General features: G+C 44.8%; 193 protein-coding genes and 1 riboswitch (2 of these 194 running past the window's edge). Of the genes, 146 read left to right on the top strand and 47 right to left on the bottom strand.

Translation table 11 applies throughout. The annotated features are described in order from the left end of the window. The 15 genes from NYE58_RS08230 to NYE58_RS08300 form a co-directional block, all read left to right on the top strand. On the top strand, positions 1-26 hold the 3' portion of the coding sequence (locus NYE58_RS08230) for a glycoside hydrolase family 32 protein (protein WP_076141172.1). The gene continues 1,456 nt to the left of window position 1, outside the view; the window shows 26 of its 1,482 coding nt (coding positions 1,457-1,482); its start codon lies beyond the left edge, outside the window; the stop codon is at positions 24-26. A gap of 21 nt (positions 27-47) precedes the next feature. After that, positions 48-941 (top strand): ROK family protein, encoded by an 894-nt coding sequence (locus tag NYE58_RS08235; RefSeq protein ID WP_076141173.1) that lies wholly within the window; start codon positions 48-50, stop codon positions 939-941. 86 nt (positions 942-1,027) lie between these two features. Beyond that, positions 1,028-4,831 (top strand): GH32 C-terminal domain-containing protein, encoded by a 3,804-nt coding sequence (locus NYE58_RS08240; protein WP_076179007.1) that lies wholly within the window; start codon positions 1,028-1,030, stop codon positions 4,829-4,831. Between the two features lie 309 nt (positions 4,832-5,140). After that, positions 5,141-6,130: a LacI family DNA-binding transcriptional regulator gene (locus tag NYE58_RS08245; protein ID WP_244886434.1), complete on the top strand. Its 990-nt coding sequence runs from the start codon at positions 5,141-5,143 to the stop codon at positions 6,128-6,130. A 21-nt stretch (positions 6,131-6,151) separates the two neighbouring features. Further along, positions 6,152-7,132 carry an N-acetylglucosamine kinase gene (locus NYE58_RS08250; protein WP_036675810.1) on the top strand — a complete coding sequence of 327 codons (981 nt, stop codon included), beginning with the start codon at positions 6,152-6,154 and terminating at the stop codon, positions 7,130-7,132. Positions 7,133-7,175: 43 nt separating this feature from the next. Continuing rightward, entirely contained in the window at positions 7,176-8,474 is a 1,299-nt protein-coding gene (locus NYE58_RS08255; RefSeq protein ID WP_341001545.1) for a 6-phospho-beta-glucosidase, read from the top strand. A 24-nt stretch (positions 8,475-8,498) separates the two neighbouring features. Then, entirely contained in the window at positions 8,499-9,425 is a 927-nt protein-coding gene (locus NYE58_RS08260) for an ABC transporter permease (RefSeq protein ID WP_036675807.1), read from the top strand. A gap of 59 nt (positions 9,426-9,484) precedes the next feature. Then, positions 9,485-10,375 carry a carbohydrate ABC transporter permease gene (locus tag NYE58_RS08265; protein ID WP_036675805.1) on the top strand — a complete coding sequence of 297 codons (891 nt, stop codon included), beginning with the start codon at positions 9,485-9,487 and terminating at the stop codon, positions 10,373-10,375. 33 nt (positions 10,376-10,408) lie between these two features. After that, positions 10,409-12,055: an extracellular solute-binding protein gene (locus tag NYE58_RS08270; RefSeq protein WP_341001546.1), complete on the top strand. Its 1,647-nt coding sequence runs from the start codon at positions 10,409-10,411 to the stop codon at positions 12,053-12,055. A gap of 38 nt (positions 12,056-12,093) precedes the next feature. Continuing rightward, positions 12,094-13,827 carry a family 10 glycosylhydrolase gene (locus NYE58_RS08275; RefSeq protein ID WP_076104747.1) on the top strand — a complete coding sequence of 578 codons (1,734 nt, stop codon included), beginning with the start codon at positions 12,094-12,096 and terminating at the stop codon, positions 13,825-13,827. 265 nt (positions 13,828-14,092) lie between these two features. After that, the gene (locus NYE58_RS08280) at positions 14,093-15,376 is read left to right on the top strand and encodes a DUF1963 domain-containing protein (protein WP_341001548.1); all 1,284 of its coding nucleotides are present in this window, start codon (positions 14,093-14,095) and stop codon (positions 15,374-15,376) included. A gap of 165 nt (positions 15,377-15,541) precedes the next feature. Beyond that, complete coding sequence (locus NYE58_RS08285; protein ID WP_036675798.1) at positions 15,542-15,871, top strand: PadR family transcriptional regulator; 330 nt, start codon at positions 15,542-15,544, stop codon at positions 15,869-15,871. Between the two features lie 14 nt (positions 15,872-15,885). Further along, positions 15,886-16,752, top strand: coding sequence for a pentapeptide repeat-containing protein (locus NYE58_RS08290; RefSeq protein ID WP_038569394.1), 867 nt, complete (start codon positions 15,886-15,888; stop codon positions 16,750-16,752). A gap of 76 nt (positions 16,753-16,828) precedes the next feature. Continuing rightward, complete coding sequence (locus NYE58_RS08295) at positions 16,829-17,587, top strand: ABC transporter ATP-binding protein (protein ID WP_036675796.1); 759 nt, start codon at positions 16,829-16,831, stop codon at positions 17,585-17,587. Then, on the top strand, positions 17,588-18,358 hold the full coding sequence (locus NYE58_RS08300; RefSeq protein WP_038569396.1) for an ABC transporter permease: 771 nt from the start codon (positions 17,588-17,590) through the stop codon (positions 18,356-18,358). Between the two features lie 66 nt (positions 18,359-18,424). On the opposite strand, the gene NYE58_RS08305 is transcribed toward NYE58_RS08300, so the two are convergent. After that, the gene (locus NYE58_RS08305) at positions 18,425-20,356 is read right to left on the bottom strand and encodes an ATP-dependent DNA helicase (RefSeq protein WP_249267680.1); all 1,932 of its coding nucleotides are present in this window, start codon (positions 20,354-20,356) and stop codon (positions 18,425-18,427) included. Positions 20,357-20,640: 284 nt separating this feature from the next. On the opposite strand from NYE58_RS08305, the gene NYE58_RS08310 reads away from it, so the two are divergent. From NYE58_RS08310 to NYE58_RS08345, 8 genes are all read left to right on the top strand, one after another. Further along, the gene (locus NYE58_RS08310; RefSeq protein ID WP_341001549.1) at positions 20,641-21,822 is read left to right on the top strand and encodes a sensor histidine kinase; all 1,182 of its coding nucleotides are present in this window, start codon (positions 20,641-20,643) and stop codon (positions 21,820-21,822) included. Positions 21,823-22,005: 183 nt separating this feature from the next. Beyond that, the gene (locus NYE58_RS08315) at positions 22,006-22,452 is read left to right on the top strand and encodes a V4R domain-containing protein (RefSeq protein ID WP_036675792.1); all 447 of its coding nucleotides are present in this window, start codon (positions 22,006-22,008) and stop codon (positions 22,450-22,452) included. A 149-nt stretch (positions 22,453-22,601) separates the two neighbouring features. Further along, positions 22,602-23,861: an MFS transporter gene (locus NYE58_RS08320; RefSeq protein ID WP_076098890.1), complete on the top strand. Its 1,260-nt coding sequence runs from the start codon at positions 22,602-22,604 to the stop codon at positions 23,859-23,861. Next, positions 23,858-25,162: an alkaline phosphatase family protein gene (locus tag NYE58_RS08325; protein WP_341001550.1), complete on the top strand. Its 1,305-nt coding sequence runs from the start codon at positions 23,858-23,860 to the stop codon at positions 25,160-25,162. The genes NYE58_RS08320 and NYE58_RS08325 overlap by 4 nt, the downstream gene beginning before the upstream one ends. Positions 25,163-25,190: 28 nt before the next feature. Beyond that, entirely contained in the window at positions 25,191-26,063 is an 873-nt protein-coding gene (locus NYE58_RS08330; protein WP_036675789.1) for a YitT family protein, read from the top strand. A gap of 168 nt (positions 26,064-26,231) precedes the next feature. After that, positions 26,232-27,320 (top strand): nucleotidyltransferase domain-containing protein, encoded by a 1,089-nt coding sequence (locus NYE58_RS08335; protein ID WP_256717061.1) that lies wholly within the window; start codon positions 26,232-26,234, stop codon positions 27,318-27,320. Positions 27,321-27,449: 129 nt separating this feature from the next. Beyond that, on the top strand, positions 27,450-27,776 hold the full coding sequence (locus tag NYE58_RS08340) for a DUF6442 family protein (protein ID WP_036675787.1): 327 nt from the start codon (positions 27,450-27,452) through the stop codon (positions 27,774-27,776). Between the two features lies 1 nt (position 27,777). After that, entirely contained in the window at positions 27,778-27,987 is a 210-nt protein-coding gene (locus NYE58_RS08345) for a helix-turn-helix transcriptional regulator (RefSeq protein WP_036675786.1), read from the top strand. A gap of 102 nt (positions 27,988-28,089) precedes the next feature. On the opposite strand, the gene NYE58_RS08350 is transcribed toward NYE58_RS08345, so the two are convergent. Further along, complete coding sequence (locus tag NYE58_RS08350; RefSeq protein WP_038569401.1) at positions 28,090-30,762, bottom strand: cation-translocating P-type ATPase; 2,673 nt, start codon at positions 30,760-30,762, stop codon at positions 28,090-28,092. 223 nt (positions 30,763-30,985) lie between these two features. Between NYE58_RS08350 and NYE58_RS08355 the strand changes: the two genes are divergently transcribed. The 4 genes from NYE58_RS08355 (at position 30,986) to NYE58_RS08370 (ending at position 33,592) form a co-directional block, all read left to right on the top strand. Further along, on the top strand, positions 30,986-31,864 hold the full coding sequence (locus NYE58_RS08355; protein WP_081386936.1) for a sensor histidine kinase: 879 nt from the start codon (positions 30,986-30,988) through the stop codon (positions 31,862-31,864). A gap of 10 nt (positions 31,865-31,874) precedes the next feature. Next, positions 31,875-32,168, top strand: coding sequence for an ATP-binding protein (locus NYE58_RS08360; protein WP_143760513.1), 294 nt, complete (start codon positions 31,875-31,877; stop codon positions 32,166-32,168). Positions 32,169-32,173: 5 nt separating this feature from the next. Then, positions 32,174-32,842 carry a response regulator gene (locus NYE58_RS08365; RefSeq protein ID WP_076098888.1) on the top strand — a complete coding sequence of 223 codons (669 nt, stop codon included), beginning with the start codon at positions 32,174-32,176 and terminating at the stop codon, positions 32,840-32,842. 231 nt (positions 32,843-33,073) lie between these two features. Further along, positions 33,074-33,592 (top strand): DUF6622 family protein, encoded by a 519-nt coding sequence (locus NYE58_RS08370; RefSeq protein ID WP_036675779.1) that lies wholly within the window; start codon positions 33,074-33,076, stop codon positions 33,590-33,592. A 60-nt stretch (positions 33,593-33,652) separates the two neighbouring features. On the opposite strand, the gene NYE58_RS08375 is transcribed toward NYE58_RS08370, so the two are convergent. Continuing rightward, positions 33,653-35,059: an MFS transporter gene (locus NYE58_RS08375; RefSeq protein WP_036675777.1), complete on the bottom strand. Its 1,407-nt coding sequence runs from the start codon at positions 35,057-35,059 to the stop codon at positions 33,653-33,655. Between the two features lie 111 nt (positions 35,060-35,170). Here NYE58_RS08375 and NYE58_RS08380 point away from each other — a divergent pair, with 111 nt between their 5' ends. The 6 genes from NYE58_RS08380 to NYE58_RS08405 all read left to right on the top strand — a co-directional run bounded on the left by NYE58_RS08380 (position 35,171) and on the right by NYE58_RS08405 (position 44,719). Continuing rightward, on the top strand, positions 35,171-36,058 hold the full coding sequence (locus NYE58_RS08380; RefSeq protein WP_076141183.1) for a LysR family transcriptional regulator: 888 nt from the start codon (positions 35,171-35,173) through the stop codon (positions 36,056-36,058). Positions 36,059-36,463: 405 nt separating this feature from the next. Beyond that, a complete protein-coding gene (locus NYE58_RS08385; protein WP_076141184.1) occupies positions 36,464-40,576 on the top strand; it encodes an endo-1,4-beta-xylanase in 4,113 nt (1,370 codons plus the stop codon). Between the two features lie 243 nt (positions 40,577-40,819). Then, positions 40,820-41,377, top strand: a complete 558-nt coding sequence (locus tag NYE58_RS08390) for an RNA polymerase sigma factor (protein ID WP_036675772.1) — start codon at positions 40,820-40,822, stop codon at positions 41,375-41,377. Then, positions 41,359-42,492 carry a hypothetical protein gene (locus NYE58_RS08395; RefSeq protein ID WP_076141185.1) on the top strand — a complete coding sequence of 378 codons (1,134 nt, stop codon included), beginning with the start codon at positions 41,359-41,361 and terminating at the stop codon, positions 42,490-42,492. The genes NYE58_RS08390 and NYE58_RS08395 overlap by 19 nt, the downstream gene beginning before the upstream one ends. An 81-nt stretch (positions 42,493-42,573) precedes the next feature. Beyond that, positions 42,574-43,446, top strand: coding sequence for a hypothetical protein (locus tag NYE58_RS08400; RefSeq protein ID WP_036675769.1), 873 nt, complete (start codon positions 42,574-42,576; stop codon positions 43,444-43,446). A 286-nt stretch (positions 43,447-43,732) separates the two neighbouring features. Continuing rightward, positions 43,733-44,719: a stalk domain-containing protein gene (locus NYE58_RS08405; RefSeq protein ID WP_169744747.1), complete on the top strand. Its 987-nt coding sequence runs from the start codon at positions 43,733-43,735 to the stop codon at positions 44,717-44,719. A 130-nt stretch (positions 44,720-44,849) separates the two neighbouring features. On the opposite strand, the gene NYE58_RS08410 is transcribed toward NYE58_RS08405, so the two are convergent. Further along, positions 44,850-46,292 (bottom strand): DHA2 family efflux MFS transporter permease subunit, encoded by a 1,443-nt coding sequence (locus NYE58_RS08410; RefSeq protein WP_249267685.1) that lies wholly within the window; start codon positions 46,290-46,292, stop codon positions 44,850-44,852. Positions 46,293-46,586: 294 nt separating this feature from the next. Between NYE58_RS08410 and NYE58_RS08415 the strand changes: the two genes are divergently transcribed. Beyond that, positions 46,587-47,168 (top strand): TetR/AcrR family transcriptional regulator, encoded by a 582-nt coding sequence (locus NYE58_RS08415; protein WP_036675766.1) that lies wholly within the window; start codon positions 46,587-46,589, stop codon positions 47,166-47,168. Between the two features lie 98 nt (positions 47,169-47,266). On the opposite strand, the gene NYE58_RS08420 is transcribed toward NYE58_RS08415, so the two are convergent. The 3 genes from NYE58_RS08420 to NYE58_RS08430 are packed head-to-tail and all read right to left on the bottom strand — an operon-like array spanning position 47,267 to position 50,291. Beyond that, a complete protein-coding gene (locus tag NYE58_RS08420; protein ID WP_143759037.1) occupies positions 47,267-48,538 on the bottom strand; it encodes an ABC transporter substrate-binding protein in 1,272 nt (423 codons plus the stop codon). Between the two features lie 32 nt (positions 48,539-48,570). After that, the gene (locus tag NYE58_RS08425) at positions 48,571-49,410 is read right to left on the bottom strand and encodes a carbohydrate ABC transporter permease (protein WP_036675762.1); all 840 of its coding nucleotides are present in this window, start codon (positions 49,408-49,410) and stop codon (positions 48,571-48,573) included. Continuing rightward, entirely contained in the window at positions 49,410-50,291 is an 882-nt protein-coding gene (locus NYE58_RS08430) for a carbohydrate ABC transporter permease (RefSeq protein ID WP_038569413.1), read from the bottom strand. Before NYE58_RS08430 ends, NYE58_RS08425 begins: the two co-directional genes overlap by 1 nt. A gap of 263 nt (positions 50,292-50,554) precedes the next feature. On the opposite strand from NYE58_RS08430, the gene NYE58_RS08435 reads away from it, so the two are divergent. From NYE58_RS08435 to NYE58_RS08450, 4 genes are all read left to right on the top strand, one after another. Beyond that, positions 50,555-51,025: a VOC family protein gene (locus NYE58_RS08435; RefSeq protein ID WP_076225217.1), complete on the top strand. Its 471-nt coding sequence runs from the start codon at positions 50,555-50,557 to the stop codon at positions 51,023-51,025. Continuing rightward, positions 51,025-51,723, top strand: coding sequence for an SDR family oxidoreductase (locus tag NYE58_RS08440; RefSeq protein ID WP_036675756.1), 699 nt, complete (start codon positions 51,025-51,027; stop codon positions 51,721-51,723). The genes NYE58_RS08435 and NYE58_RS08440 overlap by 1 nt, the downstream gene beginning before the upstream one ends. Positions 51,724-52,027: 304 nt before the next feature. Next, on the top strand, positions 52,028-52,861 hold the full coding sequence (locus NYE58_RS08445) for a metallophosphoesterase family protein (RefSeq protein ID WP_076098875.1): 834 nt from the start codon (positions 52,028-52,030) through the stop codon (positions 52,859-52,861). Between the two features lie 150 nt (positions 52,862-53,011). After that, positions 53,012-54,172, top strand: a complete 1,161-nt coding sequence (locus tag NYE58_RS08450; protein WP_076316720.1) for a serine hydrolase domain-containing protein — start codon at positions 53,012-53,014, stop codon at positions 54,170-54,172. 182 nt (positions 54,173-54,354) lie between these two features. On the opposite strand, the gene NYE58_RS08455 is transcribed toward NYE58_RS08450, so the two are convergent. Next, positions 54,355-55,563 (bottom strand): MFS transporter, encoded by a 1,209-nt coding sequence (locus NYE58_RS08455; RefSeq protein ID WP_076144493.1) that lies wholly within the window; start codon positions 55,561-55,563, stop codon positions 54,355-54,357. Positions 55,564-55,681: 118 nt separating this feature from the next. Next, positions 55,682-56,857, bottom strand: coding sequence for a serine hydrolase domain-containing protein (locus tag NYE58_RS08460; RefSeq protein ID WP_341001551.1), 1,176 nt, complete (start codon positions 56,855-56,857; stop codon positions 55,682-55,684). Between the two features lie 171 nt (positions 56,858-57,028). On the opposite strand from NYE58_RS08460, the gene NYE58_RS08465 reads away from it, so the two are divergent. Further along, positions 57,029-57,487 (top strand): Lrp/AsnC family transcriptional regulator, encoded by a 459-nt coding sequence (locus NYE58_RS08465; protein ID WP_036675753.1) that lies wholly within the window; start codon positions 57,029-57,031, stop codon positions 57,485-57,487. Positions 57,488-57,610: 123 nt separating this feature from the next. Here the strand turns inward: NYE58_RS08465 and NYE58_RS08470 are convergent, their stop codons facing one another. After that, positions 57,611-58,459: an AraC family transcriptional regulator gene (locus NYE58_RS08470; protein ID WP_036675751.1), complete on the bottom strand. Its 849-nt coding sequence runs from the start codon at positions 58,457-58,459 to the stop codon at positions 57,611-57,613. Positions 58,460-58,729: 270 nt separating this feature from the next. On the opposite strand from NYE58_RS08470, the gene NYE58_RS08475 reads away from it, so the two are divergent. From NYE58_RS08475 to NYE58_RS08490, 4 genes are all read left to right on the top strand, one after another. After that, positions 58,730-60,109 carry an ABC transporter substrate-binding protein gene (locus NYE58_RS08475; protein WP_076316721.1) on the top strand — a complete coding sequence of 460 codons (1,380 nt, stop codon included), beginning with the start codon at positions 58,730-58,732 and terminating at the stop codon, positions 60,107-60,109. Between the two features lie 64 nt (positions 60,110-60,173). Continuing rightward, the gene (locus NYE58_RS08480; RefSeq protein WP_036675748.1) at positions 60,174-61,076 is read left to right on the top strand and encodes a carbohydrate ABC transporter permease; all 903 of its coding nucleotides are present in this window, start codon (positions 60,174-60,176) and stop codon (positions 61,074-61,076) included. A gap of 14 nt (positions 61,077-61,090) precedes the next feature. Beyond that, positions 61,091-61,945, top strand: coding sequence for a carbohydrate ABC transporter permease (locus NYE58_RS08485; RefSeq protein WP_036675746.1), 855 nt, complete (start codon positions 61,091-61,093; stop codon positions 61,943-61,945). Between the two features lie 38 nt (positions 61,946-61,983). Beyond that, on the top strand, positions 61,984-62,784 hold the full coding sequence (locus tag NYE58_RS08490) for a histidinol-phosphatase HisJ family protein (protein WP_036675745.1): 801 nt from the start codon (positions 61,984-61,986) through the stop codon (positions 62,782-62,784). 6 nt (positions 62,785-62,790) lie between these two features. Here the strand turns inward: NYE58_RS08490 and NYE58_RS08495 are convergent, their stop codons facing one another. From NYE58_RS08495 to NYE58_RS08520, 6 genes are all read right to left on the bottom strand, one after another. Next, positions 62,791-63,717 (bottom strand): sensor histidine kinase, encoded by a 927-nt coding sequence (locus NYE58_RS08495; RefSeq protein WP_249267682.1) that lies wholly within the window; start codon positions 63,715-63,717, stop codon positions 62,791-62,793. A gap of 20 nt (positions 63,718-63,737) precedes the next feature. Beyond that, a complete protein-coding gene (locus NYE58_RS08500) occupies positions 63,738-64,499 on the bottom strand; it encodes an ABC transporter permease (RefSeq protein WP_076141190.1) in 762 nt (253 codons plus the stop codon). Next, a complete protein-coding gene (locus NYE58_RS08505; RefSeq protein WP_076141191.1) occupies positions 64,492-65,415 on the bottom strand; it encodes an ABC transporter ATP-binding protein in 924 nt (307 codons plus the stop codon). Before NYE58_RS08505 ends, NYE58_RS08500 begins: the two co-directional genes overlap by 8 nt. 82 nt (positions 65,416-65,497) lie before the next feature. Beyond that, on the bottom strand, positions 65,498-66,190 hold the full coding sequence (locus NYE58_RS08510) for a response regulator transcription factor (RefSeq protein ID WP_076141192.1): 693 nt from the start codon (positions 66,188-66,190) through the stop codon (positions 65,498-65,500). A 209-nt stretch (positions 66,191-66,399) separates the two neighbouring features. Then, positions 66,400-68,952 carry an FAD-dependent oxidoreductase gene (locus tag NYE58_RS08515; RefSeq protein WP_341001552.1) on the bottom strand — a complete coding sequence of 851 codons (2,553 nt, stop codon included), beginning with the start codon at positions 68,950-68,952 and terminating at the stop codon, positions 66,400-66,402. Between the two features lie 6 nt (positions 68,953-68,958). Continuing rightward, positions 68,959-69,243, bottom strand: a complete 285-nt coding sequence (locus NYE58_RS08520) for an ArsR/SmtB family transcription factor (protein ID WP_036675735.1) — start codon at positions 69,241-69,243, stop codon at positions 68,959-68,961. 101 nt (positions 69,244-69,344) lie between these two features. On the opposite strand from NYE58_RS08520, the gene NYE58_RS08525 reads away from it, so the two are divergent. From NYE58_RS08525 to NYE58_RS08535, 3 genes are all read left to right on the top strand, one after another. Beyond that, entirely contained in the window at positions 69,345-69,665 is a 321-nt protein-coding gene (locus NYE58_RS08525) for a rhodanese-like domain-containing protein (RefSeq protein WP_076307996.1), read from the top strand. Positions 69,666-69,669: 4 nt separating this feature from the next. Beyond that, complete coding sequence (locus NYE58_RS08530; protein ID WP_051490866.1) at positions 69,670-70,089, top strand: rhodanese-like domain-containing protein; 420 nt, start codon at positions 69,670-69,672, stop codon at positions 70,087-70,089. A gap of 1,182 nt (positions 70,090-71,271) precedes the next feature. Beyond that, positions 71,272-71,949, top strand: coding sequence for a winged helix-turn-helix domain-containing protein (locus tag NYE58_RS08535; protein WP_036675732.1), 678 nt, complete (start codon positions 71,272-71,274; stop codon positions 71,947-71,949). On the opposite strand, the gene NYE58_RS37460 is transcribed toward NYE58_RS08535, so the two are convergent. The 4 genes from NYE58_RS37460 to NYE58_RS37465 form a co-directional block, all read right to left on the bottom strand. Continuing rightward, positions 71,937-72,593, bottom strand: a complete 657-nt coding sequence (locus tag NYE58_RS37460; protein WP_445671755.1) for a DUF1720 domain-containing protein — start codon at positions 72,591-72,593, stop codon at positions 71,937-71,939. The genes NYE58_RS08535 and NYE58_RS37460 overlap by 13 nt on opposite strands. Continuing rightward, positions 72,590-73,516 carry an IS3 family transposase gene (locus NYE58_RS08545; RefSeq protein WP_143766314.1) on the bottom strand — a complete coding sequence of 309 codons (927 nt, stop codon included), beginning with the start codon at positions 73,514-73,516 and terminating at the stop codon, positions 72,590-72,592. The genes NYE58_RS37460 and NYE58_RS08545 overlap by 4 nt, the downstream gene beginning before the upstream one ends. Further along, entirely contained in the window at positions 73,465-73,782 is a 318-nt protein-coding gene (locus tag NYE58_RS08550) for a transposase (protein ID WP_036683594.1), read from the bottom strand. The genes NYE58_RS08545 and NYE58_RS08550 overlap by 52 nt, the downstream gene beginning before the upstream one ends. Positions 73,783-73,848: 66 nt before the next feature. Next, on the bottom strand, positions 73,849-74,067 hold the full coding sequence (locus tag NYE58_RS37465) for a DUF1720 domain-containing protein (RefSeq protein WP_445671784.1): 219 nt from the start codon (positions 74,065-74,067) through the stop codon (positions 73,849-73,851). 227 nt (positions 74,068-74,294) lie between these two features. Here NYE58_RS37465 and NYE58_RS08560 point away from each other — a divergent pair, with 227 nt between their 5' ends. Next, on the top strand, positions 74,295-77,126 hold the full coding sequence (locus NYE58_RS08560) for a glycoside hydrolase family 3 protein (RefSeq protein ID WP_076098859.1): 2,832 nt from the start codon (positions 74,295-74,297) through the stop codon (positions 77,124-77,126). 46 nt (positions 77,127-77,172) lie between these two features. After that, positions 77,173-77,589, top strand: a complete 417-nt coding sequence (locus tag NYE58_RS08565; RefSeq protein WP_076098857.1) for an HIT family protein — start codon at positions 77,173-77,175, stop codon at positions 77,587-77,589. 50 nt (positions 77,590-77,639) lie between these two features. On the opposite strand, the gene NYE58_RS08570 is transcribed toward NYE58_RS08565, so the two are convergent. Then, on the bottom strand, positions 77,640-77,972 hold the full coding sequence (locus NYE58_RS08570; RefSeq protein ID WP_076098855.1) for a hypothetical protein: 333 nt from the start codon (positions 77,970-77,972) through the stop codon (positions 77,640-77,642). A 28-nt stretch (positions 77,973-78,000) separates the two neighbouring features. Then, positions 78,001-78,939 carry an MBL fold metallo-hydrolase gene (locus tag NYE58_RS08575; RefSeq protein ID WP_341001557.1) on the bottom strand — a complete coding sequence of 313 codons (939 nt, stop codon included), beginning with the start codon at positions 78,937-78,939 and terminating at the stop codon, positions 78,001-78,003. A 148-nt stretch (positions 78,940-79,087) separates the two neighbouring features. After that, positions 79,088-79,195: riboswitch (guanidine-I (ykkC/yxkD leader) on the top strand. Positions 79,196-79,279: 84 nt separating this feature from the next. Between NYE58_RS08575 and NYE58_RS08580 the strand changes: the two genes are divergently transcribed. From NYE58_RS08580 to NYE58_RS08590, 3 genes are all read left to right on the top strand, one after another. Next, positions 79,280-79,642: a DMT family transporter gene (locus tag NYE58_RS08580; RefSeq protein WP_036675723.1), complete on the top strand. Its 363-nt coding sequence runs from the start codon at positions 79,280-79,282 to the stop codon at positions 79,640-79,642. Then, the gene (locus tag NYE58_RS08585; protein ID WP_341001558.1) at positions 79,643-79,957 is read left to right on the top strand and encodes a DMT family transporter; all 315 of its coding nucleotides are present in this window, start codon (positions 79,643-79,645) and stop codon (positions 79,955-79,957) included. A gap of 195 nt (positions 79,958-80,152) precedes the next feature. Next, the gene (locus tag NYE58_RS08590) at positions 80,153-80,992 is read left to right on the top strand and encodes an aldo/keto reductase (RefSeq protein WP_445671785.1); all 840 of its coding nucleotides are present in this window, start codon (positions 80,153-80,155) and stop codon (positions 80,990-80,992) included. Between the two features lie 498 nt (positions 80,993-81,490). Here NYE58_RS08590 and NYE58_RS08595 read toward each other — a convergent pair whose 3' ends face one another. Further along, positions 81,491-82,564: a M42 family metallopeptidase gene (locus NYE58_RS08595; protein WP_038569461.1), complete on the bottom strand. Its 1,074-nt coding sequence runs from the start codon at positions 82,562-82,564 to the stop codon at positions 81,491-81,493. 247 nt (positions 82,565-82,811) lie between these two features. Between NYE58_RS08595 and NYE58_RS08600 the strand changes: the two genes are divergently transcribed. The 16 genes from NYE58_RS08600 (at position 82,812) to NYE58_RS08675 (ending at position 95,882) form a co-directional block, all read left to right on the top strand. After that, positions 82,812-82,988, top strand: a complete 177-nt coding sequence (locus NYE58_RS08600) for a hypothetical protein (protein WP_155288103.1) — start codon at positions 82,812-82,814, stop codon at positions 82,986-82,988. Positions 82,989-83,127: 139 nt separating this feature from the next. After that, complete coding sequence (gene spoVAC, locus NYE58_RS08605) at positions 83,128-83,631, top strand: stage V sporulation protein AC (RefSeq protein ID WP_036675716.1); 504 nt, start codon at positions 83,128-83,130, stop codon at positions 83,629-83,631. Continuing rightward, on the top strand, positions 83,628-84,659 hold the full coding sequence (gene spoVAD / locus NYE58_RS08610; protein ID WP_036675714.1) for a stage V sporulation protein AD: 1,032 nt from the start codon (positions 83,628-83,630) through the stop codon (positions 84,657-84,659). The genes spoVAC and spoVAD overlap by 4 nt, the downstream gene beginning before the upstream one ends. A gap of 2 nt (positions 84,660-84,661) precedes the next feature. Next, entirely contained in the window at positions 84,662-85,012 is a 351-nt protein-coding gene (gene spoVAE, locus NYE58_RS08615) for a stage V sporulation protein AE (RefSeq protein WP_036675923.1), read from the top strand. 155 nt (positions 85,013-85,167) lie between these two features. After that, the gene (locus NYE58_RS08620) at positions 85,168-86,124 is read left to right on the top strand and encodes an AAA family ATPase (protein ID WP_036675712.1); all 957 of its coding nucleotides are present in this window, start codon (positions 85,168-85,170) and stop codon (positions 86,122-86,124) included. Position 86,125: 1 nt separating this feature from the next. Continuing rightward, the gene (locus tag NYE58_RS08625) at positions 86,126-87,370 is read left to right on the top strand and encodes a DUF58 domain-containing protein (RefSeq protein WP_341001560.1); all 1,245 of its coding nucleotides are present in this window, start codon (positions 86,126-86,128) and stop codon (positions 87,368-87,370) included. Position 87,371: 1 nt separating this feature from the next. Further along, complete coding sequence (locus tag NYE58_RS08630) at positions 87,372-89,612, top strand: transglutaminase domain-containing protein (protein ID WP_076141202.1); 2,241 nt, start codon at positions 87,372-87,374, stop codon at positions 89,610-89,612. A gap of 87 nt (positions 89,613-89,699) precedes the next feature. Continuing rightward, positions 89,700-90,221, top strand: a complete 522-nt coding sequence (locus NYE58_RS08635) for a YqeG family HAD IIIA-type phosphatase (RefSeq protein ID WP_076213420.1) — start codon at positions 89,700-89,702, stop codon at positions 90,219-90,221. A 2-nt stretch (positions 90,222-90,223) separates the two neighbouring features. Next, positions 90,224-91,351: a ribosome biogenesis GTPase YqeH gene (gene yqeH, locus NYE58_RS08640; protein WP_326047456.1), complete on the top strand. Its 1,128-nt coding sequence runs from the start codon at positions 90,224-90,226 to the stop codon at positions 91,349-91,351. A 17-nt stretch (positions 91,352-91,368) separates the two neighbouring features. Then, positions 91,369-92,241 (top strand): shikimate dehydrogenase, encoded by an 873-nt coding sequence (gene aroE / locus NYE58_RS08645; RefSeq protein WP_076297819.1) that lies wholly within the window; start codon positions 91,369-91,371, stop codon positions 92,239-92,241. Between the two features lie 67 nt (positions 92,242-92,308). Further along, positions 92,309-92,602: a ribosome assembly RNA-binding protein YhbY gene (gene yhbY / locus NYE58_RS08650; RefSeq protein WP_036675703.1), complete on the top strand. Its 294-nt coding sequence runs from the start codon at positions 92,309-92,311 to the stop codon at positions 92,600-92,602. A gap of 36 nt (positions 92,603-92,638) precedes the next feature. Further along, complete coding sequence (locus tag NYE58_RS08655) at positions 92,639-93,241, top strand: nicotinate-nucleotide adenylyltransferase (RefSeq protein WP_036675702.1); 603 nt, start codon at positions 92,639-92,641, stop codon at positions 93,239-93,241. Further along, complete coding sequence (yqeK, locus tag NYE58_RS08660) at positions 93,213-93,791, top strand: bis(5'-nucleosyl)-tetraphosphatase (symmetrical) YqeK (RefSeq protein ID WP_036675700.1); 579 nt, start codon at positions 93,213-93,215, stop codon at positions 93,789-93,791. The genes NYE58_RS08655 and yqeK overlap by 29 nt, the downstream gene beginning before the upstream one ends. Further along, positions 93,788-94,135: a ribosome silencing factor gene (gene rsfS, locus NYE58_RS08665; RefSeq protein ID WP_036675699.1), complete on the top strand. Its 348-nt coding sequence runs from the start codon at positions 93,788-93,790 to the stop codon at positions 94,133-94,135. Before yqeK ends, rsfS begins: the two co-directional genes overlap by 4 nt. After that, complete coding sequence (locus NYE58_RS08670; protein ID WP_036675697.1) at positions 94,132-95,055, top strand: CvfB family protein; 924 nt, start codon at positions 94,132-94,134, stop codon at positions 95,053-95,055. Before rsfS ends, NYE58_RS08670 begins: the two co-directional genes overlap by 4 nt. Before the next feature lie 56 nt (positions 95,056-95,111). Beyond that, positions 95,112-95,882, top strand: a complete 771-nt coding sequence (locus NYE58_RS08675) for a class I SAM-dependent DNA methyltransferase (RefSeq protein WP_038569469.1) — start codon at positions 95,112-95,114, stop codon at positions 95,880-95,882. A 754-nt stretch (positions 95,883-96,636) separates the two neighbouring features. Here NYE58_RS08675 and NYE58_RS08680 read toward each other — a convergent pair. Further along, a complete protein-coding gene (locus NYE58_RS08680) occupies positions 96,637-96,795 on the bottom strand; it encodes a hypothetical protein (RefSeq protein WP_036675694.1) in 159 nt (52 codons plus the stop codon). A gap of 133 nt (positions 96,796-96,928) precedes the next feature. After that, on the bottom strand, positions 96,929-97,885 hold the full coding sequence (locus NYE58_RS08685) for an ArsR/SmtB family transcription factor (protein ID WP_036675692.1): 957 nt from the start codon (positions 97,883-97,885) through the stop codon (positions 96,929-96,931). Positions 97,886-98,261: 376 nt separating this feature from the next. Here NYE58_RS08685 and NYE58_RS08690 point away from each other — a divergent pair, with 376 nt between their 5' ends. Genes NYE58_RS08690 through NYE58_RS08710 form a run of 5 tightly spaced genes read left to right on the top strand, consistent with a single transcriptional unit; the run spans position 98,262 to position 103,668 of the window. Then, a complete protein-coding gene (locus NYE58_RS08690; RefSeq protein ID WP_326047077.1) occupies positions 98,262-99,632 on the top strand; it encodes an arabinan endo-1,5-alpha-L-arabinosidase in 1,371 nt (456 codons plus the stop codon). Beyond that, positions 99,629-101,104, top strand: a complete 1,476-nt coding sequence (locus NYE58_RS08695; protein ID WP_094903235.1) for an alpha-N-arabinofuranosidase — start codon at positions 99,629-99,631, stop codon at positions 101,102-101,104. Before NYE58_RS08690 ends, NYE58_RS08695 begins: the two co-directional genes overlap by 4 nt. 4 nt (positions 101,105-101,108) lie before the next feature. After that, positions 101,109-101,381 (top strand): DUF6171 family protein, encoded by a 273-nt coding sequence (locus NYE58_RS08700; protein ID WP_076106144.1) that lies wholly within the window; start codon positions 101,109-101,111, stop codon positions 101,379-101,381. A gap of 31 nt (positions 101,382-101,412) precedes the next feature. Then, positions 101,413-102,690 carry a glycoside hydrolase family 27 protein gene (locus NYE58_RS08705; RefSeq protein WP_076106163.1) on the top strand — a complete coding sequence of 426 codons (1,278 nt, stop codon included), beginning with the start codon at positions 101,413-101,415 and terminating at the stop codon, positions 102,688-102,690. Positions 102,691-102,702: 12 nt separating this feature from the next. Continuing rightward, positions 102,703-103,668: a glycoside hydrolase family 43 protein gene (locus NYE58_RS08710; protein WP_036675689.1), complete on the top strand. Its 966-nt coding sequence runs from the start codon at positions 102,703-102,705 to the stop codon at positions 103,666-103,668. An 80-nt stretch (positions 103,669-103,748) separates the two neighbouring features. Here NYE58_RS08710 and NYE58_RS08715 read toward each other — a convergent pair whose 3' ends face one another. Further along, the gene (locus NYE58_RS08715) at positions 103,749-104,276 is read right to left on the bottom strand and encodes a hypothetical protein (RefSeq protein ID WP_036675687.1); all 528 of its coding nucleotides are present in this window, start codon (positions 104,274-104,276) and stop codon (positions 103,749-103,751) included. A gap of 236 nt (positions 104,277-104,512) precedes the next feature. Between NYE58_RS08715 and NYE58_RS08720 the strand changes: the two genes are divergently transcribed. After that, entirely contained in the window at positions 104,513-107,188 is a 2,676-nt protein-coding gene (locus NYE58_RS08720; RefSeq protein WP_341001562.1) for a YhgE/Pip domain-containing protein, read from the top strand. A gap of 82 nt (positions 107,189-107,270) precedes the next feature. Here the strand turns inward: NYE58_RS08720 and NYE58_RS08725 are convergent, their stop codons facing one another. Next, positions 107,271-108,245 (bottom strand): aldo/keto reductase family protein, encoded by a 975-nt coding sequence (locus NYE58_RS08725; RefSeq protein WP_036675684.1) that lies wholly within the window; start codon positions 108,243-108,245, stop codon positions 107,271-107,273. A gap of 66 nt (positions 108,246-108,311) precedes the next feature. On the opposite strand from NYE58_RS08725, the gene NYE58_RS08730 reads away from it, so the two are divergent. Then, entirely contained in the window at positions 108,312-109,019 is a 708-nt protein-coding gene (locus NYE58_RS08730; protein ID WP_051490864.1) for an SGNH/GDSL hydrolase family protein, read from the top strand. 41 nt (positions 109,020-109,060) lie between these two features. Here the strand turns inward: NYE58_RS08730 and NYE58_RS08735 are convergent, their stop codons facing one another. Further along, a complete protein-coding gene (locus NYE58_RS08735) occupies positions 109,061-109,831 on the bottom strand; it encodes a DeoR/GlpR family DNA-binding transcription regulator (RefSeq protein ID WP_076225117.1) in 771 nt (256 codons plus the stop codon). 241 nt (positions 109,832-110,072) lie between these two features. Between NYE58_RS08735 and NYE58_RS08740 the strand changes: the two genes are divergently transcribed. From NYE58_RS08740 to fucU, 4 genes are read left to right on the top strand one after another with little or no spacing between them, the layout of a single operon-like run. Further along, positions 110,073-111,836: an L-fucose isomerase gene (locus NYE58_RS08740; RefSeq protein WP_445321966.1), complete on the top strand. Its 1,764-nt coding sequence runs from the start codon at positions 110,073-110,075 to the stop codon at positions 111,834-111,836. 29 nt (positions 111,837-111,865) lie between these two features. Beyond that, complete coding sequence (locus NYE58_RS08745; RefSeq protein WP_341001564.1) at positions 111,866-113,311, top strand: rhamnulokinase; 1,446 nt, start codon at positions 111,866-111,868, stop codon at positions 113,309-113,311. Between the two features lie 20 nt (positions 113,312-113,331). After that, entirely contained in the window at positions 113,332-113,982 is a 651-nt protein-coding gene (locus NYE58_RS08750) for a class II aldolase/adducin family protein (RefSeq protein WP_038569477.1), read from the top strand. An 11-nt stretch (positions 113,983-113,993) separates the two neighbouring features. Further along, complete coding sequence (gene fucU, locus NYE58_RS08755; protein WP_036675675.1) at positions 113,994-114,422, top strand: L-fucose mutarotase; 429 nt, start codon at positions 113,994-113,996, stop codon at positions 114,420-114,422. A 75-nt stretch (positions 114,423-114,497) separates the two neighbouring features. On the opposite strand, the gene NYE58_RS08760 is transcribed toward fucU, so the two are convergent. Continuing rightward, on the bottom strand, positions 114,498-116,489 hold the full coding sequence (locus tag NYE58_RS08760; protein ID WP_036675674.1) for a beta-galactosidase: 1,992 nt from the start codon (positions 116,487-116,489) through the stop codon (positions 114,498-114,500). A 264-nt stretch (positions 116,490-116,753) separates the two neighbouring features. Here NYE58_RS08760 and NYE58_RS08765 point away from each other — a divergent pair, with 264 nt between their 5' ends. From NYE58_RS08765 to NYE58_RS08805, 9 genes are read left to right on the top strand one after another with little or no spacing between them, the layout of a single operon-like run. Then, positions 116,754-117,725, top strand: a complete 972-nt coding sequence (locus NYE58_RS08765; protein WP_076106155.1) for an ABC transporter permease — start codon at positions 116,754-116,756, stop codon at positions 117,723-117,725. Positions 117,726-117,742: 17 nt separating this feature from the next. Beyond that, positions 117,743-118,627, top strand: coding sequence for a carbohydrate ABC transporter permease (locus NYE58_RS08770; protein WP_341001565.1), 885 nt, complete (start codon positions 117,743-117,745; stop codon positions 118,625-118,627). A gap of 34 nt (positions 118,628-118,661) precedes the next feature. Further along, entirely contained in the window at positions 118,662-120,248 is a 1,587-nt protein-coding gene (locus tag NYE58_RS08775; protein WP_036675669.1) for an extracellular solute-binding protein, read from the top strand. Positions 120,249-120,299: 51 nt separating this feature from the next. Then, the gene (locus NYE58_RS08780) at positions 120,300-122,714 is read left to right on the top strand and encodes a helix-turn-helix domain-containing protein (protein ID WP_080742433.1); all 2,415 of its coding nucleotides are present in this window, start codon (positions 120,300-120,302) and stop codon (positions 122,712-122,714) included. Then, positions 122,701-125,379, top strand: coding sequence for an exo-rhamnogalacturonan lyase family protein (locus NYE58_RS08785; protein ID WP_341001566.1), 2,679 nt, complete (start codon positions 122,701-122,703; stop codon positions 125,377-125,379). The genes NYE58_RS08780 and NYE58_RS08785 overlap by 14 nt, the downstream gene beginning before the upstream one ends. Positions 125,380-125,406: 27 nt before the next feature. Further along, a complete protein-coding gene (locus tag NYE58_RS08790; protein ID WP_341001567.1) occupies positions 125,407-126,114 on the top strand; it encodes a DUF1961 family protein in 708 nt (235 codons plus the stop codon). A gap of 21 nt (positions 126,115-126,135) precedes the next feature. Next, positions 126,136-126,945, top strand: coding sequence for a polysaccharide deacetylase family protein (locus tag NYE58_RS08795; RefSeq protein WP_094901728.1), 810 nt, complete (start codon positions 126,136-126,138; stop codon positions 126,943-126,945). Between the two features lie 27 nt (positions 126,946-126,972). Next, complete coding sequence (locus NYE58_RS08800) at positions 126,973-128,244, top strand: rhamnogalacturonan lyase family protein (protein WP_341001568.1); 1,272 nt, start codon at positions 126,973-126,975, stop codon at positions 128,242-128,244. A 15-nt stretch (positions 128,245-128,259) separates the two neighbouring features. Next, entirely contained in the window at positions 128,260-130,479 is a 2,220-nt protein-coding gene (locus NYE58_RS08805) for a glycoside hydrolase family 88/105 protein (RefSeq protein WP_176462569.1), read from the top strand. A 519-nt stretch (positions 130,480-130,998) separates the two neighbouring features. Here NYE58_RS08805 and NYE58_RS08810 read toward each other — a convergent pair. Further along, positions 130,999-131,826, bottom strand: coding sequence for a helix-turn-helix transcriptional regulator (locus NYE58_RS08810; protein ID WP_076147044.1), 828 nt, complete (start codon positions 131,824-131,826; stop codon positions 130,999-131,001). A 147-nt stretch (positions 131,827-131,973) separates the two neighbouring features. Here NYE58_RS08810 and NYE58_RS08815 point away from each other — a divergent pair, with 147 nt between their 5' ends. Further along, entirely contained in the window at positions 131,974-133,260 is a 1,287-nt protein-coding gene (locus tag NYE58_RS08815) for a Gfo/Idh/MocA family oxidoreductase (protein WP_076141355.1), read from the top strand. A gap of 192 nt (positions 133,261-133,452) precedes the next feature. On the opposite strand, the gene NYE58_RS08820 is transcribed toward NYE58_RS08815, so the two are convergent. After that, complete coding sequence (locus NYE58_RS08820) at positions 133,453-134,715, bottom strand: TraB/GumN family protein (protein ID WP_038569486.1); 1,263 nt, start codon at positions 134,713-134,715, stop codon at positions 133,453-133,455. 259 nt (positions 134,716-134,974) lie between these two features. On the opposite strand from NYE58_RS08820, the gene NYE58_RS08825 reads away from it, so the two are divergent. From NYE58_RS08825 to NYE58_RS08840, 4 genes are all read left to right on the top strand, one after another. After that, on the top strand, positions 134,975-136,096 hold the full coding sequence (locus NYE58_RS08825; protein ID WP_076297613.1) for a glycoside hydrolase family 88 protein: 1,122 nt from the start codon (positions 134,975-134,977) through the stop codon (positions 136,094-136,096). After that, positions 136,065-138,248, top strand: coding sequence for an alginate lyase family protein (locus tag NYE58_RS08830; protein WP_341001569.1), 2,184 nt, complete (start codon positions 136,065-136,067; stop codon positions 138,246-138,248). Before NYE58_RS08825 ends, NYE58_RS08830 begins: the two co-directional genes overlap by 32 nt. Positions 138,249-138,315: 67 nt before the next feature. Then, complete coding sequence (locus tag NYE58_RS08835; RefSeq protein ID WP_341001570.1) at positions 138,316-140,037, top strand: sensor histidine kinase; 1,722 nt, start codon at positions 138,316-138,318, stop codon at positions 140,035-140,037. Then, complete coding sequence (locus NYE58_RS08840; protein ID WP_036675653.1) at positions 140,037-141,620, top strand: response regulator transcription factor; 1,584 nt, start codon at positions 140,037-140,039, stop codon at positions 141,618-141,620. Before NYE58_RS08835 ends, NYE58_RS08840 begins: the two co-directional genes overlap by 1 nt. Positions 141,621-141,696: 76 nt before the next feature. Here the strand turns inward: NYE58_RS08840 and NYE58_RS08845 are convergent. Then, positions 141,697-143,054 (bottom strand): IS3 family transposase gene (locus NYE58_RS08845; protein ID WP_143766079.1). Its coding sequence is split into 2 segments (ribosomal slippage): positions 141,697-142,601 and positions 142,601-143,054, totalling 1,359 coding nucleotides; the frame shifts between segments, so codons are not numbered across the junction. Positions 143,055-143,239: 185 nt separating this feature from the next. Between NYE58_RS08845 and NYE58_RS08850 the strand changes: the two genes are divergently transcribed. The 8 genes from NYE58_RS08850 (at position 143,240) to NYE58_RS08885 (ending at position 152,553) form a co-directional block, all read left to right on the top strand. Beyond that, a complete protein-coding gene (locus tag NYE58_RS08850; protein ID WP_051490863.1) occupies positions 143,240-144,169 on the top strand; it encodes a carbohydrate ABC transporter permease in 930 nt (309 codons plus the stop codon). Between the two features lie 15 nt (positions 144,170-144,184). Continuing rightward, a complete protein-coding gene (locus NYE58_RS08855) occupies positions 144,185-145,021 on the top strand; it encodes a carbohydrate ABC transporter permease (protein WP_036675652.1) in 837 nt (278 codons plus the stop codon). Positions 145,022-145,162: 141 nt separating this feature from the next. After that, entirely contained in the window at positions 145,163-146,560 is a 1,398-nt protein-coding gene (locus tag NYE58_RS08860) for an ABC transporter substrate-binding protein (protein ID WP_076100552.1), read from the top strand. A 115-nt stretch (positions 146,561-146,675) separates the two neighbouring features. Then, positions 146,676-147,950, top strand: coding sequence for an alpha-L-fucosidase (locus NYE58_RS08865; RefSeq protein WP_244886442.1), 1,275 nt, complete (start codon positions 146,676-146,678; stop codon positions 147,948-147,950). Between the two features lie 25 nt (positions 147,951-147,975). Then, complete coding sequence (locus tag NYE58_RS08870) at positions 147,976-149,808, top strand: glycoside hydrolase family 35 protein (protein ID WP_076317291.1); 1,833 nt, start codon at positions 147,976-147,978, stop codon at positions 149,806-149,808. Between the two features lie 51 nt (positions 149,809-149,859). Next, positions 149,860-150,654, top strand: a complete 795-nt coding sequence (locus tag NYE58_RS08875) for a DUF421 domain-containing protein (protein WP_341001572.1) — start codon at positions 149,860-149,862, stop codon at positions 150,652-150,654. A 108-nt stretch (positions 150,655-150,762) separates the two neighbouring features. Next, complete coding sequence (locus NYE58_RS08880) at positions 150,763-152,259, top strand: alpha-N-arabinofuranosidase (RefSeq protein WP_038569495.1); 1,497 nt, start codon at positions 150,763-150,765, stop codon at positions 152,257-152,259. 12 nt (positions 152,260-152,271) lie between these two features. Continuing rightward, positions 152,272-152,553, top strand: a complete 282-nt coding sequence (locus NYE58_RS08885; RefSeq protein ID WP_076100542.1) for a DUF6171 family protein — start codon at positions 152,272-152,274, stop codon at positions 152,551-152,553. Between the two features lie 49 nt (positions 152,554-152,602). Here the strand turns inward: NYE58_RS08885 and NYE58_RS08890 are convergent, their stop codons facing one another. From NYE58_RS08890 to NYE58_RS08900, 3 genes are all read right to left on the bottom strand, one after another. Next, entirely contained in the window at positions 152,603-153,517 is a 915-nt protein-coding gene (locus NYE58_RS08890; protein ID WP_038569496.1) for an ArsR/SmtB family transcription factor, read from the bottom strand. A 194-nt stretch (positions 153,518-153,711) separates the two neighbouring features. Continuing rightward, a complete protein-coding gene (locus NYE58_RS08895; RefSeq protein WP_341001574.1) occupies positions 153,712-158,529 on the bottom strand; it encodes a LamG-like jellyroll fold domain-containing protein in 4,818 nt (1,605 codons plus the stop codon). Positions 158,530-159,011: 482 nt separating this feature from the next. Next, positions 159,012-159,917 carry an ArsR/SmtB family transcription factor gene (locus tag NYE58_RS08900; RefSeq protein ID WP_036675644.1) on the bottom strand — a complete coding sequence of 302 codons (906 nt, stop codon included), beginning with the start codon at positions 159,915-159,917 and terminating at the stop codon, positions 159,012-159,014. 276 nt (positions 159,918-160,193) lie between these two features. Here NYE58_RS08900 and NYE58_RS08905 point away from each other — a divergent pair, with 276 nt between their 5' ends. From NYE58_RS08905 to NYE58_RS08920, 4 genes are all read left to right on the top strand, one after another. Further along, positions 160,194-161,438, top strand: a complete 1,245-nt coding sequence (locus tag NYE58_RS08905) for an extracellular solute-binding protein (RefSeq protein ID WP_036675642.1) — start codon at positions 160,194-160,196, stop codon at positions 161,436-161,438. A gap of 79 nt (positions 161,439-161,517) precedes the next feature. Then, positions 161,518-162,396: a carbohydrate ABC transporter permease gene (locus tag NYE58_RS08910; protein ID WP_076138280.1), complete on the top strand. Its 879-nt coding sequence runs from the start codon at positions 161,518-161,520 to the stop codon at positions 162,394-162,396. Between the two features lie 53 nt (positions 162,397-162,449). Beyond that, positions 162,450-163,346 (top strand): carbohydrate ABC transporter permease, encoded by an 897-nt coding sequence (locus NYE58_RS08915; RefSeq protein ID WP_036675639.1) that lies wholly within the window; start codon positions 162,450-162,452, stop codon positions 163,344-163,346. 103 nt (positions 163,347-163,449) lie between these two features. Then, complete coding sequence (locus tag NYE58_RS08920; RefSeq protein ID WP_076126274.1) at positions 163,450-164,409, top strand: glycoside hydrolase family 43 protein; 960 nt, start codon at positions 163,450-163,452, stop codon at positions 164,407-164,409. Between the two features lie 334 nt (positions 164,410-164,743). Here the strand turns inward: NYE58_RS08920 and NYE58_RS08925 are convergent, their stop codons facing one another. Continuing rightward, entirely contained in the window at positions 164,744-165,556 is an 813-nt protein-coding gene (locus NYE58_RS08925; RefSeq protein ID WP_036675636.1) for an ABC transporter permease subunit, read from the bottom strand. Beyond that, entirely contained in the window at positions 165,553-166,440 is an 888-nt protein-coding gene (locus NYE58_RS08930; RefSeq protein WP_036675634.1) for an ABC transporter ATP-binding protein, read from the bottom strand. The genes NYE58_RS08925 and NYE58_RS08930 overlap by 4 nt, the downstream gene beginning before the upstream one ends. A 165-nt stretch (positions 166,441-166,605) precedes the next feature. Between NYE58_RS08930 and NYE58_RS08935 the strand changes: the two genes are divergently transcribed. Continuing rightward, positions 166,606-167,199, top strand: a complete 594-nt coding sequence (locus NYE58_RS08935) for a TetR/AcrR family transcriptional regulator (protein WP_076277093.1) — start codon at positions 166,606-166,608, stop codon at positions 167,197-167,199. Positions 167,200-167,236: 37 nt separating this feature from the next. Here the strand turns inward: NYE58_RS08935 and NYE58_RS08940 are convergent, their stop codons facing one another. Further along, positions 167,237-168,733, bottom strand: coding sequence for an amidase (locus tag NYE58_RS08940; protein WP_341001575.1), 1,497 nt, complete (start codon positions 168,731-168,733; stop codon positions 167,237-167,239). Between the two features lie 148 nt (positions 168,734-168,881). Here NYE58_RS08940 and NYE58_RS08945 point away from each other — a divergent pair, with 148 nt between their 5' ends. Continuing rightward, a complete protein-coding gene (locus NYE58_RS08945; RefSeq protein ID WP_076126284.1) occupies positions 168,882-169,349 on the top strand; it encodes a MarR family winged helix-turn-helix transcriptional regulator in 468 nt (155 codons plus the stop codon). Between the two features lie 74 nt (positions 169,350-169,423). Here the strand turns inward: NYE58_RS08945 and NYE58_RS08950 are convergent, their stop codons facing one another. Then, complete coding sequence (locus NYE58_RS08950) at positions 169,424-171,055, bottom strand: MDR family MFS transporter (protein WP_076192880.1); 1,632 nt, start codon at positions 171,053-171,055, stop codon at positions 169,424-169,426. Positions 171,056-171,271: 216 nt separating this feature from the next. On the opposite strand from NYE58_RS08950, the gene NYE58_RS08955 reads away from it, so the two are divergent. The 5 genes from NYE58_RS08955 (at position 171,272) to NYE58_RS08975 (ending at position 176,205) form a co-directional block, all read left to right on the top strand. Then, entirely contained in the window at positions 171,272-171,793 is a 522-nt protein-coding gene (locus tag NYE58_RS08955; protein WP_076126288.1) for a MarR family winged helix-turn-helix transcriptional regulator, read from the top strand. 69 nt (positions 171,794-171,862) lie between these two features. Next, a complete protein-coding gene (locus tag NYE58_RS08960; RefSeq protein WP_305954103.1) occupies positions 171,863-172,609 on the top strand; it encodes a metallophosphoesterase family protein in 747 nt (248 codons plus the stop codon). 80 nt (positions 172,610-172,689) lie between these two features. Beyond that, positions 172,690-173,727 carry a helix-turn-helix domain-containing protein gene (locus NYE58_RS08965; RefSeq protein WP_076277090.1) on the top strand — a complete coding sequence of 346 codons (1,038 nt, stop codon included), beginning with the start codon at positions 172,690-172,692 and terminating at the stop codon, positions 173,725-173,727. A 3-nt stretch (positions 173,728-173,730) separates the two neighbouring features. Further along, entirely contained in the window at positions 173,731-174,993 is a 1,263-nt protein-coding gene (locus tag NYE58_RS08970; RefSeq protein ID WP_076184718.1) for an FAD-dependent oxidoreductase, read from the top strand. Between the two features lie 294 nt (positions 174,994-175,287). Further along, the gene (locus NYE58_RS08975) at positions 175,288-176,205 is read left to right on the top strand and encodes a DUF5692 family protein (RefSeq protein WP_341001577.1); all 918 of its coding nucleotides are present in this window, start codon (positions 175,288-175,290) and stop codon (positions 176,203-176,205) included. A gap of 84 nt (positions 176,206-176,289) precedes the next feature. Here the strand turns inward: NYE58_RS08975 and NYE58_RS08980 are convergent, their stop codons facing one another. Continuing rightward, positions 176,290-177,150, bottom strand: a complete 861-nt coding sequence (locus tag NYE58_RS08980) for a CPBP family intramembrane glutamic endopeptidase (protein WP_076277089.1) — start codon at positions 177,148-177,150, stop codon at positions 176,290-176,292. Between the two features lie 156 nt (positions 177,151-177,306). Here NYE58_RS08980 and NYE58_RS08985 point away from each other — a divergent pair, with 156 nt between their 5' ends. From NYE58_RS08985 to NYE58_RS09050, 14 genes are all read left to right on the top strand, one after another. Next, positions 177,307-177,456: a hypothetical protein gene (locus NYE58_RS08985; RefSeq protein ID WP_179088335.1), complete on the top strand. Its 150-nt coding sequence runs from the start codon at positions 177,307-177,309 to the stop codon at positions 177,454-177,456. A gap of 215 nt (positions 177,457-177,671) precedes the next feature. Continuing rightward, positions 177,672-180,305: an alanine--tRNA ligase gene (gene alaS / locus NYE58_RS08990; protein WP_076126297.1), complete on the top strand. Its 2,634-nt coding sequence runs from the start codon at positions 177,672-177,674 to the stop codon at positions 180,303-180,305. A 314-nt stretch (positions 180,306-180,619) separates the two neighbouring features. Further along, on the top strand, positions 180,620-180,895 hold the full coding sequence (locus NYE58_RS08995; RefSeq protein ID WP_036675601.1) for an IreB family regulatory phosphoprotein: 276 nt from the start codon (positions 180,620-180,622) through the stop codon (positions 180,893-180,895). Next, positions 180,892-181,311 (top strand): Holliday junction resolvase RuvX, encoded by a 420-nt coding sequence (gene ruvX / locus NYE58_RS09000; RefSeq protein WP_036675598.1) that lies wholly within the window; start codon positions 180,892-180,894, stop codon positions 181,309-181,311. Before NYE58_RS08995 ends, ruvX begins: the two co-directional genes overlap by 4 nt. A gap of 13 nt (positions 181,312-181,324) precedes the next feature. After that, positions 181,325-181,633 carry a DUF1292 domain-containing protein gene (locus tag NYE58_RS09005; protein WP_038569507.1) on the top strand — a complete coding sequence of 103 codons (309 nt, stop codon included), beginning with the start codon at positions 181,325-181,327 and terminating at the stop codon, positions 181,631-181,633. Further along, entirely contained in the window at positions 181,626-181,934 is a 309-nt protein-coding gene (locus NYE58_RS09010) for a DUF1292 domain-containing protein (protein WP_076104918.1), read from the top strand. Before NYE58_RS09005 ends, NYE58_RS09010 begins: the two co-directional genes overlap by 8 nt. 172 nt (positions 181,935-182,106) lie before the next feature. After that, positions 182,107-183,156, top strand: coding sequence for an endolytic transglycosylase MltG (mltG, locus tag NYE58_RS09015; protein WP_256721812.1), 1,050 nt, complete (start codon positions 182,107-182,109; stop codon positions 183,154-183,156). A gap of 56 nt (positions 183,157-183,212) precedes the next feature. After that, positions 183,213-184,145: a peptidase U32 family protein gene (locus NYE58_RS09020; protein ID WP_341001578.1), complete on the top strand. Its 933-nt coding sequence runs from the start codon at positions 183,213-183,215 to the stop codon at positions 184,143-184,145. Between the two features lie 99 nt (positions 184,146-184,244). Beyond that, complete coding sequence (locus tag NYE58_RS09025) at positions 184,245-185,576, top strand: peptidase U32 family protein (protein ID WP_036675585.1); 1,332 nt, start codon at positions 184,245-184,247, stop codon at positions 185,574-185,576. Positions 185,577-185,895: 319 nt separating this feature from the next. After that, the gene (locus NYE58_RS09030; protein WP_248547696.1) at positions 185,896-188,082 is read left to right on the top strand and encodes a methyl-accepting chemotaxis protein; all 2,187 of its coding nucleotides are present in this window, start codon (positions 185,896-185,898) and stop codon (positions 188,080-188,082) included. A gap of 169 nt (positions 188,083-188,251) precedes the next feature. Next, positions 188,252-190,132, top strand: coding sequence for a cache domain-containing sensor histidine kinase (locus tag NYE58_RS09035; protein ID WP_076277086.1), 1,881 nt, complete (start codon positions 188,252-188,254; stop codon positions 190,130-190,132). A gap of 22 nt (positions 190,133-190,154) precedes the next feature. Beyond that, complete coding sequence (locus tag NYE58_RS09040) at positions 190,155-191,465, top strand: ABC transporter substrate-binding protein (RefSeq protein WP_341001579.1); 1,311 nt, start codon at positions 190,155-190,157, stop codon at positions 191,463-191,465. Positions 191,466-191,510: 45 nt separating this feature from the next. Continuing rightward, on the top strand, positions 191,511-192,575 hold the full coding sequence (locus NYE58_RS09045) for a LacI family DNA-binding transcriptional regulator (RefSeq protein ID WP_076218145.1): 1,065 nt from the start codon (positions 191,511-191,513) through the stop codon (positions 192,573-192,575). A 69-nt stretch (positions 192,576-192,644) separates the two neighbouring features. Further along, complete coding sequence (locus NYE58_RS09050; RefSeq protein WP_076218144.1) at positions 192,645-193,205, top strand: GNAT family N-acetyltransferase; 561 nt, start codon at positions 192,645-192,647, stop codon at positions 193,203-193,205. A 62-nt stretch (positions 193,206-193,267) separates the two neighbouring features. Here NYE58_RS09050 and NYE58_RS09055 read toward each other — a convergent pair whose 3' ends face one another. From NYE58_RS09055 to NYE58_RS09070, 4 genes are all read right to left on the bottom strand, one after another. Then, positions 193,268-194,170: a manganese catalase family protein gene (locus NYE58_RS09055; RefSeq protein WP_036675571.1), complete on the bottom strand. Its 903-nt coding sequence runs from the start codon at positions 194,168-194,170 to the stop codon at positions 193,268-193,270. A gap of 505 nt (positions 194,171-194,675) precedes the next feature. Next, the gene (locus NYE58_RS09060) at positions 194,676-195,848 is read right to left on the bottom strand and encodes a glycoside hydrolase family 130 protein (RefSeq protein WP_076279759.1); all 1,173 of its coding nucleotides are present in this window, start codon (positions 195,846-195,848) and stop codon (positions 194,676-194,678) included. Next, a complete protein-coding gene (locus NYE58_RS09065) occupies positions 195,848-197,062 on the bottom strand; it encodes an AGE family epimerase/isomerase (RefSeq protein WP_076218142.1) in 1,215 nt (404 codons plus the stop codon). The genes NYE58_RS09060 and NYE58_RS09065 overlap by 1 nt, the downstream gene beginning before the upstream one ends. 21 nt (positions 197,063-197,083) lie before the next feature. Further along, complete coding sequence (locus NYE58_RS09070) at positions 197,084-198,034, bottom strand: glycoside hydrolase family 113 (RefSeq protein ID WP_076218141.1); 951 nt, start codon at positions 198,032-198,034, stop codon at positions 197,084-197,086. A gap of 296 nt (positions 198,035-198,330) precedes the next feature. Here NYE58_RS09070 and NYE58_RS09075 point away from each other — a divergent pair, with 296 nt between their 5' ends. The 8 genes from NYE58_RS09075 to NYE58_RS09110 all read left to right on the top strand — a co-directional run bounded on the left by NYE58_RS09075 (position 198,331) and on the right by NYE58_RS09110 (position 210,224). Then, positions 198,331-199,110, top strand: a complete 780-nt coding sequence (locus NYE58_RS09075; RefSeq protein ID WP_076277082.1) for a response regulator transcription factor — start codon at positions 198,331-198,333, stop codon at positions 199,108-199,110. Positions 199,111-199,428: 318 nt separating this feature from the next. Then, complete coding sequence (locus NYE58_RS09080; RefSeq protein ID WP_341001580.1) at positions 199,429-200,796, top strand: ABC transporter substrate-binding protein; 1,368 nt, start codon at positions 199,429-199,431, stop codon at positions 200,794-200,796. A gap of 128 nt (positions 200,797-200,924) precedes the next feature. Next, complete coding sequence (locus NYE58_RS09085) at positions 200,925-201,806, top strand: carbohydrate ABC transporter permease (protein ID WP_036675555.1); 882 nt, start codon at positions 200,925-200,927, stop codon at positions 201,804-201,806. A gap of 3 nt (positions 201,807-201,809) precedes the next feature. Beyond that, entirely contained in the window at positions 201,810-202,643 is an 834-nt protein-coding gene (locus NYE58_RS09090) for a carbohydrate ABC transporter permease (protein ID WP_076126321.1), read from the top strand. A gap of 76 nt (positions 202,644-202,719) precedes the next feature. Further along, positions 202,720-203,751, top strand: coding sequence for a glycoside hydrolase family 130 protein (locus NYE58_RS09095; protein ID WP_076126323.1), 1,032 nt, complete (start codon positions 202,720-202,722; stop codon positions 203,749-203,751). A gap of 1,408 nt (positions 203,752-205,159) precedes the next feature. Then, positions 205,160-206,122 (top strand): acetylxylan esterase, encoded by a 963-nt coding sequence (locus NYE58_RS09100; protein WP_143761917.1) that lies wholly within the window; start codon positions 205,160-205,162, stop codon positions 206,120-206,122. Between the two features lie 47 nt (positions 206,123-206,169). Beyond that, complete coding sequence (locus tag NYE58_RS09105; RefSeq protein WP_081387532.1) at positions 206,170-208,242, top strand: methyl-accepting chemotaxis protein; 2,073 nt, start codon at positions 206,170-206,172, stop codon at positions 208,240-208,242. Positions 208,243-208,412: 170 nt separating this feature from the next. Continuing rightward, positions 208,413-210,224 (top strand): peptidoglycan D,D-transpeptidase FtsI family protein, encoded by a 1,812-nt coding sequence (locus tag NYE58_RS09110; protein ID WP_370511618.1) that lies wholly within the window; start codon positions 208,413-208,415, stop codon positions 210,222-210,224. On the opposite strand, the gene NYE58_RS09115 is transcribed toward NYE58_RS09110, so the two are convergent. Beyond that, positions 210,182-211,375 (bottom strand): AI-2E family transporter, encoded by a 1,194-nt coding sequence (locus NYE58_RS09115; protein WP_076184708.1) that lies wholly within the window; start codon positions 211,373-211,375, stop codon positions 210,182-210,184. The genes NYE58_RS09110 and NYE58_RS09115 overlap by 43 nt on opposite strands. Positions 211,376-211,583: 208 nt before the next feature. Between NYE58_RS09115 and NYE58_RS09120 the strand changes: the two genes are divergently transcribed. After that, positions 211,584-212,984, top strand: a complete 1,401-nt coding sequence (locus NYE58_RS09120) for a polysaccharide deacetylase family protein (RefSeq protein ID WP_076192865.1) — start codon at positions 211,584-211,586, stop codon at positions 212,982-212,984. A 176-nt stretch (positions 212,985-213,160) separates the two neighbouring features. On the opposite strand, the gene ilvD is transcribed toward NYE58_RS09120, so the two are convergent. Then, entirely contained in the window at positions 213,161-214,846 is a 1,686-nt protein-coding gene (gene ilvD / locus NYE58_RS09125; protein ID WP_076134060.1) for a dihydroxy-acid dehydratase, read from the bottom strand. 493 nt (positions 214,847-215,339) lie between these two features. Between ilvD and NYE58_RS09130 the strand changes: the two genes are divergently transcribed. The 8 genes from NYE58_RS09130 (at position 215,340) to NYE58_RS09165 (ending at position 226,524) form a co-directional block, all read left to right on the top strand. Continuing rightward, positions 215,340-216,293, top strand: a complete 954-nt coding sequence (locus NYE58_RS09130) for a glycoside hydrolase family 43 protein (RefSeq protein ID WP_076184706.1) — start codon at positions 215,340-215,342, stop codon at positions 216,291-216,293. Between the two features lie 405 nt (positions 216,294-216,698). Further along, positions 216,699-218,444 carry an extracellular solute-binding protein gene (locus NYE58_RS09135; RefSeq protein ID WP_341001581.1) on the top strand — a complete coding sequence of 582 codons (1,746 nt, stop codon included), beginning with the start codon at positions 216,699-216,701 and terminating at the stop codon, positions 218,442-218,444. A gap of 11 nt (positions 218,445-218,455) precedes the next feature. Further along, positions 218,456-219,427 carry an ABC transporter permease gene (locus tag NYE58_RS09140; protein ID WP_036680973.1) on the top strand — a complete coding sequence of 324 codons (972 nt, stop codon included), beginning with the start codon at positions 218,456-218,458 and terminating at the stop codon, positions 219,425-219,427. Positions 219,428-219,442: 15 nt separating this feature from the next. Further along, on the top strand, positions 219,443-220,378 hold the full coding sequence (locus tag NYE58_RS09145; protein ID WP_076126337.1) for a carbohydrate ABC transporter permease: 936 nt from the start codon (positions 219,443-219,445) through the stop codon (positions 220,376-220,378). Positions 220,379-220,436: 58 nt separating this feature from the next. Then, the gene (locus tag NYE58_RS09150; protein WP_341001582.1) at positions 220,437-222,218 is read left to right on the top strand and encodes a glycoside hydrolase family 2 protein; all 1,782 of its coding nucleotides are present in this window, start codon (positions 220,437-220,439) and stop codon (positions 222,216-222,218) included. A gap of 27 nt (positions 222,219-222,245) precedes the next feature. Further along, positions 222,246-223,994: a glycoside hydrolase family 2 protein gene (locus NYE58_RS09155; RefSeq protein ID WP_341001583.1), complete on the top strand. Its 1,749-nt coding sequence runs from the start codon at positions 222,246-222,248 to the stop codon at positions 223,992-223,994. Positions 223,995-224,036: 42 nt separating this feature from the next. Then, entirely contained in the window at positions 224,037-225,431 is a 1,395-nt protein-coding gene (locus NYE58_RS09160) for a family 43 glycosylhydrolase (RefSeq protein ID WP_341001584.1), read from the top strand. 145 nt (positions 225,432-225,576) lie between these two features. After that, positions 225,577-226,524: an ArsR/SmtB family transcription factor gene (locus NYE58_RS09165; protein WP_076126345.1), complete on the top strand. Its 948-nt coding sequence runs from the start codon at positions 225,577-225,579 to the stop codon at positions 226,522-226,524. An 89-nt stretch (positions 226,525-226,613) separates the two neighbouring features. Here NYE58_RS09165 and NYE58_RS09170 read toward each other — a convergent pair whose 3' ends face one another. Further along, positions 226,614-227,654, bottom strand: coding sequence for an acyltransferase family protein (locus tag NYE58_RS09170; protein ID WP_341001585.1), 1,041 nt, complete (start codon positions 227,652-227,654; stop codon positions 226,614-226,616). Between the two features lie 193 nt (positions 227,655-227,847). Between NYE58_RS09170 and NYE58_RS09175 the strand changes: the two genes are divergently transcribed. The 4 genes from NYE58_RS09175 to mgrA form a co-directional block, all read left to right on the top strand. Beyond that, positions 227,848-228,591, top strand: a complete 744-nt coding sequence (locus tag NYE58_RS09175) for an alpha/beta hydrolase (RefSeq protein WP_076126350.1) — start codon at positions 227,848-227,850, stop codon at positions 228,589-228,591. 34 nt (positions 228,592-228,625) lie between these two features. Then, a complete protein-coding gene (locus NYE58_RS09180; protein ID WP_076218464.1) occupies positions 228,626-229,390 on the top strand; it encodes an HAD family hydrolase in 765 nt (254 codons plus the stop codon). 34 nt (positions 229,391-229,424) lie between these two features. Beyond that, entirely contained in the window at positions 229,425-230,165 is a 741-nt protein-coding gene (locus NYE58_RS09185) for an NAD-dependent protein deacylase (protein ID WP_341001586.1), read from the top strand. 107 nt (positions 230,166-230,272) lie between these two features. After that, positions 230,273-230,686: the 5' portion of an L-glyceraldehyde 3-phosphate reductase gene (mgrA, locus tag NYE58_RS09190; RefSeq protein WP_076277073.1), read on the top strand. Its footprint extends 585 nt past the window's final position; only the first 414 of its 999 coding nucleotides appear in the window; the start codon lies at positions 230,273-230,275; its stop codon lies beyond the right edge, outside the window.

Consider the following 230,686-nt stretch of genomic DNA (forward strand, 5'->3'; position numbering starts at 1 on the left):
TCTCTGCTGAGCAAGACAAGAATTAGTCACCGAGAGGAGTCTTGTATATGCGTATAGGAGCGATTGAAGCTGGCGGGACGAAGTTTATATGTGGCATCGGGAATGAAAATGGGACCATTGAAGATCAGATCAGTTTCCCTACAGAACATCCTGAGTTGACGTTGCCCAAAGTTATTCAATATTTTCAAGACAAACCAGTAGAAGCTATCGGAATTGGATCGTTTGGTCCAATCGATATACGCCCAGATAGCCCGACGTATGGTTACGTTACAACAACACCAAAACCAGGTTGGGGAAATTACGATATGCTGGGCACTTTGAAAAGATACTTTTCGGTTCCCTTTGGCTGGGACACGGACGTCAATGCAGCGGCATTTGGTGAAGCCAAATGGGGCGCTGCCCAAGGGTTATCCAGCTGTTTATACTATACAGTTGGCACGGGTGTTGGTGTGGGAGTGTATTCAGAAGGCAAACTTATTCATGGTCTTGTGCATCCTGAAGGGGGGCATGTTCTTACAAGACGCCATCCTGAAGATGAATTCCCAGGGGGATGTCCCTATCATGGGGACTGCCTAGAAGGGATGGCGGCAGGTCCTGCTATTGAAGCAAGGTGGGGGAAGAAGGGACATGAACTTCCTATAGATCACCTTGCATGGGAAATGGAAGCATTTTATATTGCGCAGTCGATTACGGGTGCTATATTGCTTAACTCTCCTCAGAAAATCATTCTGGGTGGTGGTGTTATGCAGCAATCACAATTGTTTCCACTTATTCGGCAGGCCGTGCTTCAAAACCTGAACGGTTATGTTAGCTCAAGTACTATTTTAGAACACATAGATGAGTATATCGTTCCACCAGGTCTAGGCCAACAGGCGGGATTATGTGGTGCTCTGGCTCTTGGACTCACAGCACTGGAAAGTCAGATTTCTGCTCAATTGTAAAAGAATATAGAGAGGAGGTCAGTGCAGTAATGGATTGGCCTCCTTCTTGTTTTTCAATATTAATGATAGAAAAGAGGCTGAAGAAGATGAAAAATAAAGGAAAATTTGTTTTGTCCTTTCTCATGGCAACAGGATTTGTTATGACTTCAGCAGGCATTTATGTAGCAAATCCCGGTACTGGGTGGGCTGCGCCCGCTGATCAGGAGGTAAGTAAACAAGCTAAGGAGGGGCTTTCTATTTTTGAAAGCGTAACCAAAACAAACACAAACTTGACAGGTTGGCAAATAAAAGGAAAAGGTAAGTTGGCGGATACTGTTGAAGGGATTTTACTGACTTCTGATCCACAAGAAAATGTAATGGCAATCTCCGAAACGGTATCAGAGGATTTTATCTATGAAGCTGATGTCATGATCAAGGATATGCAAGCTGACGCGACCTTATTGTTCCGTTCTAATGAAGATGGCTGGGGTTCCTACATGCTCCAAATTGTTCCGAATGCAGGTATGATCCGCTTACGAGACGCAAGTGATGGTGAAGGGAAATTAAAAGAGGAGCGGAAGGTTACTGTTAAGGCAGGAGAGATCTATCATCTCAAGGTAAAAGCAGAGGGTTCATCACTGAAAGTATATTGGGACAACGAATATAAATCTGTGATTGAGGTTCACGATCATGCGTATCGTACTGGTAAGCTAGGGCTCAATGTATGGAATGGTTCTGTTTTGTTCCAAAATATTATCGTAAGCGACCTGAAAGGAAATCTGGGTGCTGTGGTTACAAATAAAGGACAATGGCAGCCTAATATCAACGGCAAAAAAGGAATGGCAGTAAACCAGATGAAGTCACAGCAAATTTATAATAAACAAGCTGCTGATTTTGTATATGAAGGAAATATATCTCTTCGTCCTGATTCTGTTGCAGCGCTCGCATTTCGTTCATCGGCTGATGGAACAAAGGGATATGAAGCATCCCTGACAAAGGAAGGAAATCAGGTTCGTGTAAGTTTGACGAAAGCTAACGGAGCAACAATTGCAAGTTCACAGCAAACCTATCCAAGTCAGACCGGAGCAAAACATCATGTAGAGATAAAGGCGAAGGGAAACAGAATTCAGGTCTTCCTAGACGGATACACCCCGGCTGCGATCGATCTAACAGATAAAACCTATACCGATGGATATACAGGAATCGTCGTTAAACAGGGAACGGCTTACTTCCAGGATACCTATGTGACGGATGCCAGCAGTTATTATAATGAAAAATATCGTCCTCAATACCACTATACGCCAATTCGTGGTTCTGCCAGTGATCCTAACGGACTTGTCTACTTCGATGGAGAATATCATCTATTCCATCAGGACGGAGGCACATGGGCACATTCTGTCAGTAAAGATATGCTGAACTGGAAGCGCCTTCCGATTGCGCTGCCGTGGAATGATCATGGGCATGTCTGGTCTGGATCAGCTGTGGCAGATTTGACGAATGCATCAGGTTTGTTCGGGGATTCAGGAGGCAAGGGGCTGATTGCCTACTACACTTCCTATAATCCCGATGGCCCGAATGGGAATCAGCGTATCGGTCTTGCATACAGCAAGGACCAAGGTCGTACTTGGGAATATTCCAAGACGCGTCCTATGGTTATCGGAAATCCAGGCGATAATGGAGGGGAGCCCGGAGGCTGGGATTTCCGTGATCCGAAAGTGATTCGTGATAACGACAATAACAGATGGGTAATGGTTGTATCCGGTGGAGATCATATTCGTTTCTTTACTTCAACAAATCTACTTGATTGGACCCTAACAGATAGCTGGGGATACGGGGAATATGTTCGCGGCGGTGTATGGGAATGTCCGGATTTGCTTCAGCTTTCGGTAGACGGAACATCACAGAAAAAATGGGTTTTGATGATTAGTACAGGAGCGAATTCAAAAACAGGCGGATCAGATGCTGAATATTTTGTGGGTCATTTAACAGCGGAAGGTAAATTCGTTAATGTTAATCCGGCAGGGAAAGTTTTGCGAACAGATTTTGGAAAAGAATTCTACGCTTCAATGTCTTTTTCGAACATGCCAGATCATCGCAGCGTAATGATGGCGTGGATGACAAACTGGGACTATCCGTTTGCTTTTCCAACAACCCATTGGAAAGGCGTACTGTCAATCCCAAGAGAAGTCTCATTAGTAACGACAAAAGATGGGATTCAGCTCGCTCAAAGTCCGATCAAGGAGTTGGAATCGCTGCGTAATCAGCTGTATTCTACTGCTAACAAAGAGGTGAGTCCTTCTTCTCAGAATCTATTGAAAGGGGTTACCTCTGGTGCATACGAAATTGAAGCTGAAGTAGAAATTCCAGCAGGTAGTCAGGTTAGTGAATTTGGCTTTAACGTTCGTGTAGGGGGAAGTCAGCAAACGGTTGTTGGATATAAACCTAGTGAGGGTCGGATTTTCGTGGATCGGTCTGCATCTGGTTTGACGGATTTTTCGAATCTATTTAGTAAAAGACATGAAGCGGCAATGCAAACGGAGAACAAGCGAGTTAAGCTGCGTATCCTTGTAGATGAGTCTTCTGTTGAGGTTTTTGGCAACAACGGTAAAGTTGTTTTCTCTGACGTCATTTTTCCGGATCCAGCCAGCAGAGCTTTGAGTTTTTACACCAAAGGAGGCAACGTAAAAGTCGTATCTCTGAAGGTGAATCAGTTAGGCTCTGTATGGAATCAGGAGACGGGCTCAGCTACCAAGATAATGATGGATACAAGTGATCGCGAACTGAGCAAGGGGCAAAGCGACATACTTTTGGCGATGGTAGAGAATGGTACCGGTAATGGGGCACAGCCGCTTAAATGGAATTCCAGTAACAAGGATGTAGTTGAACTAAACGTGGTGGATAAATCCCAGGCAACCCTTGTAGCTAAAAAAGAAGGCGAGTCTATCATTACCGTCTCTACTCCAAATGGGAAGACATCAGCTAGCTTATTAGTTAAGGTATCTGGGGGTGAATTTCATACGAACTTAAGTGGGTGGACTAAAGATCTATCTGCAGCCTCCTGGGTCATTGGTGAAAATGGGATTCGTGGAAATTACTTGAGTGACGCGAATTATATCGCAGAGAAGCAGGCAGGAGATTTTACTTATGAAGCAGATATGATGTTAGGGAAATCCGGAGGAGCAGGCTCTATGTTGTTCCGTGCCAGCGAAGATGGACGCAGCGGATACTACTTAAATCTGGATCCGAATATGAAGTCCATCCGTCTGTTTTATAAAATCGACGGCCGTATTGAAGAGCGTCAGATTCTAGCAAAAGTTCCGACGTTCATTCAGCCGGGTCAAACCTATAAAGTGAAAATCGAAGCGAAGGGCCCGCATATCGTGGTTTATGTGGATGGGCAGAAAGTCATCGACCTCCAGGACGGCACATTTGCCGAAGGCCGCTTTGGACTACATGTATTTGGCGGAAATGCTTCATATCAAAACGTTAACGTGAGCGGAGAAACACCTGCCAATTTAACCACTTCCAGTCTAGTAAATGCAGAACTACAGAAATCCCTTTATACAGCAAATCTCGCAAATGGTGAAGCTGTTACACTGAAGGATGCAAATGATTCTACGGATCAGAAGTGGGTATTCGTGCCGACGGGGGACGATGCAGGTTCTTATTCTATTCGTACAACAGCCGGTCAGGCGCTTGATCTCGACACAGGGCAAAATAAAATCCAGTTATACCCTTATCTTGGATATAACAATCAGCGTTGGATTTTTCACAAGAATGATGATGGTACCGTAAGTATTATTTCTGCTCATCATAAGAAAGCGCTGGAAGTATCGGCGGATGGGACGACACTGTCTCTAAGCGAGCTTGATCCTACTCTTGATCGACAAAAATGGGTAATTACCAATTAACCTGAGGAAGATAGAAGCAAGGGAAGGGGGGAATAGCGTGTCTAAAAAGCAACTTGTCTGCGGATGAGTTGCTTTTTGTTTTGGCTGCATTTTATGTATTGACGGATATTGGAAATGTAAGTAGAATGTAAATTAGTTAAAACCTTAAAACTTTTGTAAAGAATTTTGGTGTTCTTGATAAAGGCAAAGCTGACATTCAGTGTGCAATTTTCAATCAGAACATAGAAATATCACGAAAGGTAAGGTTTTTTATTTACCTAAAAAGTTTAATCGTTTAAACTTTCGGGTGACGGAGGTATGGAAGCTAAGATGAATATACATGATGTAGCCAAAAAGTCGGGACTCTCTGTAGTGACCGTATCCAGGGTGCTTAACAATTTACCCTCTGTACGGGAAGCTAATAGACAGAAAGTGCTGAAAGCTATGGAGGAATTGAATTATCAGCCCAATTCAGCAGCGCGGAGTCTTGTGAGGGGCAAAACGGGAGTCATCGGGATGTCGATTACCAACTTTAACGACTCTTTCTATGACCGGGTTATTCGCGTGGTGAACCGGAAGCTGGCAGCGCAAGGGTATTTTTTAGCCCTATCGATCGCCGAGAATGAGGATGAGGGCGACAATTTCCTGTTTCAGAAGGATCGCGTTGACGGAATTATCCTGTTGTCCCCACTTGAAGAAAAGGCATATGTAGAGGAACTGAAAAGAAAAAACATTCCGTTTGTATTGCTGGATAACCAGTTTCAGCATGAGGATGTGCCTAGCGTCGTGGTCGATAACTATCAAGGCGGGTATGAGGCTACAAAGCACTTGATCGATCTTGGGCACACTCAAATTGCCTATATTGGCGGCCCTTCGGTATTTCTAAGTGTAGCGGAGCGAAAGCGAGGTTATGTCCAAGCGCTCGAGGATGCCGGGTTAACGCCATTCGGAACGGAATACTGCAGCTTTACAGTAAGCGGCGGCTATGAGGTGGCCAAGAGATGGATCCGCGAAGATAAGCTGCCGACAGCTTTTTTTTCGGGGGACGATTTTATTGCTCTTGGAATGGTTCAGGCTCTCCGGGAAGAGGGAATTCGAGTACCCCACGATATCTCAATTGTTGGATTTGATGATCAGCAGTTCGTAGGTGAATTTTACCCGCGGTTGACGACGGTCAGACAACCTGAGGCACAAATGGGCAATATAGGCGTTGATTTACTACTAAAAATGATCAATGGGGAGGTGATGCCGCCCGCTGTAACGAAGCTCGCTCCGCAGCTACTCATTCGTGAATCCACCGCATCTGTTAGATTACCTTGAATTTTAGGAGTGAAATCATCCGTGAAGTATTTTTTGGGAGTTGATGCAGGAGGCAGTAAAACCCACGCAATGATTGCAGATGAACAAGGGAAGGTCATCGGAGTTGGCAAGGGTGGGATCGGAAATCATCAAATAAACCGTGAGCAGGCGGTGAACAGTTTGCAGCAGGCCCTATCGGAAGCAATTATGGCGTCAGGGCTGACCAAGGATCAGCTGGATTACTCCTGGTTCGGCTTAGCGGGAGCGGACAGAGAGGCTGATTTCCGGATTTTGCGACCGATCATCAGCAGCTTTGATCTTCCCCAAACTGAGATTTCCTGCGATACCTGGATAGCCTTGCGGTCAGGTACAGAGAAGAACTACGGGATCGTGCTGATTTGCGGATCGGGCGTGAACTGTAGTGGTAAAAATCCGTTGGGTGCTACATACCAATGTGGTGGATTCGGCTACCGGTTCGGGGATTATGGCGGTGGCTATGATTTAAGTATTGAGGTATTCCGTAGCGTCCTTCGGGCGGATGAGGGAAGAGAGAAGGAGACGGTCCTAACCGAACGCTTAACGCAATTGTTGGGCTATTCCAATGTGTCGGAATTAAGAGAGGATTACCTGGATCATTTCAGAGACCTGCCTCCCCATATTGCTGAACTATTATTTCAAGCGGCAGAGGAAGGGGACCAGGTTGCCACCGAGCTGCTGGTCAAGCAAGGGGATGAGCTGGGTTTGGCCGCGGTATCGGCCATCCGTCGCTTGGGCATGGAGGAGGACTTCTTCGACATCGTACTTGCAGGCAGCCTGCTGACAAAGGGAGACCGCTCAGGCATCATCCGGCGGGCCATTGAGAGAAGAGTGAAGTTGTCGGCTCCGAATGGCACTTTAAGGATTTTGACCCGGGAGCCGGTTGTAGGATCGGTCGTTCTGGCTATGGAAAGCAGCGGTATGCGTGTAGATCAGAAGGTTCTAGATAATCTATCACAGGGGAAAGTACCGAACACAATAGGCTAGTTTTTATAAGACCAAAATGAAAAAGATGAAGGAAGGGTCTATCATGGAGGAATCATTGAAGCTGGTTGTCATCGGAGCGGGATCATCGTATACGCCTGAGCTTATTGAAGGCATCATCCTGCATCACCAAGAGCTTCCCATCCGCGAAGTATGGCTGGTGGATATTGAGGAGGGAAGGGAGAAGCTGCATACGATTGCAGAACTGAGCAAACGCATGATCGCTGAGTCCGGACTGCCGATTACCGTGGTCCAGACGTTTGAACGCAGGGAAGCCATTGCCGGAGCGGACTTTGTATGCACGCAAATCCGGGTAGGCATGCTGGAAGCGCGCAAATGGGACGAATTAATTCCGCTTCAATACAATGTCATCGGCCAGGAGACGACAGGTCCCGGAGGGATGATGAAAGGCCTACGGACCATCCCGGTCATTCTGGATATTTGCAAAGACATTGAGGAGCTGGCTCCGGATGCCTGGTTGCTGAATTTTACGAATCCGGCCGGTATGGTGACTGAAGCTGTTCACAAATACTCATCGGTAAAAAGCGTAGGATTGTGCAACTCACCGATCGGTTTTCAAAAGTGGCTCTCCGAGTTCTTCGGACTTCCTATGGAGAAGATCTACGCGGAGTTTGTCGGCATCAACCATCTGCACTGGGTATCCGATATCGTGATTGACGGTAAAAGCAAGCTGCAGGAGCTCATTGATTACCCGCAGAGCTACAAGGCGAGCAATGTGCCGTTTGATTCCTGGGACTACCGGTTTCTGAATGCTTTGAAAGCGATTCCCTCTTATTACCTGAGCTATTACTATATGACGGACGCGATGCTTGCGGAACAGAAGGAAGCAGCAGCAACGACTGGATCGCGCGCTGAGGTAGTGAAGAAGGTGGAGGAAGAGCTGTTTGAACTGTACCGGAACGTAGAGCTGAAGGAAAAGCCCAAGCAGCTGGAACAGCGCGGCGGAGCCTACTACTCGGAGGCGGCAGTGCTGCTGATGCGCTCCATTTATAATGATTCCCGCGATATCCAGACGTTGAATGTAAGGAATAACGGAATTATTGACTTCTTGCCGGACGATGCCTCCATTGAGGTGAATTGTATGGTCACCAAGCAAGGTCCGCTGCCGATTCCGCTGCGCATAATTCCTCAGCCCGTAAAAGGCTTGCTGGCTGCAGTCAAACAATACGAGAGCCTCACCATCGAAGCGGCTGTGCACGGAGACCGGGATATAGCCCTGCAGGCTATGGTTCATCATCCGCTCGTGCCTTCGGTCACCGTAGCTGAACAACTGCTGGATGAAATGCTGGAGAAGAACAAATCGTTGTTGCCGTTGTTTCACTAGAATCGTCCAGAGGAGGAAAAGCGGATGAACACGGCCGAGAAACCGCGTAGATGGAAGAAATTTATCAGTCAATTGGATTTGCAGTCCATGGTTTGGCCGGGAATTATCTTTGTATTCATTTTTAGCTACATTCCGATGTATGGCGTGGTTATGGCATTCCAGCAATACGATATTTTTGGCGGCATTATGAAGAGCCCATGGGTTGGATTTATGCATTTCAGAATGTTCTTCGAGGCGCCGGAGTTCTGGAATGTGATGCGAAATACCCTTGTGATCAGCTTGCTTAAATTGATTATCTCTTTTCCTGCCCCGATTCTTCTTGCGCTGATGCTGAATGAAATCGGGAATATGGGCTTTAAACGTATTATCCAGACCGTCAGTTATTTACCTTATTTCCTGTCCTGGGTTATAGTATCCGGTTTTGTATTTTCGCTGTTATCCGTTGACAACGGGACGGTGAACTATGTGCTGGAGCGATTCAATCTGGTAGGGGAACCAGTTAACTTCCTGGCGTTACCCAAATACTTCTGGTCGATTCTAGTAAGCGTAAATGTGTGGAAAGAGGTCGGATTCGGGAGCATTGTCTACCTGGCCGCGATTGCAGGCATTGATCCAACCCTATATGAGGCCGCTTCTATAGATGGAGCAAGCCGGTTTAAGCAAATTCACTTGATTACACTCCCCAGCATTACCCCCATTATCATCATCTTTATGATTCTTGCCATCGGCAGTCTGCTCAGTGCGGGCTTCGAGGACATTTTGCTGCTGGCAACCAATCCAATTCTGCGACCCTACTCCGATGTTATCGACACCTATGTGTACCGTGTTGGGATTTTAAATGCCAGATTCTCTTATGCGACAGCGGTAGGGCTATTCAAGGCGGTGATCAGTGTCATTCTGCTAGTGACGGCCAACAAAATCGCTCGCCGGGCAGATGTTAGTCTCTGGTAGTACTACTACTCATAGCGAATGCTTCCGATGCTCCATAAACCTTTTAGGAGGGGTGAACAATGAGACTAAGCCTAGGCGACAAAATCATGCAGCGGAGTATGTATATCCTTTTGACGCTGCTGGCGTTACTCATGCTATACCCGTTTTGGAATGCGCTGGTCATTTCCTTTAATCTAGGGAGCGATACGGCGCTCGGTGGTGTAACCTTGTTACCGAGAGCTTTTACTCTGGAAAATTATTATATTGTGTTTCAGGATCAACGCCTGCTGAATTCTTTTCTGATCACCATTCTTAGAACGTTATGCGGCACGGCATTGTCTGTCTTTTTCACGGCACTGTTAGCCTACGGAATGTCCAAGAAGACATTGCTATTTCGAAAACAATATATGGTGTTCTTCATGATTACGATGTTCTTCAGTGGAGGGCTCATCCCTAGTTATTTACTAGTTCGCTCTTTGGGTATGCTGGACACCTTTTGGGTGCTGATTATCCCCGGCATCATCAGTGTCTGGAACATGATTGTCATCCGCACCTTCTTCCACGCTCTGCCGGAGGGGTTGGAGGAATCGGCCAAAATCGACGGCAGCAGCAACTACGGCATTTTTTTCCGAATCGTCATTCCCGTCTCCGGTCCGGTGCTGGCCACGATTGCCTTATTCACCGCAGTAGGTTACTGGAATGACTGGTTTACGGGAGCGATCTATATTACAAAGGATCACTTGCTTCCTATACAGACCCTTCTGCGCCAGATTATGAACTCCAACATCATGACCCAAATAGGCTCATCGAATGCTATCGCGCTGGATCATATGAACCGAAATCGGACGATTACCACGAAGTCACTGACTATGGCTACGATGATGATCGCTACCATTCCAATTATCCTGACGTATCCTTTTCTCCAAAAGTACTTTGTTAAGGGCGTAATGATCGGTTCGATGAAAGAATAGCAGTCTCCATATTATGTAGAAAGAAGGGAAAAGATGCGCAATCGTATGAAATGGGTATCTCTTTTGCTGACTTCACTGGTGCTTCTTCTCGCTGCCTGTAGCGGAGGAGGAAATTCTAACACTTCACCAACCACAAGCGAGAAAAATCTGAATACTGAGGCCGCCACAGATGACGGCAGCGGGATCAAGCCCGTCACCTTCAGCTTCTATGGAAACTATGACTGGCTTACGACATCACCATGGGGGGATAATGAGGCGACAAAATGGATTCAGGAGAACCGTAAGGTTTCTGTTGAACCGATACAATCCGGAGGAGCGGCCGGAGAAAAGCTCAACACGATGATCGTCGGCGGTGATTTACCGGATGTTATTTTTACTGACCGGGGATCCTCAGTGGAACGGCTGGTGCAGGCAGGACAACTCGTTGCGCTGGATGATTACTATGAGAAGTATCCGAACTTCAAGAAATATGTGAAGGAATCCACCCTGAATTTGCTCCGTTCAGAAGACGGGAAAATCTATCAAATTCCGAACTGGTATACATCCGGGCAATTCGGCAACGGCGGATGGATGGTGAATAAAGATATTTATAACGAACTCGGCAGACCGTTGCTGGAGACCTTTGATGATTTGTATCAATATTTGCTTAAGGTGCAAGAAAAGTATCCGGATGTAGTACCTCTGGAGGTTGGGGAGAAGGGGGCAGGTCTGGAAATTATGTATGGTGGTTTTAAGGAGAACTCCACCAGTAAGTTCATTTCACTCATGGGATATCCGGATGGCGACAAGCTGTCATCTATCTTGGACGATCCCGCTTACGAGGAGATGGTGCTGTATATTAATAAGCTGTATCGTGAACGGCTGATTACGCAGGATGCTCTGCAGCAAACCCAGGATGCGGTCAAAGAAAAGGTCAATACCAACCGGGTAGCAGTCATGGTCGAATCCAATATCACTACGTATGGAGCCGAGGGACACCGGGCACTGACAGCGAATAATCCGGACAGCGGTTATGAGATTATATGGCCGATTCATAAAGCCGGTCTAGACAAAACACAAGTGTTTGTAAGCGGCTTTGAGACGCTGGGTTGGAACGTTAATGTCATTACGAAAAAGGCCAAGGATCCAGAGGCCATCTTCGCTTATTTTGACTGGATTACGGGTCCGGAGGGACAGAAGGTGCTTTTCTTCGGTCCTAAAGGCTTGTACTGGGATGAAGAGGATGCGGACGGAGCGCCAATCCCGAACGAGAAATACAAGACGACTCCTGCTAACGAGCGCACGGAAACGATGCGGAAATTCGAGGACTTTAACTGGGCGGGAAATACAACCTTTATTGATACGGCGAAAATGAGCCTCGAGGCGCTGCTTTCCGCGAACCAGAAATCCTGGGAGACCGTGGCGCAGTCCACGGTGACCTGGAAAACCGCGTTGGATATCACGGAGTTTGTAAATACCGATCCGATTCCGGATACGGAGATCGGCATCATCGCACAGAATATCGGGGATATTTATACCCTTGCTTACGCCCAGATGGTACAGGCGAAGTCGGATGAAGCGGTGCTGTCGGCGCTGGAGACAGCTAAAAAGAACACCGAAAAAGCGGGGCTGGCTAAGCTGCTTGAATTCAGAACCGAAAAATGGCAGGAAAATGTTAAGAAAATCAACGCGACGAAATAAGACTATTTATAAAATCTTATACTAGTGGAGGCGAGATTATGGCATTTGCGTTGAGATCGAGGTTTATAGCACTGTTAAGCATCGTGTTGGTTTCTTCGATAGCCGGTGGTTCCGTTCCTGTTATGGCCGAGGAGGAGAGTAACCCCCCTTTCGAAACGGAAGTTATTGTACGGACCGTAAACCAGTTTAAGAACATGGCGGATGTCCAGAATTTCATCGCGCTGTCTACAAGCTATGGCGTCGATGTTATTAGCATGAACGTGAAGCAGGATGAAGATGATGAGGTTCCGTCTGGAAGTGTATTTTATCAGAGTGATATCGCACCAATTGCCCAAGGCTACCAGAATTTCGACGCCCTGCAGGCTGTCATTACGGCAGCCCATGCTGCAGGAATCAAGGTTCATGCCTGGATTCCACAGTTCCATGATCAGCAGGCCTTCCTGGAGCACGATGAATGGCAGATGCAGGCGCTGGTTGACGGGGTTCAGACTCCGTTTACAGGTTCTAACGGCAACGAATACTTCGTCAATCCAATTCACCATGAAGTGCAGCAGTATGAGCGTTCCATCATTCAGGAAGTGATCGAGAATTATGATGTGGATGGCGTTGTGCTGGATTGGATCCGCTTCGATAATTACAACATGGACGTCAGTGATTACACGGTTACGAAGTATCAGGCGCAGTTCGGGTATTCACCGCTCAGTATTGACTTCGAGACGGATTCGCCTCAGAGAGAGCAGTGGAATGAATGGAGGACCGATCAAATTGGACAGTATGTGGGCGATATCCGTCAGGATATCACCCAGTCCTCGAAGCCGGATGTGCAGCTCGGTGTGTATATTTTGCCGCCAGAATTCATTGAAGTTGGGCAGAATGTAGCGAAATTCAAGGATGATATCGACTTTGTTGCACCAATGGCGTACTTTGATGACTGGGAGTTCAACAGTGATTGGGTATACAGCACTTCCTACGGAATCCTGAAGGATACGAGCGACCGGATTAGCGGCAGTGACGTGGAAATTGTTGCGACGCTGGATAATGACTGGACAGATGATCAATATCAGGAGATTTACAAGGGAATCCGCGAGAATTATCCAGGTGTGAAGCGTCTGTCGTTCTTTGCTTACGGGGCCTGGCCAGAAGATGAGCTGGCCAATATCAAAGAACGTGAAACCTGGCCTACGCCAGGCTGGACGCCTCCGGTAGAACAAGACTATCCGGCTCAATTACCAACAGGATGGAAGGCGCGGAATATCGGTTCCATGCCGGGGAACGTTACCTACAATTCTTCCAATAAGCAATTTACACTCAGCAGCAGCTCTACGGATATTTGGGGAAATGGAGATCAACTAAATTATATATACCAATCCGTGCGAGGCAATGCGGAGATTATTGTTAAAGTGCAGTCCACTAGCCGATTGGACGGCTGGGCCAAGGCCGGCATTATGATTCGGGAGTCGCTGGGTCATAATTCGAAGCATGCAGATATGATGCTTACCCCCGAAAATGGGGCAGCCTTCCAGTATCGTGCAGAGACTGCCGGCAATATGGTTGATCAGACTGCGGCTGCCTCGGCTCCAAGATGGCTAAAGCTGACCCGAAGTGGAAATACCTTCAAAGGGGCTATTTCGACGAACGGGAATAACTGGAAAACGGTCGGAACTGTTCAGATTCCGATGAACCGCAAGGTGTATATTGGCATAGCACTTAGCAATCCCGGGGATGACTCGAGGAATAAGGCTGTGTTTGGAAATGTGAAGATTACGGATTAAGCTTAATACAAGGGCACCGGTTCTTATTTATCCGGGGGAGTTTTCGTTTATCAGGTTAACCAGAAATATCTGGTTAACCTTTTTTATTTCGGTATAAGGTGATGGTGGGGGATATATCCAATTGAAATCTGAAATGAATTTAAAGCTGCTAAATCCGGTGGTATATTTAATGCAGCTAATTCTATAATATAGCTAATTCTATAATGCAGTTTAGCTTATTAATAATAGTCTTTGAGAATAACTTATACAGAATAGGAGAGATACGATGAGCGAGCGTATACCCTGCCAAACCTCAGGCTGCAAGGGAAGCATACTTCCTGCAACTGCTTTAAAGACAGGTGGAATCTGCATGCCCTGTCATCAGAGGAAGCTTGCGCTGGAGGAAAAGGCTTATATTGAACAAAATCGAAAAGACATTGATTTGTACGCAGGTGTGAATGATCCGGTTGAAATTCTTAAAATCATGCACAAACCGCGGAGGTTGAGCCCGCTTGAACACGTAATTCCCTATCACAAAACCGCGCAAGAGTTATATCGTCAACTGACTGAAAGCGAAAGGGAGCGATTGGAAACCTACGCCATTAAATTGATGGAAGAAGATGATTTTGACCAGGCTGAAACCATTTTACTGTCGCTTATATGTTTTTCAAGTGCTTCCATTGAACGGGGGCTGGAGGCTTTTTTTCTTAACGGGAAGTATTATCCCGGTATTCTCTATAAAGAAGCGGGTCAGGAGATCCGTGATAAGATCATTCATCAGTTAGAGCATGACTCGGAAAACCGTAATCATTTGCTGCTTGCAATGGCCTGGATTGGTGATGAAGAGGTTGTTCGGCAGTTCGAGACATGGCGGCAGCATCCGCCTCGATGGACATCGGAGTTAAATGTGTCTCCGGAAAGCTATGCTCACGAAGCAGGATGGGAATTAGCTCCCGACGGTGGGAAAAGGCTGCTTTTTTACCCCGAGAGTTATCATTTTGAAGTAAACAGGGACGGAAAAAATGGGATGGATCGGGATCATACGGCGGTAGCGGCGCTACAGGCGGGTGAGCATTCCTGCCCTTGGTGTGGCGGTAAGTTGACAGTGCTGTTTGATTACGATTTGCAGAATCCACTGGTTCAATTTATGAAGCTTTCCGGCCAGCGGTTAAGGATTGCAGCTTGCATGCATTGTAATTGTTATGGCACCGTGTTTATGAAAGCGGAGCTGGACGGCCAATATTCGTGGAGTGAATATAATACCGTTCCTGATTTTTTGCCTGCAAATGAAGACAGGGAAGAAATAGCATGGCATGCCATGCAGCTATCGGAACGACAGATGGGAACCTATGAAAATTCATATTGGATGCTTGAGGCGCCTGCGTCGCAGATTGGAGGACATCCGGCTTGGATTCAGGATGCGGAATATCCTGTGTGCCCTTGCTGTTCGAAGACGATGAAGTTTATTGCCCAAATGGACATGGAACAGGCCGAGGACAGCGAGGGGATTTATTATGCATTTTTGTGTGAGGGTTGCCTGCAGGTAGCTGTGAATTACCAGCAGACGTAAATCAACTTATTTCTGGTTAGCGTAGATTGGAACTTCAGACTTAAAAAGAAAAATGCTGCCTTAGACAACTAAGGACGGCATTTTTTTATTTTGTATAAACATGATGATCAAAGTACCTTGACTGTCACAGTAGTATGATATACAATGCGATTATGAGGTGATGAAATGAGTGAGAACAAAATCACATCCGATCTGCTGCGAGGACATACCGATACGATGGTATTGCGGCTCTTGTCCGAAGCCGATCGTTATGGATATGAAATCGTCAAATTGATTGCTGAGCGTTCCGGAGGCGAATATGAATTAAAAGAAGCTACGATGTACTCCAGCGTCCGGCGGCTTGAGGCAGACGGTGACATTGAATGGTATTGGGGGGATGAGTCTCAGGGGGGACGACGGAAGTATTTTCGGATTACCGAGAAGGGGAAAGCTGTTTACGCCAATAACAAGACTAATTGGGAGTACGCAAAGCGTGTGCTTGAAAACTTATTATAAGGAGACTTGATAATATGAATGAGAAATTAAACATGTATTTAAATGGCGTATTCGCACCCTATGACGGGATAAAAAGCGTTGCTGAATTAAAGAGTGACCTCCTTTCCGATTTGCAGGAGCGGTTCAGTGAACTCAAGGCTGAAGGCAAGGATGATGAAACGGCGTTTAAGATGACGATAGACAGCATCGGCGACATTGAACAGACGGTGCAGGAGGTTGCCAATCTCTCCCGTTCACTTGAGCGGCAGGTGGTGACGAGCTTTAGGGCGAGCAACTTATCGAAGAGCGATTTTGCAGGCGTTACCGCCCATAAAGGGGATTTTAAAGTGAGCGCGTTGCGGGGTTCGGATTTTACAGGCGCTGACTTGACTGGCAGTTCTTTCGCGGGCAGTGACGTAGGCGAGGCCAAGTTCGACAGCGCTAATCTGACCGACTGCAATCTGTCCGGCATTGAACTGGCAAATGCGAGCTTTCACAAATCTATTCTTGTTCGCACCAACTTTAGCTCATCAGGACTTACAGGGGCGAAATTTATCAGTGCAAGACTGACCGACGTCAAGCTGTGTACGACTGATCTTACGAAAACAATCTTTGAGAGCTGTATCTTTGACGGTGTGGAATTTAAAACCTCAGATCTGCGGGGATTATGTTTTGACGGCCAGACCTTTATCGGGGTCAAGTTTGAAAAGTCGGCGCTGAACGATATTTCGTTTAGAGGTGCGACGTTAAAAAATGTGTCATTCCTCTCCGGGTTTTCGTTATCCAAGAAGTTTTATCGTGCAATTAAAACGATCAACTTTGACGGTGCAATGATGGATAAGTTGACCTTCGCTGCGCTCAAAGGCATGGAAGCTGATTTGACAAAGGTTACAGTCCTATAAGCCTGAGCTTCCGAAGTGAGTTTTGCGGGGAAAATTCCATGAAGATATGCTAACAAAACCTTAGGGAGGGAATGCAATGAACAAGTCCATTAAAGTGGTTGGGTTGGAAAAGTCCTACAGACAGCTTCAAGTTTTAAAGGGGGTGGATTTTGAAGTGGAGCAGGGCAGCGTTTTTGCCCTGCTTGGCTCCAATGGCGCAGGCAAGACCACCATTGTCAAAATCCTCACCACTTTGCTAAATCAAGATGGTGGGACTGCTGCAGTGAACGGATTCGATGTCGCCACAAAGCCTGATTATGTACGCCAGTCCATCAGCCTGACGGGTCAATTTGCCGCCGTGGATGAGATTCTGACCGGCCGGGAAAATCTGATCATGATTGCGAGGCTCCGCCATGAGAAGCATCCGCGTCAAGTTGCGGACGATCTGCTGGAACGCTTCACTTTGACCGATGCCGCGGATCGCAAGGTATCCACTTATTCAGGCGGGATGCGCCGGAGATTAGATCTCGCGATGAGTCTTGTTGGAAAACCGCAGATTATTTTCCTCGACGAACCAACCACTGGACTTGATCCTGAGGCAAGGATTGATGTATGGAAGATGGTTAAGGAGCTTGCCGACGGCGGTACGACTGTCTTTTTGACGACGCAGTATTTGGAAGAGGCAGAGCAGCTTGCTGATCAAATCGCCATTCTACATGAAGGTAAAATTATTGCGAGCGGTACACTCGAAGAACTAAAAAAGCGATTCCCGCCCGCAAAAGTTGAGTACATTGAAAAGCAGCCGACGCTGGAGGAAATATTCCTCGCAATCATCGGCAAAAAGGAGGGAAAGTAAATGGAAATGATTAAGAAGCACTTTTTCAGTGACATGAGTGTAATGCTTGGACGCTCTATGCGCCATATTCTCCGCAGTATGGATACCATCATCACGGTAACTATCATGCCAATTGCATTTATGCTGTTGTTTGTTTACGTGTTCGGTGGGGCCATCCAGGCGGGTACGGATAACTATGTGAATTATTTATTGCCCGGGATCATACTGATCGCTATTGCAAGTGGTGTAACTTATACGGCTTACCGCCTGTTTAACGATGTGCAAAAAGGGATTTTTCAGAGATTCCATTCTATGCCGATTGCACGTTCTACCATGCTGTGGGGACATGTGCTGACCTCCCTGATATCCAATGCGATTTCAGTTAGCGTCATCATTCTTGTTGCATTGATTATGGGGTTTCGTTCATCGGCAGGAGTGCTCTCATGGCTGGCGGTTGCCGGCATCCTCATATTGTTTACGCTGGCTCTAACTTGGGTCGCGGCAATTGCTGGACTATCCGCAAAATCGGTGGACGGCGCGACTGCTTTTTCCTATCCGATTATTTTCCTTCCTTTCATCAGCTCGGCCTTTGTGCCTACCGAATCGATGCCGCCAGTCGTTCGCGCCTTTGCTGAAAACCAGCCCGTTACATCTATAGTAGAGGCGGTTCGCTCCCTCCTGATGGGGCAGCCTGTCGGCAATGATATTTGGGGAGCCATCATATGGTGCATAGCCATTCTAGTAGTTGCGTATTTATTAGCGATGCGGGTATACAAACATAAAGTTGTTTAATTGCCAGATAACGTTACAGGATTTAGAAGCGACTTGTCTGCGGATGGGTTGCTTTTTTTCATTTCTCTACGTATCACTAAGCAGTATCCCTTTTTCTTTCACAAACTTCTCCAGAACCTTGAAATCCTCAGTAACCTTTTTAAAAGGTAAGGCTTCCAGTACCTGATCCCGGTAATCCTTTTTGGCGGCAATGGACAGGCGGGAATCGAGTATGCTGAGTACACCAAGGTCAGTTTCACTGCGGATCAGGCGCCCGGTTCCTTGTCTTAACCGAAGCAGCATGTCCGGTACAAAAACCTCCTTCAAGGGATTCTTTGCCATCGAAGTCTTATATTCATAGACAGGATCGGCAGGAACAGGGAAAGGCAGACGGAAAATGATTAACTGTGACAAATCGGAACCTTCGATATTCACACCTTCCCAGAATACACCGGTACTAAGTAGAACGCCTTTACTGCCCCGAAAGTCAGCGATCACCCCGTCCTGGGACGAACCTTCCCTTTGAACATGTAATGCCCATGCAAGCTTCTCAGAGTTTAATTTCTTATGAATATACTTCATATCCTCTTTAGCTGAAAAAAGAACCAATGTCCGCCCGTCTGTTAAATTACAGAGCCTCATCATTTCCTTGTATGCCGCTTCAAGATAATCTTCCCGCCGCTGATGGTTATAGTAGGGGATGTCCTTGGCAATATACAGCATGGTGTGGTTGTCATAATCAAACGGTGAAGCTTGGCGCTCCATATAATCTCCCCTGTAACCGAGGGACTCAGTGAGATAAGCGTATTGTTCCTCCAGCGTTTCTCCGCTTTGACACATGGTTGCTGACGTTAAAATAACTGAGGTTTTCCCGTTAAATAAGGTATATTTCAGAAACTGGCTTATCCCTTTAGGGCAGATACTAAGGGTACTCTCCCGCTGGGTATTACTTGCCCAGATCAGATAGTTATCCTCTACTCCGGCGAGTACATCAAAGAGGTCGATAAGTCCGTTCATGGCTTCAAAAATATTGTCAATCTCCCGTTCATGCCGTGAAGTTAAGACGGAAAGGCTGAGATTAAAATCTTTTAAAACCTGTGCCGCTCGTCTTAAGGGGATTCCTGTGATCTGCGATATTTTTATACGGTCATTGTCCTGCTTGGCTGTTTGCAGTAAGTCTGCCTCTACTTGTTTAAAAATATGGCCAACGCATCTTTTTATAAATTTAAATTGCGGCATAAGCTCCGTATCGGCAGATTGCTTGAAGAGAATCTGTAAGGCGTCATCCAGAATACGGCAGGTTCCCCGGTAAGTAAATTCGAGCGTTCTTGCATCTCTAACCTTTGCTTCCAGATTATGCGCTTCATCAATTACGATCAGAGCCGGCCGTTCGGTGATTAACCCCTTCGTTCCTTCCTTTTTCTTGATTAAATCACGGATGAGCAGATCCTGGTTTACGATAATAAAATCCATGTCGCTCGCGTTGGCATTAATTTTAGCTCTCATCTCATAAAACGTACATGTACTTTTATAATGGCAACGTTCAAATTTGCAATCATTCACACAAACGTTAGACCATACAGCATCACTAACCCCGCCCTTAATATCTGCCCGCTCATCAATTTCATAATTCACAATCTGTTGAGAAAGCGCAGACAGAGGAGTGTTTGAATCATCCGCTTGGAACAGATCTGCTGCCCTATACCGGCAAGCATACTGCCCCATGCCTTTTCCAACTACCGAACGTACCCTTGTAAATCCGAGACGACTTCCGATGAATCTCAGATCTTTATGTATTTGTTCTGAAAGTTGTATGGAGGATGTCGCAATAATAACCGGTTGCCTTGAGATTTGGTTAATAAGCAGGCTGGGAATGAGGTAGGCAAAGGACTTGCCGATACCGACTCCAGCTTCAATCATCGCGTTACGACCATTTATATAGGCATCAGCGATATCTAGAGACATATCCTGCTGGCCGATCCGCTCTTTAAGTCCAATCCTGGGGAATTTATCATACATTCGAAAGATAGCATTGACTAAAGAGGGCTCGATGTCCTTCTTTAGCTCCTGCTTCTGTAATTTATAGAGATCACTTAACCAGCTAATGACGACCGCCCCTTTTCAAAATCAATGATCTTCCTAATTATAGTTTTTTTGGTGAGGTTGTAATTATCTTCGATGCTACTCTAACAGTCAAGTGTCAGAATATAATATAGTGATTAAAACAAAGTGAATTACTGTGTTTTTGAAGCAGGAAAATATACACATATCTTGAATACAAACTACAAAGAAGGAGGATGAAAATGTCATACAAAGAAAATGAATTGCGTTCGTCATTAACCTTAGCAGTTCCAATCATTTTAAACAGGCATTATCATTCTATGACTATGAAAAACATCGAATTCTCCTGGTTTGTAGAGGCGCATAAGGAATTGTTAGATTCATCATTCAGTACGATATTAATGAGTATGGTAGAAGCCTTGTTTTTTGATTCTTTTGGTTACGATCAATACTTAAACCTGCTAGAAAAAGAGGGGGCTGAGCAAGGGGTTTATACTGCAGAAATATTCGGTGATCATTTTGATATCTTACTTGATATGAGCAAGGATTTAAATTTAACCGCTCAGAATATTATGTTTAAGATCATTGAAGAGTTTGTAGATGATTCCGCGATCCGATTGTTTTTTTATAATCGTTTAATGGAATGCAACTGGACCCGTTTTACTGGCTTTGCACAAGGTTATTTGTCTAATAAAAATCAACAGATTGACAATTTACATGAACAAAAAATTGCTGTTATGGGACAAATGGCAGCAGGAATGGCGCATGAAATAAGAAATCCGCTAGCTTCGATTAAAGGTTTTGCTCAGCTTGTAAATATCAGGCTAAATGAGCCGGAGATCAAAGCGGATGAATTGCGTGCATATCTGGATATCACCATCAAAGAGATTGATGCTCTGAATGGATTAGTAACGGACTTTCTAATACTGGCTCGAAAAGGTGACAGTACAAAAAATAACGGCGTAGTATTTAACGTTATGGAGGTTATACATAGAGTTAATAACATTGTGAATCAACTCATACTTAGTGATGATATTATACTTTCAGTAGAGTGCTCTTTAGAAAAAGTACTAACGTTTGGAAGCGCCTCTCAGCTAGAGCAGGTAATTCTTAATATTTTGAAAAATAGTATCGATTCCTTCACAGCTTTTAGAGGCAGAATAGATATTTCTGTTACCACAGCTGCTGAGACAAACGAAATTATTCTACTCTTTAAAGACCATGGAGAAGGAATTCCACAGGATAAATTAAAACGGATATTTGACCCTTTCTTTACTACCAAGCAAAAAGGGACAGGGATTGGATTATCGATTTGTAAACAACTAATCGAAATGTATGGGGGGCATATTAAGGTAGATTCAGAGGTTCAGGTTGGAACTAGCGTGAGGGTTATTTTGCCTTGGGTTTATGATTATCATATTTGAGATGCTGCTGTATCTAAGGAATGAAGGAGCGACTTGCCAATAGGGAAGTTGCTTTTTTTTGTTATAGTTCTACAAAAAATCAGGATGTGCGTAAGATCACAAAGCAATTATTGGATACGTTTATACTCAATATATCAATTAAATTTGAAATATAAATTACATAAGCAATTGGAGGCTACTGGCATGGATCAATTTACTTTTACAGATATGAAAAAAATAAAGAGAAAAAATTTAGGTAATGTCGTACCTTTAGAGCTTTTCAGAACGATTAGACTGATTGGTTTATATCAAGCGTTACCCATGAATGGTAAGGGTACAACGTTGACTATAGGAAGAAAAATTGGGGAAGAATTTGGTGTTACCTCGGTTAATGAACTATTCGAGTTATTCGAAGAATTGAAGATAGGGATTCCTATAATAACCCATGAAGATGACAAGGGGATGACGATTGCAGTACACGATTGTTTCTGCGAAGGGTTACCTATTATGGAAGGGAAAATGGTTTGTGACCTGGAGGGGGCCATTATTGAAGGAGCACTTACTAAAATTCGTGGAAAGCGGGTTTCCGTCCGGGAAATAAAATGTAATGTTAATGGGGATGAATATTGCGAATATCTCGTCAAATATTAAATTCATATATAAATGCGAGTAAGCGACCTTCCGATTTTAAAAGGTCGTTTTTTTTATGAAGAAGTTGTGATGGAATTAACATTCATTTAACATGCCTCTTATGCTGAAATGATATAACAGTTACAAATAGGTGAAAAGGTGGCTGTTAGATGAAACTTAGCAAAGAGGAAAAATCATGGATTTTATATGACTGTGGGAATTCGGCCTATTCGATGGCGGTTACAACTGCTTTATTGCCTATTGTATTTGGCATGTTTTCAAATGTTAACAGCAGCATGGATTTAGGGTACTTTAATTCCATTGCGAGTATTCTAGTGGCTATCCTTAGTCCGATTTTAGGCACGATCGCAGATTACAAGGATAAGAAAAAGCGCTTTTTCTTATTTTTCTCTTTGATCGGTGTGCTGGCTACGGCTTCGTTGGCATTCGTTGCACCTGCGAGCGGGCAGTGGCAGTTATTGATTGTGTTTTATATCCTGTCTGTTATAGGTTTTGCCGGAGCCAATATTTTTTATGACTCTTTTCTTGTGGATATAACCACTGATGAAAGGATGGATAAGGTATCCACAAAAGGTTTTGCTTATGGATATATCGCCAGCGTCATTCCATTTGGCATCAGCCTGCTATTGATTCTGTTTATGGGGATGGATAAGTCGATCGGTTATCAGATTGGGTTTATCATTACTGCCCTTTGGTGGGGGCTGTTGACCATACCCATGATCAGAGATGTGAAGCAGAGATATTATATTGAGCCTGAACCAAGACCTGTAATCAACAGTTTTAAAAGACTGGGAGACACCTTTAGGAATGTTAGACAGCATAAAGTTGTATTTGTTTTCTTAATTGCGTACTTTCTTTATATTGATGGGGTAGATACGATTATTAAAATGGTGGTGCCCTATGCCACATCGGTTCTGGGTGCGGATGCTTTTGACACCTTTACCTTACTGGGGATATTATTAGTTATCCAGATCATCGCTTTTCCTTGTGCAATCCTGTATGGTAATCTCGCCAAAAAATACTCCGCCAGGACTTTGATAATCGTGGGGATTGTTACATATATCATTTCCTGCATCGCGGCTTTTTTTATCACTTCAGTGTGGCATATATTTATTTTAGGTGCGCTAATTGGTTCCGCTCAGGGAGGCATTCAGGCGCTCAGCAGGTCTTATTATGCGAAGATCATTCCAAAGGAGAATTCCAATGAATTCTTTGGTTTTTACAATATTTTTGGCAAGTTCGCGGCCATTGTTGGTCCTGCTGTAATGTCTTTAACAACAACCTTAACAGGTAATGCTAAATTTAGTATTTTAGCGATTATCCCACTTTTTATTATTGGATTATTCGTATTTATAACTTTACCTAAAGAGCAGCCTGAACATGACGAACCTAAGGGGCTTATTCTATGAAGTCAATTAAAGCACAAACGGCTATGGCCAAGCATTTGATCGTCATCTCTTACGATGCCTTTTCAGAAGACCACTGGGCATTGGCCAGCCGGCTTCCAAACTTAAGTAAATTAATTAAAAACGGAGCTCATAGCCATAAATTGAAAAGTGTGTATCCGACACTCACATATGTAGTGCACACGACCATAGCAACCGGTGTATATCCGGATAAGCATGGCATCCACCACAACAATCCGTTTCAGCCCTTTATTAAGGAAGAGGAGCAAAATTGGTTCTGGTTTAGAAATGCGATCAAGGTGCCAACGATTTACGATGTTGTGCGCGAGCATAAGATGAGCACAGCCGGAATCCTATGGCCAGTATCGGGTAAATCCTCCATCCAATACAATATACCTGAAATCAGAGCCATCAAAAACGAAAATCAGGCACTGAAGATATTAAAAAGCGGAAGCCCCTTATACTGTGTGGATATGGAGCTGAAATATGGCCGGATCCGCAAGGGGATTGAGCAGCCTTATCTGGATGACTTCACGACCAAATGTGCTATAGACACGATTAAGCGCAAAAAACCTAATCTTCTAATGATGCATCTGATCGATCTGGATGATGCCAAACATGCTTATGGAACTGACAGTGACGAAGTGATGCAGGTAATCACACGTATGGATAATAGGTTAGGCGATATTATGCAGGCAGTGGATGAAGCGGGGATAAAGGATGATACGATTTTTTTAATTTTGGGGGACCATGGCCAGTTTAATGTTAGGTACAAAGTGCATTTGAACAACCTTTTGCAGGAAAAGGGCCTGATCTATGAAGAGAACGGCGAAATGAAGTGGAGAGCTTACTTTCAGTGTGGGGGTGGAGCGGCTTACTTGCATATCCGGCAGGGCGATGAAGAAGCTGAGCAAATAGCATTAGCTGTTATTGGAGATAATATGAGAGAGGAATCTTCAGGTATAGAGAAATTGTATGCTAGAGATGAACTGGATTATTTTCATGTGGGCCAAACCACAAAGTATATGCTTGAGGCTAAGAGAGGTTATTGTTTCGACGAAAGTATGGATGAACCAACGATTGTTGATTTGGACAAACAAGGCGTTAAATTTGCCACGCATGGCTATTCTCCTGATAAAGACGGCTATAGATGCAACTTGGTTGTCTCTGGGGAAAAGATTAGAAATGGGCATCCTATAGGGGACATCGAAATGGTAGATATAGCCCCCACGATGGCAAAGATTTTAGGGATTGATTTTAATCCAGGTGACGGAAGACCTTTAGAGGAAATTTTTATGGACTAAATTAAGCAATGTGAAACGGAGAAATTCAATGATTGAAACGCGAAAACAGAAATCAAATAAACTCAAGATATTCTCAAAAGTATTCATGATTATTATTGGGGCGCTAATAGCTGCCTATGGTCTAGAATCTGTATTGATACCCAACAATGTCTCAGATGGAGGTGTCACAGGTCTAAGCATCGTTGGCTCTGAACTGTTTGGCTTACCGCTAGGGCTGCTAATTGGCATAATTAATATCCCTTTTGTGTGGCTAGGATATAAGCAAATTGGTAAAAGCTTTGCTCTTTATTCCGTTATCGGTATTGCTTCACTGGCTATTGGCACTAGTCTTATGCATCATGTACCGACGATTATAGAAGGTGATACCTTATTAATTACCGTTGTTGGCGGGATTATTATCGGTTTTGGTATGGGGTTAGCCTTACGTAATGGTGGAGCATTAGATGGGATAGATATGTTAGCTGTCTTACTTTCACGAAAATTACCTTTTGGGACCAGTGATTTAATCTTATTTCTAAACATGTTTGTCTTTATTGTTGTTTCAACAGTATTTGGCCTACAAGGGGCTATTCTATCAGCACTTGCTTATTTTATTGCTTCTAAGGTCATTCATATTATTGAAGAAGGTTTGAGTGGCTCTAAAACGTTTAAAATCATCACTATTCAACCGGAAATCATGGTCGAGACTATTCGTGACCGATTGGGTCGTGGAGCAACTTATACAGATGCTTATGGCGGCTACTCAAATGAACAATTCAAAGAAATCACTTGTGTCATTAACCGTCTGGAAGAAAGTAAAATAAAAGATATTATTCGTGAAATTGACCCGAATGCTTTTGTAGTAGTCTACGATGTTGCAGAAGTTAAGGGCGGCAGTTTTAAAAAGAAAAATATTCACTAATGACTATAAATCGCGTTGGAGAGAAGCTAATTATGCTCTTGCCAGCGCGTTTTTTTGTTTTCTTTGAAGGAGAGGAAAGGCTTGGTATAGATTTAATATAATTAAAGTTGGAATACCTACTCTAACAATATGCTTATACAATAGAATTAATAAGGTTGGAGAGGGGACATGGATATGGATGCTGTTCATAAAGAAAAGATCTTAATCAAAAATGAAAAGCTTATTAGCATGGTCATTGAACGGGCTAAGAGAGATTTTTCTGATGATATTGCAATTATAGGGCTTACAGGTTCTTTTAGTACTGGGGATTTTCATGAAAAAAGCGATCTTGATCTAATCATAATTAATAACACAGAGCAAGGCTGGGGGATATCTTCGTGTTTTATTTTGGATGATATTGGATACGATCTATATTGTACGCCATGGGAAACAAGGATAGAAGATCAAGCCAATCTCGAGAGTCCAATGATTTCATGTCTGGTGGATTTACAGGTGTTATACTGTGCAAAACCCGAATATTTGGAAAAGCTAAATTTATATAAACAGAGAGCACTCGATGCTCTGGCAATGCCTATAGGGAGAGAATGTATCAGTAGAGCGAAAAAGTGTATAGACATAGCAAAACAGGAATATGCGAATACATTACTTTCTGCAGATATAGGAGCAGTAAGGTATGCTTCAAGCGAAGTTTTATACAATTTGTTAAATGCGCTAACTCATTTGAACAATACTTATTTCAAACGGGGAATTAAGAGATATTTAGAGGAAATAGCTACGTACCGTTATGTTCCTGATGATTTTGAAAAGATATATATGGCTGTGATAGAGGCGAAGACTATCGGTGAAATCAGAAGTGCAGTATATAAGGCACTTAAAAACATCAATGATTTATATAATAAAATGTATAAGGATTTTGTAGTGCAGCCTGTCCCAAGCTATGATAATCTTGGCGGAACTTATGAGGAATTATGGTGCAACTACCGCAATAAGATTATAGCAAGTGTAGAATCGGGTGATAGATCGTATGCGTATCTAGCAGCAATGGGCATACAAGGTTTTCTTGATGAAATGACAGAATGGAAGGGAACTAAAAAGTTTGATATCATGCAGTATTTTGATTCTGACCATCTTCAAGTCTTTAAGAATGAGTTTCTGAAGGTCATGGATGAATATCTGGAGGAATACAACAAGGTAGGCAGGAAAGTCGAACGATACAATACTTTCGAGCAATTATATAACGAATATATGAAGGTATAGAAAATAGCCCACTACCAATCTTTGGATTGAAGTGGGCTATTTTTTATTTGACAAGAAAACTTGGCGTATTATAATAATGATGACAAGAAAACTTGTCATCATCTTTTCAATTTGAAAGGAGAAATTTTTATGAAAAAGGAAGAAATATTAGAAAAAAGCAGAAATGAAAAAGGAGACGAAGGAAAAGAATTTGTATTTGCTAAAGGCAGAAAAAGCGGATTCATTGGAATGTTGATTGTATTTTGCATTCTGAGTGTCTTCAGTTTATATAATCATAGTCAGGAAACAAATCTTGCATTAAAAGCCTTGATAGCCATGTTTTTTGGATATTTGAGCTGTGAAGGTCTTGGGATGTATTCTGTAACTAAGAAAAAGATGCATTTACTCAATTTCATTTTAGGATTAATTATAAGTGTTTCGTTTTTGTTTATTTACTTTTATGGGATGAGTGATTAGTATGAGTGAACCTTTGGTTTTAAAAAATAAACTGCGCGAAGCAAGAACGGAACAAAAATTATCGCAAGCACAATTGGCAGAAATGGTGGGTGTCTCAAGAAATACTATAAGCTCGATTGAAACCGGACAGTTTAACCCTACTGCAAAATTAGCTTTGATTTTATGTATTGCGTTGGATAAAAAATTCGAAGAATTATTTTATTTTGATTAAAATCAACAGAAGCTTTTCTGGGTTTAACTCTAGATGTCAGAAAAACAGCGATACTCCATCATTGGAGATCGCTGTTTTTTTTTTCAGTCGATTATAGCTTACTCAGGAATTTACAGGGTTCTGTTCAACAGATTTGGGTGTAAAAGCTCTTCGAACAACCTTCGTTAATTCCATTAGGATGAGGGAGCCGAGGGCTAAGCCTGCTGCAATCAGCCACTCTGACATTCCAAATGAAGCCGGAATCGAGAAGATTTCTCTAACTCCTGGCAGAACCGCAATGCCGTAAAAGGCAAAGCAGACCAGAACGGCTCCGATGACGTATTTGTTGCTGAAAAGGCCAGCTTCAATAGCAGTTTGACTGTTCGAACGGGCGGCAAAGGTCTGCAATGTACGAGACAAGATCAGGGTTGTGAATGCCATAGCTACGCCCATATCAGGCGAATCCTGAAGTCCGATATACAGGGATATGATAACAGCTATACCTATGAGTAGACCACGAGTGACAATGGCCTGCATCATTCCTCCTGCGAATATTCCTTCTTTGAGCTCTCTTGGTTTTCTGTTCATCACATTAGGTTCAGGTTTTTCCATCCCAAGAGCTATGGCGGGCAGAGAATCATTCGCCAGATTGATGAATAGAAGCTGAATCGCTGTGAAAGGATTAATCCAGTTGAAAATAAGGGCAAAGAGGATGGCGATAATTGCACCCAGGTTACCTGAGAACAAATAGGCGATCGCTTTTTTAATATTGTCAAATACCGTTCTGCCCACAGATACAGCATTGACAATGGATACAAAATTATCATCGGTCAAAATCATGGCAGCCGCATCTTTGGCAACATCGGTTCCACTGCCCATGGCAACTCCGATATCTGCTTGTTTCAAAGCAGGCGCGTCATTTACACCATCACCGGTCATGGCTGTTATTTTGCCTTTCCGCTGCCACGCGCGGACAATTCTGATCTTGTTCTCCGGAGAGACACGGGCGTAGACACCGATCTGTTCAAGTTTTTGATCAAGTTCCTCGTCAGACATGGCATCGAGTTCTTGGCCGGTTACGGCAATTTCATTCTCAGTCATCAGACCGATATCGCGGCCGATCGCTTGTGCGGTTGTCTTATGATCACCGGTAATCATGATGGTTCGGATTCCAGCCTTCTGAGACTCTGCGATCGCGCCGTAGACAGCTTCCCGAGGTGGATCAATCATAGCTGTCAAACCTACGAGCACTAGATTTTGTTCATCCTCCAATCCGACTTCAGTAACTGTATTTGGTACGGTTTTGTAGGCATAGGCAAGTACACGGAGTGCTCTGCTGGAGAACTCCTCATTGGCTTCGAAGAAGCGTTCAAGAACTTCTGGTGTCATCGGCACTTCTTTTCCACTTAACAGTACATGCGAGCATAGACCAAAGAGCACATCGGGTCCACCTTTAGTAATCATTGCTTTTTGTCCGTTAAAAGTATGCAAGGTCGTCATCAGCTTGCGATCCGAGTCAAAAGGTAGTTCGGCTTCGCGAGGGAAATTATCGCGTATTTCCTTATAATCTTTATTCTTGCTGTTGCTGAAGGCAATAAGTGCTACCTCTGTAGGATCACCCAGCTCTTTACCATCCTCATTAATGTTAGAGTCGTTGCAGAGCACGGCAATATGCAGGAGCCGCCGGGCTTCTTCAGACCATTCTTCAGGCGCTTGATTGAATTGATCACGGTCACCTTCTGGTAGAAAGTAATCTACAACAGTCATTTTATTCTGGGTGAGGGTACCGGTTTTATCTGTACAGATGACACTGGTTGACCCAAGGGCTTCGACAGCGGGTAGCTTACGAATAATCGCATGTTGCTTAGCCATCTTATTAGTACCTACGGATAGGACAATAGTTACTATTGAGGAAAGAGCTTCGGGAATCGCAGCAACCGCCACAGCGACTGCAAACATTAACGCATTCAGGATAGCTTCTGTTGTATCCACAGTCTCATTCGATAACCAAACACGTCCGGCCTGGATGGCAAAGATTACAATGGACAGGAGTATAATTGCTACCCCCAGCTGCTTGCTGAATGTTTCGAGCTTGCGCTGCAGCGGTGTTTGCTTGGCTTCGGCGCTTTCAATGAGTTCAGCAATTTTTCCGATTTCGGTAGTGAGTGCAGTTCCCGTTACTACTAGCGTTCCGCGGCCATATACAACTAGTGAACCGCTGAACGCCATATTACGCCGGTCTCCAAGCGGAGATTCTTTCGCGATGATATTTGTATGCTTTTCCACAGCTTCGGATTCTCCGGTTAGCATACCCTCATTTATTTTTAAGCTTTCCGATTCTATAATCCGGCCATCGGCGGGTACAAAATCGCCGGCTTCCAGCCAGACGATATCACCGCGTACAAGTTCCCTTGCCGGGACGGTTTTTAATTCTCCATCACGCAGCACTTTGGCCTCGGGTGCTGACATCTGCTGCAAGGCATCAAGTGAACTCTCCGCTTTACGGGTCTGGATGACACTTATAACTGCATTGAGAATCAACACGAGGAAAATAATAAGCGACTCCATAACTTGTCCCATAACAATCTGGACAATGGCGGCTATAAGCAGTACGACTACCATAGGGTCTTTGAAGTTTTCAAGAAAAAGCTTCCAAACAGGATCTTTTTTCTTTCCTTTTAATTCGTTAAAACCATAATCTTTTAGACGATTGTCGACTTCTGCCGAAGTAAGCCCGTTAGCTGAACTCTGAACATCCTGTAAACTGTCGGCTACATTGTTGCGGTAATATTCCACTAATGATAGCTCCTCTCTGCTGTGCTGTGTCTTTGTTCTTAAAAATTACGGTTCAAGCCGGGACAAGTTTCAAAATATCGAGCTGCATAAACTGTTTTTACATTATAAATGTGTCTTTTGAGCTTGAAATTGGACTGAGCATTGAGCTTGACGTATAGTATTAATACTGTCGAACCTTGTAATAAATTGAGTTCTGAACTAGATAGAAATTTGGAGGAACCTCGTGAAGTTTACATTCAAGGAAGAAAAAATATATGTAAATCTGGTTCGTTTCGTTGGGTCATTGCTCTTAGCAATTTCCTATTACAAAGATTATAGCGGTCAAGGATTCATTAACCTTCTAGGTGGTCTGATCGTGTTGTTGCTATATATGGTGTTGATTTGGGCAAAAAACGCTTGGTGGACTGAAGTGAAATATTATGCTGTTACTTTTATAATGATTTTGATTATATTAGTGCTTCATTATGTTTTTGGCTCACCGAATACAAGTTTACTATGGCCGCTTTATTTTATTATCCTATTTATGAATCGAGTTTATCCCCGTGTTTCTTTTATTGTTGGAATCACTACACTTACTGCTGTTTTTCTGATTTATTCATTGTCCTTAGGCAGTTTTTTAGGGCTGCTTTGTGTAATCCTCGTAGCGCGAAGTATAAAAATCAGAAGAGATGCTCACTACTTAACAACGCTCCACCTTGAAGAGTTAAATAAAACTCATAAAGAGCTGGAGGCTACGCATAACGAACTTCAAGAAGCTATGGTTCATTCGGTACGTTATGCAGCTTTAGAAGAAAGAACCCGGCTTGCCAGCGAAATTCATGATGGACTGGGTCATCAATTGACTTCACTGATAGTACAATTGCAAGCCCTTCAGATTATGCAAGTAAATGATCCTAAAAGAGCAGCTGAGTCCACCAGCCAGTTAATTACTATTGCTCGTCAAGCTATGGCGGAAGTTCGAGTTGCGGTAAAGGAATGGTCAAATGACGAAATGGGTTTAGGGCTAGTTGCTTTAAAAGGCCTCGTAGCCCAAACTCAAAGCAGATCTTCTATACAGTTCAAACTTAATCAAAAACTCGGAAGTCACAGAGTGGCCTATTGAAACAAGTATCGTGTTATATCGAGTTCTGCAGGAGTCATTAACCAATGTGCTTCGTCATTCAAATGCGACTATTGCCAGCATTGATATTGAAGAAGTAAACGATACGATTTACCTTACGGTCACAGACAATGGAGTAACTGCTAAAGAAGAACCTTTAAATTTAGGGTATGGTCTAAATGGCGTAACAAAGCGGTGTAAAGCATCGGGGGGCTACTGTTTTTTTTCGTCTATAGAACCTCATGGCTTTCGCCTGCAGGCAGTCGTTCCCGTTGCATGTAGACCTATTGTGGAAGAGAAGGAGTAGTTCACTTGGATAAAATAATTAGGATTGTACTTGCTGACGATCAGCCTTTCGTCCGGCAAGGATTAAGGTACATTATAGATTCACAACCTGATATGGAATGCGTAGGAGAAGCCTGTGATGGGGAGGAAGCTTACCTTGTTTCACTTGAAACTAAACCCGATATTGTGTTAATGGATATTCAAATGCCTAATTCCTCGGGGCTTGAAGCAACTCGCAAAGTTCTCCGTGTAAGTCCAGAAATTAAGATTGTACTTCTAACCACTTTTGATGTTCAAGCCTATGTTATTGAAGGGATACGTGCAGGCGCAGTAGGGTACTTGTTGAAGGATACGGATATGCAAGAAGTTCTTGCGGGAATACGCTGGGCGAATCAAGGTAATGCAATTTACAGGACACCTACTGCAAGTAAGGCGCTTATAGCAGCCATTTCGAGTGATGCTAAACTAAACAAAACAGAGCAAGCATCAGATGATTTTTCTGAATCTCTGACCGAACGTGAACTTGATGTACTCCAACAAATGGCATACGGGCGCAGGAACTCTGAAATTGCGGAAATTCTGAATATTTCACAGGGCACGGTTAAGACTCATATTCATCGTATTCTCCAAAAGCTTGAGGTCGAAGATCGTACACAAGCTGTTGTATTGGCTATACGGACAGGGATGGTAGAGTAACAGAGGGAGAAGTTGTTCTATAAAAAAAATAGCCATGTAGTTAGAAAGACCGGCCACAACCGGTCTTTTTTTGTTTTGTTTGTGGGGTCTGCTCAAACATTGTATATCTCTAGATAGAGGTATCGTTGCTTATAAATCAATCGCTGTGTAGATGTGTTAGTCCCTATGATTTTTTATTATTAGTAAGGCAACACAGTGGAACTGCAACGCTCTATACAAGGAGGAAATATAATGCACATTACAGTCACACAAGTAATTTCAAGCACACCATCATGGGTGTGGATATTATTCATTCTTTTGTTCATAATGGGGATTAAAAATTCTCAGGAACGGCCTGTTATTTTTTCACGGATGTTTATTGCCCCGCTTATTTTTATGGCATGGGGATTACGGACAATAACAACTACTTTTCCTCAATTAGGTCTAACGTTGACGAGTTATATGATCTTTATCATTCCAGGTTTCCTGATTGGCTATCTTTTAAATAAGAGGTACCAATCCTTTGTTAGAAAAGAATCAGTAGTGTTCAAAAAGAAAAGTTATCTTCCATTATTTATTGTCCTACTGAATTTTATTGTTAAATATATTCTGAATGTGATGTTGATTTTTTACCATAGCAGCGTATTTCATATCATTTATTCTTCAGCAAATGGGCTAACTGTTGGATTGTTTTTTGGAAGTATCGTATATACCTTTTATATGCAATGTAAGCTTAAAAACTCTATAAGTGGCAGAAGGGGGATCAATTGATCTCGTTAAAAGAACAAAATAAGACCTGTCTGATGACAGGTCTTATTTGTCTGTACTTTCCTATTTGTTAGCGCCCGAATTAGCCGACTCCTGCAATTGCCCTGATTCACGGTGCTTCCGACTCATGAATACCAAAGACAATGCAATTATCGTGAGGATAACCCCAAGGACTTGAAATCCCGCGAAGCTAAACTTACCTCCCATTATGATACCTATTAACAATGAAGAGAGAATGGTTCCCAGGTATCTCGATGTATTAAATAATCCGGAGGCTACACCGATGATTTCTTTTGGAGAACTTTGGAACAAGGCTGCTTGCAGGCCGACATTGTTCAATCCGTTGCTGATACCAAATGCAGCTAAAGCCACACATACACTGATCACCGGTGAAGTCTGATTTAAGGTCACAAGCCACACTGATCCCAATGTCATCAGGACCCCGGACACCAGCAATGCTGGCCGGGGTCCTGATCTATCGATCCAGCGTCCTGCTATTGGAGCAGTAACCAGCGAGCATAATCCCAGCGTTAGCATGAGAATCCCAGTTTGGAATTCACTGACATGACGTACCATTTGCAAGTAGGATGGAATCCCGAAAAAGAGTGAGTAAAAAAGTACATTAACGAGCATGAATTCAACATTAACCCAAGTCATTGCCGGATATTTGGCAAATGTACGTAAAGGAATAAAGGGTGACGCCGCTTTTAGCTCATGCCGGACGAATGCCCCCAGCAGAATGAGTCCTGTTAGCAAGGTAATGACATGTATTAATGAGATATGTCCGGATGATTTTGCTGAAAGCAATCCAAGGAGCACGCCAACCAGCCCCACAGTGAAGAGCAGGATTCCTGACGCATCAATCAAATCAAACCATTTGCGCAGGGACATTCCCCGGGTAATGGTTGTTGACGGTTCGTCCTTGGGGATATGCCTCCAAGATAATAGAAAGCTCGCCACCACGAATGGAATATTGACGAAAAAGATAGCTGGCCAGTCCCACCAGTGAATAATAACCCCGCCAATAAAGGGTCCAATTGCTGCCGCGCCGGATAGGAAGATGGATAAAACAGACAGTGCGGTCGCTTGTTTCTCCGTAATATGAATCCGCACAATGGCCATTCCAACGGCAACCATCATGCTAGTTCCAATGGCTTGCACAATACGGAACACGATGAGACAGCCAAAGTTTGGGGAGAGAGGAGCTAATAAACCTGCAATGAAGGATACGACAAGCCCGGTAAGAAATATTTTCCTCCGGCCGAATAAATCGCTGGCCTTTCCCATGACAGGTTGAGCGATGCTGCTTGCAATGTAAAAAGAAAAAATAATCCAGGAAACACCTGTATAGTCAAGCTGGAATACATTTTGCAGCCTTGGAATAGCCACAGACACCATCGAAGAATTTAAAGGGTTCAATAAAATCCCCAGACCTACTGAAATCATTAACCACCTGTTGCGAACACTCATTTTAAATCCCCCTAAAGCTTATTAATGTCATCGTACTTGAAATCGATTATTCATTCCAACGCATTTTATGTTATGATCTCATTGACTTGAGGGAATGAATGGAGGTGCGAAATGGAACTTCTGCAACTGCAATATTTTCTCGCGGTAGCTCGGTTGGAACATATGACTGAAGCTGCACGAAATCTACACGTTACTCAATCTTCACTAAGCAAAACGATTCAGCGTTTGGAGGAGGATCTGGGGGTACCTTTATTCGATCGGGTAGGAAGAAAGCTGCGACTGAATGAGTCCGGAAGCCGGTTCCTTCGCCGAGCTGAAAGGGCATTATTTGAATTGGAGCAGGGAAAACAGGAGCTTAGCGATTTATCCAGTCCTGAACATGGCACACTCGAATTAGCGGTGACGACCGCAAGCACATTACCCAATATCCTGCGAGAGTTTCGGAAAAAGCGGCCTGATATTCAATACCATGTGCAAATGTTGACCACGCAGGAAATGGTTACACTTCTTAATAGAGGAGAGGTTGATTATTGCTTATCCTCACCTCCAATAAAAGGGGATGACATCGAATGTCAAATCGTCTTTATCGATCCGATTCTTGTGGCTGTTCCAAAGGGGCATCGGCTGGCTAATCGAGGCAGCGTATCTTTGACAGAGCTAAGGGATGAATGGTTTGTTGGTGTAAAGAGTGGTTATGGTACTCGCGATTTAATAGACTCTGTATGCAAATCGGTTGGATTTGTGCCTAAATATGTGTATGAGGGGGATGAACCTGCAAGGCTTAGCACTCTTGTGGAAGCTGAAATTGGCTTAGCTTTCATACCAAGCACGGCACGGAATTCACGGGAAGATATCCAATACCTCCAAGTAGAGAATCACGAATTGGAAAGGGAGATAGCTTTATTGTGGCACAGGAGCCGGTACATTTCGCAGGCTGCTTTGGAATTTCGGGAGGTAGTTGTAGAATATTTTGGAGCGTTATCCAAACAGACAATTTAATTACGCCGCAGAACAAATAACAAACCAAGTCCCCGTTACCTTCCGTTACGTTCAACGGTCCGTAAGTGGGGTTTTCTTTTGGGTTAAATACGTAGAATCTTTAATCATACATACGTTTTCCTATAATTATGGGGGGTAACACCTTTAATATTAGCGTAGTAGTGCGTAGCAGCGAGGCTGTAAAATAGTGTGAGTACACATGAAAGCGTTTACATATAAGGAGGGGGTCTGTAAGTAAAAAGATTCATTTGTGATGATGTTCTACTGCTCTTCGGAATGATTGTGCCACTGTTGAAATTGAGGATTTAGCAGGTAAAGAAATTAGCGTGGGAATATAGGGCTGGTGCTAATAAGGTAGGTCATTAACTGATTTTTATGAAAATCACTAGAGGAGGAATGCATTAAATGAGTAGAATGCTTAAACAAGTAATCTCGATTTTACTCGCAGCTGCCTTGCTTATTCCGACAAGCTGGATCGCTCCGGTTACTGAAGCTGCGGTGCAGGATACGACAGTATCATCAGATACGGTAACGGTATATCACGAAACTTTTGCGAGTGGCAAGGGTATTGCAGCTCAAGCAGGCAGTGCTAGCCTTACACCTGTGACCGATAAAGTTTTTGCGGGCAATGCTGACGGTGCAGCTTTATATGTAAGCAACCGAGCGAATAACTGGGACGCGGCTGATTTTAAATTCAGCGATATGGGCCTAGAAAACGGCAAAACCTACACGGTAACTGCATCCGTGTATGTAGACGCTGATGTGATTGTACCTAGCGGTGCCCAAGCTTATCTTCAAGCGATAGGCAGCTACGCTCTTTTGGCAAATGTGAATTATGAAGCAGGCCAAGCGGTCACCTTGACGAAAGAATTTACCGTGGATACGGACAAAGATACAACGCTGCGTGTTCAATCCAACGATGACGGGAAAACGGTTCCGTTCTACATTGGGGATGTATTGGTCACAGAAAAGGTGGCTACAGTAGAGCCAACTCCAACACCAGAAACACCTAGAGACCCAGCTTTACCTTTTACCACTGTTACTTTTGAGGATCAAACGGCAGGTGGTTTTGAAGGCAGAGCAGGTACTGAAACGCTTACGGTTACTAATGAAGCGAATCATACAGATGGTGGTTCATACGCTTTGAAGGTTGAGGGCAGAACCAGTACATGGCATGGGCCGACATTACGTGTGGAGAAGTTTGTGGACAAAGGCTACGAATATAAAATTTCGTTATGGGTCAAGCTGATCCAGCCAGCAAGCTCGCAGCTTCAGCTGTCCACGCAGGTTGGCGATGGAAGCAGCGCCAATTATGTGCAGCTCGCACCTAAAACCATCAGCGCAAGCGATGGCTGGATTCAGTTCGAGGGAACTTACCGTTATAACAATGTAAGCAGTGAGTATTTGACCATTTATGTGGAAAGCTCCAGTAATAGCGCGGCCTCATTTTATATCGATGATATTAATTTTGAAAAGGTAGGCTCTGGCCCGGTTGATATCGAAAAAGATCTTGTGCCGATTAAGGATGCTTACCAGAGTGATTTTCTGATCGGAAATGCGATAACCGCTGAGGATCTGGAAGGTGTCAGACTTGAGCTTCTGAAAATGCATCACAATGTTGCTACGGCAGGTAATGCCATGAAGCCGGACGCGTTGCAGCCTACGAAGGGCAACTTCACGTTTACCGCGGCAGATACAATTGTAGATAAAGTACTGGCTGAGGGCATGCAGATGCATGGACATGTGTTGGTATGGCATCAACAATCGCCTGCATGGCTGAATACAACAACAGACGCAGCTAACAACACGATCCCCTTGGGACGGGATGAAGCTCTTATGAATTTGCAGACCCATATCCAAACCGTTATGGAGCATTTTGGTGACAAGGTGATCTCCTGGGATGTTGTAAATGAGGCGATGAGCGATAACCCATCCAACCCAACAGATTGGAAAACTGCGCTGCGTTCCGCCCCATGGAAAAGTGCTATTGGAGCAGATTACGTAGAGCAAGCCTTCCTGGCGGCAAGAGAAGTGCTGGACACGCATCCAGATTGGGATATTAAGCTCTATTACAACGATTATAACGAAGACAATCAGAATAAAGCGCAGGCCATCTACAGTATGGTCAAAGAAATCAATGATAGGTACGCGCTGACTCACCCTGGCAAATTGCTTATCGACGGGGTTGGCATGCAGGGGCACTACAGCATCAATACGAACCCAGAGAATGTGAAGCTATCCTTGGAAAAGTTCATTTCCTTGGGTGTCGAAGTAAGCATAACTGAGCTGGACATTCAGGCCGGAAGCAACTATCAGCTTTCTGAAAAGCTTGCTAATGCGCAGGGTTATCTGTATGCACAGTTGTTAAATATCTTCAGGGATCACGCTGATTCTATCAAACGTGTTACCTTCTGGGGAATGGATGATAACACAAGCTGGAGAGCTTCATCCAATCCGTTGTTATTCGATAAAAATCTGCAAGCTAAGCCGGCTTACTATGGCGTTATCGATCCTGATACCTTCATTGAAGAGCATGAGCCTGAATCAGTAGAAGCCAATCAATCTACTGCCAAATTCGCTGCACCTGTTATAGACGGAACAGTTGACGAGATCTGGAGCCAAACCGCTGAGATTCCGGTCAATCGGTATCAAACCGCTTGGCAAGGAGCGAGTGGAGTAGCAAAAGCACTCTGGGATGATCAATATTTATATGTCCTAGTCCAGGTGAGTGATACGCAGCTTGATAAGAGCAGCGTGAATGCACATGAACAGGATTCGGTTGAAATCTTCGTGGACCAAAATAATGGGAAAACGACGTTTTATCAAGATGATGATGGCCAGTACAGAGTCAATTTTGACAACGAGACTTCATTTAATCCTTCAAGTATCGCAGCCGGCTTCGAATCGGCAACCCAGATTTCCGGAACAAACTATACGGTTGAAGTGAAGATTCCACTTCAAGGGATCACTCCGGACAACGATAAAAAGCTTGGTTTCGATGTACAGATCAACGATGCTAAAGAGGGCTCACGTCAAAGTGTCGCGGCTTGGAACGATACGAGTGGAACTGGGTATATGGACACATCCGTTTATGGTGTGCTTACTTTAAAGGGGAAATCTGCCGGTCCGGAACCAACCCCAACGCCGACAACAGCACCGACACCGACACCAACGAGCCCAACCGATCCAACAGACCCAACTGACCCAACAGATCCAACGGATCCAACAAACCCAACGGAACCATCGGCAACCCCGACACCTGTTCAAACAGCGACGCCAGCGCCAACAAATGCACCAACGGGTAGCAGCACCGGTAATGTTGTATCAACTCCACAACCTGGAGCCATTACAAACAAAGATGGTATTGTTACGATTAAACTGGAGGTAAAGTCCGATAATGGGTATGTCATAGGTACGATCTCCAGCGACAACATGAAAAAAGCGCTTGAACTGGCTAGTGTAGCGGCAAACGGCAAGAAACAAATTATCATTGAAGTGCCAAAGCAAACGGACACGAAAGGGTATGATATACAATTACCGACCCAAAGTCTAATGGGGAAAGAAAACTATGAACTATTGCTTAAGACGGAAAAAACCACAATTCAAATTCCAAGCAATATGTTGTCCAATGTAACAGACAGTGCTGAACAAGTATCCATACGAATAAATAAAGTCACCACGGACAGCTTGGAAGCAGCTACCCGCAATATGATTGGCAACCATCCAATTATCGGTCTAAGCTTAGTAGCAGGTGACAAAGTTATTCCTTGGAATAACCCTAACGCACCTGTAACGATAGCCATTCCTTACGTGCCGACAGCGGAGGAGCTTAACCATCCAGAGCTTATCGTCGTTTGGTACATCGATGGCAAAGGCAACGTAATGCCGGTTCCGAACGGTCGATATGATGCTGCAACCCAAACGGTTGTCTTTCAAACAACCCACTTCAGCACTTATGCAGTAACCTTCGTAAAGAAAGACTTCGGAGATCTGCAGAATCTGTCATGGGCTAAACAAGCTATAGGCGTTATGGCGGCTCGCGATATCATCAAAGGAACGTCGGTGAACAACTTTTCACCTGCAGATTCAATCAAACGAGCGGATTTCATTGCTCTCCTCGTAAGAGCGCTTGAACTGAAGGGAACGGGCAAAAGTGCAATAATGTTCAACGATGTCCAAAAGACGGACTATTATTATGATGAACTGGTCATCGCGAAGGAACTGGGAATTGCTACAGGTTTTAAAGATGATACGTTCAGACCCAATAGCAATATCTCCAGACAAGATATGATGGTGCTGACAGCACGCGCGCTGGCGGCAGCCGGCAAGCAAGTTAAGGCGAGCGGTACTGTAGCTGCTTATCTAGATGAAGCAAGTATATCCAGCTACGCAAAAGACAGCGCATCATTGTTGATCAAATCCGGAGTCGTAAACGGAAAGAATAATAGAATTGCGCCGAACGATACGCTTACCCGTGCTGAAGCGGCAGTCATCCTGTACCGTATCTGGAAGCTGTAGTCCCGGCAGCAGAGAAAAAAACTCTGAATTAGCTCATGTTCATTTTTAATCTGAAGAGCGGAAATACGTGTATAACCATCCCTTGCGTTCTTCTGTTTTAAGCATCGCTGCTCACCTCCCTGCGGAGAGGAGCAGCGATTTTTTTGTGTATGTTCCGTTAAATCGGAGCTAAAACGGAAAAAAATGTCACGAAACAGACCGCTCAAGTGTTATAACTGTACTGATAGTAGAAAGGAGACAGTCGTGGACTCTATTGAAGAAAAGATAAAGCGGGTACAAGCGGGGGAAGTCTACCTTTTTTCAGATATTATCAGACTCTACCAACAACGGATCTACCTCTACTGCTTTCGCTTGTTGAACAATAAGGAAGAAGCCGAGGATGCGGTTCAGGACATATTTATTAAGGCTTATCAGAACATCGGCCATTTTGAGTCTCAGGTGAGTTTTAACTCATGGCTCTACAGGGTTTCCTATAATCATTGCCTGAATCAACTGCGCCGGAAGAAATTTCAAAATCAGCTGCGAAAGTTACTCAGACAGGATGTAACCACTAAAAGCGCTGAACAAATGGTAGAAAATCAGTTGTTCAGTGAATCCGTGGCCTCTGCCCTGGAAAAGCTTAGCGTGGAGGAACGCAATCTGTTGATTTTGCGCATTTTTGAAGATAAATCATTTGCAGAAATTAGTGAAATTCTGGGTAAAAGTACGGTCACAGTTAGGAAACGGTACGAGCGGACAAGGTGCAAGCTCAGAGAAGTCATTGAAAGAAAGGAGAAACAACTATGCGCAAGGACGAATTGACTTCCGAAGAGTTGTTTCTGAAGGAGGGGGATAATTCTGCCAAACTTCCGCTGGTTGATGTTCATGATTCTGTAATGCAAGCCATCGGGCTAGGTAATGGTCACCTTGCTGTTAAGCCTGTACCTCACCAGCAGGAGGGGGACATCCCAGATATTATGCATAGAGTGGAGCCAGAAACCTATGCCAAACGATACCGTAAGCGCATGTGGAGCAGGCCTGTAAGGAGATGGGCAGCGGTGCTGATCCTGGTTGTCTTGATAGGAGGCAGCTATTCCTTGTTTAAGGAGAGTCCCTGGCAAGCTGCCAAATTTCAATATGAGGTGCTGCCATACGAGCCGCTTCTTGCAACGAAGGAAGGGGGGACGATTGAAGTATCTAAGAATCCGTTAGTTCCTTCAAAGGTAAAAATTCCTCAGAGAGTGGCGACCAAAGAAGAAGAGCTGCTGAGTGAAAAAAATTTAGAGGCATATAGAGTTGTAGAGAAATTATTACTACCGGGAGAGGGCGCTTCTTACGTGTTAAAAAAGGAAGGTGCTGGAGATGAACGTCCTCAGCTTGGCAGAGTTATTCCTGCGATGCTATTTAATGATTATTCCAGTTATTTAGCCAAAGCAGAAGAGTATAAGGTGCCATATTTGCCACGTCCGGAGTATCTGCCAGAAGGGTATGTTTTTGATCAAGCATGGATACAACCTGATTTTGAGGTCAACGAGAATGAACTGCTTGCCCTGACTGATGGTATAAAGCTGGAAGGCGGTTACCGGGTTATGTGGAAAAAAGAAGCTACGGCCAGTATTAATTATGACTATTCGTCGATGAGATACAAAAAAGGGGAGAGTATGGTAAGAATTAATGCCAAACACATCAAGGCAAAGTCCGGAACGGTGGAAAGCTTACTAAGGACGAACACCACAATCGTACAGAATATTCTTGTTAACGGAACCCAACTGATCTATACGGAAACTACAAACAATGAAATAAAGTTGGGGTATAGATACAGACTTGTCTGGACGGATCCAGAACAAAATGTAGTATACGATATGACTGCTGCACCGGAGTCTTCTTCTTTAACCAAAGAGGAGGTTATCCGAATTGCTGCCGACATGATGAAATAAGTATAGAAATTTGATGTCACAAATCCGGTAACGTAAGTGTTATGTAAGAGTACTACATATACAGGAAGGTGAGGTATTTTAATGAATAATAGAAAAACACTCATTGCCATGACCAGTATGACCCTAATGTTCGGTTTAGGTTATGGCTTCAAAGGAGAAGCTTACGCCGAGAAGACTGTTGCTCAGTCTGTGGAAGAAACCGCCATTAAGGCGGAAGTCAAATATATAGCTCAGGGCATCGATGAAGCTGCCAAAGCGAAAACAGATCAGGAACAAAAAAAATTCAAAAATCTCAAAGATCTGCAGCAGAAAGCATTAAGTGAAGAGCTTAAACCTGGAGAAATCAGATATGTGTATATTAATGACAAGGAATATCAAGCCTATGCTAAGGGATCACCCACTGCGGGTGCATATTATTCCCTTTCGTTTAATACGTATAATGAATATGTGGAAAAGTATGCTGCCGGCAATACCTCCATGCCACTGCAATTGCAAGAGCCTCCGGAAGGCTACAATTTTTTCAGGGCAATTGTTTCTCCATATATGACGAAAAAAGAACAGGATAAGATATACTATCAAGTGATCGCCGAGGGTAAGGCGTCCGATAAGAAAATATATGTAAAGAAATTGCAGGAGAAGCGTACAGCTATCAACATCATCTATAATATGACCACAGAGAAAAATGGTAAAAGAGGAGTTCTTGCCATCGCTGCCGAACCTGCAGGACCTAAGGATACGACTGTTGAATCCGAACCAGCAAATGCACAGTCGCAGAAGCTAAAAGTGAGTGGCCAAGAGGTGGTATACACACCTATTGATAAGATGGAGTACAAGTCAGTTGCATGGATGAATCCAAAGACCCGTGTCAATTATATTATTCGGGAAACCGGTGGACACCTGACCAAGGAGGATTTGATTGCTTTGGCAGGACAGATCATTGAAGCTTCGGCGTAGAATGATTCTAAGACACTTACTAATTAATTTGATTAAGGCAGCCCCCAGGGCTGCTTTTTGGTTTGAGTATAAAGATCTATAGTATTCACGCTATTTAGGAGATTAAAAGCGAAATGTGGCGTTGGCAATGGAAATGTGTCTTTTTTAAGTATTCACAAATAAAGAACGAATATCCTATCATTCCAATATTTACAATATTCGATATAAAGTGATATAATTTTCGAGATTCATATACATAAACATGAAAGAAGAGTGTAAGATGCTAAAGGTAACAAGTAAAAAAGTCATGTCAATTATTACAGTTAGCTCAATGCTGTTGGCTGTGGGTGCAGTCGCTTACGCAGACACGACATTGAAGAAGATTTCTGCATATCAGAATGCGGCCATCAGCATTGAAGTGGATAATCAGAAAGTGAACCTGTCAAGTAGTGAAGGAACAATGTACCCAATTATCTATGAGGGACATAGCTATGTATCCGCCAAGGCTGTATCTGAAGCACTGGGGGCAACCGTGAAATGGGATAACAGTCGTCAAGCTGTTGTGATCACATCGGCGAACGGCGGAACATCTACATCCGTTGTCCCGGATAAGGACAATACCGTTGCACAAGCTACTGCGAAGCCAGCAACCGTATCTACTCCGCCTGCAACCGAGTCCACACCGCAGGCAACACCAAAGCCTGCTGCCTCATCTTCCGCTACGACTTCCAGTAACAGCGGCGCTTCGTTTGCAGATGCAGTGAAGTTAGGTACTTCTTTTACTTATACGGACCTTGATAACAATTATAGCCCTAAAGGTGATTCAACATCTGTTCAATATACTTTCACTATCAATAAGGTTACGTCTACTACTCTCGGACAATTACATGCTCTTGGGTTTGAGGAACATGTCACTGATCCCGATGTAGCTGTAGATTATGTCCTGCTTGATGTAACGCTTAAGGTGAAGAACGCCACTCTTGTAAAAGGTAGTCAGGACCAAGGGCGGAAGTTCCTTTCAAGTTTTACACCTACCATTTGGGGGGTAGAAACATCCAGTGGACAATACTATATTGGTGGCTCTAGTGATTATTTTGAGGGATCTCTCGGAGAAAATATCGAAAAGTTGTTAGCTGATTTTCCTGAAGTCACCCCAAGTAAACCAGGTTCTTTTGAAGCTTCGGGTAAAGTTATTCTGCCAATAATCAAAGGCAAGGAGAACAACCTTGTTCTTTATAGAAACGATAGCAAGCTTGAGTCCGACAAAAGGTCCATCTATTTTAAACTGAAATAGTTATGCAAGTTAGCAGATGGTTTGGTCGCTAATTGTTGTAATAAAGATCAAACTAAAAAGAGATCAACGATGTCATTCATCGTTGATCTCTTTTTTATGATTCTTAAACAGTGCTGATAACTTCTATATATCAAGCTTCTTTGGCAATGACTTTTTTTAGCTTCAATTTGGGTTCTTGCTCAGGATCAGGCGCTTGCCCAACACGTTTAATAAAGAAAGATAGCAGCAGACCGAGGATGCCAATTCCCACAATCACTAGATAGGAATCATTGATCCCTTGAATGGATGCTTCCATAATCATATGTTCCTGTGTTCCGTTCTGTGTGCTGCCAGAGGCCAGCATATCCTTCATATGCGTTGTAGTACGGCTCGTCATTACGGTGACGAGCAGGGAAGTCCCGACGGCGCCAGCTACTTGTCGAATGGTATTTGAAATCGCTGTACCATGCGCACTAAGCTTGGCGGGTAGTTGATTTAGACCCAAGGTTTGTATAGGCATGAGAAGGAGAGCCATCCCGATCCGGCGGCCTGTTGACATGTATACCAGATACATGTAACTGGTTGAGTCGGTTAAGTTCACAAAGCTTAGAGTCGTTGCAATTGTAATTAACAATCCGATGATGGCGAGCCATTTCGCTCCGAACCGGTCGAACAGCTTTCCGGTTACCGGCATCAACAATCCCATTACGAGTGCACCGGGAAGCAGCAGCAAACCGGACTCCATCGCTGTAAAACCGCGGGCATTCTGCAGGTACAGAGGCAGCAGCATCATATCCGCATACATCACGATTGTAACTGCGATACTGATGACAGTCGTTAAGGAAAACATATTGTATTTAAAGGCCCGGAGATCAAGCAGTGGATTTTGGGAAGCCAGCTGTCTCCAAGTAAATAAGCCAAGGGAAAGCACACCTGCTGCTAAAGACAATAACACTTCTGCGCTCGACCAGCCTGCACTGGCAGCGAGGCTGAAGCCATACAGCAAGGTTCCAAAACCAATGGTAGAAAGAGTTACGCTAACAATGTCCAACTTGGGAAAGATGCGTTCTGATACATTTTTTAAATAAATAAATCCGCATATGATTACAATGACGGTCAAAGGAATCATGCCATAAAACATAGTCTCCCAAGAATAATGTTCCAAAATATATCCAGCCAGAGTAGGTCCAATCGCAGGTGCGAAAATAATGGCTAGCCCTACCATCCCCATGGCAGCCCCTCTCTTTTCAGGAGGGAACAGGGTCAAGATGACATTCGTGAGCAGTGGCATGATAATCCCGGCACCAGCTGCCTGAATCATACGCCCGGTCAACAGAACAGGGAAGTTTGTCGCGAGGGCCGATACGATCGTTCCAGCCAAAAATATAAACATAGAAGCTTGAAAAAGCTCTCGCGTCGTAAATCGTTGCATTAGATAAGCTGTAATTGGAATTAGAACACCATTAACCAGCATATACCCCGTTGTCAGCCACTGAGCTGTAGCCGCCGAGATATTAAAATCATGCATTAACTCCGGAACGGCAACGCTCATTACCGTTTGATTCAGTGTCGCAAGAAAGGCGCCCAAAATCATAATGAATAAGATGGGGCCCTTTTTCACGGAACTGCTTGTTACTTCTGTCTTTGTACTCACTCCACTCCATCCTTTCAACTCGTCGATCATGGACTAAATTTACAGTGTGTTGTATAGTTTACAATGCATGAATTAGATTATAAATGAAATTTTCATGTAATCAAGCAACAATTTGCGAAAAAATGTAAAGTAGTTTACATTCGTTCTGAAAATGTAGTTTTTTCTTTTTAAAAAACAACAATTATCTAAAATATGTAGCTTACAATATGAAAGTAAAAGATTGGAGAGTACAAGATGAATAACACAACGCAACGTACAGATCCCCGGGTACTTCGAACACGTCAATTGCTTAGAGATGCTGTGATTGAATTGCTTGAGGAAATGGATATTGAGAAAATATCAGTAAATCGTATTGCAGAGCGGGCTAAAATCAATCGGGTTACTTTTTATCTGCACTATCGGGATCTCCCGGATATGCTGGAAAAGATGGCGGATGAGATGGTGGAGGACATTCTACAAGTGGTGAACAACGATGACAACCATCACCAGTCGGTTGATGAAGAGAATTTGAGGATATTAGAAAGTCTGCTTAAGCATATTGCGGAAAATGCAAAATTCTACAAAGTCATACTCACATCCAAACGAAGCCCGATTTTTACAGATCGCCTGTTTAATTTGATGGCGGAAATCATTTCTGCGCACCAGGAGAAAAAGGAGGGGACTGCTGATCATTCAAAGACGCCGATACAAAAGGACATTGCCGTTTGGTACGGTTCAGCAGCTCTAATCGGCACGGTTATTTCTTGGCTCCGAGATGACATGCCCTATACGCCTGTGTATCTTGCCAGACAAATTAGTATGCTGCGTGCGAACTAGCAACGGGTTCCGACTAATGAACGGAGAGGAATTAAATGAACACGAACAAACAGCCACGCATCGTTGCGCGGCTGTTTGTCGTATTTAGAGCAGGTAAATCACTGCACACTGAGATTATCCCAGTTGACTTGGAATTCCTTCAACATCCCTTCTTTGGTCAGCTTGCCGCCGAGATACCCTTGTATGCTGCTGGATAATTCCTGTGGCATCCCGTTCGGCAGACGGGTCCAGTTCCAGGTCAGCGCTTGATCTTTATCGGTATAGGCCAGCACCTCAGCACCTAGTGCTCCAAGATCTTCTTCGGTTCCCTTAATGTTGTCGAGCGCAGGGATGAATTGGAATTCCTTGGTGATATATTTTTTTCCGGTCTCGGAGGTGACGAGCCAATTCAGGAAGACCTTGGCCTCCTCCTTAACGGGAGAGTTTTTATTGATAACCCAATTGCTGGGTACGCCTACATAAAGCTTGTCGTTGTCTTCGGGAGTGTCGTCAATGGGCATGGGCAGGAGGCCCAGATTAAGATTGGGATCGATGCCGTCGATCTGTCCTTGTGTCCAGTTACCCTGCTGCATCATCGCAGCTTCACCGCTCGCTAGCATAGTGACTTGAGTATTATAGTCGGTCGAGAGCGGGTTCTTATTGCCGTACTCTACAGTAAGGTCAAGTAGATCGATCCACTTGGAGAAAATAGGGTCTCCGGCGAAGGTTTTGGAACCGTCTGTAAGTCCGGCGATGAATGCCTCCGGATCAGGCTGCTGGGCGAAAGGTACGTTTACATTATGATTGCCAAGCACGAACCATTCTTGGTAACCATTCGCAAAAGGTGTGATGCCTGCCGCTTTTAACTTCTCGGAGGCTTCGCGCAGAGCGGTTAGCGTCAATGGCTTCTCGGTGATTCCGGCTTTCTTAAATAGATCCTTATTATAGATGAAGCCGTATCCTTCCAGATTCATCGGCATCCCATAGAGTTTGCCATCGATGGTCATTTGTTCTGCTGCGAGTGGCTTTACATCCTTGGCCCAAGCTTCGCCGCTCAGGTCCTCCAGATATTCCAGCCACATATCACGTTCATTGTTGCCGCCGATGGTGAAGATATCCGGCTCATCTCCGGAAGAGAATTTGGCACGCAGCGAGGCGCCATAATCGGTCCCGCCTCCCACGCTTTGCACCTCAAGCTTAATATCGGGATGTTCTTTCTCGAATTCGGTCTTGAGCGAAGCCAGCGCTTCGGATATTTCAACCTTGAATTGGTAGATATGCACGGTTTTTACTCCGTCTGCATTGTCGCTGCTGCGTCCGCAACCGGCTGTCAGAGCAGCCAGCAGCAGGGAGCATGCGAGGAGAATTCCACGTTTTGTTCTCATATTCATTCATCCTCTCTGGCTGAAAGCAACATGTATCGTTAGCCCTTTACGGAGCCTTGGGCAATGCCTTCAATAATATATTTTTGCATTACTAGGAAAAAGATGACCACCGGCGTAATCCCGAGCACAAGTCCTGGAAGCGCCAAATCCCACTGCTTCGTATATTGTCCGAAAAAGCTATAAGTGGCGATGGGAATGGTGCGGAGCACCGGATCCTGCAGAATAAGCGATGGCATCAAGTAATCGTTCCAGATCCACAGGGTGTTCAGTATGATGACGGTGACGATAATCGGTTGCATAAGCGGAAGAACAATCCGGAAAAAGGTACCATAAGGACTGCTTCCATCTACTCTTGAAGCTTCCTCTATATCGAGAGGTACCGATTTGACGAAGCCGTGGAATAGAAAAACAGTCATCGGGGCGCCAAACCCAAGATACGCTAAAATCAAACCGGCGGTTGAATCCATGACGCCCAAGCCGCTGACGACCTGCACCAGCGGGATCATAATAGATTGAAATGGGATAACCATGGCGGCTACTAATGCAATATAGAGCACACGGTTATACAAGCTGTTGTTGCGGACCATTTTGTAAGCGCACATGGAGCAAAGGAATGCTAGCAGAATATTACTAATCACCGTGATGATAAAAGAGTTCAGGAAAGCGCGGGGGAAATTGGTAGCTTTCCAAGCTTCCGCGTAGTTGCTCCACTGGAGTGCTGAAGGCAGCGCAGCAGAGTCTGATAGTATTTCACTATAGCTTTTCACTGAGTTAGCCAGCAAAAAGTAAAATGGCACTAAAAATAGTAGTCCCAGCAGGATTACAATCACTTCGATGAGAAGCAGGGGGACATTAAATTTCTTGGCGGTAGTCTCCATTACAGCTCCACCTCTCTTTTCTTGGTTGCTCTAACCTGTAATAGGGAAATCAAAGCCACGATGACGAAGAAAACCATCGCTTTGGCCGAGCCCATTCCGAACCGACTGATGGTATAGGCTTCATTGTAAATATTCAAGGCTACAGATTCGGTAGCTTTAAAGGGTCCACCCTTGGTCAGCGACAGGTTGAGGTCAAACAGCTTAAAGGACCAAGAGATAGATAGAAATAGACAAACAGTTACAGCGGGCATGACCAGTGGAAGAGTGACATGGCGCAAGGCCTGAAAACGTCCGGCTCCATCCACTTTGGACGCTTCAATTAGGCTTTGGGGAACATTGTTGATAGCAGAGATGTAGATCACCATCAGATATCCCGCATTTTGCCAGACAAATACGATAACAATCGCCCAGAATGCTGTTCCTCCGGTGCCTAACCATGGAAGATTAAAGAAGGACCAGCCGGTGGCCTGCCCAATAGAGGAGAATCCTCTGACAAAAATAAACTGCCAAATAAACCCGAGCAAAAGTCCGCCAATGACATGCGGTACAAAAAATACCGTTCTCAGGACATTGCGTGTGAACAGTTTACGCGTCAGCACATAAGCGAGTGTGAAGCCAAGCAGATTGGTCAGCACTAGACCGAAGATAGTGAACTTCGCCGTGAACCAGAATGAATTAAGAAAGGAAGGGTCCTTGGTGAAAATATGTAGATAGTTCCGCAGCCCGGTCCACTCCACATGCCGCGAGATTCCGTTCCAGCTGGTAAATGAATAATAGAGTCCCAAAAAGAAAGGAATCAGCACAATAATAAAGAAAAACAAGGAAGTTGGCCCGACAAAAATAAACTGCTGCATCAGGCGTGATCTTTTTCTATGGTCCATCGTTCCTCACCCCTTTTGTTAATTTAAACTTTTCATTCTATAACCGAATTGGTCATTAACCGAAACAAAAAGTAACATCACGCACCAAATATTCTTAACCAGTTGCGGCATCTGGAGAGGTATAAATGCCTATGATAGCGCCGAAGTCGGCTGGACTTTCTCTGGATAATTTTCACTGGCCCGGAGCGATTTATTTTCAGGCTTGACAGCCTTTTCAAAGAATCGGTATGGTGGACTTGTCAGACAAATGGGAGGTAGAGTACATGTCAGGATGGCTTGGGAATCATTTTGTTACGCAGATTGGAATTTTGGTGAATGATGTTGAAAAGGTAAGCACGGCTTATGCGGAGTTTTTTGGACTGGAGAAGCCGGAAATTATCGTTACAGATACAGAAGATAAGGCGCAGACTCGGTATAATGGCGAGGCGACGGTGGCGCGGGCTAAGCTGGCTTTTTTTGATATGGGCTCCCTGCAGCTTGAGCTGATTGAGCCAGATCAGCAGCCCAGTACGTGGCGTGATTATTTGAATGAGCATGGTGAGGGACCTCATCATATTGCTTTTGTGGTTGAAGGAATGAAGGAGAAGATTACGCTGCTCGAAGGCAAAGGGTTCCCACTCCAGCAAAAGGGTGAGTATACCGGGGGGAGTTATGCTTATCTGGACACGTTCAAGGAGTTAAAGATGATTGTGGAACTGCTGGAGAACGATAAGGATAAAGGAGAGGATTTATAGTGAATATACTAATTACTGGTGCCGGACGTGGATTGGGTTATGAGCTGGCGGCTGAGGCATTGAAGCGGGGGCATGGAGTCATTGCCGGGGTTCGCCGTCCTGATCAGGAACAAACAGCACTATCCCAGCTTGCTGCGACCTATGGCGAGAAGCTGACTGTGGCCGCGCTGGACGTGACGGATGAAGAAGGAATCGCGGCGCTTGCTGCGAATCTGCAAGGACAAGGCCGGACACTTGGTGCCATTATTAATAATGCGGCGGTGCTGACCGCCAGGGACACACAGATTGAAGAGCTGGATTTCCAAGATATGCTTACCACGATGGATATTAATCTTTACGGACCGATGCGGGTGGTTAAGCATTTCTTGCCGCTGCTCACTGAACCCAAACTTTCGATTATCAATATATCGTCGGAAGCAGGCAGCATTACTAATGCTTATTCGGGAGACTATCCATATTCCATCTCCAAAACGGCACTTAATATGTTCTCACAGCAGCTGCATGTGTATTTAAAAGAACGCGGGGTACAAGTACTCGGCGTACATCCTGGCTGGATGCATACGGAGATGGGCGGGGCAGAGGCGCCAACGAATCCGACCCAAAGTGCTGAGGGCATCATGGACTTGATCGAGAAGCGGACAACACCGGAAGGTCATTTCATGTTTGTAGATTATACAGGTAAGGACATGAAGATTTAAGTAAGAGTGTTCTAACTAAAAGAGGTAACTCAATAGCCATTCGTGGCTTCTGAGTTACCTCTTTTTGATTTTTCTATATGCTTATTTATTTCTTAATCAATAAATAAGTCTATGAATGGTATTATATTATTCATTTCTATGGGACTAATTATAATCTCCCGTTTGGGACAAGCCGCATAAATGACCACAAAGTATAAGAGGAACTAATCTCCTAGATGAATCCATTGGTCCAAGAGTCCCTAAGGTAAAGCGAATATAAATACTACTATGATCCTTCATCCATTTTAAAAGAGGTGAATCTAAGATGAAAAGACAGGTGAAACCTAGTAGGAGAAGAAGACCTGCCTCCAGACTGCAGCCTAAACGTAGTTTAATTCTTAAGGCAAAAGCACAAATCATTAACTTTGCGGTTATTGGTGATAGTCATGTGGGGTATGGAAACAGCGCAAGCATTTTTAGGAATCTTTTGCCTAAAGCTGTGAATAGCGGGAATAAGAGATTTGTTATTTTTGGAGGAGATAATACGCAAGCGGGAGCTAATCATGGAAATAATGCGAATGCTTACTACAAGGACTTCAAGGATACGGTAACAAGCACGCTCGGGAGTATTCCTTATAAAGCATCTATAGGAAATTGGGAGGCAAGTACACAGTCCTTATTCAGACAATATTTAGGTGCTGATGAAGGGCAAATGAATTTCCCGGGTACTCAGGGGAAGGTCAAGTATGTATGGCTTAATTGTGCGCTTGGACGGTTCACTCCGGGTAGTATAAATTTGTTGAAAAATTTAGATGATAGTTTTTATTATATTATAGATTTTCATTGGCCCCTCAAAGTGAGCGGGATTACGGTGGACCCAACCCATGTATTAAGCGCATCGGAGACGAATAAGTTTTTTTCATCCATTCCTACAAAAGTGAGAGATAAGGTGCTAGCTATTTTTACGCATCATGGACATCTGTTTTACCAAAAACTTAGTAATATATATCCCGGTTACAACAAAACTAAATTTTTTGTATGCGGATGTTCCGGGGAATATAAATGCAAAACAAATGGCGATCGGGGTTATTACAATGCCACATTATCCATCAACGGGACAACATTTAATGTGGATGCTTTTAAGGTAGCGGTCAATTAGTAAAACAAAGCTAAGCTGATTTTCGGGAGAAGCCGGGGTCAGCTTTAGCAACAATTCAGGCACAGGATAATAGTAAGCTAGCAGGATTATTTAATATATTTGTATAATAGTTTATATATGTATTAAATGAATCATATTGGAGGGCTACCGATGAGAGGGTTAGTATTTAATTCTTTAGAACAGGCGGGTGTCTCGGCTTTTGGTGTGGAGCGCATTCGTACAGCCGCCGCGCAAATGGTTGAAGACAATATCACACCTGCGCAAGTTATTGTTGCTGCGAGAAAGGGGACGCTGCTGGTCCATCAAGCGAATGGAAAAACCGGCCCTGAAGCAGACGCAGCGGAATTAACCGTGGATACTATATTTCCACTCTGTTCCATAACAAAACTATTTACTGCAACCGCTATTATGATGTTAGTGGAACAAGGGAAAGTGGGTCTAAATAGGCCGGTTTCTGATTACATCCCCGAATTTACAGGGGAAAACAAAACAAAGGTATGCGTACATCATTTGTTGACACATACCTCTGGAATTGAGGTTGATGTGATTCGTTCTAATGGAATTGCCAAACAGGCGCAAGAGGAATATCCTCCACACGAACCTAATCAAGATCCAGAACTGCATAGTTACTTATATGGCGGTTATGATGCACCACTTAGCCATGAGCCAGGTACTGTGATGTCTTACTGTGGATATGGTTATGAGCTGTTGGGTGAAATCATACGGCGTGTTAGTGGACAAGCTTATGATGTATTCGTAAAGGAAACCATTTTTAAACCGCTGGGAATGGAAAATACATATTATCATGTGCCAATGGAAGTGCGGAACAGAGTAGTTAGACGTGCTCCTGAGGCAGCATGCGCGGAATGGGTAGACAGCGAATACAATTTGAATTCTGTATCTGCGGGGGGCGGCGCTTACTCAACGGCTATGGATTTGGCTGTTTTTGGCCAGATGTTCCTTAACGGTGGAATTTATAACGGAGTACGATTCCTTAGTCCGGTAACAGTAAAAGAAATGACCCGCAATCAAATTCCGGGCGTATCCTCACAATATAGAGATGAAGTTTTTCCTGAAGCGTACTGGGGATACGGATGGGCGATTAATGGCACGAAGCGTGACGGCGGAGATCTGCTCTCTCCTGATGCCTATTCACACTGGGGGGCGGCAGGTCCATTCCTCTGTGTGGATCCGATTTATCAGACGGTGACGGTTCATTTATCCGTTGAGCTGGATCACCAGAAGCCATTTAAAAATATGTATGTTGATTATTTCAATAATACCGTTCTGGCAGCGATCACAGATCTGTAATTCGCCCAAGGATCTGCAAGAATTTATCAAGGGTTGATTTTATAAAATCTAATATAAGAAAGCCAGTGGCATATATTAGTCCTATCTAATATGCACCACTGGCTTATTTTTTAAAAAATCTCTTGTTCAGCTACTGTTATCTGTAAACTCGATGATTGTGGCAGGATTTCTTATGTGTGTGCTTAACGCTTCCTTGAAGGAAATCCGTAATCTTTAGCATGCCACGCTACTAGCAGCGCAAGAATCAATAGTATAAACATTACCCACGGGAAGGAGCGGACACCAAGTGTTTCAATAAGAATCCCGCCCATCACGCCGCCACCGCCAATAGCTAGGTTCCATGCCGTCACCAACATCGATTGGGCCACATCTGCACTTTCGCCAGCGGTTTCGGCAACGGCTGTCTGTAGCAAAGTAGCCGCTCCTCCAAACGTCAACCCCCATACACCAACCACTAAATAGATCACTACGGGCTGGCTGCTACTAATGCCTAGTACAATGGATGACAAGGCGAAAGCAGCGAGGCTGATCAGAACCAATGGACGCAGCTTGCGGTCGATCAAAATACCGATGACCCAGATGCCAACAAGCGCTGTAATGCCGAAAATAAGCAGTACCAAGTCAACGCGCTGGGTTAGCCCGGCCTGAGTAAGATAAGGGGCAATGTAGGTATACAAGATGTTGTGTGCCAGTACCCATGCCAGAACAACAAACAGTACCGGCCGTACCCCCGGAATAACAAAAACCTTGTAGAGAGGGAGTCGCTTATCAGGGGCCTCTCCTGGATAGTCCGGTAGCTTCCAAAACACCCAAGCGATTAGCATCAGAGCCAATAGCGACATGATCCCGAAGATAGAGCGCCAGCCTACAAGGGTGCCAAGAAGTGTTCCCGCAGGGACACCGAGTGCCAGAGCGAGAGGCGTGCCAACCATGGCTACCGCCATTGCTCGTCCCTTGAGTGACTCCGGCACCATGCGCCGGGCGTAACCTGCTATCATCCCCCATAAGACTCCAGCGGATACGCCTGCGAAGAACCGAGCTGTCAGCGTAAGTATATAATTGGAAGAAAAAGTGGTGACGGTGTTGAATATGAGAAAACCAAGGATGCACATTAGTAGCAGTGGTCGCCGCCGCCATCCACGCGTCACGGTAGTTAAGGGGATCGCCGCCAACAGTGAACCCAGGGCGTACAAAGTGACAAGTTGACCTGCAAGGGCCTCGGAGACTCCAAGCCCGTCACCTATTTGGAGCAACAAGCCGGCCGGAATCGTTTCGGTAAGAATACAGATAAACCCCGTCATAGCTAGGGCGAGTAATCCAGCCCATGGCAGACGTTCAGAAGAGGGAGTGCTGGAGGCACTTTGTGTGGCAGAAGATGTGTTTTGGCTCATAGAGAAGCCCCTCTCTTATATAATTTTAGCAAACTCAATGATACACACGACGAATAGGTCTACTAGACAGAGCGCCTAGGCCGGTTTATTCCGGACCCAGGCACCTTGTGTTCTTGCTCTATTTATTACGTCTGTCATAAATGGCATCACAAAGGTCAACAGTAAACTGACCCGACATGCCTTCCAGTGCAGTATTAGTGAAAGCCACGACACTGAGGCGTTGCTTGGGATCGACGAACCACGAATGACCATAAGTGCCACCCATGCGCCAAGTACCCGGGGATTCCGGAGTGTCTGCGGCGACAGGATCCTTTAGTACCGTAATGCCTAGGCCAAAGCCTCGTCCTGGCCAGAAGGCCATTGGCAGATCACCGATCTGGTTGGTCGTCATATCGTGAACCAGTGACTCTGGTAGCAGCGGCGCTCCGCCCTTACGTAATGTTTCCAGCAGTTGCAAAAAGTCTCCGGCGCTGCCGACCATGCCAGATCCTCCAGAAGGATAGGCAGTAGTGTCAAATGCTCGGCTAGGGGCAAGCAGGAACCCAGCCGTTCCCTCCACAAAGGCAATACTGTCGGGCTCAAGTAAGGGCCGTGGCTCTGGAGTATCATTGGCATAGGAAGTGGCCAGCCGTTCTCGGTCAACTGCAATAAAACCCGTGTCGCTCATGCCAAGCGGCTTTGTCACGAGTGAATGTACAGCTTCACTAAGCGGTGTTTCTGTGACCTTTGCAATTACTGCTCCCAGTACATCTGTCGCGATGGAATATTTCCACTCGGTACCTGGCGTATAAAGGAGGGGGACAGAGGCAAGACGACGCAGGTTCTCTTCCAACGTGATGCCGGGCTGATCCATACCATCTGATACCCCTGCTGACTGATAGGAACCCTTCTCTTCTTGAAAAAATCGGTAAGACAGGCCTGCGGTGTGCGTCATCAAATGACGAATCGTCAAGGTCGCGAACTCGCCATTCTGCAAACGCGGCTGAAACTCTGGAAGCCAACGATCAACGCGGTCGTCCAGCTGTAGACGACCTTGCGCAACTAATACTAGGGCTGCCGTTGAAACGATAGGTTTAGTAACTGAAGCTAGCCGGAATAAGGCATCTTCTCGCATAAGTCGGCCTATCTCGAGGTCGGCAAAACCGGCAGCACGGCTATAAACCAGTTCCCCATCTATCATTACTTTAATGACAGCACCGACCAAACGCTTGTCAGCGAGGGTTCGATCGATTACTCTATCGATGCGACCTGATAAACATTCTGTATTTATTTTGTTTGAATCCAATATACTCATCTGTCTTCATCCCTTCGGAATAGTTAAAGCCAGGAACACTTTACTATGTAGGGTTATTATATATAACGAGTTATCTTGATTACATAAGGCAACTAAGTTAAATTAGCCTTATAACGGTTAATTACAGGCTAGTTAATATAGAACACCTTAAATTTAAAGGAGGCGATTTTGATGGACCATGTTGATAAGCAAATTCTTTTCCATCTTCAAAATCAAGCAAGAATTTCTATGACAGAGCTGGGGAAATGTGTCGGTTTATCGCAACCTGCGGTTACGGAGAGAGTTAGGCGTATGGAGGAAAAAGGCATCATCAGCGAATATCGCACCATAATTTCTCCTGAAAAGATTGGGAAACATGCTGCTGCCTACATGTTATTTCATTCTAGGGATTGTAATGCATTCCTTGATTTCTGCCGCTCAAGTCCTGATGTCGTCGAATGTTACCGTATAAGTGGGGAACACAACTACTTATTGAAAGTAGTAACCGACTCTACACGAGCCCTCGAGGAGTTCGGAAATCAATGTGATAAATACGGTACCTACACGATTCTAATCGTGATGTCATCGCCAATCGATCATAAATTTCTTATACCATCGCTTGAAGAAGCAAGCCTAAACTTACTGAGTTAGATTTTAAACATAATCCGTTAGCCTGTCGCAACAAAAAAAGACTCTTCTATATAAATAGAGGAGTCTTTTTGGTGTGGATATTGTAATAAAAATGATTGCAGCTGCTCCTTTTTCGTAGATACATCATGGACTCTCTATTTTATAAGTCTGGCGGTATTTTAATGGAGAAAGCCCGGTGATTTCCTTAAATACCCGACCAAAGTGAGTCATATTATCAAATCCAACATTTTCAGCTATCTTGGCTACTTTAAAGGCAGTATTAATTAACAAGGCACGAGCTTCCTTTATCCGCACATTATTCAAATATTCTGTAAAGGTGAAGCCTGTACTATCACGAAAAGTTTTGCAGAAGTAGGAAGGACTGATATAGAATCTGTTGGCAATATCGCGTATGGAATGACGTTGGTCGTAATAACGGTTGAGATAGTCAACAATTTCAAATATTTTTTTGTTCACTACACTGATTTCTTCAGTGATTGCAGGAGGCATCGCTTCCTGGTGGCGATAAATATAAATAAGCAGCTCAAACATAAGTGTTTTTAGATAGAATTCATAGCCGGGAGGTTGCTTCGTAAATTCAGAGACCATTTTATTGAATAATTTCTCGATAAAGTTTTGTTCAGAGCCATTAAATCGCAGCAGATGACAATCTCGTGTAAAAGTGGACAGCAAATCAAGCGTCTTATTGTTCGGAAACAGATCTTCGAGGAACTCGCGTTTAAATACAAGTGTTATTCGTTCAAAGGTCTCCCCACTCGAATTGACAAGCTTATGAATTTTATTGATGTCAATCAGCAATAGAGAACCCCCGACAACCTGATAAGCCTTATCCTCTATGAAATAGCAAATATCCCCCGAAACCATGTAAAAAACCTCATAACCGTTATGGTAATGTCGTGTAGGCATGCTGGATTGACTTTTTTTCTCTCGACTGATGTCGAATTTTTGTACTTCATAAAAATTGGTTTCCATTTGCTATCCCTCCCAATTCAGTTGTATGTCAACTATATTAACAAGAATATATGCAGAAAAACAATATATTTAGTGAATATATGTGCTGAAAATCATATTTTTAGACGCTATGATGAAGTTGTTCCGAATGGTTTAGCAAAGGGGGTGTGAAGAGAAAATTAGAATGTTATCTAAATTATCGAATTGTGTAATCTATATGTAAACTTATGCTGAAATTAGAGATACTTTGAACGATTTTAAACGAAAAATGAAAAAAGGTGGGACATAAAAATGAAATCTCAATTCTTAAAAAAGAACCTTCTTTCTACATTTCTACCCGTTGCAGTTCTCGGAATGTCATTGTCGGCATGTGCCGGATCTGGTGATAAGGAATCTACTATCGACCCTTCAGGTGTGCAGAGTAATAAGGGAGAGACAGTAGAGATTAATTGGGTGATGGCTGCAGATCCGGATAAAAAAGCTTGGCAAGACGAGACGATCGCTTCGTTCGAAGCCACTCATCCTAATATTAAAGTTCATCTTGAGAATATTCCGTATGATCAGTTCGATCAGAAGTTGACCACTATGATCTCAAGCGGCAACGCTCCTGATGTGTGGAATCCGAACCAGGCGGACAGCGGTTTTGCTACTTATATGAAGATGGGTGCCCTGAAGGACTTAACGCCTTACATTGAAAAAGGGGCTCCAGAGCTGGATACGATGGATAAGGATTTGCTGGATGTATATAAAATTGATGATAAATTTTTCGGAATTCCGCTTGTCAGCAATGCGACGTATCTGTTTTACAATAAGGATTTATTCGATCAGCAGGGTATTCCTTATCCAACAACGGACTGGGATGACACTTCATGGAACTACGATAAAATGTTAGAAATTGCTCAAAAGCTTTCTCATGATGTAGGTAATGTACGCAAGCAGGTATTCGGATTTGCAAGCGGCCTTAGTCCGAATGCTATGGCTTGGTCATTTGGCGGTGATTTTTTTAAGCCAGAAGCGTATACCTCAGGGGTTATGGGGGAGCCGGATCTACTTAATGACAAAAATATTGAAGCGTTACAATTTAACCTCGATTTAATTAACAAGTATAAGGTTACACCGGACCAACAGACTGTGTCTGCCGCGGCTCAGCTTGGAGATGTGTTCATGACGGGGGAAGTTGCCATGTACATTAATGGAGGTTGGGGATTGGGTTCTTATGAAAAAGCGGACTTTCGCTGGGGTGTCGCAGCTGTTCCCTACCATGATGGCCGCAAAGTGACACTTTTTGTGGACCCATGGAGCATCTCAAACTCAAGTAAACATCCGGATGAAGCCTGGGAATTTGTCAGATATCTGGCCGATCCCAAAACCGATGGAGGCGCCTATCGCTATATGAATGATGTCGGTAGAACGCCAGCGGACAGCAGCTTGTTTGAACTGTGGTACGAAAAAATGTCCTCGCAGATTGGGATGGATAAAGCGGAATTCAAACAAGTCCATGAGGGTGCTATTAAGTATGGACGTGAAGCTGAAAATCATCTGATCGTAAAGTTCAATACGATTCTAGAAACCATGAACCAGACCATGTCTTCTGTATGGAATGGAAGTAAAGATTTGAAAGATGGACTGAAGGAAGTGGATCAGAACCTCCGTTCACTCAAACTGGATTAACTAGAACTGGAAGGATAAGCGGCCGCTAATCGCAGACTAACCGGCCGCGTAAGGAGGATGATTCATGAAGCGAATGGCAACTGAGAGTAAGCGGGAGGAACGCGCCTTCTGGATGTTTATTATGCCGTGGTTTATCGGTTTCATATTGTTTACTGGCGGACCGATCATCGTGTCGCTGATGTTAAGTTTCTCCGAATACAATGTAATTTCGTCTCCTGAATTTATAGGGTTTGATAATTTCAGGCTGTTATTTCAGGATAGGCTGTTCTACAAATCGTTATCTGTCACCATCTATTATTCCTTATTGTCCGTACCCTTTACCATTGTATCTTCGTTGGTGATTGCCCTGCTGCTGAATCAGAAGGTTCGAGGACAGTCATTACTTCGTACGCTGTATTATGCGCCAAGTGTTATTTCCGGGGTGGCTGTGTCTTTCCTGTGGTCTTGGCTGCTTAACCCGACCTTCGGGGTAGTCAATTCCTTACTCTATGACTGGTTTGGTGTGGAAGGTCCAGGCTGGTTCACGAGCCCGGGGACGGTCGTCCCATCTATGGTTCTGATGCAGTTAACGGCGTCAGGTTCAACCATGGTGATATTCCTAGCTTCCTTGCAATCTCTTCCGAGTGATCTATATGAAGCGGCGTCAATTGAAGGAGCAGGTGTGTGGAAAAAGTTCTACAAAATTACACTTCCGCTCATTTCGCCGGTGGTTTTGTTCAATACGATTATTGCAATGATCGCTTCCCTGCAAGTATTTACTGAATCCTACGTCATTACGAAAGGCGGACCGGACTGGAGTTCATATTTCTATGTATACTACTTGTTTGATACAGCCTTTAAACAATTTCGGATGGGTTATGCCTCTGCTCAGGCCTGGATTCTATTTATCATCCTTTTTACACTGACTCTTGTATTCATGTGGAGTTCGAAGCGGTTTGTCCACTATGAATATGACTCTAAAAGATAGGAGGGATTCACATCATGAGACAGCGAAGTTTTTTACACGGCAAGCTGAAGCCCATTCAGAAGATACTGTTATATCTAATCCTTTATGGCGGCGTTATTCTTTTCGCATTCCCGTTATTCTGGATGTTGGTCACCTCGCTAAAAACCATGGGCGACATTCATAAAGTCCCGATGATATGGCTGCCATCCTCTATTCAATGGAGTAATTATAAGCAAATTTTCATAGATGCTCCAATGGGGCGATATTTATTGAATTCGGTAGGCTACACATGTATCTCAGTATTTGGGACTGTGCTTGCCTCCTCTATGGCTGCGTTTGCGTTCGCTCGTCTGCGTGCCCGTGGAAATATGCTTCTGTTTGTGCTTGTACTCAGCACAATGATGATCCCGTCACAAGTGACTTTGATTCCTCAATATTTGTTATTTAATCAAATTCATTGGACAAATTCTTATTTGCCGCTTATCGTTCCGGCATTTACAGGCAGTGCATTTGTTATCTTTTTGCTACGCCAATTCTATCTTGGGATCTCTAGGGAAATGGATGAGGCAGTTAAGATAGATGGTGGAGGACATCTGGTCATGTATTGGAGAATTCTCCTGCCCTTGTCGGCACCGGCACTCGCTACATCGGCTGTTCTAGAAATCATGTCCCGTTGGAATGATTTATTTGGTCCACTTATTTATTTAAGTGAAAGCAGTCAATATCCTCTTTCACTAGGATTAGCAAATTTCACAGCCGCATATGGACAAACACCATGGAATCTGTTGATGGCAGCATCTGTGGTAACCGTCTTTCCGTTGCTGTTATTGTTCTTTTTTGCTCAAAAAGTATTTATTCAAGGAATTGTTATTTCTGGATCGAAAGGTTAACGCGAATCATAAAAAAGTTTATTACCTGGAGGGAACTTATGAAGTTTGATTATCATACACATCATAATCGTTGCGGGCACGCAACAGGAACAGTAAGAGATTATGTAATTGCAGCCATTGAAAAGGGATTACAGGTTATTGGAATCTCAGATCATACTCCTGCATTTGCGCTGGAGGAAGACCTGCCCTGGCCCGGAGGAGCTATGGCGAAGAGTGAATTTCCTGCATACGTGGATGAGGTTCTAGCTTTAAAAAAAGAATTTGCGGGACAGATTGATGTAATGCTGGGGATTGAAGCGGACTTTTTGCCTGATTCCCTGGATATATATCGTAGTGTCATCGCCAGTTATCCCTTTGATTATGTGATTGGTTCGATTCATAATTTCGGCGGAATCAGCATTTACGATGGAGAATACTGGGACGGATTGGATCAGGCGGGGAAACTTGCGACCAAAAATCTGTATTATGATTATGTCTCTCAATCGGCTAAAAGTGGCTTATACGACATACTAGGCCATGTGGATGCTTTAAAGCGGTATTTTCCCGGTTATTCCGGCTTGTGGACAGAAGCGCTGGATTTCACCCTGCAAACCGTTGCAGCAAGTGACGTAGTTCTCGAAATTAATACTTCTGACGATAACTGTGTCCCAGATACGGCTTTTCTAGAAAGAGCTCTGTTTCATGGTGTGAAGGTCACGATTGGATCAGATGCACATGAACCCGAACGGGTGGGAGATCAGTTCGAAGAAGTCCGGAAAAACCTGCAGGCCATTGGCTATCGGGAATGGGCTACATTCCATAAACGGGTTAGAACAATGGTTAGTCTAGACCAAATATAAAATGAATTAAGTAGCCAAGCTAATGCCGGCATCACCTAGTTTCCAACGGCAGGTCATTATCAGCTGATCATCCTCCAGTTCGGCTGTCAGCGTGCCACCCATTTTATTCATTAGACTTTTGGCGATGGAGAGACCCAGCCCGGAAGCTTGAGAAGATCGGGTACGGTCTGCGGTATAGAATCGGTCAAATAAGAGGTTAATATCGCTTCCGACTAGTTCCTTCGCATCGTTTACTATTGTTAAGTCAGCTGTTTCCTGCTGTCGTTCGAAATGGATTTCTACATACCCAGTCGCATGTTTGACCGTATTGACAAGTAAATTTTCGACAACTCTCCGCACAGCGGATTCATCGGCGTATACGGATACATTTTCCTCAGGTAGCCGTATATCCGGTGTAATATTGCGTTCGTTGAAAGAATCGTAAAATCCGACCAGTATTTCCGAGAGTAGAGCCCTCATCCCAAGCTTTTCCGTATGTAGAGGATAATCTAGCGATTCGATCAAGGAAAGCTCAAAAAAATCATTCAGCAGCGCCTGCAGCCGTTTCGTCCGATTTTTAACGATGGCAACATATTCAAGCTTTTCATCAGGGGTAATTGACTCATCCTCCAACAGTTGAATATAACCGAAGATGGAGGTGAGGGGTGTACGGATATCATGTGAAATATTCGCCACAGCCTGACGGAATTCTTGTTCGACACGTTTTCGCTGGGCTTCCGCTTCGACGATTAAATCAGATTGACGATTGATTTGTCCCGCAAGCGCCTCAAGCTTCTGGTCGAATAGAGCCACATCAATTTTTTTACCGGATGCTCGCTCGTTGTAGGTATGCAATTGCTCTGTTATCCGCCCTAGTTCTCGCCTTAACATTAAGAAACGGAAAAGCAGGAGAGCTCCTGCCGCAAACAATATGATTGTCAGAATAAGCAACACTCTCCTGCACCCCCCATTTGTTATTTGATCTCTTTTCGGTGGAATACGAGAATACCGAGTACCCCGGAAACGGCTATTGTCAACAACGGCACGAGTAGAAGCGCTGGCCAATCTCCGCTGTCGATACTGGGCTTACCGATATCGCTCACCCGTTTGAAGATGGAATAATCGTACAAATTACTAAAGAAAGAGATCTTCGAACCTATACTAGCCAAAACCGTATCGATCATAAGGAAGAAAATCATTGAGAAGCCGATAGTTTTGCCGCTGTCGGTTAGGATTACGGTGAACAGCGCCCCGATGGCTGCGTAACCAGCCGTGTACAATAACGTTAGCCCGAGAGCTCGCGGTATGAAAAGTGTAGTGCTTCCTTCCGGCAGATGACCGAAGCCCGAAAGCAGCGTGACTTCGACTGTGCTGACAATAGGAAAGACGAGCGAAATCGCCATGGCTCCAACTGCGAATACGATTAGTTTTGCTGCGAACAGCCGCCCTCTGGTGTTGCCCGAAGATGCGATCGTCTTCATGACTCCTGTGGAATATTCGTTAGAGATAAAGAATCCAGCCAGAATGGCTACGCCGAATTTAATAATGTAGGCATTGCTTGAAATAAAGGTAGTCAGAAATTCAGCGCCGGTGATCTGAGGTTCCCCATTGGACCGATGATCAAAATAATATAGCAATGGGTAAGCAAGCGAGAGAACGGAAAGTGCCAATAGAAAAGTCCAAAATGATCTATTCTTACGGAGCTTGAAAAACTCCACTCTGATCAGATTATACATTTAGGTTCCCCCCAATCCGCTTTGTAAAATAACTTTCCAAGTCTTCACCCATAGGCATAAACTTCTCGATCTCGAGGCCGGCATTGAATAAAGCTGTTGATACTTTGCCTGGCTGCTCAATACGGCTATACAACTTGATGGTTCCATCCTGCATCACTTCGAAATCGGCCGTACCCAGCTCGTTCTGAATGACGGCTGTTGCCTTGCCCGGATCATCCACTTTGATAAATAAATACTGCTGACATTTCTCGTTTAATTCCTCCGCAGTGAGTTGTTCAAGCAACTGACCGTGATGAATAATGCCATAATGACTTGCCATTAAATGCAGCTCACTTAGAATATGACTTGAGATCATTATCGTAATGCCTAGCTCACGGTTTAGTCGCTTGAGCAGTTCGCGCATTTCGACGACACCCATCGGATCCAACCCATTAGTTGGCTCGTCCAGAATCAGAAATTCGGGATCTCCCAGTAAGGCGATGGCAAGACCTAACCGCTGCTTCATTCCAAGTGAGAAATTTTTGGCTTTCTTCTTTCCGGCGCCCTGCAGTCCAACTTGCTCTAGCATTCTAGGAACACAATCTTTGCCGGGAATACCACGTAGAATCCGGTTTGCTTCTAAATTTTCACTCGCAGTCATATGGGGGAATAAAGCGGGACTCTCGATAATCGAGCCGATTCGCTTACGAGCCTGGATCAGGGCTTGCTCTTCACTGGCTCCGAACAGCTCGATCGTCCCCTGAGTCGGAAAAGCAAGTCCGGTCACAATCCGGATTAATGTTGATTTTCCGGCTCCATTTTGTCCAATAAAACCATAAATAGAGCCTTTACGGATTGACAAATTGACTTTGTCCAGCGCTGTATGGCCCTTGAACTTTTTGGATAGCTGATTTGTTTTTAATACATACTCGTACATCTCGTCTTGGCCTCCTTTTCGTGATAGACCAAGTATAGAATTGAAAACATAAGAAGAGCTAAAGCCAAATCTTAAGAATGTCTTAAGGCTTGAGCCGATAACCTATGCCCCATACCGTCTCGATAAATTCGCTTCCTGGTGCGGCCTTGGTTAGCTTGCTGCGCAAATTGCTCATATGGACATTGACCGTATTGTCGTCCCCGAAATATGGCTCGTGCCAGACTCTTTCATACAAATTCGCTTTCGTAAACACCTTTTTGGGGGCTGACAAAAGTAACGAGAGAATTTCAAACTCTAGAGCTGTGAGCGTCAGTTCCACACCATTTGCCGTAACCGACATCGCATCTCGATGAAGTACAAGGCCCTGATGCTGGAGCACGTTAGGCAAAGCCGATTGCGCAATCCGCGAATACAAACGTAGATGAGAATCGATCCGTGCAGAGACTTCTTCAACATCGAAGGGTTTTGTAATGAAATCATCCGCCCCCGCCCGTAGGGCAGACACCTTGGTCTGGGGCTCACCCTTGGCGGAAATGATAATTACCGACATATCGTCCCGCCCGGCAATCCTCTCAAGTAGTTCCTCTCCCGACATGCCAGGCAGCATCAGATCCAGTAGCAGCATGCTCCATTGACGTTGCTCCAGATAGAGAAGTGCCTCCGTTCCCGAGTAAGCGGGTTGGGGAATGTAGCCGCTTTTCTTAATAATGCTGCACAGCAATCGGTTGATGTCGCTGTCGTCCTCAGCAACAAGAATATGTATCGGGTTATTCATTTAATCTCCTTTTTCCACCTAAAATAGGTCGTTGTTCGGATGAATGCCTATTAAATAGGATAGCAGGTTTTAGATTCTGTATCCAGATCCAGCCAATTTCTGCATTTTGGTTATTCAAATCTATATCACCGATTCTCGTGAGTTCATTTTTATATAAGAAAGAGACTCTTCTATTTAAATAGAGGAGTCCCTTTGCGATGTTAAGGTATTTAGATAAATAGATTATGACCCGACTGATCGGCTTGGCCGAGGTAATAACCAACGCCGCCGATTCCGACACCGTCAATCAGTTCTTCACGAGTGATGCCCATAAGATCCATGGACATTTGGCAGGCGACGATTTCCACACCTTGGTCGATAGCCATCTGAATCAATTCCTCCAAGGAAGAGATATTTTTGCTCTTCATTAGAGAGCGGATCATCTTCGAGCCCATGCCCATCATGTTCATATTTGAAAGCGTCAGCTTCCGGCTGCCGCGTGGCATCATGGCACCGAACATTTTTCCGATAAAGTTTTTGTTCACAGGCACCTTCTCATCCTTGCGGATAATATTGAGGCCCCAGAAGGTAAAGAACATTGTGACTTTTTTGCCGCTGGATGCTGCTCCGTTGGCAATGATGAAGGAAGCGATCGCTCTATCCAAATCCCCGCTAAAAACAACCATTGTGCTTGCATTGCTAGTTTGAATTACTTGTGCGCCTGCTCCGGTTGGTGCTGATGCTGAAGTCCCGATAACTCCTTTGCGCAGATAAGCTTCGATCATGCCAGTAGGCAGCTTTGTTAGCTGCAAAAGCGTATTGTTGGACATACGAGCCCAAGCCTTGATATCCTCATAAAATCCGGGATCGGAAGCAGTGACCTTCAGGACTTGCCCGTCCAAGAGCGGGTCCATGCTCATTTTAACTTGGATCAGCGGCCCTGGGCAGCACAGTCCGCAGGCATCAAGCACGGAATCAGGTGTTGTGAAAGCTGTAGCGTTAACGGTTGGTGTAACTGTGCCAGTTCCAGTCTCTGTCCCAGTTCCAGTTCCAGTCTCCGTCATTGCTCCCGTTGCTGCGATTTCTTTACTGGCTGCTGGTGTACCAACGTTTGGCGTCAAGTTATCTTTTTTTTTAGGCGTAAATTGGCTCATCTGATAGGTTTTATAACCGCCGGTCAGATTCTTCACACGGTAACCTTTTTGCTGTAAAATCCGGGAAGCGGTGTAGCCTCTGAGTCCAACTTGGCAATACACCCAAATTTCTTTACTAGAGTCAAGCTCGCTTAGCCGACTACGCAGATCATCCACAGGGATGTTAATAGACCCTTCAATATGACCATTAGCATGTTCGATTTCCGAACGTACGTCAACTAAAATGGTATTGTTTTTGTCACGACCTTCTAAATCCTTAGGGACGAATACCGTAGTCAAACCATGCAAAATATTTTCAGCGGCAAATCCAGCCATATTCACCGGATCTTTAGCGGAAGAATAAGGAGGGGCATAAGATAGCTCCAACTCCGTCAAATCAGTGACCGTACCTCTAAAACGAATAACTGTAGCGATATCGTCGATACGTTTGTCTACACCACTGTAACCTACAGCTTGTGCTCCTAGCACCGTACCTTTTGGATCAAAAATCAGTTTCATAGATATCGGGGTTGCCCCCGGATAATAGGTTGCGTGTGAGCTTGGATGTATATAAATCACGTGATACGGCAGACCCAAACGTTGTAATGTTTTTTCGTTATTTCCGGTAGAAGCACCTGTGACTCCAAAAACCTTTATAATAGAAGTCCCTTGTGATCCTTTGTAAGTTGTGCCGAGACCACTGACGTTGTCCGCAGCAATCCGCCCTTGCTTATTGGCAGGACCAGCTAGTGGAATAGCGGTTTTTGTTCCGTTTACGAAATCAACCACCTCAACCGCGTCACCTACAGCGAACACTTGATCCAGATTAGTCTCCATCCGCTCATTGACTAAAATATGGCCGCGGGGACCGAATTCTAAGCCACTGTCCTTCAGAAAAGAGGTATCCGGAGAAACGCCGATAGCCAGCAGAACCATATCACTTTGCAGTACAGTGCCACTTGCTAATTGCACCTGTATTTGTTCTCCCACCTCAGCAAACCCTTGGACCATATCGGAAAAAATAAGATTAACACCATGCTCGTCGAGTTCTTTTGCCAAAATAGAAGACATTTCAGTATCGAATGGAGCTAATATTTGTGGTCCTGCTTCAATTAAGGAAACTTCCAGACCAGCTTCTCTAAGGTTCTCAGCCATTTCCACACCGATAAATCCACCACCGATCACCACGGCCGAACGTGTGCCTTCCGCAGCGACTTTAGCTTTGACTTTGTCAGTGTCGGGAATGTTACGCAACATGTGTATTTGGGAACTCTCGATACCGGGCAGATTCGGACGAATCGGTTTAGCACCTGGCGATAAAATAAGCGCATCATAGCTCTCTTCATAGGAGCCTTTTTCTATGCTTTCTACTCGCACTTTTTTGTTCACGGGGTCGATAGACACGACTTCACTTTGAATCCGAACATCGATGTTAAAACGTTTGTGCATCGCCTCCGGTGTCTGCACCAGCAGCTTGGAGCGGTCCTGAATGGACCCACCGATATAATAAGGAAGTCCGCAATTGGCAAAAGAAATGTACGGATCACGCTCAAACATTACAATAAGCGCATCTTCATCTAATCTCCGAAGTCGGGCGGCTGCTGACGCGCCTCCTGCAACACCGCCAACAATTAATACTTTTTTACTCATGATGACTTATTCCTCCCCTAAAAATAACTGAATCAGATGTTTGATTTTTTCGTCTTTAACAGAATAGTTAATCTCCAGCCCATTACGTTCGGTTTCAACGATGCCTAGTGATCTAAGCTTCTGTAAATGCTGGGACACCGTAGATTGTGGAAGATCGAGACAGTCCTGCATGAAGCTAACGTTGCAGCTGCCCTTTTCCAGAAGTCCTTTGATGATGCACAAGCGCACGGGATGAGCTATAGCCTTTAAGGTTTCGGCGGTTTGGTTATAAGCTTTGAAATTTTTGTCCATGGTAACGAACACCTCGCTTTACAATATCCTTATATCGTAATATTATGATATAGTGATATGGAAATCAAGTTATTTTTATAAAGGTGAAGGAGAGATGCTCGATGTCTTTTAAAATTTCAAAGGAAATTACCCCACAGCAAGTAGCGGAACGCTTGAAGAATGGCGAGACTCTTACCATGTTGGATATACGCGAACCCGCCGAATGGGTGGAGGGACATGTAATGGGTGCTAAACATATTCCGCTTGGACAGTTATTGATGCGCTTAGATGAACTGGATTCTCATGGCGAGATAATTGTGATGTGCTTAAGTGGTGGCCGTAGTGGACTGGCTTGTGAGCTGCTGAGTGAAAAGGGGTATAACGTTGTGAACATGACGGGTGGATTAGGGGCTTGGACGGATGATTTTTTGGTACGGGAGTAATGGCATGAGCATGATGGTACGGATCCTACTGAGTATCTTAATTGTCTTTAGTATTTTGAGGTTTTTACGTTATGCATGGCCTGTTCGTTCACTTTCTTATATAGAAGTCCGTGAGGTTCGCGAATTAGCAGATCAATCACTGGCTATGAAAATGCTCGATGTCAGGGATGCCGTTGATTACCAGAAGGACAGTATCCGTGGTTCGATAAATATATCGCTTGGGCGGTTACCTTATGTCTGGCAGCACTGTCTATCTCCAGGCGATTCAATATTAATTCTTGCAGGAAGTTACTACAAAAGAAATAAAGCTGCGCGAATTCTTTATAAGCAGGGATTTCGTAAGTTATATGCGGTAAACGGTGATTTGTTAGGGAACAAAAGAACGCTCTCCGACATTTCTGTGAAAGGTTGTTGTGAAGGATAATGGATTTATGATCATTGATTTCCCGTCTCGGATTGAAGCTAGGGTGTCGAAGTCAGGGTGTCGTTGGAATGATCTCTTATGATGCCTATGGGTGAGGCGCTCGGCATGCACATTTGCTAGGTGAGGGAGAGCAGCGAAGAGGAGCAATATGTCACTCTAGTTGAGCCGCTATATTAATGGTGCTAAGTTGTGATGTTGTGGCTAGGTCGCTATATTAATGATGCTAAGCCGCGATGTTGTGGTAGGTCGCAATATTAATGTTGCTAAGTCGCAATGTTGTAGGTAGGTTGCTACATTAATGTTGCTAAGTCGCGATGTTGTGGCTAGGCCGCTATATTAATGTTGCTAAGCCGCGATGTTGTGGCTAGGTCGCTATATTAATGTAACTAAGTCGCGATGTTGTAGGTAGGTCGCTAAATCAATGTAGTTAAGTCGATGTTGTAGCTAGGGCGCTAAGTGATGTAACTAAGACGCAATCCAGCCAGCCTCACTCGAACTCAGTTTTAATTGCATTTTGTGCAGCTAAACTTCAGTAGTTTTAGGAAAAGTAACAATTAACTGCACTTTGTACATCTAAATTTGATCATTTACGCTTAACTACCTAATATCTCCTTTTTTAGTTGTAGAAAGTACAACTAAATGGACTTTTAGGGGGATAAGGGTTAAATAGTTGCATGAAATACAATTAAATAGAAAAATCACAGGTCGATAGCCAGTGAATAGTGGAGAATGGGAGACGATTTTAGACAATTTCAAAAAGGTAGGTCGAATAATATTATTCTAGGGGAACTTAGTCAAACCGAGATTACTTTAACTGAACCTACTATACAAAACATACTATATTGAGCTAAGTCTAGTCGTCTAACTCAAAAGTAGTTTACTTAACCGAGATTGTTCTTGCTGAGCTAATACTAACTGAACTGTAGTGATCTAACTGTAGCTAAATTTAGCTGAACTCACTGTAGTGATCTAACTGTAGCTGAAATTACTTTAATGCAACATACTCTAACCAATGTGATTTTTTAATAGGCAAGTATATTTAGCTCGATGCTAACGTTGAATGTAGAGTGTCATTGACAGCATAAGAAGGCGAATACTATACTTTTGAGTAATAGGACGAAGCACGTCCCGCATCCATAATTGGGTGCGGGATTTTTTTATGCCAAGGAGGAGGGGAACGTTATGGGATTTACGGAAGAACATCGTAAGTGGGTGGAAGATCATATTAGTCGAAGAACGGGAGAAAGACGGGGGAGATTGGAGCGGGGACATGGGCATGGTGAGCGAATGTTTGCGGAGAAGGTTTGGTGGCCGATGATGGGTCATTTTGATGATCTCCATCCTGAATATGAAGTGTTGGATTGGCGGGGATGGCCTTATTTTGTTGATTTTGCGTGGAAGCCTGGGCAGGTTAAGTTTGCTTTTGAGGTAAAAGGTTACGGCCCACATGTGCAAAACACAGATCGGACGCGTTATCGGCAGGAATTGAATCGAGAGACTTATCTACAAATCGCGGGTTATCGGGTAGTGGCGATACCATATGATGATCTGGAAGCCAATCCTGAGAATACTATTTTTTTGTTGAGATCATTGCTGATGCCGTACCTCGCTTTGAGGACAGAAGAGAAGGAGGCGTTTAGTCGACTGGAGCGTGATATTTTGCAAATTGCGGTGCGTTCGAACGGGGACATTCGGCCTGTTGATTTGGTGAGGGAGCTTGGCATTGATCTGCGTACAGTTAGGAAATGTATGAGGTCGCTTTGTGAGAAAGGTAAGTTTAAGCCGATAGTTTCCCAGGTGAGTGGGAGGGTTTGTCGCTATGAATATGTACATTCACTTAACGATATTCAGCTGTGGTGAATAAACGGTATAAATCCCGTAGATTGTGGGCGTGGAGCGAGAAGTGAGCAAATGAACGGTATAAATCCCGTAGATTGCGGAGATGGAGCGAGAAGTGAGCAAATAAACGGTATAAATCCCGTAGATTGTGGGCGTGGAGCGAGAAGTGAGCAAATAAACGGTATAAATCCCGTAGATTGTGGGCGTGGAGCGGGAATTGGGCAAATGAACGGTATAAATCCCGTAGATTGGAGGCGTACAGCGGGAATTGGGCAAATGAACGGTATAAATCCCGTAGATTGGGGGCGTGGAGCGAGAAGTGAGCAAATGAACGGTATAAATCCCGTAGATTGCGGAGATGGAGCGGGAATTAGGCAAATGAACGGTATAAATCCCGTAGATTGCGGAGATGGAGCGGGAATTAGGCAAATGAACGGTATAAATCCCGTAGATTGCGGAGATGGAGCGAGAAGTGAGCAAATGAACGGTATAAATCCCGTAGATTGCGGAGATGGAGCGAGAAGTGAGCAAATAAACGGTATAAATCCCGTAGATTGTGGGCGTGGAGCGAGAAGTGAGCAAATGAACGGTATAAATCCCGTAGATTGTGGGCGTACAGCGGGAAGTGAGCAAATTGGACCTCTGTCAAGAAAGTGGACAGTCACGCAACAGACATTCTAGTCAATTGCTCAGCAAAACGAACTGGAGAAAGATACCCCAGCGCGCCATGCATTCGCTTGCGGTTATAATAAAACTCAATATATTGAAAAAGTGTCTGGTAGGCTTGCTCCTTAGTTTTGAAGCGTGGATTACAATAAATGAGCTCCTTTTTCAAAATGCTGTGCCACGACTCGATACAGGCGTTATCATAACAATTACCTCTGCGGCTCATGCTGGACTCCATGCCATACGCTTTCAACTGCTGCCTGTATTCATGAGAAGTATATTGAGAACCTCTATCGGAGTGATGTAATAGACCCTTTTCCGGTTGTTTAGCTTCGTAAGCATCTTGTAAGGCGCCCGAAATTAAGCTAGTTTCCATATGGTTCTCCAAGCGCCACCCCACGATTTCGCGCGTGCAAAGGTCCATTACACTAGCCAGGTACAAGCGCCCTCCCCGGCAAGGAATGTACGTAATGTCGGTAACCCATACTGAATTGGGTTTGAGTATTTTAAATTGCTGGTTCAGCGTATTCGGGGCAATCGGATGGTCATGATTGGAGTCAGTGGTCTGTACGCGATACGTTTTGGAGACAATGGAGCGAAGCTTCATATGTCGCATGTACACACTCACCGTGCGTTCGGTAACGGTATAACCTTCTTGATGTAACAGGCGGGTGATCTTCGGACTCCCATACCGCTTTTGATGGTCTGCAAAATGATACTGAATTCGCTTCATTATCGCAGCCTTACGAAGCATATGCGTACTGTTTTTTTCTGTCCGCCACTTGTAGTACCCGCTCCGTGACACATGTAGGGTCATGCACATCTTCTCCAAGAGAAACTCGGAGCGATGTTTTTCAATAAACTGGAATCTCAGTTCCTTGGTTTGCTGAAGATGTGCACTGCTTTTTTTACGATCGCTAATTCCTCTTCCACATCGGCAATCTTGTTATCTTTTTCTTGAAGTTGACGGCTCATTTCTTTCAACTGTGCCTCGAGTTCCCGTACTCGATCCACGCTAGCTGCCGGTTCATTCTTTAGTTCTCGATACTGGCTCATCCATTGATGCAGGGTACTTTTTGGGATGTTGAGCTCTTCCGCCAAGTCGCCCACTGTCTTTGTTTGCTCTTGAATGAACTGCACTGTCTGTTTTTTAAATTCTTCGTTATACCGTTGTCGATGTTCTCCCATGTGAACACACCTCCGTGGACTCATTATCGCCAGTCTGTTAACTACTGTCCACTTTTTATTCTAGCTTCAAATGAACGGTAAAAATCCCGTAGATTGTGGGCGTGCAGCGAGAATAGGGCAAATAAACGGTATAAATCCCGTAGATTGTGGGCGTACAGCGGGAAGTGGGCAAATGAACGGTATAAATCCCGTAGATTGTGGGCGTGGAGCGAGAAGTGAGCAAATGAACGGTATAAATCCCGTAGATTGTGGGCGTGGAGTGGGAAGTGAGCAAATAAACGGTATAAATCCCGTAGATTGTGGAGATGGAGCGAATAACGAGCAAACCTACGTACTCACATCATCCCCCTAAATCTCTAATTATGACCTGATTTCTATTTAGATTGTTAAGGTGTTGCGGAGGAGGGGAATCTTCTATGATTAGATGGATAGGACGTATAGGAGTTTTTTTGAAGGATTGTCCTCGGGAATGAATGAAACCGCTATCAACAAGAGACGAAGGAGCGATTTTGATGGGAACAGATATAGCTAAATATCCATTTCAACAGATTGATTTACCTTTAAATGAGCGAGTGCAGGATCTGATCTCCAGACTAACACTTGATGAAAAAGTAAGCCTGATGCCTCAGTATCAAGCTGCCATAGAGCGTTTGGGTGTTGGGGCCTACAAGCATGGTACGGAAGCGGCGCACGGGATTTCTTGGCTTGGAAAAGCGACTTCTTTTCCTCAGCCAAGCGGACTGGCTTGTACTTGGAATCCAGAGCTGCTGAAGGAGATTGGTTCGGCCATCGGAGATGAAGCTAGAGCCTTTTACAAAAAGAATCCAACGGTGAACGGTCTGACGTTATGGGCGCCAACTGTGGATATGGAACGTGACCCGCGTTGGGGAAGAACCGAGGAAGCTTACGGTGAAGATCCAGAGTTGACCGGCCGACTCAGCACATCACTAGTGCAGGGAATCCAAGGTGATCACCCGGTCTATTTGAAAGCGGTAGCAACGCTGAAGCATTTCCTCGGCAACAATAATGAGATTGAACGCGGGAACTGCTCCGCGAGCATCGATCCGAGAAATATGCGGGAGTATTATCTGGAAGCGTTTAAGCCTGCTTTTCAAGAAGGTGGCGCACAGTCCATGATGACCGCTTATAACTCGGTGAATGGCGTGCCTGTTATTCTTCATCCGGCAGTAATGGATGTGGTTAAAGGCGAATGGGAAATGGATGGCTTTATTGTAAGCGATGCCGGCGATCTTTTTGGGATCGTGAAGGACCACAAGTATTATGAATCTTTTGCACAATCGATGGCTGAATCTATCAAAAATGGAATTGACAGCGTAACAGAAGAAACCGCAGAGACAATCAAGGTTCTTCACGAAGCGCTAGACCAAGGCCTCTTAGCAGAGGAAGATTTGGATCGTGCGCTTGCCAACACTTTCAGAGTTCGTTTCCGTCTGGGAGAGTTCGATCCGGCTGAGGGGAACCCATACGATGCAATCGACGATTCCGTTATTCTTAGCAAAAAACATACGGCACTCTCTTTGGAAGCTGCGAAACAATCTATAGTATTGTTGAAGAATGAACAAGGCACATTGCCATTGAACAAAAGCAGTCTGAGCAAATTGGCGATTATTGGTCCGCTTGGTGATGAAGCCTTTAGAGATTGGTATTCTGGCACATTACCTTATGGAGTGACTCCTTTGCAGGGTGTTAGCAAAAAGCTGCCTGGTAAACACGTTACTTTTGAGAGTGGCGCAGATCAGATCATTCTTACTTCAGCTGCAAACGGCCAAGCTATCGGAATCACAGGTGAGGACGGAAGACTGGCTGTACAGCATGACATAGCAGAGCACGGAGAATTGTTCCAACATACAGCTTGGGGCTGGACTAGCAATACTCTGAAGGCGACAAGTCGCGGTCAGTATGTAACTTTAAGCGAAGCAGAGACTCTCACAGCATCTGCTGATGAAATTTACGGCTGGTTTGTAAAAGAATCGATTAACATCGTTCCGGAAAGCGAAGATACGGTATCTTTGCGGACCTGGAATGATAAAATGATCTCGGTGAATCCGGAAGATGGAACGCTACAGATGGCAGATCAGGATGCTAATGCGGAAGCACGTCTTTTCAAAAAGAACATCGTAACTAACGGCATAGAGGCTGCAGTAGAAGCTGCCAAGGCTGCGGAAATCGCTGTGGTTTTTGTGGGCAACCATCCACTCCTTAACGGAAAAGAAGAAATCGACAGACCGGATATTGTGCTTCCAGAGGAGCAAGAGCGACTGGTCAAGGCTGTCTATGAAGCGAACCCGAATACAGTTGTAGTCATTGTCGGCAGTTACCCGATAACTTCCACTTGGATTGACGAGAACATCCCGGCTGTATTGTATACCTCCCACAGTGGACAAGAGCTGGGCAATGCGGTGGCAGAAGTTCTTTTCGGCGATTACAGTCCTTCCGGCAAGCTGAACATGACTTGGTTCCGTTCTGTAGAACAGCTGCCTGAGCTGATGGATTATGATATTATCAAAGGCAAAAGAACATATATGTACTTTGACGGAGAGCCACTGTATGCGTTTGGACACGGCTTAAGTTATGCCCAAGTTTCCTACAGCAACCTAAGCCTAAGTGCTAAGGAGCTGCAAGCGGATGACACGTTTAAAATTTCCGTTCAAGTAGAGAATACAGGCGTTGTTGATGGGGACGAAGTGGTGCAGCTATATGTGCAAGCTCTGAATTCCCGGGTGAAACGTCCGATTAAACAGTTGAAGGGTTTTGAAAAAGTAAACCTAACCGCAGGTCAATCGCAAACCATAGAGTTTACGTTGCCGGTTGCCGAGCTGGCATTCTGGGATGTTACCCGTGAGCAATATTGCGTGGAAAATGGAGAGTACATGGTTCTGATCGGCCGTTCATCTGCTGATATCCAATTATCCGCTCAACTATCGGTTCAAGGGGACGTTATTCCGTCGCGTAATCTGTATATCAATACCAAAGCAGAGAATTACGATGACTACGAAGGCGTATATCTGGACGAGTGCAAAGCAGGCGGTGCTTCCATACATCCGGTAAAAGATGGCGCTTGGATCGCTTTTAAAGATGTATTGTTCGAGCAAGGGGCAGGAGCTTTTGAAGCCTTGGTATCCTCTGCAAAAGGTGGCACCCTCGAGATTAGAACGGGCAGCCCAGCAGGGACAATGGTTGGATCTGTGACTGTACCATCGGGTGGCGTGTTGCAGCAGTGGAACACACTTACTGGTGAAGTATCCGTGGAATCTGGAACTACCGATGTTTATCTCATCTTTAATGGTGAGGTACTGCTTAGCCGTTTTCAATTTAATCAATAAGATAAGCTAGAGCGCTCTTAATTTCTTTGGATGGAGAGGTGCCTGTATGGATTGTTTGGGATGTCGGATCGCTAACGGGATTGAGCCTAACGTAAACGTAGTATACGAGAATGAAATTGTAACTTGTGTGCTCGACATTGCTCCATTTAACGAAGGACATCTCTTAATTCTCCCTAAAAAGCATTATTGGGATCTCGAAGATATCGATTCAGAAACATCGTATGCGATTATGGACGCTTCAAAGAAGCTATCAGTTGTCCTGAAGGTTTTGTTTGCACCTGATGGCATCAGCATTTGCCAAAATGGTGGGAAGTTTAACGACCTGACTCACTATCATATGCATCTTATTCCTAGATACGAAGGAGATGGCTTCGCTTGGAGCGAACCAATCCATCCGCACAGTGCCGAAAAGTTATTAAGCCAAACTCAAGCTGAAATTCTCAGTATCATAAATGAGTATTAAAAAAAGGACATTCCTGAAAGATCAGGGATGTCCTTTTCGTTTCTTTTCATCTAATCACAACCGCCCCCGCCAGCATCTCCACCACCGAAGTCTCCACCGCCACTATGTCCGCCGTCTCCACCCCAGCTATGCCCCCCGCTGTCAGGTCCAGAATGGTGATGTGAGTGATCTCCGTGGTGATTATGGTGGTTCGAATGATTAGAGTGGTTAGAGTGGTTTGGATCCAGCAGATCCGGATGACTGGCAGCCATAAAAGACATGTTGGCGGCATCATTTTGCCTATTTCTATCAAAGGTACTTCTGTTCGAGCTCGAGCCATTCCGTATAACGGCTTGTATAATAATAAATACAGCGACACCTACAAATAGTATCCCAAAAACCATAACGAACCTCTCCCTTCAACTCCAAAAATTAGTTATTAGCTGCTTTCGTCAAAAACTCAAGATTTCTGTAAAAAATACTCCCATAATTCCAGCCCAGATAAGGCTCAGGAATTTCTATATGGTTCACATTCACATTCATGTCTTCGTGTATCAATGATTCGCTAATATGGATTATATCATTTATATACCGTTTTATTTGCTGTAGATAATGTTTTTGAGTAACGGGCCCGTGACCGGGAACAATTATGTTCACATCTAAGCGCTCGACATAAGTAAGTGCCTCCAACCAGGATAAGGGATTACCGTCTACTAATAATGGATGATTATCAACAGCGACAATATCTCCAACAAAAGCTAAAGAATCGGAAGGAGAAAATAGAATAGAATCGCATTCCGTATGGGCAGCACCCACCGATAAGAGCTCAACGGATCTAGCCGAGCCATGTATGGTCATTTTGCGGTCATAAGTTAGTTGGGGAAGCGTTACTTCAAGCGTTAGTATAGACTCTTTGATTTCTTGTAAATAACCTATTTGCGAAAGGTGCTCTCGTTGTTTGGAATCGTTCAGTTCGAGCTCGAGAGAGGTATTAAGCTTATTAAGATCCTCATCAAGATTAGGAAGCAGTTTCTTCATTCGGGCTAGCCAGTCGGTTTGAGTTTTTATCATGAGCTCTCTAGTTCTACTGGAGGATATGATTACTTCTTCCGAGAAGAATTGGTTCCCTCTAACGTGGTCTCCATGCCAATGGCTGTTGATGACGTATTTGATAGGTTTATTAAAATAATACAGAGCGGCATCCCTAAGATCTTTGCCAGCTTGTGGAGTGTTGAATGTATCAAAGATTAATGTGTAATCACCCATATCTATCAAACCGGCATTGCTCATGGCTCCGCCTTGCTCCTTCGCTTCAAGGCAATAAATGCCTTCCACTAGAGGGACGCAGTTAAAATGTCTGGAATGAAACATAAATTAACCTCTTTTCCTAGATAATCGAATGAAATTTATATCTATTTTATAATTTTATGGAAGTTTATACTATGATTTAATTACTCTCGGAATAGAAAAGGTTGCTTTTATACGCCCGATTTGCTACCATACGATGTAACTTAATCATTTATTTGTTTTCTAGGGTTCCGCAGCGAGTGCACAGCTGGTCTGGTCCGAGGGAAAACGCACGAACATTAAGTTTGTGTCTACACGGAGGGATAAAAGCCCGGGAGGTATCGCCATTTGGCGATGACCTTCCGGGCTTATTTGTTTGTCCGTGGGCAATCATAAGATAGGGTGAATTGAAGGAGGGCTTGAAATGAAAAAGAATTCAGAGTGGCTGAAGGTAGTTGGCGCTGCGATTTTCGAAGTCATGTGGGTCATAGGTCTAAAGCATGCTTCAAGCGTGTGGGAGTGGCTGATCACAGTTGTAGCCATAATAATAAGTTTCTATGTCATTATTTCAGCAAGCAGTAAATTACCGGTGGGTACCGTATATTCTGTATTTGTTGGGCTGGGGACGGCAGGAACAGTCATTGCGGACATGGTTTTATTCGGTGAACCCTTCAAGCTAATGAAGCTGGTACTGGTGGTTATTTTGCTGGCAGGAGTAATAGGTCTGAAAATGGTAACTAACGAAACCAAAGATATCAAAGAAACTGAAATAAAGGGGGAGTCTTAAATGGCATGGGCATTTTTGGTTGTTGCTGGATTGTTTGAAATGTTCGGAGTGGCTATGATCAACAGGTTGAATAAACACCGGAATCTGCAGTCGTTTTTGCTGCTCTTCCTTGGTTTTGGGGGAAGTTTTCTTTTTCTATCATTTGCAATGAAAAGTTTGCCTATGGGTACAGCTTATGCGGTATGGACGGGGATCGGTGCATCTGGTGGGGCGATTTTGGGGATGCTTTTATATGGAGAGGCCAAAGATTGGCTGCGGGTTATCTGTATTTTTATGATACTGGGAGCCGCAGTGGGGCTGAAGTTGATAGCGTAGTTAGCAATCAATTTGTTGCTTTTTCTCTCCTAAAGGAAAGATAAGTTATAAATTAGACACGATTCAGATGTTTCGAAAGGGTCATAAAGGTCGTATAAAGTAAGTATACAATTTATCGGTAAGGAGATTTTTACAATGACTAAGGATTCAATCGAGCATTTGGCTGAAATTGTGAAAGTAAACCGAGCTAACCGCATGCTTCTTCCAGATGGTACCTCTCTGCCTAGAATAGGACAGGGAACTTGGAATATGGGTGATGATGTTTCCCGTAGAGAGGAAGAAATTGCTGCTCTTAGATTAGGCGTGGAACTAGGCATGGATTTGATAGATACGGCTGAGATGTATGGGGAAGGAAACTCAGAGCTTTTAGTAGGTGACGCTATTAAAGGAATTCGGGATGACGTTTTCCTGGTGTCCAAAGTATACCCACATAATGCCGGCAACGAGAATCTTATGCGTAGCTGTGAAGAAAGCTTGCAACGACTGAATACGGATCATCTGGATCTCTATTTACTGCACTGGCGGGGAGATATTCCGCTTGAAGTGACTGTGGAAGGCATGGAGAAACTGGTCTCTCAAGGTAAAATAGCAAGATGGGGTGTATCGAACCTTGATGTTGACGATATGAAAGAGCTGCTTAGTATAGCTGGGGGAACTCACTGTGCTATGAATCAGGTGCTGTATCATTTAGGGTCGAGAGGCATTGAAGCTGAATTGCTGCCATGGCAGAAAAGTCACCGCATACCCGTAATGGCGTACTCTCCGCTTGCACAAGCAGGCGCGCTCCGCAAAGGGGTTATTGAGAGTGAGGCGGTTCAGGAAATTGCCCGTGTTCATAACGCAACACCACTGCAAATAATGTTAGCTTGGACGATCCGCGAGGAGGACATTATTACGATTCCGAAAGCTTCTTCACGTGAGCATGTAATTGAGAATGCTGCTGCAGGTTTAATTACGCTGAGTGAAGAAGAAAGATGGAAGCTGGATGAGGCTTTCCCGATACCTTCGTGGAAAGTGCCACTGGATATGAGTTGATATAGCTGTCTGAGAATGGTCAAGGAGCTCGCCGTGAGGCGTGCTTTTTTTATATGGGACGGGGGATAGGGGAGTATCTATAGGACACAGATGATCTTAAACGCAGAAATATGCCACTTTTGGAGGAGTATCGGACACCATAGTCGCTATTAGCATGAATGACACCAATTATGAGCCCATTTCTATGGAATAGTGTCACTGGGTTCGGAAGCAACATTGGGGGCGTAAATAGTAAACAACATGGGTGCGTTAGCAAGCAACTTGGGGGACATAAACAATAAACAACGTGGGTTCGTAAGCATCATGGGTCCGTCGTAGTACCTATAGCGGGATCAGCGGGCAATGGGGTTCATAAGCATAAGCACAATTGTTTTTTAGAAGTAATATCGGGGTTTGTAAACACCACTGGGGCGCAAGTGACACAGGTCCGTAAGCCACGACCCCAAAAAAAAGCAGCAATCCTTCAAAAAGGATTGCTGCTCTTTTAAAAATAAGAACCTAGCTGTTCTCGATAATCGTTTGCAGTGTAGTGCGGTCGAGGCCTTCTACGAGTTTAACTAACAGCTCTTTAGCAGCTTCGTAGTCATCGCTATGAATAACTGATGAAGCGGTATGAATGTAGCGGGAGCATATTCCGATGACTGCGGAAGGAACGCCGATTCCACTTACATGAACCTGACCTGCATCTGTTCCACCTTGGGAGACAAAATACTGGTATTTGATCTTGTGAGTATCCGCTGTGTCTTGTACATATTCGATCAGGCCGCGATGTGTAACCATCGTTGGATCAAAAATGCGCAGGAGAGCGCCTTTACCCAAATGGCCAAAGGCTTGGCTATCACCGGTCATATCAGCAGCAGCGCTCGCATCCAAGCCAAAGAAGATGTCTGGGGACAGAAGATTAGCGGCTGTACGTGCTCCACGAAGTCCAACTTCCTCTTGTACGGTAGCTCCAGCATAAACAGTATTAGGCAGCTTTTTGCCGTGTAATGATTTAACCAGCTCAATGGCGAGACCTACGCCGTAACGGTTATCCCACGCTTTAGCCATGATTTTTTTAGGGTTGGCAAGCGGGGTGAACGGACAGATTGGCAGTACTTGTTGACCTGGTCTGACGCCAAAGCTTTCTGCCTCTTCACGGCTGTCTGCACCGATATCAATATACATTTTGCTGATTTCGCCCGTCTTGCCGCGTTCTTCAGCGCTTAGTAGATGGATAGGGGTGCTGCCAACAACACCAGTCAATGTGCCTTTTGGTGTAATGATTTGGAGACGCTGGGAAGCAACAGCAGAAGCAAGCCAGCCGCCTAGCGGTTGAAAACGAATCATCCCGGTGTTAGTAATTCCGGTGACCATAAAGCCCACTTCGTCAAAATGTCCAGCGACCATAATTTTTGGCCCGTTTTCCTCACCGCGCAATACGCCGAACAGACTTCCGAGACGATCCTGCACGAACTCTTCGGTATAAGGTGTCATAGCATCCTTGACGTAAGCGCGGAGTTCGCGCTCAAAGCCCGGGGCTGCAGGGAATTCGGTAAGTGTTTTGAATAGATCCAATGTTTCTTGATTCATTTGAAATCACTCCTTTATTAAAATATAAGGACGTATAAGCTTTGCGTTATACATCATCCTTATAGTTCTACGAGAAACGGTTGCCATCCAAAATGGACGACAACGTTATTTCTTCCTGCCACTTAGTATGAACATTGTGAGCTCACTTGTCCATGCTAAAGAGACAAATGAACACCCGGTGAACGCTCCGCGAATACAATGCAATAGGGGCTCTGGTGGCAGGAGCTTTAGAAAGGATGCGAAGGAAATGAGGGTAGCAGGTAGTGTACCCAAAAGAAGGGTGCAGGGAGGATACTCCAAAAGAAACCTAAAGGTTAGCGGAGCGCGCAGACGTTACTGGCGCCACAACTCTCTGGAAAAGGAAGCGGTGCTTATTCTTGTGCTGTTCCTGCTGCTGATAGTTGTGTTACTGTATTTTTCCTGAATTGGAGGGACATAACGAAGCGGGGTATGGCAAACAATAAGGAAAACTTCTAAGCGAAGAAACAACTTGAGGGGCTCAAAGTGAGTACTACTATGATGCTTGTCAGCCCCCTTCGCCTAACTTTCAGGAGGTGCTCTCAATGCCGGCGAAAACGAAAAAATCGGGTGTCAAGCTGAAGCTTGATACCCTGACCCCGCAAGATTACGAGAAATTGTCCAAGCCCTTTGTACCCGCTAGGCCCGTATTCAAAAACTGTGTGCGAGCATTTCTTGCTGGCGGCCTAATCTGTGTAATTGGACAAGGGATTCAGGAGGCTTATATGGCCATATTCGATATGACCTCCAAAGAAGCTGCAAGTCCAACTGTAGCGACGATGATTCTACTCTCTGTAATTCTGACCAGCTTTGGCGTTTATGACAAAATGGCCCAATGGGCCGGTGCAGGAACTGCGGTTCCGGTTACTGGTTTTGCGAACAGTATGTGTTCAGCAGCTCTGGAACACCGTGCGGAAGGACTTGTGCTCGGTGTGGGTGGCAATATGTTCAAGCTGGCGGGTTCAGTCATCGTATTTGGTGCTGTCGCTGCTTTCATAATTGGTATCGTCTATCTCTTTTTAGGCGTAGGTGGAGGTGCACATACATGAAACAGCTTGGCAGTCAGACTTGGGAGTTCACGAGCCGTCCCGTTATTTTAGGCTCTTCCGCTGTAGTGGGGCCTGAAGAGGGAGAGGGTCCATTAACGTCAGATTTTGATTTTATATTTGACTCCCTGGAAATGGGAGAAAAAACATGGGAAAAGGCCGAGCGGGCTCTTTTCGAAAAAGCTTCCCTACTGGCACTGATTAATGCAAACCTCGATAAGGAGAAGCTGGAGTTTTTTGTTGGCGGAGATTTGATGAACCAGATTATCAGCAGCTCCTTCGCGGCAAGAAAATTAGGTGTGCCTTATCTTGGAGTCTTTGGTGCTTGCTCCACTTCCATGGAGAGCCTGGCGATTGCCTCTATGATCGTTGATTCCGGAGGGAGCAAATACGTGCTCGCGGGAACATCCAGCCATAACTGTACGGTGGAAAAGCAATTCCGTTATCCTACCGAATACGGTTCACAGAAGCCGCCAACAGCGCAATATACGGTCACAGGCTCGGGCTGTGCTGTAGTAGGTCAGAATGATGGGACTGGCAACAATCCGGTAGTGGTCTCGGCTACCCTTGGACGAATAATGGATCTCGGTTTGACAGATCCTTTTAATATGGGAACAGCGATGGCACCGGCGGCGGCGGATACGATCACTGCGCATTTTCGGGATACCGGACTATCCCCCGGGCATTATGACTTAATTGTAACAGGCGATCTTGCATCTGTAGGCTTGCCCATTGCGAAAACCTTATTAGCTAAAGAAGGGATTCCAATGGAGCAAACAACCTTTGATGATTGCGGTTTGCTTATCTACGATTTGGAGAAACAGAAGTATGTGATCGCCGGAGGAAGTGGTTGTGGATGTTCCGCGGTAGTGACTTATGGTCATATACTCAAGCGTATTAAAAAAGGTGAGCTTAAACGGGTGCTGATTGTGGCAACTGGAGCCTTATTATCCCCATTGTCATACCAGCAGGGAGAGAGCATTCCGTGTGTGGCTCATGCTGTTGCTATAGAAAGTGGAGGTGGAGTTTGATGATGATTTACTTATGGGCTTTTCTGATCGGAGGAGCCATTTGCGTTATAGGCCAGCTGATGTTTGATGTATTGAAGCTGACACCTGCACATACGATGAGTACATTAGTTGTAGCCGGAGCGATTGCTGATGCTTTTGGCATCTACGATCCACTTGTGAAATTTGCGGGTGCAGGCGCAACCATTCCAATCACAAGCTTCGGTAACTCTTTGGTCCATGGGGCATTGACAGAGCTGGAACGGGATGGCTGGATCGGTGTAGTTACAGGGATTTTTGATATCACGAGCGCAGGGATTTCGTCAGCGATTGTGTTCTCTTTCCTGGCTGCATTGGTTGTCCGGCCTAAAGGATAATGGGATTCTAGCGCTTTAGATTAGAACCTGCGGGACATTGTGTCCTGCGGGTTTTTGGTTTGTTTACACTTCGTAAGCTTCAACAATGTACTTTGGGTCCCCTAATCATGTAAAATATAAATATTACTGCTTATTCTGACCTAGGAGGATCATATATGCCCGTTCGTCAAGAATCAATGCACATCATGAATGCTGTCCGTAATAATCTAGAATCCTGCATACTTGGAAAATCATTTGAAATACAATTGCTGCTAACAGCGCTGCTTGCCGGTGGTCATGTTCTGATCGAGGATGTACCGGGAACAGGAAAGACCCAGCTTATTCGCGCACTTTCCAGATCAATGTCCGGGGAGTATCGCCGGATACAATGTAATCCGGATATTCTTCCGAGTGATATTACCGGTGTATCTGTGTATCATCCGAGGGACGAGATGTTTCATTTCCGCCCAGGTCCGGTGATGACGAATATCCTGCTGGCTGATGAAATTAACCGAGCCACGACAAAGACACAATCCGCCCTTCTGGAAGTGATGGAGGAACGTAATGTAACCGTAGATGGGGAGACCTATCCGCTTCCGCATCCATTTATGTTGTGCGCCACCCAGAATCCGATAGATTTTGAGGGAACCTACACGCTGCCGGAAGCTCAGTTGGATCGTTTTATGCTAAGAATTAGTCTTGGTTATCCTGATGCAGCAACCGAAAAAAATCTATTGTTGAGCCATCAAGAAGGTCAACCAGTGGACAGGCTTACAGCTGTCACTAGTATGGAGCAGATCGCTAGTATTCAAGAGGAGATTCGTGAGATTTATATGAGTGATCCTGTACTGAATTACTTGTTAGATATTGTACGCCAGACAAGAGAGCATCCGCTTGTATTGCTAGGTGCAAGTCCACGTGCTTCGTTATCGTTTATGCTGGCTTGTAAAGCTTATGCTTTCCTACAGGGAAGGGATTATGTTCTTCCGGATGACGTAAAGGTGCTTACTCCATTTGCCTTGGGTCATCGTATATTGCTGCGTCCAGAGTCGCGCCTAGATAATATTAGCGTAGATTCTCTGCTTCAAAAGCTTCTGCAGAGCATTCATGTGCCTGTTACGATGAGGCAATAATATGAGACGTTATTTGTCTACGGTGGCAGCTCACATTCAGCCTACCAAATTCGCCAGCATCCTTGTAATTTGGAGTATTACTCTCTTATATGTACTATTTCAGGGCGGCAAAACTGCATTTATGTTGTTTATTATGGTCTCTGTACTTATTGCATATCTGATTGCTGGAGGTTTAGGAGGCGTTCGACGGGCTAAGGGTGTTCGCGGTTTTTATGCCGAACAGGATAAGGGAGATTTGCTCTCTGCCGGTGGGTATCTTCGTGTAGGTCTGAAGGTCACAATCCCGGGGATTTTGCCTTTACCTTATGTGGTTGTAAGGGAAGTTCTGAAACGGCATAATGGCGAATCATGGGTATTTGAGGAAAGCCTGATTCCTAGCCTCAGAGGGCATGGGGAACTGCGGTTTCAGACACCGGTTCTGGAGCGGGGCACTTATACATTTTCAGATACGGATATCATCAGCCAAGATATTTTTGGCCTTGTCGAGCATAAAGGTACTTTTCTGGCTGAAGGACAGTTTCAGGTGTTGCCTCGTGCAATCTATGTTCCGCGCTGGCAGTTATATGAAAGAAAATCCCGTCTTTCTGGACCACAGACCTCTGTTGTTCAATCACGTCGTGAGACCACCCAAATTAACGGTGTACGCGACTACGTATACGGCGACCGCCTAACACGCATACATTGGAATGCAACGGCAAAGACAGGCTCGTGGAAGTCCAAAGAGTTCGAGCATGAGTCGATTCCCAAAACCATTCTAGTTCTGGACGGCTCTGCTTCTGCTTATATGAATTCGAATCAATTTGAACTCGCAGTCTCTGTAGCAGCTTCACTTCTTGGATTCGGTATTCGAGAGCGGATAGGGATCGGTCTTTGCTGCTTGGATAAGACCACGAAGGTATTTGCACCAGTTGAAGGTGCTGCTGAACGTCAGAAAATGATTCAATATTTGATCGATCTTAACGCCGAAGGGCATGGTCCACTCATTTCCCGTTTGGAAAAAGGATATCGTATGTTCCCTAAAGGCTCATACTTCGTGCTAATTAGTCCTCAAAGTGGCCAACCTGTACTGGATGCATTACGTTGGGCTGACAGCAGAGGGATGACTCCGTCTCACATTCATATAGGGAATTTATCAGAAACGAACAGCAGCACAGATTGGACAGACGTTCTAAGATCTCGGGGGATTACAGGCTACAGCATTAATTCACTGCAAGAGCTTCCCATAGTATTAGGAGGGGAAGTCTGATATGAAAAACTGGTGGAATCAGATGAAATTCTCCTGGCACCGTTCTTTAGGTCTATTGTGGCTTTTGATTATAGCCCACCAGTGGGTCTCTTATACGGAGCCTATCTGGTTAAGACAGACAACTGCTGTTGTGTGGGCTGCATTAATAACGATCACTGTTATGGAAATCATAATTCCTGTTAAAGTTCAAATAAGGCTCTTTATTGAAGCGGCAGCTATTATTTATATCGTTTATCGTATACTTATCAATTATGGTATATACGTCGCTGATCCTTGGGCAACAACCCTCCCGGACAGACTGCAGGATATTGCAGTTCATATGGTGCCCTATATCTGGTTTGCTCTCGGGGCCTCAGCCCTGCTGCTGTTGTCGTCTTGGTGGGCATCCTCAAAAAGACGTATTTTATGGTTTATAGGAATGAACATAGTGGCTTTTGCTGCCTTGGATTCCTTTACATCTATCGTTTTGTGGCAGGAAGTAGCCTGGACGGTATTTGCGGGGATGGGCTGGCTGGTCAGCCATCATCTGAGAAGCTTCCAGCTACATTATCCGCGTGGTTGGGTGCATCTGCTGAAATATCCCACGAAAATTGTCATTAATATTGCCATCGTCTTCTCTTTGGTCATCCTAATTGGAGTGAATATGCCTGGGGTAAGGCCTACCCTAACCGATCCTTATACCGCTTGGCAAGAATGGAATGGGATTGGGAAGTCTTCTGGGAAGGGCACAGTTGGGACCACGAAATCTGAGATGGGTTCTGTCTCCCCTACTAACAATACTTCGTCAGGTTACAGTCTGAATGATGATCAACTAGGCGGCGGCTTTACCTTCGATTATACACCGGTGATGACAGTGGTTTCTGATTTGCGTATTTATATGCGGGGAGAAACGCGCAGATTATATTCCGGAAGAGGCTGGGTCGATAGAGATCGGTTAAATCGGGGACCTCTAGAAGCGGTGGATGTAGGTGAATCTTTAGAGAGCAGTGTGGGTTCTAAAGTGAATACACGAACACTGAAACAAACAGTAACCGTGCTTAATAATAATGAATTTCCTGTGCTGTTTGGCACTTATTCAGTATCTTCGGTGGATTCTTTAAATGGGGAAAAAGCTGGAAATGGACTCTCCTGGAGAAGCCGGGACAGCGAGCTGATCTGGGATGTGGATGGGAAGAAACTCGCTTATCCGTCTACCTTTGAGGTGACGTCTGAGGTTCCTGTAATTCCTGTTCAAGAATTGACAACAAAGACGTATGAGGAGCTATATAAAGGGAACGATTTGGAGAAAATGTTTCTTCAACTGCCTAACGATTTTCCTAAAAGAGTCAGGGAGCTGGCTGAGGAAATCACGGCTGAAGGAAAAACGCCGTATGAAAAAACAGCGCTTTTGCAACAATACTTACAACAAACCTTTCCATATACCAATAATCCAGATATATCACGTGTCACAAGCAACGATTTTGTAGAAGGGTTTTTGTTTGAGTTAAAGGAAGGTTACTGTGATTATTATTCTACGGCACTGGTTACTATGGCGCGCTCTCTGAACATCCCTGCACGATGGGTTAAGGGGTACGCACCTGGGGAACAGCCAGAAATCCCAATGAATCCGGCACAACAGCAATCAGGCACAGTGAATAATAATTATACAATTACCAATGCGGATTCCCACTCTTGGGCTGAGGTTTACTTTGGTGATTATGGTTGGATTCCAGTTGAAGCTACACCTGGATTTAATATTCCGCTTTTAACTCAGAATGAGCAAACCCCTGAAGTCGAGTCAGAAGATCAAGAAGAACAGGCAGAACCTACACCAGCGCCTGTGAATAACGCACAAGAAGATCAAGGGTTTCATGTAGGTCTTTGGGTTGTTGTGGCAGCTGTAGCGGTGTTGCTGTCCTGGACGATTTTTATAGTTTGGCATAGACGCTTTAAGCTTCGCTTCTTCATGCAGCAGCTGCGCAATGGCCGGCCTTTAACGCCAGATCAGAAAGTAGTGGCGGAAACTGAGCGTTGGGTAAGGTATTTGCACCGCAAGGGAATGCTAAAAGAAGAGCACGAAACTTTGCGTGAAGCCGTAGATCGCTGGAGTGGAGAACGTCCGGCAGTGGCTGATCATCTATCCTCACTACTAGCAATGTTCGAAAAGGCGAAATATAGCCCTGAGGTTATTGAAGACAAAGACTGGCAGAGCGTGTATACTGAAGCTTTGTGGGTGCGGAGAAAAATGAGATCCAAGAAATAACACTTTGCGTGAAAGTATAGCTACAGATTTATTTGCGATGCGCAAGGAGTATGTTATAGTTTTTTGTATGAAATCGAGGTGAACGTATTGTTTGAAATGTTAGTTCCCAAACTCCGGGTGAATACGGTATTCGATATTGCTCTGGACGAGCTGTATAGACAGGGATATCGCGGAATCATCACGGATCTGGATAACACACTGGTCGGTGCCAAAGCGCCTGTGGCTACTCCGGAGCTGTTGTTATGGTTCGAAAAGGTGAAGGAACTGGGCTTTAAGCTCATCATCGTATCTAACAATAACATGGAACGGGTGTCACGCTTTGCAACACCGCTTAATATTGAATTTGTGCACCAGGCTCGTAAACCGAGTAATGCTCCTTTTCTCAAAGCGATGAAGCAGATGGAGCTGCCACCTGAACAAACGATTGTGGTGGGAGATCAAATGCTTACAGATGTATACGGCGGCAATCGCCTTGGCCTGTATACTGTTTTGGTACTGCCAATCTCCGTCAAGGATGAGGGGTTCGGCACAAGGTTTAATCGCCGGGTAGAGCGGGTTGCTCTGACACGGCTTCGCAAAAAAGGATTGTGGCACGAGGAGGAAAAATAGTAATGAACGAACAAAGCGAAACACGGCGTCCTGAGAAGTGCAGCGGTTGCGGCATCAAGCTTCAGACGGAGCATAAGGATCAACCAGGATACCTTCCGGAGGTTGCACTTGAACGGGACCCGGTGATTTGCCAACGCTGTTTCCGGATTAAAAATTATAATGAGGCTTCATCTGTTTCGGTGAATCAGGATGAATTTCTTCGCCTGCTGAGTGGAGTAGGAGAGAAGAATGCGCTTGTTATTCATATTGTCGATATCTTCGATTTTGAAGGCAGTCTGATTTCCGGCCTGCAGCGCTTTGTTGGCAATAACCCTGTTATTCTTGCAGTGAATAAATGTGACTTGCTGCCGAAAGTTACAAACTGGAACAAGTTGCGTAACTGGATGCAGCAGCGCTGTAAAGAGGAAGGCTTGCGGACGGCTGAAATCGTACTTTGCAGTGCGAAACGCAATCAAGGTTTTGACCGTTTGCTGGAAGCCGTAACGGAGTTGCGCGGCCAACGTGACGTATATGTCGTGGGTGCTACCAATGTGGGCAAATCCACACTTATTAATCGTCTGATTTCGGACTATAGCGATTTGGAGCAGGAGTTAACGACTTCACGTTACCCTGGCACAACACTCGATACGGTCAAAATTCCATTGGATGACGGCCACTACATTATAGATACTCCAGGGATTGTGTATCCTTGGCGTTATAGTGAATTAGTAGAGCGTCAGGATCTGGATGCAGTTATGCCTGCCAATCCTTTGAAGCCAACAGTCTATCAGTTGAACGAAGGACAGACTCTATTCTTCGGTGGACTGGGACGTTTTGATTTCGTACAAGGCCCGCATCAATCCTTCACTTGCTTTATAAGTGGTACTTTAAAAATCCATCGCACGAAGCTGGAACGCGCAGATTCCCTCTATCAGGATCATCGCGGTGAAATGCTGTCTCCACCGGGAAGTGACCGGATGGACAAGCTGCCACCTTGGCAGCGGCATGAGTTCCGGATTAATCGGGGCAGCCGAACCGATCTGTACATTTCGGGTCTGGGCTGGATTAAGGTTAATGGAACTGAAGGTGCAGTTGTGGCCATTCACGTTCCGCGTGGGGTGAAGGTGCTTACCCGCCCTTCGATGATTTAACGAGGGAGGATAATCTATTGTCTACAACAGCAGTCGAAGGCTACAATAGCGGTAATATTCTACTCGGTGTAATGGGAGATCCTATTATACAATCCAAATCTCCAATTATGCATGAAGCAGCGCTGCGAGCGCTGGGAATTCCGGGTGCTTATGTACCGCTTCATATCCACCCGGAGAAGCTGGGCGATGCGGTGCAAGCGATCCGTACGCTTGGTTTCCGTGGAGTGAATGTGACGATTCCGCATAAGGTTGCGGTGATGGAGTATTTGGATGTATTAGATGAGAGTGCAGTAGCCGTTGGTGCAGTCAATACGATTGTTAATGATAACGGAGTGCTCACCGGATATAATACGGATGGAATCGGTTATGTGCGTTCGCTCAAAGCGGAAGCTATTTCTGATTTGTCTGGTGCGAAGATTATGGTTATCGGGGCCGGTGGAGCAGCAAGAGGAATTGTTGCCGCACTACTTCAAGAGAAACCTTCTTCAATCATTATTGCTAATCGCAGCGCTGAGAAGGCAGAGGACTTGGCGACACAGTGCCGGAGCAAAGGGAATGTCATCGGGATTAGCATGAACGAAGTAGCAGAAATGCTAAGTGGTGTAGACGTGTTGATCAATACTACCTCCGTAGGTATGTATCCTCATATGGATGAGACACCGATAGATCCTGGACTGCTTCGTGAAGGAATGGTCGTAAGCGATCTGATTTATAATCCGCTGCGCACGCGGCTATTGTTGGAAGGACTCGAACGGGGCTGCATGATTCATGGAGGCCTTGGTATGTTTGTCTATCAGGGAGCTTATGCTCTGGAGTATTGGACAGGGCAGCCTGCTCCTACGGAAATCATGCGGCAGACCATTCTGGATTGTTTGGGTGGAAATGAGTAAGAAATGGATTCATTAAGTTAGGGTAATAATAGGTAATAATATATGTTAATTAAGGAGTTATTCATTTATGTTAACTGGTAAACAAACACGGTATCTTCGTTCATTGGCGCACCATCTCGATCCTATTTTTCAAGTGGGCAAAGGTGGAGTAAACGATCACCTCGTACGCCATATTGAAGAAGCTATTGAGAAGCGCGAGCTTATGAAGATTAGTATACTGAGCAATAATATTGAGAATCCCAAGGAAATCGGTGCTGCTCTGGCTGAACAATCGGGTTCTGAGCTTGTGCAAGTGATCGGTAAGACTGTCGTTCTATACAAAGAATCACGTGATAATAAAACCATTGAGCTGCCACGTTAATAGCTGTAAGTATACCTTACCGAGGAGGTCGTCCTCTTGAAAGTTGGAATTATGGGAGGTACCTTTGATCCTCTTCATATCGGTCATATGATGGCAGCGGAAGCCGCAAGAGATACTTATGGTCTGCAAGAGGTATGGTTTATGCCTTCACATATCCCGCCTCATAAACATGAGGCAGGTGTATCTGGAGAAGACCGGCTAGCAATGGTGCAGGAAGCGGTGAAGAATCACGAAGCTTTTTGCACATTAGATTGGGAAGTTGTCAGAGGTGGCGTCTCCTATACCTATGAGACCATAAGACGTCTGCAAGAGGAGTATCCGCATTTCGATCTTTATTTCATCATTGGAGCGGATATGGTCCAGTATTTGCCGAAATGGAACGAGATTGAAGAACTGGTGCAGCGGCTTACATTTATTGGTGTGGGTCGTCCGGGAACACCTCTTGATCTAGATGCATTGCCAGACTTTATAGCAAAAAAGGTATTGCTTGCAGATATGCCACTGGTTGATATTTCGTCAACGATGTTAAGAGAACGGGCGGCAGCAGGTAAATCTATTCGTTATATGGTTCCAGAGGCAGTGTTCGATTATGTTCAAAGGAGTGGATTGTATGGCATACGGCCGCGAAGCGCTGATTGAGGCGGTCTCCACACAGATGCCTGATAAGCGCTGGAAGCATACACTCGGCGTGATGGAGACATCTATTCAACTGGCGAAGCAATATGGTGCTGACCCTGAACGTGCAGAGACAGCAGCGATTCTGCATGATGTGGCCAAGTATTGGCCGGTTGAGCGAATGAAGGAGATCATTGAACAAAATCAATTGAATTTGGATCTTCTGGTGTATGACAAGCAGATGTGGCATTCGGAAGTAGGCGCCTTTGTAGCTGAGAAAGACTATGGGATTACGGATCCTGATATTATCAATGCGATTCGTTTCCATACCTCAGGCCGTGAAGACATGAGTTTACTTGAAAAAATCGTCTGCCTAGCTGACTACATCGAGCCTGGGCGTGATTTTCCCGGGGTTGATAAGATACGCGAGAAGGCACAAGTAAGTTTGGAAGAAGGATTAGTCGCTGGGTTCGATTCTACGATTAGTTTGTTACTGGAGAAACGCCGGGTGATTTTCCCCTTAACGGTACTGGCGCGTAATGATTTAGTTAGAATATTGGAGGATAAAATATGAGTGTACAACCAAGCAAGCTGTTAGAACTGGCTCTTAAGGCTGTTGAAGATAAAAAAGCAATGAACGTCGTGGCACTAGATCTACGTAATGTTTCACCAATCAGTGATTACTTTATCGTATGTCACGGTAACTCGGATATTCAGGTACAGGCGATCGCTACCGAAGTCCGTAAAGTAGTTCATGAAGCAGGCGGAGTCATCAAAGGGATTGAAGGCATGGATTCAGCACGCTGGGTGCTGATGGATCTTGGCGATGTTATCGTTCATATATTCCACCGCGATGAGCGTGAATATTACAATATCGAGCGTCTGTGGTCCGATGCCAAGGTTGTGGAGACTGTATGAGCCTGATTGCAGGAACTACGGTTACACTTCATGTAGAGCGGGAAGTTTCCCCATACGGATTCTTTTTAAATGCTGGAGACCAAGATGTTATGCTGCATTATACGGAGCTGACAGAGAAGGTAAAAGCCGGTGATAAAGTTGAAGTTTTCATTTTCTTTGATACCGAGGACCGTCTTGCGGCAACGATGAAAAAACCATTTCTGACGCTGGGCGAGATGGCGTTATTGGAAGTGGCTGATATTCATCCGCGTCTGGGCTGCTTTTTGGAAATGGGCCTTGGACGCCAGCTGCTGCTGCCTATTCGTGAGCTTCCAGAACTTCCAGAGCTGCGTCCGCAGGTTGGAGACTATGTGTTTGCGATCATGGAGCATGATAAACAGGGGCGTCTGCGTGCCAAGCTGGCCGGAGAACAGGAGCTTGCTCCACTAGCTCTGCCTGCACCTGAATCTTGGATGGGACAGACTGTAACAGCCCGAGTGTATAAGCCGCTGCAAATGGGTACTTTTGTACTTGTGGATGCGGGTGTTCTAGGCTTTGGGATTATCGGTATGGTCCATTCATCTGAGCGGAGCCGTCTGCTGCGTCTTGGTGAGCAGTTTGAAGCACGTGTCTCTCATATCCGTGAGGATGGACGTGTTAACCTTTCTATGGGTCTCCGTAAAGAAGTGGGGATGGATGTAGATTCTGCCGCACTTTTGGAGTTCTTAAATGCTCGTCCAGGTGGAGCGATGCCTTATTCGGATGCTACGCCGCCAGATATTATCAAACAACGGTTCGGAATCAGTAAATCCGCCTTCAAGCGTGCACTTGGGAAGCTGATGAAGGAAGGCCATATTACTCAAAAAGAGAATTGGACTTATCTTGTTGCTAAGGATAATGAAGAAGGAACAACCGAAGGGCAAGAAGAAACGACGGATTAAGCTTACGATTCAATAGACGTAATTTATAAAATGTTGTTATAGAAAGCGGTGTAATTGTGTCTTCCTATGGGAAATTTGCTTATGTATACGATGAGCTTATGGCAGATATGCCGTATCCAGATTGGATATCCTTTGCTGAAGCCGCATGGAGTAAATACGGCAAGCCGTTAACTGTAGCCGAGCTTGGCTGTGGTACAGGGAGTATTACAATTCCTTTGGCGGGTTCAGGATATCATATGACCGGAATCGATTTATCTTCTGACATGCTCTCAGTGGCACAGCGCAAAATGGAGGAGCATCCCCAGGGACGGCGCTTTTTGCGTGAAGGCAGTGTTCGTTGGATTAGACAAAACATGAAGGAATGGGAGCTTCCGGAGCTGGTGGATTCTGTGATTTCCTTTTGTGATTGTCTGAATTATGTGTTGGAAGAGGATGACATCAGCGCTGTTTTTGCCAGTACCTATGCAGGGTTAAAGCAAGGCGGAACCTTTCTGTTCGATGTGCATCATCCAAACACACTAATTCGTTATGAAGAAGAACAGCCCTTTATTCTGGACGAGCCATCTGTGTCTTATATTTGGACTTGTGAGATGGATGTTCCACGCCGCGAAATTGAACATCATCTGTCCATTTTTGCCCGTGAAGACGGACACAGCGATCGCTATCGCCGATTCGAAGAGACCCATATTCAGCGTGCCTACGATCCTAACTGGATGAAGGAAGAGCTGCTTAAGGCTGGGTTTAGTGATGTGAAGATCTATGCCGATTTCGAGTGGGTAGAGGCAGAAGATGATGCTGAACGATTATTTTATGTAGCTATAAAATAAATATTCAAAATGCTAAGAGGGGCTGTCCCATAAGCTATGAAAATAGCTGCTGGGACAGCCCCTTTTTTGACCTTAGCTGATTGCTGGCGGAAGCGAGTGGAATACTGCTGTTGGAAGCACCTAGGTTGACGCTGCCGGAAACAAGTGTGTTTCCGCTATCGAATGCTCATGCATTACCGCTGGCGTGAGCGTATGGGTTCTCGCTCTCGAAAGCTCATATATTGCCGCTTTGCGGAAGCGTGTAGGTTCTCGCTCTCGAATGCTCATGCATCGCCCTTTACGGATGCGTGTAGGTTTTCACTATCCAACAACATGCATGCACAACTACCATCAGATATCCGTATTAGTACTAGCTATCGGACCCAGCGGACCTTATAAGCAGCATTTTCCAATATTTTGGGTGCTATCGGACTCCAGTGCAGCTATTGGCTTGAAAAACGTCCAATATTGGTTATTTTCCAATGGATAGCGTCACTGGAGTCCGAAAACATGCTCCAAGGGCTAAAAATATGCAAATAACGTCATCTGGGTCCGTGAGCCACGTGAGATACGTAAGCCACGTGAGATACACGTGAGATGATGGAGACAAGGTTGGAGTAACCAGCCAGCGACCCAAACATAAACAGCGATTCTCCGATATCAGGAGAATCGCTGTTTTTATGACTTCATTCGTTGGAGCAGCTTGTAATTGCGCCAACATAATAAATACAAAATAAACCGGGCAGTGTTCATACCACCCGGCATCTTCCAATCCTTACCGATGCTCAAACAGATCAATGGCACCCAATACGACATGAGCCAGACCAAATCCAAGTACGCCTGTTGCTGCCATCTTATACTTGCTTCCAAGAAAAGCGGCGCTAGAAGCGGTTACGACGGTTCCAAGAACAGCGGGAATTAGACCTTCACGCATTCGAAACACTCCTTCTCGGTGGTTTGGGAGACAAAGTTATTATGGTTCAATATCGAAAAAATATACGAAGCTCAAAAAGACCCTAAATCAGCGTTAGCTGAATTTAGGGTCTTTTTATTTAAATCAGGGTTGGTTACTCTGCTATTATAACAGCGTTACGAGGGAGGCCCTCTCCAACTTCATGTACATCATACAACACACGTGCCAGTAGGTCCTGGCTATAATTGCCGAAATGTTTTCCGTAAATCGTGAGTCCACGTTTGTTTGTAGGCTTGTCGGTTACTGCGATACGGAATGTGAGTTCACTTTTGTAATCCAATTGGATATCATCAAGGGTCACATCAGAAATCCGACAGCCATCAATGAAGCTGCCTTCATTATTGATACGGATCAGCTTCAGCATGCCGTATTGGTTTAGGTGCGGAGGCCACCAATCGGGGTTAAACGTTCCCCGGGTATCTCCGAAATCGCCAGGGCTAGTCCAGAATCCGATTTCAATTCCATTTAAATAGAAATAAAGGTCGGACGGATAGTTATCGTTAGACCCAGGAGCTTCAGAGCCGATCTCCATCGAGAACTGAATTTCGCGGAACGTTTGGTTGGCTTTAAGGTAGTTTGGAATTCTATATTCGAGGAACCCTTCAGCCATCCAAATAATTTCGGATTCAATTCGCTGCGGATCTGCAAAATAACGCGGCTCGTCGAAATCCCCGATGATGCTATCTTTGGTAGCCAATCCACAAGTTGGAACAGCCTGATAGTTGCTGTAATGACCTACTTGAATTTCTACTTCGTAAAGATTATCAACATCCTTGCTGCGAAGGTCAACAATAAGCTTGTCCTTATTTAAATAGCAGACCTTTTGAATACCGTGTTTGCCCACTGATGTGTTTATCTCAATGAGACCGCTTTCTTCTAACTTTTTAATATGCATGGTAATGGCGCCGTTGCTGAGGTTCAGTTTTTTGGCAATTTCATTCAGGTTCAAGGCTTGATTGGTGGCAAGGAGCTCTAAAATGAGGATTCTGATTTCTGAGCTTAGTGCCTTGAAAATTTCTAATCCACTCATTAAATCTTTAATATAGATCATTTTATCAATACCTTCTTCCGATTACGTCATAAATTATACTATTTTATAAAATTATAAACTAATAAGGCATATAAATAAAGTATACTTCCTTATTTTGTAGAATGGTCAAATATAAGAGGGATTTTTGGCATGATTTTCTTTTAATTTAGTAAAATTTAAACAAACAAAGGATTAAACTAAAGAAAAAGACGATTATTTCGCCATAATTCATTTATTTCGAGTTTAATTTCATATAAATATGAAAAGGTTTATAGAAATATATTTACAAGGCTTTTTATATATGTTATTTTATATTGTAAGCGAATACATATTTTTTCATTTTAAATTTAATATTTATTGCTGCTCAATCTGTTGCTATTTCTGAGGTGATAATTTAATGGTAAAAAAAACAACAGATCTTGTCTTTCCAAGTTCCCCAGGGAACATGCCAATGTATGATCTATCAGTGATTGATATTGAGTCTTTATGGACGCTTCACAACACACATGATCCAGGCATTATTAAAACAGATGAGGGTTACTATGTTTTTTCTACCGACATAAGAGTCGGAGGAGAATTACGTCCAGGCGTAATGGTTCGAAAATCACAGGATCTTATCCATTGGGAATGGGTTCATTATGCGCTGCCGGGAATTCCCCGAGTTGCGAAGGAATGGGCAGGGGCTACTAATTTATGGGCACCCGATGTGGTGAAATACGGTGATCAGTATCGAATGTATTACTCGGCCTCATCTTTTGGAAGTAGACAATCGCTAATCGGACTTCAAACTTCATCTTCTATTGAGGGACCTTGGACCGATGAAGGTGTGGTGATTCAGACGCGTGCTGAAGATTCACTGAATGCGATTGATGCAAATGTGCTTACGGATGCAGATGGACGGATGTGGATGGTGTATGGTTCTTTTTTTGGTGGAATTCATATCATTGAGCTGAATGCGGAAACGGGCAAACCGAAGCAAGAAGGTTTTGGTACGCTGATCGCTAAACGGGATAACACCATTAAAGATGGAGCAGTTGAAGGACCGTACATAGTGTATAACGAGCAATTCAAAAAATACTATTTGTTCGTCTCCTATGACTCCCTGTTTGAGGATTATAACGTTCGTGTCGCTCGTGCAGATACTATTACCGGCCCATATGTGGATTATAACGGACGAGATATGACTGATAGTGCGCATCAACCCCGATATGAGGTCGGCAATAAAATACTGGGTGGCTATCGCTTTGGACAAGATCCAGGTTGGATTGCTCCCGGCCATAACTCAGTTCTTCATGAGGATGGCAGCTATTATATAGTTCATCATGCACGTGGTGAAATCGATAAACATTGGTCCTATTTACAGGTTCGTCGAATTCTGTGGACAGAGGATGGTTGGCCTGTTGTATCTCCAGAACGGTATGCGGGTGAAGTGGAACAGGATATTCCAGAACAGCTAATCGCAGGACAGTGGGAATGGATTGTAATGGACCCCTCAGTGGATGGCCAGATTCAGTCTGCCCTCATAAGTCTATCCTCTGACTTTAAGCTGGAAGGTGCGAATGGAAAAGGAAGCTGGTCTTTTGATGGACGCAGAGTTCTGACCTTGGTATGGAATGATGTTGTCGAGGGTAAAGGCCGGATAGAGAAGGTGCAATTGCTTCCGTCATGGGATTGGGAGAAAGAAACTCAGACCCTTGTATTTACTGGATTAAATGAAAATGGAATTTCCATCTGGGGTAAGCAAAAGAATGGAGAAGAGAATAGATGACTACTATCAAGCTACATGCAGGTAAAGGAATTAATATGATTAGCAAGTATCTATATGGTCATTTTGCCGAGCATTTGGGCAGATGTATCTATGATGGGATCTATGTGGGGGAAGATTCGCCGATTCCGAACACCAAGGGCTTTCGCAACGACATCCTAGCAGCACTCAAAAAAGTTAATATTCCTGTCCTTCGTTGGCCGGGGGGCTGTTTTGCCGATGAGTATCATTGGAAGGATGGCGTCGGTCCAAAAGAAACCCGTAAGCGGATGGTGAATACGCACTGGGGCGGTGTCGTCGAGAATAATCATTTTGGGACGCATGAATTTTTTGAATTATGTGAGTTGCTGGATTGTGAACCATATATCTGCGGGAATGTTGGCAGTGGCACTGTTCAGGAGATGTCGGAGTGGGTTGAATATATGACCTTTGAAGGCGAATCACCGATGGCGGATTGGCGTCGTGAAAATGGGCGTGAAGAGCCGTGGAAGTTGAAGTATTTTGGTGTAGGTAATGAGAACTGGGGCTGCGGCGGCAATATGCGTCCAGAATATTATGCGGATTTGTACAGACGTTACCAGACATATGTGCGTAATTATGGTGAAAATCAGATCTATAGAATCGCTGGTGGCGCCAACGTTGATGATTATAATTGGACAGAAGTGCTAATGCGCGAAGCTGGACGGTTTATGGATGGTCTCAGTCTTCATTCGTATACGATTCCTGGAAGCTGGGAAGAGAAACGTTACGCTTTAGGTTTTGATGAAGCCGAATGGTTTGAGACTATGCAAAAAACCTTGCATATGGATGAACTGATTACCAAACATTCAGCGGTAATGGATAAATATGATCCGGATAAGCGGGTTGGAATGATTATAGATGAGTGGGGAACCTGGTTCTTAAATGAACCTGGTACGAATCCGGGGTTCCTGTATCAGCAGAATACACTCAGAGATGCATTGGTAGCAGGGGTAACGCTGAATATTTTCCAAAAGCATAGCAGTCGTGTGCAAATGGCGAATTTGGCTCAAGTGGTCAATGTACTGCAGGCTCTTATCCTGACGGAGGGCGACAAGATGATTCTAACGCCTACCTATCATGTATTTGAAATGTACAAAGAGCATCAGGATAATGAACTGCTTGAAGTAACTGTTGAGAGCCCTGATTATACGTTTGGGGATCTAACAATTCCACAGATTAGCGTTTCTGCTTCTCGCGATACGAATGGCAAAGTATATGTTTCTCTCTGTAACTTGAGCCATAATGACAGCGCATCGCTAAGTATTGGTATTGAAGAGGTTACCTTTAGCAAAGTGACAGGTCAGATCTTAACGCATTCCGTGCTGGGTGCGCACAATACGTTTGAGGCACCGGATACAGTTACTCCAGTAGCTTTTGAGGGTGCATCTTTATCGGGTGAAAAGCTGAGCTGCGAGCTTCCACCTGCTTCTGTAGTAGTCTTGACTCTGGAATAATATCATGTCAGAGAATCAAGAAAAAAACCGTCGCTGCAAAAGCTGTGATGAGAACATGAGAATAAGCCCAGAAAAACTGGAGCGTTTAATAGAAATAGCCACTAGAGAAAGACCCTTAGCGCCGGAGGAGCAATATTTGCAGCGTATTGAACATTGCCGAGATTGCTCTGGCCTGCAATTTGGTAGCACTTGCCGTTATTGTGGCTGCCTCGTAGAGGTGAGAACGAGATTACAGGACTCTACTTGCCCTTATCCCTCGGCACCTCGCTGGGAGTGAATACTAAGTTTTTGAAAAGGACGTGAAAATCATCAAACAAAATTTGTTAGCTGCTACGCCCCCGATGGGCTGGAATAGTTGGGACTGTTACGGAGCCAGTGTAAATGAAGAAGAAGTAAGAGGCAACGCAGAATATATGGCTACCCATTTGAAGGACTTTGGTTGGGAATATGTAGTTGTGGATATTCAGTGGTATGAGCCTGGAGCGAATTCTTCGCAGTATCGCAACTTTGTACCGCTGGTTATGGATGAGTACTCCAGACTTCAACCTGCTGAGAACCGGTTTCCTTCCGCAGCGGGAGGCAAAGGGTTTGCGCCACTCGCTGAATATGTACATGGATTGGGTTTGAAATTCGGCATACACATTATGCGCGGAATCCCGCGTCAGGCTGCTCATGCGGCCAGTGCTATTCTAGGATCTGAGCAAACCGCACGCGATGTGGCTCACCCAAATTCTATTTGTCCATGGAATACGGACATGTATGGAGTAGATGCTTCAAAAGAAGGCAGTCAGGCGTATTATGACTCGCTGTTCCAGTTGTATGCCAGTTGGGGCGTGGATTATGTGAAAGTGGATGATATTGCCGCTTCTCGCATTTATGGATACCACAAAGAAGAAGTTGCTATGATCCGTAAGGCTATTGACCGCAGTGGTCGCGAGATGGTGCTCAGTCTTTCGCCTGGACCTGCTCCAGTGGAAGAGGCTGAACACTTAGCCGGACACGCTAACCTTTGGAGAATGACCGATGATTACTGGGATCATTGGCATCTGCTGCGCGGGATGTTTGAGCGCTGTGAGAAATGGGCTCCTTATGTTCAGCCGGGCCATTGGCCTGATTGTGACATGCTGCCGTTAGGTCATCTGGGCATTCGTTCTGTAGATGGCGGGGGAGACCGGTTCACGCGGTTTACTCATGACGAGCAGGTCACCATGATGACACTGTGGAGTATTTTTCGCTCCCCGTTAATGTTTGGAGGAGAACTTCGGGACAATGATGATTGGACATTATCTTTATTGACCAATAAGGAAGTGCTTCATCTGCATCGTTATGGTAAGGGCGGCAGACAGGTAGCGCTAAATGAGGAGCATGCGATCTGGACATCTGAGGATGAACAAGGTAACCATTATGTAGCTTTGTTTAATCTTAGCGATGAAACATTAACGCTTCAGGTATCATTCGAGCAGCTTAATGTTTCAATTCCTAGTACTATACGTGATCTATGGCAGAGCCGCGATTTGGAAGTAGTTAACGAAGGTATTTCTCAAACTCTTCCACAGCATGGTTCTGTATTGTTAAAGTTTAAATAGAGGAGAGAGATTATGAATACGAGTGTAGAATATAAAAATCCATTGGTGGAGCAGCGTGCTGATCCATGGGTATATAAACATACAGATGGTTATTACTACTTTATTGCTTCTGTCCCAGAATACGACCGGATCGAAGTGCGGAGAGCAACAACAATCGAGGGATTGGCTGCTGCAGAACCGGCTGTAGCTTGGCGTAAATATGAGACGGGTCCGCTTAGTGCAAACATTTGGGCACCAGAGCTCCATTATATTGACGGGAAATGGTACATTTATTTCGCAGCGGCGCGTACTACGGAGACGAAGGATGGATTATTCGATCACCGTATGTTTGCTCTTGAGAATGAATCTGCCAATCCGTTAGAAGGAACATGGGTAGAAAAAGGCCAGGTGAAAACCGCTTGGGAATCCTTCGCTTTGGATGCAACCACCTTCCAGCACAAAGGAAAATTGTATTATGTATGGGCACAGAAGGACCTGAATATTGAGGGGAATTCTAATCTGTATATTTCTGAAATGAGTAATCCATGGACGCTAACGGGTCCTCAGACGATGATTGCTACTCCTGAATATGACTGGGAAATTATTGGGTACAAGGTAAACGAAGGAGCTGCAGTGCTTAAACGTAACGGCCGTATCTTTATCAGCTTCTCGGCTAGCGCTACGGATTTCAATTACTGCATGGGACTTTTGGTTGCGGATGAAGACAGCGATCTGCTGGACGCCGCTTCATGGACCAAACTGCCGGAACCGGTATTCCAGACCCACGAAGAGAATGGACAATATGGTCCAGGTCATAACAGTTTTACTGTAAATGAAAATGGGGAAGATGTACTCATCTACCACTGCCGCAATTATAAAGAAATTACTGGCGATCCGCTGTATGATCCGAACCGTCATACTCGTGCTCAAGTCTTCCATTGGAATGAAGATGGTACGCCGAATTTTGGGGTTCCCGTTAAGGATGCTGCTAAACAATAATTCGTTGAGTATATAAAAAAGAGGGTTACTCATAAGCCATGTAGATGGCTGCTGAGTAACCCTCTTTCTTATGTTGCACCTTAAGGTATATATTGTTGAACGATCGAAGTAATTACGCCGTCCTGAATGGTGATGTGATACGGGAACTGGCTCAAGTCGATGACATCCGTATTATTAAATTGATCCATAAATTGCTGTAAGGTGATGGACTCATTCCAGTTGATATCCAAGTCTTCCATGTTGCCAGTGTGATCAAAAATTTGCAACGTCACTGTGGCGTTATCCGCTATCGGATAAGTTGTTAGAGTATCAACATCATTTACAATATAATAACTGTCTGGAGCTCCGCCGATTTCTGCTGCAGCTTCTGGATCTCTTTCAGCAAAGATTCGATCGGCATCAGCACCCTGATACCAGTTTATTTCATCGGTCGTACCGGAGAGCTTGCCATGGTCGGATTCAATAGTATGAAAGTAAACTGTTTGATGCTGGGTCTTGTCACTATCTTGCGCATCTACCCGTGTTCCAACGGTACTTGCAGAAGTAATGAGGGAAAGAAACAACAGAACAACAACCGGTAACACATACGCTGACTTTTTCTTAAACATTATTAATCTCCCCCTTGAGATATGTAAGACGTTGTATAAAACTTATTACCCGCTCCGTTTTTTCTTAAACGGGTTATATATTACTCTTTACGTGAAATGAGCAGTTTTTGTTGCATTTTTTTAAAAGTTTTTTTAAAAAGCAATGAGAAGTCACGAGTTCCCTAAAATAAATAGTAAAAGCTTATCTCCTCGGGCATATTAAAATATCAAAACATGCAGATTAGGGGGAGCAGCGAATGGGCGGAATACTACGGATTTATAGGAACGATTGGCGTAACTTATTCAGAGTTCCTGTGGCCGTATTGCTGGTTGCCGCTTTGGTGGTATTGCCCTCCGTGTATGATTGGGTGAACGTTGCGTCAGTATGGGATCCTTATAGCAATACTTCTGGCATTAAAATTGCTGTTACCAGCTTAGATGAAGGTACTAAGGTGCAGGAGAAGGATTTTAATATCGGGAATGAGGTCATGGAAAGTCTTCGGAGCAATAAAAACCTGGGCTGGACCTTTGTAGATGCAGAGACTGCACATAATGGTGTCAAACGCGGAGACTACTATGCCAGTATTGTTATCCCTGCTAATTTCTCCAAACGAATGACTGGAATTCTTGATGGAACGATTGTGAAACCAGAAATCGAATATACCGTCAATGAGAAAATAAATGCGATTGCTCCTAAAATCACGGACAAGGGCGCCACTTCAATCACCACACAGATCAGTGAGAATTTCACGGAAACGATTAGTGAGACGGTATTTACTGTTTTAAGTCAAATCGATAAGGAATTTCAATCTGAATTGCCCATTATACGCAAGGTAGAAAAAGGATTGTTCAAATTAGAGGCGAGCCTGCCAGAAATTGAAACCGCAGGTAAACGTGTATTGAAAATTCAGGAAAATTGGCCGCAGATTCATGCTTCAGCAGAGCGTATTTCCACATTGGAGAATAAGCTGCCAGAGGTGGAAAAAGCGGGTGAGGCTTTAGAGAAAATTGCTGAGCATTGGCCGCAAATCGCGAGTACCTTAGATCATTTAGGGGGGCTACAGGACAAGCTGCCCAAGATTGAAGAAGCGGCACAGCTAATCGTTCAACTTGATAACCATTATGGTGAAGTTGAACAGGTCATGGCTCAGGCCTCGCAAGGTCTTACGGAAGCGCATAAGATCGTTAATGCTGCCTTAACAGCGCTGCCTGAGGCAGAAAAGATTGCCACTGCCGGAAATGATTTTGTTCTGGAACTTCAACAATTTTTGGAGAAGAGCAGTGCTGCATTTGAAGCTGTTCCAGCAGCTATAAAACAGAATCTTAATCTCCTACAGCAAACGGAGAACTCAGTGGTCAAGCTTGCTGAACAGTTAAAGGGAGAGGATAACGAGCCGCAAGCTGTACGTGAGCAGCTGGAGTTACTCTCAGCACAGTTGGCTGCAGGAAGCAGCGTGATTGAACACACACTTTCTATGTTAAATGCATTGAACACATTTTCACCTGAAACAGTGTCTATTGCTGATCTTGCAGCATTGAAAGGTGTAGACAGTGTTTTGAACAGTCAGAAGTCCTTGGTAAATGCTATGGCGGCTGACGTTCAGAATAAGGATAACGCTGATTCCAGTGCAATTAACCAATTGTTCCTAAAGTCTGGTCTTGGGAAGCTGGCAATTGCGAAGCTTATCTCAGGGTATGATTCGTCGACTATCCCTGCCATAAAAAATACACTGGAGCAAATAACTTCGGCGGCAGATGTCACAGCCTCCGCATTGCAGCAGGTGCCAGATCGCATACCCGCGCTGGGTACCCTACTGGAAGAGACGATGTCGGCGATTGAGTTCGGGCAGACAAGCTTAGCTGGTCTGCAGCAGGATTTGCCAGCTATACGCGAAGCGGTCCACACAGCAGCCAGTGGGGTTGCCGATCAGACCCAGGGCTTTGGTGCTTTCATCCGAGATACGCTTCCGCTATTGGAGAGCAGCTTACCTACTGCAGGGGAAAAGATACAGCAAGCTGCGAATTTCGTGCGTCAGGATCTGCCTACTGTAGAAGAGCGGGTTCATCAGGTCTCGGAGTTGATTCGTACAGGACTCCCCCGTGCAGATAAAGGAGTGGCGCTTGCCGCAGATTTGGTGAGAAATGATCTTCCAGTACTGGAAGACTCGATTCGAAAAGCCGCTTCCACGATCCGCCAAATTAAAGAAGAGATTGATCTGGGGGAAATTGCGCAACTGCTCGGAGGAGATATTAAGAGCAAAAGTGATTTTTTGGCCAATCCGGTAGTGTTAAAAGAGAATAAGTTATATCCTATTCCGAATTACGGCTCAGCAATGACTCCTTTTTATGTCGTACTTTCCTTATGGGTCGGAGGCACACTGCTTGTCTCTCTTCTCCGCACAGGTGTGGATACGGGGGGGCTAACGTACAAAAGATATCAATTGTATTTTGGCCGCCTGCTGACCTTCCTTACGGTGGGAATTCTTCAGGGGCTGGTGGCTGTCCTTGGCAACATTTTTATTCTGCACTGTTATGTGGTGAATAAGGTGTGGTTTGTACTTTTTGGAGTGTTAATCAGCATCGTGTTCGTAACCATTGTATTTACGCTTGTCGCTGTATTTGGCAACCTGGGAAAAGGGATAGCGATCGTATTCATGGTGCTTCAATTCTCTAGCTCCGGCGGTACATTTCCGATTAGTACGACTGGGCGTTTTTTTCAAATATTAAATCCGTATATGCCGTTTACCTATGCAATTAGTCTGATGCGGGAGTCGGTTGGGGGAATTCTGCCGGAAGTGGCGATTCGTGATGTGATTTATCTGATTATCTTCGGTGTGCTGGCACTCTTGCTGGCATTACTCCTCAAGAAACCACTGGAGCCTTTTATCCATAAGGCTTCTGAACAAGCCGAAGAGTCTAAATTGATTTCTTAAAGAAAAAGAGGATGTGCCTAAGCCATGGTGATGGCTTTTGGCACAACCTCTTTTGTGTACTATATGGCAAGTGTGCAATAGGTTATCTTGCAGGAGCAAAATCAGCTACTGGCTTAAGAATCTCCTCGATCTGCTGTAAAGTATCAGCGGAGAGTACCGCATCTACAGCTTTGGCGTTTTCTGCAACTTGTTCTGGCTTACTGGCACCAATTAATGCTGAACTTACACCAGGCTGGCGCAGGATCCAAGCCAATGCCAATTGCGACAGCTTCAGGTCTAAACTGTGAGCGAGTTCAACCAGCTGTCCAACCACAGACAACACATCATCACGGAGGTAGCTGGAGATTACACCATTAACTGAATTATCCGCAGCACGGGTTCCTGCTGGAGGTTGTTGTCCCGGTTTATATTTGCCAGTCAGAATTCCTTGCGCCAGTGGAGAGAAGACCACTTGGCCCAACCCCTCACGCTGGGATACTTCAAGGACCTCGTCTTCAATATAACGTTCGAACATATTATAGATGGGTTGATTGGAGATCAGTGGACGCAGATTCAGTCTGCGGCTGATACCAGCAGCATTAGAGATTTGGGCTGCGCTCCATTCGCTAACAGCGGAGTAGAGAATCTTGCCTTGAGCTGTGAGATCATCCAGTGCGCGTAGAGTCTCCTCTACAGGGGTCTCTGTATCGAAGCGATGACAATAATATACATCAATATAATCAGTGCCTAAGCGGCGGAGGCTGGCCTCGCATTGCTCCATAATGTGCTTGCGGGACAAGCCACGGTTATTAACATCGTCTCCCATGGGGAAAAAGACCTTTGTGCTTAGCACATAAGATGATCTTTCATAGGAACGTAGAGCAGCACCCATCGCTTTTTCGCCTTCGCCACGGTTATATGCATTAGCCGTATCAAAGAAATTGATACCGCATTCAAAAGCTTTGCTTATACAAGCATCGGCTGCCTTTTGCTCTGCTGCGGTTCCATATGTAAGCCAACTGCCTAGTCCGATCTCACTGATTTTGAGCCCTGAATTGCCTAGTCTTCTATATTTCATTTTTCTCTTTCCTCCTTGTATTCTATATGATAACTTTACTTGTATTATAGGAGACATTCAAGTTGAATGATTAATATACTAGTAATCAAGGAGATGAAAGATTCAATGACTAATCCAGCTACTAAAAAATCAAAAGTGATCTTATTTCAGGGTGACTCCATTACGGATGGGAATCGAGGTCGTGATGAAGACCCGAATCATATTCTTGGACATAGCTATGCGTATATCATCGGAGGCAAGCTAGGGAATGAGCGGGCAGAAGAAAATCTGGTATTCTATAACCGCGGAGTGAGTGGAGATCGAATCTCCGATTTATATGCACGCTGGAATGAAGATGCAATTAGCTTGCAGCCTGACATCATTAGTATATTGATTGGGGTAAACGATATTTGGAGAATGATGAAAGGGGAACCAAGTGGAGTTACGGACCGTTTTGAACGCGCTTACCGTCACGTACTTGAAGAAACACGTGAAGTTCTGCCACATACGAAGCTGGTTTTATGTGAGCCTTTTATTTTAAATACCGGAGCTCCAGCTGAACAGTGGACAGAATGGGAAGCGAAGATTACACATTATCAGGGAGTGGTTAAGCAGCTGTCTGAGCAATTTGATACAGTTTATGTACCTCTACAGGATGCTTTCAACGCAGCTGCAGAGAGAGCAGAGGCAGCCTATTGGCTGTGGGACGGCGTTCACCCGACGACTGCCGGGCATGATCTGATTGCTGGGGAATGGCTGAAGGTCGTTTTGGAAAGTGGTCTTTTAAACAATTAAGTTATAAAGTCATTATCTCTCTTTATCTATGCACCTACTGATCACTCAGCGGGCGCATAGATAAGAGATACATGGTAATTATTTAAGAAATCGATCCATTCCTCAGAAGGCTTCTGATCTGTAACGATATAATCCACTCTATCAAAGCTGAACAACTTAATGAACGCGGTCCGGTCAAATTTGGAGTGATCTACGAGCAGAACCACTTTATTCGCCTGCTGCTGCATAAGCACCTTCAGTTCGCTTTCTTCTTCATTTGAATCACTTAGACCGCCTGTCATGGACAATGCTTTACAGCTGAATATGGCTACATCCACATTATATTTTCGAATTGTCTGTGAAGCGGTATTTCCAACAAAGGAGCTGGTCTCGGGGCCTAAAATTCCACCTGTGGAAATCAGCTTTTGACCGGAGTGTTGAAATTCAGATAATACCACTAGAGAGTTCGTAATAATTGTCAAATTGTTTTTCTCCTCAATAATTCTACGCAAGGCTTCAAACACCGTTGAGCTCGTATCCGTCACCAAGCTGTCTCCATCATTGATTAATTGCAGTACATTATCGGCTATGATTCGCTTCGCTTCAATATTGACCTGATGCCTGCTGGTATAGGAAGGATCTTCATTGGTATGGGCGTTGAGAATGGCTCCACCATAATTTTTTTTGGCAAGACCTTCTTTGTCCAGTTTATCTAGATCCCGCCGAATGGTCTCTTCCGAGACGTTGAATTTTTGCGCTAGCTCTGCGACATGGACCTTCTTCTGTCTGTAAAGCTCATTAATAATTAGATCCCGTCGTTCAAATGCTTTCATTCGTTCACTCACCTTTATATATAAGTCTGCTTTCTAGTGTACTACATTGTTGTTTAAATCTAAAAATAATTACATATTCACATAAAACCACAATATATAATAATTATATCACATAAAACCACACTTTTGTTTAGGTAATATGTTGGTTTGTGTTGACTAAAGCGCTTGCAGATTTTATGATGAAGGAGAAATAGATCTATTAACGATGACTCTAAGATGATCTTGAGGAGGAACGGCATTGATAGAAAACTATCCGAAAATTGGTATCCGCCCAACCATTGATGGCAGAAGAAGAGGCGTTCGTGAATCACTGGAAGAGCAAACGATGGGCATGGCTCAGCGGGTGGCTAAGTTTATTGAAGCGAATTTAAGGTATCCAAATGGGAGTCCTGTAGAGTGCATCATCGCCGATTCTACGATCGGTGGTGTTAAAGAAGCTGCTGCGGCGGCTCAGAAATTCTCCGGGGCTAACGTAGGGGTGTCGATCACCGTGACGCCTTGCTGGTGTTATGGCTCAGAGACAATGGATATGGATTCATCCATTCCGCATGCCGTGTGGGGATTTAACGGAACGGAACGGCCGGGTGCTGTGTATCTAGCTGCTGTTCTCTCTGCGTATGCTCAAAAGGGAATTCCTGCGTTTGGTATCTATGGTGAAGATGTTCAAGAGTCTAGCAGTGAAGAGATTCCAGTGGATGTGCAGTCTAAATTGCTACAGTTTGCTAGAGCAGGCTTAGCAGTTGCTCAAATGAAGGGGAAATCATATTTATCTATGGGTTCTGTTTCGATGGGGATTGCGGGTTCCATTGTGAATGAACAATTTTTCCAAGAGTATCTGGGCATGCGCAATGAATATATAGATATGTCTGAATATGTCCGGCGCTTTGAAGAAGAGATTTATGATAAAGAGGAATTTAAGCGGGCGCTTGCCTGGACTAAAGAAAACTGCCAAGTTGGCGCTGATAATAATCCGCAGCATCTGCAAATCAGTGCAGAAGAGAAAGAGAAGCAGTGGGAGACTTGTGTGAAAATGACATTGATCGCCCGCGACCTGATGATCGGCAATCCGGTTCTCGCTGAGCTTGGTTTTGAGGAGGAAGCTAACGGCCACAATGCAATTGTTGGCGGTTTCCAAGGCCAGAGACAATGGACGGACCATTTCCCTAACGGCGATTTCATGGAGACGATGTTGAATTCTTCTTTTGACTGGAACGGCAAACGGGCTCCTTATCTCGTAGCGACAGAGAATGACAGCCTGAATGGGGTAACGATGTTGTTCAATTATTTGCTTACGAATACAGCACAAATTTTTGCTGATGTCCGAACCTTCTGGAGTCCCGATGCCGTTAAGCGAGTGACGGGTCATCAATTGGAGGGAGAAGCAGCTCACGGAATACTGCATCTGATCAACTCTGGTTCGGCAGCGCTTGATGGCACAGGTGAGCAGAGGATAGAGGGTAAGCCTGCAATCAAACCGTTTTGGGAGATTTCAGACGAAGAGGCTGAGGCTTGTCTAAGCAATACACAATTCCGGCCAGCTTCTCAAGAATATTTCCGAGGAGGCGGCTTCTCTACCGATTATTTAACCAAAGGCGGAATGCCGGTTACTATGGCTCGCTTGAACCTGGTGAAGGGGCTTGGACCTGTTCTTCAGCTTGTTGAAGGTTACACTGTAGAGCTGCCTGAAGAGGTTCATCATATTTTGGATCAAAGAACAGATCCGACCTGGCCGACGACCTGGTTCGCTCCTAAGCTAACTAACAGTGGTTCATTCCAATCGGTATATGATGTCATGAATAATTGGGGCGCGAATCATGGGGCGATCAGTTATGACCATATCGGGGCGGATCTAATTACGCTGGCGTCGATTTTGCGTATTCCAGTAAGTATGCATAACGTTGAGGAATCACGTATTTTCAGACCACGGGTGTGGTCGTTATTTGGGACGGAGAATCTGGAAGGAGCAGATTACAGAGCCTGTCAGAATTTCGGACCGCTATATTAAAATCTTCTTGTGAAGCAGGTGTGCGTGAAATGGGTGATACGATTAAGCCTCTGGCTATGGATCTTGGCGCCAGCTCCGGAAGAGTGATGTTGGGATTGTATGACGGTAACACCCTTCGCATGGAAGAAATTCATCGGTTTGCTAATACCCCGGTGTATATTGGCGGGCATTTGTATTGGGATGTTTTGAAGCTCTTTCACGAAATGAAAAAAGGAATCCAGAGAGCTTATAGGGCGCGTGGAAAATTGAGGTCTCTAAGCGTGGATACGTGGGGAGTCGATTACGGTTTTATTGATAAAAGAGGGATGTTGCTCTATTCCCCCCATCATTATAGGGATAAGAGAATGGGAAGTCATCGTCTAGGGTTGGAGGTACTGCTTCCGCCAAGGGAGCAATTTAGCGTTACTGGTATTCAACCGAGCTTGATTAATACGGTTTATCAGCTGTTTGCTGATTTTCAGGATAATGATTCTCTGCTAGAGGTCGCAGATACTATTTTAATGATGCCAGACCTGTTCCACTATTTGTTCTCTGGTATCGCGGCAGCAGAAAGCACGATTTGGAGTACAAGTGGCTTAATGGACGCTGTATCTGGTGAAGTCTCTACTGAAGTATTTAGCAGGCTTAGTATCCCGGTTAGCCTAGTGCCACAACAGGTTCAATCGGGGACGGTCATTGGTCCTATCCTTCCGGTAATTCAAGAGGAGCTTAGCGTTGGTCCAATGGAGGTAATTGCGGGTGCTTCTCATGATACGGCTTCAGCAGTAGCTTCCATTCCGTATTCTCTTAAGGATAATGCAGCATTTATAAGCTGTGGAACATGGTCGATAGTGGGCATGGAGACGCCTGAAGCTGTCATTACAGAGAAAAGCTATGAATACGGATTCACAAATGAGCAGTGTTACGGCCAATCTAATCGTTTGCTCAAAAATATAACGGGACTATGGATTTTGCAGGAGCTGCAAAGGAATTGGGCAGAAGCGGGAAAATACGTCAGCCAAGGCCAAATGGTTGAGCTAGCTGAAACCATAAATCATGCCCCAGCAATTATTGATCCGAATGATGAACTGTTTAGTACACCCGGTGTGATGACCCAACGGATTAGAGAATATTGCGAACGAATAGGCCAGCAAGCCCCCTACACGAAAGCTGAGATTATTCGCGTCATACTTGAGAGCTTAGCAGAGTCCTATCGCCATACGATTAACGAAATGGAAGAGATCACCGGCAAAAAAATCAATATCATTCATATGGTCGGTGGTGGGATTCAGAATGAACTGCTCTGTCAGCTTACCGCTAATATAACGGGGAGAAAAGTTGTAGCAGGGCCTGTGGAAGCTAGTGCAATTGGCAATATAATTATTCAACTGGCTGCCCTAGGGGAATTGGAAATCTCCGAGGGCAAGCAGGTAGTGGAAAGATCTTTTGCCTTTAAGACATATCAGCCTTCTTTGGTGAAGGTTTGTGAAAAATAGGATACGAGGAGAGAAACCCTATGGATACATTGGAACAAAAATTACGTTTGCAGATTTGTGATATCGGGAGAAACCTGTTTAATAAAGATTTTATCGCGGCTAATGATGGGAATATTTCTGCTCGCTTATCAGAGAATGTAATTCTGACTACCCCCAGAGCGGTGAGTAAGGGATATTTAGAGCCTCATATGCTTGTAAAAGTGAATTTGCAAGGTGAAGTCCTTGAAGCAGCTGAAGGCTACAGACCCTCAACGGAAGCGAAAATGCATCTAAGAATTTATAATGAGCTGCCAGAGATGAAGGGTGTGGTCCATGCACATCCCCCGTATGCTACTGCATTTGCCATAAAAGGTGAGGCGCTCGACAAGATGATGATGCCAGAGTCGGTGATCATGATCGGAGATATTCCATTGGCGGAATATGGAACACCATCGACGGAAGAAATTCCAGATTCACTGATGCCTTTCCTGGGCAAAAAAACTGCGGTCCTGCTCGAGAATCACGGAGCCCTTACTTGGGGAGAAGATGTTATGGAAGCATATCTGAACATGGAGCGGCTTGAGTATACCGCCAAGCTCACCTTCATTACCCGGATGATTGGCGGGGAGAGAGAATTGCCGCAGCATCGGATTGATGAGCTGGTAGCGTTGCGATCATTTTATGGGAAGTAAAGAGGTGCCTTATGTTAAAAGGAATTCCTAAGCTGCTGTCTCCGGAGCTGGTGCGCATTCTGATGGAAATGGGTCATGGGGATGAGCTTGTATTGGCTGATGCGAATTATCCCGGACATTCGTTGAATCCGAGGGTACTGAGATATGATGGCATCGGTATTCCTGACCTGCTGGATGCCATCTTAGAGTTGTTACCTCTGGATCATTATGCAGAGCAACAGGTGGCTTTTATGGCAGTGGTGGCTGGAGATCCAACTGTACCGGTCATCTGGTCCACATACGAGACTATCATTGCCAAGCATGATGCTGAAGCGACGATTAAACATGAGGAACGTTTTGATTTCTATAACCGTTCTAAGCAAAGTTATGCGGTTATAGTTACTGGTGAAGAAGCATTGTATGGGAATGTTATTCTTAAAAAAGGCGTTATTAAAAGTTAAAATAACGGAAATGAAGCCGCTAACCGCTTGGGTGACCAAGGAGTTAGCGGCTTTTTATGCTGTAAGGATAAGTATTTATAACCGGATTACTCTGTACTCATATGCACCAAGGGAGAGGGGGCCGCAGGCCACGGATTTGCCTGAGAGAACATCATGTCCGTCCCGCGGGAGTGTGAGACTTCCCCCGTGTCCATCCATATTTACAATGGTCCACACTTCGGTACCTTGGTCATTGCTTCTAGGGCAGACAAGGGTTCCCTTAGTGACATCACTGCGTACGGTAACACCAGTACGTTCTGCATAATGATCAATAAGTTTACATAACATTAGGTCACCTTCTTCACCGGCAGGCATTGAACCCAGCATAACAATAGTACCTTGTCCGTAAGGCTGCTCCGTCAGGAAGGACAAACCCGGTGTCACCCCCTCCGTAATCATTCCGAGACTGGAAGCGGACTCTGAAACGGGTTCAAAAACAGAACTCCACATGGACAAGGGAGCAGATACCCCAAAAGCGTGTCCAATCGTGCCTGTTAATTCCAGCGGATAGATAAACTTAGTTTTGACTCCTGCTAATCGCTCCAATTCCCCAAGTCCGGCATTCCTATGAAGGGTATGCTCCTTCGTTCGTCCTCCGGTAAGAGGACCGACAATCCAAATCCCGCCAGCTGCTGTGAAGGCCAGCGCACTTTCCACATACTCGGGGGACAAATAATGTACGAATGGAGTGAATAACAGCTTGTATCCGGTTAAGTCACCGCCTTCGGGCAGCAGATCCCGGTGAATACCCATATGTAGAATTCTTTTGTAGAAATCGCCCAGCAGACTACGATAATTTAGCTTCCGATGAGGTTCAGTTGCGAGATAAGCTTTGGTTCTGTCCGAATAGGTAATCGCAACATCTGCCCGAAGGGGCCGGGTGGAGAGCATAATTTGTTCAATTTCTTGCCGTGCTTGATTGGCCTCCAGCACATTATCGTACCCTAGAGCGGGTTCTCCCCAGGCACTAAGGATCGAGCTATGTGTTTGTTCACTTCCGGAAGTATGCTGGCGCCAGAGCCAATAGCAAAATGCACCTGCACCCAGCGCATAGGCGGCAACCGCTTCTGCCTTCAGATATCCGTTCGGATGTGGCACACCAAAACTTACTAGAGATGCGGCAAACGAGGGTCCTGTCTCCATTATCCAGAAATCTTTTCCCGGCTTGAAATTTCGCCATAGATCACAGTTAAGCAGATAAGCATGCATATTTTCCTGTGAGGCATAAGTGTCGTAGGCGGCAAAGTCGAGATTCTGAAATAGCCGCTCATTATCTAGATGAAAAGCGACACTGCTGTTGTGGGTAATTGGTGCAGAGGAGTGGCGGCGGATAATATCAGCCTGCTCATCGGCGAATTCAGCGATTTTTTCCATTGAAAATAAGCGGTACATCGTCCGCAGAGATGAATTGTGGAGGAAAGGTGCGGGTCCTGGCTGTGGCACCTGATCAAAACGTTGATAAGTTTGGCTCCAGACGGCTGTTCCCCATGCCTCATTCAACTTTTCAATGGAGCTGTAGCGCTGCTGCAACCAGATATGCCATAAGCCTTTACAGGTCTCACACATGCACTCCGCCACATGCGCTTTGAATTCGTTATCGAGCTGCCAGGCGGTTAACCCCGGAAGTGCTCCGGTCTCCTTGGCAATATGCTCCGTAATGATGGCAGCCCGCTCACGAAAATAAGGATTGTTCGTACAGATATGCTGCCGTGCTCCATGTCCCATTACCGTTCCGCTCTCATCCACATAACAGCGCTCAGGATGTCCATGGGTAAGCCAAATGGGGGGTGTAGGTGTCGGCGTACACATTACTGTGTCAATTCCGTTTCTATGTAACCTTTCGATATATTTCACGACGGGACGGATATCAATCTTATCTTCTTCTGGCTCCAAGGCAGACCAAATGAATTCTCCGATTCGTACGATATTAATCCCCGTTTCTTTCATTAGAAGGATGTCCTGCTCAAGCACCTCTTCACTCCATAGCTCGGGATACCAAGCAGCACCATAGTATAACTTGTTCTTCAATTCAGCTCCCCCTTTAAGGCAAACATTTGCTGGAAATCATCACTTGGAATCATAGGTTGTTAGGGTCTTGCGGGCAATAGTAAACTTTTGCGCGGTTTGGACTTTTTAGATAAAATGGGATTTTTAGCTTATATAGAGCGTTCAAAAAAGTCCGATTGCTGGAAAAAATCACTAGCAGCATAATAGGAGTCGCAGTAAGGGTGATTGCAGTAATCCATGGCTACAGTAATCGCGAGATGTACATGACAAATGGAGGTGAACAGGATGAAGCACGTAACAGTTCCGGGAACTGCAGAACAACAGCTAAAACCGCAGACCTATCGAAATATCCGGGTAAGAAGATGGAAACGTTTTAAACGTGATAAATGGTTATATATTCTGCTGCTCCCTGGAGTCCTTTATTTTCTTGTTTTCAAATATGTTCCGATGTGGGGCGTGCTGTTGGCTTTTAAGAATTACCAGCCGTTTCTTGGTTTTCAGAAAAGTGAATGGGTAGGTTTTGAGCATTTTCGTGTTTTTTTCCAGAATCCCGATTTCTTTATGCTGCTGCGCAATACGTTATTGTTATCTTTTTATAATTTGATTTTCTTTTTTCCGGCGCCGATTATTCTGGCACTACTTCTAAACGAAATACGGCTTTCCTTCTATAAAAAGACGATACAAACGATGATTTATGTTCCGCACTTTATATCCATGGTCATTGTGGCCAGTATGAGCTATGTATTTCTAACTACGGAAGGCGGGACTGTAAATGAGTTTTTGTATACGTTTACAGGCAGGAAAATAGACTTTCTAGCTAATCCCGACTGGTTCCGTCCATTGATTATTCTCCAGACGATCTGGAAGGAGTGCGGTTGGGGGACAATTATATTCCTGGCAGCGCTGGCCGGTGTAGATGTGGAGCAATATGAGGCTGCGGTAGTAGACGGTGCGAACAGGTGGCGGCAGATTTGGCATATTACGTTGCCTGCTATTCGCAGTACAATCGTTATTTTACTTATTCTTCGGATGGGAACGATTTTGGATAACGGTTTTGAACAAATTTATTTAATGATGAATGCTCTTAATCGTGAAGTAGGTGAGGTGTTCGATACCTATGTATACGCACTGGGAATCACCCAGGGAGCTTTTAGCTACAGTACAGCTGTTGGATTATTCAAATCAATAATCGGTGTGACGCTTGTGCTCGGGACGAATTGGATCGCCAAAAAATTTGGTGAATCCGGACTTTATTGAGAAGGGAGTAGCTTGCTGTGGCCAAACAATACAAGAGTACGGGTGGAACTGCATTTGATGTATTCAATTATATATTTTTAGGGATTATCGGAATCGTAGCGATTCTCCCTTTCCTCTTTGTGGTTTCGGGCTCCTTCGCTACAGATGCGGAAATTACTAAACGTGCCGTATTCCTGATCCCGACCACGATTTCATTTGACGCCTACCGATTTATCTTTTCAACAGATACGATTATGCGCAGTATAGGGGTTTCTATTTATGTTACGGTAATCGGAACTGTCGTTAATTTATTCTTCACGGTAACAATGGCTTATCCGATGGCAAAACGATATCTGATGGGCCGTAATTTGGTACTCAACCTTGTTATTTTTACGATGCTGTTCGGTGGAGGAATGATTCCAACCTATCTCGTCATTCGGGAACTGCATCTGCTTGATACGCTCAATTCTCTTATTTTACCGGGAGCAATTAGCGCCTTTAACCTGATTATTGTCAAAAACTTTTTTCAGGAGCTGCCTATAAAAATGGAAGAAGCGGCGCGTATTGATGGTTGTTCTGAGCTGGGCTTGTTGTGGAAGATAGTCCTTCCTTTATCCAAACCGGTTCTTGCTACATTTACGTTGTTCTATGCTGTGGGACATTGGAACAATTTCTTCTCGGCACTGCTCTACATTACGGATCCGACAAAATGGCCTTTGCAGGTGATGCTGCGACAGATCGTAATGTTGTCCCAATCTGCGGCTGGCGATATGAGTTCTATGGATCCGAGCTTTGTGCAGCCACCGGAGCAGTCGATTAAAATGGCGGTCATTGTAGTAGGTACTCTACCAATTTTATGTGTGTACCCATTTCTGCAAAAACATTTCGCTAAAGGGGTGATGCTGGGTTCTGTTAAAGGATAGCAAACTTAACTTATTCCAATTTGGAGGTATAATAATGGAAGCTAATCGTTCGGTAAAAAAGAAGCGCTGGTTGTTACTTTTACTTGTGGCTATGATGGTTACCACTGTTGTTGCAGGTTGCTCAGGTAATGAATCTGCAGGTTCTAACAGCAAAAGTGAGGGGAGTAGTAATACTGGAGAAGAGAAAAGCGAGTCCCCGCTGGATCTGACCCTCATGCTGCCGATATTCAAAACAAATTATCCGAAGGATGGCAGTCCGGTTGCTGCTGAACTGGAGAAACAGACCCACACAAAAATCCACTTTGAGTGGGTCCCGAACGCATCTTATGCAGATAAATTTAATATTACGCTAGCTTCTGGGAAGCTGCCGACTATTATCTACGTGGGGGATGTTAAGGCTTCTAGTTTTGTGAACGCTGCCAAATCGGGCGCATTCTGGGAAGTAGGGCCTTATCTTAAGGATTATCCGAATTTAAGCCAAGCGAACCCGGTTATTCTGAAAAACTCGGCTATTGATGGGAAGAATTACGGAATCTATCGGGGGCGTGTACTCGGCCGTAACGGTATGGTTTTCCGTAAGGATTGGCTGGAGAAGGTGGGGCTGCAAACACCGCAGACGGTAGATGATTTCTACAATATGCTGAAAGCGTTCAAGGAAAAAGATCCAGACGGCAATGGTAAAGAGGATACTTATGGCATGGTGCTGGTCAAATGGAGCGGCCAGTGGGCCAGCGGTTTTGATACCATTAAGTTATGGTTTGGAACACCGAATAAATGGGGCGTGCAAGATGGCAAGCTGGTGCCTGAGCATGAATATCCAGAATATTTGGAAGCGCTTAAGTTCATGAAGAAGCTGTATGATGAGAAATTGATCAACTCCGACTTCGCAGTTATGGATAGTGCCAAATGGACAGATCCGATCGTGAACAATAAGGCAGGAGTAATCGTCGATGTGGTCGATACAGGCGCCCGGGTGGATGATAAAATTCACGCTGCGCTAGAAAAAGAAGGCAAAGACGAACCGGATAAACATTATGTAGATGTAAGCGGGGGCGTAACAGGTACGGATGGCAAGCTACATACATTGCCGACCTCTGGTTTCTCGGGCATGCTGGCTATTCCAAAATCATCTGTGAAGAGCGAAGAAGAATTGAAACGGGTACTGGCTTTTCTAGATCAAATCAATAATCCGGAATTACAAACGATGTTAGGTTTTGGTTTGGAAGGTACTCACTACACTATGGTGGATGGTTTTATTGAACGCTCCAAAGACACTGTCCTTCTGGAGTCAGAAGTGGAAGGGTTAAACCAAATTCTGGCCTTTATACCTGAGGACAAATCCAAGACTGTAGCTCAGACACCGCTGCGGCTTAAACAAATCGAAGTTCAGAAAGCAAATGAAGCTTCGATCGTGGTTAATCCGGCAGAGGCCTTTATTTCCACAGTATATTCGCAAAAGGGCGCTCAACTTGACAATGTAATTAATGATGCACGCATAAAATATATTGTAGGACAAATTGATGAAGCTGAATTGAAATCAGCATTTGATGTATGGAGAAAAACAGGTGGAGATGATTTAGTTAAGGAAATGAACGAGTTATACGCTAAGGCTGACCGCTAGATCCTTCCTAGTGCTTTTATCCGGCTGGAAAGGATCTGAGGAGCAAAACGAATGTGGTTCGATTGCACTTCAAATTTATCTGATTCGGCTGGTGAGAGCATAGTGATGAGAAATGTGGCGAAATGGAAGCGTTATACAAAAGGCTGGTCAGGCTGTAAGGGCCGATATTATCGTAAAAATCTGATCATTATGCTGGTGGTGTCATCCATTCCGGGGTTTATTATTGGTGCGCTTGTCTACTGGATGGCAGGGGGACGCCTGGAGAGCGAGCTGCTGCAGATGCATAACAGGCAGATTGAACAGCGGGCGGCTAATATTGATGATCAACTGTCCAATCTGGAGCTGATGCTGGCACATTGGGCCTTTGATCCCAAGTTTGATTACAGCTTGAATGGCCTTGATTTTATTCAGGATCATGAGCGGGCTTGGGATATTACGAAGACACTCGTAGTGATGCAGGGCTCAAACACGATGACGAGTAACGTTGAACTCTATCTATCAGGAGATCATCCATTACTATTTAATCCCGAATATGGCACGATTGACTCCAGCGCGGTATCGGGTCAATATGACAAATTGATTGATACTGAACAAAGCACCTATTGGACGCAGTGGGCATTCGATCCCAATAAACCAAATGTCAAAGAATTAACGCTTGTCCATCATATTCCGGGCGGAAGCTTGAAGCCCTTCGGGGCTCTTTTGCTCCGCATGGATACGGAGAAAGTAGCTGCGATGCTACGAACTATGACACCTTATAATAGCGGCGAGACATTTTTGCTGCAGACGACGGGGGATTTGTACGTATCTGCTGGAGACAGTGCCGAGGATTCTCCCTTACTTACCGCATTGCATAATGAGATTGTGGAACGGGGCGCGAACCATGAGTCAAATCTTGAGTCCTCTTTTCTCTTCGACTGGGGTAAGGCTACATATGCAGTGACTTATGGTGAGTTTTCCCGACTCTCCGCAGATTGGCTCTATGTGTCCGCTTCACCGATAACCAGCATAACTTCACCTGTCGTCTTCATTTCAAGACTGATATTTTTAGTTAGCTTCAGTGCTTTGCTGCTGGCGGCGATTCTGTCTTGGTTTGCTTCCCGCAAAATCTATTCACCGATAGGACGTTTGCTGCAGACTTTGTTGCCTGACCAAGCGGCGGCTGCGAGTAGGGAGGATGAGTTCATTCTGATTGAACGACATTGGCAGAACTTGCACGGGGAGAGCCATGCCCTGAAGTACACTCTTTCCGAGCAACTTCCACATGTGAAGGAAAGCTTCCTGCATCAGCTGTTTCAGGGGTATTTATATTCTTATTCTGAGCAGGATCTGCAAAGCCGGATGCGGCGTTTTAAGTGGGAAGTAGAGGATTGTCATTATATTATTCTTTATATTCAGCTTACAGGCATCTCCAGCCAGGAGGGGAAGTTCCGCAACGGTGATGAAAGTCTTGTATCATTCGCCGCCGTCAATATTATCGGAGAATTGTCTGCCGAGCACTTTAAGCAGGCTGATATTATCAATTTCCATGATCTCACGGCAGGATTACTTCTTATCGAACCCGTTGCGAATCCATCGCTGGAAGCGGTGCAAGCCTTTAGCGAAGAACTGACAGGAACGATTAATCGCATGTTAAAAATGAGGGTAACAGTGGCGTTTAGTGCACCGGTTGGAAGGATATCCGGTATTCCGCTAGCGTTCGAGGCTGCGAAGCAAGCCGCTAGTTATCGCCAGTTTGGTGGTGAGAACCAGATTATTAATATGGAGCTACTGGATCGTGAGGGGCAAAGTACGCCTGAACCGCAATATTCGTTCACTTTGGAGCGCGGAATGATTCAGGCCCTGCGCACAGGAGAAGCGGAAGAGGCTTACCGGCTGTTGGAGGAATTTCTGGAGGCACTGTGTGCCAATGGGGCAAAAGTGATTGATGTGCAGCAGGGCATGCTTCATTTGTTAGGCAGTATTCAGCACGCCATTATGGTCTCAGGCATTCATCCAAACCAACTGTTCAAAGGGGCTAATCTGTACGCGGCACTGTCGCAAATTCATGAGCCGAAGCTTATCCTTGCCTGGTTTCAGGAAAAGGTAGTCGCACCGTATCTGACGGAGCTGAGCGAGCGTTCTGATGCCGGAATCAAACGGACGATTGAGCATGCCATGATGTATATCAATGAGCATTATATGGATAATATTTCGCTGGATGGATGTGCGGATTATACAGGGATCAGCCCATTTTTACTGAGTAAATCATTCAAACGGGTCACCGGGAAAAATTTCATTGATTATCTGACCGAATTGCGGCTTGATAAAGCCAAGGAGCTGCTGCGTGATACCTCGCTGCGAATTAACGATGTAGCTGAACAGGTGGGTTATCAGCATAGCTATTTTAACCGGATTTTTAAGAAACAAGAGGGAATAACCCCAAGCCGCTATAGAGAGCTAAGCCATAATAATGAAGCTCTTTAAAAGTAAGAGGACGTGCGGCGAAGAAGGTATAAAGGAGATGGTTGTTGTGCCTACGGCTCTGCCGATTAGCCTGCATTGGCTAAAAAAGCCCGCTATTGATGTGGGTGTTACCTGGGGGGTTCCTTGGAAAAAAGGAGCGCTCAACAGGGAATCGTTAAAGAATCTCTGCTTAAGTATGCCGAAGAACGAAAAGCTTGTGCCGCTGCAAAGCTGGCCGGCAGCTTTTTGGCCTGACGGGAGCATCAAATGGTCCACGCACTCGGCAGTAAACAAAAATTCGGATATTCAGCAGGATTCCTTAGCGACAATGACAATAAATCAAGCGGCTCCAGCTACGGAAATGACTGAGCGACTAACTGTGCAGGAAACAGAGGAAGCTTTCATTATAGATACAGGTGTTATTATTTGCACGGTTAACAAGCAGGGGAAGGGTCTTATCCGCAGTATTGTGCGCAGAAATCCGGCGGACACGGAAGGAACCGAAGTATGCAGTAATGGAGAGCTTGTATGTATACGTGAACAGAGAGATGAGGGGGCTGGCACCCTGAGCATACGTGAGGAGCGATTCACAGGACGAACGTTAAGTGCCATCCTTGAACAGGACGGACCTGTTCGCGCAGTGGTGAAGCTAGAGGGACTTCACCAAGCTTCACACAATGCTCGTGAGTGGCTTCCCTATACGTTACGTTTATATTTTTATGCTGGGCTGGAGTCTATTCGATTAGTTCATACGTTTCATTATGACGGTAATCCACAGCAGGATTTTATTAAAGGATTAGGAATAGAATTCACAGTGCCGCTGCATGGACCGCTTTACAACCGCCATGTTCGTTTTGCCGGAGATAGCGGCTTGTTTAGCGAGTCTCCTAAGACGTTGCATACACGGCGAACCAAAGGTAAGTACCGTGATTTATTCGTCGATCAGGTAGCAGGATGTGCTGTGAAATTTGATCCAGAAGAGGATGCCTATTTCCTTAGTTTATTGGATGACTCCGCGACTTGGGGCAGCTTTCGGCTGGTTCAAGATTCTTCCGAGCATTATGGGATCTGGAAGCGGACAGAGGATGGGTGCGCTTGGATCAAGGCAGCAGAAGGCCGCCGGGCAGGTGGGCTTGGTTATGTTGGAGCAGAGGGTGGAGGGCTAGCCGTCGGGATGAAGAATTTCTGGCGTAAGCATCCGGCAGGAATGGAGATTGGTTCCACTGCCACAGACGCGGCAGCTCTTACTGTCTGGTTCTGGTCACCTGATGCGGCAGCTATGGACTTGCGGCATTATGATACAAAAACACATGTGGAATCCTCGTATGAAGGTGCAGAAGAATTACGGGCCACTCCATTTGGTATCGCTAATACTAGCGAGCTAACATTCTGGTGTACGGCGCAGACTCCCGGGCCTGAATTGTTGCAGCGGATGCAGGCAGAAGCTGAAGAACCTTCATTGCTGGTTTGTGAACCAACTTATTATCATGAAGCGGGTGCTTTTGGTTTCTGGAGTTTGCCTGATCGGAGCACGCCAGCCAAGGTGTATCTGGAAGAGCGGCTGGACGGGATCATCTCCTTTTACAAGGAAGAGATCGAGCAGCGCAAATGGTACGGTTTTTGGGACTACGGAGATTTCATGCACAGCTACGATCCGGTCAGACATGTATGGAACTATGATCTCGGTGGCTGTGCCTGGCAGAATTCCGAGCTGGTGCCAAATATGTGGTTGTGGGTAACGTTTCTCCGGTCCGGGAGAGCGGATGTGTTCCGAATGGCCGAAGCTATGACCAGGCATACGAGTGAGGTAGATGTATATCATTTTGGCGAATACGCCGGACTAGGCTCGCGGCATAATGTCATCCACTGGGGCTGCGGCTGCAAAGAGGCTCGTATCGCTATGGCGGGTCTGCATCGCTACTATTATTATCTGACCGGAGACGAGCGGGTCGGCGATATTATGGACAGTGTAAAGGATGCTGATTATTCAACAGTTACTCTGGACCCGATGCGGGCGTATTTTCCGAAGGATGAATTCCCCACTCATGTTAGGGTGGGTCCGGACTGGGCGGCCTTTAGCTCTAATTGGATGACCCGCTGGGAGCGGTTCGAGGATACCGCTTATCGTGACAAGATTATAACAGGCATGAATTGCATCAAAAGGGCAAATTTACGGCTTTTATCTGGTCCCACATATGGGTATGATCCGGCAACTGGCCTATTGTCGGGAATGGGCGACGATAACTGGGGGCGTCATCTAGCGATTAGTATGGGAGGTCCGCAGGTGTGGTTCGAGCTGGCGGCAATGCTGGAGGACCCGGACTGGGAAGATATGCTGGCTGAGTTCGGCGTATTTTATAATTTGCCACAAGAAGAGAAGGACGCATTTACAGGAGGGTTGATTTCAGGAAAACTCCGTTTTGAGCATCCTGTGCTCAGCGTAGCCATTGCTGCATATGGAGCATATTACCGCAAGGATCCGGCGACGGCAGAGCGGTGTTGGACGATTTTGCTGGAGAATCCATTTGGTTGTGTGAATCTACAGGAGGAAGCTGATCGGGTCACTTATATGGCTGAGTTAAATGAGATCGATTGGATGAATACAAATGAAGCCTCGCAGTGGTCTTTAAATACGATCATTGCCTTGGAATTAATCGGTAGTGCTTTACCGGAACGCGCGAATTAAAGGCTTCATTGTGGGGAGGAATGATTTATGGCTAGGCCGATGCAGCACACGGGTATAGGTGGTTTGATCCCTGAAGCATGGAAACCAATCTACCATAATCCCCTCGCTTCAACTAGTGATATCGCTGGATTCCAGATGGAGGGAGAAGGAGCGGTTTCCTTCCCTTTGCAACGAATGAGATTAGAGAGTACTATCCATGCCGAGGCCGGACAACAAGCAAATGTCGTTCTCTGGTGTCCAGAGGAGTTCCCGGCAGACCTCGCGGTATCTTGGAATTTCCGCCCATTGTGTGAGCCGGGATTGGCGATATTGTTTATCGCGGCCAAAGGAGAGGGTGGGAAGGATTTATTTGATTCCACGCTTGCTCGTCGTACGGGTGAATATGATCAATACCATCACGGGCAGATAGACACGTATCATATCTCGTATTTTCGCAGGCGTTGGGTGGAAGAACGTGAATTTCATACCTGTAATTTGCGCAAAAGTTATGGTTTTCATCTGGTTACGCAGGCAGCCGATCCGCTTCCGGACGTAAGCGACATGACTGAGCCCTACCGGATGTTAGTGGTGAAGCGTGGTCCTATGCTGTCTTTTGCAATCAATGAACTGCCGATTTTTACATGGATAGATGATGGTGAAACCTATGGGCCGCTACTGACAGGCGGGAAAATTGGGTTCCGACAGATGGCACCCCTGATTGCTGAATACTCGAATCTGACGGTTTTTGGACAGTAATGCGAGGGAGGCTTCAGATTGATGTCTATTATATATTATTGTTACCCTGAGGGCAGACATAAGGCGCTTACGATGAGCTATGATGACGGCAGACGGGCTGACGAAAGATTGGTTGAACTATTTAACCGCCATGGGATTAGAGGAACATTTCATCTCAATTCTGGCCTGCTGGGTAAAGGTGATCGTATTACGGCAGATGAAATAACTGAGCTGTACCAGGGACATGAAGTATCTGTCCATACGCAACACCATCCGACGATGGCCCGTTGTCCGCAGGAGCAAATCATCCATGAGATTATGGAGGATCGAAAATATTTTGAGACGCTGCTCCAGGTGCCGATACGGGGAATGTCTTATCCTAACGGTTCCTTTAACAAGGAGATAAAGAAGCTTTTGCCTCATTTAGGCATGGAATATGCCCGTGTGGTACAGACCACTGGCGGCGGCTTTGGGCTGCCGGAGGATTGGCTGGAATGGCGGGGGACTTGCCATCATAATGATCATTTGCTGGAGCATGCGGAGCAGTTCGTGAAGCTGCATAAACGGCAGTATTTATATCTGATGTATGTGTGGGGCCATAGTTATGAATTTGATAACGATAATAACTGGGAGTTGATGGAAAGCTTCTGTGAAGCAGTGGGAGGACTAGAGGAAATCTGGTACGCGACAAATATTGAACTCGTTCATTATATGAAGGCTTGTGAAGCCCTTATTTTCTCCGCTGCTCGGGATTTTGTATATAATCCGGGAGCGGTATCTGTCTGGCTGGAAATCGACGGTGTGATTATAGAAGTAGCAGGCGGACAAACCGTCCGTTTCCCTGAGATTTAATCGAAGAGAGAAGACAGGAGGATTCTAATGAGAACGAAGGACACACAATCAGTCTATCAGCTGGCAAAAGTAGATATTTCCGCTGCTGGTCCACGCTGTAAAATGCTTATTGGCGATCTGAATGGGGATGGACGTGCAGAAATGCTGCTGGTCCAGCCGGATAATCGCCAGGATGTTCGTTATATTCCCCATCAGGTGCAATGCCTGACCGCTTTTGATATGGATGGCAAGCTGCTGTGGCAGGTGGGCACACCCGATCCTGACGCTGGCAGCCAAGGCTCGGACTATCCAGCGCAAGTTTATGATATAGATGGTGATGGGTCGCTGGAAGTATTATGTGTAATGGATGGACGTTTTCATATTTTTGAAGGTTCAACAGGAACGGTTAAGTCCATATACGACTTACCTGCTGAACATGCACATGATTGTATTATCATTGCCAATCTAACAGGGCAAGAACATGCTTCCGACATCATTCTGAAGGACCGTTATCATCAACTGTGGGCCTTGGATAAGGATTTCAATTTATTATGGACGCATACAGGCAATGTAGGACATTATCCGTGGGTTCACGATCTTCATGGAAATGGACAGGATCAAGTGATGGCAGGTTATGATCTGCTTGATTCTAAAGGTAATTTATTATGGAGCTGCCACGATCTGGATGACCACGCGGACTGTATTTGGGTTGGCGATGTGAATGGAGATGGTTATCCTGAACTGGTTGTCGGTGGAAGCGTAACGGTGATGTATGACCGGGACGGACAAGAGCTTTGGCGTTATGACGGCTCCATCGAGTCACAGCATTTGGCGTTAGGCCGATTCCGGCCTGAACTGCCTGGCCTTCAGGTTGCCGGGCTGGACCGAATGATCCGCGAAGATGACGGCAAAGGGCTAAAAGGTAAGGATGCGTTGTTCCTTTTAGACTGTAATGGCAAGGAACTGTGGAAAGAAGAACGTACAACCGACGGTTGGCTGACTATCGTTGAAGCCGTTAGTAACTGGCAAGTGGGTTCTCCGGATTATATTCTCGCGTACCGCCGGGGAGGCGGGATATATCCTGCTTTGTACGATGGACATATGAGGGTTGTAGCTGAATTCAAGGAGGAAGGTTATGCCGTTCATGGCGATCTTCTGGGATGTGGCAGGGAACAGGTTGTAATTTATAATGATGAGTCAGCAACGGTATATTCAAGCGAGTGGATAGATATTAGTACCTGTGCCTCTGAGAAATCGTTACCTCAGCCTAAAAGATTGTACAGCTCGACGCTGTATCCCGGTGGAGAAATAACTGTGTGAAGGAGGATACGTTTAGTGAGTACTTATATTCCAGAATACTTTCCTGATCCTGATTGTATTGCCAAATATAATGGGGGCAAAATCGAAAATGTACTGGCCGCTGTGGCCAGCCGTTTTATCGGTGCCTATCCCCCGCAGCCTCCGGTTTACCGGGTACATTCACAGAGTGGTTTCAAACGGCTCCGCGACTGCCGTTACGATATGAATCTGGAAGAACGACTGCCGGAGCTAGAGGCAGGACAATTCGTATATGTATGGGGAAAGCTGTGGAGTGACAATGAGGTAGAAGCCCCTTTCTCAGTTAGTTGCTACAGTCCAGTTAAGGTTTACATAAATGGACGTCTGGTGTTTAGCTCCAATCTAAATGATGATGTGTTTCCGGACCGGAGGACGTTTTTTCGGGCGGGCATGGATAAAGGCTGGAACCATCTTGTGCTGGAGTATGTAGCAACAGGTACAGGTTGCGGAGGGGTTTTTGGAACGGGCAGCGTCAAAGGTGCACCGGTACACTTTCTTACTCCAACGGCGCAGTTAAGCGGTTGTGAAGGTTGGATTTATAGTGGACCCCAACAGACGTCTTGGGCAGCTTGGCTGGAAGCTGATTTCACTGAAGAGCAGATGACAGCTCGCTGCGCTTGGTTTCCGACGCCGCAATGGTCGCCACAGGAACAGGCAACTGGCAACTGTTCACGTATATTTGGGGAATTACTAGGAGCCAAGGCGTTTGCTTGGTGTAAGCTGGAAGTTAAGAGCCTACAGAAAGATGACATACGCCTGCAAGGTAGCTATCGTGGAATGGCTGAAATCTCTATCTATGTGAATGGGAAACTTGTAGCTGAGCACCAGAACGTGAACGGCACGCTGGATATCCAACTGGAGCTTGGTTATGGACTACATGATCTCGTCGTGGAGTCCGTCTGCGGAGAGGGGAATTGGGGATTTGAACTGGACGTACGGTCTGGTGGTGTTCAGAGTAGTCTCGTGCAACCTTATTCAGTTGAAGGATTAACTGATCCTTGGCTGTACCTTGGACTATTCACCTCGGGGACAGCGCCGAAAGTCTTAGAACTGACATCTATGGATACTTTATTTGGGGAAGCGGATGAAGTAACCTTTTGGCGGGTGGACCAACCGAATAGCTGGGTTAGGCCTTATTTGGAGAGTGTTATGTTTGGGCGCTGGAATTACCCTCTAGGCGTAACCCTGTACGGATTGCTGAGAACAGGAGTAGAGCTTAAGGCCCCCCATTATGCCGAATATGCACAACACCATATTGAGCAATGTACAGGGCTGCACGAATATGCCTTATGGGACCTTGAACGTTATGGCGCTCCGGGCATCAATCATCAGCTGGCGCTGATGGATTCGCTGGACGACTGCGGATCCTTCGGGGCAACGATGCTGGAAGCAAATAAGCTTCGTCCACTACAGGGCGCACCGGAAGCTGCTGCTGAAATTGCCAATTACATTACTAAAGTGCAGAGCAGGCTGCCTGACGGAGCTCTGTATCGGACCAGTGGCACAGTTGATTTCATGCAGCAGACGATGTGGTGTGATGATCTGTATATGAGCACGCCTTTTCTAAGCAAATATTATAAATTGACCGGAAATGCGGCTTATCTTGATGATGCGGCGGCGCAGTTTTTACATTACAAGGAGCGGCTGTTCCAGCCGGAGCTTGGCATTATGCATCATGTATATGATTATAAGTTTAATAAACCCAATGGCGTGCCTTGGGGCAGAGGTAATGGTTGGGTGATTTTCTCGCTGACTGAGCTGCTTGAAGTTATGCCTGAGCAACATCCGTTGCGGGCTGATTTACTTGATTATTTCCGTGAGCTTAGTAAAGGCTATCTTAAGCTGCAAGATGAGCATGGCTTATGGCATCAAGTGTTGACGGATCCTGAGTCTTACGCGGAGGCTTCTTGTACCTCTATGTTTATTTATGCTTTTGCTAGAGGCGTCCGTTGCGGTTGGCTGCTGGAACCGGAGTCATACGTAACCTCTGCACTCCACGGCTGGAGCGGCTTAACCCGTCATTGTATTGACAAACAAGGCAATGTTTACGGTGTCTGCCGCGGTTCGGGTTATTCGTTTAACAAACTGTATTATAAAGATGAATTGACCTGGCAATTAAACGATACACATGGGATTGGCATCGTGCTGCTGGCCGGAATTGAGGTTCACAGGCTTGTACGAGATTTGGAAATGAAATCACATAACGAAGCAAAATGAATGGCATGATGAGGAATGAGACGACCGTATTAATCACAAAATGACAGCGGAGCAGCGATATTCCATTAGTGGGGATCGCTGCTCTTGTTATGCGTTACAGTGCTACCTAAACCCCCGAAACCCCGAAACCCCCCGGCCCCCCCGAAACCGCCGATTACTCCTGCGAGACAAAGTTATGCGGACCCAGATGACGTTATTTGCAGATTTATTGCTTATTCGGCAGGGGTTCGGACTCCAGTGACGTTATTCCTTCGGAAACGCTCAATATAGGTAGCTTTTTATACCAATAGCGACTATGGGGTCCGATAAAATCCCAAAATAGCGATTATGCTGCGAATAAGGTCCACTGGGTCCGATAGCCTCATGAACTTTGTTCGCGCGAAAAGGTAATCTAGGGACGGGGTATTGTTATTGCCTCAATGCTCCGGATGCCCCCGTATGCCCATGGCAGTTCACATAAGGTGCTTTTGATCGACGGAGCGGCTACATAGAGAATCGGTTGTGATTTCTAGCTGTGGATCAGCGGTTTTGCTTGCGATATTGCAAAGGCGAACATTTAACGATTTGCTTAAACACACGCCCGAAGTGGGCGATGCTGTCAAAGCCGGTATCCTCGGCGATGTTCGTAACTTTAGCGTTGGTGCTCTGCAAGAGACGTTGGGCTTCCTTGATCCGAATGTAGTTTAGATATTCTACGATAGTGAAGCCAGTCGTTTGCTTGAACACACGGCAGAGATAGGTGCTGCTGATGAAAAAAGTTTCAGATAGCCGCTCTAATGTAAGCTTTTCAGCATAATGTACTTGTAAAAAATCGATAATTTCGTAGACTTTTAGCTGCTTCTCACTGCTCTCAGGGGCAATGGGCTCACGGCTTATTTCCTGTATTCTGTTCATTTCAATAAATAGTTGGATGAGCAGCGTCTGAAGATAGGGGATTTGCTGTGTCCGTGGTTCTGTTTGTTCTTTTAGCATGCTGAAAAGTAGATATTCAATGGCCCCCTGTTCATGTACTCCGGGCCGCAAAAGCAAGCTTTGTGTAGCCATAAATGGAAAATGCAGCTCGAAGTGCGCCAATGTCTTTTGCAGAAAGCTTTCCTCAAAGTTAATTAAGATCCGTTCATGGCTTGCAGAGCCTTTAGAGGTGGTACGATGGAGCTCGTTCTTGTTAATAAAAATCAGATCACCTTTACGCAAGGTGTAGATCAGATTGTTAATGTAATAACTGCGTTCCCCGGCGAGTAAATAATAAATTTCGTAAGTATCGTGATAATGGTCGGAATCCATGCTGAATGGACCGGCTCTTTTTATTTGCTCAATCATAAAAGGAGGCTGAGGCTCCTGTTCCATGCTAAATCTGCTCCTTTCTGATAATGAAGATAATATATGCAAAGTTTTTGTTCTTTCTGCTAAGAATCGCTTAGATTAAGATATATTTTATACTATACACTATAAGAAGAAAACGCTTTTAAATTAATAAGTGATGGAGTGATCCTGATGTCCAACAAGAAATATGCTTTCGTAGGAACCGGCGGCCGAGCGGAGTTTTTTTATGGTGAGATCACTACGAATTATCGTGAAACCTCTGAGATTGTAGGCTTTTGTGATGTGAATGGAGCAAGAATGGATTATGCGAACCGTTTGCTGGAGGAAAAATATAAATATCAAGCGGTTCCTACCTATAAAGCTCATGAGTTTGACCGTATGATTGAGGAAACCAAACCTGACACGGTTATTGTCACGAGTATTGACCGCACGCATCATCGTTACATTATCCGGGCGATGGAGCTTGGCTGCGATGTTATTTCGGAGAAACCGATGACAGTGGATGAAGAGAAATGTCAGGAAATTCTTGAAGCGATTGAGCGGACTGGGAAAAAGCTGCGTGTGACCTTCAATTACCGCTATGCACCACACAACACCAAAATCCGTGAACTCATTATGGACGGCGCGATTGGAGAAGTGCTTTCCGTCAACTTCGAGTGGCTGCTGAATACGCAGCATGGGGCGGATTACTTCCGCAGATGGCACCGTGATAAACGGAACAGCGGAGGTCTCTTGGTTCATAAATCCACACATCATTTCGATTTGATGAATTTCTGGCTGGGTTCGCGCCCGGATACGATTTATGCGATGGGCGATCTAAGATTTTATGGCAGAGAAAACGCGGAGAAGCGCGGGGTGACTGAGTTTTATCAGCGTGCTCATGGAAGTAGCGCGGCAGAAAATGATCCGTTTGCCCTGCATCTTAAAGACAACGAGCAGTTAAAGCAGATGTATCTGGATACGGAGCATGAGGATGGTTACCTGCGTGATCAAAGTGTGTTCGGTGATAATATCAGCATTGAGGATACGATGGCGGTTATGGTCAAATACAAAAATAAGACGATTATGAATTATTCACTTAATGCTTATCTGCCTTGGGAGGGCTTCATTGTAGTATTTAATGGAACGAAGGGGCGGATGGAAGTAAAGGTCGTCGAACAGTCTTATGTAAATGCCGGAGGAAACAAGGAAGATGAAGGGGCGTTAAAAGACAAGCGGATCACGGTTTTCCCTCATTTCGCAGCACCTTATGAAGTGGAGATTGAAGAAGGAGTTGGGGGGCACGGGGGCGGAGATCCTGTGATGCTGCGTGATATTTTTGAACGTCCGCTAGAGGATCGCTTTAATCGTGCGGCTTCCCATGTGGACGGGGCGTTGTCTATTATGACCGGGATTGCGGCAAATCGTTCGATAGCTACTGGACTTCCAGTTAAGGTAGATCAGTTAATAAAATTGTAGTAGCCCGTTTATGAACAAGCGGCTTGGGGTTCGGAGGGTGCGTTTCTCCAGAATCCCGGAGGACCCTCCGCTCTGTCCGCACGTTAAGCCAACTTCTACTTTTAGATTGATCTAAAAAAAGTAAAATACAAGGCTGTCTCTTAGTCATCGTAGATGACTAAGAGGCAGCCTTGTTTATTTTAGCTAAAACAATTATTGTTTGACGACGTTAAAGCCATCTTTTTGCAATTGGGTCACGATACCATCGTCGCCGAGCATATGCAGCGCACCAACGACGACAAGGTAAGTCGCTTTTTTATCACTATTCAAATATTCTTTTACATGCTTCACCATGTTGACGTTACGATCCGAAACCAGGCCCTTATAATACTCTGGCTCTTGCGCGACCGCTTTTGTCATCGCTACGAGCGACTGCTCATCACCTTGCATCCACATTTGGGATAGTGCATCCAGTGAAGCTGCTGCGGAAGTATTGTCCGTTTGATTGAGGCTGCCGAGTGTGTCGACAAGAAGCTTTTCTTGCAATCCATCTGAGAACTGGTCGAACATATTCAGCTGCAATTGTGTGTTTTCCAGCTCAATAATAGGTTTGTTCAGCTTGCCTGCTTTTTGTAAAAAATATAAATCAATGCCGGTATCCGCCGTATAACTTGTAACTTGCATCTGTAGACTTGAGACACCTTGGGTAACGACCCACGGTTTGAAGGAATCGAATGCATTTTCCGCCAGACCATTTGCTTTTAGCAGTTGAGTCACTTTGTTATAGGTATCTGCGGATACATGATCCTTGAGCTTGGTCCCATCTGTATAGGAGCCTTTTTCCAAAATAAACTTTTGGATCTCAGCTTGATCAATCTTAGAGATATCTACTTCGACACCTAAATATTGCGAGGCTTCAAAAGCAGCTTCAATCTCCGGACGCAGCGGGTACATTTTGTCGTTAGCCACATGGATAGAACCAAGCAGATAAACGGTGTTGCCTTTGTTCTCCACTTTCCATAAGAATCCGGTGCTTCCTGCAGCTTGAGTATTGGCCACAAAAGTGATGGTGCGCAGCGCTGGACTCCACTCCACTTTATAGCTGATCGTTTCTCCTATAAAGCGGACAGGAACATAGGTGACATTGTTGATGGTCTTAGGAGCCACCTCTAGTTTTTTCTTCTCCCCATTTACCGTTGCAGTTGTGCTGCCAATGGTCAGTGAGAGGGCCAGTCCATTTTTGGTCCCTGTTACGGTTTGGGTTTTTTTATTCCAATTAATATTTACATTAAGCTTCTCTAGCAGAGGACGCATAGGAACTAGGGTCGTTCCTTTTTCTACAACAGGGTTAGAATCGCCTAACTTTATTTCGGTTCCATCAATCCATACACCGACAGGCTTTTCAGCAGCATGCGCAGTGGTAAAGACAGACATAACCATGAAAATGGATAAAAATAATGCACCTAGCTTTTTCATTAATAGGACACTCCGTTTCTAAAAAAGAATGAAAGATGTAAGTCACTCTCTGATTTTAACGTATTTTCCCATAAACAGTTATACCTTTTGTTACTATATTGATTTGATGCCTATGATTGGAAAGTAAACTTACAGTACTTCACGTCATTCAAAAGTCAAAATAATGCACATCAAAGCAAAAATCGCCCCTATTAGATCCTGTTCACTCTCCTTATCATGAAACGTAAGAAACGAAGAGCCTGAAGGGAGCAAGGAACTTATGTGGAGCAGTGCGATTGAAGATGCGATAGAGAAGGTACGTAAGAACATAGACCGGTTCGGGGGCAGTTTCCCTCATGTCAGCAGGAATGGAACTTATCAGCTCAATAACAACGACGACTGGACTAACGGATTTTGGAGCGGCATGTTGTGGTTGTGTTATGAATATACGCGGGATGACAGCTTCCGTATTGCGGCATCCCATACCGTAGAAGATTTCCGCCGCCGTTTCGCGGCAAAGACCGTGCTTGATCATCACGACATTGGCTTCCTGTATTCGTTATCCTCTAAAGCCCAGTGGATTATAGATAAAGACGAATCAGCGCGTCAACTGACATTGCAGGCGGCAGACCTGCTGCTGAAGCGCTGGCGTACAGCTGGCGGTTATATTCAGGCATGGGGACCGGAGGGGGATGCTCAGGAAGGCGGGCGCATCATTATTGATTGTCTGTTAAATCTTCCCCTTTTGTATTGGGCCGAACAACAGACCGGTGATTCCGTATACCGGGAGGTCGCGGTCATGCAGGCGGAGAAAACGAGACGGTATCTGGTACGGGGAGATGACAGCTCTTACCATACGTTTTTCTTCGACCCGAAGACCGGAGAGCCGATTGGCGGCGCTACACACCAGGGTTTTACTAACGGATCGACCTGGACGCGCGGGCAGGCTTGGGGCGTTTACGGTTTTGCGTTATCATACCGCTATACCAAAGATCCGTTGTTTTTGGAAACGTCCAAGCGGATGGGCCGCTATTTTCTGGAGCATTTGCCACAGGATCATGTCGCTTACTGGGATTTTAATGCTCCGGTGTCTCCGGATACTTACCGGGATAGCTCGGCCTCAGCAATAGTAGCAGCTGGACTACAGGAACTGCTGGAGCTAATGGATGGGGAGGATCCCGAACGGGCTTATTTTCAGCAGGGATTAGTGCAGTCTATGACTTCGCTTGTACAGAACTATTCCACGTTCGGTGAAGAGGCGGAGGGGCTGCTGAAGCATGGTTCTTACCATGTGCGCGGCGATCTGTCTCCAGATGACTTCATGATCTGGGGAGATTATTTCTATCTCGAAGCATTGATGCGGCTGCAAAATGGCAACAAGGGGTACTGGTATGAACGCTGATGGCCGACAAATCTCCCCCTATGCCGTCTTTGCGCTGCTCGACCTTGAGTTGCCCGCTTTAGCTCTGGTGAAGAATGCACTTAGCCAAGCGCGGCAGGACGATGCGCTGACTGAATTGCATCGGTATTTGACCCGCCGGAGCACGCCGGGCTGGCGGATAGAGGATAACCGGAAGCAGCAGCTTATTGACTATGTGCAGCGCTATTGTGCAGACGAGCTGGAAGCTGTAATGAAGACAGCGGATGAAGTTGTGGAGCAGACGTTTCTCTTTCGTTTTCCCTGGGATATGGAGCGCAGCCGCATTCCGGTTACCTTTGAGGAAGAAATTGACTGGCGTCATGTTCCAGACAAGGATGTAGAATGGGCTTATATGCTGAATCGCCACCGCTACTGGGTGGCATTAGGACAAGCGTATACGATAACAGGTAAAGAGGATTATGCGAGAGCAGTTTGCTGCCAGCTTGAAGATTGGATAGACCGTAACCCCGTTCCAGACAAGCCTACGAATGATACGCTGACATGGCGCACAATTGAAACGGGCCTTCGCTGTGCTAACTGGATCAAAGCGTTGTCCTATATACAGGATAGTCCACTGCTCACACCGGCGCTGCTGGCCAAAGTGATGGTATCTCTGTATGAACACGGCCAATATTTAGCTTTATCGTTTACGGGCTGGAAGAAGATCAGCAACTGGGGGGTGCTGGAGACTTGTGGTTTGTTCCAAACTGCGCTCTACTTCCCTGAGTTCACTAGCGCCAGAAACTGGCGACAGCTCAGTAAGGAGAGACTGGGAGAGACAGCTCGAATTCAGATTATGGCGGACGGCATCCACTGGGAGCAATCGCCCACCTATCACCATGAGGTTTTGGTATGTTTTCTCGACTGCATCCGCTTAGCCCGATTGAACGGACTGGAGCTTCAGGAAGAATTTCAGCAAAAGGTTCAGCAAATGGCTGTCGCTTCATTATATTGGGCCAAGCCGAATCACCGGCAGCCGATGCTTGGCGATAGTGATGACTGCGATATCCGTTCGCTTTTGACTTATGCGGGCTGGTTATTTCAGGATGCTGTACTCCGCTTTGGCGGATACGATCAAATGGATTATGACAATGCCTGGTTGTTTGGGATAAATGGAGTTGAGGGCTACGAGCGGCTGACTGCGGAGCTACCACCAAACTTGTCACACGCCTATGCACATTCCGGCCATTATGTGATGCGAACGGGCTGGGACGAGCAGGATTTGTACCTATATTTTCACTGCGGACCGCTTGGGGGTGGACATGGGCACGCGGATCTGCTACATTTCGATCTGTATGCCTATGGGCGGGATCTGCTTACCGATCTTGGCAGATACAACTATAGTGATCATACACCACTTAGAAAAGCGCTAAAAGAAAGCGCTGCCCATAATACGACCACTGTCGACGGAATTGGATTTACCGAAGTCACGGATACATGGTCCTTCTCTCAGATTGCGAAGCCAACGGGCTGCCAATGGATCAGCCATCCGGACTTTGATTATGTAGAGGGCAGCCATGACGGCTACCGTCATTGGGATGATCCGGTCTACCCGTTAAGGCGGATCCTATTTATTAAGCCTTTTTACTGGTTTCTGGTGGACAGCTTCAGTTCCCGGCAGGAGTATACATTTTCTCAGCATTTTCATTTTGCACCCGGAACGGTTCAGATGGAAGATGGAACGCTAATATGCCGTACAAAAAATGAGCGGGAAGCCAATCTTTGTATCCTTCCTGTTCATGTTGATGGTCTTCAGTGCAGGGTTGATGATGGGGTAATCTCCCGCGAATATAATCTGCTGGAACCCAATCAGTATGCTGTGTACTCCCGAAAGGGCAAAGGAACGGTCTCGATCATGCAGGTGCTGTACCCGCAGTCTGCGGGTGAGTTGTTCTGTCCGCTGGTCGAACAGGTGCCGATTTACCGCCATACGGGTGATCCGGTGGCTGCTGCACAGGCGGAGGCGTGCCGCATTAGCTTCTCTGAAAGGAATGAGGAGCATATTATCGTGATCAGCCACGAGATTCCATCCAGTCACTTAGATTCCTATGTAGTGGAAGGCGTACAAATTTTTGGAGAAGTAGTGCTTATTGTTTCTGCAGACGGTCAAAAGAAGGTCACGGTAATCAGATAATGTATGAATACTGGACAACGGGCTGATAGAATAAAAGAAAAGAGCATGAGAGAGGCGCGGAGAAAACATGTTCAAATTCACTTACTATAGACGTATCCAGGTTTCATTTCTTTTGCTGATTTTTATCCCTCTGATTGCAGTATCGATCATTTCCTTCGTGCTCATCCGGGATACGATGGTAGAGAAGCTGCAGCTCAGCAACGATAACTTCCTGAACGTTATGATTGACGAATTAAACAAAACTATTGATGATGTGACGTTCGCTTCCCATTTTATTGTAAACGATACCAATTTCCGCGCTAATCTGAAGTCATTTGCGGATACTGAGCGGCTAAATAGCTATCAGGATTACGTACATTTTACGCAAATTCAAGATGTGTTTTCGCTCATCAACTCTAAGCCGTTGAATAATAATATCCGCATGTATTTGGTCAACCGGAAACACTTTGTGATCTCCTCTGGGACTGAGAATTTATCCGTGATCAATGCCAACCTGGACAAGCTGATGAGCCGTGTCAATATTCACGAACCGGAGACCTTGCAATGGCTTGGGATGGCTGACAGCGGTTCTGGTAAAAGCAGCAGCTATTATATTGCCAGAGTTATCTATGACAGCCGGGAGAAACGGCAGGTGTCCGTGCTGCTTATCTCAATTCCTGAATCCTATTTCAATAAATTGCTCGGACCCGTCGAATTTGGCAAGGTTGCGTTATTTGATTCTGGAGGAGGCTTGATTGCTGGGAACTCAGAGCTGGCTCCAGAAGGCAAGGAAGCAAGAGGAAGCGTTCGTACGGCCAGAGCTATCGACAAATCTAATTGGCAGCTGATCTATGAAGCTTCGGAGAAAGAATGGTCGGGTCAGATCTCGCGGACGTTTTATAGTGGCATTGGCTTGGTACTCCTCTTATTTATTGTCTTTTCGGCTACCTCCATGCTGATTGCCAAAAGATTGCATAGTCCGATCATGAAGCTGCAGCGCGTTGTGCGCCAGTTCGGGATGGGGAATCTTGATGTCAGGCTGGAGGTCAAGGGCAAGGATGAAATCGCTGAGCTGGGGCAGACGTTGAATACTATGCTGGACCAGCTGCAAGGACTGATTCACGACATCGAGCTGGAGCAGGAACAGAAGCGGGTGATGGAGCTGGAGGCGCTGTTTATGCAGATTCGCCCCCACTTTTTGATCAACACGTTGAATTCGATTAAATGTAGCCTTATTTTGGCCAAAGATAAGCTGCATAGCGGGATCATCGATTCATTAATGAGTCTGCTCCGGGCCTATTTGAAGGTCAATGAACCGGCCACCTTGCGGGAAGAATGCAAACTGCTTGGCCATTATATCGATATTATGAAGATCCGTAATGAAATCCCTCTTGAACTGGAGGTCGATCTGGAAAAGGATACAGAGAAGCTCATCGTCCCTAAGCTGATTTTGCAGCCCCTTGTAGAAAATGCAATCGTCCACGGATTGGTTGACCACCCGGCACCGCGTATTGTCGTTCGCTCGCGAACGGTCCCTGATGGGATCATGATTGAAGTTGAAGATAATGGCTGCGGTGCAGGGGCTGAAGTTCTGGCGGGACTGAACCGCAGGTTACTGTATAAGGACGGTGAACAGGATGAAGCTTATCAAAGGGTCGGGTTAATGAACGTAGTTCAAAGGCTGAGGCTGACCTATGGGCAGGATACCCGCTTGTCGCTGCATAATCTGCCGCAGGGTGGGGTGTCCGTTTCTCTGTATTTGCCGCAAGGCAATCATCAGGTTAATCTGTCAGAGAGAGAGGGATATTGATGTATAAAGTGATGCTCATAGACGATGATGTTCCTATGCTCAAAGTGCTTCAGCAGATGATTGACTGGGAGGCACATAGCTTGCAGATTGTCGGCAGCACCTATTCCAGTGCCAAGGCGTTATTAATGTTTGAGGAAGTGCAGCCTGACATTGTGATCACGGATATTGGTTTGCCGCAAAAGAACGGGATTGAGCTAGCCGATTGTTTCACCCGCATGAAGCCGGAGGTCAGAATTATTTTCCTGACCTGTCATGAGGATTTCCATTATGCTCAGCAGGCGGTAAAGCTGAAAGTAGATGATTATTTAATCAAGGACCAGCTTACAGAAGAGCAACTGGAGAAAAGCCTTGCCAAGTCCGTACACTTGCTTAAGTCGAAGATCGGGTTGATCAGCCATGGGGAGACAGGCTACAACAGCCAGCTCTTCCGGCAGAACCTGCTGCAAAGGGTGATTGGCGGTGCTCCGCCCGAAACCACACTGGCTTATGCGGCGCAAATCGGCATATCCTGGACGTATCCGTGGTTTATGCTGGGCACGGTTAGTATTCATTTTTCCAGTTTCGACAAGCGATACAAGCAGAGTGAGTATCCACTTATTTTATATGCTATTTACAATATAGCCTTGGAACTGTCCGAAACATGTGAAGGGATTACGCCTTTCTTGGAGCAAAAGAATATTGTGATTCTATATAATTACCGTGTGAATCTCGCGCAGAATGCCAGTCTTCATTTTCACGATTATTTACAGCGGCTGTGTTCCGAATGCTCCCATCTCTTAAAGATTCAACCGGGCATTATTGCCGTCACAGAGAAAATGGAGCTACAGGCGATTGGCCAGATCCATCGGCAGATTGTTCAGGACAAATGCGAGTTCTATGCAAGTGCGGATTACACGGTTCTGGATACTCTGCAAATCGCTTCTCCACGTTTCCAGCCTGCACCCCAAGGATTTCTGGACAGCTATATCCCGCAGATGGAACGGGCCGTGATAAAAAAAGACCTTGAAGCCATCCGTGGCACTCTACAGGAAATCGCTAGGACTGCAAAAGTTATGTCTATTCATCCTGGCGATTTCGCCCGGGATTTATCCTTTATGCTCCGCGGCATCGAGTTAATGTTTACGAGCCTGATGTTCGATGAGGATCTGTTCGTCTATCTCGTGCAGACCCGCACACTTGAAGATACGATGGAACTGGTGGAAAGAAAGCTTGTACAGATTACAGGCAGCAAACAGCAGGTGACAGGAGCTTCTCCGCAGGAGCCCAAGCTGCAGCTTATCCAGCAGTATATCGACCAGCATCTTGGCGATAATATCACCTCAATTGATATGGCACGTTATCTGTTTCTGGATCCAAGCTATTTTTCGCGTTATTTCAAGCGCATGACTGGCCTGACCTTTACGGACTATGTACATCAGCACAAGATGAAGGTCGCTACCAAAATGCTGAAAATCTCCAGCCAGAACCTGGAGTCGCTGGCCGTCGGCCTGGGATATTCGGACAGAACCTATTTTTCAAAAGTGTTCAAAAAATATGTAGGAACTACGCCAAGCGAATATAAATCCAAACATTCGGTACGCTGAGAAGCACAATTGTCAACGATATGAACAGACCCGCCGCCCCTCTGAAGTGACCCCTTAAAGTTAGACAGGTATATAATTAAGCGACTTGTTGGGCTTGAGTTCGGTACTGTACCGGACTCAGGCCTTTTAGTTTTGCCTTAATTCGCTTGTTGTTGTAATAATCGATGTATTTTGATAGCTCTTGTTTGAAATGTGTGATACTTTCGAATTCCTTTAAATATAGAAATTCAGATTTCATGATACCAAAGAAGTTCTCAATGACGGCGTTGTCGTAGCAATTACCTTTACGGGACATACTTTGCTTGATATCTCGTTCTTCAAGGGCATGACGATACTGCTTCATCTGATAGTGCCAGCCTTGGTCAGAATGAATAAGGAGGTTATCTTCATCAGTTAATCGTCGGAATGCTTGATCTAACATCGTTGAAACAAGCGAGTAGACCGGCCTTGAACCGATTGTATACGTAATAATCTCACCATTATATAGATCTAGAATTGGAGATAAGTACAACTTTTCTCCAAATAATTTAAACTCTGTAATATCCGTAACCCACTTCTCATTTGGATTCTCAGCGTGGAAGTTACGTTCTAATATGTTCGGTGCGAGTTTGCCAATCGTCCCTTTATAGGAACGATATTTCTTCATACGTACCACACACTTTAAACCCAATACCTTCATCAAGCGTTGTACCTTTTTATGATTCACATGGTGTCCTCGATTCACTAACTCGTCACGAATACGACGATAACCATAACGACCCTCATGCTCCTCGTAAATCGCTTGAATAACGTCTTTTAGCTCCTTATCTCTATCGGGCATACCAAACGTTTTCACCACGAAATAATACGTACTACGAGGGATATCTGCTAGCTGCAGGAGTGCTTTCACCGAAAATTCGTTCCTTAGTTCATAGACTACTCGTGCTTTGTCTTGTTTGGTGATTTTTCCTTGTTTTGAACTAAGGCATTCAACTTTTTTAAATATGCATTTTCCATTCTCAAACGCTCTACCTCTGCTTGTAATGCCTCAACAGACCCTTCTTTTAACGTTTGAATCTTTCGTTTATTAGGTTCTTTTTTCATGGATGGACGCCCCTTCTTCTTTGGTTGTAGGGCGTCCATTCCATGTAACTCTAAGCTTCTATGCCAGCTTAAAATGGTACTATGACTCGCAATATTAAATATCGCAGCCGTTTCTCTAACAGACGTCCCGAATTCGTTCATATAATTAAGTACGTCTAGTTTAATCTGTGCTGGATATGATGTATAGCCCTTTTTAAATGCTTCTTCACCATGATGCTCATATTGACTAATCCAGTTTGAAAAGACAGAATGGTGAATCCCGATTGATTTTGCAATGGTTTTCAAGCTCTCGGATCCCTTTTTATAACGCATAATAGCTTGGATTTTTTCGTCTGTACTGTACCTGGTCATAAAAAAACTGCACCTCCAAATGTTAGTTGTGTCTAACAATTGGGGTGCAGTTCACCTCTAGGGCGGTTTTTTGTTGTCGGCGGACAAAGGTCAAAATCTTGCACATTCCGGGTCATAATCACTCCTTCTTGCGGAAGGCGGATGTATTACTATAATGACAAATCAAATTGTCGAGGTGATACAACGTGGAGGCTGCAAAACAACCTGTGCCAAAAATTCTGCAAGAGAAGCGGAAATTCTGGACTCCGCAACGGAAAGAGGCTTTAACCGGATGGCTGTTTTTGGCACCGGAAATTGTCGGGATGCTTTTTCTTAATGTATTTGCGCTTGGATTCTCACTTTATTTGAGCTTCTCGAAATGGGATCTATTATCGGGAGTCAAAGGAATCGAGTTCATCGGATTGGATAACTATATCAAAATGTTCCATGATCCGAGTATCATTCAAGCTTTGAAGAACAATGCTTTTTATATGATTATGACCGTGCCGATACCGATTGCGATTGCGCTGGTGCTCGCGGCATTGATTCAAAACAGTGTGTTCCTCAAAAATTATTTTAAAGTGGCTTTCTTTATTCCTTATATTTCTTCGATTATTGCGATAGCTGCCGTATGGAGTGCATTGTTCCATCCGTCTCTTGGACCGATCAATCAGTTGCTGATGGAGTTTGGAATTTCCAGCCCTCCGAAATGGCTAGTTGATCCAAAAACCTCACTGTTATCCATTGCTATTATCAGTTCTTGGGCGAGTCTTGGCTACACCATTATTATCTATATGGCTGGCTTGACGAATATTTCCGATGAAATCTACGAAGCCGCCGAAATAGATGGCGCCAGCGCGCTGAAAAAATTCTTTGCCATCACAGTTCCGATGCTGCGTCCGACCACATTTTTCCTGCTTATTACCATGCTAATTGGCTCGTTTAAGGTGTTCGACATCATCGCCTTTTTGACCGAAGGCGGTCCGAATAATTCTTCTACCGTGCTTGTGTTCAGAATCTATGAGGAAGGGTTCAAATACTACAACATGGGCTACGCTTCTGCAATTTCCTGGCTGCTATTCGCTGTTATCGGCTTGATTACCGCGGCCACGTGGAAAATGAGAAATGAAGAATAAAGGGGGGAGATTAACATGCAACTGATTAGAAAAAATATGTCCAGAGTGATCACTACCTGCATCATGGGGGCTTTGTCCATTGTGTTTCTTATTCCGCTGATCTGGATGATTTCCGCAGCCTTCAAATATGAAAAAGATGTAATGCGCTTCCCGATCCAATGGATTCCCGAGAAGATCAATGTAGCGTATAATTTCAAGATGGTTTGGATGGGACGGGTACCTTTCTCCCATTTCTATTTAAACTCCTTTAAAGTTGCGATTATTACAACCTGCATCACACTGATCATTTCATCTATGTCGGCGTACGCCTTGACCAAAATCAAGTTTAAAGGACGGAATATGGTCTTTCTGGCGCTGCTGTCGTTCATGATTATTCCTGACCAGGCCACGCTGATTCCGCGTTTTCTGCTGATTCGTTGGTTCGGCCTCTATGATACTCATGCTGCTATCGTATTAATGAGTATGTTCTCCATCTACTTCACGTTCTTGCTGCGACAATTTATGATTGGTATCAGCGACGAATATATTGAAGCGGCACGAATTGATGGTGCAGGCCATTTGCGGATATTCTGGTCTATCATTGTTCCGCTCTGCAAGCCGGTGCTCGCTACCGTGGCGATCATCAAATTTATCTGGACCTGGAATGACTACCAGAATCCGCTGATCTTCTTGCTAAACAAGAATCTGTACACTATCCCACTCGGTATGACACTGTTCCGGGACGATTATTCGAACAACTATGCGATTATGATGACGGCAGCCGTTTCGGCGATCATCCCATTGGTCATCGTATTCATTGCCCTGCAAAAGCAAGTCATTAACGGAATCTCCTTGGGAGGCGTAAAGGGCTGACTTGCGGGTATGCAAAAGAGGGTAAAAGTCAAAAATGTGATCCTACTACAGCAAAATTGTGCACTTGGCTTGTACAGCGGGTGCCTATAATAAGAAATGAACAAGGCACTATACTTAAATTTCAGTGCGGGGGGAAGTAAAATGAAAACAAAGGGCAAAAAAAGATTATCCGTTGTACTAGGCTCCATGCTGGCGGTTTCCTTAACGTTAAGCGCCTGTGGAAATTCCGGAAATTCAGAGAAGAATGGCGGTGCTGAAGCCAGTACGAATGCCGGGAACACCAAGGTGGACAAGCAAGTCGCCATCAAATATTACAACTGGGACAATGAAGCCCAATCAGCAGGCACGGATGCCATGCTGCAGGAATTTATGGATCAGAACCCAAATATCAAGGTAGAGCATGTGACACTCGTTCCCGGTGATTCTGTGGAGATGCTGAAGAAACTCGACTTCCTGATTTCATCCGGCGAAGCGATTGACGTTGTTCAGGTACCAAGCCTTGGAGGCGTACTTGAACGGGCGACCCGGGGAGCACTTGCCCCGCTGAATGAATTCTATGAGAAGGATAACCTCGTTCCTGAGGATGAATATTATGTGAATGCTAAGGTAGACAACAACTATTATGGGATGCAATATACCAAGAGCAGCAACTATGTAATGCTGAACAAAGATGCACTGGATGAAGCTGGTCTGCCTGTACCTACTTTTGGCTGGACATGGGATGACTACCGCGACTATGCCAAAAAACTGACCAAAGGTGAAGGCGTAGACAAACGTTACGGCACATACTTCCACACCTGGGAGTTGTATATGAACGCTCCGGCCCAAACGATGATGAAAGATCCATTCGTGTATGATGACGGGACGACCATTTTCGCGGATCCAACCTATAAATACTTCTTCCAGCTGCGCAAAGATATGGAGTCTGCTGATAAATCTGCGAAAACTTATGCAGACGCTTTAGCGGCTAAGCTCAATTACCGCACGGAATTCTTTAATGAAGAAGCCGCTATGATTCTGGCTGGTAACTGGACGATTGCTGATCCGGGCAATACTGAGCAGTATCCGCATGATTTCAAGACAGCTTTTGCTCCGGTACCGGTGCCTCCGGCAGGATCGGAACCAAAAGAATATGAGGGCAAATACTTCACCAGCGGCAATATGCTGGCGATGGGCGCTACTTCGAAGAACAAAGAGGCGTCTTTCCAACTGATGAGATTTATGTCAACGGCTGTTAGTGATAACAGACTGGAATTCTCCGGTTATAAAAAAGCGGATAATGAAGCCTTGCTGACCAAACTGGTAGCTGGCAAAGAGGATATGTATGATATGGATTCACTCAAATATACACTCTTTGACAGTGCAATTCAGTTCCTTGATGGTGCGCAGGTGATGACGACGGCAACGTCCGAATTGACCAAAATAATCGATGACGGCTTCAGCAGATTTATGCTTGGAAATGAATCGATTGATAAGGTGCAGCAATGGATGGTTGATGAAGCAACAAAAATTATCAACGAAAAAGGTGTTATAAAATAAATAGGGAATAAGCAAGTATCACAAGTTGTGGACGGGGCTTTGGAAGGTCATCAACTGGCTTTCCAAAGCCTTATTTATATATTGGGCCTACACAAACATATGGGAGAGTGTAGAAATGATGGAAAGCCGATTTTCACAGAACAAGCCGGAAGAGCAACTGGCGCTGCCTTCTAGGGAACAGCTGGAGTGGCAGGACCTGGAGCTGGGGATGTTTTGCCATTTTGGCATCAATACGTTTTGCGATCAGGAGTGGGGAGAAGGCAATGATTCACCTGCGGTCTTCAATCCGCTTCATTTGGATGCCCACCAATGGGTTAGTACAGCCAAAGAAGCTGGATTCCGTTATTTTATACTGACAGCTAAACATCATGATGGCTTCTGCTTGTGGCCGACTGCGACAAGTACTTATTCTGTGGCTTCTAGCCCATGGAAAGAAGGGCGCGGCGATGTCGTCAAGGAATGCGCGGAGGCTTGCCGTGAACTTGGAGTTGGCTTCGGCATTTATTTGTCTCCGTGGGACAGACATGAGCCCTGTTATGCAGATCCGCAAGCGTACGATGATTTCTATGCCATACAATTACAAGAGTTGCTTACGGGCTATGGTCCGCTTACGGAAATTTGGTTCGACGGCGCAGGGTCGGAGGGCCGCAATTACGATTGGCAGCGGATTATGGATCTGATCAAGCGCCACCAGCCAGGCGCCATGGTGTTTAATATGGGGGCACCAACGATCCGCTGGGTTGGCAATGAGGATGGCGTTGCTCCTTATCCATGCTGGAACACTGCAAATTCTGCGCGGGGTAGCATGTTCAGTGAAGCTTCATTGAACTGGCTTCCCGGAACGCCGAGCTGGGTGCCTGCGGAATGCGATGTGCCCATCCGTAAAGACCGCTGGTTCTGGCATCCTGAGGAGGAGCATCTGCTGCTGTCTCTGGAGCAGCTAATGGATATTTATTATCGTTCGGTTGGACATGGGGCAACTTTGCTGCTCAATGTAGCCCCTGACAACCGCGGGCTGTTTCCGGAGGCTGATGTGCAGCGGCTGCTGGAATTCGGCAAGGAGATAAGACGCAGATTTGACAAGGCTCTGGCGGTAACAGCAGGTACTGGAGATATTGTTGAACTGGAATTGCCAGCAGCTACTGTGATTGATCATGCCGAGATTATGGAGGATATCGCTTACGGCGAAAGAGTAGAAGGATATATGCTGGAAGCGTACAGCAACGGGGCGTGGCTGGAGTTGAAGCGTGGCAGTTCGATTGGCCATAAGAAAATCGACGCCTTCCCTCCGGTTGTCGCAGAGAAAATCCGCTTACGGGTGTCAGAAGCTGCCGCAAGCCCCAAGATTAGACGGCTTGCCGTCTACCACTGCGGGGAATCGTTAGAATAAATATTAATAAAGGAGGTTGTCGATAATGAGCCTGCTCACCTGGAACGACGGACACTATTTGCTGGACGGACAGCCTTATCGTATCGTATCAGGAGCCATTCATTATTTTCGGGTTGTGCCTGAATATTGGAAAGACCGGCTGCTGAAATTGAAAGCCTGCGGATTCAATACTGTGGAGACCTACATCGCCTGGAATATACATGAACCTAAAGAAGGGCAGTTCGTATTTGATGGCATGGCCGATGTGGTATCTTTTATCGAACTGGCTGGGGAGCTTGGGCTTCATGTTATTGTCAGACCGAGTCCATTCATCTGTGCAGAGTGGGAGTTCGGAGGCCTGCCGGGCTGGTTGCTAGCTTACGGGGAACTCCAGCTTCGCTGCTGTGACCCTCTTTATTTAAGCAAGGTAGACCGTTATTACGATGAGCTAATTCCTCTGCTGGTTCCGCTGCTCTCCACACATGGCGGACCAATTCTGGCCGTTCAGGTAGAAAATGAATATGGCAGCTATGGTAATGACAGTGGCTACCTGGGCTATATGCGTGATGGACTGGTCAGCAGAGGGATCGATGTGCTGCTCTTTACTTCCGACGGGCCAACCGATGAGATGTTGCTCGGCGGAACACTGGAGGATGTGCATGCGACAGTCAATTTCGGCTCCAGTACAGAGGAATCCTTCCGCAAATATCGGGAATACCGCTCTGAAGAGCCGCTTATGGTGATGGAATACTGGAACGGCTGGTTTGATCACTGGATGGAGGATCATCATGTACGCGATGCCGGGGATGTAGCAGGTGTTCTGGATGAGATTCTGACACAGGGCTCCTCATTTAATATGTACATGTTCCATGGTGGAACCAATTTTGGTTTCTATAATGGTGCGAATCATATCGTCACCTACGAGCCAACGACTACAAGCTATGACTATGATGCCCCGCTCACGGAATGGGGAGATACGACGGCGAAATTTGAAGCTGTCCGGTCGGTACTCAGCAACCATGGATTTGCCCCGACTTGTCCACTCCCTGAGCCGATTCCGAAGATTTCTTACGGGAAAGTCGCTTTGACGGAAAGAGCGGAACTATTCACAGCTTCCAATCTGGAGAAGTTATCAGAGACGGTGAACAGCGTGTGTGTACAGCCGATGGAGAAGCTCGGACAATCCTATGGTTTTATATTGTACAGCACTTATGTGAAAGGGCCGCGCTCTAGACAGAAACTCTACATCGAGGGCGTGCGCGATCGGGCGCAGGTCTTCCTGGATGGACAGGTGCTTGGGGTGATTGAGCGCTGGAATCCGCTGCCACTGGAACTTTCCATCCCCGCTGGGGGAGCGCAGCTGGATATCCTCGTCGAGAACATGGGACGAATCAATTACGGGCCGCTCATTCGCGATCCGAAAGGGATTCTGGACGGGGTTCGGATTGATAACCAGCTGCAATATAACTGGACGATTCGTACTTTGCCGTTGGAACAGGAACAGCTGGATTCACTAGCGTACAAGAAGCACCCGGTGGAGAAGCAGCAAACTGCGACCCTTTCGGGTCTGCCCGGATTCTACCGGGGGAGCTTCGAGGCGGAGGAGATTGGCGATACCTTTCTACGATTCGATGGATGGAATAAAGGGGTCGCCTGGATCAATGGTTTTAATCTGGGCCGCTACTGGAACGCAGGGCCGCAACGCGCCCTATATATCCCGGGCCCATTGCTGCGCAAGGGGCGCAATGAACTTGTTCTTTTGGAGCTGCATGGCCGTGCGGAGACTTGCGAGATTGAGCTTGTGGACCTTCCTGATCTGGGAAGAACTTCGGCCGTCGATGACGCCGTGTTGAATTTTGTGCAGGATGATAACTTGTAGATTCGCAGCTAGGGCTTTGGGGCGGTTCGTTAGAACCCTTCCAGAGCCTTTTTGACGTCTATAAAAATCTCCGGGGTACGTTTCATTTCACCTTGGTATGTGAATAATGGAGGATTGAATAGGAAGGGAGCATTAGAGATGCAGGTGTATATGGACATTGTGCTTAGGGCGTTTGTTGCTATGATCATACTTTTGCTGATCGCCAAAATATTGGGAAAACAAACGTTATCTAACTTGACCTTCCACGATTTCGTGACGGGTATTATATTGGGCTCAATAGCCGCGAACCTGGCGTTTAATAAACAGCTGCATTCTTCCTACATGATCCTGGCGCTTATAGTCGTTACCGTTACATCTTTTATACTATCTGTCATCGCTTTAAAAAGTCGTAAAATGAGAAGCTGGATTTCAGGTTCACCCACTGTACTTATTGAGGATGGGAAAATTCTTGAGCAAAATATGAAAAAGGTAAGGTATTCGTTGGACTCTTTGGATCAGGCATTGAGAGAAAAGGAAATCTTTAATCTAGAGGTAGTAGAATACGCTGTGCTGGAAGATAACGGAATGGTGTCTGTATTAAAGAAACAAGAGTACCAATATGTTACCCGAAAAGATCTAAAGCTGTTGTCCGTTCCTCAGAGCTTTCCCGTTGAATTGATTATGGATGGAATAGTGCTTGCAGATAATCTTAAGGATAATAGCCTGACCCACGAGTGGCTGGAGAACGAGTTAAGACGTAAGGGAAAACAAATTTCTGATGTGTTTTACGGGGTAAGAGGAACGCAGCAGCAGCTCATTTTTGACTATTATGAAGACGGGATAAAGAAACCTATTGATAAAGAATAGCTTTTATTCATATTGGAGATTGACGGATGCCTAAGCAGCGTCTTATAATGTTTATATAATTATTAATTAGTTAATAAAAATATAAACGTTGAGAGGCGGTATTTAACCATGGCAGAACGTGCGATCCTTAATACTGACATTCGCAAAGGGACGATTAACAGAAATATTTACGGACATTTTTCTGAGCATCTAGGCCGTTGTATTTATGAAGGGATTTGGGTTGGAGAAGATTCAACTATTCCTAACACCAACGGCATTCGTAATGATGTCGTGAAAGCGCTTAAGGAAATTAAAATTCCTGTACTTCGCTGGCCAGGCGGCTGTTTCGCAGATGAATATCACTGGAAAGATGGTATCGGAGCCCGTGAAGGTCGTAAACGTATGATCAACACTCACTGGGGCGGAACGGTTGAGAACAACCATTTTGGTACACATGAATTCATGGAATTATGTGAGATGCTGGAATGTGAGCCTTACATTAACGGTAATGTGGGCAGTGGTACCGTTCAAGAGATGTCCGAATGGGTGGAGTATTTAACCTTTGGAGGCGTATCTCCAATGTCCGAGCTTCGCCAGCAGAATGGCCATCAAGAGCCTTGGGCTGTGACTTATTTTGGCGTGGGGAATGAGAACTGGGGCTGCGGCGGGAATATGCGTCCAGAATATTATGCAGATCTTTATCGCCAATATCAGACGTATGTACGTAATTACGGGGACAATCGTATTCACCGGATTGCTTGTGGTCCTAACGTGGATGATTATCACTGGATGGAGGTTCTGATGCGTGAGGCAACACGCTTTATGGACTCGATTACCCTGCATTATTATACAATCCCTGGTCCAGCATGGGAGAATAAAGGTGCAGCTACAGGCTTTGAAACGAGTGAATGGTTTAGTACATTAGAGAAAGCCCTTCGCATGGATGAGCTGATCACCAGACATGGCGTTATTATGGATAAATATGATCCGGATAAAAGAGTAGGCCTTATCGTAGATGAGTGGGGAACTTGGTATGATGTAGAGCCGGGAACGAATCCAGGATTCCTGTATCAACAAAATTCAATTCGGGATGCTCTTGTGGCAGGCGTGACCTTGAATATTTTCCATAAACATAGTGACCGGGTACGGATGGCAAATATTGCGCAGACGATTAACGTACTTCAGGCAGTTATATTGACCGAAGGGGAAAAGATGGTGCTGACTCCTACGTATCATGTGTTCAATATGTTTAAAGTCCATCAGGATGCGGAGTTGCTGGATTTGGCACTGGAAAGTGGCACTTACAGCTTTGAAGGCCGTGAGATTCCTGAAGTATCTGCTTCGGCTTCCGTAACTGCTTCTGGAATCATTCATGTCAGCCTTTGCAACTTGAACCATGCAGCTTCTGCTACTGTACCACTCGAGCTTCGTGGTCTTTCCGGGAAGAAGGTTGAAGTGACAGGCACAACACTTGCCGGTGACAAAATTGATGCTCACAATACCTTCAGCCAACCGGAGGCAGTAGTGCCGCAAGCCTTCACTGCCTTTACTCTGGAGGGCGATCTTCTTAATGTTGAACTGCCTCCAATGTCAGTAACTGTGCTGGAGATTACGCCGAAGGCTTAAGGTGGTGTTACCATGTCAACAACATCAACATGCAAGGGATGCAGAGAGGATTATAAAGTTACGCCAACGCAGATTAATCGTATCTTGTCTTCTTCCATGTTTAAGCCAGAGTTTTGTGTTCCAGATGAAGTTTACGCTGAACGGGTTGCCCTTTGTGGGACTTGCCCTAAGCTGCACGAAGGGGTAACTTGCGTCGCTTGCGGTTGCATCATCCCCGTAGTAGCCAAGCTTAAGGAACGTAGTTGTCCATTACCCGGGGGTGGCTTGTGGGGCCCCTTTATCGAAAAGAATTAAGCTAAAATAAGAGCCGCATTCGACTCTCCAATGGGAGGTGAATGCGGCTTTATTCTTGGTTATCCGTATAGAACAATTCAACGATTAGATCTTCATTGTAATTTCCAAAACCTTTGCCAAAAAGAGTAATCCCGCCAATATGCTCGGCATCTTCATCTACGGAAAGCTTAAAAGACCACTGTTTGTCACGGATATTCACTTGATCAAGGGTAACTTCTGAGAGCTTCAAACCATCCATAAATGTACCTTTTGCTGTAATGCGCAGCTGCTTGAGCAAGCCGTATTGGTTCGTGAGTGCTGGCCACCAGGCCGGTGTATATTTACCACGGCTATCCCCGTAGTCACCGGGACTTGTCCAGAATCCAAGCTTCACTCCGTTCAGAGTGAATGTGATATCCGAAGGCCAATTATTATTAATGGAAGGTGCTTCGGAAGCAATTTCCATGGTTATAATCAATTCCTCAGGATGCTGGCTGGAGAGTAGGAAATTAGGGGTTTTATATTCAATAAATCCTTTGCCGAACCAAAGAATCCCCGCATTCATACGCTCAAGATCCCAGAAATATCGGGGATCATCAAAACTGCCGATCACTTTCTCAGTAGTTGCAAGACCACAGGTTGGCTCGATCAGGAAGTCGGAATAATGTCCAACCGGAATTTCCTTGCGATAACTTTTGCGCTCATTGATTTGTCTGCCTGGAAAGGTGATTTCTGCTCCTTCAGCAGCTAGAGTACAGATCTTTTGCAGACCACTTCGACCAGGTGCCATATGCGTCTGGATCAGGCCGGCAGCTTCCAGCTTACGCACATGCATAGTCATAATGGCGCTACTCAAATTTACTGCTGCGGCCAATTCCTTAACATTCATAGGATTTTCGGCAAGCAAACGCAACATGTGTAGGCGTACTGAGCTGGCTAAAGCTTCATAGACGGGAAGGGATTCTTCCGACAGGTCAAGTTTCATAAATGGCCTCCAATTAAAATTTATGGGCTAATCGCCGATGATTAAGAAATTTATTAATAACAATATAAAAATCGACGTTTATCTCGGACGTATAGTTAATGATTATATTAGTTAAATACTTTTTTTACAATATGGGACTTTAAAAAAAGAACGGAGCCTGTGGCTCCGCTCTCTCTTTTCAAATCAAGTCTTGCTTAATCTACGTTCGAGCTATACTCTGCCTGTACTTCATCTGACTTGAGCGCTCTGCTGTAAATCTTCAGTTCATCAATCATACCCTTAAATGGTGCATCCCAATAGTTGACGCCTAGAGCGAAAACGCCATTCTTATTCTTAAAGACATTCGGGAAGCCATCACCAGAGAACTGCTCTACTCCGTTGAGGTAAACTTTTACGGTTCCATTGCTGACCGTAAACGCAACATGTGTCCATGTATTTACTGGAATCTTCATGGCAGAAATAGCATCATACCAAGCTTCTCCGGACCATAACAACGTTTTACCGCCACCGTTCTGAGGAACGAAGCTAATCCAGCTATTTTTAGTGGCAGCGCCGAAGAAAGTAGTTGTTGCATCTGTAAGTTGTTCAGGGTTTAGCCACATAGATACGGTGTAGGTATTGCTGTCAATTAATCCATCAGGCAAACGGATACCGGAGGTACCGTTGAATATTGCAGCTTGACCGAGGACACCGTTACCGTATGTGATATTGCCTACTGTTGGGCTATCTACTTTTGCTCCTGTAACTTCGCCTTTTCCGTTCAATTGGAAGGAGTCATCCAGGTCGCCATCAAAAGCATAATGAGCTACTTTTCCATCAGTTACATTTACTGTGTAGCTGGCTGAAACTTCGCTTCCATCAGTCGCTGTTGCAGTAATTACAGCTTGGCCACCGACAGTTAGTGCTGTTACTATTCCGCTCGCTGCGTCAACAGCCACTACGCTGGAATCGCTAGAGCTCCAAGTTAGCGCCTTATTTCCGGCATTGGTCGGAAGCACACTTACTTGAGGGGTGAAAGTATTTCCTACAGCTACTGATTTAACAGCTTCACTGAATGAAATATTACTTACTTTGATATTCGTATCAGGCTCACCGTTTACAAGCCAGCCTACAGCTTCCGCAGACAATGCTCTATCATACACGCGGAATTTATCAACCAAACCTTTGTAGGGTGCATCCCAATAGTTCACACCAAGAGCAAATACGCCGTCTTCTCTATCAAAAATATCTGTGAATCCTTTTCCGGAGGATTTCAATACACCATTTACATACATATTGACTGTTCCAGCATTGTAAGTGAAGGCTACATGCGTCCACTGGTTAACTGGAATTTGTAAGCCTGTATCAGCATCCAGCCAAGTATCGCTACCGAACCAGAGTCTAGTGGTTGCTCCACCGTTTCCATAAGGCAGGAGACTGAACCAGTTCGTTTCGGTTTTAGCACCGAAGAATACAGGAGTAAAAGCTTTTAATTCGGATGGATTCAGCCACATCCCTACTGAGTATGCGCTACTTTGAATTAATCCGTCAGGTAGACGAACACCGGATTTGCCATCAAACTTGGCTGCCTGACCGTCTTTACCAGCCTCAAAAGTGATGTCTCCATCCTCAGTGTTGTTGATCAGATTTCCGGTGACTATGCCGTCAGCTGTACGATCACCATTTTCTGCAAGGTCGCCATCAAAGTCAAAGGCAGCTACTAAGCCGTCTTCCAGTTGCGTGCTCTTTTTTTCCATAACAACGGCGGTGAAGGTTTTAGTTACTGCGACTTCGCCTAGCTTAATTGTAGCAGTCAGTTCAACTGTAGCGTTTCCAAGTCCAAGTTCAGGACGAGTAACCTTACCATTGTTACCAATTACGGCCTCATTGGAAGAGGACCATGAAATTTCTGCTCCGCGCAAGCCTTCCGTAGGGAGGGTGATGTCATCGTATATTTTTCTTGTGTCACCAATACTCAAGCCTGCAGCAATATTGTTCAAAATCTGCTCAACGCTCATCGATTCCATCTGGCTGCCCCAGATAGTGATTCCTTGATCTGACATTGCGGTGAACGTCATAACATGCTGTTGGCGTGAGGAATCCCATTGCTTCACAAATACACCTTTGTAGAGATGTTGTACGGTGTTTCCATTTTCCGTTTCGTTAATAAGCAAATGAGCGAAGTACTCATCCTTCAATTCCCAAGTTCCGGTTAACGATCCAGCGATCGTTCCGTCACTTTTCAGCTCGATATCTACTGTAGGCTTGATGATGCCTGAAACATCTTTGCCGTGGTTAACGAACTGATAAGAGCCGACAACATTATCCCGTGCTACAGCCCCAATAGTTTCACCCGTGTAACGATGTACGGCAGTTACTGGCCAGCCATCTTCGTTAGTGAACATTTGATGCACACGAAGTTCATGTGTTTCACCACGGAGTGGGAAACGAGTGTGGAAGAAGTTAAATATTTTACCCGTTTCATCATCATATTGTACCGAGTTATGTCCTGAGGACACATAACCATACGTTTGGAAATTCGGGTCTGCATTTTGATTTGTAAACATGAAGTTTCCTAATAGCTTATTACCATATGGTGTGTTGTCACCATCGGTAGTTAGAACAGCATTCTGTTCTGCTGCATCCGTATAAGGGCCGTCCGGATTTGTTGAACGGAACTGCCGCATGCTGTAACCGCCTTTGGAGTCAAGTCCACCGTAAGTTACATACAAGAAGTAGTAACCAGTATCCTTGTCGTAAACGATATACGGACCTTCACCCGATTTGGTCATTCCGCCAGAAATATGGGTTCCGAAATAGCGGTCGATAAGACGTCCATCAGCGGTCTTTCCATCTTTGCCTGGATATTTAGGTTCTCCGGTAGCTGGATCAATCTCCAGAATGAATATACCACCTGACCATGAACCATAAGTCATCCAAAGCTTGTTGTCTTTGTCGTAGAAAATAGTTGGGTCAATTGCATTTGTATAGGTTTTGTTTTGGTACAAACCACCTGCATTAAACCAATCTGGATTGACACCTTCCAGCGTTCCATTGCCGATAAGGTCCTTGATATTTGTATTGTCCCATTTCTTATTTACTTTACTGTCACTGTCATAAGCCTCTTCCTTGGTGAAACCGGAATAAATTACGGTATTTCCATAAGTATAAGGCCCTTCGATATTTTGCGAAGTGGCGTAGCCAATCGCCGAACGGATATAAGTAGAAGAAGCGCTGTAATACATCATATAAGCGCCAGTTGTTCCATCAGCGTTCTTATAATCGTTATTCCAGAATACGTCCGGTGCCCAGATGGAGAATCCGCCTTTACTGTCCGAATCGTTCTCGCCAGCCCATTTAAAGGATTCTGCCAGATTCTTGGACAGATCACCAAAAATCACGTTGCCCGGTGTTGTATAACCATTAGTGAACTGTGTCCAGTTCATCAGATCATCTGATTTGGCCGCATCGATATGGGAGCCAAATACATAATAAGTTCCATTATCCACAACCACCGATGGATCATGCACCGAGACATTGGTGAGTGCTGGTGCAGTTGCTCCCGGACTAGGTGTAGCCGTCGGATTTGGTGTAGCCGTCGGATTTGGTGTAGCTGTTGGATTTGGTGTAGCTGTTGGATTTGGTGTAGCCGTTGGATCTGGTGTAGCAGTTGGAGCCGGAGTAGCTGTAACTTCCGGAGCTGATGTAGCAACAGAACCGCCGTTAGATCCACCAGTACCAGTGGTTGCCGTAGCCGTTGGAGTTGGTGTTTCAAAATGGATTAGCTGACTGTACTTGCTATCAAAGATAACCTTACCCGTGCCTTGGATGGTTAGGATATCGTTGAAACCAAGGATTAGATTCTTGATTTCCGTACCTGCCTCTACACGTAGCTTGGCTTTTTGCTTCAGTGTAACTTCAGCAATACTGCCTGCTGTCAGATGGAGTGTAGGCTCTCCCAACGCTTGAAGCTCAACGGAATCAAAGCTTCCTTTCAGCTTGAGGATGGAATCCTTAGGCAGCGTATTCTCAACAATAACCCGGCTGAAACCTGCCCCCGTTAATGCATCTTCCTCTAGTATTGCACCGGAATGTACGCGTACGTTTGGTACAGCACTTGTGCCTCTAGTAACGACGCGCAGCTTGCCGTTATGCTTATCTACTACCATTTCAGCAGCATTGGAGTCGCTTAGTACGACACTGTTCTCACCGCCACCGGCAACGAATACTTTTCCCTTAACAGTGACATTATTCAGTGTGATATCGCCCTCAGCAATACCTTCGGTAAGGTAGAGATTCCCTGAGATTGTGGAGTTTTTCAACTCTACGCCTGGGCTGCTGATAACCATATTCCGAGTGTTAATCCCCGAATAGCTTCCGCTCTTAGGTGTGATTTCTCCGCCCAGCTTCTCAATCATGCGCAGTGCTTCCGCTCTTGTTACAGCCTGAGTTCCTTTAAAGCTGCCGTCAGTGTAGCCTTGCAGATAACCTTCACCAAGTAAAGACAATACTGCTTCTTGGCTCCATTCTGGCAAATCAGCAGCATCCTTTGGGGCAGAAGTGCCAACAGATGAGTTGAGTTGGAACAGTCTGTATAACATTACTGCAGCTTCTTGACGACTTACTTGCTGTGCGGGTCGGAAGGTGCCATCGCTGTATCCTGTCACATATCCTGCAGCGGTTGCTTTTTGGATATCGCTGTAGTAAGCACCTGTCGTGGAAACATCCGTGAAGCCAATTTCGGCTTTTTCCTGCAAATTAAAGACCCGATTAACCAGAGTAACCCACTCTGCACGGTTGATTTCTTGATTTGGCTTATATATTCCGTTTCCGTAACCCAGAATCAAGCCCTTATCTACCCAAGATTGAAAATCCTTCTGTGCCCAGTGGCCGGAATAATCGGCGATTTGTTGCTGAGTGGATAATGCGACTGATTTGGAATCGCTTGCAGAAGCTGCAGAAATTAATGGAGCAGGCACTAATAGAGTGAGTGCAAGCAGGGAAGCGGTTAGTTTACCAGTAGTTTTTCTCAAATGTATGATCCTCCGATTCTAGTGATGTAGAGCTTGTACACGCGTATTTTTCCAATTCCTCCCTTCTTTACTGAAAAAAATGTAAAACGCTTACATAAATAGCTACTAAAAAAACGCTTTCGTATATGAAAATGGTTTTAATTTATGTATTACTAAACCATAACAAGGAAAACGTTTTATAATGCTCTCATTTTAAGCATGATATCAGCAAATAGTCAAATGGAAATTTATAAATCCATGAATCTTTTTATATTTTTATAAATTATAAATTCAAAATAGAGGAAAATGATTTAACTACTGGTGATTAATGCTGAAGTGGATAAGAGTGAAATTTGGTGAATGGATGACTAGGCGGGATATATCAGCATGGATAAAGAGAGGGGGTAGGGCATAACGGGTGGGGGGGAGCTAAGGAAGAATAGCTAATTAGTTGTTCACCCCCGCAAAAAGAACCAGTTTTGCTTAGAACATAAAAGAAAAATTTACAGATAGTACAATTTGAAAATGATATCTTGATCATGGTTTCCGAATTTTTTCCCGAAAATCGTTGCTCCTCCTACGTGCTTTGCATCTTCCTTCACTTCGATCCGAAAGGTCCAACGGTCACAAGTCGTATCTAAATCCTCAATCGAAACCTGAGACAGCGGGTCACCGTCAATGTAAGTTCCATTGTGGTTTGTAATTCTAATCGTTTTTAGCAATCCGTATTGATTGATATTGTGTGGCCACCATTCCGGTGTGAATTTACCTCTAGCATCAGCGAAATCCCCGGGGCTCGTCCAAGTCCCTAATTCCAAGCCATTCAAAGAAAAGGTGATGTCTGAAGGCCATACGTCATTAGCAAAGGGGAATTCGGAAGAAAGCTCTAAGCTAATCTCAAATTGCTGTAGGGTTTCCTCTTTTTTTAGGAAATTAGCGATATTATATTGGACATAACCTTGAGTGAACCAGAGAATCTCTGCGTCCACTCTTTTAGAATCCATGAAATACTTAGGTTCGTCTACTCTGCCGATAAACTCCTTATCCGTAGCAAGTCCGCAAGTAGGTTTCAGATCATAATCGGTATAATGACCAATCGGCACTGATGTCTCGTAGGAGGCAAAAGAGTGAAAGATTTTCTTCGGGAAGTTAATCTCAATATGATCCACCCTAAGAATTGAAATTTTTTGCATTCCTGATTTACCAGGCACCTTTTCCGTTTTTATGAGCCCTGCATCTTCTAGTTTTTTAATGTGTTTGGTAACGATAGGACTGCTTATTTTAAGTTCTTCTGCCAAATCTTTGATGTTCATCTTATTTTTGGAGAGCAACTGAATAATTTTGATGCGTACTTCACTCGCTAAAGCTTCGTAAACAACAAGAGAGGATTTGTCGATTTCCAACTGCATTTTACCCACTTCTTTCAAAGTTATTTCATATACTGTAAAGTTTATTAATCTATATATAAAGTAACATGAAAGGTAACCGAAGTAAATATAATATCGCTTTCATCTCCGAGAGATGAATCAAAAGGTTAATTAAATGAAAAAAAATTCTATTAAGTTTATTTAAATGTTATTGACTACGCTTTCACAATGAATGTATACTAATCTCAAGTTAATCGTTTTCAAAGAAAGTGAACATGAATGGTTATCTTAACATTACAGCTGCAGGGGGAGAGAGTAATGAAAAAGAAATTTGGAGTTTTATTAGCAACGGTTCTAACATTATCGACAGTTTTGGCAGGATGCGGTGGTAAAGATGATAGTAAGACGATTACGTTCTGGACACCGCTGACCGGTGATGACGGTGCTTATATGGATCAAATTGTTAAAAACTACAATGCAACGAATCCCGAAATTAAAGTAAAACATGTTATTACGGCTGATATGTACACAAAGATTTCTACAGTTTTGGCATCTAGCAAAGGTGTTCCTGATTTAGCAATTATCCATGCTGACCGTGTTCCTGGATTTGTTAAACAAGGTGTACTGGAATCCATGCAAGATACCGTATTGCCAGCACAACCTGAACTGAAAGCTGAAAATTACTTACCACAAGCTTGGAACACTGGTAATATCGATGGAACTCAATACACAGTTCCTCTTGATATTCATAGTAACGTAATGTATTACAATAAAGATTTGCTGAAAAAGTATAATGCTGAATCTTTCTTGGATGATAACGTTGTTACTATTGATGAAATGCTTTCCTTACAAGGTAAATTGGATGAAGGCGATTACGTAGTTAATGATGCTTTGCTGGGCTGGGTTATCTTGGCTCAAATTCAAGATTTGGGCGGCGATATCCAAGTTGATGGAAAACCGGCTGTTAACACCCCTGTCTTTAAACAAGCGTTTGAAAATGTTAAGAAAATCGCCGATGCTGGCCTTATGACTCCATTTGGTGAAGACGGTTACTTGATGTTCCAATCTCAAAATGTACTTTTCTCGACAGACGGAACTTGGAGTTCTACAGCACATGCTGGGGTTGAAGGTTTGAACTTTGGCGTGACCAATGTTTATTCTCCTACTCCTGACAAATTCACCAACAGATCTTCTTCTCACTTGTTCGCTATGTTGAAAAATGATAAGAGAACAGACGAAAAAGAAGTAGGTATTGCTAACTTCTTGGAATATGTTCGTACGAATTCGATGGAATGGGCAAAAGCTGGACAAAACGTAGCTAGTAACGTAGTTAACCAAAGCCCTGAGTACAAAGACTATATGCAATCCTTCTTTACATCTGATGAAAAAGAAATCGAATCCCTTTACATTTACACATATGAATACTACCCATACATTGCGGAAGCTGTAGATACTTACTGTGCGGATATCGTTCGTGGCAACGTTGATATTGATGAGACTTTGGCAACGATGCAAAAATTTGTTGAAGATAAAATTGCGGAAAGCAGCAGTGCAGCAAAATAAAGCAAAATAGAATAGATTGTACGAAGTAATGTGCCATGTTATGGTGCATTACTTTGTGCAAAAGGAGAAATGAATTCCTATGAAAAAGAAAATCAATTGGGCACCTGCTTTCTTTGTAGGTCCGCATGTCATTTTGTTTGCTGTCTTCATTTTATTGCCAACGATTTATGGGATTTATGCTTCATTTACAAAATGGAATTTAATGAGTGATCCGGTATGGGTAGGCTTTGATAACTATAAGGCTATTCTTTTTGACAACAGTTCAACCTTTCATACTCAATTTTTCAGAGGCCTAAAAAATACATTGATTTTCGTTGCTATGTCTGTTCCGTTGCTGATTATTATTCCATTAATGGTCGCGGTGGCGTTGGAACATAAAAAAGTTAAAATGAAGAGCTTAATTCAATCTATTCTTTATATTCCTGGCTTGATTTCAATTTCTGCGGCCGCACTGATTTGGCTGTTGATCTTTAATAAGCAACTTGGGATCACTGGTAATCTATTTGGATCACAAATTGCTTGGCCTGCAAATCAACCCTATGCGTGGATTATTATCATTGTAATTACTTTATGGGGTGGTATTGGGGGCAACATGATTATCTATCGTGCTTCCTTAAGTGGCGTTTCTCAAGAGTTATATGAATCGGCTGAGCTCGATGGTGCGGGTTCTATTAAAAAATTCACTAGTATTACCTTGCCATCTATTCGTTTTCCATTAATTTATACCTTTGTTATGACAACTGCGGGTGCCTTTAATGTATTCGGCCAACCGTTAATGATGACCGATGGCGGACCTCGACAAAGTACACACGTTCTAATGATGTATATTCGTCAATTAGCTTTCGGTAACGGTGAGTCCATCGCCGGGATGGCATCAGCTATGGCAGTTTTACTGGGATTAGTTATTTTGGTGATCTCAGCGCTGCAATATTTTGTAATGAACCGAAATGCTTCATAGGTTCGCAGAAACTAATTGACTAACAAGGAAATGGAAAAGGTAGGTGTACTAAAATGTCAAACCAGGCAGTAAATCCAGTTGTAAATACAACAGGCAAAATAAAAGGCTCCTCCAGTGTAAGTATTTCAAAATATATTTCCTATATATTTCTAGGTATCCTATGTGTGATTTGGATCATTCCTGTTATATTCGGGATTTCCACCTCATTTAGATCACAAACGGAAGTAGTATCCTCGGGCTTTAGACTATTTCCTAAAGAGTGGGTCTTTGAGAACTACGTTACAATCCTAAACAATACCTCTACAGCTCCAATTCTACGTTGGTTAGGTAACTCATTGTTTATTGCTACATCTCACACCATTCTGGTTGTTATTGTTATTTCGATTACAGGTTTTGGATACACCCGTATTAAGTTTAAAGGAAGAGACACATTGTTCTTTACTTTGCTGGGGATCTCCTTCTTCCCGGGTGTTGTTAACTTGATTCCTTCTTATAAAATCATTGACTCCTTTGGTTGGGTGAATACTTCCTGGGCTATGATTATCCCTGGTCTTGCGGGTATGGGTAATATCTTCTTGGTCAGACAGTTTATGAACGGTATCCCAAAAGAATTAGATGAATCGGCTAAAGTTGATGGTGCTAGTGACTTTAGAATTTTCGCGCAAATTATATTGCCGTTAGTTAAACCAATATTGATTGTTTGCGGATTGTTCTCCTTTACTGGATCTTGGAATGACTTCCTCTGGCCGGTTATCGTGTACACAGACGTAGACAAAATGCCAATTACTGCTGGTTTGCTCTTATTGCAAGACATATACGGAAACTACCGTATGATCGGACAATTAATGGGCTCGGCAATCATGGCGATTATTCCAACATTGCTGCTATTCGTTTTTGCACAAAAATACTTTGTTCAATCCATCAACCTGAATTCGGGTATCAAAGGTTAGATCGAATGAACTTAAACTTAAATACACCTTGACTTCTTATAAGGAAGGGTGTGTTTTGGTGACCTGCAAATATAAAAAAGAGATAAATATAGGAGTTGTCATTGTGAGAGAATTTAATGTGAAAAATCCACTAGTTGAGCAACGAGCAGATCCTTGGATCTATAAACATACTGACGGGTACTACTATTTCATAGCTTCAGTTCCGGAGTTCGATAGAATTGAGCTTCGCCGTTCTGAATCTATTCAAGGATTGGCTGAGGCTGATGGAAAGACCATTTGGGTTAAGCATGAAACGGGTTTGATGAGTGCTAATATTTGGGCGCCAGAGATTCATTATATTGATGGAAAATGGTACGTGTATTATGCAGCTGCACATACCTCTGATACGAAAGATGGCTTATTTGATCATCGCATGTTTGCACTAGAAAACTCATCCGCAAATCCTTTAGAGGGTGAATGGGTGGAAAAGGGTCAAATAAAAACAAAATGGGAATCTTTTGCCTTGGATGCAACAACTTTTGAGCATAAAGGAGTTAGATATTACGTTTGGGCACAAAAAGATCCTGCTATCCCTGGCAATTCAAATATTTATATTTCCGAAATGGAGAACCCTTGGACACTAAAAGGTGAGCAGGTGTGCATCACTACTCCTGAATACGATTGGGAAAAAATCGGATTTTTGGTGAACGAAGGCGCGGCAATCCTTAAGCGTAATGGACGTATTTTCATGACATTCTCAGCTAGTGCAACAGATCACAACTATTGTATGGGATTATTGACTGCTGATGAGAATAGTGATTTAATGGATCCAAAATCATGGGTCAAGACACCTGAACCTGTGTTTACGACTTCTGAGGAAAATGGCCAATATGGTCCGGGACATAATAGCTTTACTGTCTCTGAGGATGGCACACAGGATATCCTTGTTTTCCATGCTAGAAGCTATAAGGAAATTGTCGGAGATCCGCTTTACGATCCGAATCGTCACGCACGTGTGCAAGTAATCCAGTGGAATGAAGATGGAACGCCAAACTTTGGTGTACCTAGACCGGATACGAAATAAAAAGGGATTTGTCGCATAAAACAACAGAGCAATGATTCTCCCAGAGGTGGAGAAACACTGCTCTGTTGTTTTTTATAAGAGTCATAGTTATAACCCTCCTGAGGCTTAAGGACTCAGCTGACGCTATTTGCAATTTTTTAGTCATTTGAGTAAGGTTGCGGACCCCAGTGCAGCTATTCCTTTAGAAAAGGTTCATTTTTGCTGATCTTCAAGCCAATAACGACTTTAGGGTCCGTTAGGTACGCAAATTTGTGATAAAGTTGCATTTAAGGTCAACGGTGTCCGATAGTTGCTTCGGGAACGCGTAAAAGCGAGTTGATCAAGTGAGGTACTCTTATAATGGAAGATCCCGTCTTCTGAACAGCTCTACTCCCAAGGAAAAGGTGAGCACTCCGATCAACAGCAGCCAACTGGAGACCTGAATAATCTCCACGTTGCCCTGAACGATTTCCCCGGGTTGATAGAAGGAGAATAAGGTTAGGAAACGCAGTCCTTCAAGTTTGTCGCTTATTTTACCGAGTAGATCCAGAGTGAAAAATCCGAAGGCGATGGCGCCGGAAATTCCGAGCGCTTTTTTCTCGTCATTACATACAGAGGACACGAGAAAGGTAAGGCCGCCTACCGCAAAAAATAATAAAAAGGCCACGGTATTCAGCTGAGCGAAGCGACCGCTGTTAAAGTCATATTCACTGCCAAGAAACCATGCTTTACCTAATAATCCGGCGAGGGTGGTTACACCCATAATTAAGAGCAATGCTGTAGTGAGTACAAGTGCCTGCGTGGTGGCGACTTTTCTCCGTGTAGTTGGGGCTATGAGCAGATAAGCCATGGAGCCGCGATCCACGAGTCGAGCCATTAGCTGCGTTGACATTTGCACACAAACTATGGAAAGAATCAGAACTAGTATAAGTCCATAATATTCTCCGGAGATAAAAGCTTCAGCACTGGTAAATCCGCTATTTAACCCAAAGGCTTTACCCACACCCTCTGGCATCGCCTTAATAAGGTCATCAATTGCTTGTGTACTCCCCGCAATCCCTGGATAAAGCCAGATCATAAACAGAATATAGAAGGCAGAACCAAAGGCGTAATTCAATATTCCTTTCAGGTTCACTCGCATCATTTCCTTATAGAGCGGAAGATTCATTGCACTGCCCCCTCGCGGTCATAATAGTCCATGAAGATGTCCTCTAGATTCTGCGTGAATACGTCGATGCTGCGGATATTGTATTTTCCAGTTTCCCGGATGAATCGATCATAATTGCCTTGCACAGCTATGCGGACCCTATTTCCCTCATGAGCTTCCACTTGTAGGCCGGAGGCGGCAAAATCCACTGCATCTTCACTATTCGCAAAAATGACCTCAAACAGCTTCCGTTGCATCGATTGTAGTTCATGAATATTTTTTACGGTGATAATCCGTCCGTCTTTAATAATTGCGGCGCGGTCACAGGTGCGTTCAATTTCCTGAAAGCTGTGTGAGGACATGAGAAAGGTAGTTCCGGCTGATTTTTCCTCCAGTACCAGATCAATAAATACCTTTTGCATGAGCGGGTCGAGACCCGAGGTAGGTTCATCCAGAATAATAACTTCAGGACTGTGCATAAAAGCAGCGACGATTCCGACCTTTTGCTTCATTCCCTTTGACATTTTTCGGATCGGAGTTGTGGCATCAAATTGCAAGCGTTCAATCAGCTGCTCGCGTTTGGTAGTATTTTTGATTCCCTGCATGGCTGACATGAATTTAAGGAAAGAAAGGCCCGTCATCCCATCAAAAAAGTTAATTTCACCGGGTAAGTAGCCAATATGCTTCTGGACTGTCCCTTGTGCCTTCCATACATCAAGCCCATGGATACTCGCATGCCCTTGATCTGGTTTCATAAAACCCATGATATGCCGTATGGTCGTCGATTTACCCGCACCGTTAGGACCCAGAAATCCAAAAACCTCGCCTTTATTTACGGTAAATGTTACATCTTCGATTCCTTTGCCATTCGAAAATCGTTTAGTTAAGCCTTCTACTACCAGCATGCTGCCACCCCCGCCGCAAAATAATGAACTATTATGAATCAGATATTTCATATGTTATATTATTCCTAGTGGTTAATGAAGTCAATATAATTATGAAATAATTGAAATGAAATATTTCATTAAATTTGAATATGCATACTTAATAACGAAGTTAGGGTGGAAGCTATGAATGGATTTGAAAAGAGAGCAGCACAGATTAAACTCAAAATTATGAAAACTACCATGGAGATGCTCAAGAACTGGGAACCGAAACGTCTACGGATCGCTGATATTGCGAAAGAAGCAGGGGTCTCTCAGGTGACGATTTATAATTATTTTGGCAGCAAGGAAGCGCTGCTTAGTGAGTCTTTTAAGGACTTTGTTCAGAAGGAAATTCAGAAATTTGAAGATTACATTTATCAAGAGCATTCTCTAAAGGAGATTATGGGTTACATTCTAACCATGGAGAGGGAAACTTACAGCGGTTTATCTCCCGCAACTGTGAAGGAGCTTATGGTTGAGGATCAAGAAATGTTCCATTATATTGAGGAACGATATGCGAATGACATTTTGCCGGTGCTGGTGAAGATGGTCGAGGATGGGAAAGCGCGGGGAGAAATCTCAAATAAAGTATCCACCAAAGGGATACTTTCACTAATGGGGATGTATATGCGTAATGCAGGTGAGCTTCTAGACGAAGCTAGCAAACAGGAAGATATGGATGCCTTCATCGAGGAAGCCATCCATATTTTCTTCTATGGCATTTGCGGGAAAGAGTAAGGGGAGCTTGAGCTGCGAGAGCATCACCCTTAATTGATCAGGTGAACAGCGGATTTCCATTCATGCCGACCCAAAGAGCGGATTGTTCAAGCTGGGCAGCAAGCTGAAGCAACAAATCTTCACGGCCTTTGTTCGCCATGACTTGAACGCCTAGCGGCAGGCCAGTTGCTGACTTATGGACGGGCACACTCATTGCAGGCTGGCCTGTCAGATTTGCGAGCTGGGTGAACGGTGTATAGGTTAGGCTTGGCTCAAACATCTCGTAAATTAAGCGGCTCTGTTCTTCTTTTGGCAATTCATTTACGTGCAGCAGCTTTGCTATCTCTGCAGGTTTATGTGTTAATTCACCAATTTTGGGAGCAGAGTTTGCATTCGTAGGTGTTATATATAAGTCGTAATGATTAAACAGTTCCGCCATTTGGGCGGCTGCAACGTCCCATTCATCCAGACTATGTACGAATTCGGCCGCTGAAACATTTTTTCCAGTCTCACCAAGGACCCACGTAATGATATCGACATCGTCAGCAGTTATGGAACGTCCCATATTTCTCTCCAGGGAGACGAACATCGCTGCTACCTCTCCGGCATTCATCGTATAGTAGTTCTCCATCAGTCTTGTGCCATTCACAGGACTTTCTGTTTCTTCAACCGCATGTCCTTCAGCTTCGAGCCAGTTCACGGTTTTGAGAACAGCATTTACGGCCTCTTCAGAGACAGGCGTACCTACTGGGGAAGCCGTCGTAAATCCAATTCGTAGTTTACGTTGCGTAGGCTTAAACAGGTCATCCAGATATACGCCCGGGTATAACGGGGTCTGGAAGGCGGCTTCTGGCTGCACAACCTGCAGCAGATCTAACATAGCAGCGCTATCGCGAACGGACCGGGTTAAGGCAAAATCAATAGAAGCCCCTTGCCATTGACGGCCGACTCCGGGTCCTACTGGTGTGCGCCCGCGCGTGGGTTTAAGTCCGAATAGGCCTGTGAATGAGGCGGGAATACGGATGGACCCACCACCATCACTGGCTCCCGCTACTGGAACAATACCAGAAGCTACAGCCGCTGCGGCTCCGCCACTTGAACCTCCAGGAGAATATTCGTGATTCCAAGGATTACGAGCAGGGCCATGGAGGACATTCTCTGTAATGTTTTTTAAGCCGAACTCGGGTGTATTCGTATGGCCAAGTGGAATAAAGCCGGCTTTCCTAATTCGTGCAACATAATTTGAATCCCACCGTGCGACATTGTTCTTCATCAGCATAGCCCCACAAGTGATGGGCTCGCCAGCGATAGATTGGGAAATATCTTTTAATAGAAACGGAACGCCAGCAAACGGCCGAGTGTTATCCTGAACAGGCATCTCGTCGGCTTCTCTAAGAGCAGCTTCACGACGGGTGCGCACCACCGCATTTATGACCGGATTGATCTCATCTAACCGAGCGAAGGCGGCTTCGACCAGCTCACGAGGTGAAATTTCACGTGCTTTGACAAGTGAAGCAAGTCCTAGAGCGTCATAGGTAGAGTAAGAAAAGGACAAATTAGATACCCACTTTCAATTTAGGATGATTATTATATTATACATCCCATTAGTTATTTTTTGAAAATGGGTAATCTGACATCTATCAATTCTTTTTTACGTCATATTAGGCTATACTTAGTGTTAAATGATTTTATGGGGTGTACTGATGAACGAAGAGAAATATCAGAATGTGGATGGATTAATGGAGGCTTTCCAACAATTCGCTAGAATGAACTGGCGTAAAACCACGATTTGGGGCTTGAAGCCAAGTGAGGTCCGGATGTTGGTTTCTTTAAAGCTTGGTAAAGAACGGGAAGGGAAGAAGGGACAGACGGTTTCGGAGATTAGCAAGTTTCTGAAAGTCACCTCTCCTACGGTTACCCAAATGCTCAATAGTCTGATTGCACAAGGATATGTGGTGCGTACTTCTGATGCACAGGATCGCCGAGTTAGTGAGATCACGCTTACGGAAAAAGGGGAGCATCTGGCTGAGATGGCTGTAACGAAATCCCGGAATACCTTTAAAGGTATGATTGATTACATGGGCAAAGAACAGACGGATACGTTAATGGAGCTGTTAAACGGAGTCTATGTTTACTTCGAAGAATTGAATGATCAACCAAACGAATCCTAGCCCTTCCTATAAAAAAAGAGATGCCGCACAGCCTAAGCTGTTTACGGACATCTCTAATGTAAGGTTATTTGCGATTAATGTGCAGCAGGCACAGATTTTTCGAGTTTTTTACTCCCGTTTTTATCCTCTGCGTGTGTCTCCATTTTTTTCTCTCCACTACGTAATGGAATCTCTTTAAGGAACAGAACGAGCAGTGCTGCGATAACTAACAGCGCCGTACCACTTAAGAACACAACTGTCAGGGAATCGCTTAGTGCGTTCCGCAGCATCTCAATCAATTGATTGAAGAGCGGCTGGATTTGCTCTGGCAGTGTTGCATGCAATTCTTTAAGCTTAGGCTGATCTAGCAGCATTTGAGGATTCATAAAGGCAGAAAGCTGTTTAGCGGATTCAGGATCAAGTTTGGATAAATCCGGACCTTTGCCAGAGGACACCGCTGCCTCTAATTTTTTGGTTAATGAGGAGTTCATAATGGTACCCATGATGGCAATACCTATGGTTCCACCTAAATTACGGAATAAAGTATTTGTAGCAGTAGCAACACCTAGCATTGAAGGCGCTACAGCATTTTGTACGGTTAGTGTAAATACAGGCATCGATAGTCCTAACCCAACCCCGAAGATAATCATGCTGACTACAGCCGTAGCAATGTTACTCATAAAGGCCATTAATATCATGGCTACAACCATGAATGGCATCCCCATTAGAGCATAACGTTTATATTTTCCTGTTTTGGAGATCCATCTTCCCACTAAAGTACTTAGTACAATCATAGTAAGTGACATTGGCATATTGATGAAACCAGATTTAGTTGGGGAGACACCCTCTACCCCTTGCACGAAGAAAGGCAGGTAGATCATTGCGCCCATCATACCGGCATTCATCAGGAAGCCGACAATCATTGAGATGGATACGATGGAATTTTTAAATAAGGATAATGGCAATACTGGGCTTTTAGCTTTACGTTCAATCAGAATCAGGATAATCAGACCCAGAATGGAAGCCCCAAACAAGCCGAGAATCTCCGGAGAACCCCAGTCATATTTTGTTCCTGCCCATGAAAAGCCGAGCAAGAGCGCAACAATGGTCAGGGAAAGGAAAATGGAGCCTAAGTAGTCGATGGACTCAGATGTAGAACGCGTGGTTTTAGGGAACATTTTCAAAATCATAAAGAAGGCCACGATCCCGAAAGGTAAGAAGATCCAGAAAATCCATTTCCAAGCCATGTGATCTACCATGAATCCGCCAAGGGTAGGACCAATTACGCTGGAGAAACCAAATATTGCCATCATAATTCCAGTCCACTTGGCTCTCTCTCTTGGAGCGAACAAATCACCTACAGCGGTTACGGTGGCCGACATTAGAATCCCGCCGCCTAGACCTTGAATCCCGCGATAAGTGATCATTTGAAAAATGTTGGTCGACAATCCGGATAGGAAAGCACCTATAATAAAAATGACAATCCCTGATAACAGGAAGGGCTTTCTTCCGTAAATATCGGATAATTTACCGACAAGTACGGTGGCGATGGTTGAGGTGAGCATATAGATGGTAATTACCCAGGTATAATGTTCAATACCTCCAAGCATCGCAATAATTCGGGGCATTGCTGTGCCCACAATCGTCTGGTTGATTGCTGCGAAAAACATAGCCGCCATTAAAGCAATCATAATTGTAACTTTCTTTTTCTGAGTGAGATGCTCCAGAGCAGTTCCTCTCCTTTAACTTCTATATATTGTAGTTTGGGAATTCAGTCGTAATAATTAGGTAGCCAAACTATCATTTATGTATAATACACAAATTCATCAATTAGCACAACAGGTTAATTATTAAATTTTAATTTAAAGAGAATTTGAATTTGACTTGATTTTTTGGGAATAGGTAAGTAATCTAATTAGATTGAGGTATATTGGAGGTGCCCTATGGATACCCATGACAATCAAGAGCAGAAGCTGATCATAGCCCTTGAAAATATAAAGCGTCTGACTGCTCGCCCCTACTCGATTGATGTAGTATCGTATAGAGAGTTTGTTATGATGTACGTCATTCACACTGTTATGAAGCAAAAGAAAGCCACTGAAGGTGACAAACAGCACCGGGGAGTTATGATTTCTAAATTAAGTGACCTGCTCCAGATAAGTAGACCTACTGCCACGCAAATGGCAAATACTTTGGAGGAAAAAGGTTACGTAGTGCGTACAACATCCGATACAGATCGTCGGGTCGTATATATCTGTCTGAGTGAGCTTGGAGAGCAGATTTATAGCAGGCAGATGGCATCCTATTCCGGTATTTTGAGTGAAATCACGCAAAAGGTCGGTAAGGAAGAGATCGACCAGCTGATCTTTTTGTGCGATCGTTTTCAAGAAGCGGTGCATGAGGTCAGAAGCCGTCATTTTTTTCCACAGTCGGATGAGGAGCCATTAGTTATAGATTCAGTATAGAAAGCCCAACATCAAAAGATATTCCTGCAGACCTGCGGGAACATCTTTTTTTGCATCTTAGAGCAAGGAGTGATTATCATCAGAATATTAGCAATTAGTGACATTCACGGAAGTTATGTAGAATTCAATGCCCTATTATCAAAAGTGAATTATCGCCCGTCGGAGGATAAGCTTATTTTAATGGGAGATTATGTGGATAGAGGTCTGGACAGTAAAGGAATTGTGGAGCAAGTGATGACTCTGCAGCAAGAATGTGGAGCTATAGTTCTCAAAGGAAATCACGATAAAATGGCTTGCGATGCGCTCACCAGCGATGATGATAAATTGGATACCCATTGGCTAACTAACGGCGGATTTCATACACTGATGAGTTATTGCGAGGCGGGCTACGAAGGATTGCAGAAGGATTTTGGCTGGAAGGATTATATGCAGCTAAAAGAAAAAATTAGGCGGGACTATAGACATCATATAGACTTTCTGAGCACATTGCCGCTTTATCATGAGACGGAAGAACATATTTTTGTTCATGCAGGCATTAATCCATTAATAGAGGATTGGAAGCAGCAGGACCCTTATGATTTTATCTGGATTAGAGAACCCTTTTATAAGAATCCGGTAGTTAGCACTAACAAAACGGTTGTTTTCGGTCATACTTCGACGATGGATCTGCATGATTCAGAAGAAATCTGGTTTAGTCCACTGGGAGATAAAATTGGCATAGATGGCGGCTGTGCATATGGCCAACGACTAAATTGCTTGGAGATTTCCGCAGGGAAATACATAACGCATTTTGTTCGGAATGGTGAGACGCTTTGAGCGTTCTCCCATTTTTTTTAGAATAGTAATGAATTAAACGTTAACTATGTATAAAATAAAGATAGGAGGGGTGCAAATAGGTGAATGCGAACAGCAAATATCATATCCTCATGCAAGGGGCCGTCAGCAAGAATGTGAGCGAAACCTGTAAGGAGTTTGGCATTTCCCGGACGATCTATTATAAGTGGTCTAAAGCTTATCAACAACATGGAATGGATGGACTTGGGGAGAAGAAAAGAAAGCCGGTAATGCCTAATAAAGTAGATAAGAGAACGGAAAGATTGATCTTGGAGTACGTCGCCAGATTTCCTGAGGATGGGCCTAAACGCATCTTTTATGAACTGCAAGATGAAGGTATGCAAATAGGGGAATCCGGTATTTATAATGTACTACGTCGAAACGGACTAAATAAACGAATAGAACGTGAAGCTTACGCCAATCAAATCAAAGCAAAGAAGAGGAATGGCGCACAATCCACTCACACTAAAGGATTTAAAGAGAAACGGAAAATACTAGATTATAAGATGAAGAATCCGATAAATGCTCATCCCGGGTATATGTGTCAGCAGAGTATTAGCTATTTGGGAGTTTTCCCGAGGGTCGGAAAGGTATATCAATATGTAATTTATGATGCCTACTCCAGACTAGGTCTAGTTAAGCTATACAATCGGAAATCTACCATTCATTTTATAGATTTTATGCATCTGAAAGTTCTCCCATTGATGAAGACATTAGATTTTCATATCGATAATCTGGTTACGAACAAAAGCCGTGAATTCATTACGAACTGGGACAGAGGAAAACATAAATATAGTGAATTTTTACATAAGAACAATATTAATCAAGTCGCTATAACGGTAGACCAAACAGAGATATTTCAGCCCTTGCAGCAATTTGCGGCGGTGTTGACCAAAGAATTCTACCAGCAGGCTTGGGTAGATGATACGATAGATTCTTTTGAAATTTTAGAAAAGCGCTTACATGAATACTTGAGAACCTACAACTTCAACAGGCAAATTACAGACGGACCTAATCAAGGTAAAATACCATCGGATGTCGCACTTGCCTATACGGGACAACGAGAAACTTTGCCATTATGGTTATTTACAAGGAGATAACGGATGATGACAAACACGAAGAATAAAGACCGAATTGGAATCATCGGTGCAGGGATTTCTGGGGTTACGGCTGCTTATGAATTAGCGAAAAAAGGATATACCAACATTACCCTCATGGAGAAGTCGGATAGAGTAGGAGGAAAGTGTCATTCTATTGAGTACAAAGGAAAAAGTTATGAAATGGGGACGCTAATCGGCCTGCCTACCTATAAACATACGATGGATTTTATGAGAGATTTTGATCTTATGGATAGGGGACCATTGTTAGAACGTGGATTTTTTGATAATAATGGGAGAAAAACTTCACAAATTCCCATGGAGCAGATAGAGGCGTTTACACAAGAATTCAAACGATTGCCGGATATTCTAAAACGCTATGAGTCTCTCCAAGAACCGGGTTTTCTCCACTTACCGCCAGATTTATGTCAGCCATTTTCGCAGTGGTGTGTAGAGAATAAGCTGTCTGTCCTTGAGCAGGTCTACATGCATTATTTTAATACTTTTGGATTCGGTGGTATCCATAATGTGCCCGCTGCATATGTGCTGAAATTTCTAAGCTATGATAATCTGTTGTCGTTTATTGAAATTACTCATATGATAACCTGGCCTAAGGGTGTTACTGAGCTGATTAGACGAATGGCCGACCAAGTGAACGATCTACGCCTGACTTGTGAAGTGCTTTTTATGGAGCAAGAACAAGATGGGCAGGTTCGAGTAGAGACGAGTCAGGACATCTTTTATTTTGACAAGGTCATTTATACAGCAGCTTTAGAGCAAATGGGCGATACAGTTAGCCTGTCAAGTGAGGACAAAACTTTATTAGCGAATATAACCTATGAATGGTTTAGGGTATATGCGTATAGAGTGAAGGGGTTGCCGGAGCTTTCTGGCTATATCCCCCGGAATATGTACCCTGAACGTAAAGGGCATATGATGGCATGGTACTATCGGTGGGCAGATATGGGAACTACGGATCTAGTTACGGTTTATGTAGCAGAGAATGAAGCTATGACTGATCTGGAAATGCGAGAGACGGTAGAAAATAAACTTCGCGAGCTGGGCGGAGAGAGCATTCGACTATATATGATGAAGCGTTGGAGGCATTTCCCACATGTGGATTCTAATGCGCTACATGAGGGATTTTATGAACGGGTTGATCAGATGCAGGGGAAAAACAATATCTATTTAGCTGGAGAAATCATGAACTTCCCTACACTTGAGAATTGTATTATATACGCGAAACACTTGGTTGAACGATTCTTTTGAATAACATTAATGAGGAACCTTGTCCACAAAGAAATTTGTCGACAAGGTTTTTTTACATTCAAGTTAGGTTTGCAGTATATAGTTCTATAGACATGTATTCTAATAGATTTCTCAGAAGAAAGGTAGAAAGTTTGGCGAATTCTAGTGCTAGGGTTGTGTAAACTCAACATGAAATGAAACTAAAAAAACACTGATAAATCAACGTTTTAAGCGATTTGATCGTTTAAAGAGGGATGGGCTATATTGGACCTGAGACACAGATTACATACACCAACCTACAAGGAGGAGTAAAACATGTTTTTATTCGAATCGATTCCCTGGTACTCTGCGCTAATGTGGTTAGTAGTACTAGCAGGATTAATGTTTGTAAATGAAATCGCACGGAAGAGCAAGTGGTTCTCAATCATTCTGTTTATAGTTGTCCCTATTGTTCTTACCATAGCGGTTTGGCCAAATACGGCAGGAGAAGGCTCCAGTACTGGAACATGGTTTCACTGGGTAAAAGTATATTCTGCTTTGGCAGGATGTATAGGGTTTATGGCTATCCGTTATGTTGAAGGATGGGACAAAAATAAATATATATTAATGTTCCCGGCTATTATCCTTGCAGTTAACATTCTTGAAGCAGTTATTCGTGATTTCCAAGTGTACAGCTTGCAAGGTATGGTGGATGGCGTAATGATGGTAGGTGGTCCTTGGAACATTATGAACGGGATCGCAGGTATTCTGAACATTATTACGATTTCTGGTTGGATGGGTATTGTGATCAGTAAAGATAAGAGTAAAGATATGTTGTGGCCTGACCAGCTTTGGTTCTGGATCATTGCTTATGACATTTGGAACTTTGCCTATGTATATAATGCAGTTTCTGACCATTCCTTCTATGCAGGTGCAGCATTGTTGATCTCTTGTACTATCCCGGCGTTCTTCTTTAAAAAAGGGGCATGGCTGCAGCATCGTGCACAGACTTTGGCGATTTGGATGATGTTTACGATGTCGTTCCCGGCGTTTGTTGGCGAGTCAAAGTTCTCTGTACAATCCTCTCATAGTGAAACCGCTCTGTGGATAGTAAGTGCATTATCTTTAGCTGCTAATATTGCAGTGTTTGGTTATCATTTCTATAAAATCATCAAGCATAAACGCAATCCGCTTAAAGAGGAAGTTTATACGGATTTAGCTGCTTATAAAGCTATTGCAGAGGGTGCGAATTAATAGAGACATTATAGTAATAGTGATAGAAGTTCCTCCTGCTTAAAGGGGGGAACTTCTTTTTGTGAATAATTAAAGTTCTAATTATCAGAGCCCCATATCCGCCCGCTGCTGCGCACGAAATGTTTTCCTTTTTATACAAAGCAAAAGACAAGTCAGTAATAAGACACATAATAAAGTTGCCGTATACGTGAAATTGCTGTTCCAAAACACTATCTGAATATTCATTAATGAGTGAACGCCGATCACGAAAAATAAATTTCGGGTTAAGATATAGAGTAGAGCGAATATAATTCCTAGAATTAGAAGCATGATAAAATCATAAACAAACTCCATTCCAACTAATCCTGAGTAAATCCGGTTTGGGATATGTATGGCGGCAAAGATCGATTGTGAAATCAGCATTGCAGAGATCATCCGTGTAGTTTTGTTGTTGATTTTTTTTAAGTATAGATAGATTTGAACGAGCAGGAAGCCGCGAAATAAGATTTCTTCCAATAAAGCATTTCCGAAGACTTGACCTAGAATTTCACCGAAAACTAAATTTGAATGGCTGAAGATAGCATTGTTAAGTGTTAGCTCTGAGTGATTCAAGTGTACCATACACAAATCTACTATATTTATAGCGAGCCAAAACAGAAAGGTACCCAGCAGTCCGGCTCGTAATTTTTCTATTTTTAACCCAAAATCCCGGGGCGAAACTTTAGCTATCAGAATCAAAAAAATAATTACTTCTAAGAGAAGCCCAACTAGATTGGCGGCTAACGTTTCATTGATCCAGTGGTTTGTGTTTTTGGCAATAAAACTTAAATATCCATGCTCAAAAAGGATGAGATTAACCGCAAGAGTAAAGATAATATGAATAAAAATGAGGCTCGCTATAAAAAGGTAGTGTGTAGGCTTTGCTTCAAAAATCGATGATGGATTGAACTCCTTGGAGTGAAGCATCGACGGCAGTCCTCCTGATACAAAATATTCCAAATTAACCTTAGATTTCACTATATCCTTTTTGAGGCCAAGTTTACTGTTACAAAAATCATGTGTTATTCTTCACATTCGCCCATCCCCAGATTGACAGAAGCAAGGGCACTGGCTATACTTGAAATGTTAAAATGCAAATCGGACAAATCGTTGATGAAAATGAAGTACACCGGAGGATGGCTTGATCAGAGAAAAGGTTCCTTTACGAAACGTTTCGTAATGGCTGTGAGAACCTTGAAGACAGGCCGGTGGAAAGCTAATTTCGGAGTGTGAGATCAATGCTCACCGGGGGCGCCCGTTATCAGCCGCGACAAGGCGATCGTCTGCAATTGTCCCATTAGTGGGGTCAAGGCGATAACCAGGGTGGTACCGCGATATTAATCGTCCCTGAATTATTCAGGGGCGTTTTTTTTGTTTTTATTTTTTAGGTATTTTGTAATTTCCGGTGTAAATGCCGAAGTAAAACGATGAGACGGGAGCTGTAAATGATGAAAGCAAGTGAAATTCGTTCCAAATGGCTTAAATTTTTTGAAAGTAAAGGTCACAAGATTGAACCAAGTGCGTCCCTCGTTCCTCACAACGATCCTTCGCTTCTGTGGATCAATGCGGGTATGGCACCTTTGAAAGTGTACTTCGATGGCCGGGAGGTTCCAGAAAATCCGCGCCTGACTAACTCACAAAAATGTATTCGTACCAATGATATCGAGAATGTGGGTAAGACACGCCGTCACCATACATTTTTCGAGATGCTGGGTAACTTCTCCATCGGCGATTATTTCAAAGAAGAAGCTATCACATGGGCTTGGGAGTTCCTAACCGGCAAAGAGTGGATCGGCTTTGACCCGGAACGTATTTCCGTAACGGTGTACGCAGAGGATGAAGAGGCATTTAAGCTGTGGAATGAAAAGGTTGGCCTGCCTGCTGAACGCATCATTAAGCTGGGCGACGATAATTTCTGGGATATTGGCGAAGGCCCATGCGGTCCTTGCTCGGAAATCTTTTATGACCGTGGTGAAGCTTACGGCAGTGATATGAGCGATCCGGAAATGTATCCAGGTGGAGAAAATGAACGCTGGTTAGAAGTATGGAACCTGGTGTTCTCACAATTCAACCATAACAAGGATGGCAGCTATACGCCGCTTCCGAATAAAAACATTGATACAGGGGCTGGCTTGGAGCGTTTTGCATCCATTCTACAGGATGTAGATTCGAACTTCGACACTGATTTGTTCCAACCTATTATTCAAAAGACAGCACAGCTCGCGGGTGTAACTTATAAAGATAACGTTGAGCAGGATATCGCGCTTAAAGTAATCGCTGACCATGTGCGTACTGTTACTTTTGCAGTAGGGGATGGAGTACTTCCTTCTAATGAAGGACGCGGTTATATTATCCGCCGTTTGCTTCGCCGTGCTGTTCGGTACGGAAAGACCTTGGGTCTGGATCGTCCATTCCTGTATGAGCTGACTGAAACCGTTGGCGAAATTATGGGTGTCTACTATCCATCCGTTGTGGACAACCGCGAATATATCGCAAAGATTATTCGTACTGAAGAAGAACGTTTCCACGAAACATTGTCTGACGGATTGGCTATTTTGGGTGAGATCAGTGCTAAAGCAAAAGCAGAGGGTCTCAGCAATATTGCTGGAGCCGATGCATTTAAGTTATATGATACTTATGGGTTCCCATTTGACCTGACCGAAGATTTCGCAGCGGAGCAAGGTTTAACTGTAGACCGAGAAGGTTTTGATGCGGCTATGCAGGAGCAACGTGACCGTGCGAGGGCTGCACGTCATGATGGCGGCAGCATGAAGATCCAGGGAGGCGCACTAGCAGACCTGACGGTTAAAAGTGAATTTGTTGGATATAATGACTCGGTAACAGAGTCGAAAATCCTGGCTATTGTTGTGGGTGATGAATTGGTAGATGTCGCCGGTGAAGGCGCAGAATGCCAAGTTATTCTTGATACAACACCGTTCTATGCTGAGAGCGGCGGACAAGTAAGTGACACGGGTGTGCTTACTGGGGGTTCAGTTACAGCTAAGGTAAAAGGACTCTTTAAAGCTCCACACGGCCAACACGTACATTTGGTAACTGTGGAAGCGGGAGAATTGAAAGTGGGCGAATCCGTTCGCGCGGAAGTGGATCGTGCGGAGCGTGAAGATATCGTGAAGAACCACACAGCTACCCATTTATTGCACAAAGCGCTTAAAGAAGTTCTTGGCGGGCATGTTAATCAAGCGGGATCTTTAGTGGAAGGTGCTCGTTTGCGGTTTGACTTCTCCCATTTTGGAGCGATTACTCCAGAAGAATTGAGCGATATCGAACATCGCGTAAATGCACAAATCTGGCGCGGTCTAGATGTAGTGATTGAGAACAAGCCGATTGATGAAGCTAAAGCAATGGGAGCAATGGCACTCTTTGGTGAAAAATACGGTAATATCGTCCGTGTCGTTCAAGTGGGCGATTACAGCCTTGAGCTTTGCGGTGGTTGTCATGTATCCAACACGTCGCAAATCGGAATTTTCAAGCTGCTTAGCGAAAGTGGCATTGGTTCCGGAGTGCGCCGCATCGAGGCGGTTACCGGACGTTACGCTTACCAGTTCACTGAAAGTCAGCTAGATTTGCTCAAACAATCAGCAGGCCTTCTTAAGTCTTCTCTGAATGACGTTCCGAAACGGATCGAAGCGCTGCATAACCAGGTGCGTGAGCTTTCGCGTGAGAATGAGTCCCTGCAATCCAAGCTGAGTGCTACTTTTGCTGCTGAACTTACAAGCAGTGTGAAGACAGTTGGCGCAGGTACGCAGCTCCTGGCTGTTGCTGTTCAAGCAGGCAATATGGATGCTTTGCGTTCCACAGCGGATGAATTGAAATCCAAGCTTCCGGATGCAGTGCTTGTATTAGGTGCGGCGATGGATGATAAGGTGAACTTTGTAGTATCTGTACCGCAAGACCTGGTGAAGAAAGGTTTCCACGCTGGTAAACTCGTTAAAGAAATTGCAGCAGTTTGCGGCGGTGGTGGCGGTGGGCGTCCAGATATGGCGCAAGCCGGCGGTAAAGATGCTTCTAAGCTAAACGAAGCATTGGCAAAGGCTGAAGAATTGGTAGCTTCCTTAGCCTAAGTTAAAATTACGAAACCATTTCTCTAACTAAACGTATTACGAGAAAACATAGCGGTACTGAGAGTTTGATATCAGTACCGCTACTCTTTATTAGCAGGATGTTAGATATTCATGAATAATTGTGCTTGACAATAGCTTAAAAGCCAAAAATATCATAATTTTTGTAGAGAAAATGCCAAAAAAAGCGTTAATAACGGGCAGGATTTCCTCGTTGGGGCATGAATATGTTATGATAAAGGAAGCAAGCGAGCTGCACAGTAGCAACTTTGCGAAGCCGTCCCAAAAGGCGATTTTGCAGAAGGAAGGTGTCACAAATGGACTCCATGGACAAAACGGTCAAATTCAATGTGAAGGGCGACGAAAAGGAAGCTTCTCCCCAGGAAATATTGCTAGCAGTATACGATGCACTGGTGGAGAAAGAGTATCATCCGATCAATCAGATCGTAGGGTATCTTCTTTCCGGAGATCCGGCTTACATTCCGCGCCATAACAATGCGAGAAGTTTGGTCCGGAGAAAAGAACGTGATGAGCTGATTGAAGAGCTGGTTAGATTCTATCTCGTCAATCACAGGGTGGACAATCCGAAATGAAGAAGAAGTTAGGTTTAGATTACGGCGACCGTAGAATCGGTGTAGCCACAAGTGATGTTTTTGGCTGGACGGCACAAGCTCTTGAAACGATTGAGCGCCGAGGTACGGGTAATGAGTTCGAACGCATTCGTGAACTTGTTGCAGAGCACGAAATTGGAGAGATTGTAGTTGGTCTACCGAAGAATATGAACGGCTCAGTAGGACCCCGGGGCGAAATCTGTATAGAGTTCGCTGATAAGCTACGGGAAGAGTTAGAAATGCCCGTACACCTTTGGGATGAGCGTCTGACGACGGTATCCGCAGAGCGGGTGCTGATTGAAGGGGACGTCAGCCGGAAGAAACGCAAGGGGATTGTGGATAAAATGGCTGCAGCCCTGATTTTGCAAAATTTTTTGGATGCTAACAGTAAAAGGTGAGGGGTGCGAGGATATGACAAACGAACAGATTGGCCAAGAGGAAGAACCGGAAATTATCTATATTCCCGATGAGGAAGGTAATGAAGAGGAATTCGAGGTCATTATGAAGTTTGAGGTTGATGGCTCGGACGCTAAGTATATGATGGTGGTTCCGCTAGACTCCGAGGACGAGGAAACCGATGAGGTATACGCGTTCCGTTATGTGGAAGAAGGCGACGATCTTCAATTGTTCATGATCGATAATGACGAGGAGTGGGCGATTGTCGAAGAGACTTTCAACACACTGGTCGACGAGTTGGACGGAGGATCGGAGAATGACTGAGATATCCGCTGATCAAGCGGTATGGACTTCACGGCTTAAAGAAGCCTACGGAGAAACTGTAGAACTGGAAGATGAGCAAGGCAAATCTTCCATTTACGATATTATCGCCGAATTTGAAGTCGGTGATCGCGGATATGCAGTGCTGAAAGGCTCTGGCAAAGACGTGGAGTATGAAATCCTGCGTATCGTTGTCTCTTCTGACGGACTTCCGGAATTAGAGAGCATTATGGACGATGAAGAGTGGGAAGACATCTCTGAGCTATACGATGAGATGACTTTTCCAGCAGATGGCGCTGAATAAAACTTAAACATGTACGTTACATTTATGATGGGCACGGAAGAGGGCGGAGAATTCCGCGCTCTTTTTGCTTGAAATGCGAGCAATATCCTATATACATCAATCTAAGGAAATATATATTGAATTTTAGGCAATACACTTTTATACTTTATAGTCGGAAAGTGAGGAACCAGACTTGAAATCCGCAATCCGTACTGTGTTAATCATTATTCTTTTGCTGGTAGCAGCAGGAGGTGGGGGCGCATGGTACATTTGGAACGGGATGCAGCCGGTAGAGCCTGCAGGTCCTGCTGTAACATTTACGATAGAGAAGGGCATGGGAAGTGCGGAGATTGCTGATCTGCTTGAGCAGAATGGCATTATCCGTAAGAGTCTTTTTTTTAAGGGATATTTGAAATGGACTAAAGAAGGCTCTAGCTTCAAAGCAGGTACTTATATCGCTAAGCCCGGTGACAGCTATGATGAACTCATTGCAAGATTAAATGCAGGTGATGTAGTTAAGGAAGAAACTGTGGTCTTTACTATCCCCGAAGGATATACTGCTGAGCAGATCGCTAAGAAGCTCGCTGAAGCCTGGAATCAGGATGCGGCTGCTTTTCTTGAAATTATGGATACTGGTGCAGGTTTGAAGGGGATTGATATTCTGGGTATCCCGCAGGATAAGAATCTACGCCACCGTCTTGAAGGATATTTATTCCCCGAAACCTATGAACTGGCCAAAGATAGCACGCCCCAGGAAGTTGTAGAAGCGCTTTTGGATCAGTTCCAGAAGAAGCTCGATACGATTCCTAACTGGCAGCAAAAGCTAGAAACGCGTGGATTGTCTCTGCATGAACTGTTGACCGTAGCTTCGCTGGTTGAGCGGGAAGTTGTGGTGGATAGTGAACGTCCGCTTGTGGCTGGTGTTATTTATAACCGCCTAAAGAAAGAGCAGAAGCTGGAGATCGACGCTACCGTTCAATATTTACTCAATAAGCAGAAGGAAAGACTTTTGTATAAAGATTTGGAAGTTGATAGTCCATATAATACGTATAAGAATATTGGACTTCCTCCGGGACCTATTAGTAATCCGGGGCTGGAGTCCATTCAAGCGGCACTCGAACCAGAAGCTTCTGAATATTACTTCTATGTGACCAAAAAAGATGGTACACAGGGCCATTTATTTGCTAAGACCTACAAGGAACATTTAGCCAATATCGAAAAAAGTAAGCAAGAATCGAAATAAACTATTAAAATGAAGAGTGGTGCGGTTGAAATAACTGTACAAGTAGGAGGTACAACATGACTAACAAACCGGAATTGCTGGTGACGGCAGCGTCCTTGGAGGAAGCTGCTGCTCTGCTGGATGCCGGAGCAGATGCGTTGCTCATTGGGGATGACCGTTTCGGGATGCGGCTTGCTGGACATTTCTCTCTGGAGGATACAGCGACTGTCGTAGAAATGGCACATTCGCGAGGCTCCAAAGTATATGCAAGCTTGGGTGGGCTGATGTCCAACCGTCTGCTGGATGAGCTTCCTGCCTATGTGAAGGCTTTAGGTGAGCTTGGCATTGATGGTGTTGAATTCGGAGATCCAGCAGTGTTAACCACTGTGAAGAAAGAAGCGCCAGCAATGAAGCTGCACTGGAATGCGGAAATGACTTCCACCAACTACGCGACCGCGAATTATTGGGGACGCAAGGGGGCTTCTCGCGTTGTGCTGGCCCGTGAGCTGAATATGGATGAAATGACGGAAATGGTTCCGCTTTTGGAGATTGAGGCACAGGTGCAGGTTCATGGAATGACCAATATATACCATTCCAAGCGGAAGCTTGTTGAAAGCTATATGTCACATCAAGGCCGTCCTAGTGATGGAGGAAGTCTCGGGAAGGAACGCGGACTATTTCTGATTGAGGAAGAACGAGATGACCAGAAATTCCCGATTTATGAAGACGAGAACGGCACTCATATTATGAGCCCGGATGATATTTGTATTTTGGAGGATCTGCATATTCTGATGGCTGCAGGTATACACAGCCTTAAGATTGAGGGACTCATGAAATCGATAGCGTATAATGTAACGGTTGTGAAGACTTATCGTAAAGCTATAGATCTTTATGCGGCTGATCCGGAAGGTTATGCCTTCAATGAGGAATGGATGGATGTAATCAGAACGGTGCAGGACCCTGAACGGGAGTTAAGCTTCGGATTTTTCTATAAAGAGCAAGTATATTAAGTTTGACAAAAATAAAGAGGTTATAGGTCCCCACGAAGATTAGGTACAGCATTTATAGCATGTGACTTAGCTTTGTGGGCGATGGAGGGGAGAACAGGAATGGGAACCATGACAAAGCCGCAATATAAGGGCAAACGTTACCGTCTGGACAAACCGGAGCTCCTCGCTCCGGCTGGTAATTTGGAAAAATTGAAGTTCGCAGTACACTATGGTGCGGATGCTGTTTATATCGGAGGACAACAATACGGCTTGCGTTCCGGCGCAGATAATTTCAGCTTCGAGGAAATGCGCGAAGGTGTTGAATTCGCCAAGAAATATGGCGCTAAGGTATTTGTTGCAACAAACATTTATGCTCACAATGAAGATGTCGCGGGAATTGAAGAATACCTGCGTAACTTATATGAAGCTGGCATTGCTGCTATTATCGTAGCTGATCCAATCATTGTAGATACAGCACGCCGGTTAGTGCCTGGACTTGAAGTGCATTTGAGTACACAGCAGTCTACATTGAACTGGCAAGCGGTGTCCTTCTGGAAGGAAGAGGGGCTTCCGCGTGTTGTTTTGGGCCGTGAGACAAGCCTGGAAGAGATCGCTGAGATTAAAAAACATGTCGACATTGAAATCGAAAGCTTCATCCATGGTGCAATGTGTTCCTCGTATTCGGGTCGTTGTGTTTTGTCCAACCATTTCACCGACCGTGATTCCAATCGCGGGGGCTGTTGCCAGTCTTGCCGCTGGAAATATGATTTGTTTGAGGATGCACGTCCGGAAGGGACTTGGGTGTCTGAGGAAGAGCAGGCTGAAGCGAAATCTCCAGCTCCTTTGCTTCCCGGGGTAACTCAGATTCCACTGCATCAGCAAGGAGATAATCCCTTCTCCATGGGCTCTAAGGATTTGTGTATGCTGGAAAGTATACCTGAACTGATTGAAGTGGGCATCGACAGCTTCAAGATCGAAGGACGAATGAAGTCAATCCACTATGTGGCTACTGTCGTTAATGCATATCGTAAAGCCATTGATGCTTATATGGCAGATCCGGAAGGGTATGAATTGAAGCAGGAATGGCTGGATGAGCTTAATAAAGCCGCTAACCGTCCACTAAACACAGGATTCTTCTATGATACTCCGGATCATGAAGATCATATCTATGAGCCTGAAGAAAAAGCAGCTCCGTATGATTTTGCCGGACTTGTAATTGAATACGATGCTGAAAGTGGTACGGCACTAGTTCAACAGCGCAATCACTTTAAGCCAGGTCAGGAAGTAGAATTCTTTGGACCTAACGATACGTTCTTCAAGCAAACGGTTGGCGAAATATGGGATGAGAAAGGCAATTCGCTTGATGCTGCCCGTCATCCACTGCAACCTATTCGTATGAAGGTAGATCAACCGGTTGCATACTTTGATATGATGCGTAAGAAGAAGTTTTAATAAAAAACAGGGAAGCCTTTGGTCATCCAAGAGCCTCCCTGTTTTTCTTTTTGACAAAGCAAACAATAAGTTATATATATTAGGGATTAACAAATATCTCCAAGAGAGGAGGTGCAGCAAGCTATTTATTATGTTTAAACATACATAGGTTAAAAGTTGTAAAAAAAGTCTCGTAAAGCTAAGGAAAAAGACCTAATACGCCGATATATATATTGGTTAACGCTTTCATGCGTATTCTAATATTAGCGGGTAGGTGATCAAGATGGGGGATCCTGATCAAGATAGTATTAGTGAAAAGCATAATGAGAGAAGGTTTAGCATGAATAAAAAGAATAAGAAATCGGCGATCACAGGAAACAAGGAAACAAGCAAGATTGAAGGGGCAGTTAAGACACCTAAGTTTAATTTGAAGAATGGGATAGATTTGCGGGGACAGATCAAAAGAGTTAATCCTATGGAATCTGTTGGCGTGAAGATATTCCTGATATTTTTGTGTGCAATTGTAATTGTGGTAATGGCACTTGGACTGCTATCTTATTCAAAAGCCAAGAAGACAATTAAGAACAACGTATCGGAAGCCTACCGTCAGACTATTATTCAGACCTCAGAGAAGTTAGATATTACTTTGAAGCAGTACGAGAACTTGGCTTTACAGCTTTATTTTGATGCGCAGATGCAAGAAGATTTGAAGTCTTTAGTGACTGCACAATCTTCCTATGAGAAATTTGAAGCTACAAGCGCAGTAAGTAAAAAGTTGTCCAGTCAGATTACAACGGATTCTAATATTCTTAGTGTTTCTTTGATCCCGGAGTCGCCTGATCAAGACATTGTTACAAGTGGCAGTGGCGGCATTAAGTTAGATAACATAAGAGAACAAGAATGGTATAAGAAGATTGTCGACAACACTGCATCTTATGAATCCTACTATTCTAAAGGTGATGGTGATGCAGCCAAGAACATATGGTTCTCGACAGCTGTTCAAGGTGATGGAGACAAAAATATTGCTATGGCAAGATCTCTCAAAACCCTGGGCTCAGGTACAGGATACATAGTCATCCTTGTGTTGAAGAATACATTGCTGGAGGAATCATTCGCAAGTGTACAGCTGGGAGATGGCTCTCGAATTCAACTTGTCACTCCTGATGGAACCGTAGTAGCTTCTTCGGATTCAAAAGATGATGGTAAACCTTCAGAGTTCGCTTTTATTCAGGCAAGTAAAAAGGATAACAAAAGCTTGGATGAGAAGGATACAAACGGGAAAGAAATCCTTGCTGTCTTTAATCCAATGATCCGGGCGGATTGGAAGTTGGCAGGGGTAGTCCCAACAGATGAGCTAGTAAAAGAAGCACGTCCGATTCTGTTGACTACTTTTATTGCGGCTGCTGGTGCGGCTCTGCTAGCCATAGTAATCGGGATCTGGATGGTGCGTATGATTGCTCGCCCTCTAGCACGCTTGAAGGATCTTATGGTACAAGGTGCAGGTGGTGATCTAAGTGTACGTACAGAATATGTTTCTAAAGATGAAATTGGCCAGCTATCAGCTTCCTTTAACGTGATGATGGAGCGTATTACTGAGCTTGTATCGCAAACGACAGAAACCGCTCGGGATGTGCTGGAGACCGCTGGTGAGCTTGGTGAAGCCTCACGGAAGACAGCTATTTCTGCGAAGGAAATCGCAGCTGCTACGGAAGAAATTGCCGGTGGGGCAGGCAGTCTGGCGCTTGAAGCTGAACGAGGTAATGAGCTAACAGATGTGATTGCTACGCAAATGCAGACTGTAATATATGCCAACACTGAGATGGATGAAGCAGCACGTGGGGTTGGTGAAGCTAGTGCTCAAGGCGCTAAGCAATTAACTGACCTGCTGGATCAGACTAGCCGCACTGGAGAAAAAACAAGTGCACTTGTCGAACGTGTCAACCACCTGAAGGAGACAGTATTCTCCGTAATTAAGGTGTTGGATGTGATGAAGAGTATCACGCAACAGACGAATATCTTATCGTTAAATGCAACAATAGAAGCCGCTCGTGCAGGAGAAGCTGGTAAGGGCTTCATGGTAGTTGCGGGTGAAGTGCGGCAGCTTGCTGACCAATCGAAACAATCTATTGCCCTTGTTGCTGGAATTACGGATAAGATCATGGCGGAAATGAACGAAACGGAAGCTGTATTATCCGAAGTAGCACCACTGTTTAAAGAACAAGTAAGCTCCGTGAAGAGTACAAGTGATATCTTCCTGTCCGTAAAAGGACAGATGGATGAATTCATAACAAGCCTGGAATCGGTGACGACAGCGATTAGCAGTCTGAATCATTCGCAAGGTGTGTTGTCAGAGGCTATGGGGAACGTTAGCGCCGTAGCTGAGCAATCTTCAGCAACTTCCCAAGAAGTAGCTTCACTCAGTAATGAACAGCAAAATGTAAGTGATCAACTCGTTTCATTATCTGGCAAGCTGGAAAGTGCTTCAGGTCAATTGAAGGACAAGCTGTCATTATTCACTATAAAATGAGTGGATTCATCACTAATTTCTAAATTGTTTACCTAACAAAACCGCTTCTTCAACATGAAGAGGCGGTTTGTTGTTGTGTAATGAAGAACTACACCGTATAATAACTTTGTTAGGTATTTGTTATAATTTAATAACAAGTTAGGTAAAAAGTATTAAGGAGAAGGACCAAATGAAAGGTAGACGCATCTCTGGCTGGTGGTCCGTTATCGGGGACATGAGCATGGAACGCAAGCTGCTCCTCGTCTTTTTAATTATCATTACCCTCCCGCTATCCTTCATCAGTGTATTTACCTTCAAGAGCTACTCGGAATCTATTCAGGGGAACACCATTGCTTATTCTGAGAAATTAATCGATCAAATGATGGATGGAGTAGACGATTATATCGAAGATATGAAGCGTATTTCATCTATGCCCGCCTATGTGAATGATATCAAACAGAATTTAATACGTTCTAACAACTACCATGAGCAGAAAAAGATTATGGGAGGCGCAACTGGGAGTGCTGCTTTGTCGCCCGGTGATTTTGATCTTCTGTTGTCCATTCAACGGGGGATAGAGGGCAACATTTCGTTTATTAACAATATTAAGCGAGGTGCGAACTCAGTTTATATTTTTGACGCTTACGGAAATGGTTATTATTCTGCGAAGGATGGTGGCGTACGACTTGATCTCGAACAAAGCTATAAATACTGGAGCCAGCAGACTAAGGATTCCAGCGGAGAAGCATTATTGTTCGGTACTCAAGCGTATACAAGTAATCTGCAGAGCACCCGATATGCTTTTACCGTTGTTCGCAAAATCGTGGATGGCTTGTTAAATCCAATCGGGCTGATTGCGGTTGAAGCGAATATTAGCAATTTGGAGAATCAAGTTACGGAGCTGGATAAAGTCACCCATGGGAAGTCGTTGATTGTGGATGAGAAGGGAATGGTCATCTACGACAGCGACAAGAAGCTGCTGGCCACAGATATTTCTGATTCAGACTTGTTCAAAAGAGTTGGAGGCATTTCTGGAAGCTTTTATGATACAGTCAACGGAAAAGAGCGGTTGAATATTTACTCTGGCTCTACCAAAACCAATTGGAAGGTAATTATCTCTATTCCTGTTGATGTACTGATGCGTGATGTGAAGCTGACCCGTAATACAACACTTGCTGCTACATTAAGTATCATAGTACTAGCGTTAATTATTTCGATTATTCTTTCCGTTGCCCTTACTAAATCGCTGACTCAAATGATTCAATTGATGAAAAAAGTTCAGGGCGGCGATCTGGATGTGATGTTCAGAGTTAAACGGCGTGACGAAATTGGTCTGCTGGGGCATCAATTTAATCGTATGTTAGCCCGAATCAGGCAGCTAATTCAGGATATTTACCGCATAGAAGAACAGAAAAAGGAAGCAGAGCTTCATGCGCTGCAGAGTCAAATCAATCCTCATTTTATCTATAACACACTGGAGTCCATCCGAATGACCGCCGAGCTGAATGATGATGTCGAAGCTGCGGATATGATCTCTATTCTGGGCAAACTGCTACGGTACAGTACAAGTGATCTGAGTGGTAATACGACATTGAAGCAAGAGCTTGGGTATGTGCGTAATTACGTCGAGCTGCTGAACTATCGTTATCCTAACCGTTTTTTACTGGATATCGATGTGCCGAAGTCGTTAGATAATTACTCTATTATCAAGCTGGTCTTCCAGCCTATCATTGAGAATGCAGCTTACCATGGCTTAGATGATAATAAGCCGCAAATGCATTTAAGCATCCGCTGCGAGATTACAGAGCAAATGCTGTTGTTTCATATTAAAGACGACGGGATCGGAATGGATGAGAAGACTTTGGAGAAATTGAATGATGGGCTGCAGAACGAAAGTCCTCCTAAGAAAAGCATTAACGGGGGGATAGGCATGAAAAATGTACAGCAGCGAGTGCGTCTTCATTATGGAGCGGCATTTGGGATCCAGGTATATAGTGAGCTTGGACGAGGGACCGATGTTATTTTGTCGCTGCCATTACTGGAGCAGGAATTAATTGGCTTACCTGAGTAACGAAATAAGAGGGGGCTGTCCGTTGAAGGGGTTGAAATTAGAATGGACTATGCGGACCATACTGTTACTTCTCTTAGTGTTATTGAGTAGTAGCTGTGCCAATAACAATAAGCAGACGGAATCCACCCCGCCTCCAGTTGGAGACGAGGTGAAGTCTGACTTGTCCGGCACCATAGTCATGATGACCAATCGAATAGATCTGATTGAGAACGGAACTTTTCAAGGATACGCGGACCAATTTAAACAGAGATACCCCGAAGCCAATGTGGAATTTGAAGGTTTGTCCAATTATGCAACGGATATTCTGGTACGGCTGTCCACGAAAGATGCCGGTGATGTACTGTTGCTTCCGGTGAATCTTCCGTCAAAGGAGCTGGATTATTTTTTCGAACCGCTGGATGAAGAAACCGCCGCTAGTGAGCGTTTCACCTCTTTTGCTACGTATAACGGGAAACGTTATGGGCTGTCCACGGGGACTACTACGGTTGGGATTGTCTATAATAAAAAGGCATTCGAAAAAGCAGGAATAGCTACTGTTCCTAAGACGCTGGATGAATTCTACGAAGCTTGTGCGAAATTAAAACAAGCGTGTATTATCCCCCTATATATGAATTATGGAGCCGTCTGGCCTTTACGTGAATGGGGAAACAGTTTGGTTAACTATATGACAGGTAATCCAGAGTATCTAAATAATATGGTAAATGAGGATAGCCCGTGGCAGCTTGATAATGAGTGGGGGAAATCAATTTCCATTGCTCGAACCTTAATTGGTAAAGGCTATGTTGAAGATGAACTATTCTCGAACAATTGGGAGATATCGAAGACTAAGCTAGCTAAAGGTCAAGCAGGGATGTATTTACTGGGAAATTGGACGATTGGACAAGTCCTTGATGTGGGGGCTGCCCCGGATGATATTGGATTCTTCCCGTTTCCGTATGATAATAGCAGTGCTCATTATGCGCCGATCAATCCAGATTGGTTCATGGGGGTTAGTAAATATACCAAGAACAAAGAGCTTGCTATGGCGTGGTTGAATTTTTTTGTGAAGGAGACTTCCTATCGAGATGATTGGGGATTTCTTCCGGCAGATGGAAGCTTGAATCCCTCTATGTCGCAGTATCGTGAGTTTTTATCTTATAAGCCTAAGCTACTCGATGCTACTGTACAAAGTGATGCGTTCATCGAGCTGGCGAATAGAGCCAAAATGTCCTTTTGGTCCGGAGATTATATTCAGGAGTTACTGGCTGCGCCTGATTTACAAAAGGCTTTTGACGAATTAAATGCAAAATGGAAGGAAGCGCGGGCAGGAGCACCACAAACTTCTCAGCCTTAAAGTTAGTACTACATAAATTTGATGACATTCTCTGGAGGGTTATATATGGCTAAAAAGGTTACCATGCAAAAAATCGCTGATCATCTCGGCGTATCCAAATTCGTTGTCTCCAAGTCACTTTCGGGTAAAGGCGGCGTTAATGAGACGACAAGAGAACGAGTGATTCAAGCGGCATCGCAGCTGGGTTATTTTACGCAAAAAAATGCTTTTGTCCAAGGTATAAAACGCACGCCTCCGGTAGGTGGCGGGGATCGGAATAAGCAATCCGTGCTGGTGTTAATGCCGAATATTCGTTCTCAGACGCAGGATTCCTTGTATTGGGGAAAAATTGTGGATGGTATTGCTATTGCGCTGGATCAGGAAGGGCTTGGGATGGTCATTATCTCCGAGAACCGTGCGGATAATTTTGTTAATATTTTGAATCCCAATGGAATCCTTGGTTTGATAGGTGTGGGCCAAATCTCTACTTCCTTGCTGCTTGAGGTACACCGTATTGGTTTGCCGATGGTGTTGATTGACCATGAAGATCCGCTAATTCCAAGTGATACCGTGTTTGCGAATAATGTGGATTCTATGGCTCGGCTTACAAATCATTTGATGGGCACAGGCCATACCCAAATGCATTTTATCGGCAATATTGGATTCTCACGCAGTTTCCGCGATCGGTGGATTGGCTTCCGGAGTGCGCTGGAGGAGAGCGGAATAAGACTGCCTTTGGAAGATGATGCGAATCTTTTTCTGGAAGGGGTGGAGGAAGACTTATTTCAGGAGGATTTTAAAAACTGGGTGAATAAGCGTAAAAAAGCCAAAACACTCCCGACAGCCTTGGTTTGCGCTAACGACTCCACAGCCCTTTCGGTCAGTGATATCCTCAAGGAAGAAGGGTTTAATATTCCGGTGGATATCTCGGTTACTGGCTTTGATAATATTGAGGATGCCTTAAGAGGCGTTCCACCGCTTACAACTGTTCATGTTCCTAAAGAAGCGATGGGCCGAGCCGCAGTGGAGAAACTTCTGAGCCGTATTCATAATCCTTCTGCACCGCTTGAGAAAATTCTTATTGCAGCGGATATTGTACATCGTGATTCCGTGGATAAGCCGCGAGACTAGAACTATGTTGATCTAAAAAGTATATAAGCCATGGAATCTAGTTTTGCTTGAGTAAGGGGGAGTTTAGTTATGACAGAATCAGTTGCCATGCCAAAGATTGAAGGCGAACAGATTCAACTACGCGGTGTGCAAGCGTCCGATCTGGAGGCTTATTATAAATTTTTGCTTGATGTTGAGATGGGGCAATTAACAGGATCACAAGGAGATTTCTCCCGTGAGCAGACGGCAGCTTGGATTCGTAAGATTGGTGTTCCAGCCGAGGATCGTGTGGATCTTATGATTATAGTAAAGGACACGGGTGAGCTCATTGGAGAAGTGGTACTAAATGAAATAGATCCGGACAATCGTAGTGCAAATATCCGGATCGGCATTTGTGGGCATGAACATCGGGGTAAAGGTTACGGTACTGAAGCTATGATTCAAATGCTGCGATATGGCTTTGAAACTTTGAAGCTGCATCGCATCCATCTCGGCGTATATACTTTTAACCCCAGAGCCGTTCATGTCTATGAGAAGCTTGGTTTTCAACGCGACGGTGTGGAGCGCGATGCTCTTTATGTAGACGGAGAGTTTCATAACATGATTCTGATGTCCATGCTTGAGGATGAGTTCCGCAGTTTGTACAATTAAAAAAAGTGAATCTAGGGTAAGGAAGATTGTAAGTAACTTCCTCACCAGATTCACTATGAATATTAGTCTGTAATATTTCCAGCCATTTTGAGGCGTTTGGCAATTTCTTTAAAGTCTTCGGGGGAGATTCCGGGAGCGAATTCCTCTTCGACTGCCGGAGCAACGGGGATCGGAAAGCCTTTAGGGGCTCCTTGAATAACTTCAAGCGGAAGATTATCCTCTGGGTGGGTTCCCTTCCAAATCTGATCGATGGCGCCGAAGTCACTTTCACTCCAGGTGTATAGCTTGGTATGCACGCCTTTTTCTTCATATTTTTTTGCTTCACTGAATGATTTATTATTTAACGAAGGAATCGGTACGAGCTTAGTTACATTAACACCTGTTGCCACTTCGATGGCTTTGGCATAAGCGACCACGTGGACACCACCACGGACTAAAAGGAATCCGACTACAGCGCGTGCAGCTGGATGGTCTGTCATTTCGTAGACCTTCATTTTATGTGTTCTGGCTCCGCATTCGAGGAAGAAGTTATGTAGCAGATCTTCCACTAGGTTGCCGCTATTAAAGACGTTTGCTCCGGTCCACGGGTTCCCCGTTGAATCAAAAGGCATAGCCCCTTGTGCACCAGCCAGAAAGTGATAGGATAGACGCGCATCTTTTGCGGACCCTAGAGGGGTGGAATCGGGCTCTTTATAACTTGTTGACCCTCGAAGACATTTGTTGATGGCATGCGAAACCAGCTCGACATGGCCAAGCTCTTCCGCTGTTATGCTCATCACCAAATCATAAAAAGGCTTCAGCTTGTCTTTTGAACGGAAATTAAAGGATTGAAAGAGGTAATTGTTAAGGGTCGACATTTCTCCGAACTTTCCGCCAAGTAATTCCTGAACAGCGGCAGCAGCATTGGGATCGGGCTTCTCAACTTCAGGAATCTCAATCATGATTTCATCCATACGTTTGAACATTAATATCTCAGCCTCCTTGGAGTTAGGGGTTACTGACCTATTTTGAGCTTAATCTATAGGAATTACTCATGAATGGGCTGAAAAGTATGGATGTGCGTCATGTAAAAGGCTTTTTGTGTCGAAAAGGCAAACGGCAAATACTATCAAATACGCAATTAAAACCACAATCAAATACGCAATCAAATACGCATATTAACCTGCTAACGGACACAGCAGACCCTATATGCAGTATTATCCGATATTTACAATGCTAACGGACTCCAGCGCAGCTATCGGCCTAGAAAACGCCCCAAATGGGACTCTTTTCAGGGAATAGCGCCCCTGGAGTCCGAAAACTTACTTTGAAGGCTAAATACATGTGAATAGCGTCATCTGAGTCCTTAAGTTACTCTGGATGATTGATATTCGCTTGAAGCAAACAGTGAATGATCAAAACGCAGAGCAGCGATCCTCCTAATATAGGAGAATCGCTGCTCTGTTGATTTTTAGGGTTTATGAACTTTTTTTACAATGCTAAATTACGATCAATAAGAGCAATACGTTGCTGTACACAAGCATAAGAGCGAAGGGGATCCTCTGGAGTGTTCAGCACATAATCTAACATTTGGTCAACGGTAGTTGTAGCCACATGGATACGAGTGTCGGAGGAGGCGTAGTAAATATAGATTTCACCGTTATCAAGTGCAATCACGCCATTACAGAACACGACATTGGAGACATCGCCGACACGTTCTTCACCGTCTGGTGCGATGAAATGACCGCCAGGTGAATGAGTAACTTTGTTTGGCTCATCCAGGTCAGACAAGAAAGCATATAGCACGTATCGGAGTCCAGCAGCTGTGTTGCGTACACCATGAGCAATATGCAGCCAGCCTTTTGCAGTTTTGATTGGAGCTGGACCTTGGCCATTTTTAACTTCCTTGATGGTATGGTAGTAGCGTTCGTCCATGATAGTCTCGCTGGTAATTACGGCATCTTCAATTGTATCCGAGAGTCCCCAGCCAATACCGCCACCGGAACCTGCATCGATAAAGCCATCTTGTGGGCGAGTGTAGAAAGCGTATTTTCCATCTACAAATTCAGGGTGTAGCACGACATTACGCTGCTGAGCAGAGCCTGTTTTGAGATCCGCCAGACGTTCCCAGGTCTTCAGATCTTTGGTGCGAACAATACCACACTGTGCTACTGCGCTAGAAAGGTCACCATGTGGAGCTTCTGGATCTTTGCGTTCTGTACAGAAGAGGCCGTAGATCCAGCCATCTTCATGGCTAACGAGGCGCATGTCGTAGACGTTGATATCAGGAACTTCTGTCTCCGGCAGCACAACTGGATGATCCCAGAAGCGGAAACCGTCCACGCCATTGTCGCTTTCTGCTACAGCGAAAAAAGATTTGCGGTCATTGCCTTCCACGCGAGCAACAAGATAGAATTTGCCATTCAGTGCAATAGCACCCGGGTTGAAGACGCCGTTGACGCCAATTCTTTCGGCAAAATAAGGGTTGGTATCTGGGTTAAAATCATAACGCCAGATTAAGGGCGCATGCTCAGCAGTTAGCAGTGGATGAGCATATCGGTCATAAATGCCGTTTCCATAAGGAAGCTTTTCGTTCTTGCGAGCGATCAGGGCTTCATAACGTTCTGTTAATTGTTGTTTGCGTTCTTGGAATAATGATGACATTAGACAGTCTCCTTTATAGTTGATTTCAGTCGTGCGATCATTTCGAAGCAGGCTCTGCTGTTATGATAAGGACATTTCCAGGCGCTAACCTTTGATCCGTGAGGCAGGGGCTGAAGGTTCTCGTCCACGCCCCAGTACCATTCACCCAGCTTGTGATCCACCATGTATTTATCGATAAAAGTCCAGGAGGCTTGGGCAGCCTCATTAAATTTGCTGTTACCAGTCAGCTGATAAGCATTATAGAATCCAACAACCGCCTCAGCTTGCGGCCACCAATCTTTATCTTTGCTCAGCAGCCCGCTTGGGTCAGCTTCATTCCATATCCCTCCATCGCTATCTATACCTTCCGCAAGAACGGCTTCTGCCATGGAGACAGCGACTGTTCGCACACGCTGCAGCAGCTGCTCTTCTCCAAGGGTTTCAGCGGCTTCCACCAGCAGCCAGCTTCCTTCGATGTCATGTCCGTAGGAGATAATATCTGATTTCACATTCCATGCTTCATCTAAGAAAAGATGAAAATGCTGGCCTTCCTGATCAATGATATGATCCAGCATCGTTTCGATTAGCTCAGTTAGTGTGCTCTTTAGTTCCTCCGACTTCCATACTCGATAGAGACCGGTATACGCTTCCAGAACATGCAGATGGGTATTCATAGATTTTTTTTCATTCATATCCTTGCTGCTGAGACTGAGGTTATCAGTAATTTGCCATTCCCGTGATAAAGCTTCGACATAACCTTTATAAATAGAATCATAGCCGTATTTTTCAACTAGCTGGAATAATTGAATCGCATCCTCTAAGACTTCTGGACGTCCGGTCGCATGGTAGAATTCAGCCAGTGCGTAGATAGCAAAGGATTGGCCATAGATCTGCTTTTTCTCTTGAGAAGGTCTGCCCTCAGCATCCACCATCCAGTATAATCCGCCATACTCTTTATCAATGAAGTGTTCCATCAGGTAGGTATAAGCACGTTCTGCCATCGCCAGATATTCCGGTTTACCGTAGATCCGGTAAGCGCTCGCAAAGGACCAAAGAATCCGGGCATTAAGCACAAGGCTTTTCTCTGCGTTAGGAGTAATGTTCAGCTGATTGTCGATTTCACCTATAAAACCGCCGTTCACTTCGTCCTTCGTCTGTTTCATCCAAAAACTAAGAATATTATCCTGCAGCTCATCCTCAAGTTGGGTCAACCATAATTCTGGTGAATTAATCATTGTAATCAGTCACTCCTCACATTATTTGGTGATTTTTGAGGTGAAATATTCGTTGATGATCCCAGCGGCTTGCTTACCGTACATACAGTAATCATCATTCTGTACTGCTTCTTCAATTGGATAAAGATGAGTAGGCCAATCCCAGAGCATAAAGCCCTGAACCCAATCTCTGTGCTCACAGCCTTGAAACATTGCCTGATAGAATTTACTTTGTTCTTCTTGACTGGGTTCGCCCTTTAAAGTCCAATCATTGGGAATCGCAGCGCTCCCGCTCCGGCTTGGGCAACCTGCTTCCATGAAAAAGAACGGCTTATTCTGTGAGCGCACCACTTGCTCAATCCGGTCGAGCTGAGCCTCCCAATCACTAGCTGGATAATACCCACTTGAAGAAATCACATCGAGCGCATCCCACCAGGTTACGTTATCCTCCTGATACTTATCGCAATTATAAGTAAGAATACCTGAGTAGACCTTCCGCACCTCGGCAATAAGCGAACGCCATTCGGCTTCGCGTCTATCCGTCTGTACAAGCTCACAGCCAATACAGAACATCTCACAGCCTGTTTCCTCAGCGATAGCGGCATAGTGCAGAATAAATTTAGTATAAGAGCTGAACCACTCAGACCATTTAGGCTCGCAAGGGACATCCTTATCGAAAAAGTTAATATGGGCACGCCAAGTTCCGTCAGCACAATTAACAATCGGCTTCAGGCATACTTTTAGCTGCAGTGACTTCGCTTTGCTGATAGCCCATTTCACTTCTTCGTCGCTAACGGTTGGAGCCTCCCAGTAGGGGATTTCCGTAGAATGAGCGGTAGCTTGAAGCGCGCTGAGCGCAATGGCCGTCCAGTTCGCTCCGGTGACAGAGGACATTAATTCCAGCGAACACTCAGCTTCTTTTGTTGTCCATGAACCACGTCTACCCGAGAAACCCCAGGTTACGCCTGCAATGTATTCGTTGTTTAACATCATCGAGAATCCTCACTTTACACACAAAAATAGAAAAATTAGCAATCTTCATTTTGTTAGATAGTTATTATTGTTTTGTTAGTTTATAATAACAACTTAATTTAGTTATATACTTTTTCGCAGATGATTTCAAGGACAATTTGTAGTTGAAGCTGGGAAATTTGAATAACTTTAGTTATAGTAAATATAAGACTATAAAAGGGCGCAATCGTACATTGACGTAATACATGGGGAGATACTATTCGTGATGATAGCGCAATCATAATAACTGGCGGATACAACTGGAGGGAATTACTCAAATGATAAATGTTATGATTGCGGACGACGAGGAAGTCATTCGCAGGGGGCTCGAAAAAATCACATCCAGAATGGAAATAGACGTACATGTAATTGGATCTTACGGCAACGGGTTGGAAGCCTGGGAACATTTAGAAAAGTTATCCCGGGAGGATATAGATCTGCTTATTACAGATATTAAAATGCCTAGAATGGATGGTTTTAAGCTGATTGAACAGGCTAGAGACCATATGGAGGATATCCCTATTGCTGTCCTTAGCGGTTTTAGTGAATTTGAATATGCCCGTCGAGCGATCCGTCATGGGGTGATGGATTATTTGCTTAAACCGATTGATAAGACTCAGCTATATGAACTGCTTAAGAGAGTAGAGGATGTAAAGAAAAAGACCGTGACGGAGCATGAGGAGATTTTCTCACAAGCTGCGGATGGTGGAGAACATTATGTAGTTGAGCAGACAAAAAGTATTCTGGAGAGAGAGTATGATCAGAACTTCGAGCTTGAACGCCTAGCGGAGATGGTGGGCATGAATGCGAGTTATCTCAGCCGTTTGTTCAAATTAAAGACGGGGCAGACGATCACAGACTATCTGATTCGGATTAGAATTTCTAAAGCAAAGGAACTGTTAATGGTGCATCCTGACCTGAAAAATTATGAAATTGCCGAGAAGGTGGGTTATAGCGATCCGGTATATTTTAATAAATTGTTCAAGAAAATGTGTGGTATGACACCTAAGGATTATAAAAGCGGCTGTAAATTCCCGAAAATTGAACGTGAGTTTTAGGCATATATAGGAAGTTATTTATTAGGAGGGCGAAAAGCTCTCTTTTTTTATGGATATTTTTATAAATTAGATAACAAAATTATTATAAGTAAAACAAAAATAACAAATATAAGACCAGAAAAAGCAATTGAAACCATCGTTTTGCGTCGAAAATAGATTTATAATGGGTTTGTAAGCGATATCATCACTTGTTTTCAAGAGTAATTCAGATAATCCGGCATTAATGGCTACTCTTTCAAGTTATGAGTGATGATAAAAGTTATTATTTTGTTATTTACCTAAAACTAGAGTTGAATTGAAGAGAGGGGTCGTAACAGCATGAAAAAAGGCAAAACAATGATGGGCTTGATGGCACTAACACTTGTGGCGGGATTGTTTAGCGGTTGTTCCTCAAACAACAACACTAACAATGAAGCTGCTAAAAACACAGGGAACAATGGTTCTTCAGCAGAGGCAACTGCTCCAGCTGATGGCACAGCAGCCAAGGATATCAAAGGGGATATCACAGTCATAACGCAAAGAACAGATATTGTTGATACCGTATTCAAAGAGTATGCAGCTAAATTTAATGAGAAATATCCTGATGTAAAGGTGAACTTTGAAGCGCTCGCTACTTACGAAGATCAAATTAAAATTCGTATGAGCACTAGTGATTATGGCGACGTTCTTTTGTTACCTACTAGCATAGCTGTAAAAGATATTCCTGATTTCTTCGAACCCCTTGGCAAGCTTGAAGAAATGAGCAAACAATACACAGGGTTGGAAGAACGTGCAGTAGACGGAGTTGCCTATGGTATTCCGATGACTATCAACTTTAACGGGATTATCTATAACAAACAAGTCTTCAAAGATGCCGGAATTACAGAGGTTCCCAAAACCCCTGAACAATTCTTGACTGCTCTGCAGACTATTAAAGACAAAACACAAGCTGTTCCTCTTTACACAAATTACGCAGCAGGCTGGACATTGACACAATGGGAAGCGGATCTGGCTACAGTAGCTGGTGACCGTGATTATGTGAACATTGCTCAAGTGGCTAGCGACGACAACTATGTAGCGGGTCAACCACACTATGAATTGTACAAAATTCTGTACGATGCAGCACAAAAAGGTTTGATTGAAGAAGATCCAACTACAACAGACTGGGAATCTTCCAAAGCTGATCTGGCCAACGGAAAAATTGGGACTATGGTGCTTGGATCTTGGGCAATTGGGCAAATCAAAGGCCTGGCTACAAATCCAGACGATGTTGGATTTATGCCTTTCCCAACCAATGCGGATAAAATCCTTGTGCCGCTTGCTGGGGACTACAATCTGGGTGTCAGCGTGCACAGTAAAAACAAAGAAGCTGCTAGAGCTTGGGTGGATTGGTTCATCAACGATTCTAACTATCCTACAACTGAAGGCGGCGGTATGAGCCCGGCTATCGGTGCAGAGCTTCCAGAAATCCTGAAACAATATGAAGGTACAGATGTAACCTTTGATACTCTTGCTCCTGCTAAAGCTGGCGAAGAAGGCTGGTCTGATGAAATCGACAAACAAGCTGAGATCGGTGCTTGGCAGCCAGACTTCAAGAAACGGATTATTGAAGCAGCGATTGGCAACAGAAAAGAATCCTATGATGACATCATGAAAGACCTGAACGACAAGTGGAAAGCCGCTCGCGCTAAAGTCACAGCACAGTAACAACTATAAGCTTCTTAGATGCTATAGGCGGTAGTGAATGTGGGAGGGGATATGCTAACAAGCATTTCCCCCTTCACATTTAAACGAGTCTTAAATAAATGAGGATGCTTTTTCTGGAGGTGTATCGGGTGTTTAAGTTTTCAAATTTGAGCTATAAAAATCAAAGAATCGCTATCATCATCTTATTCTCATTAGTGCCGATATTGTTGCTGCTCACATTCGCTTATTATCCAGTCATCAGTATGTTTCGGTACAGCTTCACCAGTTGGAATGGATTGAGCAAAAATATGGAATATGTCGGTTTAGAAAACTACAAGACCATTTTTACGAAACCTGAGTATTTTTCTGTGTTTAAGGTCAGCTTGTATTATTTCTTTACCACCTTTATTCAGATGGCACTTGCCTTGTATTTTGCAACCATCTTGAGCTTTAGTGTTCGCATGAAAAACTTGTTTAAAGGGATTTTGTTCTTCCCAACCTTGCTAAACGGTGTAGCAATCGGTTTTATCTTCCTGTTCTTTTTCAAACCAGATGGAACGTTAGATACGATTCTTAATCTGATTGGGCTTGGCAGTCTGCAGCAGAAATGGCTTCTGAATCCTAACTTGATCAACTTCTCGCTCGCAGGTGCGTCACTGTGGAGATACATGGGAATGAACTTCCTGATTTTCCTCGGAGCTATTTCTTCTATTGGTAAGGATATCTATGAGGCCGCTGAAATTGACGGTGCAAACAGATGGCATCAGTTTATGCATATTATTTTGCCAAGTATTAAACGTATTCTGCAATTGAACTTGATTCTTGCGGTTAGTGGCGCCATTGGGGTATTCGAAATTCCATACGTCATGACAGGCGGATCTAACGGAAGTAGTACATTCGTAATTCAGACGGTCGATGTAGCTTTCAAATACAGCAAGGTTGGTTTGGCATCGGCGATGGCCGTGGTATTGCTGGGTATTGTTATCATAGTTACTATTTTGCAGCGCGTTCTGATCAAGGAGGAGAAATAAACTATGCATTCTGTAAAATATACCACTGCTAGTATATTCAAATATCTCACCTTGATTTTGGGAGCACTTGTAGCTTTGATACCTATCGTGGTCGTGTTTTTCGCTTCATTAAAAACCGGAGCCGAATATGCTTCTACCGGACCGTTAACGCTGCCAGAGAATTGGTTGAATTTCTCCAACTACACTAAGGCTTTTGTAGACGGAAAAATGCTGCTCGGTTTTAAAAATACTGTCATTATCGTTGTGATTTCTATTGCGGGTGCTACGTTGACGGGTTCGATGATGGCTTATATTTTATCGCGCTTCAAATTTAAAGGCAGTAAGATCCTAATTAGTATGTTCCTGATTGCCACCCTGATTCCAGGTGTAACTACACAAGTGGCTACTTTCCAAATCATCAATCACTTGGGATTATTTAATACCAGATGGGCACCAATCGTTATGTACTTGGGCACGGATATTATCGCTGTTTATATCTTCATGCAGTTTTTGGATTCGATCTCCGAGTCACTGGATGAATCCGCGATGCTGGACGGAGCTTCTTATTGGACGATTTATTGGAGAATTATTTTGCCACTGTTGAAGCCGGCTATTGTTACTGTAGTGATCGTGAAGGGTGTTAATATTTATAACGATTTTTACACCCCTTTCCTTTATATGCCGAAAACAGATCTGCAAACGATCTCCACAGCACTCTTCAAGTTTAAAGGTCCATATGGATCGCAGTGGGAAGTAATATGTGCGGCGATTATGATCGCAATTATACCGACATTGGTTGTGTTTACCGCCTTGCAAAAATATATCTATAATGGTTTTTCACAAGGTTCTGTAAAGTGAGCTCAACAGTAAATTTAATAACAGTACAAGATAAAATAGCATACTGAAAAGTTGCATACATTTGGAGGGAAAACTAATGAGTGAAGTAAAATTGGTTGGAGCAAGTGCAATTAACATCCCGAACATGCCTTGGCAAGAAAAGCCTGCTGGCTACGAGAATCCGATTTGGAGACATAATGATAACCCGGTTATCAAAAGAAATCCTGCAAAAGGTGTAGCCCGTATTTTCAATAGTGCGGTTGCTGCGTATGAAGGCAGTTTTATTGGTGTATTTCGTGTAGAAGATAACACTACTCGTCCGCATCTGCGTATGGGACATAGTGTGGATGGTTTGGATTGGAAAATCGATGATGAGCCGATCCGATTTATAGATGAAGAAGGTAATCCTTATCAGCCGCGTTATGCTTACGATCCGCGTCTGGTGAAGGTTGAAGATACATTTTATATTATCTGGTGTACAGATTTCTACGGAGCAGCTATTGGGGTAGCAAAAACACAAGATTTCAAAACATTTATCAGCTTGGAAAACCCATTCCTGCCATTCAACCGGAACGGCGTACTGTTCCCTAGAAAAATCAACAACAACTTCGTGATGTTGTCCCGTCCAAGTGACAGTGGCCATACGCCATTTGGTGATGTATTCCTTAGTGAGAGCCCTGACTTCGTATATTGGGGAAAACACCGCCATGTAATGACCAAGGGTGGTCAAGGCTGGTGGCAAAGTGTCAAAATTGGTGGCGGACCAGCGCCGATTGAAACTACTGAAGGCTGGTTGATGTTCTACCATGGCGTAACTGGAACGTGCAATGGTCTTGTGTATAGTATGGGAGCGGTTATTTTGGACATCAATGAGCCCTCGAAAGTAAAATATCGCTCGAAGAACTTTGTATTAACGCCAGAAGAATGGTACGAGGAAAGAGGTTTTGTGAATAACGTCCTGTTCCCATGTGCTACTCTGCATGATGCAGAAACCGGCCGTATCGCCATCTATTATGGCGCGGCTGATACTTATGTAGGCGTTGCTTATACAACGGTTGATGAAATCGTCAACTATGTTATCGAAACCCATGAAGAGGTTGGCGATGATGCAGGTTTAGGCAAAATCTAATTGGACTTAATAACCTATATTTTCAGTGAGCTTGCTAGAGTTCCGGAGAATTGCGTAGCGTAGAGTTCGAAAGAAGTGTGTTGGGTTTGGTGTGTTGAATGTTGTTGGGTGTGCTCAGTGCGGAGGTTGCCTTGTGCGACCTCCGTGTTCTGTTGCAGAATGTACAACAGAACGACACATTATCGCCTGTAATAGATAAGTAGCAGGTGAGGGGGAAATTCGGCTCTGTTGGCGATTCTGATCACTCTGTTGTTTAGTCACTCTGTGGTTTGGTCACTCTATGGCTCTGACGTAAATAGTTGCACTTTGTGCATTTAAACTAACATTTCTTTGGTCACTAGGCGATATAGTTGCACTTCGTGCAACTATATCAGCGAAGTAACCACCAAAAGATCCTTTTGCCGTTTTTTAGTTGTACAAAGTGCAACTAAGATTAGAAACAAATATATTTCAGCTGTAATAGCTGCACAAAGTGCAACTATCCAGTCGCAAACTGTTACTGTGCCGATTATAAAGAAGTTAATAGGCAAAATGGAAATGTGGGTGTTGTGAAGGCAATAAGAAGATAGCGGATAAGTGGAATGTGAGTGGTTGTAGAGGTAATAAGAAGGTAGTAGGTACGTGGAATGTGAGTGGGTGTTGTGAAGGCAATAAGAAGATAGCGGATAAGTGGAATGTGAGTGGTTGTAGAGGTAATAAGAAGGTAGTAGGTACGTGGAATGTGAGTGGGTGTTGTGACGGCAATAGGAAGGTAGCGGATAAGTGGAATGTGAGTGGTTGTAGAGGTAATAAGAAGGTAGTAGGTACGTGGAATGTGAGTGGTTGTAGAGGTAATAAGAAGGTAGTGGTACGTGGAATATGATTAGTTGTGGAGGTAATAGGCAAGCAGCGAGTGAGTGGTGAATGTGGCTCTGTTGGCTTTTCTGCTACTCTGTTGCTTAGTTACTCTATGGCTTGGTCACTCTATGGCTCTGACGTAAATAGTTGCACTATGTGCACTTAAACTAACTATACCTAAGGTGCTAAGCGATATAATTGCACTTCGTGCAACTATATCAGCGAAGTAACCACCAAAAGCTCCTTTTACCGTTTTTTAGTTGTACAAAGTGCAACTAGGAGGGGAAACACACATATTCAACTGTAATAGCTGCACAAAGTGCAACTATCCAGCCTCGGAGCTGCGACTAAACTATCCAGTCGCAGAAAACGCAACTATTGCATCCCACTCCATCGCAACTTTGCCATCGCAACTATCCCATCGCAACTATCCCATCGCAACTATCCATACATCAACGAAAAACCCATATTGGGTTTTCCGTTTCTATCTAGCATAGTAACTGTAACGAACTTCGCGGTTACAAACAGCAGGCGAACAATATCGTTACATAACTTAAGGAGGAACAATATTTTGGGAAGCGACATGAATTTGTCACAGTTAAAGGAATATAACGGAAGTAGTCCAAAACCGGATGATTTCGAGCAATTTTGGGAGCGGGCATTGCGTGATCTGGATGCACAGCCGTTGGATTATGAACTGGAACCAGCGGAGTTTGTCAGTGAACTTGCGGAATGTTTTCATTTGTATTTTACCGGAGTTGGCGGTGCAAGAATCCATTGCAAATATGTAAGACCGAAGAACAGCGTACATAAAAAAGGTCCCGGTGTAGTGATGTTCCATGGATACTCCTGTGACAGCGGGGATTGGATGGAGAAGGTGGCTTATGCTGCTCACGGGATTAGCGTCCTGGCGATGGATTGTCGCGGCCAGGGTGGCCTCTCCGAAGATAACCTTACCGTAAAAGGGACTACGATACGCGGACATATCATTCGAGGGATGGATGATCCTAATCCTGATAATCTTTATTATCGCAATGTGTTTTTGGATACGGCACAAACCGCCAGAGTTCTGATGTCTATGGATGAAGTTGATCCTGAACGTGTAGGTGCCTTTGGACTATCTCAAGGTGGAGCGCTGACAGTGGCTTGTGCAGCATTAGAGCCTCGCATAAAAATAGCCCTGCCTGTATATCCCTTCCTTTCAGATTATAAACGTGCTTGGGAGCTGGATATTACCACCTCAGCTTATGAGGAGATCAACTATTATTTCCGTTTTTTTGATCCTCATCATTTGCGTGAGGATGAGATTTTTAATAGGCTCGGTTATATCGATATTCAGAATCTTGCCGAAAGAATACAGGCTAAAGTACTGTGGGTTACCGGGTTATCCGATACGATTTGTCCACCTTCAACTCAATTTGCCGCATACAATAAAATACTAGCGTCCAAAGAGCTTATGGTTTATTATGAGTACGGTCATGAGTATTTACCATATCTTGCCGATCGGGCGTTGGAATTGTTCATGACCTTGTAAGAGATAAGCCAGCAGGCATAACTGAAGACAACGGTGGTGAACAATTGATGAAGTCGCAAGTAAAAAAAGAAAAGGCGCATTTCCAGCTGCACCCTGCCAAATCGATTGGGGTGCGGCTTTTTCTCATCTTCTTCATCTCAACAATGGTGCTCGTTCTCTCACTTGGCTACATTTCCTATTCCGTAGCTGAGCAAACGATCGAGAATAACGCGCTGTCAGCCAATCAACAGACAGTCGTCCAAGCTGCAGAGAAGTTTGATGTTGAATTATTGCGTTATGAGGATGGCCTAGGAAGAATTCTTTACAACAATGAGATTCAGGATGCACTCAAACAAGGGAATAATCCCACTACAAGTAATGAGGAACGTAATTTGCAGTCCAACCAGATTAGCGCCGAGCTAAATGCCTGGCTGACCGCATCAAAGGGGGTAGAAGCTGTATACCTCATCCCGATGAATCAGGAAGTCCCTACTTCGTCAGCGGGATCAAAAGACAGCGCTTTTATCAAAGAATTCAGAGAGTCCTCATGGTTCAAGCAGCTTGAGGAGCAACCACAAACATTGTGGATTCCCCGAACAGAACAGGGGCAAGCCGGAAATACTTCGGGTATGTTTCATTTGGCACAATCGATAGCTGGGGATACACAAAGCCCGGGATACATAATTATCTGTGATATTAGAATTAGTGAATTAGAAAATCAGCTTCGTAAAATTGATCTCGGACCCAGCTCTTACATGCAATTGCTGACGGATAAGGATGAATTGATCGCATCGTCCCAGCAAGTGGGAACAGATACTTATCTCAGTCTGGGAGGGACTCTTCTTCATGGTTTGGAGCATGAGGCTGGATCATTGCCAACGAAGGATGAGAAAGGAAAATCCATTCTGGCTGTGTACGGGACGATGGAAAGCTCCAGCTGGAGATTGCTTGGTGTTGTTCCGGCTGAGAATCTTACGAAAGACGCACTTCGTATTCTAAAAACTACATATATTATTGTTGCGGTGGCTGCTATTGTCGCCATTCTAATTGGTTACTGGATGTACAGAATGGTATCTAAGCCCTTGACCCGACTTAAGGATCTAATGTCTCAAGGGGCAGATGGAAATCTTGGAGTACGTACGGATATTACCTCACGAGATGAAATTGGTCAGTTATCGGGTTCCTTTAATAGGATGATGGAACGGATCACAGAACTGGTAATCCATACCAATGAAACCGCGAGGAAGGTAATGGAAACTGCCGATGAACTTAGTAGAGTATCGCGTAAGACAGCGATGGCAGCCAAAGAGATTGCCGCAGCGACAGAAGAAATTGCCGGAGGTTCAGGCAGCCTAGCTTTGGAGGCGGACCAGGGTAACGAGCTTACGGGGCAAATTTCGGTGCAAATGAACAAAGTGAACTCAGCTACGCATGAGATGGATCATACCGCACATAATATCGGCGTGCTTAGTGAAGAAGGTTTTAATGAGTTAAAAGAGCTGCTTGGTAAAACCAATAAGACGGGTGACATGACGAATAAGCTCGTGTTGAAAGTGAATGAACTGCAAGACACCACATCATCAGTAATGAAGGTGCTTGATGTTATGCAGAATATTACACAGCAGACGAATATTTTGTCTCTAAATGCAACGATAGAAGCGGCAAGGGCAGGGGAGTCCGGCCGGGGATTTATGGTAGTGGCCGATGAAATACGCCAGCTTGCAGATCAGTCCAAAGAATCCATTGCTGTGGTGGCTAATATAACAGACACCATTATGAAGGATATGAACGAGACCGTAGGTGTTCTCTCGGAAGTAGCCCCTCTTTTTAATCAGCAGGTTACTTCAGTGGAGAGCACTAGCGATATCTTCGTATCTGTACAGGATCAGATGCGTCATTTTATTACACGCTTGGAATCTGTTGCTTTATCGATGGATAGCTTGAGCCAATCCCAGAAGGTGCTGTCAAATTCGATGGGCAATATCAGCTCCATTGCAGAAGAATCATCAGCAGCTTCTCAAGAAGTGGCTTCGCTTAGCGGGGAGCAACAAAGTGTGAGTGATCATTTAGTAGAGCTGTCTGAGCAGCTTGAGCATGCGTCCCGGCAGTTGCAAGAAAAACTGTCCAAGTTTAATTTGTAACTTTGCATAACCTAAGTAAATAATTTTAAAACAAAGACCAGTCTCCAATTATTTGGGACTGGTCTTTGTGCTATTCAAAAGGCTATAAATTAGCTAACTAAGCATGAGTGTAAATAATCCAGCGGGTGGGACATAATAAAGGCTATGAACGTCAGTCAGGAGGAATGGGATTGCACAATAATGTCCACAGACGTATACTCGGCGGACTGATTATTTTATGTTCAGTTGTAGCCGTGTTGGTCCTTAGGCTGGCGTGGATTCAACTGTTTATGAAGGAACAGACGGTCCCTGGAACGAAATATACACTTGCAAAGATGGCAGAAATTCAAAGCGAACGGGAAACTGTATTGGACTCTGGGCGGGGGCGTCTGTATGACCGAAAGAGTGAACCCCTTGCCGGGGAAACCATTTGGACGGCTGCGTTTTTTCCTCAAGAGGCGAAGGCTAGGAATACCGTGACGCAGGTCGTATACGAGGAAGCTGAGTCCATGCACCGGTTGGCAGCTATCCTTGGAGTGAGTTATGAGCAATTGCTAAACAAGCGCTCTTCCCTTAAAGAACCATTGCTTTGGCCATCCTCAGTGGGAAAAGGACCGCTCGCACTTACATCCGCACAAGCAGAAGAAGTGAGTGCATTGGGGATCGACGGCGTAGGCGTGCTTCCTTTTGCTCGCAGATATGATGGGAAAGCAACTGGTCGGCAGTGGCTTGGATATTTATCGGAAGAGGTCCCAAACACTGGTGGGAAGGCTTCCCCATCGGGGCTGAGAATTCCGATGACAGGAACGGACGGGTTAGAAAAAACCCTGGAGCCGTTGCTTCGAGGTGTAGGGCATACTGAGGCATACGCTCAGGTTGATGCGCGCGGGCAACGTGTCCCGGGCAGTCCCATTCAAGTACGAGCCCCGGGCAATCCGTATTATCCGCTGTCTTTATATACAACGATTGATAAAAAGCTTCAGGAACAAATAGAGGAGTTAGCTGTTAAAGCTGGAATGAAGGAAGGAGCCGTGGTGGTGTTAGACACCGGAACGGGAGATATTGAAGCCATGGTATCTTTACCTTTTTACGACCCAGAGAAGATATCCCCTGAAGGGGGAGAGTGGAATAACCGGGCGTTGCAGGCTGCCGTACCTGGATCAATTTTCAAAATCGTCACAGCAGCAGCAGCACTAGAAGCCGGGGTCACCTCAGCGGATGAGCTTTTCTATTGTTCAGGGCAATATGAGAAATATGGATTGTCTTGTCTAAAAGGAAAAGGACACGGTCCCCTCACGCTGGCGCAAGGGTTCGCCGTGTCCTGTAATACTGTATTTGCTGCGCTGGCAGAACGTTTGAGTGGGGCGCAGCTTCAAGCGACAGCACTCGCGCTGGGGCTTGGAAGAGATATTAGCTGGCAAGCGGAGAATACACTTGGTTTTCCAGTTCTTAAGCCACTGTCCGGTGAGCAGAAGGGGACGATCTTTACTTCTTTGCTGCCGGATGATCCAGGCGCCAGAGTGCAGACGGCCATTGGGCAGCGAGATGTGCAAGTGACCCCACTTCAGGCAGCGAACCTGGTGGTGACGTTACTGCATGGCGGGGAAGTGAGAGCGCCAAGAATACTCCAGCGTGTAACCTTTGCAAATGGGCAAAAGCTAGAGGATCTGCCGGGTCATCTTTCCCCTTCAACTGCCGGGAGGATCTCAGAATCTACAGCCCGCCAGCTGCTGTCCTGGATGCGTAAAGTAGTTACGGATGGAACCGGCACAAGTCTGCAGAGCACGAAATGGCCGGTTGCCGGGAAATCAGGTACGGCACAAACCCTTGTTAAAGGTATGCCACGTAACAATCAATGGTTTATCGGCTATGGGCCGCTGGATCATCCCAGATATGCTGTGTCGGTAGCGGTGGAGAACGTCGCTCCGGACAGCTCACATCTAGCCGTTAAGCTGTTCGGTCAGATATTGGATTTATTATCATCGGTTCCCTCTGGAGCTTGAGGTTCAGGTGGTGGCGCAGAGCTGGTCTGATTGGAAGCTGGACCGTTAGCTGCAAAGGGTGAAACGATAAATTCCTCTTGCGGGAGATAGATCCAGCTCTGAAGATACCCTTGTTGAATCAGTTCTTTTATCAGAATAAGCAGAATCGGCGACAGTATCAGACCAGCCATACCGAAAGCAGATGTGGACAGAATGACGAACGACAGCATAAGGAAGGCTGAGGATACGCCAATCGAATTCCCGGTAATCTTCGGCTCAAGCAATTGCCTAACAATTAGTACAATGGCAAGGAGGATAATTAATCCGATAGCCAGTGAAGTATTGCCCACGATGAACAAATAGATGATCCAAGGGACTAAAATTGTTGTCACGCCAAGAAGTGGCAAAACATCAAATACCGCGCAGACTAATGCCATTGTGATTTCGTTGCCGGTTCGCAGAATAAATAAGCCGACTAGAACTATGGCAAAAGTAATGCTGATCAGAATAAGTTGTGCTTTTAAATAGGAACCGATAGCTTTAAAAACATTGCCTTGCAAAAAGGCGAAGGCGTTCTTAAAAGTTTTTGGCATTTTGTCATGCGCGATTTTACGCCAATCTTTGATTTCCATGCTAAGGAAAAATGCCAAAATAATGGCTATCCCGAAATTGGCCATGAAGGTGGAGAAGGAGCCTAGAATACCGGCCATGTATTTTAGAAAAGTAATCAGCCATCCTGTTAGAACATCCGTGGCATCTTTAAAGTACCCGTTGACCTTGTTCGTAATATCGGGTGGCAAGTTATCTATTTTTTGCTGCAGGTAGGTCGTGGTCTCCACAAAATGCTGCTGCACCACATATGTATATTTAGGGAGGTTCTCTTGGAAGTGAAGGGCCTGGATCGTAATCAGTAGACCGGCACCAAATAATGTACCTAACAGCACAATCAGAAAGAGCAACACTGAAATGGCGGAGGCAAAAGGTTTACCAAGACCACGGCGGTTCAAGAAGCGGGCCAAGGGTTCGATAAGCAAAAATACAAAAAAAGACAGGAATACAGGTGCAGCTAACTGATACAGCTTACTAAAGGAGAACATAATTAGATAAACCGTGAGGACAATTAATCCGATGTCAAAAAATGTGCGCCAATATTTTTTGTATAACGGCAGCATAGATATAAACAACTCCCTTTTTTTATAAGTGGATACGCCAGGTTGATTACATTGTACATGATTTTACTTTAAAAGCGTCTATTTCTTTGATACATGTGTTAAAATAGGGGGTAACGTTTTTTTATTCTACTTCACTTGGCCGTTTCACGGGTTCTGCTTGCAGACATTAGGCGAGCCAAAGTCAACTCTGGAAAAGCGGGGAATTAATATGCAGACTTTGCTGCTCTGGTTATTTTACATCTCATCATTTTATGCTTTTATCCCTGGTATGATCAGCCGGATTTTTGGTTACCGTGTCTTTCGTAAAGGAACTGGGCGAAATGAATTCGCACTGACCTTCGATGATGGACCTGATCCTCGATTTACACCATTACTGCTGGAATTACTGAAGAGGTATGATGCAAAAGCAACCTTTTTTGTAGTCGGCTCTAATGCTGAACGTTATCCTGATCTTATTCAGCGTATCCATGATGAGGGACATCTCATCGGAATTCATAATTATGTTCACAAGACGAACTGGCTCATGCGGCCAGCAACCGTCCGCCGGCAGATTCAACGTACGAATGATATTATCTATAATATTATTGGCGAACGCAGTACGTATTACCGTCCACCTTGGGGTATTGTCAATTTATTTGATATTTCCAAACGACGCCAAGTTGAAATTGTGCTTTGGTCGGCAATGTTTGGCGATTGGCGTGAGAAGCTCGGCGCCGAAAAACTCACTGAGAAGATGCTGGCCCGTCTAAATCCCGGGGAAGTGATGTTGTTGCATGATAGCGGCACAACGCTGGGTGCAGATGCGGATGCTCCAGGGAATATGCTTGTGGCTCTTGAGCAGACTCTGGAGGAAGCCCGTAAACGGGGACTCCGCAGCATTCGGATTGATGAGATGATTAAGATGGCTGAGACGTCACCTATCCGGCGCTTATCTTTTGGTAAACGGGTGCTTGTAGGACTTTGGTTAGCTTGGGAACAGGTATTTCAAGCTCTCTTTCATCTCCAAACGATTACTCCGTCAGATCCTTTCCTGCATTATCGGATGCGGAAATATCAGGGCGAACCGGTTGAACTCGAGGGTGGAGAGCTGCTGCGTAAAGGCGACAAAGTCATTGAGCTGCACATCGATAATAAACAGTTGTTCGAATTAGGAATTCATTCACGTTCTTCCGCTCAACTAGCGATTCGAATGATCCGCAGAATGGAAAAGGATCTGCCCATTCTTGCTGAGATCATTGCCAAAGATGTGGATCTTGCAGAAGCCAAAGCGCTTTACGGAGTCAGCATGATTAACCGGGGACCGGAGAAATTCGGCTTTACCGTACGTGATTTGCCGGATGGCTTATTCGCACGTTCCTCCAAATTTTACTTAAGAATCCTGTTAAGTGTGATTCATCCAGCAGGTGGGGCAAGGCTTAAAGAACGGAGCGAGGTCCTTGTGCCGAAGCTTATCCTGATGCCTGTCTCAGAGCTGCTCAAAAAGATGAATCAACAGCTGCCTCATCATCCGAAAACTGCAAAAAAACGCAAATCGCAACAGGAAGAATCGTTGTCACTTAATGATTCGGTTGCGGATGTAGAAATGCCAGGTGCGACAGTAACCAATTGATTCATGATCTTATTGATAAATATTTTACAGTGGACATGTAAAGAGATGTTCTACAATCCAGCGATGGTTGTGGAACATTTTTTTATTGGGATAATTAAAAAAAGAGCAGCCCGCCATTAGAAATACTAAGGTGGGACTGCTCTTGCTTGTTTTAATATTCTTTTTTGCTAAAGGGATTAGATCTTCAGCACTGCGCCGTTACTTGCATTGGTTACCATTTTGGAGTAACGAGCCAGGTAACCAGTTTTAACTTTAGGTTCGAATTCTTTCCAACCCGTACGACGAACTGCTAATACTTCTTCTTCAACCAGCAATTCAATCTTCCGGTTGTTGAGATCCAGCTCAATGATGTCTCCATCCTCAACAAAAGCGATCGGACCGCCTTCAGCTGCCTCTGGAGAGATATGACCGATACTGATTCCGCGGGAAGCCCCCGAGAAACGACCGTCTGTAATCAGACCGACCTTAGCACCTAGCCCCATACCCACGATTTGTGAAGTAGGCGCCAGCATTTCCGGCATTCCTGGTCCGCCCTTAGGACCTTCATAGCGGATAACGACTACATGGCCTTCTTTAACTTTACCGTTCGCGATACCTTCCAGTGCAGCTTCTTGGGAATCAAAGCAGATCGCAGGACCTTTATGATATCCACCTACTGAAGCATCAACTGCACCAACCTTGATGATAGAACCCTCTGGAGCCAAGTTTCCGTAAAGTACGGCAAGACCGCCTCTTTCGGAGTAAGGGTTGTCGATAGTATGAATTACGGAAGTATCTTGGATCTCGTGTCCGATTACGTTCTCAGCTAATGTTTTGCCGGTAACGGTCATACATTCCCCGAACAGAGCACCTGGTTTCTTCAGCAGTTCATTCAATACAGCACTAACGCCGCCCGCACGGTCCACATCTTCGATAAAGATATCAGAAGCTGGAGCCAGCTTAGCCAGATAGGGAACACGGTTTGCAACTTCGTTAATGCGTTCAAGCGGATAATCGATACCTGCTTCTTGAGCTAATGCAAGGGTGTGCAGCACTGTGTTAGTAGAACCACCCATTGCCATATCCAGTGCAAATGCGTTATCAAGGGATTCTTTAGTTACGATATCTCTTGGTTTAAGATCCAGCTTAATCAATTCCATCAGTTGTGTTGCGGATTTGCGAACAAATTCTCTACGCTCATCAGCAACAGCCAGAATCGTACCGTTACCTGGCAATGCCAGTCCAAGTGCTTCTGCAAGGCAGTTCATGGAGTTGGCAGTGAACATTCCGGAACAAGATCCACAGGTAGGACAACCAAATTGTTCTAATTCAAGCAGCTCTGCATCGTTGATTTTGCCGACTTGGTGAGCACCAACGCCTTCAAATACCGAGGTCAGAGAGAGCTTTTTACCTTTACTATCTACGCCGGCTTTCATTGGGCCGCCGCTTACGAACATGGTTGGGATGTTAACACGCAGAGCGCCCATCATCATGCCCGGTGTAATTTTATCACAGTTAGGGATGCAGACCATGCCATCGAACCAATGCGCGGAAACTACAGTTTCCAAGGCGTCAGCGATGATCTCGCGGCTTGGCAGTGAATAACGCATGCCGATATGTCCCATAGCAATCCCGTCATCTACGCCGATCGTATTGAATTCAAAAGGAACGCCACCAGCTTCGCGAATCGCTTCCTTAACGATTTTACCGAACTCTTGCAAATGCACATGCCCTGGAACAATATCAATATAGGAATTGCAGACCGCAATAAACGGCTTTCCGAAATCTTCTTCTTTTACTCCGGCTGCTCTCAGGAGACTACGGTGTGGAGCACGGTCAAAGCCTTTTTTAATCATGTCTGAACGCATTTTCTTGGCTGCCATAATGACATTCCCCCCTAAATGAATTTCAATCAAATATAGTGTCGCATTAACGCAATGAACTCCAAAGACCTGCGTATATACGGTTTATAGAAAGAACGGGGACCTGCTTCCTCAATAAGAAAAGCGATGCCGTTTCTATAAAAAAAGCCGCTGTTTTGGTATAAACAGTTACCGCCTAAAATGAACGGAGAAGTCATTGTTATTAGTGAGTCTATCACAAAGAGCACGTTTTTTCTACCGGACAATGTGAAGTTTGTCGATTGACGCAAAGCGTGGGAAGTGGAGGAAAAGCTCATTTTCGAAAGGAAAGTGCTTTATTTGGAAAATGGAACAGGGTTCGGATGTATCTATTTACCACTCTAGACAACTTTAGGAGAGCTGAGTATGATGGGAGTTATTATTTTATGGGAGGTGCTGGAAAATCGGGATTTGTCTATTATTATCGCCGCGGTGGATCGTTTTACGGGGATGAAAAGCTAAGGAGGGAAAGGGAATGTCACAGCGTACAACTTTTTTAAATCCAATTGTAGCAAGCTCAGGAGACCCATGGGTATTCAAACATACCGATGGCTATTATTACTTTATGGCCACAAAAGCTAAATGTCTGGAGCTGACGAGATCTAGAACCTTGACCGGCCTTGCGGAGGGCGACAAGAAAGTGATCTGGTCTCCCGAACCGGGGGGCAGCTACAGTTACAATCTGTGGGCGCCGGAAATTCATCATTTGGACAACAGATGGTACATTTACTACACTGCGAATGACGGAGGAGGCGACGATTCACGGCGGATTTGTGTGCTGGAGAATGAAGCAGCGAACCCGCTGGAAGGACAGTGGGTATGGAGAGGGGCTTTGCAGACACCTGTCCCAGGGTTGGATGGAACAGTAATGTCTTTGCGGGATCAGCTGTATTTTCTGTATGCGGGATATGGTCATTTTCCTGATTATGGGTCAGCTATTTACATTATGCGAATGAGTAATCCTTGGACCTTGGAAGGGGAGCATCACTTGCTTACCGCTCCAACTCTGTCATGGGAGAAGCAAGGTGGAATGGCGATTAACGAAGGTCCGGTAATTTTGCAGCGAAACAATCGTATTTTCATGGTTTATTCGGCAAGTACGACTTGGTCTGAGGATTATGCACTAGGGATGCTCACCATGAGCGAAGCGGCAGATCCTTTGCAACCGCTGTCATGGGAAAAATCAATGTCGCCTGTATTTTGCAAAAGTGTAGAGAACGGGATTTTTGCCACGGGGCACAATAGCTTCACACATTCTCCTGATGGCAAGGAAGATTGGATAGTCTATCATGCGCTTCCTTCCGCTGGAGCGGATGTGTCTTTGCGCGCGACCCGTATCCAGAAATTTGGGTGGAAGGTGGATGGGACACCAGATTTTGGGGTTCCTTGTAGGGATACGCTTGCTCAGACCGTTCCGTCGGGAGAATAAGAATAAAACAGGAAATCAAGACTGAAAAGGCCATTTATTACAGAAAAACTGTAATGAATGGCCTTTTCATGTAATGCAGATATTTTTATTCGCTGTCGATAATAATTGACGAAAAACGCCTGCTTTATAAGGGGTTTTTCGTCAAAATACAGGATGGTTAGTATGCTTTTTTAATAGGTTTGTAGTTGGCATAGCCATATATTTGTTTGAGAAAAGTTCATAAGATTACAAAATTATTGTATGAAAGCGTTGACATATGAATTTTGGATGCTTATAATTCGATCTGAGATACAGAAAAACTGTATTAATCAAGGGGAGTTATCTACAGGTCAAAAAGGAGCGTGGTTCCAAGCTTTGGATTTGCTTAAGGCGTTGTGGCAAATATTTTATAGTGGGAGGTTAAGTATGAAGAACAATGCAAAGCGTTATTTTAGTCTTTTATTTGTGTTAATACTGATCATTTCGACTGTAACAGCATGTAGTGGCAACAGTGCAAACAATGGGGTTGATAAGGGTGTCTCCAACAACAAAGAGAACGAGAGCACAGCCAAAGACCCGGTTGAGTTTACAGATATCAGCGCAGACATACGCGGCAATACAGCCCCAACGCAAGAGCAAATCGACGAAGTTAATCATTCCTTGAATGATACATACCTCGGCGACGTCTTCGATGAAGTCATTCCAAATGATTACTCAGCTTATCCTGTTAAAGGTGATGTGGTTCTGGATGTATGGATGCCTGCGAATTCCAATATTCCGGATATGAACAATCATGCTGTCCAGAAGCAGGTGGAGCAATTAACGGGAATCAAAGTAAACTTCATCACGCCGCCAATCGGCCAGGAAGCGGATGCCTTCACGCTGATGATCTCCTCCGGTGAACTGCCTGACATTATCATTGAGCCGGGACGTTATCCGGGAGGTTTTGAAGCGGGCGTAAATGACGGCGCTTATATCGATCTGACAGATCTGATGGAGAAAAATGCTCCGAACTATACGAAGTGGCGCAATTCGGATGAATCAAGAAGAAAAACCACGGTCACAGATGACGGCAAGCTGCTCGGCTTCTATGGCATCGCCCCATATTCAGAGTGGACTTGGTTTGGAACATTGATTAAGCAGGAAGCGCTGGACAAAACAGGGCTTGAAGTTCCAAATACGATTGATGAATGGCATACCTTCCTGACAAAAGCAAAGGAAGTCGGATACAAAGCACCGCTTAATTACGGCTCTACTTACGGCCAGATTTTTACCGGCATCATAAATGGCGCATATGGAGTATGGGATTGGACGTTCCTTGATGAGAATGGCAAAGTGGCCTGGGGGCCAGCACAGCCGAAAGCTAAGGAATATTTGACCACCATGCAGCAATGGAACAAAGAAGGATTACTGAACCCGGACTGGGCAACGGCAGACTTTAACCAGAGAATGGCGAGCGCCATTTCGGGAGATACCGCGATGATGATGGACTCTCCGGATACGATGTGGAGTTATTGGAAAGAGCAAAGCGGTATCGACTTTGTGGGCGCACTGAACCCGGTTCTGAACAAAGGAGATAAGTCCGCAACCACGTACAAAAATTTCAAAAGAGCGGGTATCGAAGCTGCGATCACCACGCAAAGCAAAAATGTAGAAGCGGCAATGGCTTGGCTTGATTTTAATTACAGTAAAAAGGGCTGGGAATTGATTAACTTTGGTGAATATGGCACGGTCCACCTGATTGATGAGCCGGGAATGCCTTATTATCCAGAGAACAGTTATATCTTTAAAGACCCTGAAGGTCAGCCCGTATCGACAACCTTATGGAAATACCGGATGCACAACTGGCCGGATATCCGGGATGAGCATCATTCCAACCCGCTGATCGCTGCCAAAGGAAGTTACTCGGGAGACATTCGCAAGAATTGGACAGAAAATATGGATACTAGTATGGCTATGCCACCTATTTCCTTTACCAAAGATGAAGCTTCGCGGGAAGCCGAGCTTGGAAACCAGCTGTCGACACTGCGCGGAGAGTATTTTGCAAAAATCATAATGGGAGACCTGCCGGTAGATGCCTATGATAAATTTTTGAAAGAAGCTCAGAGTATGGGACTGGAAGAGTTTTTGAGTATCCATCAGGCAGCCTTAGATCGATATAACAAACGATAGGTGGTTGTTTTATGGAAATATTACGAAAAAACAGAGCGATAAAGCCCATTCCTCAGGACGCCAAACCTAAAAATACCAAGTTAGTGATTAAGAAGGATTTGAAAAAGAACTGGTTTGTCTATCTGTTGGCTGTCCCTGTTGTAGCGTGGTTCCTGATTTTCTGCTACGGGCCGATGTGGGGGGTTATGATCGCCTTCAAGGATTTTAAACCCCTGCTGGGGTTTGGCCAGAGCGAGTGGGTAGGGTTTAAGCACTTTATTGATTTTTTCCAAGGGCCTTATTTCTGGCGGGTCGTTAAAAACACCCTTCTCCTCAATGTTTGGGGGATTGCCTTTGGATTTACAGCCCCGATTATTCTGTCCTTGATGCTGAACGAAATCCGTGGGGTTAAGTTTAAAAAAGTGGTCCAAACGATCACCTATATGCCGCACTTTATTTCCCTGGTGGTGGTATGCGGGATCATTCATATCTTTGCCGCAGATGAAGGGATTATCACGCAAATCCTGCAATTTATTACCGGAAAAGAGTACTCTTCACTGCTCGGCTATTCTTCGTTCTTCCGGCCGATTTATACCTTCTCCGGCATTTGGCAGAGCATCGGCTGGGATAGCATCATCTACCTTGCGGCGATGAGTTCCATCGATACTTCATTATATGAAGCTGCTGAAATTGACGGAGTGGGACGGATTAAAAAAATGTGGCATATTACGCTGCCGCAGATCAGCCCAGTTATCATCATTCTGTTTATTTTTGCCATCGGCGGGTTGATGTCGTCCGGGTACGAGAAGATTATCCTGCTGTACAATCCTCTGATCTATGATACGGCGGATGTTATTGCCTCTTACGTGTATCGTCGCGGTTTAAGAGAAGCCAGTCTTAGTTATTCCACGGCTGTGGGCTTGGTCAGCTCAATCGTTAACTTCGGGCTGCTCTGGATGACCAATACAATAGCCAAACGCAGGTCCGAGGTCAGCTTATGGTAAGAAAGAGGGACAGCTATGAAAGATAATTTGCAGCGTAAAGCGAAAAAAAGACGAAAACATAAATCCATCGGCGACAGAGTGTTTGACGGCACACTTTATACTCTGCTGACCGCATTAACCTTGGTGTGTTTTTATCCGATCCTGCACATCCTGTTTGCCTCCGTCAGCGACCCCGGCATGTTGATTGCTCATAAAGGGATTTTGCTGAAACCGCTGGGATTCACTTTGGATGGCTATAAGCTGGTATTTAAAGATAACAGTCTGATCAACGGCTATAAAAACACGATTATATATGTAGGATTAGGCACATTAGTCAACATGATCATGACCATTCTGGGAGCTTATGTATTATCCAGACGAGGATTGTATTTCAAAAATTTCATCATGATCCTGATTACAATCACCATGTTTTTTGGCGGCGGGTTGATTCCTTGGTTCTTATTAATGAAGGATATTGGTCTGTACAATAATTTGTGGGCCATGATTTTGCCAAGTGCTTTAAGCACATGGAACATTATTATCCTACGAACTAGCTTTCAAGCCATTCCGCAGGAATTGGAGGAAGCGGCTACCATTGACGGGGCAAGTCAGGCCCATATTTTAACGAATGTGATTCTTCCGCTGTCCAAAGCTACGCTGGCCGTAATCTTTTTATACTATTTAGTGGGGAACTGGAACTCATGGTTTAATGCGATGGTGTTGTTGAAGGACAGACAGCTGTTCCCACTGCAGCTATTAATGAAGGAAATATTAGTAGCTAATGATGCAACCGCAACCTCGATCGGCAGTGCAGGCGGGGTAGTCATCGATAGTGCCCAGAGCCAGACGGCTTTCCGCGAGCTGGTTAAGTATTGTGCGATCGTCGTTTCTACGCTTCCTATATTAATGGTATATCCTTTCTTGCAAAAATATTTTGTTAAAGGTGTTTACGTAGGTTCGATTAAAGGATAGCGGGCAAAAAAACAAGTTCATCTTATATAGAAATTATTTAATAGGAGTGAAGTACACCATGTTGACAGAAGCAAGCAGCACATCCGTTCCACGTCCGGAATATCCAAGACCCCAATTTGCCCGTAAGGATTGGCTTAACCTAAATGGAGAATGGGATTTTACGTTTGATGATGAAGATGTCGGTGAGGAAGAACAATGGTATCGGACGGACACAAAGGGTTTATTTTCACGGGTTATTCAAGTGCCCTTTGCGTTTCAGAGCAAGCTGAGCGGGATTGAAGATCCTTCATTTCATGATGTTGTGTGGTATAGAAGAACTTTTGAAGTTCCTGAGGGTTGGAACGGGAAGCGGATTGTACTCCATTTCGGCGCCGTTGATTATTTGGCAAAAGTCTGGGTGAATGGTCAGCTGGTGGCCGTGCATGAAGGCGGACATACACCATTTCAGATCGATATCACTCCTTCGCTGCTCAAAGGAAGGAATACCATCATACTGCGCGCAGAGGATTTCAGCCGCGATGTCACCTTGCCGCGGGGCAAGCAATATTGGCTGGAGCAGTCTGCTGCCATCTTTTATACCCGCACAACCGGAATCTGGCAGAGTGTCTGGCTTGAACCGCTGTCTGCAGTGCATCTGAGTAAAACCATGATGACACCAGATATTGACCGCAATGAAATCCGGCTTCGGACCTTTTTGCAAGGATTTAAGTCTGCTGATCCGCTCAAGCTGCGCATAACGGTATCGTATGACGGTGAAGTGATTGCGGAAGATCAATATATGGTCATGAATGCTGAGCAGCTGCGCACTATCGGCTTGGGTGATTTTGCGGATCATGGTCTTGGACGTTTATGGAGCCCTGAGCATCCGAATTTGTATGATATTCAATTTCAATTGCTTCGGAATGAGGAAGTAATTGACGAAGTGGCGAGTTATTTCGGCATGCGCAAGGTGTCGATTGAAAATGGCAAGCTATGCTTGAATAACCGCCCATATTTCCAGAGACTGGTGCTGGATCAGGGGTACTTCCCTGACGGGATACTAACCGCACCTACAGACGAAGAGCTGAAACGTGATACCCAGCTGACGAAAGAAATGGGCTTTAACGGGGTGAGAAAACATCAGAAGACAGAAGATCCCCGGTTCCTGTATTGGTGTGATAAGCTCGGCCTGCTGGTATGGAGTGAGGCAGCCAATGCTTACGAATATTCCGAGGAGTATGTCCGCCGCTTCACGAAGGAATGGCAGGAGATCATCGAGCGCGACTATAACCATCCTTGTATCGTGACCTGGGTTCCGCTTAATGAGAGCTGGGGTGTTCCCAATGTCCAGATTGATACACGCCAGCAGCAGCACGGATTGGCTATGTATCATTTAACGAAATCCTTGGATGAGATGAGACCTGTTGTGTATAACGATGGGTGGGAGCATATGACTACAGATTTGGTGACTATTCATGACTATGAGAGCCATCAGGCAGTGCTGGAGGAGAGATATGCCACGGCAGAATCTTCTGTAAATGCGATGCCGGCCAACCGCAAAATATTTGTCGGTGGAGCTTCGTATCAAGGCCAGCCGATTCTCGTATCCGAGTTTGGTGGAATTGCCTTCAAGAAAAGTGAGTGGGAGGGCTGGGGTTATTCTGGGGCAGAGAATGAAGAGGATTTCCTGATGAAGCTCAAGGCTGTGGTTGACCCGATGTTCACTTCCCCGGTGATCCAAGGGTATTGCTATACCCAGCTGACGGATGTCGAGCAGGAAATCAACGGACTGCTCACCTATGATAGACAGCCCAAAGCTCCGCTTGAAGCGATCCGCAACATCATGATGAATATTCAATAAATAACATTTACTAAAAGGAGTTACACCATGACACAACAAGCAACGCTTCCGCGTCCTGAATATCCCCGCCCTGACTTTGTTCGACCAGAGTGGATCAATCTGAACGGCCAGTGGCAATTCGAAATTGATCATGGCAAAAGTGGGAAGGAGCGCGGATACCCTGTTAACGATCATAATCTCTCAGGGACAATTACTGTGCCCTTCTGTCCGGAAAGCAAGCTGTCCGGTGTGGAATATAAAGATTTTATGGCTGCAGTATGGTATAAAAGGGAATTTACCGTACCGGAGAGCTGGACAAATGGCAGAGTTATCCTTCATTTTGGCGCCGTTGATTATATGGCGGAGGTCTGGGTGAACGGCGTATCCGTAGGTACGCACCGCGGAGGATATACTTTGTTTAGCTTTGATATTACTTCTAATCTTTTAGCGGGCAGTAATGTGATTACTGTATATGCTGAAGACGACGTTCGATCGGGACGACAGCCACGGGGCAAGCAGAGTGAACAGTTCCATTCGCACGGCTGTGATTATACACGCACTACAGGAATCTGGCAGACGGTATGGCTTGAGCAAGTCCCTGAAACCTATCTGTCTAATCTGAAAGTTGTCGCTGATCCCGACAATGGCTGTGTGCACCTCGAAATGAAGGTACAAGGGAACGCAGCGGGGGACACGCTTAGGGCCACTGCTCTTTATGGCGGCAAACCGGTTGGGGACAGCAGTGTGATCGTTTCCGGACCCTCTATAAAACTTACGATTCCACTATCAGAGATTCACTTGTGGGAAGTTGGAAACGCCAGATTGTATGACCTGAAGTTGTCCTTGCATAGTCAGGGACGGGAGAGTGACGTGGTCCATTCCTATTTTGGACTCCGCACGGTACGACTGGATGGGATGGCATTCCGGATCAATGGGAAATCCGTATTTCAGCGGTTAGTTCTGGATCAAGGTTTTTATCGGGAGGGAATCTATACCGCTCCTACTGATGAAGATCTGCGCAGAGACATCGAAATCTCAATAGGGCTTGGCTTCAATGGCGCGAGGCTTCACGAGAAGATCTTTGAGCCGCGTTATCTTTATTGGGCTGACCAATTAGGTTATCTTGTCTGGGGAGAGCATGCCAATTGGGGGCTGAATATTACTGGAGCGGATAGCCTGACTCACTTCCTGCCGGAATGGCTCGAAGGTATGCAGCGTGATTTCAATCATCCCGCGCTGATCGGCTGGTGCCCTTTTAATGAGACCTGGGACCGGGACGGTGCGAAACAGCATAACCCCGTGCTCCAGATTGTTTACAACGTAACAAAACGTATGGATCCAACACGTCCAGTAATTGATACAAGCGGCAACTTCCATGTGGCTACAGATATCTTCGATCTTCATGACTATGACCAGAATCCGCAGACGTTCCGGGACAGATATGAACCGATGAAAAGTGGCGGAGAAGTATTCAATACCTTCCCGGATCGCCAAACGTATGAAGGTCAACCTTACTTCATCAGCGAGTATGGCGGAATTTGGTGGAACCCGCAGCAGAAAGATGAAAAATCATGGGGGTATGGGGACAGACCGACCTCAGAGCAAATGTTTATCGAACGCTACGAGGGGTTGACGAATGTTTTATTAGATCATCCGCTGATGTTTGGATTCTGCTATACCCAGCTGTACGATGTGGAACAGGAAGTCAATGGACTGTACACTTATGACAGACAGCCGAAGTTCGACCCCGAGCGTATCCGCGGCATCAATGCGCGTAAGGCTGCAATTGAAGATTAGAGGCGCTACGTAACTATTCATTCGAAAGGAATGTGATAGATTATGAAAGTGAATTTCCGGCAAAAATGTCTGGTCGCCTTAAGTGTTCTTCTTATTCTTCCAATGGGGAAGGTGACCCTTGCAGTCTCTGATCATAATGACTTTTACAACGTGGTTATGCAGGACGGGGCGGACCCATGGGTGTATAAACATACAGATGGCTTCTATTATTTCACCAAAACAACAGGTGGCAATGTTACCCTCTGGAAGTCAGCCCAGTTGACCACTATTGATGCAGCGCCTACTAAAGTTGTCAACACGGGCGGTAGCGGCATCTGGGCGCCTGAGCTACATTATATAAACGGAGCTTGGTATATCTACTATGCGATGGACGACGGAGATAACGTAAACCACCGCATGCATGTAATGGAGAACACAGCGGCAGACCCGATGCAGGGAACTTGGCAGTACAAAGGCCAGATCACAGATTCAAGCAATAAGTGGGCTATAGACGGTACTGTGCTGCAAGTGAACGGCGAGCTGTATTTTATCTGGTCCGGCTGGGAGGGGAATGTTAATGTGCGGCAGAATCTCTATATCGCGCATATGAGTAATCCCTGGACCATTGATTCCGAACGCGTAGAGATTTCAAGACCAACGTATAGCTGGGAAACGAATCATTCTCCAAATGTGAATGAAGGACCGCAGGTGATTATAAATGGAGGAGTCATTAGTTTGGTCTACTCGGCAAGCGGAAGCTGGACTAATGATTATTGTCTGGGACTGATCACCGCAGACATCTCCAGTGATCTGTTGAATCCGGCATCATGGAATAAAAGCAATCAGCCTATCTTTTCCTCAGGCAATGGACTTTACGGACCTGGACACCATTCGTTTACTAAGTCTCCTGACGGCCAAGAGGATTGGATCATGTACCATGTCGCCAAATACAACAACGCTGGCTGGAACCGCGAGGTGCGGATGCAGAAATTCAGCTGGAATGCTGATCATACACCTAATCTGGGTATTCCCGTTGACCCTAATCTTCCGATAACTTTGCCTTCGGGTGAAACCATGCATGCCCGCTTCGAAGCGGAAAAAGGGACATTTGGCGGCGATGCCTATGCCTCTTCGAGTCCCAAGGGCTCGGGTGGGCTTAAGGCGGGTCATATTGATACGCCGGACAGTTACGTAGAATTTTCGGTTGATGCGGCAGCCGCAGGCGAGTATATTCTTTTGGCTCGAACGGCGAATGGAACGGCTGGCGGGAATTGGTCGAATTTTCAGCTTAGTGTCAATGCAGGACCTTCCAGCCCATTCTATATCACCAATAAAGGGTGGGAGAATTGGGGGCTGTCCACAGCCCGGGTTCAACTGAAAGCAGGCATGAACAAGCTTCGTTTTACCAAAGGCGAAGGTTACGGAGAAATTGATTTCATTGATATTAAGCCATTGTGAATCGAACAAACCTAAGAGACATATGAAATGGCTTCCGGTTTTCCGGAGGTCATTTCTAGGTGAAAGGGCTTGTAGGTGTAATTGTTTTTCATCTCATTAAGAAGTAAGATTAGGATAATTATTAGGATACAAGGAGAGCTGATTTGTGCTGGAACTTAGCTTAAACGACCCGGAAAAATTAGTCACAGTAACGCATGCTTTATCAACTCGTTCTAGGGTTGATATTCTTCGGCTCTTAAACTCCAAAAACTTAAATATTATTGAAATCGCTGAGAGGCTGAAGCTTCCAGTGTCGACGGTAGCAAGCAATATTAAAGTATTAGAAGCAGCAGAGTTAATTCATACAGAATTGCTTCCGGCTTCACGCGGGGCAATGAAAGTTTGCAGCCGGAATTATGATGATCTTCATATTGCCTTGAATTTGAAAGAACCGATGTCAAAGGGATTAACTCATGTCTATGAAGTAGAGATGCCGATCGGCCATTATAGCGACTGTGAGGTATCTCCTACTTGCGGAATGGCTAATAGCGAGGGTCTTATTATCAAAGAAGATGAACCGTCGAGCTTTTATCACCCTAAACATGTCAACGCTCAGCTGATCTGGCTCCGCAAAGGATTTCTGGAATATTTGCTGCCTATGGATATCCCCTCCGGAGCACAAATTGAATCGCTGGAATTATCCATGGAGATCTGTTCGGAAGCTCCGAATTATGACCAGAACTGGCCTTCGAACATCTCTGTATGGGTGAATGGATCGGAGATCGGCATGTGGACCAGTCCCGGTGATTTCGGTGACCGGCGGGGCAAGCTGAATCCGAACTGGTGGTGGGATGGATCCACACAATACGGGTTTCTCAAGACCTGGCGTGTTGACCATGAAAAGACGACACTTGATATGGAGAAAGTGTCGAATGTTTCCTTAAATGATCTTCTGATTAACCGGAGCCCCAAATTGCGGCTGCGCATTGGAATCAACCCTGATGCAGTTCATCAAGGCGGACTTAACCTGTTCGGGCGCCAGTTTGGCGATTATGAACAACATATTATGATGAAGGTAAAATATACCATGGATCAGGATGAAGTAGAACTTTAGCTTAGGAGATGAACAAAGCAAGGCGGTTCCTCGGAAACGAATCTTCGTATCCAAGGAACCGCCTTGCTTTGTTTGTTCTGGATGTAAAGCTAGAGTGTGCGCCGTAGGGCGGCACGCTGAAGGGTGATCATCCAGTCAACGGACGGCTCAACCAGCGGGTGAAAGAGCCGTTTAACGGACGGCTGAGCCAGCAATACGGTGAATAATACGGCGGTGAGCAGCAGGACTACTGCCCCAGCAGCATTGCCAATATAGGTGTAAATCCCGGAAACGGCAGCCAGACGAACGATAAAACCATGAAGCAGGAAAACATACAACGTGCGGCGCCCCCAGTCGGTCATGCGGCTCGCTCCGTAAGGTACGAGGCCGAGGAAAGCGAGTGAAGCGACAATTTGTAGTCCGTACAGTCCCAGACGGTATACGCCTGCATACCATACATTGGCATCGAGCTGCATATAGGTCATGCTGCCATATAACCAGCCAAAGGGAAATCCTGCCCCCCATGCGACCATGACGGCAAGGAGTAGAATGGAGGCGGCTGCTGCAAAGATTTTGATATATTTCTGATAGAGCTTGACGAAGGTTTCGAAGGAGAAATGATAGCCGATAATGAAAAAAGGCAAATATACAAAGGTACGGCTGATGCTAAACCATACACCGTCCAGCTGGAGATATCCGACAGCCACCCCCGCTGTTACAGCGAAGAGGAGCTTAGCGGTTATGGACCATCTGCTCATACCGAGCATCAGGAGGCGCCAGCAGGCATGACTGGCCAGAAACCATAGGAGCAGATAGGGTGCGAAAATGGAATGCTGGATGTTGCTTACATGAAAGAGGGAAACGTCGAGTGCGGAATATAAGCTTTGAAAAATGAGGTATTGCAATCCAATTTGCAGCAGCATTTTGCGGCCGGTAGTTCCGGCAAGGCTTTTTCTGGCGAAATAGCCGGTCACCAGTACGAACAGCGGCATGTGAAAGCTGAAAATCCACATATATAATCCGTGTATTCCGCTCATTTTGTTAATCAGAGGTTCAATTGCATTACCGGCAAAAACAGTGATAATAAGCATAAAACGCAGGTTGAGAAAAAAGGTTTCTCCGCGCGTTTCCAGCGAGTTTTCCCCTACCATGATTTAGCCTCCAAATTATGCTGTATGCAAATTAATTTAATTTTAAAATACTAGATTTTCTTTGATTTAATTGTGAATTAAGTCACAATAGAAAGCGTTATCATGTGTGCGAAATGTGGCGATGTGTTGAAGGTTGTTAGAATAGAGGGATTCCACTATAATTTTTATATGCATTAACATCTGGGAGTGGAACATGTTGAAGAGAAGAATAACTAAGCGTCGCGTCGCTATTTTTGTATTGATTATTTTAGTGGTAGCCGGGTTGCTGATATGGAAGTATTTAACGCCATATGCACCGGCTCAAGAAGCCGAAACCGCACTGATTTCAAGTGGTGGAGTTACCGTCGAACAGAATGATAATTGGATCTCGTTCGAACCTTCCATTACTAAGGGCGCCTCGATTATATTTTATCCTGGGGCTTTGGTTAAACCGGAAGCTTACTCCCCTCTTGCGAAGAGCGTCGCTGCTGCAGGGCATCCCTTCTACATCGCCAAAATGCCGTTTAATTTAGCCGTAACGAAGGGGGATGCCGCAGAAGAGATTATTCGTGTGCATCCGAAGCAATCTTTTGTGCTGGGTGGACATTCACTTGGGGGTGTCATGGCCTCGCGTTACGCAATTGAGCATACGGACCAGCTGGAAGGTGTATTTTTCTTAGCCTCTTATCCAGATGAAAAGGGCAGTCTGCGAGAGACTACTTTGTCAGTGTTATCGGTTGTGGGTACTGAGGATCAAGTGATTGACAGAGACAGCTACAACAAAGGGCGCTCCTATCTGCCAGATAATACAGTTTATAGTTCAATTATAGGTGGGAATCATGCGCAATTTGGCAGCTACGGGCCTCAGAAGGGGGACGGCGAAGCCACAATATCCGAGGAAGAACAGCAGAGTCGCACAGTAAGTGCCCTGTTGGATTGGCTGGGAAATCTGAGGTAGTTACGGGTCATTCAACAGAGGGAGGAAACAATTCATGCCAGTATTACACATTAACGATGAATGCGTTCCCTGCTCCGGAATATTGTTTGATAAAGACGGGACGTTACTCGATCTATTAGCCACCTGGGGGAATTGGGCGGAGCTTGTGCTGCGTGGACTGGAAGATCAACTCGCGATCATGGGAGCGGGATTTATTGTAGAGCGCAGCAAGGTGCTGGGTACGCAACATGATCCGCAAGGGAAGTTAATAGGGTACGACCCGGCGGGGCCGCTTACCATGGCTACAGAAGAAGAAAGTTACGGTGTACTCGCATGGCAGCTATATGCAGCAGGAGTTCCTTGGAATGAAGCGCTGACCCGTGTGAAAAGCATAACTAAAAACGCGATGTATGAATTACGCCGACGCCGTATGGCACAGCCTTTAGCGGGACTTCATTCTTTTTTGGAGCAATGCTCTGCGGCATCGCTTAAGCTTGGCGTGGTTACCTCCGACGGGGCAAAGACCACCGGAGAGCATTTGGAATGGCTTAATGTGGCAGGCTATTTTGATTCTGTAGTTACTAGGGACAGAGTAAAAAACGGAAAACCAGCTCCTGAAATGGCTGAATTGGCCTGCCGGGAGTTAGGGCTTTCGCCTGAAGAGACGATTATTATTGGGGACAGTAATGCCGATATGCAATTAGGTAAAGGTGCAGGGCTTCGCCTCGTAATTGGGATTTCCGCCAGTGGTGATGGGGAGCACCTTATAGATGCCGATGTAATCATTTCCGGTTTCAATGAGCTTCGGATCACTTACTGATCAGCTAATAAAAGGAAAGGATGTGCTACTTAGCATGGATCAATTGCAGACACTTGCTTCTTGGATCAAAGAAAGTGACAATATCGTTTTTTTCGGAGGGGCGGGTACGTCTACAGAGAGTGGAATTCCTGATTTCCGCTCCGCAGCTGGATTATATCAAACTCAGCACAATTCACCTTATCCACCTGAAGTGATGCTGAGCCGCACTTTTTTTATGTCCTCACCGGACATTTTTTTTGATTTTTACCGCAGTAAAATGATTCATCCAGAGGCCCGTCCGAATGGTGCGCATCAGCTACTAGCGGAGTTGGAACAGCAGGGGAAGCTGAAAGCGGTGATTACGCAAAATATTGACGGCCTGCACCAGCAGGCGGGCAGCCGTAGTGTCCTTGAGCTGCATGGTTCGATCCATCGCAACTATTGTATGGACTGCTCACGATATTACGGGCTGGATCAACTGCTGGAAATGACTGAGATCGTTCCTCACTGCCCGGAATGTGGCGGAATTATCAAGCCGGATGTGGTTTTATATGAAGAAGAATTGGATCACTCCGTGCTTATGGGCTCTGTCGCAGCGATTGCCTCTGCAGATATACTTATTATTGGTGGAACCTCGCTAACGGTTCAGCCTGCGGCCAGTCTGGTGACTTATTTCCGGGGCAAACGTACGGTGCTGCTGAACGGAGATCCCACACCTTATGATGATCAGGCGGATCTGCTGATTACAGATCGAATTGGAAAAGTAATGGGCAGTGTCAAGGATCTATTAAGCTAGAAGAAAAAAGCTGTCCTTTGGTTTCTCTTGCCAGATTATTATTACGCTCAGAAGTTTAAAGATAAGGTAGGCTCACAACAGCGTGTAATGAGAGGCAGGGATAAGCAATGGTATATGTAGCAGACGATAAACGGTATGACAACATGCGTTATAATCGTTGCGGGAACTCAGGTCTCAAGCTCCCAGCAATCTCATTAGGATTATGGCAGAATTTTGGTGGGGTCGATAATTACGAGAACGGCAGAGAAATGATCACTCGTGCTTTTGATCTTGGAATTACCCATTTTGATCTGGCCAACAACTATGGTCCACCAGCTGGTTCAGCAGAAGAGCTGTTCGGTAAAGTTCTTGCCAATGATATGTATCCTTATCGTGATGAAATAGTGATCTCTACAAAAGCAGGGTATAACATGTGGCCCGGCCCTTATGGGGAATGGGGTTCACGTAAATATATGCTGGCTAGTCTTGATCAGAGCCTGAAGCGGCTAGGCCTAGATTATGTTGATATTTATTACTCTCAT

This window comes from Paenibacillus sp. FSL L8-0708 (genome assembly GCF_038009325.1).
GTDB classification, from domain to species: domain Bacteria; phylum Bacillota; class Bacilli; order Paenibacillales; family Paenibacillaceae; genus Paenibacillus_AQ; species Paenibacillus_AQ odorifer.

Excerpts from the sequence above, each read along its gene's own strand:
- NYE58_RS08280 (WP_341001548.1), top strand. The coding sequence starts at position 14,093 with ATGAGCGAGCGTATACCCTGCCAAACCTCAGGCTGCAAGGGAAGCATA.
- NYE58_RS08295 (WP_036675796.1), top strand. The coding sequence starts at position 16,829 with ATGAACAAGTCCATTAAAGTGGTTGGGTTGGAAAAGTCCTACAGACAG.
- NYE58_RS09065 (WP_076218142.1), bottom strand. The coding sequence starts at position 197,062 with ATGATTAATTCACCAGAATTATGGTTGACCCAACTTGAGGATGAGCTG.
- NYE58_RS09155 (WP_341001583.1), top strand. The coding sequence starts at position 222,246 with ATGACACAACAAGCAACGCTTCCGCGTCCTGAATATCCCCGCCCTGAC.
- NYE58_RS08575 (WP_341001557.1), bottom strand. The coding sequence starts at position 78,939 with ATGTTTCATTCCAGACATTTTAACTGCGTCCCTCTAGTGGAAGGCATT.
- NYE58_RS08815 (WP_076141355.1), top strand. The coding sequence starts at position 131,974 with ATGTCCAACAAGAAATATGCTTTCGTAGGAACCGGCGGCCGAGCGGAG.
- NYE58_RS08955 (WP_076126288.1), top strand. The coding sequence starts at position 171,272 with ATGGATACCCATGACAATCAAGAGCAGAAGCTGATCATAGCCCTTGAA.
- NYE58_RS09115 (WP_076184708.1), bottom strand. The coding sequence starts at position 211,375 with ATGCTGCCGTTATACAAAAAATATTGGCGCACATTTTTTGACATCGGA.
- NYE58_RS08980 (WP_076277089.1), bottom strand. The coding sequence starts at position 177,150 with ATGCTTCACTCCAAGGAGTTCAATCCATCATCGATTTTTGAAGCAAAG.
- NYE58_RS08460 (WP_341001551.1), bottom strand. The coding sequence starts at position 56,857 with ATGAGTATATTGGATTCAAACAAAATAAATACAGAATGTTTATCAGGT.
- NYE58_RS08400 (WP_036675769.1), top strand. The coding sequence starts at position 42,574 with ATGAATAATAGAAAAACACTCATTGCCATGACCAGTATGACCCTAATG.
- NYE58_RS08820 (WP_038569486.1), bottom strand. The coding sequence starts at position 134,715 with ATGAAAAAGCTAGGTGCATTATTTTTATCCATTTTCATGGTTATGTCT.
- NYE58_RS08780 (WP_080742433.1), top strand. The coding sequence starts at position 120,300 with ATGTGGTTCGATTGCACTTCAAATTTATCTGATTCGGCTGGTGAGAGC.
- NYE58_RS08565 (WP_076098857.1), top strand. The coding sequence starts at position 77,173 with ATGGATTGTTTGGGATGTCGGATCGCTAACGGGATTGAGCCTAACGTA.
- NYE58_RS09035 (WP_076277086.1), top strand. The coding sequence starts at position 188,252 with ATGAAAGGTAGACGCATCTCTGGCTGGTGGTCCGTTATCGGGGACATG.
- NYE58_RS08345 (WP_036675786.1), top strand. The coding sequence starts at position 27,778 with ATGAGTGAACCTTTGGTTTTAAAAAATAAACTGCGCGAAGCAAGAACG.
- NYE58_RS08505 (WP_076141191.1), bottom strand. The coding sequence starts at position 65,415 with ATGTACGAGTATGTATTAAAAACAAATCAGCTATCCAAAAAGTTCAAG.
- alaS (WP_076126297.1), top strand. The coding sequence starts at position 177,672 with ATGAAAGCAAGTGAAATTCGTTCCAAATGGCTTAAATTTTTTGAAAGT.
- NYE58_RS09030 (WP_248547696.1), top strand. The coding sequence starts at position 185,896 with ATGAATAAAAAGAATAAGAAATCGGCGATCACAGGAAACAAGGAAACA.
- NYE58_RS08720 (WP_341001562.1), top strand. The coding sequence starts at position 104,513 with ATGGGCGGAATACTACGGATTTATAGGAACGATTGGCGTAACTTATTC.
- NYE58_RS08450 (WP_076316720.1), top strand. The coding sequence starts at position 53,012 with ATGAGAGGGTTAGTATTTAATTCTTTAGAACAGGCGGGTGTCTCGGCT.
- NYE58_RS09020 (WP_341001578.1), top strand. The coding sequence starts at position 183,213 with ATGACTAACAAACCGGAATTGCTGGTGACGGCAGCGTCCTTGGAGGAA.
- NYE58_RS08290 (WP_038569394.1), top strand. The coding sequence starts at position 15,886 with ATGAATGAGAAATTAAACATGTATTTAAATGGCGTATTCGCACCCTAT.
- NYE58_RS08910 (WP_076138280.1), top strand. The coding sequence starts at position 161,518 with ATGAAAAAGAAAATCAATTGGGCACCTGCTTTCTTTGTAGGTCCGCAT.
- NYE58_RS08515 (WP_341001552.1), bottom strand. The coding sequence starts at position 68,952 with ATGAGTAAAAAAGTATTAATTGTTGGCGGTGTTGCAGGAGGCGCGTCA.
- NYE58_RS08590 (WP_445671785.1), top strand. The coding sequence starts at position 80,153 with ATGCTTCTTCCAGATGGTACCTCTCTGCCTAGAATAGGACAGGGAACT.
- NYE58_RS08465 (WP_036675753.1), top strand. The coding sequence starts at position 57,029 with ATGGACCATGTTGATAAGCAAATTCTTTTCCATCTTCAAAATCAAGCA.
- NYE58_RS09135 (WP_341001581.1), top strand. The coding sequence starts at position 216,699 with ATGAAGAACAATGCAAAGCGTTATTTTAGTCTTTTATTTGTGTTAATA.
- NYE58_RS08585 (WP_341001558.1), top strand. The coding sequence starts at position 79,643 with ATGGCATGGGCATTTTTGGTTGTTGCTGGATTGTTTGAAATGTTCGGA.
- NYE58_RS08265 (WP_036675805.1), top strand. The coding sequence starts at position 9,485 with ATGAGACTAAGCCTAGGCGACAAAATCATGCAGCGGAGTATGTATATC.
- NYE58_RS08790 (WP_341001567.1), top strand. The coding sequence starts at position 125,407 with ATGGCTAGGCCGATGCAGCACACGGGTATAGGTGGTTTGATCCCTGAA.
- NYE58_RS08750 (WP_038569477.1), top strand. The coding sequence starts at position 113,332 with ATGGATACATTGGAACAAAAATTACGTTTGCAGATTTGTGATATCGGG.
- NYE58_RS08685 (WP_036675692.1), bottom strand. The coding sequence starts at position 97,885 with ATGATCTATATTAAAGATTTAATGAGTGGATTAGAAATTTTCAAGGCA.
- NYE58_RS08430 (WP_038569413.1), bottom strand. The coding sequence starts at position 50,291 with ATGGACCATAGAAAAAGATCACGCCTGATGCAGCAGTTTATTTTTGTC.
- NYE58_RS08620 (WP_036675712.1), top strand. The coding sequence starts at position 85,168 with ATGCCCGTTCGTCAAGAATCAATGCACATCATGAATGCTGTCCGTAAT.
- NYE58_RS09090 (WP_076126321.1), top strand. The coding sequence starts at position 201,810 with ATGCATTCTGTAAAATATACCACTGCTAGTATATTCAAATATCTCACC.
- NYE58_RS09050 (WP_076218144.1), top strand. The coding sequence starts at position 192,645 with ATGACAGAATCAGTTGCCATGCCAAAGATTGAAGGCGAACAGATTCAA.
- NYE58_RS08975 (WP_341001577.1), top strand. The coding sequence starts at position 175,288 with ATGTTTTTATTCGAATCGATTCCCTGGTACTCTGCGCTAATGTGGTTA.
- ruvX (WP_036675598.1), top strand. The coding sequence starts at position 180,892 with ATGAAGAAGAAGTTAGGTTTAGATTACGGCGACCGTAGAATCGGTGTA.
- NYE58_RS08865 (WP_244886442.1), top strand. The coding sequence starts at position 146,676 with ATGATGGAAAGCCGATTTTCACAGAACAAGCCGGAAGAGCAACTGGCG.
- NYE58_RS08315 (WP_036675792.1), top strand. The coding sequence starts at position 22,006 with ATGGATCAATTTACTTTTACAGATATGAAAAAAATAAAGAGAAAAAAT.
- NYE58_RS09145 (WP_076126337.1), top strand. The coding sequence starts at position 219,443 with ATGAAAGATAATTTGCAGCGTAAAGCGAAAAAAAGACGAAAACATAAA.
- NYE58_RS09140 (WP_036680973.1), top strand. The coding sequence starts at position 218,456 with ATGGAAATATTACGAAAAAACAGAGCGATAAAGCCCATTCCTCAGGAC.
- NYE58_RS08475 (WP_076316721.1), top strand. The coding sequence starts at position 58,730 with ATGAAATCTCAATTCTTAAAAAAGAACCTTCTTTCTACATTTCTACCC.
- NYE58_RS08270 (WP_341001546.1), top strand. The coding sequence starts at position 10,409 with ATGCGCAATCGTATGAAATGGGTATCTCTTTTGCTGACTTCACTGGTG.
- NYE58_RS08915 (WP_036675639.1), top strand. The coding sequence starts at position 162,450 with ATGTCAAACCAGGCAGTAAATCCAGTTGTAAATACAACAGGCAAAATA.
- NYE58_RS08275 (WP_076104747.1), top strand. The coding sequence starts at position 12,094 with ATGGCATTTGCGTTGAGATCGAGGTTTATAGCACTGTTAAGCATCGTG.
- NYE58_RS08550 (WP_036683594.1), bottom strand. The coding sequence starts at position 73,782 with ATGGGAGAACATCGACAACGGTATAACGAAGAATTTAAAAAACAGACA.
- NYE58_RS08490 (WP_036675745.1), top strand. The coding sequence starts at position 61,984 with ATGAAGTTTGATTATCATACACATCATAATCGTTGCGGGCACGCAACA.
- NYE58_RS08670 (WP_036675697.1), top strand. The coding sequence starts at position 94,132 with ATGAGCCTGATTGCAGGAACTACGGTTACACTTCATGTAGAGCGGGAA.
- NYE58_RS08245 (WP_244886434.1), top strand. The coding sequence starts at position 5,141 with ATGAATATACATGATGTAGCCAAAAAGTCGGGACTCTCTGTAGTGACC.
- NYE58_RS08510 (WP_076141192.1), bottom strand. The coding sequence starts at position 66,190 with ATGAATAACCCGATACATATTCTTGTTGCTGAGGACGACAGCGACATC.
- NYE58_RS09120 (WP_076192865.1), top strand. The coding sequence starts at position 211,584 with ATGCAGACTTTGCTGCTCTGGTTATTTTACATCTCATCATTTTATGCT.
- NYE58_RS09095 (WP_076126323.1), top strand. The coding sequence starts at position 202,720 with ATGAGTGAAGTAAAATTGGTTGGAGCAAGTGCAATTAACATCCCGAAC.
- yqeK (WP_036675700.1), top strand. The coding sequence starts at position 93,213 with ATGGCATACGGCCGCGAAGCGCTGATTGAGGCGGTCTCCACACAGATG.
- NYE58_RS08715 (WP_036675687.1), bottom strand. The coding sequence starts at position 104,276 with ATGTTTAAGAAAAAGTCAGCGTATGTGTTACCGGTTGTTGTTCTGTTG.
- NYE58_RS08855 (WP_036675652.1), top strand. The coding sequence starts at position 144,185 with ATGCAACTGATTAGAAAAAATATGTCCAGAGTGATCACTACCTGCATC.
- NYE58_RS08580 (WP_036675723.1), top strand. The coding sequence starts at position 79,280 with ATGAAAAAGAATTCAGAGTGGCTGAAGGTAGTTGGCGCTGCGATTTTC.
- NYE58_RS08260 (WP_036675807.1), top strand. The coding sequence starts at position 8,499 with ATGAACACGGCCGAGAAACCGCGTAGATGGAAGAAATTTATCAGTCAA.
- NYE58_RS08785 (WP_341001566.1), top strand. The coding sequence starts at position 122,701 with ATGAAGCTCTTTAAAAGTAAGAGGACGTGCGGCGAAGAAGGTATAAAG.
- NYE58_RS08240 (WP_076179007.1), top strand. The coding sequence starts at position 1,028 with ATGAAAAATAAAGGAAAATTTGTTTTGTCCTTTCTCATGGCAACAGGA.
- NYE58_RS08935 (WP_076277093.1), top strand. The coding sequence starts at position 166,606 with ATGAATGGATTTGAAAAGAGAGCAGCACAGATTAAACTCAAAATTATG.
- NYE58_RS08480 (WP_036675748.1), top strand. The coding sequence starts at position 60,174 with ATGAAGCGAATGGCAACTGAGAGTAAGCGGGAGGAACGCGCCTTCTGG.
- NYE58_RS09180 (WP_076218464.1), top strand. The coding sequence starts at position 228,626 with ATGCCAGTATTACACATTAACGATGAATGCGTTCCCTGCTCCGGAATA.
- NYE58_RS08255 (WP_341001545.1), top strand. The coding sequence starts at position 7,176 with ATGGAGGAATCATTGAAGCTGGTTGTCATCGGAGCGGGATCATCGTAT.
- NYE58_RS08925 (WP_036675636.1), bottom strand. The coding sequence starts at position 165,556 with ATGAATCTTCCGCTCTATAAGGAAATGATGCGAGTGAACCTGAAAGGA.
- NYE58_RS08900 (WP_036675644.1), bottom strand. The coding sequence starts at position 159,917 with ATGCAGTTGGAAATCGACAAATCCTCTCTTGTTGTTTACGAAGCTTTA.
- NYE58_RS09010 (WP_076104918.1), top strand. The coding sequence starts at position 181,626 with ATGACTGAGATATCCGCTGATCAAGCGGTATGGACTTCACGGCTTAAA.
- NYE58_RS08410 (WP_249267685.1), bottom strand. The coding sequence starts at position 46,292 with ATGATTTTGGGCGCCTTTCTTGCGACACTGAATCAAACGGTAATGAGC.
- NYE58_RS08235 (WP_076141173.1), top strand. The coding sequence starts at position 48 with ATGCGTATAGGAGCGATTGAAGCTGGCGGGACGAAGTTTATATGTGGC.
- NYE58_RS08995 (WP_036675601.1), top strand. The coding sequence starts at position 180,620 with ATGGACTCCATGGACAAAACGGTCAAATTCAATGTGAAGGGCGACGAA.
- NYE58_RS08385 (WP_076141184.1), top strand. The coding sequence starts at position 36,464 with ATGAGTAGAATGCTTAAACAAGTAATCTCGATTTTACTCGCAGCTGCC.
- NYE58_RS08375 (WP_036675777.1), bottom strand. The coding sequence starts at position 35,059 with ATGAGTGTTCGCAACAGGTGGTTAATGATTTCAGTAGGTCTGGGGATT.
- NYE58_RS08340 (WP_036675787.1), top strand. The coding sequence starts at position 27,450 with ATGAAAAAGGAAGAAATATTAGAAAAAAGCAGAAATGAAAAAGGAGAC.
- NYE58_RS08370 (WP_036675779.1), top strand. The coding sequence starts at position 33,074 with ATGCACATTACAGTCACACAAGTAATTTCAAGCACACCATCATGGGTG.
- ilvD (WP_076134060.1), bottom strand. The coding sequence starts at position 214,846 with ATGGCAGCCAAGAAAATGCGTTCAGACATGATTAAAAAAGGCTTTGAC.
- NYE58_RS08570 (WP_076098855.1), bottom strand. The coding sequence starts at position 77,972 with ATGGTTTTTGGGATACTATTTGTAGGTGTCGCTGTATTTATTATTATA.
- NYE58_RS08500 (WP_076141190.1), bottom strand. The coding sequence starts at position 64,499 with ATGTATAATCTGATCAGAGTGGAGTTTTTCAAGCTCCGTAAGAATAGA.
- NYE58_RS08710 (WP_036675689.1), top strand. The coding sequence starts at position 102,703 with ATGAATACGAGTGTAGAATATAAAAATCCATTGGTGGAGCAGCGTGCT.
- NYE58_RS08595 (WP_038569461.1), bottom strand. The coding sequence starts at position 82,564 with ATGAATCAAGAAACATTGGATCTATTCAAAACACTTACCGAATTCCCT.
- NYE58_RS08330 (WP_036675789.1), top strand. The coding sequence starts at position 25,191 with ATGATTGAAACGCGAAAACAGAAATCAAATAAACTCAAGATATTCTCA.
- NYE58_RS08830 (WP_341001569.1), top strand. The coding sequence starts at position 136,065 with ATGGCAACAAGGGGTACTGGTATGAACGCTGATGGCCGACAAATCTCC.
- NYE58_RS08745 (WP_341001564.1), top strand. The coding sequence starts at position 111,866 with ATGGGTGATACGATTAAGCCTCTGGCTATGGATCTTGGCGCCAGCTCC.
- NYE58_RS08930 (WP_036675634.1), bottom strand. The coding sequence starts at position 166,440 with ATGCTGGTAGTAGAAGGCTTAACTAAACGATTTTCGAATGGCAAAGGA.
- NYE58_RS08890 (WP_038569496.1), bottom strand. The coding sequence starts at position 153,517 with ATGAAACTTGACCTGTCGGAAGAATCCCTTCCCGTCTATGAAGCTTTA.
- NYE58_RS09070 (WP_076218141.1), bottom strand. The coding sequence starts at position 198,034 with ATGATGTTAAACAACGAATACATTGCAGGCGTAACCTGGGGTTTCTCG.
- NYE58_RS08455 (WP_076144493.1), bottom strand. The coding sequence starts at position 55,563 with ATGAGCCAAAACACATCTTCTGCCACACAAAGTGCCTCCAGCACTCCC.
- spoVAE (WP_036675923.1), top strand. The coding sequence starts at position 84,662 with ATGATTTACTTATGGGCTTTTCTGATCGGAGGAGCCATTTGCGTTATA.
- NYE58_RS08810 (WP_076147044.1), bottom strand. The coding sequence starts at position 131,826 with ATGGAACAGGAGCCTCAGCCTCCTTTTATGATTGAGCAAATAAAAAGA.
- NYE58_RS08305 (WP_249267680.1), bottom strand. The coding sequence starts at position 20,356 with ATGTATGATAAATTCCCCAGGATTGGACTTAAAGAGCGGATCGGCCAG.
- NYE58_RS08870 (WP_076317291.1), top strand. The coding sequence starts at position 147,976 with ATGAGCCTGCTCACCTGGAACGACGGACACTATTTGCTGGACGGACAG.
- NYE58_RS08520 (WP_036675735.1), bottom strand. The coding sequence starts at position 69,243 with ATGGACAAAAATTTCAAAGCTTATAACCAAACCGCCGAAACCTTAAAG.
- spoVAC (WP_036675716.1), top strand. The coding sequence starts at position 83,128 with ATGCCGGCGAAAACGAAAAAATCGGGTGTCAAGCTGAAGCTTGATACC.
- NYE58_RS08835 (WP_341001570.1), top strand. The coding sequence starts at position 138,316 with ATGTTCAAATTCACTTACTATAGACGTATCCAGGTTTCATTTCTTTTG.
- NYE58_RS08725 (WP_036675684.1), bottom strand. The coding sequence starts at position 108,245 with ATGAAATATAGAAGACTAGGCAATTCAGGGCTCAAAATCAGTGAGATC.
- NYE58_RS09005 (WP_038569507.1), top strand. The coding sequence starts at position 181,325 with ATGACAAACGAACAGATTGGCCAAGAGGAAGAACCGGAAATTATCTAT.
- NYE58_RS08880 (WP_038569495.1), top strand. The coding sequence starts at position 150,763 with ATGGCAGAACGTGCGATCCTTAATACTGACATTCGCAAAGGGACGATT.
- NYE58_RS08525 (WP_076307996.1), top strand. The coding sequence starts at position 69,345 with ATGTCTTTTAAAATTTCAAAGGAAATTACCCCACAGCAAGTAGCGGAA.
- NYE58_RS08415 (WP_036675766.1), top strand. The coding sequence starts at position 46,587 with ATGAATAACACAACGCAACGTACAGATCCCCGGGTACTTCGAACACGT.
- NYE58_RS08395 (WP_076141185.1), top strand. The coding sequence starts at position 41,359 with ATGCGCAAGGACGAATTGACTTCCGAAGAGTTGTTTCTGAAGGAGGGG.
- NYE58_RS08445 (WP_076098875.1), top strand. The coding sequence starts at position 52,028 with ATGAAAAGACAGGTGAAACCTAGTAGGAGAAGAAGACCTGCCTCCAGA.
- NYE58_RS08300 (WP_038569396.1), top strand. The coding sequence starts at position 17,588 with ATGGAAATGATTAAGAAGCACTTTTTCAGTGACATGAGTGTAATGCTT.
- NYE58_RS08840 (WP_036675653.1), top strand. The coding sequence starts at position 140,037 with ATGTATAAAGTGATGCTCATAGACGATGATGTTCCTATGCTCAAAGTG.
- NYE58_RS08435 (WP_076225217.1), top strand. The coding sequence starts at position 50,555 with ATGTCAGGATGGCTTGGGAATCATTTTGTTACGCAGATTGGAATTTTG.
- fucU (WP_036675675.1), top strand. The coding sequence starts at position 113,994 with ATGTTAAAAGGAATTCCTAAGCTGCTGTCTCCGGAGCTGGTGCGCATT.
- NYE58_RS09150 (WP_341001582.1), top strand. The coding sequence starts at position 220,437 with ATGTTGACAGAAGCAAGCAGCACATCCGTTCCACGTCCGGAATATCCA.
- NYE58_RS08985 (WP_179088335.1), top strand. The coding sequence starts at position 177,307 with ATGTTAAAATGCAAATCGGACAAATCGTTGATGAAAATGAAGTACACC.
- NYE58_RS08700 (WP_076106144.1), top strand. The coding sequence starts at position 101,109 with ATGTCAGAGAATCAAGAAAAAAACCGTCGCTGCAAAAGCTGTGATGAG.
- rsfS (WP_036675699.1), top strand. The coding sequence starts at position 93,788 with ATGAGTGTACAACCAAGCAAGCTGTTAGAACTGGCTCTTAAGGCTGTT.
- NYE58_RS09160 (WP_341001584.1), top strand. The coding sequence starts at position 224,037 with ATGAAAGTGAATTTCCGGCAAAAATGTCTGGTCGCCTTAAGTGTTCTT.
- NYE58_RS08485 (WP_036675746.1), top strand. The coding sequence starts at position 61,091 with ATGAGACAGCGAAGTTTTTTACACGGCAAGCTGAAGCCCATTCAGAAG.
- NYE58_RS08795 (WP_094901728.1), top strand. The coding sequence starts at position 126,136 with ATGTCTATTATATATTATTGTTACCCTGAGGGCAGACATAAGGCGCTT.
- NYE58_RS08680 (WP_036675694.1), bottom strand. The coding sequence starts at position 96,795 with ATGCGTGAAGGTCTAATTCCCGCTGTTCTTGGAACCGTCGTAACCGCT.
- NYE58_RS08945 (WP_076126284.1), top strand. The coding sequence starts at position 168,882 with ATGAACGAAGAGAAATATCAGAATGTGGATGGATTAATGGAGGCTTTC.
- spoVAD (WP_036675714.1), top strand. The coding sequence starts at position 83,628 with ATGAAACAGCTTGGCAGTCAGACTTGGGAGTTCACGAGCCGTCCCGTT.
- NYE58_RS08800 (WP_341001568.1), top strand. The coding sequence starts at position 126,973 with ATGAGAACGAAGGACACACAATCAGTCTATCAGCTGGCAAAAGTAGAT.
- NYE58_RS08425 (WP_036675762.1), bottom strand. The coding sequence starts at position 49,410 with ATGGAGACTACCGCCAAGAAATTTAATGTCCCCCTGCTTCTCATCGAA.
- NYE58_RS08530 (WP_051490866.1), top strand. The coding sequence starts at position 69,670 with ATGAGCATGATGGTACGGATCCTACTGAGTATCTTAATTGTCTTTAGT.
- NYE58_RS08420 (WP_143759037.1), bottom strand. The coding sequence starts at position 48,538 with ATGAATATGAGAACAAAACGTGGAATTCTCCTCGCATGCTCCCTGCTG.
- NYE58_RS08310 (WP_341001549.1), top strand. The coding sequence starts at position 20,641 with ATGTCATACAAAGAAAATGAATTGCGTTCGTCATTAACCTTAGCAGTT.
- NYE58_RS08775 (WP_036675669.1), top strand. The coding sequence starts at position 118,662 with ATGGAAGCTAATCGTTCGGTAAAAAAGAAGCGCTGGTTGTTACTTTTA.
- NYE58_RS09055 (WP_036675571.1), bottom strand. The coding sequence starts at position 194,170 with ATGTTCAAACGTATGGATGAAATCATGATTGAGATTCCTGAAGTTGAG.
- NYE58_RS08325 (WP_341001550.1), top strand. The coding sequence starts at position 23,858 with ATGAAGTCAATTAAAGCACAAACGGCTATGGCCAAGCATTTGATCGTC.
- NYE58_RS09075 (WP_076277082.1), top strand. The coding sequence starts at position 198,331 with ATGATAAATGTTATGATTGCGGACGACGAGGAAGTCATTCGCAGGGGG.
- NYE58_RS09060 (WP_076279759.1), bottom strand. The coding sequence starts at position 195,848 with ATGTCATCATTATTCCAAGAACGCAAACAACAATTAACAGAACGTTAT.
- NYE58_RS08695 (WP_094903235.1), top strand. The coding sequence starts at position 99,629 with ATGACTACTATCAAGCTACATGCAGGTAAAGGAATTAATATGATTAGC.
- yqeH (WP_326047456.1), top strand. The coding sequence starts at position 90,224 with ATGAACGAACAAAGCGAAACACGGCGTCCTGAGAAGTGCAGCGGTTGC.
- NYE58_RS08600 (WP_155288103.1), top strand. The coding sequence starts at position 82,812 with ATGAGGGTAGCAGGTAGTGTACCCAAAAGAAGGGTGCAGGGAGGATAC.
- NYE58_RS09045 (WP_076218145.1), top strand. The coding sequence starts at position 191,511 with ATGGCTAAAAAGGTTACCATGCAAAAAATCGCTGATCATCTCGGCGTA.
- yhbY (WP_036675703.1), top strand. The coding sequence starts at position 92,309 with ATGTTAACTGGTAAACAAACACGGTATCTTCGTTCATTGGCGCACCAT.
- NYE58_RS08320 (WP_076098890.1), top strand. The coding sequence starts at position 22,602 with ATGAAACTTAGCAAAGAGGAAAAATCATGGATTTTATATGACTGTGGG.
- NYE58_RS09170 (WP_341001585.1), bottom strand. The coding sequence starts at position 227,654 with ATGGTAGGGGAAAACTCGCTGGAAACGCGCGGAGAAACCTTTTTTCTC.
- NYE58_RS08625 (WP_341001560.1), top strand. The coding sequence starts at position 86,126 with ATGAGACGTTATTTGTCTACGGTGGCAGCTCACATTCAGCCTACCAAA.
- NYE58_RS08860 (WP_076100552.1), top strand. The coding sequence starts at position 145,163 with ATGAAAACAAAGGGCAAAAAAAGATTATCCGTTGTACTAGGCTCCATG.
- NYE58_RS08735 (WP_076225117.1), bottom strand. The coding sequence starts at position 109,831 with ATGAAAGCATTTGAACGACGGGATCTAATTATTAATGAGCTTTACAGA.
- NYE58_RS08380 (WP_076141183.1), top strand. The coding sequence starts at position 35,171 with ATGGAACTTCTGCAACTGCAATATTTTCTCGCGGTAGCTCGGTTGGAA.
- NYE58_RS09185 (WP_341001586.1), top strand. The coding sequence starts at position 229,425 with ATGGATCAATTGCAGACACTTGCTTCTTGGATCAAAGAAAGTGACAAT.
- NYE58_RS08825 (WP_076297613.1), top strand. The coding sequence starts at position 134,975 with ATGTGGAGCAGTGCGATTGAAGATGCGATAGAGAAGGTACGTAAGAAC.
- NYE58_RS08470 (WP_036675751.1), bottom strand. The coding sequence starts at position 58,459 with ATGGAAACCAATTTTTATGAAGTACAAAAATTCGACATCAGTCGAGAG.
- NYE58_RS08905 (WP_036675642.1), top strand. The coding sequence starts at position 160,194 with ATGAAAAAGAAATTTGGAGTTTTATTAGCAACGGTTCTAACATTATCG.
- NYE58_RS09105 (WP_081387532.1), top strand. The coding sequence starts at position 206,170 with ATGAAGTCGCAAGTAAAAAAAGAAAAGGCGCATTTCCAGCTGCACCCT.
- NYE58_RS09130 (WP_076184706.1), top strand. The coding sequence starts at position 215,340 with ATGTCACAGCGTACAACTTTTTTAAATCCAATTGTAGCAAGCTCAGGA.
- NYE58_RS08285 (WP_036675798.1), top strand. The coding sequence starts at position 15,542 with ATGAGTGAGAACAAAATCACATCCGATCTGCTGCGAGGACATACCGAT.
- NYE58_RS08405 (WP_169744747.1), top strand. The coding sequence starts at position 43,733 with ATGTCAATTATTACAGTTAGCTCAATGCTGTTGGCTGTGGGTGCAGTC.
- NYE58_RS08535 (WP_036675732.1), top strand. The coding sequence starts at position 71,272 with ATGGGATTTACGGAAGAACATCGTAAGTGGGTGGAAGATCATATTAGT.
- NYE58_RS08765 (WP_076106155.1), top strand. The coding sequence starts at position 116,754 with ATGAAGCACGTAACAGTTCCGGGAACTGCAGAACAACAGCTAAAACCG.
- NYE58_RS09175 (WP_076126350.1), top strand. The coding sequence starts at position 227,848 with ATGTTGAAGAGAAGAATAACTAAGCGTCGCGTCGCTATTTTTGTATTG.
- NYE58_RS09025 (WP_036675585.1), top strand. The coding sequence starts at position 184,245 with ATGGGAACCATGACAAAGCCGCAATATAAGGGCAAACGTTACCGTCTG.
- NYE58_RS08970 (WP_076184718.1), top strand. The coding sequence starts at position 173,731 with ATGATGACAAACACGAAGAATAAAGACCGAATTGGAATCATCGGTGCA.
- NYE58_RS08630 (WP_076141202.1), top strand. The coding sequence starts at position 87,372 with ATGAAAAACTGGTGGAATCAGATGAAATTCTCCTGGCACCGTTCTTTA.
- NYE58_RS08885 (WP_076100542.1), top strand. The coding sequence starts at position 152,272 with ATGTCAACAACATCAACATGCAAGGGATGCAGAGAGGATTATAAAGTT.
- NYE58_RS08335 (WP_256717061.1), top strand. The coding sequence starts at position 26,232 with ATGGATATGGATGCTGTTCATAAAGAAAAGATCTTAATCAAAAATGAA.
- NYE58_RS09080 (WP_341001580.1), top strand. The coding sequence starts at position 199,429 with ATGAAAAAAGGCAAAACAATGATGGGCTTGATGGCACTAACACTTGTG.
- NYE58_RS08560 (WP_076098859.1), top strand. The coding sequence starts at position 74,295 with ATGGGAACAGATATAGCTAAATATCCATTTCAACAGATTGATTTACCT.
- NYE58_RS08730 (WP_051490864.1), top strand. The coding sequence starts at position 108,312 with ATGATTAATATACTAGTAATCAAGGAGATGAAAGATTCAATGACTAAT.
- NYE58_RS08690 (WP_326047077.1), top strand. The coding sequence starts at position 98,262 with ATGGTAAAAAAAACAACAGATCTTGTCTTTCCAAGTTCCCCAGGGAAC.